This window comes from Streptomyces sp. A5-4 (genome assembly GCF_051131715.1).
Lineage (GTDB): Bacteria > Actinomycetota > Actinomycetes > Streptomycetales > Streptomycetaceae > Streptomyces.
In genome coordinates this window covers 3859167-4084847 of the sequence record NZ_CP178591.1, presented here as the reverse complement: position 1 = coordinate 4084847, position 225681 = coordinate 3859167, and the positions used below count along the sequence as shown (strand labels likewise).

At 69.2% G+C, this 225681-nt stretch carries 214 protein-coding genes, 3 tRNA genes and 1 pseudogene (1 of these 218 cut by a window edge); 113 read left to right on the top strand and 105 right to left on the bottom strand.

Features of this window, described 5'->3' with window-relative positions; all coding sequences use genetic code 11:
• Positions 1–16 precede the first annotated feature (16 nt).
• A complete protein-coding gene (locus ACLLJJ_RS18795; RefSeq protein ID WP_434592811.1) occupies positions 17–976 on the bottom strand; it encodes a pirin family protein in 960 nt (319 codons plus the stop codon).
• Between the two features lie 181 nt (positions 977–1157).
• Positions 1158–1625: an SseB family protein gene (locus ACLLJJ_RS18790; protein ID WP_434592808.1), complete on the bottom strand. Its 468-nt coding sequence runs from the start codon at positions 1623–1625 to the stop codon at positions 1158–1160.
• Between the two features lie 132 nt (positions 1626–1757).
• On the opposite strand from ACLLJJ_RS18790, the gene ACLLJJ_RS18785 reads away from it, so the two are divergent.
• The 5 genes from ACLLJJ_RS18785 (at position 1758) to ACLLJJ_RS18765 (ending at position 7587) form a co-directional block, all read left to right on the top strand.
• On the top strand, positions 1758–3584 hold the full coding sequence (locus ACLLJJ_RS18785) for an acyl-CoA dehydrogenase (RefSeq protein ID WP_434592805.1): 1827 nt from the start codon (positions 1758–1760) through the stop codon (positions 3582–3584).
• A gap of 102 nt (positions 3585–3686) precedes the next feature.
• Positions 3687–4403 (top strand): hypothetical protein, encoded by a 717-nt coding sequence (locus ACLLJJ_RS18780; protein WP_434592802.1) that lies wholly within the window; start codon positions 3687–3689, stop codon positions 4401–4403.
• A 108-nt stretch (positions 4404–4511) separates the two neighbouring features.
• Positions 4512–5804: a M18 family aminopeptidase gene (locus tag ACLLJJ_RS18775; RefSeq protein WP_434592799.1), complete on the top strand. Its 1293-nt coding sequence runs from the start codon at positions 4512–4514 to the stop codon at positions 5802–5804.
• A 118-nt stretch (positions 5805–5922) separates the two neighbouring features.
• The gene (locus ACLLJJ_RS18770) at positions 5923–6150 is read left to right on the top strand and encodes a DUF6458 family protein (RefSeq protein WP_434592796.1); all 228 of its coding nucleotides are present in this window, start codon (positions 5923–5925) and stop codon (positions 6148–6150) included.
• A 72-nt stretch (positions 6151–6222) separates the two neighbouring features.
• Positions 6223–7587, top strand: coding sequence for a BTAD domain-containing putative transcriptional regulator (locus ACLLJJ_RS18765; protein ID WP_434592793.1), 1365 nt, complete (start codon positions 6223–6225; stop codon positions 7585–7587).
• Positions 7588–7798: 211 nt separating this feature from the next.
• Here the strand turns inward: ACLLJJ_RS18765 and ACLLJJ_RS18760 are convergent, their stop codons facing one another.
• Positions 7799–9574 carry a thioredoxin-like domain-containing protein gene (locus ACLLJJ_RS18760; RefSeq protein ID WP_434592790.1) on the bottom strand — a complete coding sequence of 592 codons (1776 nt, stop codon included), beginning with the start codon at positions 9572–9574 and terminating at the stop codon, positions 7799–7801.
• Positions 9575–9627: 53 nt separating this feature from the next.
• Here ACLLJJ_RS18760 and ACLLJJ_RS18755 point away from each other — a divergent pair, with 53 nt between their 5' ends.
• Complete coding sequence (locus ACLLJJ_RS18755) at positions 9628–10113, top strand: LURP-one-related/scramblase family protein (protein ID WP_434592787.1); 486 nt, start codon at positions 9628–9630, stop codon at positions 10111–10113.
• Between the two features lie 6 nt (positions 10114–10119).
• On the opposite strand, the gene ACLLJJ_RS18750 is transcribed toward ACLLJJ_RS18755, so the two are convergent.
• Positions 10120–10896 (bottom strand): carbon-nitrogen family hydrolase, encoded by a 777-nt coding sequence (locus tag ACLLJJ_RS18750; RefSeq protein ID WP_434592784.1) that lies wholly within the window; start codon positions 10894–10896, stop codon positions 10120–10122.
• A 188-nt stretch (positions 10897–11084) separates the two neighbouring features.
• Between ACLLJJ_RS18750 and ACLLJJ_RS18745 the strand changes: the two genes are divergently transcribed.
• Positions 11085–11909, top strand: coding sequence for a maleylpyruvate isomerase family mycothiol-dependent enzyme (locus ACLLJJ_RS18745; protein WP_434592781.1), 825 nt, complete (start codon positions 11085–11087; stop codon positions 11907–11909).
• Between the two features lie 6 nt (positions 11910–11915).
• Here ACLLJJ_RS18745 and ACLLJJ_RS18740 read toward each other — a convergent pair whose 3' ends face one another.
• The gene (locus ACLLJJ_RS18740) at positions 11916–13211 is read right to left on the bottom strand and encodes an MFS transporter (protein ID WP_434592778.1); all 1296 of its coding nucleotides are present in this window, start codon (positions 13209–13211) and stop codon (positions 11916–11918) included.
• Positions 13208–13894: a GntR family transcriptional regulator gene (locus ACLLJJ_RS18735; RefSeq protein WP_434592775.1), complete on the bottom strand. Its 687-nt coding sequence runs from the start codon at positions 13892–13894 to the stop codon at positions 13208–13210. Before ACLLJJ_RS18735 ends, ACLLJJ_RS18740 begins: the two co-directional genes overlap by 4 nt.
• Positions 13895–14079: 185 nt before the next feature.
• Here ACLLJJ_RS18735 and ACLLJJ_RS18730 point away from each other — a divergent pair, with 185 nt between their 5' ends.
• Complete coding sequence (locus ACLLJJ_RS18730) at positions 14080–14871, top strand: VOC family protein (RefSeq protein WP_434592772.1); 792 nt, start codon at positions 14080–14082, stop codon at positions 14869–14871.
• 51 nt (positions 14872–14922) lie between these two features.
• On the opposite strand, the gene ACLLJJ_RS18725 is transcribed toward ACLLJJ_RS18730, so the two are convergent.
• Genes ACLLJJ_RS18725 through ACLLJJ_RS18715 form a run of 3 tightly spaced genes read right to left on the bottom strand, consistent with a single transcriptional unit; the run spans position 14923 to position 16172 of the window.
• Positions 14923–15108, bottom strand: coding sequence for a DUF397 domain-containing protein (locus ACLLJJ_RS18725; RefSeq protein WP_434592769.1), 186 nt, complete (start codon positions 15106–15108; stop codon positions 14923–14925).
• Positions 15109–15110: 2 nt separating this feature from the next.
• Positions 15111–15287 carry a DUF397 domain-containing protein gene (locus ACLLJJ_RS18720; RefSeq protein WP_434592767.1) on the bottom strand — a complete coding sequence of 59 codons (177 nt, stop codon included), beginning with the start codon at positions 15285–15287 and terminating at the stop codon, positions 15111–15113.
• A 3-nt stretch (positions 15288–15290) separates the two neighbouring features.
• Positions 15291–16172 (bottom strand): helix-turn-helix domain-containing protein, encoded by an 882-nt coding sequence (locus ACLLJJ_RS18715; RefSeq protein ID WP_434592765.1) that lies wholly within the window; start codon positions 16170–16172, stop codon positions 15291–15293.
• Positions 16173–16416: 244 nt separating this feature from the next.
• On the opposite strand from ACLLJJ_RS18715, the gene ACLLJJ_RS18710 reads away from it, so the two are divergent.
• The 3 genes from ACLLJJ_RS18710 to ACLLJJ_RS18700 are packed head-to-tail and all read left to right on the top strand — an operon-like array spanning position 16417 to position 18649.
• On the top strand, positions 16417–16848 hold the full coding sequence (locus ACLLJJ_RS18710) for an ATP-binding protein (protein WP_434592763.1): 432 nt from the start codon (positions 16417–16419) through the stop codon (positions 16846–16848).
• Between the two features lie 10 nt (positions 16849–16858).
• Positions 16859–18172, top strand: a complete 1314-nt coding sequence (locus tag ACLLJJ_RS18705; RefSeq protein ID WP_434592761.1) for an AAA family ATPase — start codon at positions 16859–16861, stop codon at positions 18170–18172.
• Between the two features lie 24 nt (positions 18173–18196).
• Positions 18197–18649, top strand: a complete 453-nt coding sequence (locus ACLLJJ_RS18700) for a hypothetical protein (protein ID WP_434592760.1) — start codon at positions 18197–18199, stop codon at positions 18647–18649.
• Between the two features lie 73 nt (positions 18650–18722).
• On the opposite strand, the gene ACLLJJ_RS18695 is transcribed toward ACLLJJ_RS18700, so the two are convergent.
• Genes ACLLJJ_RS18695 through pdhA (ACLLJJ_RS18685) form a run of 3 tightly spaced genes read right to left on the bottom strand, consistent with a single transcriptional unit; the run spans position 18723 to position 22326 of the window.
• Positions 18723–20153: a dihydrolipoamide acetyltransferase family protein gene (locus tag ACLLJJ_RS18695; protein WP_434592759.1), complete on the bottom strand. Its 1431-nt coding sequence runs from the start codon at positions 20151–20153 to the stop codon at positions 18723–18725.
• A gap of 14 nt (positions 20154–20167) precedes the next feature.
• Positions 20168–21148: an alpha-ketoacid dehydrogenase subunit beta gene (locus ACLLJJ_RS18690; protein ID WP_434592757.1), complete on the bottom strand. Its 981-nt coding sequence runs from the start codon at positions 21146–21148 to the stop codon at positions 20168–20170.
• Between the two features lie 2 nt (positions 21149–21150).
• Positions 21151–22326 (bottom strand): pyruvate dehydrogenase (acetyl-transferring) E1 component subunit alpha, encoded by a 1176-nt coding sequence (pdhA, locus tag ACLLJJ_RS18685; protein ID WP_434592755.1) that lies wholly within the window; start codon positions 22324–22326, stop codon positions 21151–21153.
• A gap of 324 nt (positions 22327–22650) precedes the next feature.
• Here pdhA (ACLLJJ_RS18685) and ACLLJJ_RS18680 point away from each other — a divergent pair, with 324 nt between their 5' ends.
• The 3 genes from ACLLJJ_RS18680 to ACLLJJ_RS18670 all read left to right on the top strand — a co-directional run bounded on the left by ACLLJJ_RS18680 (position 22651) and on the right by ACLLJJ_RS18670 (position 25064).
• Positions 22651–23322 carry a response regulator gene (locus ACLLJJ_RS18680; RefSeq protein ID WP_434592752.1) on the top strand — a complete coding sequence of 224 codons (672 nt, stop codon included), beginning with the start codon at positions 22651–22653 and terminating at the stop codon, positions 23320–23322.
• A 116-nt stretch (positions 23323–23438) separates the two neighbouring features.
• Positions 23439–23864 (top strand): pyridoxamine 5'-phosphate oxidase family protein, encoded by a 426-nt coding sequence (locus ACLLJJ_RS18675; protein WP_434592749.1) that lies wholly within the window; start codon positions 23439–23441, stop codon positions 23862–23864.
• A gap of 15 nt (positions 23865–23879) precedes the next feature.
• Complete coding sequence (locus tag ACLLJJ_RS18670) at positions 23880–25064, top strand: phosphotransferase (RefSeq protein ID WP_434592746.1); 1185 nt, start codon at positions 23880–23882, stop codon at positions 25062–25064.
• A 14-nt stretch (positions 25065–25078) separates the two neighbouring features.
• On the opposite strand, the gene ACLLJJ_RS18665 is transcribed toward ACLLJJ_RS18670, so the two are convergent.
• Positions 25079–26710, bottom strand: coding sequence for a protein kinase domain-containing protein (locus ACLLJJ_RS18665; protein ID WP_434592744.1), 1632 nt, complete (start codon positions 26708–26710; stop codon positions 25079–25081).
• A 347-nt stretch (positions 26711–27057) separates the two neighbouring features.
• On the opposite strand from ACLLJJ_RS18665, the gene ACLLJJ_RS18660 reads away from it, so the two are divergent.
• The 6 genes from ACLLJJ_RS18660 (at position 27058) to ACLLJJ_RS18635 (ending at position 34874) form a co-directional block, all read left to right on the top strand.
• A complete protein-coding gene (locus ACLLJJ_RS18660; protein ID WP_434592742.1) occupies positions 27058–28794 on the top strand; it encodes a protein kinase domain-containing protein in 1737 nt (578 codons plus the stop codon).
• 197 nt (positions 28795–28991) lie between these two features.
• Positions 28992–29711: a hypothetical protein gene (locus ACLLJJ_RS18655; protein WP_434592739.1), complete on the top strand. Its 720-nt coding sequence runs from the start codon at positions 28992–28994 to the stop codon at positions 29709–29711.
• Between the two features lie 83 nt (positions 29712–29794).
• Complete coding sequence (locus ACLLJJ_RS18650; RefSeq protein WP_434592737.1) at positions 29795–30463, top strand: PadR family transcriptional regulator; 669 nt, start codon at positions 29795–29797, stop codon at positions 30461–30463.
• Positions 30464–30640: 177 nt separating this feature from the next.
• Complete coding sequence (locus tag ACLLJJ_RS18645; protein ID WP_434592734.1) at positions 30641–31399, top strand: ABC transporter ATP-binding protein; 759 nt, start codon at positions 30641–30643, stop codon at positions 31397–31399.
• Positions 31396–34227, top strand: coding sequence for an FtsX-like permease family protein (locus ACLLJJ_RS18640; RefSeq protein ID WP_434592731.1), 2832 nt, complete (start codon positions 31396–31398; stop codon positions 34225–34227). The genes ACLLJJ_RS18645 and ACLLJJ_RS18640 overlap by 4 nt, the downstream gene beginning before the upstream one ends.
• A gap of 107 nt (positions 34228–34334) precedes the next feature.
• Positions 34335–34874: a bacterial proteasome activator family protein gene (locus tag ACLLJJ_RS18635; RefSeq protein ID WP_434592728.1), complete on the top strand. Its 540-nt coding sequence runs from the start codon at positions 34335–34337 to the stop codon at positions 34872–34874.
• Between the two features lie 100 nt (positions 34875–34974).
• Here the strand turns inward: ACLLJJ_RS18635 and ACLLJJ_RS18630 are convergent, their stop codons facing one another.
• The 7 genes from ACLLJJ_RS18630 to pdhA (ACLLJJ_RS18600) form a co-directional block, all read right to left on the bottom strand.
• On the bottom strand, positions 34975–35958 hold the full coding sequence (locus ACLLJJ_RS18630; protein ID WP_434592725.1) for an NAD(P)H-quinone oxidoreductase: 984 nt from the start codon (positions 35956–35958) through the stop codon (positions 34975–34977).
• A 146-nt stretch (positions 35959–36104) separates the two neighbouring features.
• Positions 36105–37172: a potassium channel family protein gene (locus tag ACLLJJ_RS18625; RefSeq protein WP_434600456.1), complete on the bottom strand. Its 1068-nt coding sequence runs from the start codon at positions 37170–37172 to the stop codon at positions 36105–36107.
• A 20-nt stretch (positions 37173–37192) separates the two neighbouring features.
• Positions 37193–38638 (bottom strand): molybdopterin molybdotransferase MoeA, encoded by a 1446-nt coding sequence (locus ACLLJJ_RS18620; RefSeq protein ID WP_434592722.1) that lies wholly within the window; start codon positions 38636–38638, stop codon positions 37193–37195.
• Complete coding sequence (locus tag ACLLJJ_RS18615; protein WP_434592720.1) at positions 38635–39534, bottom strand: NTP transferase domain-containing protein; 900 nt, start codon at positions 39532–39534, stop codon at positions 38635–38637. Before ACLLJJ_RS18615 ends, ACLLJJ_RS18620 begins: the two co-directional genes overlap by 4 nt.
• 169 nt (positions 39535–39703) lie before the next feature.
• Positions 39704–41098 (bottom strand): dihydrolipoamide acetyltransferase family protein, encoded by a 1395-nt coding sequence (locus tag ACLLJJ_RS18610; protein WP_434592717.1) that lies wholly within the window; start codon positions 41096–41098, stop codon positions 39704–39706.
• The gene (locus tag ACLLJJ_RS18605) at positions 41098–42117 is read right to left on the bottom strand and encodes an alpha-ketoacid dehydrogenase subunit beta (RefSeq protein WP_434592714.1); all 1020 of its coding nucleotides are present in this window, start codon (positions 42115–42117) and stop codon (positions 41098–41100) included. Before ACLLJJ_RS18605 ends, ACLLJJ_RS18610 begins: the two co-directional genes overlap by 1 nt.
• Entirely contained in the window at positions 42114–43247 is a 1134-nt protein-coding gene (gene pdhA / locus ACLLJJ_RS18600; protein ID WP_434600455.1) for a pyruvate dehydrogenase (acetyl-transferring) E1 component subunit alpha, read from the bottom strand. Before pdhA (ACLLJJ_RS18600) ends, ACLLJJ_RS18605 begins: the two co-directional genes overlap by 4 nt.
• Before the next feature lie 188 nt (positions 43248–43435).
• Between pdhA (ACLLJJ_RS18600) and ACLLJJ_RS18595 the strand changes: the two genes are divergently transcribed.
• Positions 43436–43936, top strand: a complete 501-nt coding sequence (locus tag ACLLJJ_RS18595; protein ID WP_434592711.1) for an Lrp/AsnC family transcriptional regulator — start codon at positions 43436–43438, stop codon at positions 43934–43936.
• A gap of 34 nt (positions 43937–43970) precedes the next feature.
• Here ACLLJJ_RS18595 and ACLLJJ_RS18590 read toward each other — a convergent pair whose 3' ends face one another.
• Together ACLLJJ_RS18590 and ACLLJJ_RS18585 are read right to left on the bottom strand one after the other, a co-directional pair.
• Positions 43971–44606 (bottom strand): TetR/AcrR family transcriptional regulator, encoded by a 636-nt coding sequence (locus ACLLJJ_RS18590; RefSeq protein WP_434592709.1) that lies wholly within the window; start codon positions 44604–44606, stop codon positions 43971–43973.
• Positions 44603–46120, bottom strand: coding sequence for a 3-hydroxyacyl-CoA dehydrogenase (locus tag ACLLJJ_RS18585; protein WP_434592706.1), 1518 nt, complete (start codon positions 46118–46120; stop codon positions 44603–44605). Before ACLLJJ_RS18585 ends, ACLLJJ_RS18590 begins: the two co-directional genes overlap by 4 nt.
• A gap of 124 nt (positions 46121–46244) precedes the next feature.
• Between ACLLJJ_RS18585 and paaN the strand changes: the two genes are divergently transcribed.
• Positions 46245–47936: a phenylacetic acid degradation protein PaaN gene (paaN, locus tag ACLLJJ_RS18580; RefSeq protein WP_434592705.1), complete on the top strand. Its 1692-nt coding sequence runs from the start codon at positions 46245–46247 to the stop codon at positions 47934–47936.
• A 274-nt stretch (positions 47937–48210) separates the two neighbouring features.
• Here paaN and ACLLJJ_RS18575 read toward each other — a convergent pair whose 3' ends face one another.
• From ACLLJJ_RS18575 to ACLLJJ_RS18565, 3 genes are read right to left on the bottom strand one after another with little or no spacing between them, the layout of a single operon-like run.
• Entirely contained in the window at positions 48211–48906 is a 696-nt protein-coding gene (locus ACLLJJ_RS18575; protein ID WP_434592702.1) for a TrmH family RNA methyltransferase, read from the bottom strand.
• Complete coding sequence (locus ACLLJJ_RS18570; protein ID WP_434592699.1) at positions 48903–50084, bottom strand: HTTM domain-containing protein; 1182 nt, start codon at positions 50082–50084, stop codon at positions 48903–48905. The genes ACLLJJ_RS18575 and ACLLJJ_RS18570 overlap by 4 nt, the downstream gene beginning before the upstream one ends.
• Positions 50081–50815, bottom strand: a complete 735-nt coding sequence (locus tag ACLLJJ_RS18565) for a DUF5819 family protein (RefSeq protein ID WP_434592697.1) — start codon at positions 50813–50815, stop codon at positions 50081–50083. Before ACLLJJ_RS18565 ends, ACLLJJ_RS18570 begins: the two co-directional genes overlap by 4 nt.
• Before the next feature lie 122 nt (positions 50816–50937).
• Here ACLLJJ_RS18565 and paaA point away from each other — a divergent pair, with 122 nt between their 5' ends.
• From paaA to ACLLJJ_RS18540, 5 genes are read left to right on the top strand one after another with little or no spacing between them, the layout of a single operon-like run.
• Positions 50938–51999 (top strand): 1,2-phenylacetyl-CoA epoxidase subunit PaaA, encoded by a 1062-nt coding sequence (paaA, locus tag ACLLJJ_RS18560; RefSeq protein WP_434592694.1) that lies wholly within the window; start codon positions 50938–50940, stop codon positions 51997–51999.
• Entirely contained in the window at positions 51996–52283 is a 288-nt protein-coding gene (gene paaB, locus ACLLJJ_RS18555; RefSeq protein ID WP_434592691.1) for a 1,2-phenylacetyl-CoA epoxidase subunit PaaB, read from the top strand. The genes paaA and paaB overlap by 4 nt, the downstream gene beginning before the upstream one ends.
• Complete coding sequence (gene paaC / locus ACLLJJ_RS18550; protein ID WP_434592688.1) at positions 52280–52996, top strand: 1,2-phenylacetyl-CoA epoxidase subunit PaaC; 717 nt, start codon at positions 52280–52282, stop codon at positions 52994–52996. The genes paaB and paaC overlap by 4 nt, the downstream gene beginning before the upstream one ends.
• On the top strand, positions 52990–53487 hold the full coding sequence (paaD, locus tag ACLLJJ_RS18545; RefSeq protein WP_434592685.1) for a 1,2-phenylacetyl-CoA epoxidase subunit PaaD: 498 nt from the start codon (positions 52990–52992) through the stop codon (positions 53485–53487). The genes paaC and paaD overlap by 7 nt, the downstream gene beginning before the upstream one ends.
• Entirely contained in the window at positions 53488–54591 is a 1104-nt protein-coding gene (locus tag ACLLJJ_RS18540) for a 2Fe-2S iron-sulfur cluster-binding protein (RefSeq protein WP_434592683.1), read from the top strand.
• A gap of 62 nt (positions 54592–54653) precedes the next feature.
• Here the strand turns inward: ACLLJJ_RS18540 and ACLLJJ_RS18535 are convergent, their stop codons facing one another.
• A complete protein-coding gene (locus ACLLJJ_RS18535) occupies positions 54654–55880 on the bottom strand; it encodes a GDSL-type esterase/lipase family protein (RefSeq protein ID WP_434592680.1) in 1227 nt (408 codons plus the stop codon).
• 247 nt (positions 55881–56127) lie between these two features.
• Here ACLLJJ_RS18535 and ACLLJJ_RS18530 point away from each other — a divergent pair, with 247 nt between their 5' ends.
• Complete coding sequence (locus ACLLJJ_RS18530) at positions 56128–57261, top strand: acyl-CoA dehydrogenase family protein (protein ID WP_434600454.1); 1134 nt, start codon at positions 56128–56130, stop codon at positions 57259–57261.
• Positions 57262–57399: 138 nt separating this feature from the next.
• On the opposite strand, the gene ACLLJJ_RS18525 is transcribed toward ACLLJJ_RS18530, so the two are convergent.
• From ACLLJJ_RS18525 to ACLLJJ_RS18510, 4 genes are all read right to left on the bottom strand, one after another.
• Positions 57400–57744: a rhodanese-like domain-containing protein gene (locus ACLLJJ_RS18525; protein WP_434592677.1), complete on the bottom strand. Its 345-nt coding sequence runs from the start codon at positions 57742–57744 to the stop codon at positions 57400–57402.
• 132 nt (positions 57745–57876) lie between these two features.
• On the bottom strand, positions 57877–58857 hold the full coding sequence (locus tag ACLLJJ_RS18520; RefSeq protein ID WP_434592674.1) for a J domain-containing protein: 981 nt from the start codon (positions 58855–58857) through the stop codon (positions 57877–57879).
• Positions 58858–58905: 48 nt separating this feature from the next.
• On the bottom strand, positions 58906–60345 hold the full coding sequence (locus ACLLJJ_RS18515) for a DUF2252 domain-containing protein (protein ID WP_434592671.1): 1440 nt from the start codon (positions 60343–60345) through the stop codon (positions 58906–58908).
• A 440-nt stretch (positions 60346–60785) separates the two neighbouring features.
• Positions 60786–60868, bottom strand: a tRNA-Leu gene (locus ACLLJJ_RS18510).
• 303 nt (positions 60869–61171) lie between these two features.
• Between ACLLJJ_RS18510 and ACLLJJ_RS18505 the strand changes: the two genes are divergently transcribed.
• The 6 genes from ACLLJJ_RS18505 to pknB all read left to right on the top strand — a co-directional run bounded on the left by ACLLJJ_RS18505 (position 61172) and on the right by pknB (position 69292).
• Positions 61172–62041, top strand: a complete 870-nt coding sequence (locus ACLLJJ_RS18505) for an FhaA domain-containing protein (protein ID WP_434592669.1) — start codon at positions 61172–61174, stop codon at positions 62039–62041.
• A 10-nt stretch (positions 62042–62051) separates the two neighbouring features.
• A complete protein-coding gene (locus tag ACLLJJ_RS18500) occupies positions 62052–62561 on the top strand; it encodes an FHA domain-containing protein FhaB/FipA (protein WP_434592667.1) in 510 nt (169 codons plus the stop codon).
• Positions 62562–62689: 128 nt separating this feature from the next.
• Positions 62690–64204, top strand: coding sequence for a PP2C family protein-serine/threonine phosphatase (locus tag ACLLJJ_RS18495; RefSeq protein ID WP_434600453.1), 1515 nt, complete (start codon positions 62690–62692; stop codon positions 64202–64204).
• 22 nt (positions 64205–64226) lie between these two features.
• Positions 64227–65642: an FtsW/RodA/SpoVE family cell cycle protein gene (locus ACLLJJ_RS18490; protein WP_434592665.1), complete on the top strand. Its 1416-nt coding sequence runs from the start codon at positions 64227–64229 to the stop codon at positions 65640–65642.
• Positions 65639–67102, top strand: a complete 1464-nt coding sequence (locus tag ACLLJJ_RS18485; RefSeq protein WP_434592663.1) for a peptidoglycan D,D-transpeptidase FtsI family protein — start codon at positions 65639–65641, stop codon at positions 67100–67102. Before ACLLJJ_RS18490 ends, ACLLJJ_RS18485 begins: the two co-directional genes overlap by 4 nt.
• A gap of 168 nt (positions 67103–67270) precedes the next feature.
• Positions 67271–69292, top strand: coding sequence for a Stk1 family PASTA domain-containing Ser/Thr kinase (gene pknB, locus ACLLJJ_RS18480; protein WP_434592661.1), 2022 nt, complete (start codon positions 67271–67273; stop codon positions 69290–69292).
• A gap of 114 nt (positions 69293–69406) precedes the next feature.
• On the opposite strand, the gene ACLLJJ_RS18475 is transcribed toward pknB, so the two are convergent.
• From ACLLJJ_RS18475 to ACLLJJ_RS18450, 6 genes are read right to left on the bottom strand one after another with little or no spacing between them, the layout of a single operon-like run.
• The gene (locus ACLLJJ_RS18475; protein ID WP_434592658.1) at positions 69407–70147 is read right to left on the bottom strand and encodes a class E sortase; all 741 of its coding nucleotides are present in this window, start codon (positions 70145–70147) and stop codon (positions 69407–69409) included.
• A 46-nt stretch (positions 70148–70193) separates the two neighbouring features.
• The gene (locus ACLLJJ_RS18470; protein ID WP_434592656.1) at positions 70194–71549 is read right to left on the bottom strand and encodes a class E sortase; all 1356 of its coding nucleotides are present in this window, start codon (positions 71547–71549) and stop codon (positions 70194–70196) included.
• Positions 71546–72223 carry an aminodeoxychorismate/anthranilate synthase component II gene (locus tag ACLLJJ_RS18465; RefSeq protein WP_434592654.1) on the bottom strand — a complete coding sequence of 226 codons (678 nt, stop codon included), beginning with the start codon at positions 72221–72223 and terminating at the stop codon, positions 71546–71548. Before ACLLJJ_RS18465 ends, ACLLJJ_RS18470 begins: the two co-directional genes overlap by 4 nt.
• A complete protein-coding gene (locus tag ACLLJJ_RS18460; protein WP_434592652.1) occupies positions 72220–72390 on the bottom strand; it encodes a hypothetical protein in 171 nt (56 codons plus the stop codon). Before ACLLJJ_RS18460 ends, ACLLJJ_RS18465 begins: the two co-directional genes overlap by 4 nt.
• A gap of 59 nt (positions 72391–72449) precedes the next feature.
• On the bottom strand, positions 72450–73154 hold the full coding sequence (locus ACLLJJ_RS18455; RefSeq protein ID WP_434592650.1) for a class E sortase: 705 nt from the start codon (positions 73152–73154) through the stop codon (positions 72450–72452).
• Between the two features lie 26 nt (positions 73155–73180).
• The gene (locus ACLLJJ_RS18450) at positions 73181–73960 is read right to left on the bottom strand and encodes a DUF881 domain-containing protein (RefSeq protein ID WP_434592648.1); all 780 of its coding nucleotides are present in this window, start codon (positions 73958–73960) and stop codon (positions 73181–73183) included.
• A gap of 140 nt (positions 73961–74100) precedes the next feature.
• On the opposite strand from ACLLJJ_RS18450, the gene crgA reads away from it, so the two are divergent.
• On the top strand, positions 74101–74358 hold the full coding sequence (gene crgA, locus ACLLJJ_RS18445) for a cell division protein CrgA (RefSeq protein WP_434592646.1): 258 nt from the start codon (positions 74101–74103) through the stop codon (positions 74356–74358).
• 276 nt (positions 74359–74634) lie between these two features.
• Here the strand turns inward: crgA and ACLLJJ_RS18440 are convergent, their stop codons facing one another.
• Entirely contained in the window at positions 74635–75534 is a 900-nt protein-coding gene (locus tag ACLLJJ_RS18440) for a rhomboid family intramembrane serine protease (protein WP_434592644.1), read from the bottom strand.
• A gap of 166 nt (positions 75535–75700) precedes the next feature.
• A complete protein-coding gene (locus ACLLJJ_RS18435) occupies positions 75701–76228 on the bottom strand; it encodes a peptidylprolyl isomerase (RefSeq protein ID WP_434592642.1) in 528 nt (175 codons plus the stop codon).
• Positions 76229–76510: 282 nt separating this feature from the next.
• Here ACLLJJ_RS18435 and ACLLJJ_RS18430 point away from each other — a divergent pair, with 282 nt between their 5' ends.
• The 3 genes from ACLLJJ_RS18430 (at position 76511) to ppk2 (ending at position 78765) form a co-directional block, all read left to right on the top strand.
• Positions 76511–77215: a DUF5324 family protein gene (locus tag ACLLJJ_RS18430; RefSeq protein WP_434592639.1), complete on the top strand. Its 705-nt coding sequence runs from the start codon at positions 76511–76513 to the stop codon at positions 77213–77215.
• 57 nt (positions 77216–77272) lie between these two features.
• Complete coding sequence (locus ACLLJJ_RS18425) at positions 77273–77689, top strand: hypothetical protein (RefSeq protein ID WP_434592638.1); 417 nt, start codon at positions 77273–77275, stop codon at positions 77687–77689.
• 104 nt (positions 77690–77793) lie between these two features.
• Positions 77794–78765: a polyphosphate kinase 2 gene (gene ppk2 / locus ACLLJJ_RS18420; protein WP_434592636.1), complete on the top strand. Its 972-nt coding sequence runs from the start codon at positions 77794–77796 to the stop codon at positions 78763–78765.
• 115 nt (positions 78766–78880) lie between these two features.
• Here ppk2 and ACLLJJ_RS18415 read toward each other — a convergent pair whose 3' ends face one another.
• The 5 genes from ACLLJJ_RS18415 to ACLLJJ_RS18395 all read right to left on the bottom strand — a co-directional run bounded on the left by ACLLJJ_RS18415 (position 78881) and on the right by ACLLJJ_RS18395 (position 87421).
• On the bottom strand, positions 78881–79060 hold the full coding sequence (locus ACLLJJ_RS18415; protein ID WP_434600452.1) for a CsbD family protein: 180 nt from the start codon (positions 79058–79060) through the stop codon (positions 78881–78883).
• A gap of 94 nt (positions 79061–79154) precedes the next feature.
• On the bottom strand, positions 79155–81659 hold the full coding sequence (locus ACLLJJ_RS18410; RefSeq protein WP_434592634.1) for a SpoIIE family protein phosphatase: 2505 nt from the start codon (positions 81657–81659) through the stop codon (positions 79155–79157).
• The gene (locus tag ACLLJJ_RS18405) at positions 81656–85972 is read right to left on the bottom strand and encodes a HAMP domain-containing protein (protein WP_434592632.1); all 4317 of its coding nucleotides are present in this window, start codon (positions 85970–85972) and stop codon (positions 81656–81658) included. The genes ACLLJJ_RS18410 and ACLLJJ_RS18405 overlap by 4 nt, the downstream gene beginning before the upstream one ends.
• A 220-nt stretch (positions 85973–86192) precedes the next feature.
• On the bottom strand, positions 86193–87146 hold the full coding sequence (locus tag ACLLJJ_RS18400) for an anti-sigma factor RsbA family regulatory protein (RefSeq protein ID WP_434600451.1): 954 nt from the start codon (positions 87144–87146) through the stop codon (positions 86193–86195).
• Between the two features lie 11 nt (positions 87147–87157).
• The gene (locus ACLLJJ_RS18395) at positions 87158–87421 is read right to left on the bottom strand and encodes an STAS domain-containing protein (RefSeq protein ID WP_434600450.1); all 264 of its coding nucleotides are present in this window, start codon (positions 87419–87421) and stop codon (positions 87158–87160) included.
• A 326-nt stretch (positions 87422–87747) separates the two neighbouring features.
• Between ACLLJJ_RS18395 and ACLLJJ_RS18390 the strand changes: the two genes are divergently transcribed.
• A complete protein-coding gene (locus tag ACLLJJ_RS18390; RefSeq protein ID WP_434600449.1) occupies positions 87748–88626 on the top strand; it encodes an RNA polymerase sigma factor SigF in 879 nt (292 codons plus the stop codon).
• Positions 88627–89010: 384 nt separating this feature from the next.
• Here the strand turns inward: ACLLJJ_RS18390 and ACLLJJ_RS18385 are convergent, their stop codons facing one another.
• Positions 89011–89850 (bottom strand): NTP transferase domain-containing protein, encoded by an 840-nt coding sequence (locus ACLLJJ_RS18385; RefSeq protein ID WP_434592630.1) that lies wholly within the window; start codon positions 89848–89850, stop codon positions 89011–89013.
• 44 nt (positions 89851–89894) lie between these two features.
• On the opposite strand from ACLLJJ_RS18385, the gene ACLLJJ_RS18380 reads away from it, so the two are divergent.
• Positions 89895–90323: an NUDIX domain-containing protein gene (locus tag ACLLJJ_RS18380; protein WP_401594201.1), complete on the top strand. Its 429-nt coding sequence runs from the start codon at positions 89895–89897 to the stop codon at positions 90321–90323.
• Here the strand turns inward: ACLLJJ_RS18380 and ACLLJJ_RS18375 are convergent.
• The 4 genes from ACLLJJ_RS18375 to ACLLJJ_RS18360 all read right to left on the bottom strand — a co-directional run bounded on the left by ACLLJJ_RS18375 (position 90318) and on the right by ACLLJJ_RS18360 (position 94366).
• Positions 90318–91700: a hypothetical protein gene (locus tag ACLLJJ_RS18375; protein WP_434592627.1), complete on the bottom strand. Its 1383-nt coding sequence runs from the start codon at positions 91698–91700 to the stop codon at positions 90318–90320. The genes ACLLJJ_RS18380 and ACLLJJ_RS18375 overlap by 6 nt on opposite strands.
• A gap of 166 nt (positions 91701–91866) precedes the next feature.
• The gene (locus tag ACLLJJ_RS18370; RefSeq protein WP_434588185.1) at positions 91867–93264 is read right to left on the bottom strand and encodes an IS1380 family transposase; all 1398 of its coding nucleotides are present in this window, start codon (positions 93262–93264) and stop codon (positions 91867–91869) included.
• A gap of 90 nt (positions 93265–93354) precedes the next feature.
• Positions 93355–93825, bottom strand: a complete 471-nt coding sequence (locus tag ACLLJJ_RS18365) for a hypothetical protein (protein ID WP_434592625.1) — start codon at positions 93823–93825, stop codon at positions 93355–93357.
• Positions 93826–93928: 103 nt separating this feature from the next.
• Positions 93929–94366, bottom strand: a complete 438-nt coding sequence (locus tag ACLLJJ_RS18360; RefSeq protein ID WP_434592623.1) for a pyridoxamine 5'-phosphate oxidase family protein — start codon at positions 94364–94366, stop codon at positions 93929–93931.
• Positions 94367–95065: 699 nt separating this feature from the next.
• Here ACLLJJ_RS18360 and ACLLJJ_RS18355 point away from each other — a divergent pair.
• The 4 genes from ACLLJJ_RS18355 (at position 95066) to ACLLJJ_RS18340 (ending at position 98627) form a co-directional block, all read left to right on the top strand.
• Entirely contained in the window at positions 95066–95623 is a 558-nt protein-coding gene (locus tag ACLLJJ_RS18355; protein ID WP_434592620.1) for a hypothetical protein, read from the top strand.
• 3 nt (positions 95624–95626) lie between these two features.
• Positions 95627–96742 (top strand): MAB_1171c family putative transporter, encoded by a 1116-nt coding sequence (locus ACLLJJ_RS18350; RefSeq protein WP_434592617.1) that lies wholly within the window; start codon positions 95627–95629, stop codon positions 96740–96742.
• A 23-nt stretch (positions 96743–96765) separates the two neighbouring features.
• Positions 96766–97953 carry an amidohydrolase family protein gene (locus tag ACLLJJ_RS18345; protein ID WP_214967305.1) on the top strand — a complete coding sequence of 396 codons (1188 nt, stop codon included), beginning with the start codon at positions 96766–96768 and terminating at the stop codon, positions 97951–97953.
• Between the two features lie 119 nt (positions 97954–98072).
• Entirely contained in the window at positions 98073–98627 is a 555-nt protein-coding gene (locus ACLLJJ_RS18340; RefSeq protein ID WP_434592614.1) for a hypothetical protein, read from the top strand.
• Positions 98628–98667: 40 nt separating this feature from the next.
• On the opposite strand, the gene ACLLJJ_RS18335 is transcribed toward ACLLJJ_RS18340, so the two are convergent.
• Complete coding sequence (locus ACLLJJ_RS18335) at positions 98668–99504, bottom strand: helix-turn-helix transcriptional regulator (RefSeq protein WP_434592611.1); 837 nt, start codon at positions 99502–99504, stop codon at positions 98668–98670.
• Between the two features lie 375 nt (positions 99505–99879).
• Between ACLLJJ_RS18335 and ACLLJJ_RS18330 the strand changes: the two genes are divergently transcribed.
• The 22 genes from ACLLJJ_RS18330 to ACLLJJ_RS18225 all read left to right on the top strand — a co-directional run bounded on the left by ACLLJJ_RS18330 (position 99880) and on the right by ACLLJJ_RS18225 (position 118509).
• Positions 99880–100194 (top strand): transcriptional regulator, encoded by a 315-nt coding sequence (locus ACLLJJ_RS18330; protein WP_251059953.1) that lies wholly within the window; start codon positions 99880–99882, stop codon positions 100192–100194.
• 35 nt (positions 100195–100229) lie between these two features.
• Positions 100230–100568: a hypothetical protein gene (locus ACLLJJ_RS18325; RefSeq protein ID WP_434592608.1), complete on the top strand. Its 339-nt coding sequence runs from the start codon at positions 100230–100232 to the stop codon at positions 100566–100568.
• Between the two features lie 57 nt (positions 100569–100625).
• Positions 100626–101207, top strand: a complete 582-nt coding sequence (locus ACLLJJ_RS18320; protein ID WP_434592605.1) for a WhiB family transcriptional regulator — start codon at positions 100626–100628, stop codon at positions 101205–101207.
• Positions 101208–101269: 62 nt separating this feature from the next.
• Positions 101270–101629 (top strand): hypothetical protein, encoded by a 360-nt coding sequence (locus ACLLJJ_RS18315; RefSeq protein ID WP_434592603.1) that lies wholly within the window; start codon positions 101270–101272, stop codon positions 101627–101629.
• Positions 101629–102492 carry a hypothetical protein gene (locus ACLLJJ_RS18310; RefSeq protein ID WP_434592601.1) on the top strand — a complete coding sequence of 288 codons (864 nt, stop codon included), beginning with the start codon at positions 101629–101631 and terminating at the stop codon, positions 102490–102492. Before ACLLJJ_RS18315 ends, ACLLJJ_RS18310 begins: the two co-directional genes overlap by 1 nt.
• Positions 102493–102494: 2 nt before the next feature.
• Positions 102495–103223, top strand: a complete 729-nt coding sequence (locus tag ACLLJJ_RS18305; RefSeq protein WP_434592598.1) for an ATP-binding protein — start codon at positions 102495–102497, stop codon at positions 103221–103223.
• Positions 103223–103570: a DUF4326 domain-containing protein gene (locus ACLLJJ_RS18300; protein ID WP_434592596.1), complete on the top strand. Its 348-nt coding sequence runs from the start codon at positions 103223–103225 to the stop codon at positions 103568–103570. The genes ACLLJJ_RS18305 and ACLLJJ_RS18300 overlap by 1 nt, the downstream gene beginning before the upstream one ends.
• Positions 103570–103989 carry a DUF6195 family protein gene (locus tag ACLLJJ_RS18295; RefSeq protein ID WP_381179867.1) on the top strand — a complete coding sequence of 140 codons (420 nt, stop codon included), beginning with the start codon at positions 103570–103572 and terminating at the stop codon, positions 103987–103989. The genes ACLLJJ_RS18300 and ACLLJJ_RS18295 overlap by 1 nt, the downstream gene beginning before the upstream one ends.
• Complete coding sequence (locus tag ACLLJJ_RS18290) at positions 103989–105107, top strand: DUF2637 domain-containing protein (RefSeq protein WP_434592593.1); 1119 nt, start codon at positions 103989–103991, stop codon at positions 105105–105107. Before ACLLJJ_RS18295 ends, ACLLJJ_RS18290 begins: the two co-directional genes overlap by 1 nt.
• An 83-nt stretch (positions 105108–105190) precedes the next feature.
• Entirely contained in the window at positions 105191–105742 is a 552-nt protein-coding gene (locus ACLLJJ_RS18285; protein WP_434592590.1) for a hypothetical protein, read from the top strand.
• Positions 105743–106519: 777 nt separating this feature from the next.
• Entirely contained in the window at positions 106520–106783 is a 264-nt protein-coding gene (locus tag ACLLJJ_RS18280) for a hypothetical protein (protein WP_434592587.1), read from the top strand.
• Between the two features lie 10 nt (positions 106784–106793).
• Positions 106794–107771 carry an NlpC/P60 family protein gene (locus ACLLJJ_RS18275; RefSeq protein ID WP_434592585.1) on the top strand — a complete coding sequence of 326 codons (978 nt, stop codon included), beginning with the start codon at positions 106794–106796 and terminating at the stop codon, positions 107769–107771.
• Positions 107772–107821: 50 nt separating this feature from the next.
• On the top strand, positions 107822–108160 hold the full coding sequence (locus ACLLJJ_RS18270; protein WP_214967284.1) for a hypothetical protein: 339 nt from the start codon (positions 107822–107824) through the stop codon (positions 108158–108160).
• 3 nt (positions 108161–108163) lie between these two features.
• A complete protein-coding gene (locus tag ACLLJJ_RS18265; RefSeq protein ID WP_434592583.1) occupies positions 108164–109474 on the top strand; it encodes a hypothetical protein in 1311 nt (436 codons plus the stop codon).
• A complete protein-coding gene (locus ACLLJJ_RS18260) occupies positions 109455–111101 on the top strand; it encodes a hypothetical protein (protein ID WP_434592581.1) in 1647 nt (548 codons plus the stop codon). The genes ACLLJJ_RS18265 and ACLLJJ_RS18260 overlap by 20 nt, the downstream gene beginning before the upstream one ends.
• Positions 111102–111107: 6 nt before the next feature.
• On the top strand, positions 111108–112634 hold the full coding sequence (locus ACLLJJ_RS18255) for an SCO6880 family protein (protein WP_434592579.1): 1527 nt from the start codon (positions 111108–111110) through the stop codon (positions 112632–112634).
• Positions 112631–114067 carry an ATP/GTP-binding protein gene (locus ACLLJJ_RS18250; protein WP_434592578.1) on the top strand — a complete coding sequence of 479 codons (1437 nt, stop codon included), beginning with the start codon at positions 112631–112633 and terminating at the stop codon, positions 114065–114067. The genes ACLLJJ_RS18255 and ACLLJJ_RS18250 overlap by 4 nt, the downstream gene beginning before the upstream one ends.
• A 62-nt stretch (positions 114068–114129) precedes the next feature.
• A complete protein-coding gene (locus ACLLJJ_RS18245; RefSeq protein WP_244210010.1) occupies positions 114130–114450 on the top strand; it encodes a DUF6238 family protein in 321 nt (106 codons plus the stop codon).
• A complete protein-coding gene (locus ACLLJJ_RS18240; protein ID WP_434592574.1) occupies positions 114450–114713 on the top strand; it encodes a hypothetical protein in 264 nt (87 codons plus the stop codon). The genes ACLLJJ_RS18245 and ACLLJJ_RS18240 overlap by 1 nt, the downstream gene beginning before the upstream one ends.
• Positions 114714–114752: 39 nt before the next feature.
• Positions 114753–116201 (top strand): type IV secretory system conjugative DNA transfer family protein, encoded by a 1449-nt coding sequence (locus tag ACLLJJ_RS18235; RefSeq protein WP_434592571.1) that lies wholly within the window; start codon positions 114753–114755, stop codon positions 116199–116201.
• The gene (locus tag ACLLJJ_RS18230; RefSeq protein ID WP_434592568.1) at positions 116198–116701 is read left to right on the top strand and encodes a hypothetical protein; all 504 of its coding nucleotides are present in this window, start codon (positions 116198–116200) and stop codon (positions 116699–116701) included. The genes ACLLJJ_RS18235 and ACLLJJ_RS18230 overlap by 4 nt, the downstream gene beginning before the upstream one ends.
• A 545-nt stretch (positions 116702–117246) precedes the next feature.
• Positions 117247–118509: an IS701 family transposase gene (locus tag ACLLJJ_RS18225; protein ID WP_434592565.1), complete on the top strand. Its 1263-nt coding sequence runs from the start codon at positions 117247–117249 to the stop codon at positions 118507–118509.
• Between the two features lie 198 nt (positions 118510–118707).
• Here ACLLJJ_RS18225 and ACLLJJ_RS18220 read toward each other — a convergent pair whose 3' ends face one another.
• The gene (locus ACLLJJ_RS18220) at positions 118708–119346 is read right to left on the bottom strand and encodes an HAD-IA family hydrolase (RefSeq protein ID WP_434592563.1); all 639 of its coding nucleotides are present in this window, start codon (positions 119344–119346) and stop codon (positions 118708–118710) included.
• 174 nt (positions 119347–119520) lie between these two features.
• Here ACLLJJ_RS18220 and ACLLJJ_RS18215 point away from each other — a divergent pair, with 174 nt between their 5' ends.
• The 15 genes from ACLLJJ_RS18215 (at position 119521) to ACLLJJ_RS18145 (ending at position 131466) form a co-directional block, all read left to right on the top strand.
• Complete coding sequence (locus ACLLJJ_RS18215; protein ID WP_434592560.1) at positions 119521–120741, top strand: helix-turn-helix domain-containing protein; 1221 nt, start codon at positions 119521–119523, stop codon at positions 120739–120741.
• 81 nt (positions 120742–120822) lie between these two features.
• Positions 120823–121071 (top strand): hypothetical protein, encoded by a 249-nt coding sequence (locus ACLLJJ_RS18210; protein WP_434592557.1) that lies wholly within the window; start codon positions 120823–120825, stop codon positions 121069–121071.
• Positions 121068–121259, top strand: coding sequence for a hypothetical protein (locus ACLLJJ_RS18205; protein WP_434592554.1), 192 nt, complete (start codon positions 121068–121070; stop codon positions 121257–121259). Before ACLLJJ_RS18210 ends, ACLLJJ_RS18205 begins: the two co-directional genes overlap by 4 nt.
• A gap of 47 nt (positions 121260–121306) precedes the next feature.
• Positions 121307–121723 carry an ATP-binding protein gene (locus ACLLJJ_RS18200; protein WP_434600448.1) on the top strand — a complete coding sequence of 139 codons (417 nt, stop codon included), beginning with the start codon at positions 121307–121309 and terminating at the stop codon, positions 121721–121723.
• Complete coding sequence (locus ACLLJJ_RS18195) at positions 121723–122238, top strand: DUF6415 family natural product biosynthesis protein (RefSeq protein ID WP_434600447.1); 516 nt, start codon at positions 121723–121725, stop codon at positions 122236–122238. The genes ACLLJJ_RS18200 and ACLLJJ_RS18195 overlap by 1 nt, the downstream gene beginning before the upstream one ends.
• Positions 122232–122696 carry a DUF6302 family protein gene (locus tag ACLLJJ_RS18190; protein ID WP_214967256.1) on the top strand — a complete coding sequence of 155 codons (465 nt, stop codon included), beginning with the start codon at positions 122232–122234 and terminating at the stop codon, positions 122694–122696. The genes ACLLJJ_RS18195 and ACLLJJ_RS18190 overlap by 7 nt, the downstream gene beginning before the upstream one ends.
• A 53-nt stretch (positions 122697–122749) precedes the next feature.
• Complete coding sequence (locus tag ACLLJJ_RS18185; RefSeq protein WP_248585344.1) at positions 122750–122953, top strand: DUF5999 family protein; 204 nt, start codon at positions 122750–122752, stop codon at positions 122951–122953.
• Positions 122950–123597, top strand: a complete 648-nt coding sequence (locus ACLLJJ_RS18180) for a hypothetical protein (RefSeq protein WP_283451054.1) — start codon at positions 122950–122952, stop codon at positions 123595–123597. Before ACLLJJ_RS18185 ends, ACLLJJ_RS18180 begins: the two co-directional genes overlap by 4 nt.
• A 203-nt stretch (positions 123598–123800) precedes the next feature.
• The gene (gene fxlM / locus ACLLJJ_RS18175; protein ID WP_434592551.1) at positions 123801–125039 is read left to right on the top strand and encodes a methyltransferase, FxLD system; all 1239 of its coding nucleotides are present in this window, start codon (positions 123801–123803) and stop codon (positions 125037–125039) included.
• Positions 125040–125090: 51 nt separating this feature from the next.
• Positions 125091–125297, top strand: coding sequence for an FxLD family lanthipeptide (gene fxlA, locus ACLLJJ_RS18170; protein ID WP_250287672.1), 207 nt, complete (start codon positions 125091–125093; stop codon positions 125295–125297).
• A 94-nt stretch (positions 125298–125391) separates the two neighbouring features.
• Positions 125392–128457, top strand: coding sequence for a lantibiotic dehydratase (locus ACLLJJ_RS18165; RefSeq protein WP_434592548.1), 3066 nt, complete (start codon positions 125392–125394; stop codon positions 128455–128457).
• On the top strand, positions 128454–129683 hold the full coding sequence (locus tag ACLLJJ_RS18160) for a lanthionine synthetase C family protein (protein WP_434592545.1): 1230 nt from the start codon (positions 128454–128456) through the stop codon (positions 129681–129683). Before ACLLJJ_RS18165 ends, ACLLJJ_RS18160 begins: the two co-directional genes overlap by 4 nt.
• Positions 129665–130654, top strand: coding sequence for a thiopeptide-type bacteriocin biosynthesis protein (locus ACLLJJ_RS18155; RefSeq protein WP_434592543.1), 990 nt, complete (start codon positions 129665–129667; stop codon positions 130652–130654). Before ACLLJJ_RS18160 ends, ACLLJJ_RS18155 begins: the two co-directional genes overlap by 19 nt.
• 87 nt (positions 130655–130741) lie before the next feature.
• Positions 130742–131059: a hypothetical protein gene (locus ACLLJJ_RS18150; RefSeq protein ID WP_434592541.1), complete on the top strand. Its 318-nt coding sequence runs from the start codon at positions 130742–130744 to the stop codon at positions 131057–131059.
• Positions 131060–131154: 95 nt separating this feature from the next.
• Complete coding sequence (locus tag ACLLJJ_RS18145) at positions 131155–131466, top strand: hypothetical protein (protein ID WP_434592540.1); 312 nt, start codon at positions 131155–131157, stop codon at positions 131464–131466.
• Between the two features lie 17 nt (positions 131467–131483).
• Here ACLLJJ_RS18145 and mobF read toward each other — a convergent pair whose 3' ends face one another.
• Positions 131484–135944, bottom strand: a complete 4461-nt coding sequence (gene mobF, locus ACLLJJ_RS18140) for a MobF family relaxase (protein WP_434592537.1) — start codon at positions 135942–135944, stop codon at positions 131484–131486.
• A 251-nt stretch (positions 135945–136195) separates the two neighbouring features.
• On the opposite strand from mobF, the gene ACLLJJ_RS18135 reads away from it, so the two are divergent.
• Both ACLLJJ_RS18135 and ACLLJJ_RS18130 read left to right on the top strand, forming a co-directional pair.
• Positions 136196–136921: a TnsA-like heteromeric transposase endonuclease subunit gene (locus tag ACLLJJ_RS18135; RefSeq protein ID WP_434592534.1), complete on the top strand. Its 726-nt coding sequence runs from the start codon at positions 136196–136198 to the stop codon at positions 136919–136921.
• Positions 136921–138147 carry an integrase catalytic domain-containing protein gene (locus ACLLJJ_RS18130; protein WP_434592532.1) on the top strand — a complete coding sequence of 409 codons (1227 nt, stop codon included), beginning with the start codon at positions 136921–136923 and terminating at the stop codon, positions 138145–138147. The genes ACLLJJ_RS18135 and ACLLJJ_RS18130 overlap by 1 nt, the downstream gene beginning before the upstream one ends.
• Here the strand turns inward: ACLLJJ_RS18130 and ACLLJJ_RS18125 are convergent.
• The 3 genes from ACLLJJ_RS18125 to ACLLJJ_RS18115 form a co-directional block, all read right to left on the bottom strand.
• Positions 138124–140223 carry a recombinase family protein gene (locus ACLLJJ_RS18125; protein WP_434592529.1) on the bottom strand — a complete coding sequence of 700 codons (2100 nt, stop codon included), beginning with the start codon at positions 140221–140223 and terminating at the stop codon, positions 138124–138126. The genes ACLLJJ_RS18130 and ACLLJJ_RS18125 overlap by 24 nt on opposite strands.
• A 273-nt stretch (positions 140224–140496) precedes the next feature.
• Entirely contained in the window at positions 140497–140985 is a 489-nt protein-coding gene (locus ACLLJJ_RS18120; protein WP_434592526.1) for a helix-turn-helix domain-containing protein, read from the bottom strand.
• Between the two features lie 174 nt (positions 140986–141159).
• Positions 141160–141429, bottom strand: coding sequence for a DUF5372 family protein (locus ACLLJJ_RS18115; RefSeq protein ID WP_434592523.1), 270 nt, complete (start codon positions 141427–141429; stop codon positions 141160–141162).
• Positions 141430–141455: 26 nt separating this feature from the next.
• Here ACLLJJ_RS18115 and ACLLJJ_RS18110 point away from each other — a divergent pair, with 26 nt between their 5' ends.
• Genes ACLLJJ_RS18110 through ACLLJJ_RS18100 form a run of 3 tightly spaced genes read left to right on the top strand, consistent with a single transcriptional unit; the run spans position 141456 to position 144576 of the window.
• Positions 141456–142325, top strand: a complete 870-nt coding sequence (locus ACLLJJ_RS18110) for a Mu transposase C-terminal domain-containing protein (protein ID WP_434592520.1) — start codon at positions 141456–141458, stop codon at positions 142323–142325.
• Entirely contained in the window at positions 142322–143404 is a 1083-nt protein-coding gene (locus tag ACLLJJ_RS18105) for a TniB family NTP-binding protein (RefSeq protein ID WP_434592517.1), read from the top strand. The genes ACLLJJ_RS18110 and ACLLJJ_RS18105 overlap by 4 nt, the downstream gene beginning before the upstream one ends.
• Entirely contained in the window at positions 143404–144576 is a 1173-nt protein-coding gene (locus ACLLJJ_RS18100; RefSeq protein ID WP_434592514.1) for a hypothetical protein, read from the top strand. Before ACLLJJ_RS18105 ends, ACLLJJ_RS18100 begins: the two co-directional genes overlap by 1 nt.
• Before the next feature lie 493 nt (positions 144577–145069).
• On the opposite strand, the gene ACLLJJ_RS18095 is transcribed toward ACLLJJ_RS18100, so the two are convergent.
• From ACLLJJ_RS18095 to ACLLJJ_RS18005, 19 genes are all read right to left on the bottom strand, one after another.
• Entirely contained in the window at positions 145070–145246 is a 177-nt protein-coding gene (locus ACLLJJ_RS18095) for a hypothetical protein (protein WP_434592511.1), read from the bottom strand.
• A 3-nt stretch (positions 145247–145249) separates the two neighbouring features.
• A complete protein-coding gene (locus ACLLJJ_RS18090; RefSeq protein ID WP_393334510.1) occupies positions 145250–145900 on the bottom strand; it encodes a hypothetical protein in 651 nt (216 codons plus the stop codon).
• Between the two features lie 44 nt (positions 145901–145944).
• Positions 145945–146223 carry a DUF6211 family protein gene (locus ACLLJJ_RS18085; protein WP_434592507.1) on the bottom strand — a complete coding sequence of 93 codons (279 nt, stop codon included), beginning with the start codon at positions 146221–146223 and terminating at the stop codon, positions 145945–145947.
• Positions 146224–146424: 201 nt separating this feature from the next.
• Positions 146425–147033 carry a DUF6349 family protein gene (locus ACLLJJ_RS18080; protein ID WP_434592504.1) on the bottom strand — a complete coding sequence of 203 codons (609 nt, stop codon included), beginning with the start codon at positions 147031–147033 and terminating at the stop codon, positions 146425–146427.
• Entirely contained in the window at positions 147030–147428 is a 399-nt protein-coding gene (locus ACLLJJ_RS18075) for a DUF6181 family protein (protein WP_434592501.1), read from the bottom strand. The genes ACLLJJ_RS18080 and ACLLJJ_RS18075 overlap by 4 nt, the downstream gene beginning before the upstream one ends.
• A gap of 45 nt (positions 147429–147473) precedes the next feature.
• Positions 147474–147965, bottom strand: coding sequence for a DUF6197 family protein (locus tag ACLLJJ_RS18070; RefSeq protein ID WP_434592498.1), 492 nt, complete (start codon positions 147963–147965; stop codon positions 147474–147476).
• A 62-nt stretch (positions 147966–148027) separates the two neighbouring features.
• Complete coding sequence (locus ACLLJJ_RS18065; protein ID WP_434592495.1) at positions 148028–148678, bottom strand: hypothetical protein; 651 nt, start codon at positions 148676–148678, stop codon at positions 148028–148030.
• Positions 148679–148750: 72 nt separating this feature from the next.
• On the bottom strand, positions 148751–149908 hold the full coding sequence (locus ACLLJJ_RS18060) for a DUF3560 domain-containing protein (protein ID WP_434592494.1): 1158 nt from the start codon (positions 149906–149908) through the stop codon (positions 148751–148753).
• 569 nt (positions 149909–150477) lie between these two features.
• Positions 150478–150912, bottom strand: a complete 435-nt coding sequence (locus tag ACLLJJ_RS18055; RefSeq protein WP_434592491.1) for a DUF6409 family protein — start codon at positions 150910–150912, stop codon at positions 150478–150480.
• A gap of 107 nt (positions 150913–151019) precedes the next feature.
• Positions 151020–151910 carry a hypothetical protein gene (locus tag ACLLJJ_RS18050; RefSeq protein WP_434592488.1) on the bottom strand — a complete coding sequence of 297 codons (891 nt, stop codon included), beginning with the start codon at positions 151908–151910 and terminating at the stop codon, positions 151020–151022.
• A 122-nt stretch (positions 151911–152032) separates the two neighbouring features.
• Positions 152033–152392, bottom strand: coding sequence for a hypothetical protein (locus ACLLJJ_RS18045; protein WP_434592485.1), 360 nt, complete (start codon positions 152390–152392; stop codon positions 152033–152035).
• Positions 152393–152451: 59 nt separating this feature from the next.
• Positions 152452–153084, bottom strand: a complete 633-nt coding sequence (locus tag ACLLJJ_RS18040) for a hypothetical protein (protein ID WP_434592483.1) — start codon at positions 153082–153084, stop codon at positions 152452–152454.
• A 500-nt stretch (positions 153085–153584) separates the two neighbouring features.
• Positions 153585–153938, bottom strand: coding sequence for a hypothetical protein (locus tag ACLLJJ_RS18035; RefSeq protein ID WP_434592480.1), 354 nt, complete (start codon positions 153936–153938; stop codon positions 153585–153587).
• Positions 153939–154315: 377 nt separating this feature from the next.
• Complete coding sequence (locus ACLLJJ_RS18030) at positions 154316–155533, bottom strand: hypothetical protein (protein ID WP_434592478.1); 1218 nt, start codon at positions 155531–155533, stop codon at positions 154316–154318.
• 136 nt (positions 155534–155669) lie between these two features.
• Entirely contained in the window at positions 155670–156092 is a 423-nt protein-coding gene (locus tag ACLLJJ_RS18025; RefSeq protein ID WP_434592476.1) for a hypothetical protein, read from the bottom strand.
• A gap of 66 nt (positions 156093–156158) precedes the next feature.
• Positions 156159–157931, bottom strand: a complete 1773-nt coding sequence (locus ACLLJJ_RS18020; RefSeq protein ID WP_434592474.1) for a ParB N-terminal domain-containing protein — start codon at positions 157929–157931, stop codon at positions 156159–156161.
• 93 nt (positions 157932–158024) lie between these two features.
• Positions 158025–158489, bottom strand: a complete 465-nt coding sequence (locus tag ACLLJJ_RS18015) for a DUF6197 family protein (RefSeq protein ID WP_434592471.1) — start codon at positions 158487–158489, stop codon at positions 158025–158027.
• A 29-nt stretch (positions 158490–158518) separates the two neighbouring features.
• Positions 158519–158761: a hypothetical protein gene (locus ACLLJJ_RS18010; protein WP_434592469.1), complete on the bottom strand. Its 243-nt coding sequence runs from the start codon at positions 158759–158761 to the stop codon at positions 158519–158521.
• A 68-nt stretch (positions 158762–158829) separates the two neighbouring features.
• The gene (locus ACLLJJ_RS18005; protein WP_434592466.1) at positions 158830–159567 is read right to left on the bottom strand and encodes a DUF2786 domain-containing protein; all 738 of its coding nucleotides are present in this window, start codon (positions 159565–159567) and stop codon (positions 158830–158832) included.
• A gap of 541 nt (positions 159568–160108) precedes the next feature.
• On the opposite strand from ACLLJJ_RS18005, the gene ACLLJJ_RS18000 reads away from it, so the two are divergent.
• Together ACLLJJ_RS18000 and ACLLJJ_RS17995 are read left to right on the top strand one after the other, a co-directional pair.
• The gene (locus ACLLJJ_RS18000; RefSeq protein ID WP_434592463.1) at positions 160109–160558 is read left to right on the top strand and encodes a hypothetical protein; all 450 of its coding nucleotides are present in this window, start codon (positions 160109–160111) and stop codon (positions 160556–160558) included.
• A gap of 666 nt (positions 160559–161224) precedes the next feature.
• Positions 161225–161545 carry a hypothetical protein gene (locus ACLLJJ_RS17995; protein ID WP_434592462.1) on the top strand — a complete coding sequence of 107 codons (321 nt, stop codon included), beginning with the start codon at positions 161225–161227 and terminating at the stop codon, positions 161543–161545.
• Positions 161546–161665: 120 nt separating this feature from the next.
• On the opposite strand, the gene ACLLJJ_RS17990 is transcribed toward ACLLJJ_RS17995, so the two are convergent.
• The gene (locus ACLLJJ_RS17990; RefSeq protein ID WP_434592460.1) at positions 161666–163531 is read right to left on the bottom strand and encodes a tyrosine-type recombinase/integrase; all 1866 of its coding nucleotides are present in this window, start codon (positions 163529–163531) and stop codon (positions 161666–161668) included.
• A 103-nt stretch (positions 163532–163634) separates the two neighbouring features.
• A tRNA-Ala gene (locus tag ACLLJJ_RS17985) sits at positions 163635–163707 on the bottom strand.
• A gap of 161 nt (positions 163708–163868) precedes the next feature.
• On the opposite strand from ACLLJJ_RS17985, the gene ACLLJJ_RS17980 reads away from it, so the two are divergent.
• Positions 163869–164417, top strand: coding sequence for a helix-turn-helix domain-containing protein (locus tag ACLLJJ_RS17980; protein ID WP_283517097.1), 549 nt, complete (start codon positions 163869–163871; stop codon positions 164415–164417).
• Between the two features lie 85 nt (positions 164418–164502).
• Entirely contained in the window at positions 164503–165846 is a 1344-nt protein-coding gene (locus ACLLJJ_RS17975; protein WP_434592458.1) for a serine/threonine-protein kinase, read from the top strand.
• Between the two features lie 48 nt (positions 165847–165894).
• On the opposite strand, the gene ACLLJJ_RS17970 is transcribed toward ACLLJJ_RS17975, so the two are convergent.
• The 3 genes from ACLLJJ_RS17970 to ACLLJJ_RS17960 all read right to left on the bottom strand — a co-directional run bounded on the left by ACLLJJ_RS17970 (position 165895) and on the right by ACLLJJ_RS17960 (position 169485).
• On the bottom strand, positions 165895–167238 hold the full coding sequence (locus ACLLJJ_RS17970; RefSeq protein WP_434592455.1) for a hypothetical protein: 1344 nt from the start codon (positions 167236–167238) through the stop codon (positions 165895–165897).
• The gene (locus ACLLJJ_RS17965) at positions 167235–169166 is read right to left on the bottom strand and encodes a vWA domain-containing protein (RefSeq protein WP_434592453.1); all 1932 of its coding nucleotides are present in this window, start codon (positions 169164–169166) and stop codon (positions 167235–167237) included. The genes ACLLJJ_RS17970 and ACLLJJ_RS17965 overlap by 4 nt, the downstream gene beginning before the upstream one ends.
• Before the next feature lie 184 nt (positions 169167–169350).
• Entirely contained in the window at positions 169351–169485 is a 135-nt protein-coding gene (locus ACLLJJ_RS17960; protein ID WP_003958712.1) for a DLW-39 family protein, read from the bottom strand.
• 293 nt (positions 169486–169778) lie between these two features.
• On the opposite strand from ACLLJJ_RS17960, the gene ACLLJJ_RS17955 reads away from it, so the two are divergent.
• A complete protein-coding gene (locus ACLLJJ_RS17955; protein WP_434592436.1) occupies positions 169779–170117 on the top strand; it encodes a DUF6344 domain-containing protein in 339 nt (112 codons plus the stop codon).
• Between the two features lie 108 nt (positions 170118–170225).
• Complete coding sequence (locus ACLLJJ_RS17950; RefSeq protein ID WP_434592435.1) at positions 170226–170552, top strand: DUF6344 domain-containing protein; 327 nt, start codon at positions 170226–170228, stop codon at positions 170550–170552.
• Positions 170553–170759: 207 nt separating this feature from the next.
• Here ACLLJJ_RS17950 and ACLLJJ_RS17945 read toward each other — a convergent pair.
• The 9 genes from ACLLJJ_RS17945 to dnaA all read right to left on the bottom strand — a co-directional run bounded on the left by ACLLJJ_RS17945 (position 170760) and on the right by dnaA (position 183304).
• Positions 170760–170833, bottom strand: a tRNA-Ile gene (locus tag ACLLJJ_RS17945).
• Between the two features lie 61 nt (positions 170834–170894).
• Entirely contained in the window at positions 170895–171521 is a 627-nt protein-coding gene (locus ACLLJJ_RS17940; protein ID WP_434592432.1) for a DUF3566 domain-containing protein, read from the bottom strand.
• Between the two features lie 93 nt (positions 171522–171614).
• On the bottom strand, positions 171615–174242 hold the full coding sequence (gene gyrA, locus ACLLJJ_RS17935; RefSeq protein ID WP_434592430.1) for a DNA gyrase subunit A: 2628 nt from the start codon (positions 174240–174242) through the stop codon (positions 171615–171617).
• Between the two features lie 49 nt (positions 174243–174291).
• Entirely contained in the window at positions 174292–176361 is a 2070-nt protein-coding gene (gene gyrB / locus ACLLJJ_RS17930; RefSeq protein ID WP_434592428.1) for a DNA topoisomerase (ATP-hydrolyzing) subunit B, read from the bottom strand.
• Between the two features lie 269 nt (positions 176362–176630).
• Complete coding sequence (locus tag ACLLJJ_RS17925; RefSeq protein ID WP_434592426.1) at positions 176631–177185, bottom strand: DUF721 domain-containing protein; 555 nt, start codon at positions 177183–177185, stop codon at positions 176631–176633.
• Between the two features lie 113 nt (positions 177186–177298).
• Positions 177299–178429 carry a DNA replication/repair protein RecF gene (gene recF, locus ACLLJJ_RS17920; RefSeq protein ID WP_434592423.1) on the bottom strand — a complete coding sequence of 377 codons (1131 nt, stop codon included), beginning with the start codon at positions 178427–178429 and terminating at the stop codon, positions 177299–177301.
• A 30-nt stretch (positions 178430–178459) separates the two neighbouring features.
• Positions 178460–179338 (bottom strand): phosphogluconate dehydrogenase (NAD(+)-dependent, decarboxylating), encoded by an 879-nt coding sequence (gene gnd, locus ACLLJJ_RS17915; RefSeq protein WP_434592421.1) that lies wholly within the window; start codon positions 179336–179338, stop codon positions 178460–178462.
• Positions 179339–179463: 125 nt separating this feature from the next.
• Complete coding sequence (gene dnaN / locus ACLLJJ_RS17910; RefSeq protein WP_434592418.1) at positions 179464–180594, bottom strand: DNA polymerase III subunit beta; 1131 nt, start codon at positions 180592–180594, stop codon at positions 179464–179466.
• Between the two features lie 946 nt (positions 180595–181540).
• Entirely contained in the window at positions 181541–183304 is a 1764-nt protein-coding gene (gene dnaA / locus ACLLJJ_RS17905; protein WP_434592416.1) for a chromosomal replication initiator protein DnaA, read from the bottom strand.
• Positions 183305–183663: 359 nt separating this feature from the next.
• On the opposite strand from dnaA, the gene rpmH reads away from it, so the two are divergent.
• The 9 genes from rpmH (at position 183664) to ACLLJJ_RS17860 (ending at position 190525) form a co-directional block, all read left to right on the top strand.
• Positions 183664–183801: a 50S ribosomal protein L34 gene (gene rpmH / locus ACLLJJ_RS17900; RefSeq protein WP_030354375.1), complete on the top strand. Its 138-nt coding sequence runs from the start codon at positions 183664–183666 to the stop codon at positions 183799–183801.
• A 21-nt stretch (positions 183802–183822) separates the two neighbouring features.
• Positions 183823–184197, top strand: a complete 375-nt coding sequence (rnpA, locus tag ACLLJJ_RS17895; protein ID WP_434592412.1) for a ribonuclease P protein component — start codon at positions 183823–183825, stop codon at positions 184195–184197.
• Complete coding sequence (gene yidD, locus ACLLJJ_RS17890) at positions 184194–184565, top strand: membrane protein insertion efficiency factor YidD (RefSeq protein ID WP_434592409.1); 372 nt, start codon at positions 184194–184196, stop codon at positions 184563–184565. The genes rnpA and yidD overlap by 4 nt, the downstream gene beginning before the upstream one ends.
• 3 nt (positions 184566–184568) lie before the next feature.
• On the top strand, positions 184569–185813 hold the full coding sequence (gene yidC / locus ACLLJJ_RS17885) for a membrane protein insertase YidC (protein WP_434592406.1): 1245 nt from the start codon (positions 184569–184571) through the stop codon (positions 185811–185813).
• Between the two features lie 15 nt (positions 185814–185828).
• Entirely contained in the window at positions 185829–186341 is a 513-nt protein-coding gene (locus tag ACLLJJ_RS17880) for a protein jag (RefSeq protein WP_434592404.1), read from the top strand.
• A 121-nt stretch (positions 186342–186462) separates the two neighbouring features.
• Positions 186463–187179 (top strand): 16S rRNA (guanine(527)-N(7))-methyltransferase RsmG, encoded by a 717-nt coding sequence (gene rsmG, locus ACLLJJ_RS17875; protein WP_434592401.1) that lies wholly within the window; start codon positions 186463–186465, stop codon positions 187177–187179.
• Positions 187180–187432: 253 nt separating this feature from the next.
• The gene (locus ACLLJJ_RS17870; RefSeq protein ID WP_434592398.1) at positions 187433–188509 is read left to right on the top strand and encodes a ParA family protein; all 1077 of its coding nucleotides are present in this window, start codon (positions 187433–187435) and stop codon (positions 188507–188509) included.
• The gene (locus ACLLJJ_RS17865) at positions 188506–189606 is read left to right on the top strand and encodes a ParB/RepB/Spo0J family partition protein (RefSeq protein ID WP_434592395.1); all 1101 of its coding nucleotides are present in this window, start codon (positions 188506–188508) and stop codon (positions 189604–189606) included. The genes ACLLJJ_RS17870 and ACLLJJ_RS17865 overlap by 4 nt, the downstream gene beginning before the upstream one ends.
• Positions 189607–189907: 301 nt before the next feature.
• Positions 189908–190525, top strand: coding sequence for a GNAT family N-acetyltransferase (locus ACLLJJ_RS17860; RefSeq protein WP_434592394.1), 618 nt, complete (start codon positions 189908–189910; stop codon positions 190523–190525).
• 73 nt (positions 190526–190598) lie between these two features.
• Here the strand turns inward: ACLLJJ_RS17860 and trxA are convergent, their stop codons facing one another.
• The 7 genes from trxA to ACLLJJ_RS17825 all read right to left on the bottom strand — a co-directional run bounded on the left by trxA (position 190599) and on the right by ACLLJJ_RS17825 (position 200230).
• Positions 190599–190946 (bottom strand): thioredoxin, encoded by a 348-nt coding sequence (gene trxA, locus ACLLJJ_RS17855; RefSeq protein WP_434592391.1) that lies wholly within the window; start codon positions 190944–190946, stop codon positions 190599–190601.
• A 46-nt stretch (positions 190947–190992) separates the two neighbouring features.
• On the bottom strand, positions 190993–191967 hold the full coding sequence (gene trxB / locus ACLLJJ_RS17850; RefSeq protein WP_434592388.1) for a thioredoxin-disulfide reductase: 975 nt from the start codon (positions 191965–191967) through the stop codon (positions 190993–190995).
• A 128-nt stretch (positions 191968–192095) separates the two neighbouring features.
• Complete coding sequence (locus ACLLJJ_RS17845) at positions 192096–193058, bottom strand: anti-sigma factor family protein (RefSeq protein WP_434592385.1); 963 nt, start codon at positions 193056–193058, stop codon at positions 192096–192098.
• Entirely contained in the window at positions 193055–193759 is a 705-nt protein-coding gene (gene sigM, locus ACLLJJ_RS17840; protein ID WP_434592382.1) for an RNA polymerase sigma factor SigM, read from the bottom strand. The genes ACLLJJ_RS17845 and sigM overlap by 4 nt, the downstream gene beginning before the upstream one ends.
• 30 nt (positions 193760–193789) lie before the next feature.
• Positions 193790–195502, bottom strand: coding sequence for a serine/threonine protein kinase (locus ACLLJJ_RS17835; RefSeq protein WP_434592379.1), 1713 nt, complete (start codon positions 195500–195502; stop codon positions 193790–193792).
• Between the two features lie 119 nt (positions 195503–195621).
• Positions 195622–197799 carry a murein biosynthesis integral membrane protein MurJ gene (gene murJ / locus ACLLJJ_RS17830; protein ID WP_434592376.1) on the bottom strand — a complete coding sequence of 726 codons (2178 nt, stop codon included), beginning with the start codon at positions 197797–197799 and terminating at the stop codon, positions 195622–195624.
• 139 nt (positions 197800–197938) lie between these two features.
• Entirely contained in the window at positions 197939–200230 is a 2292-nt protein-coding gene (locus ACLLJJ_RS17825) for a DUF6049 family protein (RefSeq protein WP_434592373.1), read from the bottom strand.
• Positions 200231–200411: 181 nt separating this feature from the next.
• On the opposite strand from ACLLJJ_RS17825, the gene ACLLJJ_RS17820 reads away from it, so the two are divergent.
• Positions 200412–201854 (top strand): CCA tRNA nucleotidyltransferase, encoded by a 1443-nt coding sequence (locus tag ACLLJJ_RS17820; protein ID WP_434592371.1) that lies wholly within the window; start codon positions 200412–200414, stop codon positions 201852–201854.
• A gap of 109 nt (positions 201855–201963) precedes the next feature.
• On the opposite strand, the gene ACLLJJ_RS17815 is transcribed toward ACLLJJ_RS17820, so the two are convergent.
• Positions 201964–203241, bottom strand: coding sequence for an MFS transporter (locus ACLLJJ_RS17815; RefSeq protein ID WP_434592368.1), 1278 nt, complete (start codon positions 203239–203241; stop codon positions 201964–201966).
• A gap of 266 nt (positions 203242–203507) precedes the next feature.
• Between ACLLJJ_RS17815 and ACLLJJ_RS17810 the strand changes: the two genes are divergently transcribed.
• Complete coding sequence (locus tag ACLLJJ_RS17810; protein ID WP_434600404.1) at positions 203508–204743, top strand: IS30 family transposase; 1236 nt, start codon at positions 203508–203510, stop codon at positions 204741–204743.
• Between the two features lie 77 nt (positions 204744–204820).
• Here ACLLJJ_RS17810 and ACLLJJ_RS17805 read toward each other — a convergent pair whose 3' ends face one another.
• Entirely contained in the window at positions 204821–205903 is a 1083-nt protein-coding gene (locus ACLLJJ_RS17805; RefSeq protein ID WP_283521963.1) for an inositol-3-phosphate synthase, read from the bottom strand.
• A 50-nt stretch (positions 205904–205953) separates the two neighbouring features.
• Positions 205954–206634: a PadR family transcriptional regulator gene (locus tag ACLLJJ_RS17800; protein ID WP_434592365.1), complete on the bottom strand. Its 681-nt coding sequence runs from the start codon at positions 206632–206634 to the stop codon at positions 205954–205956.
• Positions 206635–206997: 363 nt separating this feature from the next.
• Between ACLLJJ_RS17800 and ACLLJJ_RS17795 the strand changes: the two genes are divergently transcribed.
• The gene (locus ACLLJJ_RS17795) at positions 206998–209721 is read left to right on the top strand and encodes a transglycosylase domain-containing protein (RefSeq protein WP_434592362.1); all 2724 of its coding nucleotides are present in this window, start codon (positions 206998–207000) and stop codon (positions 209719–209721) included.
• Positions 209722–209824: 103 nt separating this feature from the next.
• Positions 209825–211333, top strand: coding sequence for a glycosyltransferase family 87 protein (locus tag ACLLJJ_RS17790; protein ID WP_434592359.1), 1509 nt, complete (start codon positions 209825–209827; stop codon positions 211331–211333).
• 86 nt (positions 211334–211419) lie between these two features.
• On the opposite strand, the gene ACLLJJ_RS17785 is transcribed toward ACLLJJ_RS17790, so the two are convergent.
• The 3 genes from ACLLJJ_RS17785 to ACLLJJ_RS17775 all read right to left on the bottom strand — a co-directional run bounded on the left by ACLLJJ_RS17785 (position 211420) and on the right by ACLLJJ_RS17775 (position 214028).
• Positions 211420–212451, bottom strand: coding sequence for an alanine racemase (locus tag ACLLJJ_RS17785; protein WP_434592357.1), 1032 nt, complete (start codon positions 212449–212451; stop codon positions 211420–211422).
• A gap of 59 nt (positions 212452–212510) precedes the next feature.
• Positions 212511–213629, bottom strand: coding sequence for a lipid II:glycine glycyltransferase FemX (locus ACLLJJ_RS17780; protein WP_283521968.1), 1119 nt, complete (start codon positions 213627–213629; stop codon positions 212511–212513).
• 84 nt (positions 213630–213713) lie between these two features.
• Positions 213714–214028, bottom strand: coding sequence for a hypothetical protein (locus ACLLJJ_RS17775; protein WP_434592356.1), 315 nt, complete (start codon positions 214026–214028; stop codon positions 213714–213716).
• A 267-nt stretch (positions 214029–214295) separates the two neighbouring features.
• Between ACLLJJ_RS17775 and rpsF the strand changes: the two genes are divergently transcribed.
• The 4 genes from rpsF to rplI all read left to right on the top strand — a co-directional run bounded on the left by rpsF (position 214296) and on the right by rplI (position 216033).
• Positions 214296–214586, top strand: a complete 291-nt coding sequence (rpsF, locus tag ACLLJJ_RS17770) for a 30S ribosomal protein S6 (RefSeq protein ID WP_283521970.1) — start codon at positions 214296–214298, stop codon at positions 214584–214586.
• Positions 214587–214661: 75 nt separating this feature from the next.
• Positions 214662–215288, top strand: a complete 627-nt coding sequence (locus ACLLJJ_RS17765) for a single-stranded DNA-binding protein (RefSeq protein WP_434592352.1) — start codon at positions 214662–214664, stop codon at positions 215286–215288.
• A gap of 43 nt (positions 215289–215331) precedes the next feature.
• Positions 215332–215568 (top strand): 30S ribosomal protein S18, encoded by a 237-nt coding sequence (gene rpsR / locus ACLLJJ_RS17760; protein ID WP_003949403.1) that lies wholly within the window; start codon positions 215332–215334, stop codon positions 215566–215568.
• An 18-nt stretch (positions 215569–215586) separates the two neighbouring features.
• Positions 215587–216033: a 50S ribosomal protein L9 gene (gene rplI / locus ACLLJJ_RS17755; protein WP_434592335.1), complete on the top strand. Its 447-nt coding sequence runs from the start codon at positions 215587–215589 to the stop codon at positions 216031–216033.
• A gap of 162 nt (positions 216034–216195) precedes the next feature.
• On the opposite strand, the gene ACLLJJ_RS17750 is transcribed toward rplI, so the two are convergent.
• On the bottom strand, positions 216196–217533 hold the full coding sequence (locus tag ACLLJJ_RS17750) for an MATE family efflux transporter (RefSeq protein ID WP_434592333.1): 1338 nt from the start codon (positions 217531–217533) through the stop codon (positions 216196–216198).
• A 476-nt stretch (positions 217534–218009) separates the two neighbouring features.
• Here ACLLJJ_RS17750 and dnaB point away from each other — a divergent pair, with 476 nt between their 5' ends.
• Positions 218010–219467 (top strand): replicative DNA helicase, encoded by a 1458-nt coding sequence (gene dnaB, locus ACLLJJ_RS17745; protein WP_434600446.1) that lies wholly within the window; start codon positions 218010–218012, stop codon positions 219465–219467.
• 69 nt (positions 219468–219536) lie between these two features.
• On the opposite strand, the pseudogene ACLLJJ_RS17740 reads toward dnaB, so the two are convergent.
• The 3 genes and pseudogenes from ACLLJJ_RS17740 to ACLLJJ_RS17730 form a co-directional block, all read right to left on the bottom strand.
• Positions 219537–220192: pseudogene (locus ACLLJJ_RS17740) on the bottom strand (maleylpyruvate isomerase N-terminal domain-containing protein).
• Positions 220193–220415: 223 nt separating this feature from the next.
• A complete protein-coding gene (locus ACLLJJ_RS17735) occupies positions 220416–220892 on the bottom strand; it encodes a GNAT family N-acetyltransferase (RefSeq protein WP_434592330.1) in 477 nt (158 codons plus the stop codon).
• A gap of 10 nt (positions 220893–220902) precedes the next feature.
• Entirely contained in the window at positions 220903–221361 is a 459-nt protein-coding gene (locus ACLLJJ_RS17730) for a MarR family winged helix-turn-helix transcriptional regulator (protein ID WP_434592327.1), read from the bottom strand.
• Positions 221362–221499: 138 nt separating this feature from the next.
• Here ACLLJJ_RS17730 and ACLLJJ_RS17725 point away from each other — a divergent pair, with 138 nt between their 5' ends.
• Positions 221500–222735 carry an MFS transporter gene (locus tag ACLLJJ_RS17725; RefSeq protein ID WP_434592324.1) on the top strand — a complete coding sequence of 412 codons (1236 nt, stop codon included), beginning with the start codon at positions 221500–221502 and terminating at the stop codon, positions 222733–222735.
• 48 nt (positions 222736–222783) lie between these two features.
• Positions 222784–223215, top strand: a complete 432-nt coding sequence (locus ACLLJJ_RS17720) for a GlcG/HbpS family heme-binding protein (protein WP_434600445.1) — start codon at positions 222784–222786, stop codon at positions 223213–223215.
• A gap of 93 nt (positions 223216–223308) precedes the next feature.
• Here ACLLJJ_RS17720 and ACLLJJ_RS17715 read toward each other — a convergent pair whose 3' ends face one another.
• Positions 223309–223866 carry a DUF2269 domain-containing protein gene (locus tag ACLLJJ_RS17715; RefSeq protein WP_434592322.1) on the bottom strand — a complete coding sequence of 186 codons (558 nt, stop codon included), beginning with the start codon at positions 223864–223866 and terminating at the stop codon, positions 223309–223311.
• A gap of 691 nt (positions 223867–224557) precedes the next feature.
• On the opposite strand from ACLLJJ_RS17715, the gene ACLLJJ_RS17710 reads away from it, so the two are divergent.
• Positions 224558–225681: the 5' portion of a globin domain-containing protein gene (locus tag ACLLJJ_RS17710; protein ID WP_434592320.1), read on the top strand. Its footprint extends 625 nt past the window's final position; 1124 of the gene's 1749 nt are visible here — the first part of the coding sequence; the start codon lies at positions 224558–224560; its stop codon lies beyond the right edge, outside the window.

Genomic DNA, 225681 nt, shown 5'->3' with positions numbered 1-225681 from the left:
CGGCTCGCCCCCGGGGTCAGGCGTGCGCCGCCGGTACGGTGCCGAGGCGGCCCGACTGGAAGTCTTCGACCGCCTGCTTGAGCTCGGCCTGGCTGTTCATCACGAACGGCCCGTAGTGCGCCATCGGCTCCCGGATCGGCCGGCCGCCGAGCAGCACGACCTCCATGTCCGGCGTGTTCGAGTCCTGCCGCTCGTCCGCGCGGACGATCAGCGACCCGCCCTCGCCGAAGACCGCGGTCTGGCCCTTGTGGACGGGGCGCCGCTCGGTACCGACCGAGCCGCGCCCGGCCAGCACGTACGCCAGCCCGTTGAAGTCCTCCCGCCACGGGAGTGCGACCTCCGCGCCGGGCCGGATCGTCGCGTGGATCATCGTGATCGGGGTGTGGGTGACACCCGGACCCTGATGCCCGTCCAGCTCACCCGCGATGACGCGCAGCAGCGCACCGCCGTCGGGCGAGGCGAGCAGCTGGACCTGGCCGCCGCGGATGTCCTGGTAGCGGGGGGCCATCATCTTGTCGCTCGCCGGGAGGTTCACCCACAGCTGAAGGCCGTGGAAGAGACCGCCGGACATGACCAGCGACTCCGGCGGCGCCTCGATGTGCAGCAGGCCGGACCCGGCGGTCATCCACTGAGTGTCGCCGTTCTGGATCGTGCCGCCGCCACCGTTGCTGTCCTGGTGAATAAACGTTCCGTCAATCAGGTACGTGACGGTCTCGAAGCCGCGGTGGGGATGCCAGGGCGTGCCCTTGGGCTCGCCCGCCGCGTACTCCACCTCGCCCATCTGGTCCATCATGATGAACGGATCGAGGTGCTGGTAGTTGATGCCGGAGAAGGCCCGGCGGACCGGGAAGCCCTCTCCCTCGAAGCCGCTGGGGGCGGTCGTGACGGCCAGCACGGGACGCGGACGCGCCACCCCCTCGGCCGGTACTCCGACCTTCGGCAGGGTCAACGGGTTCTCTACGGTCACTGCGGGCACGACAGCCTCCTTCAGGTTGTCCATCATTCAACTTAGTTGAAGGGTGAACTTCCCGCAAGAGTGTCCTATTCCCACGAGCGCCCGAGGGGCGCCCGAACGCCGAAGGGGCGGCCGGGCACCCAAGAGGTACCCGGCCCCGCCCGCACAACCCCGGCTCTAGCCGCTTGCGCCGTAATGGCGCTCAGCCATACATCCGACGCATCGCGAAGTCGACCATCTGCTCCACCGCCTTCGCGTCGAACACCATCCGGTGCTCGCCCTCCATGTCGAGGACGAAGCCGTACCCGGTGGGCAGCAGGTCGACCACCTCCGCGCCGGTGATCACGAAGTACTTGGACTCCTTGCCCGCGTACCTGCGCAGCTCCTTGAGCGAGGTGAACATCGGGATGACCGGCTGCTGGGTGTTGTGCAGCGCGAGAAATCCCGGATTGTCGCCGCGCGGGCAGTAGACCTTCGACGTGGCGAAGATCTGCTGGAAGTCCTCGGCGGACAGCGATCCGGTGGTGAAGGCGCGCACACCGTCGGCGAGCGAGGGCGGAGACGGCTCCGGGTAGAGCGGCTGCTCCGGGTAGCCGCCCTGGGGCTGAGGCTGCGGCGGCGCGTACTGCTGCTGCTGCTGCCCTGCCTGGTTCTGGTCGTAGCCGTACATGCGCACAAGCGTACTTAGTCACAGATGCGCGAGGAGAGGTTGCTTCTTATTACCGACGGGTAGCATGATGATAGCTACTGATTGGTATGCGTACGAGCATCCTTCCTCCCGAACCCTTACGGAGCCGTCGTCATGGGGCACTACAAGTCGAATCTCCGCGACATCGAGTTCAACCTCTTCGAGGTACTCGGCCGCGACAAGCTGTACGGCACCGGCCCGTTCGCGGAGATGGACGTCGAGACCGCCAAGAGCATCCTCGACGAAATCGCTCGTCTCGCCGAGAACGACCTGGCCGCGTCCTTCACCGACGCCGACCGCAACCCGCCGGTCTTCGACCCGGCGACGAACACCGCGCCGGTCCCCGCCGCGTTCAAGAAGAGCTACCAGGCCTACATGGACTCCGAGTACTGGCGTCTGGGCATCCCCGAGGAAATCGGCGGGACCACCGCCCCCGCGACGCTGATCTGGGCGTACGCGGAGCTGATCCTCGGCGCGAACCCGGCGGTGTGGATGTACTCGTCCGGCCCGGCCTTCGCCGGCATCATGTTCACCGAGGGCACCGACGAGCAGAAGCGGGCCGCGAAGATCGCGGTCGAGAAGCAGTGGGGCTCCACCATGGTCCTCACCGAGCCGGACGCCGGCTCGGACGTCGGCGCCGGCCGCACGAAGGCCGTGCCGCAGGACGACGGCTCCTGGCACATCGAGGGCGTGAAGCGCTTCATCACGTCCGGCGAGCACGACATGTCGGAGAACATCCTTCACTACGTCCTCGCGCGCCCCGAGGGCGCGGGACCGGGCACCAAGGGCCTGTCCCTCTTCATGGTGCCCAAGTACGACTTCGACTTCGAGACCGGCGAGCTGGGCGAGCGCAACGGCGTCTACGCCACGAACGTCGAGCACAAGATGGGCCTCAAGGCCTCCAACACCTGCGAGATGACCTTCGGCGACCAGCGCCCTGCCAAGGGCTACCTGATCGGCGACCGGCACGACGGCATCCGCCAGATGTTCCGCATCATCGAGCTCGCCCGCATGATGGTCGGCACGAAGGCCATCGCGACGCTCTCCACGGGCTACCTGAACGCCCTGGAGTACGCCAAGGAGCGCGTCCAGGGTCCCGACCTGGCGAACTTCATGGACAAGGCCGCCCCCAAGGTCACCATCACGCACCACCCCGACGTCCGCCGCTCGCTCATGACGCAGAAGGCGTACGCCGAGGGCATGCGCGCCCTGGTCCTCTACACCGCGTCCGTCCAGGACGAGATCGCCGCCCAGGAAGCCGCGGGCGAGGACGTCTCGGCGCTCAGCGGCCTGAACGACCTGCTGCTGCCGATCGTCAAGGGCTACGGCTCCGAGAAGTCCTACGAGCAGCTCGCGCAGTCCCTGCAGACCTTCGGCGGCTCCGGCTACCTGCAGGAATACCCGATCGAGCAGTACATCAGGGACGCCAAGATCGACACCCTCTACGAGGGCACCACCGCGATCCAGGGCCAGGACTACTTCTTCCGGAAGATCGTCCGTAACCAGGGCGCCGCGCTGAACACGCTCGCCGAGAACATCAAGAAGTTCCTCGCGGTCGGCACCGGCGGCGAGGGCCTGGCCACGGCCCGCGACTCGCTCGCCAAGGCGGCCGTGGACCTGGAGGCCATCGTCGGCGCCATGCTGACCGACCTCGCGGCCACCGAGCAGGACGTCAAGTCCATCTACAAGGTCGGCCTCAACACCACCCGGCTGCTGATGGCCTCCGGTGACGTCGTCGTCGGCTACCTGCTGCTCAAGGGCGCCGCAGTGGCCGCCGAGAAGCTGCCGACCGCGTCCCCGAAGGACGTCCCCTTCTACACCGGCAAGATCGCCGCCGCGAAGTTCTTCGCCGAGAACGTCCTGCCGGGCGTCTCGGTGCAGCGCGCGCTGGCCGAGTCCGTCGACCAGTCCCTGATGGAGCTGGACGAGGCGGCCTTCTAGGCGAAACTCGGCCAACGCCCGAATCAACCGCCCACAGCGGGCCGGGACCTTCTTTCCGAAGGTCGCGGCCCGTTGTCGGTGGCACGTGCGACGCTGGACAACATGAGTCCCAAGGAATCCCGCAGAGGCGGAGGCTACTCCGTCCCGGCCGGCCGGCCGTACGCGCTGGGCGAGCTGCGCGGAAAGCTCGGCTCGGTGGGCGACCTGGTCCGCGAGCTGTACGACGGCTCACACCCCCTTGAGTACGAGCCGGTGGCCGACACCCTCTATGTCGCGTTCAAGACGGCCGCCGACCTGGCCCCGGTCAAGAGCCACACCGGCTGCGCCCAGCACCCCAACGGCGCCCTCGACCCCGAGGCCCCGGCGGGCTGGGGCCGCTGCCTGCTCTGCAACGGCCGCCGCCGCCGCGGCGAGCGCAGCATCCCCGCGCCGGCCGAGCAGCGCCGCCTCGGCTACCCCGTGCCCGACCCGCCGTACACGCCGGACATCCTCAAGCACCACCTCCAGCTGGTCAACGACCAGGCGTTCGCCGTGTCCGTCTCCTCCCCCGCCGAGCAGTACGTCGAGCTGGCGGACACCCTGCACCGCGCGTTCATCGTGGCCCGCGAGCTCTCCCGGCCGCGCAACGCGTCGGGCTGCTCCGAGCACCCCGGCTCGCCCATCGACCCGACCGCGCCCCCCGGCGAGGGCTGCCTCTTCTGCGTGGGCCGCCGCCAGCAGCAGCAGCGCCCGCCCGGAGCGCCCCGCATGCTGCCGCCGCTGCGCCGCGGCGAACGCCGCACGATGCAGCGCCGGTTCGACCGTCCGCCCGGTCTGTAGGCCGCAAAGACCTCTGTCGCCCGCCCACTTCACCCTCACTTCACCCTCGCGAAATCCCTCCCCCAGTCCCTGAGGCAGGCGCCTCGGGCCCCTAGTTATGGTGATCCCATGAGCGCATCCGTCCGCTTCGATCGCGGCCACACCGACGACCTGATGACCTTCCTGGCGGCCAACCCGTCGCCGTACCACGCCGTGGCCGACGCCGCGGAGCGACTGGAGAAGGCCGGTTTCCGGCACGTCGCCGAAAGCGAAGTCTGGGATGCGACAACGGGTGGAAAGTACGTACTGCGCGGCGGCGCGCTCATTGCCTGGTACGTACCTGAGGGCGCCGACGCCCACACGCCGTTCCGGATCATCGGCGCGCACACGGACTCGCCGCACCTGCATGTGAAACCGCAGCCCGACATGGGCACCCAGGGCTGGCGGCAGGTCGCCGTCGAGATCTACGGCGGACCGCTGCTCAACACCTGGCTCGACCGGGACCTGGGCATCGCGGGCCGGCTGATCCTGCGCGACGGCTCGCACCGCCTGGTGAACATCGACCGGCCGCTGCTGCGCGTCCCGCAGCTGGCCGTGCACATGGACCGCTCGGTCAACACCGAGGGCCTCAAGCTCGACAAGCAGCGGCACATGCAGCCGATCTGGGGACTCGGCCAGGTCGCCGAGGGCGACCTGATCCGGTTCCTGGAGCAGGAGGAGGGCATCGCCGCCGGCGACGTCATCGGCTGGGACCTGCTGGCGCACGCCCTCGAAGCCCCGTCGTACCTGGGCCGTGACCGCGAGATGGTGGCCGGCCCCCGCATGGACAACCTGATCTCGGTGCACGCGGGGGTCGCCGCGCTCGCCGCGTCCGCCGGCGCGGACGGTCTCACCAGCATCCCCGTGCTGGCCGCCTTCGACCACGAGGAGAACGGCTCGCAGTCGGACACCGGCGCGGACGGGCCGCTGCTCGGCACGGTCCTGGAGCGCTCCGTGTTCGCCCGCGGCGGCAGCTACGAGGACAAGGCCCGCGCCTTCGCCTCGACGGTCTGTCTGTCCTCCGACACCGGACACGCCGTCCACCCCAACTACCCGGAGCGCCACGACCCAACGCACCACCCGCAGGTCAACGGCGGCCCCATCCTGAAGGTCAACGTCAACATGCGGTACGCCACGGACGGCGGCGGGCGGGCCGTGTTCGCGGCGGCCTGCGAGAAGGCCGAAGTGCCCTGGCAGAACTTCGTGTCGAACAACTCCGTGCCGTGCGGCACCACGATCGGCCCGATCACCGCCGCCAGGCACGGCATCCAGACCGTCGACATCGGCGTCGCGATCCTCTCCATGCACAGCGCCCGCGAGCTGTGCGGGGCGGACGACCCCTACCTCCTGGCCAACGCGATGACCGCCTTCCTCAAGGTCTGAGGAGCCCCGAGAAGTCGAACGGCGCCTCCGAGCATGGCTGTTCCGGGTCCGGGTACGCGATGACGGACCGAGACGTTCCGAACCGGGAACAGCCAATCGAAGTCCGGAGGCGAGTCATATGGGCCTGGGTGGCTGTATAGCCCTAGTCGTGGTGGGAGCGATCCTCACGTTTGCCACCGACTGGCAAATGGAGGGCGTCAATCTCCGCATGGTCGGGTTGATCATGATGCTGGTCGGCATCATCGGCATCGCCGTGTACACCAGCGTGCTGAAGCGGCGCCGCACCACGCATCTGTCCGCTCCCGACGCCCCGATCGTGGAGGAGCGCCACCGCCGCTACGAGTGACCGGCGCACCGGTGCAACCACAGGCCAGAACCGAGCGCCACGGCGGTATTCTTGCCTCCTCAACAAGGGGGAATGCCTGTGGAGTTCCGGTTGCTCGGAGCCGTATCCGTCGCCACCGAATCCGAAGAGCTTTCCCTGGGGCCCGCCAAGCGCCGTAGCATGCTGGCCGCGCTGCTCCTGCGGGCCAACACGGTGGTCACCACCGACCAGCTGATCGAGGCCAGTTGGGAGCACGCCCCGCCCGCCCACGCCCACACCGTCGTCCAGAGCCACGTCTCGCACCTGCGGACGCTCCTGCACGACGGCGGCGCGGCCGGGCGGGGCGTCGAACTGACCGCGCAGGGACCGGCGGCGTACGTCCTGCGCCTGACCGGTCCCCAACTCGACGCGCACCGCTTCGACGAACTGGTGCGGCTCGCCGCCCACCAGCGGCGCCCCGCCGACAGCATCCTGATGCTGCGTGAGGCCCTCGCTCTGTGGCGGGGGCCCGCACTGGCCGGCACCGTCGACAGCGAGCCACTGCGTGCCGCCGCCCACACCCTGACGGAGACCCGGCTGCTCACCGTCGAGGATCTGGCCCACCGCTACGGGCAGTTGGGCGAGCACACCAGGGCCGTCACCGTGCTGCGCGCCGAGGCCGTCGCGCACCCGATGCGCGAATCCCTGGCCGGCGCGCTGATGGTGGCGCTGTACCGGGCGGGGCGCCGGCCGGACGCCATCGACTGGTACCACCGCACCCGGCGGCTGCTCGCGGACGAGATCGGGGCGGCCCCCGGCCGGGTGCTCCAGGAGGCGTACGGACTGATCCTGCAGCACGAGGAGCCCGGCCCGACGGACCACCGTGCGCCCAACGCCCCAGCCCCTTCGGCCGCTCCGCCCCGGGAACGCCCTCCGGGGCAGGGCCGCCGGACGACGGAGCCGCACCTGGAGCTGGCCCCACCCCCCGAGGAGACCGCCGCCCCGGGCAAGCGGGCCGACGAAGCGGTCGGGCTCGTCAACCTGGCCGTCGCGCAGGCGGCGGGCGACGACCTGGCCGAGGCCCGCGAGAGCTGCGCCCGCGCCGTGGCCCTCGCCCAACAGGCCGACGACCGCCAGACGGAGATCCTGGCCTACCAGCATCTCGCCCGGCACTGTCTGACCGCGGGCGCCCACGAGGAGGCGCTGCGCCACGCGGAGAGCGGCCTCGCCCTGCGCCTCGGTGACGGCTCCATGACCCGGCGCGTCCTGCTGTTCACCGCGCGCGGCGAAGCCCTGGCCGCGCTGGGCAAGTGCGAGGAGGCCCTGATGCAGCTGATGGGGGCCGCGGGGCTCGCGGAGCGCGAGGGGTACGACGAGGGCGCCTGCGGCGCGCTGTCCGTACTGCTGCGGATGACGGCCGAGGAGGAGTACCAGCAGCGCTACGAACAGGCGCTGGCCCGGCTGGCGGCGGCCCGCTGAGCAACGGGCCGCCGACTCGACGGACCGCTCCCACCCGCCCCCGTTCCACCGGCTCCGCCTTCGGTACCCGCGGGCTCACCCGCCCGTCCAGCCGGCCCCGCCCTCGGTACCCGCGGGCTCACCCGGCCGTACTGGGCGGACCTGCCCGGCCGGACCGGAGGGCCCGCGCGCCCGTCCCCGGCCGCTCTCCCCGCTCAGCCCCCCGGCCGCCTCACGCGTCCATCCCCGCGAGCACCAGCGCCAGCCGGTCCGTCCCCGCCGCGGTCACGACGACCGGAACGCCCCAGTCCTGCTGATGCACATGACAGGCCGGGTACTCGTTCGCCGGGTCGTCGTCGCACGAGGCGGCCATCGCCGAGACGTGCAGCACACCCTCGGTGACCTCGGGGTTCAGCTCCAGCTCCCGGCTCAGGTCGGCCCCGGCGCCGTCCCCCGCGACCAGCAGCTCGGCAGGTGTGGCCGACACCAGCAGCCTCGACGACGGACCGTAGCGGGTGTCCAGCTTCTGGCCGGCCGGCGCCCGGAACACCACGTCGAGCAGCAGCTTCCCCGGCGCCACCTCGGTCGCCGCACGCTGCGTCCGGTGGGCCACGGCCTCCACCCGCACCGCCTCCTCGGGCAGCCGCAGCCGGGTCAGTCGGTGGCGCGCGGACTCGACGACCACGATGTCGTCCCCGATCAGCACGGCGTCGCTCGGCTCCCGCAGATCCGTGGCCAGGGTCGTCACCTCGCCGGACGCCGGGTCGTAGCGCCGGAGCGCGTGGTTGTAGGTGTCGCTGACCGCCACCGACCCGTCGGGCAGCGCCGTCACACCGAGCGGGTGCTGGAGGAGGGCCTGACCGGCCGGGCCGTCGCGGTGCCCGAAGTCGAAGAGCCCGGTCCCGACGGCCGTGTGCACCACCAGGTCGAGGTCGACGTACCGCAGGGCGCTCGTCTCGGAGTCGGCCACCCACAGCCGGTCCTCGGTCGCCGCGAGCCCGGAGGGCTGCGCGAACCACGCCTCGGCCGCGGGCCCGTCCACCAGACCCTCGTTGGTCGTCCCGGCCGCCGCCGCGACGACGCCGGTCCCCGGGTCGTACGTCCACAGCTGGTGCACGCCGGCCATCGCGATCCACACCTTGCCCGCGAACCAGGCCACGTCCCAGGGCGAGGACAGCGCGACGTCGAGCGCGGGCCCCGAGTCCGGGGACCCCTGCCACCACTGTCTGCCGGTACCGGCGACGGTCTCGATGGCGCCGGTCGCGGGGTCGAACGTACGGAGCCGGTGGTTGACCGTGTCGGCCACCACGACCAGGCCGTCCGGCAGCAGCGCGAGGCCCTGCGGCTCCTTGAAGTCGCCAGGTCCGCCGATCCGCCGCAGGACGCTCTCGCCGTCCGCCGCCAGCTCGACCAGCTGGTGCCGCGTCGAGTCCGAGACCAGGAAGGTGCCGGTGTCGGGCAGCAGTATCGCCTTGCCCGGGAAGCGCAGATCGGTGGCGACCGGCTCGGGCGCGACATACGGCCCGTCGCCGCGCCGCAGCGTGCCCTTCGCGCCGTGCTCCGCCTCCAGCTCCTCGACGAGCTTCTCGATGGCGTGCGCGTGCCCCTCGCCCGCGTGCTGCGCGACGACGTACCCCTCGGGGTCGATGACCACGAGCGTGGGCCAGGCCCGCACGGCGTACTGCTTCCAGGTCGCGAGCTCGGGGTCGTCGAGGACGGGGTGGTGGACCTCGTAGCGCTCGACGGCGTCGACGACCGCCTGGTGCTCGGCCTCGTGCACGAACTTCGGCGAGTGAACGCCGATGATCACCACCGTGTCCCGGTGCTTCTCCTCCAGCTCGCGCAGCTCGTCGAGGACATGCAGGCAGTTGATGCAACAGAAGGTCCAGAAGTCGAGGACGACGATGCGTCCTCGCAGCTCGGCGAGGGTGTACTGCCTGTCGCCTGTATTGAGCCAGCCGCCCTTGCCGATCAGTTCGGGGGCCCGGACACGTGCACGTGATGCCATACCCCTATCCAACATCACGTCCATAGCGGTCATTCCGGGGTAGGCGTCCCGCCATGAAATATCTCGTGCGCGACAAGATCTTCGCCATCGGTGACGACTACTGGATCGAGGACGAGACCGGACAGCAGGCCTTCCTCGTCGACGGCAAGGCGCTGCGGCTGCGCGACACCCTGGAGATCAAGGACCCCACCGGCCAGGTCCTGATCACCCTGCGCGCGAAAATGCTCAGTCTGCGCGACACCATGACCATCGAGCGGGGCGACGAGCAGCTCGCGACGGTGCGCAAGAAGCGGCTCTCGCTGCTGCGCAACCACTATCGCGTGGAGCTCGTCGAGGGCACCGAGCTGGATGTCAGCGGCCGGATCCTGGACCGCGAGTTCACCATCGAGTACGACGGTGAACTGCTGGCCCACATCTCGCGGAAGTGGTTCCGGATGCGCGAGACGTACGCGGTGAACGTGGTGCGCGAGGACGCCGACACGGCGCTGCTGATCGCGGTCGCGGTGTGCGTGATCCGGATGGCCGACAAGGACGACTGACGGCCGTCAGCGCAGACGGCGGTCCTTCAGCGCCGGAAACTGCTCGCGCGTCGTGGTGACCTTCGCCGGGTCGAGATCGACGGTGAGGACCTCCTCGGCCGTGCCCGCCTCGGCGAGCACCTCGCCCCACGGGTCGACCACGATGCTGTGCCCCGCCTGCTCGACTCCGGCGTGCGTGCCGGCCGTGCCGCAGGCCAGGACGTACGCCTGGTTCTCGACGGCGCGGGCGCGGGCCAGCAGCGTCCAGTGCTCACGGCGCCGGGCGGGCCAGCCGGCCGGGACCACGAAGGCCTGCGCGCCCGCGTCGACCAGGCCGCGGAAGAGCTCGGGGAAGCGCAGGTCGTAGCAGGTGCCGAGGCCGAAGGTGAGCTCGTCGGTCCGTACGGTGACGAGTTCCTCGCCTGCCCCCATCATCACGGCCTCGCCCTTGTCGAAGCCGAAGCGGTGGATTTTCCGGTAGGTGCGGGCGAGTTCACCGTCGGGGGAGAAGACCAGCGAGGTGTTGTAGAGCGGCCCTTCCGGGTCCCGCTCGACGATCGACCCGGCGTGCAGCCAAACCCCGGCGTCCCGGGCCGCCTTGGACATCACGTCGTACGTCGCGCCCTCGACGGGTTCGGCCTCGGCGACGAACGACTCATAGGCGAAAGCACCGACGGGCCAGAGCTCCGGCAGGACCACGAGGTCGACCCCGCGCTGCTCGCGCACCAGGGAAGCGACGCGCTGCCGACGGGAATTGACTGATTCGTCCGGGTCTACAGCGATCTGGATGAGGGAGGCGCGCACAGTACCACCGTCCTGGCATTCGAGCCGTCAACACGGGCCTACGATCGTCACACCAAAGCACTGCCGGGGTGCCACGGGGCAGCGTAACTTAGCGTGCGAGCCTCCCACGCAACCCAGTAAGCCGTCCCGTCGGCCAACCCGCCGCCGCCCAGCCCGCTCCACCGCCACTGAACCGCACGAGGGGTCCCGTGACCGTCCATCCCAGCCTCCAGACCTACGCCGAATCCTGGACCCACTCCGTAGAAGCGATATCCGAGCTGGTGACTCCGCTCGTCGAAGGCGAGTGGAACCGCCGCACACCGTGCCCAGGCTGGTCGGTGCGCGACATCGTCTCGCACGTCATCGGCATGGAGTGCGAGATGCTCGGCGATCCTCGCCCGATCCACACTCTGCCGCGCGATCTCTTCCATGTGACCTCGGAGTTCGCCAGGTACACGGAGATGCAGGTCGATGTGCGGCGCCATCACACGGCGCCCGAGATGACCTCCGAGCTAGAGTACACGATCATCCGGCGCGCGCGCCAGCTCCGCAACGAGACCCGCGCCCCTGACGCCAAGGTCCGTGCCCCGCTCGGCACCGAGCAGACCCTCGAACTGGCCATGCGGATGCGGGCGTTCGACATCTGGGTGCACGAGCAGGATCTGCGGGCCACGCTCGGCATGCCGGGCAATCTCGACTCCCCCGGCGCGTTCGTCACCCGGGACGTGCTGTTGCAGGGCCTGGCGAGAGTCGTCGCGAAGGACGCGGGCGCCCCGGCGAATTCGGCGATCGTCGTCGATGTGCACGGCCCGCTCGAATTCATGCGCACGGTCCGCGTCGACGCGCAGGGCCGCGGCACGGTGGACGGCACGCCGTCGCTGGGCCCGCTGGCGACACTCGCGCTGGACTGGGAGACGTACGTACGGCTGGCCTGCGGCCGGGTCCGCTACGACACGGTCGCCGACCGGATCAAGGTCGAGGGCGACGCCGAGCTGGCGGACACGATTCTGCGGGCCTTCGCCGTAACGCCGTAACGCCCACTACACCGGGACGTGCACCGCCTCGACGCGACTGGCGACCAGATGGTCCCGCTCGCGGCGGGCCGTCCGCTTCCGCAGCCGCAGGATCTGCACGATCCCCAGCGCCTCAAGGACGAAGACCGAGGCGAACGCGATCCGGTAGTTGTCGCCGGTGGCGTCGAGCAGCAGACCCACCGCGAGCAGCGTGGTCATGGAGGCGGTGAAGCCGCCCATGTTGACGATCCCGGACGCGGTGCCCTGGCGCTGCGGCGGGTTGGCCGGGCGGGCGAAGTCGAAGCCGATCATCGACGCCGGACCGCACGCGCCGAGCACCGCGCACAGCGTGATCAGCAGCCACATCGGCGCGTGGTCACCCGGATACGCGAGGGTGGCCGCCCACAGCAGGGCGGTCGCCCCGACCGTGCCGAGGGCGAGCGGGCCACGGGCCTCGTGGTGGCGGGCGATGACCTGCCCGAAGACCAGGCCCAGCGCCATGTTGGACAGCACCACGAGCGTCAGCAGCTCACCGGCCGTGGCCCGCGAGAGCCCCTGCGCCTCCACCAGGAACGGCATCCCCCACAGCAGCAGGAACACCATCGCCGGGAACTGCGTGGTGAAGTGCACCCACATCCCCAGCCGCGTCCCCGGCTCGCGCCAGGAGGCCGCGATCTGCTTGCGGGCGTACGCACCGCCCGCGTGTTCGGCGGGCGCGGGCTCGTGCCCCTTGGGGTGGTCCTTGAGGAACAGCGTCAGGAGTACGAGCACGAGCACCCCCGCCAGCGAGCTGCCCGCGAAGGTCGCGGTCCAGCCCACGCCGTGCAGCATCCGGGCGAAGACCAGCGTGGAGACGAGGTTGCCCGCCATCCCGCACAGCGCCGCGACCTGGGCGATCAACGGTCCGCGCCGGGCCGGGAACCAGCGGGCGCCGAGCCGCAGCACGGCGATGAACGTCATCGCGTCGCCGCAGCCGAGCAACGCGCGGGCGGCCAGCGCGGTGCCGTAGGAGGGAGAGAGCGCGAAGCCGAGCTGGCCGACGGTGAACAGCACCACGCCCAGGGTCAGGACCTTCTTCGTCCCCCACCGGTCGACCATCAGGCCAACGGGTATCTGCATGCCCGCGTACACGAGGAGCTGGAGGATGGAGAACGTCGACAGCGCGGAGGCGTTGACGTCGAACCGGTCGGCGGCGTCGAGTCCCGCCACGCCCAGGCTCGTACGGAAGATGACCGCGACGAAGTACACGGCGACGCCGATGCCCCACATCGCGGCGGCGCGGCGGCCACCGGGCGGGTCGCCGGGGAGCGGGACCGCGCTCATCGGTCGTCCCCTCTGACCAGCACCCGGACGCGGCTGACGTGCCGGCGCACACACTGCGCGGCGCCTTCCTCGTCACCGGCGCGGATGGCGTCGAGCAGCTCGGCGTGCTCGGTGATGTTCTTCGCGATGCGGTCGGGGTGCGCCTCCATGATGGTGACGCCCATGCGCAGCTGCCGGTCGCGGAGCTGGTCGTACAGCCGCATCAGGATTTGATTCCCGGCGTGCCGCACGATCTCGGCGTGGAAACACCGGTCGGTGACGGCGACCTCCGCCAGGTCGCCCTCCTCCGCGCGCTGCCGCTGCTCCTCAAGGAGCTCCTCCAGCCGTGCGATCAGCGCGGGGGACCCGGGCATGACGCGCCGCACCGCGAATTCCTCGACGAGCAGCCGGGTCTCCACGACATCGGCGATCTCCTGCGCCGACACGGCGAGCACGAGGGCGCCCTTCTTGGGATAGAGCTTGATCAGCCCCTCGACCTCCAGCCGCAGCAGCGCTTCGCGCACCGGCGTCCTGGACACCCCCACGGCGTCGGCGAGGTCGCCCTCGGTGAGGAGGGTGCCACCCTCGTAGCGGCGGTCGAGCACCGCGCGCTTGATGTACGCGTAGACGCGCTCGGCGGCGGGCGGCTGCTTGGCGGGGGCAGCGACGGGAGAACGGGGGGCGGCGGGGGGAGCGGCAGGCATGCGCACAGCATAGATACAACACAGGTGCAACAGAAAGACGCGTCCGCATCGCGGAACGGAGCGGGCGGACAGCAAGCCGGGAGCGAGTCGGCGTGCCCGATTTCGCAAACTTTCCCCGCGCGGGTCGGCCCCTACCTGACTACCGTGAAAGCAGGACGAACCCCAACCAGGAAGTGATCAGAGCCATGGCCGTGCAGACAGAAGGAACGCCCTGTTGGGCCGACGCCACATTCGCCGACGTGGAAGCCGCGAAGAGCTTCTACGGTGACGTACTGGGCTGGACCTTCGGCGAGAGTGCGCCGGAGTTCGGCAACTACACGCAGGCGTACTCGGACGGGAAGGCCGTGGCCGCCGTCGCGCCCCCGATGCCCGGACAGGACGACAGCCCTTCGAGCTGGTGCCTGTATCTCGCATCGCCGGACGTCACCGCCACCGCCCAGAAGATCCGTGACAACGGCGGTGAAGTACTGGTGGACCCGATGCAGGTCGCCGACTTCGGCTCGATGGTGATCGCCCGCGACCCCGGGGGCGCGGTCTTCGGCGTCTGGCAGGGAAACACGCACGAGGGCTTCGAGGCGGTCGGCAAGCCGGGCGCGTACGCCTGGTCCGAGGTCTTCACCCGTGACGCGGAGAAGTCGGACGCGTTCTTCCCTGCCGTCTTCCCGTACACCGTGCGGCGGATGGAGGACGACGCGATCGACTTCAAACTCTTCGACGTCGGCGACGAGACCGTCCTGGGCCGGATGAAGATGACGGACGACTTCCCGCCGGAGGTCCCGTCGTTCGTCAACGTGTACTTCGCGGTCGAGGACTGCGACGCGGCGGTGGCGAAGGCGACCGGGCTCGGCGGAAAGCTTCAGTTCGGGCCGATGGACAGCCCGTTCGGCCGGTTCGCGGCGGTCACCGACCCGGCGGGCGCGGCGTTCTCGGTGATCGACCTCACTACGACGAAGGGCGACATGCCGAAGCTGTCCTGACCTGCCGGGTGGGCGGGTCAGCTTGCGCAGCCGCACCCCCTGGACCGCGCCTCAGCGCACCCCGGCCGCGACATGGGCCCCGAAGGCGGCCCACGCGGCGGGGGTGAGGAGGACCAGGGGGCCGGCGGGACGCTGGGAATCGCGTACGGCTACGGCGCCGGGGATGTTGAGGGCGACTTCGACGCACTCGCCATTGCCGCTGCTGTAGCTGGACTTCATGAACTCGAACTGCGGCATTTCTACAGCTCCCTACAGAAGGCGTCCCACGCAGCGGGGGTGACGCAAAGGAGGCGGTCGGCGGCGTCCTTGGAGTCCCGAACGGCGACGGTGCCAGGGACGTTGAGGGCAACTTCGACGCACTCTTGCTCCGCGGCGCCGCCACTGTGGCTGGACTTCACGAAGTCGAACGTCTCCATGCCTCAAAGCTCCCTACGGATCTGATCGAGCAGGGCGAGGGACTTGCCCTGCGAAAGCCCGTGGTGCGTGATGCGGTCAAAGATGGCGTTGTGACGACGAGCATCATCTTCTGACTCCAGCCAAAGCGTAGTCGAGGTGGTATCCATGTGCACCACATCCATGGCGCTGGGCTCAGCGAACGAGACGATCGTGAACGCGCTGGTCATCCCCGGGTGTGCACCCGTCAGGAACGGCACGACCTGGAGACGGATCGTGGACTTCCGCGCCACGTCAGACAGGTGGCCGAGCTGGTCTTTCATGACAGCCCGGCCACCTACGAGTTGGCGCAACGCACCCTCGTGCAGAACGGCCCAGAGTTGCAGCGGTTGTTCTCCACCCAGCCGGGTCTGCCGCGCCATCCGCGACTCGACGAACGGATCGATGTCCGCGAGATCTTTCCAGCTGCCGTCCCCCACAGCCAGCGCCGTCGCGTAGTCAGACGTCTGCAAGAGGCCCGGCACGATCGCCAGTTGCCATGTACGGATACTCGTGGCGATGTCCTCAAGCGCCACGTACTCCATCATGGAACGCAGCTCCGGGTACTGATTCCACCAGCCCTTCGCCTTCCGGCGGTCCCGGTCCGTCTTGGCCAGCTCCAGCAGTCGGCCTATGGCTCGCTCATCCCGCTCCTCGTAGAGGTGGCACAGCGCCCGGACATCCGGATCCCGCATCGGCACCAGTCCTCGCTCCATCTTCGCGACCTTGGCCACCGAAGCGGTCAGCGATTCCGCTGCTGCGGCCTGACGCAACCCGCGCGCTTCGCGCATCCGCAGCAGGTCACCGCCAAGACGACGGCCGAGCACCGTCGACACCGACACTCCACGATCCGGATTCGAGCCCGCCATTCGCTCCTGCCTCCTGATGAGTTGCCACAGTTTGCTTCTTCGCAGCCAACCACCACAACCTGTCCGCAAGAAAATTCTATGCCCGTCATACTTGCCTGGCAGAGAAGTACACCACTACCTTTAGTACGCACCCGCTCACCGAGCGGAGCCGTCCGGCGGAAGTGCACCGCTCCGCGCTGCGCGGAGCGGCAGGGACACCGCCAACACCGGTACGGCGTAGGCCCGTACAAGGAGGTACGCGTCCATGACCAGCGCGAGCCCGACCGACGTCGTCAGCTACGTCCCGTACACCCAGAACGTCACCGTCGCCCGGCGCCGCGTCGCGCACGTCGTCTGCGCGTGGGGGCATCCGGGACTCGCCGGGGACGCCGCGCTCATCGCCGGGGAACTCGCGGCGAACGCGCTGCTGCACGGGTGCCTGCGGGACCGGCTGTTCCGGGTCGAAGTGAAGCTGCTGGAAAAGGCGTTACGTATCGCCGTCACCGATCCGCGCGGCGAACGCCACCCGCAGCCGCGCCGCGCGCTGGACGACGAGCAATTCGGGCGGGGCCTCACCATCGTCGCGGCCCTCGCGACCCGGTGGGGCGCCGAGCCGCTCACCGTGGGCAAGACCGTGTGGGCGGAACTGGATCTCGTGCCGGGCGGGATCAGCGCCCCGCCTGGCGAGCTGGGATAGCGTGGTCGGCGTGACTGGCCACGCCCTGGAAGAGGTCCGGCTCACCGCGTTCAAGAGCTTCCGCGGTGAGGTACTCAAGCTCGCGCCACTGACCGTGCTCATCGGGCGGAACAGCAGCGGCAAGTCCAACGCGCTCGACGGTCTTGAAGTGCTGTCCCGCCTCGCGCGTGGGGAGGACATCACGGAGGCCTTGGAAAGCCGGCGCAGCGCAGCGGGTCCAGTGCGTGGCGGACTCGCCGGATGCGTACCGCACGGTGACGACCGCTTTTCCCTCGGCTGCACCGTAAGCACCGAGTACGGGCCGATCCGCCTCGATGTGACCGTGCAGGTCGAACCCGAGGTGCGGATCATCGAAGAGCGGCTGCTCGGCCCGACAGCCGGGGGAACCAAGCCACTCCTGACGAGCGGTGAACCAACGCCCCACCGGGGAGACATCCACGCCGCCTGGCACAACGGCAAGCGTGGCCGAAACCCCAGCGGCCCCTTCCGTAACTCCCGGCTGCTGACATCACAGCTTCCTCTGCATGTGCCGGGTGACTCCGGCGGGGAGGTCGACACGGTCTGGGCAGCGGAAAGCATGCTGGCCGTACTGACCGGCGCCTTCCACCTGGACCCCGTACCGCATCTCATGCGGCAGTACGTCCCGGCCCGCGACATCCGGCTGCGGCGTACCGCCGAGAACCTCTCCGCGGCGATCGGCAACGTCCAGCGCCGGGACGAGGAACTGTTCGTACGTCTGGTGGAGTTGCTGCGAGGTCTGGCCGACCACGACATCGAGACGCTCGCCGTGACCCGCTCCGAGCTCGGCGACGTCATGCTGGCGCTGAACGAGGGGCCCCTCGGTCTCACACCGGCCAGGGAGATGAGCGACGGAATGCTGCGCTTCCTCGCCATCACCACGTCCCTGCTGACCGGTGGTGACGGCCTGGATCTCGGGCCGTCCAACCCGGAGGCGGCGGCGGAGCGCTCCCTCACGCTGGTCATCGAGGAGCTGGAGAACGGGCTGCACCCCTCCCAGGCATCCAAGGTCCTGCACCTGGTTCGGCAGGCAGGCGCGGAGAGCCGGACGCGTGTGCTCATCACGACGCACAGTCCGGCCCTGCTGTCCGCACTGGAGAGCGCGGACCACGCGGGCGTCGTCGTCTGCTCACGGGACCGCGAGTCGGGGACGAGCCGGCTGACCCGCCTCACCGATCTCGACGGATACCCGACCGCGATGGCGGCGGGGACGCTGGGCGATGTGGTCACCCAGGGAAGACTGCGGGCCGAGCGACGGGCGGACCACGACTACACGGAATTCGACCGGCTGCTCGGGATCGGCTGATCCATGGGCCGTCGAGTCGAATTCGTGGATACGTCGATTCTGTGCAACCTCCTCGGTGTGCCGGGTAAGTGCCAGGACCGGGAGAAGGTCATCGGAGAGCTGAAGCGCAAGCGCGAGAACCGGGAGTGCGATCTGCTGCTTCCGGTGACGGCGATCATCGAGACCGGGAACCACATCGCGCAGCTGTCTGACGGCCGGGTCCGGCGTACGTGTGCCGAGCGGCTGAGCGGCGTGCTCAGAACGGTCGTCGACGGGACCGCGCCGTGGGCCCTCAACGAGGTGGAATGGGGTGCCGAGCACCTCAGGGCACTGATCAGCGGAGGAAGCACGGGAAGCACGCTGGTCGAACACGCCTGCAACCAGCTCGGCTGCGGCGATCTGAACATCCTCGTCGAGCGGGATCGCTACCTGGCGCGTACGTCCGGCGTTGCCGCCACCGTGTGGACCCTCGACGAGCTGCTCGCGTCCTACGCCTGACCGGGCCACAACGCCGTGTGCGGCGCCGAGTCGGACTCGGCGCCGCACACACATGACCGTCAGGTCCAGCTGATCAGGCCCAAGTGATCAACCGCTTCGGCTGTTCCAGTATCGCCGCGACGTCTCCGAGGACCCGGGAGCCCAGCTCGCCGTCGACCAGGCGGTGGTCGAAGGAGAGCGCCAGCGTCGTCACCCGGCGGGGCTTGACCTTGCCCTTGTGGACCCACGGCTGGAGCTTGATCGCACCGACCGCGAGGATCGCGGACTCGCCCGGGTTGAGGATGGGCGTGCCCGTGTCGATGCCGAAGACGCCGATGTTGGTGATGGTCACCGTGCCGCCCTGCATCGCCACCGGTGACGTCTTGCCCTCGCGGGCCGTAGTCACCAACTCGCCCAGCGAAGCCGCCAGTTCGGGCAGCGTCTTGGCGTGCGCGTCCTTGATGTTCGGGACGATCAGACCGCGCGGGGTGGCGGCGGCGATACCCAGGTTCACGTAGCTCTTGTGCACGATCTCCTGGTTCGGCTCGTCCCAGGCGGCGTTGACGTCCGGGTTGCGCTTGATGGCGACCAGCAGGGCCTTGGAGATGAGGAGCAGCGGGTTGACCCGCACCCCGGCCATGTCCTTGTCGGCCTTCAGCTCCTCGACGAGCTTCATCGTGCGCGTGATGTCGATCGTGACGAACTCGGTGACGTGCGGCGCGGTGAAGGCGCTGTTCACCATGGCCGTCGCGATGGCCTTGCGGACGCCCTTGATCGGCGTACGGGTCTCCCGCGCACCCGCGTCCGCTGCCACGGCCACCGGCGCCGACGCGACCGCGGCGGGCTCGGCGACCGGCTGCGCCTGCGGTGCGGCCACCGCCGCGTGGACGTCCTCGCGGGTGACGACCCCGTCCGGGCCCGTCGGCGTGATCGTCGCGAGGTCGATGCCGAGGTCCTTGGCGAGCTTGCGGACCGGGGGCTTGGCCAGCGGACGCCCGGAGGACCCGGCGGCGGCCGGGGCCGCCGCGCCGTGGCCGTTCATCTCCGCCTGGATCGCGGCGGCCACCTGCTGGGCCGGCTCCGCCTGTTCAGGAACAGCCGCACCGTTGCCCTTGCGCGGGCGGCGCTTGGTGGACGCCTCGGACACGCCGTAGCCGACGAGGACCGGCGTACGGCCCTTGGGCGCGTCGTCCTCGGCGGGAGCGGCTGCGGGGGTCGCCTCGGCCACCGGTTCGGGAGCGGCGGCCTGCAGCGCCGTGCCCGGAGCCACGTCGACGGTGATGATCACTTGGCCGACGTCGACCGTCACGCCCTCGCCGAAGCGCAGCTCGTGCACCACACCGTCGTACGGGATGGGGAGCTCGACGGCCGCCTTCGCGGTCTCGACCTCGCACACGACCTGGCCGTCGGTGACGGTGTCGCCCGGCTGGACGTACCACTTGAGGATCTCGGCCTCGGTGAGTCCCTCGCCCACGTCGGGCATCTTGAACTCACGGAAGCGCTGGGAAGTCTGGGTCTCAGTCATCGTCACGGCTCTCCTCAGTACGCAAGCGAGCGGTCGACGGCGTCGAGTACCCGGTCGAGGCCCGGCAGGTACTCGTCCTCCAGGCGGGCGGGCGGATACGGGGCGTGGTAGCCGCCCACCCTCAGCACCGGCGCCTCCAGGTGGTAGAAGCACCGCTCCGTGAGACGGGCCGCGATCTCCGCGCCCGAACCGTAGAAGACCGGAGCCTCGTGCACCACCACCAGGCGGCGTGTCTTCTCCACCGACGTCTGGATCGTGTCGAAGTCGATGGGGGACATCGTGCGCAGGTCGAGGACTTCGAGGGACTTGCCCTCCTCGGCCGCGGCGGCTGCCGCCTCGACGCAGACCTTCACCATCGGACCGTACGCGGCGAGCGTCAGATCCGAACCGGCCTGTACGACACGGGCCTTGTGGAGCGGGCCCGGAATGGCCTCGGTGTCGACCTCGCTCTTGTCCCAGTAGCGCCGCTTCGGCTCGAAGAAGATCACCGGGTCGTTGCTCTGGATGGCCTGCTGCATCATCCAGTAGGCGTCGGACGAGTTGGAGGGCGAGACCACCTTGAGGCCCGCGACATGCGCGAAGAGCGCCTCGGGGGACTCGCTGTGGTGCTCGACCGCGCCGATGCCGCCGCCGTACGGAATGCGGATGACGACCGGCATCTTGATCTTGCCGAGCGAGCGGGCGTGCATCTTCGCGAGCTGCGTGACGATCTGGTCGTACGCGGGGAAGACGAACCCGTCGAACTGGATCTCCACGACCGGGCGGTAGCCCCGCAGCGCCAGGCCGATCGCCGTGCCGACGATGCCGGACTCGGCGAGCGGGGTGTCGATGACCCGGTCCTCGCCGAAGTCCTTCTGGAGCCCGTCGGTGACCCGGAAGACGCCGCCGAGCTTGCCGACGTCCTCACCCATGATCAGGACCTTGGGGTCGGTTTCGAGGGCCTTGCGCAGCGACTCGTTGATCGCTTTGGCGAGAGGCAACTTCTGTGCGGCCATGATTAGTTGCCCTCCTCGGACGCAGAGCCCTCGGTGAAGGACGCCTGGTAGGCGAGGAACTGCGCGCGCTCCTCGTCGACGAGCGCGTGCCCGTCGGCGTAGACGTTCTCGAAGATCGCCAACTGGTCGGGCTGGGGCATCGCCCGTACCGCCTCGCGGACCCGCTTGCCGAGCGTCTCGCTCTCGTCCTCAAGGCCGGCGAAGTACGCCTCGTCGGCCAGGCCTTCGTTCTCCAGGTACGCGCGCACCCGCAGGATCGGGTCCTTCGCCACCCAGGCCTCGCGCTCCTCGTCCGCCCGGTACTTGGTCGGGTCGTCGGAGGTGGTGTGGGCGCCCATCCGGTACGTGAACGCCTCGACCAGCGTCGGACCCTCGCCGCGGCGGGCGCGCTCCAGCGCCCAGCGGGTCACGGCCAGGCAGGCCAGGACGTCGTTGCCGTCGACGCGGACGCCAGGGAAGCCGTAGCCCTGCGCACGCTGGTAGAGCGGGACGCGCATCTGCTTCTCGGTGGGCTCGGAGATCGCCCACTGGTTGTTCTGGCAGAAGAAGACGACCGGGGCGTTGTAGACCGCGCCGAAGGTGAAGGCTTCCGCCACGTCGCCCTGGCTGGAGGCGCCGTCACCGAAGTACGCGACGACCGCGGAGTCCGCGCCGTCCTTGGCGACACCCATCGCGTAACCGGTCGCGTGCAGCGTCTGCGAGCCGATGACGATCGTGTACAGATGGAAATTATTGGTCGTCGGGTCCCAGCCGCCGTGGTTCACACCACGGAACATGCCGAGCAGATTGGTCGGGTCGACCCCACGGCACCAGGCGACTCCGTGCTCGCGGTACGTCGGGAAGACGTAGTCGTCGTCGCGCAGGGCGCGGGCGGAGCCGATCTGGGCGGCCTCCTGGCCGAGCAGCGAGGCCCACAGGCCCAGCTCGCCCTGGCGCTGCAGCGCGGTCGCCTCGGCGTCGAAGCGACGCGTGAGGACCATGTCCCGGTACAGCGCGCGCAGCTCGTCCGCGCTCAGGTCGATCGCGTAGTCCGGGTGCTCGACCCGGACGCCCTCGGGCGTGAGCAGCTGTACGAGCTCGGGATCCCTCCCGGTCTCGGCAGGCTGGGCTTTCTTGGCGCTGACGCGCTTGGTGCTGCTGCGTCGTGGCTTACGCGCGGCAGTGCTCTCCACGGTCACGTGCGTGCTCCTCCGTCTGTCCGGCCCCCGGGGTAGCCGGTGACCAGTGCGGCTCGCCTGTACCCGTCCTCGTGCACGGGGTGGGTGCGACTCGGCCGGGAACAGGCGTGACAGGTGCCCCGGCGAGCGCCCTGCCACAGGCACGTTACCCAGTGCTTCGCACAACTGCGAAACCCCATTTGACCTGCGATTTTGCTTGGATTTCCAAGTAAATCGAGGAATTCGGGAACAACCACTGGTCACAGCCTTGCAGGCCGCCGGAACAACGGCACGTTATCCCGCTCACCAGCGGCACGGGAAGAGTTCGTGTGTGAGGATGACGGCGTGCGCGAAGATGGAAAAATCCAGGTATTTCTGGTTGACGACCACGAGGTCGTCCGCCGCGGCGTCCATGAGCTGCTCTCCGTCGAGGATGACATCGAGGTCGTCGGCGAGGCGGGAACAGCGGCAGATGCCCTGGTCAGGATCCTCGCGACCCGTCCGGACGTGGCCGTTCTCGATGTGCGCCTGCCCGACGGCAGCGGTGTGGAGGTCTGCCGCGAGGTCCGTTCACAGAACGAGGACATCAAATGCCTGATGTTGACCTCGTACGCGGACGACGAAGCCCTTTTCGACGCGATTATGGCGGGTGCGTCCGGTTACGTACTCAAGGCGATCCGCGGCAATGAGCTGCTGAACGCCGTGCGGGACGTCGCGGCCGGCAAGTCACTGCTCGACCCGGTGGCCACCGCCCGGGTCCTGGAGCGGCTGCGCTCGGGCAACAGCCCCAAGAGCGACAGCAGGCTCGCGAACCTCACCGAGCAGGAACGCAAGATCCTGGACCTGATCGGCGAGGGCCTGACCAACCGGGTGATCGGCGAAAGGCTGCACCTCGCCGAGAAGACGATCAAGAATTACGTCTCCAGCCTGCTCTCCAAGCTGGGCATGGAACGCCGCTCGCAGGCCGCCGCCTACGTGGCGCGCAAGCAGGCGGAGGAGAACCACTCGCACCGCTGACGGCGGCGAGGGCCTCGGCCGTGATGACAGAGAGTTCCTGATCGTTATCACAGCGGGACTTATCTCGGGACCTACGTCCCTTCCGGGCACCCGGAAGGTGTCCGAGAGTGAAGTCCATGCCTTACGAGTCTTCCGAGGAACTCCACGCCATCGAGATGCTCCGCCGCGTCCCGTACGGCCGAGTCGCGACGAGCATGCGAGCCCTGCCGTTCCTGGCCGTCGCCAGGCACGTCGTGGTGGAGGGCCGGGTGCTGCTGCGCATGCACACCGGATTCGGCCACCACCAGGCCTGCAACGGCAGCGTGGTGGCGTACGGCGCGGACAATTTCAACTCCAGCGCCGACGAGCTGTGGTCCGTCCAGTTCACCGGCACCGCCGAGATCTTCGAACCGACCAACGCCGAGCTCGAACTCTTCGGCTCCGGGCCGCTGTACGTCGACGGGGAGCTCTTCGACCCGGTCTATGTGCGCATCGAACCGCAGTTCGTCACCGTGCACTCGCTGCACAGCGCCCAGGAGCGACAGTTCGAGCACGCACTGTGATCTAACATCTGGCGAGTGCCACGCTCACATGCACCCGCCGCGCCCCTGCCCGCAGCCGCATGCCCCGCAGCCTCCACAGCGTCCGCCAGGGCCCCGCTGCCGCCCGTACGCGCCCTGCTGCGCCGCTACACGAACACCGGTGAGCCCCTGTCCTGCGAGCCCGTCGCACAGGGCCTGCTGAACCACGGCTACCGCCTCGCCACCACCCGGGGCGACTTCTTCCTCAAGCACCACCTCGACGGCGACCACGCCACCATCAGCCGCCAGCACCGCGCCACCCACCACCTCCAGACCCTCGGCATCCCCGTCGCGCCGCCCGTCGAGGACACCGAGGGCGGCACCGTGACGGTGATCGGCGGACGCTACTACGCGCTGCACCCGTGGATCGACGGCCGCCACCGGGACGGCGCCCAGCTCACGGCCGTGGAGTCCCGGCGGCTGGGGGCGCTGCTCGGGCTCGTGCACACCTGCCTCGACCTGGTGATGGGCGCGGAGGCGCGGCGGGCTCCCGGACGCGCCGACCCGCCCGGTCCCGCCCGTCCGGTCCCGCCCGCCCGACGGGGCGAAGCCGCGGACCCCGCCGGTCCGACCGGGCCCGGGAATGCCGCGGATCCCGCCGACCGCACCGATCCCGCCGATCCCGCGGACACGTACGAGCTGATCGGCGAGCTGCTGACGCTGGCCCGCGGCCGGCTGCCCCGCCGCGCCTTCGACGTACTCGCCGAGCACCGCCTCCTGGAACGCCGCGACCTGCTGGAACGGCATGCCCACCGGCGGCCCCCGCCGGTCGCCGCGCCCGCCACCGGGTGGGTGCACGGCGACTTCCATCCGCTCAACCTGCTCTACCGGGGCGCCGAGCCCGCCGCGATCGTCGACTGGGACCGGCTCGCCGTGCAGCCCCGCGCGGAGGAGGCGGTACGGGCCGCGGCGATCTTCTTCGTACGGCCCACCGGGGAGCTGGAGTTGGCGAAGGTACGCGCCTACGCGCGCGCGTACCGGTGCGCGGCGGGGGCGGACGCGGCCGAACTGGCCGCCGCGGTGCACCGGGTGTGGTGGGAGCGGCTCAACGACTTCTGGATACTGCGCTGGCGCTACCAGCTGAACGACCGCAGGGCCGACCCGCAGTTTCCTGCGGCGTCGGCCCTGGCGGTGTGGTGGACGAAGGAGTACGAGGCGGTGTGCGAGGCGTTCGCGGGGTGACGCGGCCGGCGGGGTCAGCCGCCGGTGGCACCCTCGACCGTGCCGGGGTCGCCGGCCGTGCCCTCCGTGGTGCCCTCGTTGGTGTTGCCCTCGGCCGTGCCGGGGTCACCGTTGGCACCTTCGTTGGTGTTGCCCTCCGTGGTGCCCTCGTTGGTGTTGCCCTCGTTCGTATTGCCCTCGGTGGTGCCCTCGGTGGTGCCCGGGTCGCTCGGCGGCGGGGACGACGGGGTGTTGCTGGGCGTCTCCGACGGGGTGAGGCTGGGCTTGTCCGACGGCGTGTACGGCGGCTTGTAGGTCGGATCCTGCTGGTTGCCGCCGGTGGACGTGGAGTTGCCGGTGTCCGCCGAGGTCTCCTCGTCCGGTGACGGCGAGGTCTCCTTCTCCGACTCGGAGGGGGTGCTGGAGACCGAGGGCGTCTCCTTGGGCTTCTTCGTCCCGGGGCTCCCCACCTGATCCACCGCGTACGCGATCCCCGCCGCGATGGCGATGATCGCGAGCACCGCGAAGATCCACACCTTGCCCTTGCCGCTCTTGCGTCCACGCCCGCCGCGTCCGCCGTCGTACGCCCCGTCGTCCGGGTTCATCGGCGGCAGCATCGCGCCGCCGCCCGCACGAAGCTGCGAGGTGTCGCCGTGGTTCGGGTGACCGAGCGCGGTCGTCGCGTACGAGCCGCCGGCCGGGGTGGAGCCGCCCTCGTGCATCGCGACGGGGCCGGTGTTCCAGGTACCGGTGTGGCTGCCCTGCTCCTGGAGCATCGACAGGCCGTACTGGATGAGCCCGCGCATCTCCTCCGCGCTCTGGAACCGGTCGTCCGGATCCTTGGCGAGGGAGCGCATGACGAGCCCGTCGAGCTCGGGCGGCGCCACGTCCGAGATCTCGGACGGCGGCACGGGGATGTCCTGGACGTGCTGGTAGACCACCGAGAGCGGCGTCTCACCGGTGAACGGGGGCCGCTGGGCGAGGAGTTCGTACAGCAGGCAGCCCGTCGCGTACAGGTCGCTGCGGTGGTCGACGGCCTTGCCCAGCGCCTGCTCGGGCGAGAGGTACTGGGGGGTGCCCATGACCATACCGGTCTGCGTCATCGTGGCCTGCGCGCCGTGCAGGGCGCGGGCGATGCCGAAGTCCATGACCTTGACCGCGCCGCTGTCCGTGATGATCACGTTCGCGGGCTTGATGTCGCGGTGCACGATGCCGTGCTGGTGGCTGTACGCGAGGGCTTCGAGCACCCCGGAGACGATGATCAACGCCTGCTCGGGGCCCGGCGGCTCCGCGTGCATCAGCAGCTCGCGGATCGTGCGGCCCTCGACGAGCTCCATCACGATATAGGGGACAACGCTCGGACCGACCTGGTCCTCGCCGGAGTCGTACACGGCGACGACCGCATGGTGATTGAGGCCGGCGACCGACTGCGCCTCACGGGTGAACCGCGCCTTGGACACCGGGTCCTCGGCCAGGTCGGAGCGCAGCAGCTTCACGGCGACGGTACGGCCGAGCCGTACGTCCTCGGCTGCGAACACCTCGGCCATGCCGCCTCGGCCGAGGCGGTGCGTCATCCGGTAGCGGCCGTCTCCGACCAGCCCGTGGTTGCCCCACGCTTCCGGCGCATCCGACACTCCGCCGCCGCTTCCCTCGGATTCGGGTGCCATCAGTCCTCGCCGTCGTTTCTGTCCGCGTCCGCGGTGATCGTCTTGATGCTCCGCACGGTCCGCACGGTCCTCAGGGTCCTCAGGGTCTGCACTGGTCCTCAGGGTGCTCCGCGACGTCACGCTACAGGCTCCGCGCGGCGCTCAGTTTCGAGATGGCGAGCCATCAAACCTGTTGTCGCTGTACCCAAGCAAATTCCATGCCTGTCCTGTAACGCTTCCGAGACGCTTCTTGCGCGTACGGTCACGGAACGGGCACCTCGCTTGACGTGTCAGTGCCCTCGGGCAGACTTGGCCCGTAGATAACAGATCACCGCGGGGTTGCCGCGCGCCGAGGGGGAAGCACAGTCATGAGCCAGGACGGCGGACAGGGCCGCTACGCGGGCGGCTCGGTCGCGGGCGGGCGTTACCAGCTGCGCGACCTGCTCGGAGAAGGCGGCATGGCGTCGGTGTACCTCGCGTACGACTCCGCGCTGGACCGACAGGTCGCCATCAAGACCCTGCACAGCGAGCTGGGACGCGAGCAGTCGTTCCGTGAGCGCTTCCGGCGCGAGGCGCAGGCTGTGGCCAAGCTCTCCCACCCCAACATCGTCTCGGTCTTCGACACCGGCGAGGACACGCTGACCGAGGCCGGCGCCACCGAGGGCTCCGGCGCGGTCATGCCGTACATCGTCATGGAGTACGTCGAGGGGCAGCCGCTCGGCTCCGTCCTCCAGTCGGACATCACCCAGTACGGCGCGATGCCCGCCGACAAGGCCCTGAAGATCACGGCGGATGTGCTGGCCGCGCTGGAGACCAGCCACGAGATGGGCCTGGTCCACCGGGACATCAAGCCGGGCAACGTCATGATGAACAAGCGCAACGTCGTGAAGGTCATGGACTTCGGCATCGCGCGTGCCATGCAGTCCGGGGTCACGTCGATGACGCAGACCGGCATGGTCGTCGGCACCCCGCAGTACCTGTCGCCCGAGCAGGCCCTGGGCCGCGGGGTCGACGCGCGCAGCGACCTCTACTCGGTCGGCATCATGCTCTTCCAGCTGATCACCGGACGGCTGCCGTTCGACGCGGACTCCCCGCTGGCCATCGCGTACGCGCATGTCCAGGAGGAGCCGGTGGCCCCTTCGACGATCAACAGGTCCATCACGCCCGCGATCGACGCCCTCGTCGCACGGGCACTCAAGAAGAACCCGAACGAGCGTTTCCCGAGCGCCGCGGCGATGCGCGACGAGTGCGCCCGCGTCTCCGGCGCGGGCCAGACCGGCGCCGCGCCCGTCATCATCGGCGGCAGCGGCCCGGCGACCAGCGGCTCGGGTGTCGGGGCCGCGGTCTTCCCGCCGGTCGACCAGAGCGGCGGCTTCCCGCAGCCGGGCAGCGTCCAAACGCCGTACCAGCCGCAGACGCCCAGCCCGTACGGTCCGCCCACCCCCGCGCCCACTCCGGGATACGGCTACCCGAGCCAGGCCCCCCAGCACACACCCGCGCCTTCGCCGTACGCGACGCACGGCCTGCAGCAGGGCGGCCTTCAGCAGGGCGGGCAGGCACCGTCCCCGTACACCATGTCGCCCTCGATGCAGCCGAATTCGGGCGGTCAGGGCGACGGCAGTCACGGCGGTGGCGGTGGCGGTGGCCGGAACATGCCGGTGATCGTCGGATCGGTCGTGGTGGCGCTGCTGGCCATCGGCGGCCTGATCACGGCGCTCGCGCTCAACGGGAACGACGACAAGGACCCCGAGGTCAGCGCCGACCCGAGCCAGAGTGCGACCGTGGGCGCGGGCGGGGACGTCCAGCCGGGCCACCGGCCGCCGGACCGCGACAGGACCATGAAGACCACCGAGTGCTCCCCCGGCACGGAGTCCTCCACGGACGCGGCACAGGTGGAGCTGCCGAGCTTTGTCTACAAGGACCTCCGCTCGGTGAAGCTGTGCCTCCAGGCGGCGGGCTGGAAGATCAAGGAACTGAAGGTCGACGACCCCACCTGGGGTGAGGACATCGTGGTCAGCCAGTACCCCAAGGAAGACACGAGCGTGGATCCGAAGAGCCTCACGGTCGAGCTGGAGATCTCCACGGGGAATCCGCCGCAGAGCTGACCCCGCCCGGTCGACGCTCTTCCCACCCCTCTCCCTCGCTGTCTCCCTGACCCTCCCGTCGCTCTTCCGTGCCCCTTTCGTGTGGCCCGGGGTGCCGGAAATGTGCGGGCATGTGACGCTGAGTCTGATATTTCGTCCAGTGCGGCTATCAGCTGGCTCAGCGGTCCGGTGCATTCCGGTACGGGAGGCGACGTCCCATGGCTCCGAGGCTCCGCCCACGGCGCGTGGCGGTCCGGCCGGCGGTGCTGGGGGCCCTGCTGGCGGCGCTGCTGCTGCCGGTGAGCGGCGCGTACGCCGATGAGCGCGCTCCCGGAGCCTCTGCCGAGCCCCGGTCCCGGCCGAGCGCCACTGCCGCCGCGCGGGACCGGTCGGCGGCCCCCGCGTCGCCTTCCCCCGACGGCCTGGCGGGCCGGACGGCCGGCGAGGGGCGCCCCCGGCCGGGGCGGACGCCGGCCGTGACCCCTAGCGCGAGTGCGGCGGCGATCCCGAGCGGCAGCGCGAGCGCGCGGGGGGAATCCAGCACAGGACCCTCCGAATCCGCTTCCGGTTCTGCTTCCGGCTCTGCTTCCGGCTCTGCTTCCGGCTCTGCTTCCGCCGCGAAATCAGCCTCGGCCTCTCCGTCCCCCTCCTCGTCAGCTTCTCCGTCTGTTTCCTCGTCCGCGACCCGCTCGCCCAGCGCCTCCTCCGTCGTCCCTGAGTCGTACGTTCCCGATCCCCCTCGCGAGGCCGACGAGGAGGCGGAGCAGGAGCCGGCCGGCAGCCCCTCCCGCACGCCGGCGGCAGCCGCGCGCAAGGCTTCGGAGCAGGCCGTCGAGCAGCCCGCCGCACTGGGCATCCATGTGCTGCCGCTGGGCGCGGGGGTCGCGCTGGTGGGCCTCGGGGTGGGGTTCCTCGGGCTGCGACTGCGGCGCACCTGACCTCTCGTCCCCCTCAGGACCTACCCACGAGGTCCGCCGGAAGAAGGTTGCCACGGACGGCATACTCGGTATACATACTGAGTATGTCGATCCGCCACGGGCTACTGGCCCTCCTTGAGCAAGGCCCTCGTTACGGCTCCCAACTCCGTACCGAGTTCGAGTCCCGCACCGGCGCGACCTGGCCGCTCAACGTCGGGCAGGTCTATACGACCCTCAGCCGCCTGGAGCGCGACGGCATGGTCGCCCAGGGCGGCGAGGACGGTGCCGGCCATCCGCTGTACGCCATCACGGACGTGGGCCGCGGCGAGCTGAAGAGTTGGTTCGAGCGGCCCGTGGACCGCGCCAGCCCGCCGCGCAACGAGCTCGCCATCAAGCTCGCCATGGCCGTCGGCGCACCCGGGGTCGACATCCGGGCCGTCATCCAGGCACAGCGCCACGCGACGCTCCAGGCGATGCAGGACTACACCCGCCTCAAGGCGCAGGCGCTCGTCGCCGTCGAGAGCGGTGACGTCGACCGGGAGCGCGACGACGTCGCCTGGCTGCTCGTACTGGAACAGCTGATCTTCCAGACCGAGGCCGAGGCGCGCTGGCTCGACCACTCCGAGTCCCGGCTCGCCCGGCTCTCCGCGACGGCCGCGCTGAGGGCCAGGAACGCCCCGGCCGCACCGGACACACCGGACGCGGCGGGCCCGCAGGAGCCGACGGGCCAGGCCGGACCGGCCCCGAACACGGCCCGCGGCACCCGCCGCTAGAGGCGTCGTACGACGCCTCCCCGGACCACGCGTCACGCACCACGCCACCACGCACCACGGCGCCCCGCATGACGCACCACCGGCACCACGCATGACGCTGACGCATGACGCACCACGCGTCTCACATACCAGTCGTCCTTGCAGTCCTTCCTATCCGTCCCCAGGGGGAACTTCTCCATGCTCGACCAACCTCAGCAGTCACAGCAGGCACAGCAGCCTGTGCTGCAACTCCAGCAGCTGAGCCGCGTCCACGGCAGCGGCGCCACCGAGGTACACGCCCTGCGCGGCGTCGACCTCTCCGTCTTCCCCGGTGAACTCGTCGCCGTCATGGGCCCGTCGGGATCGGGCAAGTCCACCCTGCTCACCATCGCGGGCGGGTTGGACAACCCCACCTCCGGGAAGGTCCTGGTCGAAGGCACGGACATCACGGCCGTCAGCCGCAAGGAGCTCGCCGCCCTGCGCCGCCGCAGCATCGGCTACGTCTTCCAGGACTACAACCTCATCCCGGCCCTCACCGCCGCCGAGAACGTCGCCCTGCCCCGCGAGCTGGACGGCATATCCGCCCGCAAGGCCCGGCTGGCCGCCGTCGCCGCACTGGAGGAGATGGGCCTGGGCGAGCTCGCCGACCGCTTCCCCGACGAGATGTCCGGCGGCCAGCAGCAGCGCGTCGCCATCGCCCGCGCCCTGGTGGGTGACCGCCGTCTCGTCCTCGCCGACGAGCCGACCGGCGCCCTGGACTCCGAGACGGGCGAGTCCGTACTCGCCCTGCTGCGGGCCCGCTGCGACGCCGGCGCGGCCGGTGTCCTCGTCACCCACGAGCCGCGCTTCGCGGCCTGGGCGGACCGGGTCGTCTTCCTGCGCGACGGGTCCGTCGTCGACGAGACCCTGCGCAGCCAGGCCGACTCACTGCTCTCCGGGCAGGCGGCCGCACAGTGAACCGCTCGTACCACGCCTGGCGGGCCGCGGTCCGTATCGCCCGCCGCGACGCCTGGCGCTACAAGGGACGCAGCACCCTCGTCCTCGCCATGATCGCTCTGCCCATCCTCGGGGTGAGCGCCGCCGACCTGACGCTGCGCAGCGCCGAACTGTCCACCGAGCAGAAGATGGAGCGTGTCCTCGGCGCGGCCGACGCCCGGCTGGAGGACCCGCGATTGGGCGGAGTGCCCATGCACCAGGCACCGGACGGCCGCAACCCCACCCCGGTGGGCAACTTCGACGAAAAGCCCTGGCCCGAGGGTCCCGGCGACCTCAAGGGGGCGATACCGGCCGGCGCCAAGACACTCAAGGACACCTCCGGCAGCGCCAAACTCCGCACCGAGCACGGCCTGTTGAGCACCGACATCCATGAGCTGGTCGCAACCGACCCGCTGGCCGACGGCCTCATGACCCTCAACAGCGGCCGGTTCCCCGACAAGGCCGGTGAGATCGCCGCGACCAGCCACTTCCTGGAGTCCAGCGGGCTCGACATCGGCTCCACGCTCACCGCGCGCGGGCTGGACACCGAATTCCGGATCGTCGGTGAGTACGAGCTCCCCAACGAGTTGAAGACCGACGAGATCACCGCCCTTCCCGGCACGTTCCTGGCCCCGCTCGACAAGGCGCTCAAGGCGGACGACCTGCCCGGCACCGGGGCAACCAGCAGCTACCTGGTCGCGCTCGGCGGCGACGGTTTCACGTGGAACATGGTCAAGAAGACCAACACCCGGGGAATCACGGTCACTTCGCGGGCCGTCTCCCTCAACCCGCCCCCGGACTCCGAGGTCCCGCTCTACCAGCAAGAGGAGTGGAGCGACTACGAGGAGAGCAACGCCTCCAAGGCCGCGGCGATCGCCGTGGTCGGCACCGTCGTCGGACTGGCCATGCTGGAGATCTGCCTGCTGGCAGGGCCCGCGTTCGCGGTCGGCGCCCGGCGCTCCAGCCGACAGCTCGGCCTGGTCGGCGCAAACGGCGGCGACCGCCGCCACATCCGCGCCATCGTGCTGTCCGGCGGCCTGGTCATCGGCGCCGCCGCCGCCGTGGTCGGCACCGCGCTCGGCCTGCTCCTCACCTTCGCGCTGCGGCCGGTGCTGGAGGGTTACATGGGCCAGCGCTTCGGCAGCTTCGACATCCGCCCGCTGGAACTGCTCGGCATCGGCCTGCTCGCCGTCGTCACCGGGCTGCTCGCCGCGATCGTCCCGGCCATCACCTCCTCCCGGCAGACCGTGCTGGCCGCCCTCACCGGCCGCCGGGGCGTACGCCGCTCCAGCCGCGTCCTGCCGATCGTCGGCCTGTCCGCGACGGGCCTGGGTATCGCCATCACCCTCTATGGCGCCACCTCCACCGACAGCGTTGTCGTCGTCGCGGGCGGCAGCGCACTCGCCGAGCTCGGCATCGTCGCGCTCACCCCGGCCCTGGTCGGCCTGTTCGGCAAGATCGGCGGCCGGCTGCCCCTGTCACCCCGGCTCGCCCTGCGCGACGCCGTGCGCAACCGGGGCCGTACGGCCCCCGCCGTGGCCGCGGTGCTCGCCGCCGTGGCGGGCACGGTCGCCGTCGCGACGTACGCCGCCAGTGACGAGGTACAGCAGCGCGCCGCCTACCAGGCCCAGCTGCCGGCCGGCGCGATCACCTTCCAGAACATGGAGGCCGGTGGCCGCGACGTCCCGGCCATCCGCAACGCCGTGCAGAAGAACTACTCCATCGACGTACGCGCCGATGTGGACCGGATCGTCGTCGGCAAGCCCAGCTGTGAGGCCTACAGCACCGAGAAGGGCTGCGGGCGCCACGAGTTGGTCGTGCCCAAGGCCAACGTCTGCGCCCTGCACACGGACGACTCGGACAAACTCTCACCGGCCCAGCGCCGCAAGCTGAGCCAGGACTGGCGCTGCAAGGAGAGCGAGCACTACTCCGAGCAGGAAGTGGTCGTCGCCAACGAGAAGCTCCTCTCCGCACTCGCCGTCAACGACCCGGCGTCCGTCAGCGCGCTCAAGAGCGGCAAGGCCGTCGCCTTCGACCACCGCAATGTCGACAAGGGGAAGATCGGCATCAAGCTGATCACCGACTCCGCGAAGGCCGAGCAGCTCATCGAGCAGCGCAAGGAGGTACCCGGCAAGGTCGCGTCGTTCCCCGTGCACCAGGCCGCCAAGTCCGCGGAGTCGTACGGCATCAAAGTCGTCCTGCCGCCGTCGACCGCGAAGACCGCCGGGCTCGCCACCGTCCCGTTCGGTGCGTACTTCTCGTCGGACAAGCTGCCGAACAGCACCCAGCAGCAGAAGCTGAACGCGGCGCTCGACCAGCTGGGCACCGACAGCGCCGTGTACGTCGAAAAGGGCTACACCGGCGACAACAGCATCATCCTGCTGTCCCTGACCATCTTCGCCGGACTGGTCACCATCGGTGCGGCCGGTATCGCCACGGGCCTCGCCCAGACCGATGCCGAGCCCGACCTGAAGACGCTCGCCGCGGTCGGCGCACCCCCGCGGGTACGCAAGACGCTGAGCGGATTCCAGTGCGGGGTGGTCGCCGCGATGGGCGTGATCCTCGGCTCGGCGGCGGGCGTACTGCCCGCGATCGGGTTGCGGCTGACCGAGGAACGCCAGGAGCTGAAGTGGTACGAGGAAGCCATGGACCAGGGCTACGGCTACCTGAGCGACGCGCCGAACGTCCCCATCGTCATCCCGTGGGCGACCCTCGCGGCGCTGCTGATCCTCGTCCCGGTGGGCGCCGCACTCCTCGCGGCACTCGTCACCCGCTCCCGTACCGCCGTGTCGCGGCGCGCGGAGGCGTGAGCGCGGGCTGAGCCGCACGGTCGTTTCCCGTGCCCCCGTACAGGGTGGATCACCTCTGTACGGGGGCACACCGTGTTCAGACGCAGGTGTGCGAGAGAATGGGCAGCATGGAGATGCCGAGGAGTGAACGGTCGCAGGAGAGCCCCCAGGTCCTTGTCGTGGGACAGGACGGAATGGCTCTCGGCGGCGGCGGTGACGAGTCGCGCGAGGTCCCAGTGACAGAGATGGTCGAACAGCCCGCGAAAGTCATGCGCATCGGCAGCATGATCAAGCAGCTTCTGGAGGAAGTCCGAGCAGCTCCCCTTGACGAGGCGAGCCGAGTACGGCTCAAGAACATTCATGCCAGCTCGGTGAAGGAGCTGGAGGACGGTCTGGCACCGGAGCTCGTCGAGGAGCTGGAGCGGCTGTCGCTGCCCTTCACCGACGAGGCCATTCCCTCCGAGGCGGAACTGCGTATCGCGCAGGCACAGTTGGTGGGCTGGCTCGAAGGTCTCTTCCATGGCATCCAGACCGCGCTGTTCGCCCAGCAGATGGCTGCGCGGGCCCAGTTGGAGCAGATGCGGCGCGCCCTGCCGCCGGGTTCGAGCCACGAGGACGACGACCAGGACGACAACCACGGCCCGGTCCGCTCCGGCCCGTATCTGTAGCCGTCGCCACGAGAGCCATCACTACGAGCGCACAGACGTGAGGCCCGGTCCGCTATCCGCGGACCGGGCCTCACGTCGTCGCGGCTGCGCGACTACCTGCCTACGCGCCCGAGGTCAGCAGGATCTTGCCGATGTGGTCGCCCGTGTCCAGCGCACGATGGGCCTGCGCGGCGTCGGACAGCGGCAGCACCTGGTCCACGACGGGACGCACCCGGCCCGCACCGATCAGCGGCCACACATGCTCGCGCACGGCTGCGACGATCGCGGCCTTCTCACCCAGCGGCCGGCCGCGCAACGAGGTCGCCGTGATGGCCGCCCGCTTCTTCAACAACGTACTGAGGTTCAGCTCGCCCTTCAGCCCGCCCTGCAGGCCGATGATCGCGAGGCGGCCGTTGACGGCGAGCGCCTTCACGTTCCGGTCCAGGTACTTCGCGCCGATGATGTCGAGAATGACGTCCGCGCCGGCCCCGTCCGTGGCCTTGCGGAGCTCCTGGACGAAGTCCTGCTCGCGATAGTCGATGAGAATGTCGGCGCCCAGCTCGGCGCAGCGGGCCAGCTTGTCCGGACCGCCCGCGGTGACCGCGACCCGCGCACCGACCGCCTTGGCGAGCTGGATCGCCATCGTGCCGATGCCGCTCGCGCCGCCGTGCACCAGCAGCGTCTCGCCGGGCCGCAGGTGGGCGATCATGAAGACATTCGACCAGACCGTCGAGGTGACCTCGGGAAGGGCCGCCGCCGTGACGAGGTCCAAGCCCTCCGGTACGGGCAACAGCTGCCCCGCCGGTACCGCGACCTTCTGGGCGTATCCGCCGCCGCTCAGCAGGGCGCACACCTCGTCACCGACGGACCAGCCCGAGACGCCGGGCCCCAGCGCCGCGATCCGGCCCGAGCATTCGAGGCCGGGGTACGGGGAAGAGCCGGGTGGCGGATCGTAGAAGCCCTGGCGCTGCAGCAGGTCGGCTCGGTTGACGGCGCTCGCCGCGACCTCGACGAGGACCTCTCCCTCGCCGGGAACGGGGTCGGGGACCTCGGCCCATACAAGTGCCTCGGGGCCACCGGGTTCAGGAATCGTGATCGCATACATGGCCGCGAGGCTACTCCGCGCTCCTGTGGAGCACCTCCCGAACAGCCCGCCGTACGCCCTGGGAGCACGGCGCCGGGCGGCCCCGCCGTCCCGGGCCGCCGTCACTCGTAGCCCCGGGCCGCCGTCATCCGTACGTCGGGCGGGCCTCAGCCGAACGTCGACCGCGCGGGCGTGCCCTCGTTCTCGGGCGAGGCACGCACGATGGCGATCAGCCGGTCCGTGAGCTGGAGCGGGCTGGCCGCCGGGTCGTCGTAACCGAGCAGTCGGTGCCCGCGCAACACGCTGACCACCAGGTCGTCGGTCTCCCGCACACTGCGTCCCACCTCGGCCTTTATCACCGGCCGCTCGATGAGGTCGAGGCCGGATCCCTGCTGGATCAGGTCCTCCATCACGGTGCCGGCGGTGGGGCTGAGCACGGACAGGCCGAGCAGCCGGCCGGCCGCGCTGGCGCTGGTGATCACGGCGTCGGCGCCGGACAGGCGCAGCAGCGGTGCGTTCTCCTCCTCACGGACCGCGGCGACGATCTTCGCGCCCCGGTTGAGCTGGCGCGCGGTGAGCGTGACGAGCACCGCCGTGTCGTCGCGCTGAGTGGCGATGACGATCTGGCGGGCCTTCTGCAACTCGGCGCGCAGCAGCACATCACTGCGGGTCGCGTCACCCAGGACACCCACGAAGCCCTCGGCGTTGGCCGCCTCGATGACCTTCGCGCTCGGGTCGACGACGACGATCTGTTCCTTCTTCAGCCCCGTTGCGGCGAGGGTCTGCATCGCAGAACGGCCCTTTGTACCAAAGCCGACGATGACGGTGTGTTCTCGCAACTGAGCCCTCCAGCGGTTCAGCCGCCACTCCTCCCGGGTCCGTTCGGTGAGGACCTCAAGAGTGGTGCCGACCAGGATGATCAGAAAAAGCACCCGCAGCGGCGTCACCAGCAGCACGTTTATGAGCCTGGCGGTGTCGCTGTACGGGACGATGTCGCCGTAACCCGTCGTGGAGAGGGTCACGGTGGCGTAGTAGACGGAGTCAAGGAAGTCGACGCTGCCGTCGGAGTTGTCGTGGTAGCCGGAGTTGTCGGCGTAGACGATGAACACCGTCGACGCCAGGACGAGCATCGCCATCACCAGCCGCTTGCCGACCTGGCGCAGAGGCCGGTCGACGATACGGCGCGGAAGCCGGATTCGGCTGGTGACGAGATGCTCGTCGGCGTGCCTGGCCATCGCATCGTGGCCGGGAAGTTTCACGTGAAACGTCCTTCTGTCCAGGGCAGGTCGAGGATTTCCAGCTCCTGGTCGGCCTGAGCACCGCCGGGCGGGACAACGGCGAGACCGTCTGCGGCGGCGATGCCGCGGAGCATGGCCGGGCCGTTGTAGTGCAACGGTACGGCCTGCTCCCGCCCCTGCTCCTGGCCCCCTCCCCGGCCGGCGGCACGGCCGGCGTCCGCATCTGTGCCGCTGCCCGAACGGCCGCCCCCGCGGCTGTCCGTGCGGCTGTCCGTGCGGTGGACGACCGGCACGAGGCGGGTGTCGTGCGGGTGGCCGCTCACGGCGTCCCGCACGGGAGAGCAGTACGGCTCCAGCGAAGGCAGCCGGGCACGGGCGCGCAGCAGCGGCTCGGCCAGGGTGAGCAGCCCCGACACGGCCGCGAGCGGGTTTCCTGGCAGCCCCACCAGGTACCGGTCCTGGGTGAGTCTGGCCAGCAGCATCGGGTGGCCGGGCCGCACCGCGACACCGTCGACCAGCAGCTCGGCTCCCGCCTTGCGCAGGATCGGATGAACGTGGTCGACGGGGCCCGCGGCCGTACCGCCCGTGGTGATGACGAGGTCGGCGTCGGAGGTGGTGACGGCCCGGTGCAGCGCGTCGGCGTCGTCGCCCAGTCGGCGGGTGGCCGTCACCTCGGCGCCGAGCGCGCGCAGCCAGGGGTCGAGCAGGGGACCGAGGGCGTCGCGGACCATGCCGTCGTGGGGGAGCCCCGAGGTCAGCAACTCGTCGCCGAGGATGAGTACTTCGACGCGGGGGCGGGGCACGGTGAGCAGTGCGTCGAAGCCGGCGGCGGCGGCGAGACCGAGCACAGCGGGGGTCACCAGGCTTCCGGCGGGCAGCAGCCGGTCGCCGGTGCGGCACTCCTGGCCGCGCGGCCGGATGTCCTGCCCCTGGAGCACCGCGCGCAGTGCGTACAGCAGCCCCTTCCCGCTTCCCTTCGCCTCCTCCGCGCGGGCGTGTTCGCTGCGGATCACGGCGGTGGCGTCGGGTGGGATGCGGGCGCCGGTGGCGATCCGTACGGCCTCGCCGTCGGCGAGCGGTTCGGGCGCGGCGTGGCCCGCGAGGATCCCGCCGCCCTCTTTGACCAACCACGGACCCGGCCCCGCGACCGCCCACCCGTCCATGGCGGAGGTGTCGAAGGACGGCAGGTCGGTGAGGGCGTCGAGGGGCTCGGCGAGGACCTGGCCGAGCGCCTGCCCCAGCGGGACCCGGTGCGTGCGGGGGGCCGCGGCACGGCCCGCCCGTGCGGCGGCGGCGCGCGCCTCGGCCCAGGGGGTGGCCCCGGTACGGGACTTGGGTGCGGGCACAGTGGCGTGCTCCGGGACGGGGGCCGGGGCCCGGCTGACGAGCGCGAGCGCCTCGTCGACCTCCCGGTCCCGGTCGGTCTCCCGGTCCTGACCGGTCCGGCCTGGCTGCCCGGTCACCCTTCCCCGTCTTCTTCCTTGGCCTTGTCCTGCTTGGCCGCGGCTTCCTTGGCCTTGTCCTCCTCGGCCTCCCGCGCCCAACGCAGCGCGAGTGCGGTGGCCTTGCGGGTCGCCTCCGCGACGGCCTCGGGGCCGCCGTCGCCCGCCTTGGCCGCCGCGTAACCGACCAGGAAGGTGGTGAGCGGCGCCGCGGGCCTGGCAACGCCGTGCGCGGCATCGCGTGCGAGGTCGAGTAGGGCGGAGGTGTCGACATCGAGTTCGATGCCGAGTTCGTCCTTGACTGCGGTGATCCATTCGTCCAGCACGTGTCCATGCTCCCTGATCCTGGCCCGAGCCGCCGCGATGTCGTCCCAGGTGTCGCAGTCGAAAGAGTCGAAGGGCCCGGCGGCGACACGGACCGCGTCGAGTTGATGGGTGAGCAGCCGCAGCGGCAGCCCGGACAGGCTCCCGCGCTCGGTGGCGAGAAGCGCGAGCTCGCGGCGCAGCGGCTCGGCGCGATAGGCGGCCACGAGCGGCTGGTCACGGCCGTCGGCGTCGACGAGGAGGGCCGCTTCCCCACCGCTCTCGTCGAGGGCGTCCAGCAGTCGTCGTACCGTTCCGTCGCCGATGAACGGCAGATCGGCGGAGAGTACGAGCAGGCTCTCCGCCGTGGTTCGCCGCACGCCGGCGTCCAGCGCGGCCAGCGGCCCGCCCCCGGGGGGCTTCTCCTGCGTCCACTCGACGGGCCGCACGGTGCCGCGGCGTCCACCGACGACCACGGTCACTCCGGCGTCGCCGCAGACGCCGAGCACCCGGTCGATGAGGGTCCGCCCGCCGACGCGCACGCCCGGCTTGTCCGCCCCACCCAGCCGCTTCGCGGCGCCTCCGGCCAGCACGATGGCGTCATACGCGGTCATCCCACGAGTATGAGGTCACCCCGGTGATCTGCTCCCTCGCGGCCCCTGCCCCATCAGCACCAATGTGCGCGGGGGCCGCGTAAGGATCCGGTGCGCGAAAGAGTCTGGGGTGGGCCCGCCGCCAGGCAGACCCACCCCGTAACAGCTCCGGCTCGGGAGCGTGCGGGCGCTACAGCGCGCGCAGCAGCGTCGCCGGCTGCTCGACGCAGTCGGCCACGTACCGCAGGAACCCGCCCGCCGTGCCCCCGTCGCAGACCCGGTGATCGAAGGTCAGCGACAACTGGACGACCTTGCGCACCGCGAGCTCGCCCTCATGGACCCACGGCTTCGGGACGATGCGGCCCACTCCGAGCATCGCCGCCTCCGGGTGATTGATGATCGGAGTGGAGCCGTCGACACCGAACACGCCGTAGTTGTTCAGCGTGAAAGTGCCGCCGGTCAGGTCCGCCGGGGTGAGCTTCCCTTCCCGCGCGGCCCCGGTCAGCCGGGCCAGCTCGGTGCTCAGCGCGTCCACGGAACGGGTGTGCGCGTCCCGTACGACGGGGACCACCAGGCCCCGCTCCGTCTGTGCGGCGAATCCCAGGTGCACGCCGGGAAGGCGCACGATCTCGCGGTTCGCCATGTCCACCGTGGAGTTGAGCTCCGGGAAGCGGGCCAGCGCCGCCGTGCAGATCCGGGCGAGGAGCGCGAGGACCGGGACCGGGGGTCCCGCCGAGCGGTTCATGGCCGCGCGTGCGGCCATCAGCTCGGTGGCGTCCGCGTCCACCCAGCAGGTGGCGTCCGGGATCTCGCGCCGACTGCGCGACAGCTTGTCCGCGACGGCGCCGCGCACCCCCCGCAGCGGGACGCGCTCCCCGGCGGCCGAGGAAGCCGCGGCCACCGGCTCCGGCGCCCGCACGGGCACCGAAGCCGCGTCCCGCACCGCCTGCTCGACGTCGGACCGCAGGATCAGCCCATCGGGGCCCGACCCCGTCAGCTCCCGCAGATCAAGACCGTTCTCCCGGGCCAGGCGCCGCACCAGCGGCGAGATCACCGGCACCGGCCCGGCCGCACGCACCGGCGATTCCGCCGCCGGACCGACCTCCACGACCGGCTCCGCGACGAGACTCGCAGCTGCCGCCCCTGTACCGGCCACGGCAGCCGGACCCGAAGGCCCCGCGCCCGGCGCACCCGGCCGGATCCGCCGTCGCCGCGCGACCGCGGCCCCCGTGCCGTACCCCACGAGCACGTTCCCCGAGGTCTCCTCGGCCGAATCGGAAGCCGCGCCCGAGGCCGCGCCTCCGGCGCCCGAGACGGCGGGCGCCTCGTGGGCGGAGGCCGCCCCGACCGCGACCGTCAGCAGCGGCGACCCCACCGGCAGCTCCGTGCCCTCCTCACCGAAGCGGGCCGTGACCACGCCCCCGTAGGGACACGGCACCTCCACCATCGCCTTGGCCGTCTCCACCTCGACCACCGGCTGGTCGATGGCGACGACATCGCCCACCTCCACCAGCCAGCGCACGATCTCCGCCTCGGTGAGCCCCTCACCGAGGTCCGGCAGCTTGAACTCCAGCACCTGGGGCATCAGCTCCCCGCCTCCCACTGCAGCCGCGCGACCGCGTCAAGTACCCGGTCCACACCCGGCAGATGGTGCCGCTCCAGCATCGGCGGCGGATACGGGATGTCGAAACCGGCCACCCGCAGCACCGGCGCCTCCAGATGGTGGAAGCACCGCTCGGTGATCCGTGCGGCTATCTCCCCGCCTGGCCCGCCGAAGCCGGTCGACTCATGGACGACGACCGCACGCCCGGTGCGGCGCACCGACGCGGCCACCGTCTCGTCGTCGAAGGGCACGAGCGAGCGCAGATCGACGACTTCGAGGTCCCAGCCCTCGGCCTGCGCCGCTTCCGCCGCCTCCATGCACACCGGCAGGGAGGGCCCGTAGGTGATGAGCGTCGCGCTGCGTCCCGGGCGCCGGACGACCGCCCGGCCGATCGGCTCGACCGCGGCCGGCGCGTCCGGCGACCAGTCGGCCTTCGACCAGTAGAGCCGCTTGGGCTCCAGGAAGACCACGGGATCGTCCGAGGCGATCGCGGCCCGCAGCAGCCCGTACGCGTCCTCGACAGTCGCCGGCATCACCACGTGGAGCCCCGGAGTCGCCATGTAGTACGCCTCGGAGGAGTCGCTGTGGTGCTCGACACCGCCGATTCCGCCGCCGTACGGCACCCGGATCACCATCGGCATCGGCAGCGCCCCGCGGGTGCGGTTGCGCATCCGCGAGACATGGCTGATGAGCTGCTCGAACGCCGGATAGGCGAACGCGTCGAACTGCATCTCGACGACCGGCCGCAGCCCGTACATCGCCATGCCGACGGCCGCGCCCAGAATCCCCGCCTCGGCGAGCGGCGTGTCCGTGCAGCGGTCCTCGCCGAACTCCTTGACCAGCCCGTCCGTGACCCTGAAGACCCCGCCCAGCGCGCCGACGTCCTCGCCCATCACATGGACGGTCGGGTCCTCGGCCATCGCGTCGCGCAGCGCGCGCCCGAGGGCCTGCGCCATCGAGGCGGGCTTCTTGGCGACCGGCGCCTTCGCTGCCGTGGTCATCTTTCGCCCTCCGCGTCCAGCTCGGCCCGCAACTGGGCCTCCTGCTCCTTGAGCTGCGGCGTCCTGTCCGCGTAAACGTGCGCGAAGAGGTCGGTCGGGTCGAGCACCGGCTCCGCGTTCATCCGCTCGCGCAGGTCCGCGGCCATCGTCTCGGCGGCCTCGCGCGCCTCGCGTATGCCGTCCTCGTCCAGGATGCCGCGCCGGGTCAGCTCCAGCTCCAGGAGCTGGACGGGGTCGTGCGCCCGCCATGCCTCGACCTCCGCGTCACCCCGGTAGCGGGTCGCGTCGTCGGCGTTGGTGTGGGCCTCGATGCGGTACGTCACGGCCTCGACCAGGGTCGGGCCACCGCCCCGCCGGGCCCGGTCCATCGCCTCGGCGAGCACCTCGTGCACGGCCGCCGCGTCATTGCCGTCGACCAGCCGGCCGGGCATCCCGTACCCGACGGCCTTGTGGGCCAAGGAGGGCGCCGCGGTCTGCTTAGCAAGCGGGACGGAGATCGCGAAGCCGTTGTTCTGCACGAAAAAGACAACCGGCGCCTTCCACACCGCCGCGAAATTCAGCGCCTCGTGGAAGTCGCCCTCGCTGGTGCCGCCGTCGCCGACCAGGGCGAGCGCCACCACGTCGTCGCCCTTGAGCCGCGCGGCGTGCGCGAGGCCCACCGCGTGCGGCAGCTGGGTCGCCAGCGGCGTACAGAGGGGGGCGATGCGGTACTCACGCGGGTCGTACCCGGTGTGCCAGTCGCCGCGCAGCAGCGTGAGCGCCTGCACGGGGTCGAGCCCGCGCGCCACGGCGGCGAGGGTGTCGCGGTAGCTCGGGAAGAGCCAGTCGCGCTCCTGGAGCACCAGCGCGGCCGCCACCTGGCAGGCCTCCTGCCCGGTGCTGGAAGGGTAGACGGCGAGACGGCCCTGCTTGGTGAGGGCCGTGGCCTGCGCGTTGTACCTGCGGCCCCGGACCAGCTCCGCGTACAGCCTGCGCATCAGGGACGCGTCGAGCCGGTCCGCCGCATCGGTGCCGAGCACGCGATGGGGCGCGGTGTCGGGAAGCAGCGGTGCGGGGTCGGTGCGGGGCTTCCAGGACGGGGGAGGGGCCGGCAGGTAGGCCGGGGCACCGGGCAGCTCCTGAACCGTCATCGTGCTCTTCTTCATCGCATGCACCTCCTCATGGGAGTGGTCAGAGGGGCGCAGGTTTGTGGTGCGCCTCCCTACCGATTGTTCGGTCGATGACGCATTTTGGCTACAGGCACCTTCAGCCTGTGGACAAACGGTTCTCCACAGCCTGGGATGGGGACTGGTTGTCCATGACAGAGAGGTGGGGACACATGACAGCTGAACAAATGGCCGACGCGGGCCAGGACCCGCCCGCCAGGCCGCTGGACGCCATCGACCGCGCCATCCTGGGGATGCTGCAGACCGACGGGCGTGCGTCGATACGTTCCGTCGCCGAGCACGTCCATGTGTCGCGCGCCAACGCCTACGCGCGCATCAACCGGCTCATCGACGACGGCGTGATCCGTGGCTTCAGCGCCCGGGTGAACCACGAGAGGGCGGGGCAGGGCGCCTCGGCGTACATCACGCTCAAGATCGTGCAGAACTCCTGGCGCACGGTCCGCGAGCAGCTCCAGGGGCTGCCGGGCGCCGCGCACATCGCCCTGGTCAGCGGGGATTTCGACGTACTGCTGCTGGTGCACACCGCGGACAACAGGGCCCTGCGCGAGCTCGTACTGACGAAGATCCAGGCCATACCGGAGGTGCTCAGCACGCGCACTCTGCTGGTGTTCGAGGAGACGGGTCTCGACCCGCAGCTGCCCCCGGAGTCCTAGGCGGCCGGGGCGGGGCCGCGGCCGGTCGGCGAGGTCAGCGGCTGGTCCGCAGCCCGTCGAAGGCCAGCCGTACGACCGTCTCCGCGAGCTGGTGACCGCCGTCGGAGCCGTCCGGGTGGCCGGACCCGTCGGCGGGTTCGTCGGTGCCGTCGGCCGACAGCGGCCGATACCACTCCACCAGGGAGTTCACCATCCCGAACAGCAGCCGTGTCGCCAGCCGCATGTCCACATCGGCGCGCAGGTCGCCGTCCGCGGCCGCCGCCTTCAGCAGGTCGGCGACCCGCTGATCGAATTCGCGGCGCCGCTCCAGCGCCCAGCGCTCCGCCTTGGTGTTGCCGCGGACGCGCAGCAACAGCGTGACGTACGGCAGCTCGGCCATCAGCACCTCGACCGTACGGCGGGTGACGTATTCCACCCGCTCGATCGCCTGCCCGCGCAGCGCTCCCGGTTCGTCCAGGATGCCGAAGAGGCCGTCCAGGGCGCGGCTGACCGCGCGCCGCAACAGCTCCTCCTTGCCCGCGACATGGTGGTAGATCGAGGACTTGGAAATGCCGGCGGCCCGGGAGAGGTGCTCCATGGATGTGCCGTCGTAACCGCGCTCGTTGAACACCCGCACGGCGACCGTCAGGAGCGTCTCCGGGGTGTACGTGTCGCGCTTGGCGGTAGTCACGCGGAGGTCTCCTCCTGGGCGGCGGGCTGGGCGAACGACTGCCGGTAGAGCGCCAGGGAGGCCGCGTAGCGCCCGGTCGGGCAGCACTCGTGCAGATTCCCGAGCAGGTCGTACGCCCAGTCCTGGCCGAGCTCGCGGCTCCATTCGACCGGTCCGCGGGGGTAGTTGACGCCCAGCCGCATGGCGATGTCGATGTCGTCGGCCGAGGCGACGTCCCTGGCGACGGCGTCGGCGGCGAGGTCGATCAGCATGGCGACGGTACGGGCGACGATCATGCCCGGTACGTCGCCGATGACGCTGACATCCTTGCCGAGCTTCTGGAAGAGGCCGGTGGCCGCGTCGAGGGTCTGCGGCGAGGTGTCGTCGGAGGCGGCGAGCGCGATCCGGGTGGCGCCCCGGTAGTCGAGGGCGAGATCGAAGTAGACGACGTCCGTGTACTCCACGGACGTCCGGCCGTCCGCCGGTACGAGCTGCCCCTCGCCCGGCAGCTCGATGTACGGGCCGCCCGTCTCGACGCGCTTCACGGCGATGCCGGCCTCCTCCATCATCGCGACGACCGCCTCGGCGGGGCCCAGATCTCCGACGACGGTGACCGTGTCCGGGGCGCTCCGCGGCGGGGCGGTGTGCGGGGCGGGCTTCGTGGTCCCTTCGGCGTACGGGAACCAGCCGTGGCCCGACTTGCGGCCGAGCCGGCCCGACTCGACGAGGCGGCGCTGCGCGAGGGACGGGACGAACTTGGGGCTCTGGAAGAACGAGTCCCAGACGGAACGGGTGACGGCCTCGTTGACGTCCTGGCCGATCAGGTCGGTCAGCTCGAAGGGGCCCATTTTGAAGCCGCCGCACTCGCGCAGGACGGCGTCGATGGTGGCCGGGTCGGCGCCGCCCTCCTCGTACACCGCGAAGGCTTCGGCGTAGAAGGGGCGGGCGATGCGGTTGACGATGAAGCCGGGGGTGTCCGCGCAGCGGACCGGGGTCTTGCCCCAGGCCGCTGCCGTCGCCCACGCGCGCGTGGCGCTCGATTCGTCGGTCGCGAAGCCGCTGACGACCTCGACCAAGGGCAGCAGGGGCGCCGGGTTGAAGAAGTGCAGTCCGACGAAGCGGCCGGGGATGCGCAACGGGCCCGCGACGGCCGTGACGGAGAGGGACGAGGTGTTGGTGGCGAGGAGACAGTCGTCGGAGACGATCGCTTCGAGCGCCGTGAAGAGCTCCTGCTTGACCGGGAGCAGCTCGACGATCGCCTCGACGACGAGCGCGGCGTCCGCCAGCTCGGCGAGGTCCTCGGCGGGATACAGCCGGGCGCGCGCCCCCTCGGCCTCCGCCGCATCGAGCCTGCCCTTCTCGACGAGCCGGCCCAGCCGCTCGGCGACGGCCTGCGCGGCCTCGCGCGCCCGCCCGGGTGCGGCGTCATAGAGACGCACCGGGTGACCTGCGAGAAGGGCCACCTGGGCGATGCCCCGGCCCATGGTCCCGGTGCCTACGACGGCGACGGTGCGGGCTCGATCGATTGCTGTCATGACCCCGATCCTCCCGTACGAGTTATCCACAGGTTTACCGGGCCCTCTTGTCCCGACCGATCGTTCGGTTACTGTATCTCGTGTCCGCCTGTCCCTGCCCAGCTCGACGAGGAGTTGGTCCGCCATGGCCGCCGAACTCACCACATCCCAGCTGTCCGAGAAGCACCGGCCCACCCTCGACCAGGCGCTCGAAGTGATTCGTACGCGCGCCTACTGGTCGCCGCACCCCGAGCACCCCAAGGCCTACGGCGAGAACGGCAGCCTGAGCGCCGCCGATGGCCTTGCCGCCTTCCAAGCACTTCAGGGCAGCCGCTTCGAGCTCGACCAGCCCGGCACGGACGCCTGGACGGGCGCAGAAGTATCGCCCTACGGTCCGGCGCTCGGCATCGAATACCCGCATGCCGACCTTGATGTGCTGCTGCCCGCGATGCGCGCCGGCATGGGCGCTTGGCGGCAGGCCGGGCCCGAGACCCGCGCCCTCGTCTGTATGGAAATCCTGGCGCGGATCAGCGCCCGCACGCACGAATTCGCGCACGCGGTGATGCACACCAGCGGCCAGGCCTTCATGATGGCGTTCCAGGCAGGCGGTCCGCACGCCCAGGACCGCGGCCTGGAGGCCGTGACGTACGCGTACGCCGAGCAGGTCCGCACCCCCGGCGACGCCGACTGGTCCAAGCCGCAGGGCAAGCGCGACCCGCTCGACCTGAAGAAGTCCTTCACCGCGGTCCCGCGCGGCATCGCGCTGCTGATCGGCTGCAACACCTTCCCGACGTGGAACGGCTACCCGGGCTTCTTCGCCTCCCTGGCCACCGGAAATCCGGTCCTGGTCAAGCCGCACCCCCGCGCGGTCCTGCCGCTGGCCCTCACGGTGCGGGTCGCCCGCGAGGTGCTGGCCGAGACGGGCTTCGACCCGAACCTGGTGGCGCTGGCCGCCGAGCAGCCCGGCGAGGGCATCGCCAAGACGCTGGCCGTCCGCCCCGAGATCAAGATCATCGACTACACCGGCTCCACCGCCTTCGGCGACTGGCTGGAGGCCAACGCCCGCCAGGCGCAGGTCTACACGGAGAAGGCCGGCGTCAACACGGTCGTCATCGACTCCACGGCCGACTACAAGGGCATGCTGTCCAACCTCGCCTTCTCGCTGTCCCTCTACAGCGGCCAGATGTGCACCACCCCGCAGAACCTGCTCATTCCCCGGGACGGCATCACGACGGACGCGGGACCGAAGTCGTACGACGAGGTGGTCGCCGATCTGGCAGCCTCGGTCGACGGCCTGCTCGGCGACGACGCCCGCGCGAACGCGCTGCTCGGCGCGCTGGTCAACCCGGACGTGAAGGCCCGCCTGGAAGCCGCAGCAGGCCTGGGCGAAGTCGCCCTGGCCTCACGTGAATTGACCAACCCGGAGTTCCCGGACGCGGTGGTCCGTACGCCCGTCATGGTCAAGTTCGACGGCAGCAAACCGGACGCGGACGCGCCCTACCTCTCCGAGTGCTTCGGCCCGGTCTCCTTCGCCGTCGCCGTGGACTCCACGGCGGACGCCCTGGAGCTGCTGCGCCGCACGGTGCGGGAGAAGGGCGCGATGACGGTCGGCGCGTACACGACCTCCCCGGACACGGAGACCGCGATCGAGGAGGTCTGCCTGGAGGAGTCCGCGCAGCTGTCGTTGAACCTGACGGGCGGGGTGTACGTCAACCAGACAGCGGCCTTCTCCGACTTCCACGGCTCGGGCGGCAACCCGGCGGCGAACGCGGCCCTGTGCGACGCGGCGTTCGTAGCGAACCGCTTCCGGGTGGTGGAGGTCCGCAGGCAGGCGTAGCGGGACGCCCGGGCACGCCGCTCGCCCGGCGTGCCCGCCACATCCAGGACGCCCGGCACGCCCGGCGTGCCCGCCGCTTCCCACCTCTCCGGCACGTTCAGCCCGTCCGGCGCTTGAGGACACGCCCGAAGGGCGTCCGGGGGCCTGGGGGCTCGCCCCCAGTTTCGGGAAGGGGCGGGTAGGGGACAGCGCCGCAGGCACCCGCACCCGCACCCGCCCCACGCACCGCACCGCACCTCCACCCGCCCAGCACTCCCGCACCCGCCCCCCGAGCTCAGCCCGACAGAGCCCCCGCACCCCCAGAGATATCCGCATGCCGCTGCACCCACGCATGCATCGCAATCGCCGCAGCCGCCCCCGCATTGATCGACCGGGTCGAGCCGAACTGCGCGATGGAGCACACCATCGCCGCATGCTCCCGAGCCTCAGCGGTGAGCCCCGGCCCCTCCTGCCCAAACAAAAGCACGCACCGCCGAGGCAGCTCCGTCCGCTCCAGCGGCACGGACCCGGGGAGATTGTCGATCCCGATGATCGGCAGCCCCTCGGCCGCCGCCCACGCCGTCAGATCCTCCGTGCCGGGGTGATGGCGCACATGCTGGTACCGGTCGGTGACCATCGCGCCCCGCCGGTTCCACCGCCGCCGCCCCACGATGTGGATCTCCTTCGCGAGGAAGGCGTTGGCGGTCCGTACGACCGAGCCGATGTTGAAGTCGTGGCCCCAGTTCTCCACGGCCACATGGAAGTCGTGGCGCCGGGTGTCCAGGTCAGCGACGATCGCCTCGCGCCGCCAGTAGCGGTACGGGTCGACGACGTTGCGCCGGTCACCGGCGGCCAACAGCTCGGGGTCGTACCGCTCCCCCTCGGGCCACGGTCGCGGATGCGGGCCCACACCGATCTCGGGCGCCGTGAAGCCCTCGTCGTACTGGATGGGTTCCGCATCAGGCCCGGGGCCTGGGATGTCGCTGCTCACCCGACGAGCGTACGGTCCGCCTCCGCACCCTCGGAACGCCGCTCGGGCTCCGGGTCGCCCCGCCGGGTCGCCGTCCGGAGCCGGTCGCGCCCCCGCGCCGCCCGGCCGCCGAGCCACAGCAGGAAGACCGTGGGCAGGAAGACCGCGTCGGCCGCGATCATCGCCAGCGAGAAGAAGGGCAGACCGAGCAGCACGGCGATGCCCGCATGCTCGGTGATCATGACCGCGAGCAGGATGTTCTTGACCCGGCGGTTGAAGAGCGTGAAGGGGAAGGCGACCTGCACGATCACAGTCCCGTACGTCAGCAGCATCACCATCACGCCGCTGGAGGCAAGCAGTCCGGAGAGCGAGGGCCAGGGTGAGAAGTAGTCGAGGTGCAGCGGGTAGAAGAGCGCGGTGCCGTCCTGCCAGCGTGAGCCCTGGATCTTGTACCAGCCCGCGGTCGCGTAGACCAGGCAGACCTCCGCCATGATCACGAAGAGGGCCGCATTGTGCGCGAGGTTGGCGAACACGTCCAGCAGGCTGCGCGGGTCCCCCGGCGCGTAACGGTTGACCGCCCACCACAGCCCGTGACCGGCCCACAGCCCCCAGAGGACGACTGCCCAGCCCCAGCTGAACTCGCCCATGAACGTGACCACGACGAGGGCGAGGCCGAGGACCGCCCACAGGGCGGGACCCACCCGGTCGACACCCTGCCGACCGGAGTCGGCCGCGCGCCGCGCGTCCAGCGACCACACCTGGCCGCAGCGCGTGAACACCAGGTAGATGGCCATCAGATGGACGATGTTGTCGCCGCCGTCGCCCATGAAAATGCTGCGGTTCTGCAGCGAGAGCACGCCGATCATGAAGAGCACCGACATGGTGCGGGTGCGCCAGCCGAGCAGCAGAAGCAGGGCGGACAGCAGTGCGAGCGCGTAGACGAGCTCGAACCAGAGCGCCGATTCCGACCACATCAGCACCGTGAAGGCGTGATTGCTCGCTATCAGCTGCTGCGCCATGTCCCAGCCCCACGACCCGTCGGGGCCGTACAGCTCCCGGCGGTGCGGAATTTCGCTGAGCAGGAAGAGCAGCCAGGTCACGGAGAAGCCGATGCGTACGACGGCGCTCTGGTACGGGCCGAGGGCGGTGGACGTGACGCGCTGGACGGCGTCGCCGATCGTGCGACTGTTCGAGCTCATTCGGTCACCTCCGTGCGCGCCCCTGCGGCCAGGTCGGCATCGGTCACCGACCACCAGGGGAGGACCCGGTAGGCCGGCTTGTTGTTGTTCCGCTCGTTGCTCCACGACGGGGGCTTCACCCAGGCCGTCTCCGACCTGACCTGGATCCGCGAGATCCTTCCACCCATGTCGAGGTGTGTGAGGCGCAGCATCACGATGCGGCGTATGTAGCGCTCGGAGAGCAGGCCGCGCATGCCGTTCGCCTTGTTCGCACTGTCGTGCGAGCCGGTGTAGAAGTCCCAGCCGCGGCGGAGTTCGTTCTGCACGGTGTGGCTCGGCAGCGGATTGCCGCGGATCGCGGCGCCGTCCTGGGCGGAGAGATCGACCCACGCGGTCGTCCGCCACTCGCCCTCGGCGGTACGAACCTGGGCGCGCGCCTGTACGGCGATGTTCTGTTGGAGCGGATTGGGAGCGAAAAGCTTCCAGTTCTGTTCGAACTCGGGGTAGATCCAGTCGTCGACCAGCTCACCGTTCTGCTTGCTGACGGTGTTGGAGGGCGCGACGTGGAGGAAGACCATCCCGAGGTGCACGCAGGCGAGCACACCCACGAGAGCCAGCGCCACAGCGGCCGTGACCTGGTACGGGACGGAGAGCGCGGCGATGCCGTTCGGCACATCGGAGCCTCGCGCGGTGTCCGGTGCGGGCCCCGGATCCTGCCCGGCGATCACGCCCCTGTCGTCGTACGAATCCATCCCGCCCCGATCCCCGAGATCCACAGCAAGTTATCCACAGGGTTGACACCCTACGGGCCTCCGGCTGACCATTGAAGTCAGCGAACCGAACGATCGGTCGGTAGGCATGGAAGGGGGCTCGGATGGCCACAGCACCTGCGCACTGGACGGCGGCCGAGGAAACGGCAGGGAATCGGACGGCCGACAACACCGCGGCGTACGAGGCGGCGTTCGATGCCGCCGTGGCCGCGGACGAGCGCATCGAGCCGCGCGACTGGATGCCGGACTCCTACCGGGCCTCGCTGGTCAGGCAAATGGCACAGCACGCCCACTCCGAGATCATCGGCATGCAGCCGGAGGCCAACTGGATCACGCGCGCGCCCTCACTGCGGCGCAAGGCGATCCTGATGGCCAAGGTGCAGGACGAGGCGGGGCACGGGCTGTATCTGTACAGCGCCGCCGAGACGCTGGGCACCAGTCGCGAGGAGCTGCTCGACAAGCTCCACTCAGGCCGCCAGAAGTACTCGTCGATCTTCAATTACCCCACGCTGACCTGGGCCGATGTTGGCGCGATCGGCTGGCTCGTGGACGGCGCAGCGATCACGAACCAGGTGCCGATCTGCCGATGCTCGTACGGGCCCTACGCCCGCGCGATGGTCCGCATCTGCAAGGAGGAGTCCTTCCACCAGCGCCAGGGCTTCGAGCTGCTGCTCACCCTCAGTCACGGCACGGCGGCGCAGCACGAGATGGCGCAGGACGCGGTGAACCGCTGGTGGTGGCCGTCGCTGATGATGTTCGGCCCGCCGGACGACGAGTCGGCGCATTCGGCGCAGTCCATGGCCTGGAAGATCAAGCGGCACACCAACGACGATCTGCGCCAGCGCTTCGTCGACATCGCCGTGCCGCAGGCCGAGGCGCTCGGGCTGACCCTCCCCGACCCGGACCTGAAGTGGAACGAGGAGCGCGGGCACCACGACTTCGGCGCGATCGACTGGGCCGAGTTCCGGGACGTCCTCAAGGGAAACGGTCCGTGCAACGAGCAGCGGATCACCCAGCGCCGGCGGGCGCACGAAGAGGGCGCCTGGATTCGGGACGCGGCGTCCGCGTACGCGGCGAAGCACGATCCAGCTGCCACGGACCGCAGCGCCGCACACCGGGCCACCGAGCTCCGGACAGCCGAGCAGCACGAGGAGGCACGGGTATGAGCAGCACCGACTGGCCGCTGTGGGAGGTCTTCGTGCGCTCGCGCCGCGGGCTGTCCCACACACACGCGGGAAGCCTGCACGCCCCGGACGCGGAGATGGCCCTGCGCAATGCCCGCGATCTGTACACACGCCGCTCCGAAGGCGTCTCGCTGTGGGTGGTGCCGTCCTCGGCGATCATCGCGTCCTCGCCCGACGAGAAGGACCCGTTCTTCGAACCGGCCGGCGACAAGGTCTACCGGCACCCGACGTTCTACGAGATCCCGGAAGGAGTGCAGCACCTGTGACCACCGTTCTCGCGCCCGCGGCTCTCGCCCTGGGCGACGACGCCCTGGTGCTGTCGCACCGGCTGGGGGAGTGGGCGGGCCACGCCCCCGTCCTCGAAGAGGACGTGGCCCTCGCCAACATCGCGCTCGACCTGCTGGGGCAGGCCCGGGTGCTGCTCACCCTCGTCGGCGACGAGGACGAGCTGGCGTACCTCCGCGAGGAGCGCGCCTTCCGCAACCTCCAGCTGGTCGAGCAGCCCAACGGCGACTTCGCGCACACCATCGCCCGCCAGCTCTACTTCTCCACCTACCAGCACCTGCTCTACGGGCAACTGGCCTCCGGCGACGGGGTGTTCGCCCCGCTGGCGGCGAAGGCGGTCAAGGAAGTCGCCTACCACCGGGACCACGCCGAGCAGTGGACGACGCGCCTCGGCGACGGCACCGCCGAGAGCCACCGGCGGATGCAGCAGGGCTGCGACGCCCTGTGGCGGTTCACCGGCGAGATGTTCCAGCCCGTCGAGGGCGTCGAAGCCGACTTCGAGGAGCTGCGAGCCGCCTGGCACACGTCCGTCACGGCCGTCCTGGAGCGGGCGACGCTGACCGTGCCCGACGGGCCGCAGAGCGGCGCCTGGGTGGCGGGAGCGGGCCGGCAGGGGCTGCACACCGAGTCGTTCGGGCGGATGCTCGCCGAGATGCAGCACCTGCACCGCAGCCACCCGGGGGCGTCATGGTGACCGCCACCGCCCTGGAGACGCGGCTGCGCGAGCTCGTCGGCGCCGTGCCCGACCCCGAGCTGCCGGTGATCACACTGGAGGAGCTGGGCGTCCTGCGCACCCTGCATGTGTCGGGCCCCGGCCGGGTGAAGGTCGAGCTCACACCGACGTACACCGGCTGCCCGGCGATCGAGGCGATGTCCTCGGACATCGAGCGCGTCCTCCACGACAACGGCATACCCGAGGTGTCGGTCGTCACCGTCCTGTCCCCCGCCTGGTCGACGGACGACATCACCGCCGAGGGCCGGCGCAAGCTCGCCGAGTTCGGCATAGCTCCGCCGCGCCCGCAGCCCGTCGACGGCGGCCCGGTGCCCCTCACCCTGTCGGTGCGTTGCCCGCACTGCGGGTCGACGGACACGGAGCTGCTCAGCCGGTTCTCCTCCACCGCGTGCAAGGCGCTGCGCCGCTGCGTGGCCTGCCGCGAGCCGTTCGACCACTTCAAGGAGCTGTAGATGTTCCACCCGCTGAGGGTCCGCGAGGTCGAGCGGCTCACGGACGACTCGGTGGCCGTCACCCTGACCGTGCCGCCCGAGCTCCGCGAGGCCTTCCGGCACACCCCGGGCCAGCACATAGCGCTGCGCCGCATCGTGGCCGGCGAGGAGATCCGCCGTACGTACTCGATCTGCGCGCCGGCCACCGAGGCTCCGGCCGAGCCGGTGCTGCGGGTGGGCATCCGGCTGGTCGACGGCGGCGAGTTCTCGACGTACGCCCTCAAGGGGCTGACCGTCGGCGACACCGTCGAGGCGATGGCCCCGATGGGCCGCTTCGTACTGGAGCCGCGTGCCGGGCACTTCGCGGCGATCGTCGGCGGCAGCGGCATCACACCGGTGCTCTCGATCGCGGCGACGCTGCTGGCTCGGCAGCCTTCGGCCAGGTTCTGTCTGATCCGTAGCGACCGCACGGCGGCCTCGACGATGTTCCTGGAGGAGGTCGCCGACCTCAAGGACCGGTTCCCCGATCGGTTCCAGCTGGTCACCGCGCTCTCCCGGGAGGAGCAGCAGTCCGGGCTGCCGTCCGGGCGGCTCGATCAGGAGCGGCTGGCCGGGCTGCTGCCCGCACTGCTTCCGGTGGCGGACATCGACGGCTGGTTCCTGTGCGGTCCCTTCGGGCTCGTCCAGGGCGCCGAGCGGGCGCTGCGCGGCCTCGGGGTCGCCAGGGCCCGTATCCACGAGGAGATCTTCCACGTCGACGACGGCACTGTCACGGCGGGCGCCCCTGCGGGCTCGACCGCCACCGACGACATACACACCGCCACGCCCCTGACCGCAGTCACCCTCACCGCCGCGACCCTCACCGCCACGCTCGACGGCCGGTCCGGCAACTGGCCCGTGCGGGAGGGGGAATCGCTCCTGGAGACCGTGCTGCGCAGCCGCGCGGACGCGCCGTACGCCTGCAAGGGCGGGGTGTGTGGGACCTGCCGGGCGTTTCTGGTCACCGGCGAGGTGCGGATGGACCGCAACTACGCGCTGGAGCCCGAAGAGACCGAGGCGGGCTATGTCCTGGCCTGCCAGTCCCATCCGACCACCGCGGAAGTCGAGTTGGACTTCGACCGCTGAGCCACCGCCGTTGAGCCACCCGTCCGGCCCCGAGCAAGGCCGGGACCGGACGAGGCGGCGTTTCAGGGACGGTCGGCTGCGGCGAACGGGCCGGCCGGGCCGAAGGCCAGCGCGGCGAAGCGTTCACCGATGCGGCGATGCGTGGCGGCGTCCGGGTGGAGCTGGTCGGGAAGCGGCAGTTCGGCGAAGTCCGCCTCGCCGTACAGGTCGCGGCCGTCGAGGTAGTGCAGGTTCGGGTCGTCGGCCGCCCGCTGCTTCACGAGGCGGACCAGTTCGTCCCGGATGACGTTGAGGGTCAGCTTCCCGACGGCCCGTTCCGCGGGGTCGCCCGACGCCTTGAACTGGAGCCGTCCCGCGCTGAGATTGCTGAAGTCCGGGGCGCTGGGGCCCGGGGTGTCCTCGTGGATGGGGCACAGGACGGGCGAGACGACCAGGAGCGGGGTGGTGGGATGGCCCTCGCGAATGGTGTCGAGGAAGCCGTGCACCGCGGGGCCGAAGGCGCGCACTCGCATCAGGTCGGTGTTGACGAGGTTGATGCCGATCTTGACGCTGATCAGATCCGCTGGGGTGTCGCGCAGGGCTCGCGCGGTGAACGGGTCGAGCAGGGCGCTACCGGCCAGGCCCAGATTGGTCAGCTCCACACCCCCGAGGGAAGAGGCGAGCGCGGGCCAGGTCGTGCTGGGGCTCGCGGCGTCGGAACCATGGCTGATCGAACTGCCGTGGTGCAGCCACTTCCTGCGGTCCCCCTCCGGCAGCGGCTCGACGGGGGCATCGGTGCGCAGCTCGACCAGCTGGGTGATCTCGTTGTACGGCAGCCAGATCTCGACGTCCTTGACGCGGTCCGGAAGACCGGAGAACCGGACGGTGCCGACCGGGCCGGGCCGCATTTCGGCGGACCCGGTGGTCATGTCCACCATGAGGACATTGCCGCCGGTCACACTGGCCTGCCCGGCCGACAGGCCGTCGACGAGCAGGTCGTACACGCCATCGGGGCGGGGCGGGGCGCCCACGTAGGCATTCTTGGTACGCAGAGCGTCCAGCTCGACGGCAGTGGCCCGCGTGCGGAACACCAGCCGTACGCCCGAGGGCTGGGCCTCCGCCATGGCCAGCTGACCGTCGGCGCACTGCGCACGGGCCCGCGCGGGCAGTCGGTGCGGCAGCACCCCGTGCTCGGTGCGCTCCAGGTCCAGGGCGCCGCGCAAGAGGTCCGTGCTGATGGGCGTGGTGATCCAGTCCGTCGCCGGGGCCGCCGTGGAGGCGCCGGGGACGTCGTCAGGCCGATCGTTCATGGCCGCATTCTGCCCGTCGGATACATGGTCCGCACAATTATTTTCCGCGCACGGCCGGGGAACAGCCTTCGCGGAACAGAAAGCAGGAGACCGAGGAGAACCGAGGGATACCGGGGAGAACCGAGGGACCGACGGCAGGAACGCCGAAGCACCGGCTGCGGCCTGCCCCATTCCCTTCTGCTAGAACGTGTTCTATCTTGACGCTCCGTCAGATGTACGTGGCACCGGGGCGCTGGAGGGCATGGACGTGGACTTCACCTTCACCGAGGAGCAGCAGGCGGCCGTAGAGGCGGCGAAAGCGGTCTTCTCGGGCGTCGCGCCCGACGGCGTACCGAGCCCCGCACTCACCGCGGGCGCGGTGGCCGAGGATCTCGACCGCCCGCTGTGGGCCAAGCTCGCCGACTCCGACCTGCTGAGCCTGGTACTGGGCACGGAACACGGCGGAGCGGGCCTCGGCCCCATCGCGCTCTGCCTGGTGCTGCGCGAGTCCGCGAAAGTGCTTGCCCGGGTGCCGCTGCTGGAGACCAGCGCGGTCGCGATGGCCGTGGAGCGGTACGCCGACGCCGGGTTGAGCGCCGAGATCCTTGCCCCCGTCGGACGCGGCGAGCTGGTGCTGACGGTGGGCGCCAACGGCCGCACCGGCCACGACCCGGCCGAACTGGCCGTCACCGCACGGCGCGAGGGCACCGACTGGGTGCTCGACGGCCTCCAGACCGGGGTGCCCTGGGCCCGGACCGCAGACCGTATCGCCGTGCCCGCGCACACCGGCGAGGGCCGCGCCGTGCTCGCCCTGCTCCCCCGCGACCAGGCCGGCCTCACCTTCGCCGACCAGGTGTCCACCAGCGGCGAACGCTTCGCGGAGGTCCAACTCGACGACGTACGGATCACCGGCCGCGAGGTGATCGACGCCGAGGGCGCCTGGGAGTGGCTGCGCGACCTGCTCACCATCGGCACCTGCGCGCTCGCGCTGGGCCTGGGCGAGCACGTGCTGTCCATGACGAGCGAATACACGGGAAAGCGCGAGCAGTTCGGCTTCCCGGTCGCGACCTTCCAGGCCGTCGCCGTCCAGGCCGCCGACCGCTACATCGACCTGCGTGCCATGGAAGTCACCCTCTGGCAGGCGGCATGGCGGCTGACTTCGCAAGCGAGCGGCGCCCTGCCCGTGTCCGGCGACATCGCCGTGGCGAAGATCTGGGCCTCCGACGGCGTACGCCGCGTCGTACAGACGGCGCAGCACCTGCACGGCGGCTTCGGCGCGGACACCGACTACCCGCTGCACCGCTTCCACGCGTGGGCCAAGCAGATCGAACTCTCGCTCGGCCCCGCGGCGGCGCACGAGGAGGCCTTGGGCGACCTGCTGGCCGCCCACCCCCTCGGCTGATCCACCCCGGGCGTCGCGGCCCCGGGCGTCGCGGCCCCGGCCATCATCCGGACCCGGCCATGATCGGACGGGCAGTCCCGAGGTCCCGGAGTCCCGAAGCCCCTGTGTCCCGAGGTCCCGGTCCCGGAGTCCGGGGTCTCAGAGGACGAAGGCCGGGCTGCCGTTGTCGGTGACCATCGGGCGCCCGGCGCCGTCCCAGGCGAGCATCCCGCCATCGATGTTCACCGCGTCGACACCCTGCCGCACCAGGTACTGCGTGACCTGCGCGGAGCGACCGCCGACCCGGCACATCACGTGCACCCGGCGGCCGTCCTCCGCGGCTTCGGTCAGCTCGCCGACGCGGCCGACGAAGTCACCCATCGGAATGTGCAGAGCGCCCTCGACGTGGCCCGCCGCCCACTCGTCGTTCTCCCGTACGTCCAGCACGAAGCCGTCGGACGGCACCTTCGCGGCGTCGACGGCGGGGAGCGGAGCGAAATTCATGGGCCATGCCTTCTCTCGTACGTACAAAGGGGCGTGCTCGCGTCATGCGTACTCGCGTCATGCGTACCCACGCACACGTACCCGCGCACGCAGTGATGCGTCCGAAACGGTCGCCCGTCCCGGCAACGCAACCTACTGCACCAGTTTGGCCAGGTCCTTCTCGCGCTCGGAGACCTGCGCGAGCAGCTGCTCGGCGATCTCTTCGAGCAGCCGGTCCGGATCGTCGGGCGCCATCCGCAGCATCGCGCCGATGGCGCTCTCCTCCAGCTCCTGAGCCATCAGGGACAGCAGCTCCTTGCGGCGCGAGAGCCACTCCAGCCGGGCGTAGAGCTCCTCGTTCTCGCTGGGCGGCTGCTCCGCGGGCACCGGTCCCGCGGCCCACTCGTCGGCGAGCTCCTTCAGCAGTGCCACGTCCCCTCGCCCGTAGGCGGCGTTGACGCGGGTGATGAACTCGTCCCGACGCTCGCGCTCCGGCTCGTCCTGCGCCAGGTCCGGGTGCGCCTTGCGGGCCAGCTCGCGGTAGAGCTTGCGCGCCTCCTCGCTGGGCCTGACCCGCTTGGGCGGCTGCACGGCCTCGCCGGTGAGCATCGCGGAGGCCTCGGGCGAAAGCCCGTCCGAGTCCATCCAGTCGTGGAACAGCTCCTCGACTCCGGGCATCGGCATGACCAACGCCCGCAGCTCGTCCGCCTTGCGCAGATCCTCCGGGTCGCCGGAGAGCGCGGCCCTGGCCTCCGCGAGCTGCGCGTCCAGTTCGTCGAGGCGCGCGTACATGGGGCCGAGCTTCTGGTGGTGCAGCCGGGAGAAGTTCTCCACCTCGACGCGGAAGGTCTCCACCGCAATCTCGAACTCGATCAGCGCCTGCTCGGCGGCGCGCACGGCCTTCTCCAGCCGCGCCTCGGGCCGCTCCGCGGCCTGGGCGCCCGCCGCCTCCTCACCGGCCACCTGCTCACCGGCTGCCCGCGCACCGGGTTCCCCATCGGCCTCCTCGCCGATGGCCTGCCCAGCGGTTTCCCGCCCAGCGGCCTGCTGTCCGGCGGCCCCCTGCTCGGCCGCCTGCCGGTCCTGTGCTTCGTCGTTTCGGGTCGTCGGCTCCCCGGGAGCTTCCTGCGTCACTCGTCCAGCGTACGGGCGCCCGGGGCCCCGGCCGTCACGCACCCGCCCTCACACCCCCGGCTCGGCGGCTATCCGTCCGTCCTTGACCGCGGCCACCAGATCGGCGTGATCCGCTTCGGTCAGGTCCGCGTACGTCACCGCGAAGGCCGCCACGGCCTCGTCGAGCTCCTCGCTCTTCCCGCAGTACCCGGCGAGCAGCCGGGGGTCCACGCTGTGCGCGTGCGCCCGTGCGAGGAGCGCGCCCGTCATCCGCCCGTAGTCGTCGATCTGGTCGGGCGCCAGCGCCGCCGGGTCCACGCTGCCCTTGCGGTTCCTGAACTGCCGCACCTGGAACGGCCGGCCGTCCACCGCCGTCCAGCCCAGCAGGTTGTCACTGATCACCTGCATGCGCTTCTGCCCGAGCACCACCCGGCGCCCCTCGTGCCCGGCCTTGGGCACCGCGAAGCCGGCCTTCGGCAGATACGGCGTCAACGCCGAGGCGCGCGCCTCCTTCACCTGGAGGACCAGCGGCTCGCCCAGGTGGTCGAGCAGCAGCACCACGTACGACCTGGTCCCGACGCTGCCGGTGCCGACCACCCGGAACGCCACGTCCTGGATCGCGTACCGCGCGAACAGAGGAAGCCGGTCCTCGGGAAGCGTCCTCAGATAGTCACCGAGCGATGCGGCCACCGAGGCCGCCTCCGCGTCCGGCACCCGTCGCAGCACCGGTGGCGCGGCGACGAAGCGCCGACCGCCGTCCGGGCCGTGCTCGGTCGCCTTGGCGGCGAAGCGCGCACTGGTGTTGTTGCGGGCCTTCTTCGAGACCTGCCGCAGGGTGCCGACCAGATCACGCGCGTCCGCGTGCGACACAAGCTTCTCGTCGGCGATGGCGTTCCACGCGTCCAGCACCGGCAGCCCGGCCAGCAGCCGCATCGTGCGCCGGTACGCGCCGACCGTGTCGAACGCCGCCTTCCGGCAGACGTCCTCGTCGGCGCCGGCCTGACGCCCCGCCAGCACCAGCGAGGTCGCGAGGCGCTTCACGTCCCACTCCCACGGGCCGACCGCCGTCTCGTCGAAGTCGTTCAGGTCGATGACCAGATCGCCGCGCGCATCGCCGTACAGGCCGAAGTTCGCCGCGTGGGCGTCACCGCAGATCTGCGCCCCCACCCCGGTGACGGGCGTACCGACCAGGTCGTGCGCCATCAGTCCAGCCGCACCCCGGAGAAAGGCGAAGGGGGAGGCGGTCATCCGCCCGACACGTATCGGAGCGAGCTCGGGTACGCGGCCCCGGCTCGACTCCTCCACCGCCCGCACCGCGTCGGGGCGCTCGACCGCGAGCACCAGCGAATCGTGCGAGGCCCGCGGCACCCGCGCCCGCAGCGCCCTGCCGTCCGCCTTGGGCGAGGTGGCCCCCTGCGCGATGCGCCGGGCGAAGCCGGTCACCACGGGAATCCTGCCGCCCCCGCCGTCCACACGCTGTTCGGGCACCGCCGTCTCGAACTCAGCCATGGTGCGCCGCCTCCCCGCTCTCCCACCACACCGGCCACCGGCCGCAGGGCCGACAACATCAACTGCTCACGACCGTACCGCCGCCCGCCGACACCCGTCGCCCCCTGTGGACAACAACTGTGGACAACGCGGACGACGACTGCGGCAACGGCTGCGGACGGCCCACGCGGGCAGATCGCACGCGCGGATGACACAACGGATCGCACGGGCAGAAGTGGCCCGGTCTGCGCCCGCACACCGGAGCACAACGGGGTACACCGGAGCCGGTGACAAGGACAACAGCGAGCCGGCCACCGCCGGTCCCCCCGGCGAAGGGCCGAAACGAACCCCGGCCGAAGCGGACACCCGCGCCGGTCAAGATGTACCGAACATCGTCACGGCATATAGAAACGGACCCCATCGTGGTGAACGATGAGGCCCGAATCCGAATCAAACTGTTGTGCGCGAGGGGGGATTTGAACCCCCACGTCCCGAAGGACACTGGCACCTGAAGCCAGCGCGTCTGCCGTTCCGCCACTCGCGCAAAGTGACGCCGTTCGAATCTCTCACTGGTTTGTGCGAGCCCCTGACGACATGCAGAAGATTACCACGCTGGCGCGGGGTGATTCACGCCCGTTGTTTTGGGGGACCCGAGCAGGGAACGCCGCTACCCGTCCGCACCTCCTTCACGGTGCCGGGTGCGGGACACTGTCAGGAGGCCACCTCTACGATCCCTGTGAGAGGTGACACTCATCCACTGGGCAGACAAGGGGAACCAGCCGATTTCCCCACGCGTGGATACGATCAGTAAGCAGTACCAGGACGACAACGACGGAGGAGGTGCCCCATGGGAGTCCTGAAGCGTTTTGAGCAGCGGCTCGAAGGCCTGGTCAACGGCACCTTCGCCAAGGTGTTCAAGTCCGAGGTCCAGCCCGTGGAGATCGCCGGCGCCCTCCAGCGCGAGTGCGACAACAACGCCACGATCTGGAACCGCGAGCGGACCGTCGTCCCCAACGACTTCATTGTCGAGCTGTCCACCCCGGACTACGAGCGCCTCAGCCCGTACTCGGGGCAGCTCGGCGACGAGCTGTCCGGCCTGGTCCGCGACTACGCGAAGCAGCAGCGCTACACCTTCATGGGCCCCATCAAGGTCCATCTGGAGAAGGCAGAGGACCTCGACACGGGTCTCTACCGCGTACGCAGCCGCACCCTCGCAGCGAGCACGTCGCAGGCCCCCGACCAGCAGAGCCCGGCAGGCGCGGCACCCGCCGCGCCCAGGGGCGGCGGCTACGGCTACCCGCCTTCGGCGTCGCCGGGAGCGCCCCCGATGCCCGCGGCCCCACCGCCGTCCCACCCCGCCAGGCCCGGCCCAGCGGCCGCACGCCCGGCCGGACAGAGCCCCGGCGCACCAGGACCCGGCCCGATGCCGGGCGCCCAGACGCGCCGCTGGATCGAGATCAATGGCACACGCCACCAGATCTCCCGGCCGACCCTGGTGATGGGCCGCAGCACCGACGCCGACGTGCGGATCGACGACCCCGGCGTATCGCGTCGGCACTGTGAGATCCGGACCGGAACGCCCTCGACGATCCAGGATCTCGGTTCCACCAACGGCATCGTGGTAGACGGACAGCACACCACCCGCGCTACGCTCCGCGACGGCTCGCGGATCGTCGTGGGCAGTACGACCATCGTTTATCGGCAAGCCGAAGGGTGAAGCGGGGGCAATGTCAGAGCTGACCCTGACGGTCATGCGGCTAGGTTTCCTGGCTGTTCTGTGGCTGTTTGTGATTGTGGCCGTCCAGGTCATTCGCAGCGATCTGTTCGGTACGCGCGTTACGCAGCGCGGCTCACGCCGCTCCGCGAACGCCGACCAACGGCCGCAGCAGACCGGACGCCAGCAGGCTGCGGCCACACCGCCGCAGCAGCGCCAACGCCGTGGCGCACCCACCAAACTGGTGGTCTCCGAAGGCACCCTCACCGGAACAACGGTGGCGCTCCAGGGGCAGACCATCACGCTGGGGCGGGCACACGATTCGACGATCGTGCTGGACGACGACTACGCGTCGAGTCGGCATGCCAGGATCTACCCGGACCGTGACGGCCAGTGGATCGTCGAGGATCTCGGGTCCACCAACGGCACCTACTTGGACCGGACCCGACTCACCACCCCGACACCGATTCCGCTGGGCGCGCCGATCCGCATCGGCAAGACCGTCATCGAGCTGCGGAAGTAGTGCTACGTCATGATTGAGCGCGAGCGGAGCGAGCGAGCCGCGGCGGTGCCGGCAACGGACCCCCGCAGGCTTCGGACCGGAGGGTGGGCACCGTGCGGATGTACCCGGAGCCGACGGGCGAGGTGCGCATGAGTCTGTCGCTGCGCTTCGCCGCCGGATCGCACAAGGGCATGATCCGGGAGGGCAACGAGGATTCCGGCTACGCCGGTCCGCGCCTTCTCGCGATTGCCGACGGGATGGGCGGCCAGGCCGCCGGCGAGGTCGCGAGCTCCGAGGTGATTTCCACCCTGGTGCAGCTCGACGACGACGTACCCGGGTCGGACATCCTGACCTCGCTCGGCACCGCCGTGCAGCGCGCCAACGACCAGTTGCGCGTCATGGTCGAGGAGGACCCCCAGCTGGAGGGCATGGGCACCACGCTCACCGCCCTGCTGTGGACGGGACAGCGCCTCGGCCTCGTACACGTCGGCGACTCGCGCGCCTACCTGCTGCGGGACGGCGTACTGACACAGATCACCCAGGACCACACCTGGGTGCAGCGTCTCGTCGACGAGGGCCGCATCACCGAGGAAGAGGCCACCACCCACCCGCAGCGCTCCTTGCTGATGCGCGCGCTGGGCAGCGGTGACCATGTCGAACCGGACCTCTCCATCCGTGAGGTCAGGGCCGGCGACCGCTATCTGATCTGCTCCGACGGGCTGTCGGGGGTGGTCTCGCACCAGACGATGGAGGAGACGCTCTCCGACTACCAGGGCCCGCAGGAGACCATCCAGGCGCTCATCCAGTTCGCCCTGCGCGGCGGCGGCCCGGACAACATCACCTGCATCGTCGCGGACGTCCTCGACGTCGACGGCAACGACACTTTGGCCGGTCAGCTCAACGACACCCCGGTCATCGTCGGCGCGGTCGCGGAGAACCAGCTCGCGCTGAACGCCGCCGACGACGCGGCTGCCATGCAGACCCCCGCGGGCCGCGCGGCGGGCCTCGGCCGGCCCGCGGGGCACCAGCCCGCACCGGGCGGCTTCGGCCCGCCCGGCAGCGGCGAGGGCGACGGTTACGGCGCGTCTCCCGACGGGAGCTTCGGCGCGTACAGCGACGAGGACTTCGTCAAGCCGCGCACCGGCCGCAAGTGGTTCAAGAGATCGTTCTACATCGTGCTCGCGCTCGCCGTCGTCGGTGGCGGTCTGTACGGCGGCTACCGCTGGACCCAGACCCAGTACTACGTCGGCGCCAACGAGCAGCACGTCGCGCTCTACCGGGGCATCAGCCAGGACCTGGCCTGGGTCTCGCTCTCGAAGGTCGAGAAGGACCACCCCGAGATCGAACTCAAGTACCTCCCGCCCTACCAGCGCAAGCAGGTCGAGGCGACCATCACCGAGGGCAGCCTCCCCGACGCCCGCGAAAAGGTGACGGAGCTGGGTGCCCAGGCGTCCGCGTGCAAGAAGGACGAGGAACGCCGCCAGGCCGAGCGCGAGAGCAAGCCGCCCGTCGGCGAGGGCGAAGCGGGTGGCGCGACCGGCTCCGCCCCCACCACACAGGCCAACAAGTCCAAGAAGATTCCGACGGCGACAGCAAAGCCCACTCCGAGCCCCAGCCTCTCCGAGGACGACCTGAAGCTGGTCTCGCAGTGCGGTAAGCCGTAAAGCCGTAGGGGGCCTTACCACCATGAGCGTTGTCACCAACACGACCACCATCGGCGCGATCGAAGCGCCGAGCCGACGCAACACCGAGCTCGCCATGCTCGTGTTCGCCGTCATCATCCCGGTCTTCGCGTACGCCAATGTCGGCCTCGCCAAGGACGGCACACTACCGACGGGCATGCTCGGCTACGGGCTCGGCCTCGGCCTGCTCGCGGGCGCAGCGCACCTGACGGTGCGTAAATTCGCCCCGTACGCCGACCCGTTGATGCTGCCCCTGGCCACTCTGCTCAACGGCCTCGGCCTGGTGCTGATCTGGCGTCTCGACCAGGAGCCGGGGATCACCACCGCGGCGCTCGGCGGCGCGATGGCACCCAAGCAGATGATCTGGTCGACGGTCGGTGTCGCCCTGTTCCTGGGCGTCCTGCTGTTTCTGAAGGACCACCGCGTCCTCCAGCGGTACACGTACATCTCGATGGTCCTGGCCCTGGTGCTGCTGATCCTGCCGATGTTCTTCCCCGGCGTGAACGGCGCGAAGATCTGGATCACCATCCCCGGCGTCGGCTCGCTGCAGCCCGGCGAGTTCGCGAAGATCATCATCGCGATCTTCTTCGCCGGCTATCTGATGGTCAAACGCGACGCGCTCGCCCTGGCCAGCCGCCGCTTCATGGGCATGTACCTGCCCCGCGGACGCGACCTCGGGCCGATCCTCGCCATCTGGGCCATCAGCCTGATGATCCTGATCTTCGAGACCGACCTGGGCACGTCGCTGCTCTTCTTCGGCCTCTTCGTGATCATGCTGTACGTCGCCACCGAGCGCACCAGCTGGGTCGTCTTCGGCCTCACCCTGAGCGCCGCCGGCGCCGTCGGCGTCGCCTCCTTCGCGAGCCACGTACAGACCCGTGTCGACAACTGGCTCAACCCGCTGAAGACGGTCTGCAACGGGGCCGGCGAATGCGGCCTGGTCACCGAGACCGCCCAGGCCATGTACTCCTTCGGCTCCGGCGGCCTCTTCGGCTCCGGACTAGGCCAGGGCTACTCCCGCCTCATCGGCGGCATCGCCCCCAAGAGCGACTACATCCTCGCCACCGTCGGCGAAGAGCTGGGCCTGGCCGGGCTGATGGCGATCATCCTGCTGTACGGGCTGCTCATCGAGCGCGGCGTACGCACCGCACTCGCCGCCCGTGACCCCTTCGGCAAGCTCCTCGCCATCGGGCTCTCCGGCGCCTTCGCACTGCAGATCTTCGTCGTCGCCGGCGGCGTCACCGGCCTCATCCCGCTGACCGGCATGACCATGCCGTTCCTCGCCCAGGGCGGCTCCTCCGTCATCGCCAACTGGGCGCTCGTCGCCATCCTGCTGCGCATCAGCGACACCGCGCGCAGGCCCGCCCCCGCCCCCGCCCCGTCCTCCGACGCCGAGATGACCCAGGTGGTCCGCCCGTGAACAAGCCTCTGCGCCGGGTCGCGATCTTCTGCGGCCTGCTCGTCCTCGCCCTGCTCGTCCGGGTCAACTGGGTCCAGTACGTCAAGGCCGACGAGCTCTCCAAGTCCTCGGACAACCGTCGGGTGCTGATCGACCGCTACGCCCACAAGCGCGGCGACATCATCGTCGACGGCAAGGCGATCACCGGGTCCAAGGAGTCCCCCCGCGGGGACTTCAAGTTCCAGCGGACGTACAAGGACGGCCCGATGTGGGCGCCCGTCACCGGCTTCACCTCGCAGGCGATGGGCTCCAACCAGATCGAGTCGATCGAGGACAGCATCCTCACCGGCACCGACGACCGCCTCTTCATCGACCGCACGCTGTCGATGTTCACCGGGGACACCAAGCAGGGCGGCAACGTCGTCACGACCCTCAAGGGCGCCGCGCAGAAGGCCGCTTTCAAGGGCCTGGGCAACCGCAAGGGCGCCGTCGCGGCCATCGACCCGCGCACCGGCGCGATCCTCGCGCTGGCCAGCACACCCTCGTACGACCCGTCCCTGGTGGCGGGAAGCACCGACCAGGACACGGCGAACTGGCAGAAGTACGAGAAGGACCCGGACAAGCCCACCGCCAACCGGGCGCTGCGTGAGACCTACCCGCCGGGCTCCACCTTCAAGGTGGTCACCGCCGCGGCGGCCCTGGAGCACGGCCTCGTCGACGACATCGACGCGAAGACCGACTCGCCGCTGCCCTGGCGGCTGCCGCTGTCCACCAAGAACCTCCCCAACGAGGGCAACATCCCCTGCAAGGACGCCTCCCTGCGCAACGCGCTGCGGGTGTCCTGCAACACCGTCTTCGGCAAGGTCGGCGCCGACCTGGGCAACGAGAAGATGCTGGAGACCGTCGAGAAGTTCGGCTTCAACAAGGAGCAGTTCGTCCCGGTGCGCTCCAGCGCCAGCGTCTTCTCCCAGAAGATGGACGGCGCGCAGACCGCGCTCTCCTCCATCGGCCAGTTCAACACGGCGACCACCCCGCTCCAGATGGCCATGGTGACCTCCGCCATCGCCAACGACGGCAAGCTGATGAAGCCGTACATGATCGACCGGCTCACCGATCCCAACCTGGACGTCCTGGAGAAGACCAACCCCACGGAGATGAGCCAGCCGCTCTCCGGGGACAACGCGCAGAAGCTCCAGGAAATGATGGAGACGGTCGTCAAGGACGGCACCGGCTCCAGGGCCCAGATCGACGGAGCCACCGTGGGCGGCAAGACCGGTACCGCCCAGCACGGGGTCGACAACAGCGAGAAGCCGTACGCCTGGTTCATCTCGTACGCGAAGACGGGCAACGGGGGCTCGCCCGTGGCCGTCGCTGTCGTCGTCGAGGACAGCGAGGCCAACCGCGAGGACATCTCCGGTGGCGGTCTCGCCGCCCCCATCGCGAAGAGCGTGATGCAGGCGGTTCTCGACGACAAGAAGTGACGCCGGTCACGCTGACGGCCCGTATGCCCATGTGGGGGTACCGGTCGGGTATCAGCTGACCGTTGCGGGCCGATCAGGTGCGGAGTCCCCGGTACCGTATCCGCGAGCAGCACACCGCCGGACCGCACACCGGTGTGGTCGGGACAGACGGAGAGGGCTGGATTACCTATGGAAGAGCCGCGTCGCCTCGGCGGCCGGTACGAGCTGGGCTCGGTGCTCGGCCGTGGTGGCATGGCCGAGGTTCACCTCGCACACGACACCCGGCTCGGCCGCACCGTTGCAGTGAAGACGCTGCGGGTGGATCTCGCCCGCGACCCGTCCTTCCAGGCCCGGTTCCGCCGTGAGGCCCAGTCGGCCGCCTCGCTCAACCACCCGGCGATCGTCGCGGTCTACGACACCGGCGAGGATTACGTCGACAACGTCTCCATCCCGTACATCGTGATGGAGTACGTCGACGGATCGACCCTGCGCGAGCTCCTGCACTCCGGGCGCAAACTGCTGCCCGAGCGCACCCTGGAAATGACCGTGGGCATCCTCCAGGCGCTCGAGTACTCGCACCGCGCCCAGATCGTGCACCGGGACATCAAGCCGGCCAACGTCATGCTGACGCGCACCGGCCAGGTCAAGGTCATGGACTTCGGCATCGCCCGCGCCATGGGCGACTCCGGCATGACGATGACGCAGACGTCCGCCGTCATCGGCACCGCCCAGTACCTCTCGCCCGAGCAGGCCAAGGGCGAGCAGGTCGACGCGCGGTCCGACCTGTATTCCACCGGCTGCCTGCTCTACGAGCTGCTGACGGTCCGGCCGCCCTTCATCGGGGACTCACCGGTCGCGGTCGCCTACCAGCACGTACGGGAGGAGCCGCAGACCCCGAGCAACTTCGACTCCGAGATCACGCCCGAAATGGACGCGATCGTGCTGAAGGCGCTCGTCAAGGACCCCGACTACCGCTATCAGTCGGCCGACGAGATGCGCGCCGACATCGAGGCGTGTCTCGACGGCCAGCCGGTCGCGGCCACGGCCTCGGTCGGCGCGGTCGGCTACGGCGGCTACCCGAACGACCAGCCGACCACGGCGATGCATTCCAGCGACTCCGGTGCGGGCGCCACGTCGATGCTGCCGCCGATCAACCCGGACGACGGCGGCTACGGCTACGACGACCGCCCGGACCGCCGTCGGCAGCAGCCGAAGAAGAGCAACACCTCGACGATCCTGCTGATCGTGGCGGGCATCCTGGTGCTCGTCGGCGCGATCCTGATCGGCAAGGCGTTCTTCGGTGAGAACTCGGGCAGCACCCAGGACTCGACGGTGCCGACGCTGATCGGCGAGAGGCTCAACGACGCCAAGGAGCTCGCGGCCAACGCCGACCTCACGGTCGAGGTCTCCAAGAGCGAGGAGTGCGAGGACCAGCCCAAGGGCAGGATCTGCAGCCAGAGCCCGGACGCCGACCAGGAGGTCGCGGCCAACACGGCCGTCTCGGTCGTCGTGTCCACCGGCGCTCCGAAGATCGAGGTCCCGGACGTCGAGGAGAAGTCCAAGGACAGCGCGACGGACATCCTGGACAACAAGGGCTTCAAGGTGGAGACGAAGGCGGTCGAGTCCGAGGAAGAGGCCGGCACGGTCGTCAACCAGGACCCGAAGGGCGGCTCCAAGGCCGAGAACGGCTCCACGGTTACCCTCTCCATCGCGAAGACCTCCAAGGCCGACGTCCCCGACGTCACCGGCCAGGCCTTCGACGCGGCCAAGAAGCAGCTCACGGACCTCGGCTTCGTGGTGGCCCGGGTGGACGAGGAGTCGGAGTCCACGGCCGACTCGGTCATCAAGCAGGACCCGGTGGGCAACAGCCAGACGGACAAGGGCGGCACGATCACCCTGACCGTCGCGAAGGCTCCCCCGGCCCCGGAGCAGGTCGCGGTGCCCGCCGTGGTCGGCCAGCAGCTCAAGGACGCCCGCAAGGCGATCGAGGACGCGGGGCTGACCGTCGGCGCGATCACCGGCCCGCAGGAGGACAAGGCGCTCGTCGCCCTCGCGCAGCCCGCGATCGGCACCCAGGTGCCCAAGGGCACGGCCATCACCCTCACCACCGCGGGAGGCGGCGGCAACGGCGGCCAGAACGGGCAGGACGGCGGCCAGAACGGCGGCGGCTTCATCGGCGGCGGCTTCGGCCGCAACGGGGACGACGACTAGCCCGTAGCCGCCCGCGCGACACGCACGGCGCGCCACACACGAAGGGCCGTGGACTTCATCCGAAGTCCACGGCCCTTCGTGCTGCCCGGCCGGCCCGCGATCCGCCGGGGCGGATCAGCCCAATTCCGGAGGCGGAGTGCGGTCGGCGTCGACCTTCTCCGTACGCTCCAGCTCGCCCCACACGATGTACCGGTACTGCGAGGTGTAGACCGGCGTGCACGTCGTCAGGGTGATGTAGCGCCCCGGCTTCTTCTTCCCCGACTCCTCGGGGACCGGGTCGAGCACGTCCACGTTGTACTTCGAGGTCTGCGGCAGCTTCTCGTAGACCTTGTAGACGTACCAGGTGTCCTTCGTCTCGAAGACGACCGCGTCGCCGTCCTTGAGCTTGTCGATGTTGTGGAACTTCGCTCCGTGTCCGTCGCGGTGCGCCGCCAGCGAGAAGTTGCCCTGCTTGTCGGACGGCAGCGCGGACTTGACCGGGTCCGTGTAGTACCCGGCGACACCCCGGTTGAGGCCCTCGGACCCGGTGCCCTTCCTGACCAGGATCTCGCCGCTCCTCATCGCGGGTACGTGCAGGAAGCCGATGCCGTCCTTGGTGTCGAGGGCGCCGGGGCCACCGGCCCAGCGGTCGCGCACCTCGTTGCCCTGCTGGTTCGCCTCGCGGTCGGCGAGCACGTTCGTCCACCACAGCGAGTACACGACGAACAGGCCGAGCACGACGCCCGTGGTGATCATCAGCTCCCCGAAGAGGCTGACGGCGCCCGCGACACGTCCGCGCGCCCTCCGCCCCGCCACGGGCGCCGACGCGGGCGCGGGTGCGCCGGTCTGCTCGTCCTGCTCCGTCTTGGCTGCCACCGCGCTCGACCCCGTCCTGGATGCTTCCCCTTCGACCGGCGCGGTCTCAGCCGACGAGTGCGTCGGGCCGGCCCTTGCCGCGCGGTCGTTCGTCGACCATCTTGCCCCACACGATCATTCGGAACGTACTCGTGAATTCCGGGGTGCAGGTCGTCAGAGTCAGGTACCTGCCGGGCCCGGTGAACCCCGAACCCGTCGGCACAGGACGCAGGACCGACACGTTCCGCGGGGTGGTCTGCGGCAGGATGCTGGCCATCTCGTACGTGTAGTAGGTGTCCTGCGTCTCGACGACGATCGCGTCGCCGGGCTTCAGCCTGTTGATGTGCCGGAACGGCTCGCCGTGGGTGTTGCGGTGGCCCGCGACCGCGAAATTGCCTTGCTTGTCGGACGGCATCGCCGTCTTGAGCCTGCCCTCCGCGTAGTGGCCGACCATGCCGCGGTCGAGGACGTCGGGCTTGCTGATGCCCTCGGCGACCGGGACCTTCACGTCCAGCTTGGGGATGTGCATGATGGCGAAGCCCTTGCCGGGCTCGAAGGCGCCGGGCTTGCGGCCGTTCGCCCAGTCGTTCTCCAGGCTGCTGGCCGTGCCGTTGGCCTGCTGCTGGGCCAGGACGTTCGTCCACCACAGCTGGTAGGTGACGAACAGCAGCATCAGGACGCCGACGGTGATGAAGAGCTCGCCGAAGAAGCGGCTGGCGACGACGGCCGGACCGTCCTTGCTCGCCCGGACCGCGCGCCTGGCCTCCAGGCGGGAGAGCGGCGCCGCGCCGTCGCCCGCCGGACGCGCGCGTGCGCCCGGCTCGGCCCCGGCGGGCCTGCGTCCCCGCCCCTTGGCCGCCCTGCGCCGCTCCGCGCGGCCACCGGTGGGCGGCGGCGGGTCCTGTTCGGCCGTCCGCCCGGTGTCGACGACCGGCAGCCCGACCGTCACGTCGTCGCGGACCTGATGGCCGTCGTGGCGCTCCTGGGCGAGAGGGGGCAGCGGTGCGGAGACGGGTATCTGCTCGGGCAGCGGCCCCGGGGCCCGCTGGGGAGCCGGCCCGGGCATCGGCTCGGGCGTCGGTGCCGGCTGCTGCGGGCCGTACCAGTCGCGCCGGTAGCCCTCGGGGTCGTACCACTCCTGAGGCTCTTGATACGGCTGCTGCTGAGGCTGCTGGTGTTGCGGTGGCTGCCGCGGTTCGGGCTGGAGGGGCCAGGAGGGGGCCTGAGGGCCCTGCTGCGGCGCCATCGGCGCGGTCGAGGAATGGAACCAGGGCGAGCCCTCCCCGCCCGGCAGCGGGTCGTTCAGCGGATCCGCGAGCCGGTCCACCGCCGCCTCGAACTCGGCCGCCGCCCCGGCCCCGTACGCGACTTGCTCGTACGGGCCCTCCTGGGCCGCGTCGTGTTCGGGGCGGAGCTCCGTCACGCCACGGCCTTGCCCGTCCCCGAGCTCTCGGCTTCGTTCGGGCGGGGGAGGCCCCATCCCGGCGCCAGCCCGGCCGATCGCTCCACCGCGCCCGGATCACCGCACTGCGCAAGCCAGTTGGCCAGCATCAGATGCCCGTGCTGGGTCAGCACCGACTCGGGGTGGAACTGCACGCCCTCCACCGGCAGGTCCCGGTGGCGCAGGCCCATGATGATGCCGTCGACCGTCCGCGCGGTGACGTCGAACTCGGCGGGCAGCGACCCGGGCTCCGCCGCCAGCGAGTGGTAGCGCGTCGCGGTGAACGGGGAGGGCAGCCCGGCGAACACGCCCACGCCCTCGTGCGTCACCGCGGACGTCTTGCCGTGCAGCAGCTCGGGCGCCCGGCCCACCACACCGCCGTACGCCACCGCCATCGACTGCATGCCCAGACAGACACCGAAGACCGGCACGCCCGTCGCCGCGCAGTGACGCACCATGTCGACGCACACACCGGCCTGCTCGGGCGCCCCGGGGCCCGGCGAGAGCAGCACGCCGTCGAAGCCGTCCTGGGCGTGGCTCAGCTCGACCTCGTCGTTGCGCAGCACCTCGCACTCGGCGCCCAGCTGGTAGAGGTACTGGACCAGGTTGAAGACGAAGCTGTCGTAGTTGTCGACGACGAGGATGCGCGCGCTCACGGGCCCGACCCTCCGTCGACCGTCACATCGTTGAACGGGAGCAGCGGCTCCGCCCACGGGAAGACGTACTGGAACAGCGCAAAGACGACCGCGAGGACCAGTACGAGGGCGACGAGCGCCCGCACCCATACGTTGCCCGGCAGATGCCGCCAAATCCAGCCGTACATGCTGTCCCTTCCGTTCGGTCCGGGACCCAGAGTAAAGGGCGGCGGCCGTGGCTCGTGGGTCAGCGGCGCAAAGCGGGCGGCCTGCCCTTCTCGACGGGCTGGGTGGCGTCCAGGTGCGCCCACGCGATGAGCCGGTGGCTGCTGCCCCATTCCGGGTCGCACGTCGTCAGCGTCAGATAGCGCCCAGGACCGTCGAAATCGATCGCGTTCCGCGCCAGCGGGCGCGGCACCGGGTCGATCACACCGGTGTCGTCCGGCACCGTCAGGTAGGGCTTGTTGTCGATGCGGTACGTGAACCAGGTCGCCCCGTCGGTCAGCACCACGGCGTCGCCCGGCCGGAGTTTCGGGAAGTCCTTGAAGGGGTCGCCGTACGTGCGGCGGTGACCTGCGACGGAGAAGTTCCCCCGCTGCCCGAGCCGCGCGGTCCCCGCGTAGTGGCCGAGCCCCTTCTTCAGGGTCTTCACCTCGGTGCCCTCCAGGACCGGCCAGTCCCAGCTCCTGCCGAGCCGCGGCACGTACATCACGGCGAAGGGCCTGCCCGGCCGGTACGCGGCGGGGGCGGGCGGCGAGCCCTGCACGGGCGTCGAGCGGTCCTGGACGGCGCCCCGCGCCCACTGGTCCTGGAGCTGGTCGATCTGCCCGTCGCTCGCGTCGGTGGCCCGCACGCCGGTCCAGAACACCACGTACACCACAAAAAGGACGATCACGGTGCCGACGGTGATGGACAGTTCACTGAAGGTCCTGATGACCAGTCGCACCGACACCGGCTCCCCCAAGCACTACCCGCCGGTCACCCGACGGGACTCGCGTAGTGGAGATCCACTGTGCCCGAGTAGCCGGGCAGAGTCATCGCCTCGTGTTCGTCAACTTTCCACCCGAGGCCGTACGCCTTGACGTAGAGCTGATAATTCTGGATCGCCGTGGAGGCCGTGAGCGCGCGCTGGAGACGGCCCGGGTCGCCGACGGCCGTGACCTTGTACGGCGGCGAGTAGACGCGGCCCTGGAGGATCAGGGTGTTCCCGACGCAGCGCACGGCGCTGGTGGAGATCAGCCGCTGGTCCATGACCCTGATCCCCTCGGCGCCGCCCTGCCAGAGCGCGTTGACGACGGCCTGCAGGTCCTGCTGGTGAATGACCAGGTCATTGGGTTGCGGCTCGGGGTAGCCCGGGTTGGCGGTGGCGTTCGGCGGGGCGTCGTCGAGCGTGACGGTGAGGGCCTCGCCGGAGAGCTTCTTGGTACCGGCCGACTGCTCCAGCGCCTTGAGCTTGGCGTCCTCGGCCTTGGTGCTGCCGTCGTCGCGCTGCGCGAGCGCGTCGACGTCCCCGCGGACGGCCGCGGTGGACTCCTCCAGCGTCGCGTTGTTGTGGCTGCGCTGCTGGATGAGGTCGGACAGCTTCAACAGGGAGTCGTCCGTACGAATGTTGGTGCCCTTGGCCGTGTTGAAGCTGGTGACGAAGATCAGACCCGCGAGAGCGAAAACGGCAGCGGTCAGAAGCCTGACCGGCCGCAGGGCGGGGCGTCGGACGGGACGCCTGACCGGCTCGGTGGGGGAGTCGGCAGAATTGCTCAACGTACCCTTATCTCCTTCTACGCCGCGGAAGCACTACGCTAACGGACGCCCGGGGGAGGCAGCGTTCCCGCAGCTCCCGCCCCAGGCACCAGCCACAGTTCCCTGCGCGGTAACGCAGCGCATCGACAGGAGAGTCCCTCGTGCCGAAGTCACGTATCCGCAAGAAGGCAGAATTCACCACGCCTTCCGCCTCCAAGCAGGCAACGAGCATCAAGCTGACGAACCGCAGCTGGGTCGCCCCGATCATGTTGGCGTTCTTCCTGATCGGACTCGCCTGGATCGTGGTCTTCTACGTGACCGAGGGCGATCTCCCGATCAAGAGCTTCGGTAACTGGAACATCGTGGTCGGCTTCGGCTTCATCGCCGCCGGCTTCGGTGTCTCCACGCAGTGGAAGTAGCGCGTCCCGGGCCCCTGCCGGCCCGGTTCCGCAAGCCTTGACCAGAGGTTATCCACAGCGTTGTCCACACAGGTGGAAAAGGTCGGAAGATCTGTGGATAACTTCCAGGACGTTGACGCCGGTGTGACCGGCTAGGCCCCTTGGGTGACACGGCCCGCCCCTTGCCCTTACTGGGAAAACCCAGTTCAGGACCAAGGGGCACAGCTGTTCCCCACAGGATGCACAAGATCCGCCACTCGCTGTGGACAACCGGGCGACAACCGGTGTGGAAATCGTTCAGGAGAGCGTGGCGGTGCGGGCCAGCACCATGACGAGGACAACGGCCAGGACCAGGGCGCAGGTACCCCACTGCACCAGTGCCCGATGCTTGCGCGGCGCGTGCACCAGGCCGATCGCCAGGGCGACGCCGGCGACCAGCCCGCCGATGTGCGCCTCCCAGGCGATCCCGCTCCACGTGAAGGTGAAGAGCAGGTTCAGTGCGAGAAGCACCAGGACCGGCTTCATGTCGTAGTTCATGCGCCGCATCAGCACGGCCGTGGCGCCCAGCAGCCCGAAGATCGCGCCGGACGCGCCGAGGGACGGCTGATTCGGTGCGGCGACGAGATAGGTGAGCGCACTGCCCGCCAGGCCCGAGAGCAGATAGAGCGCCAGGAAGCGGGTGCGGCCCAGCGCCGCCTCCAGCGGTGCGCCGAGCCACCACAGGCCCAGCATGTTGAACCCGATGTGCCAGATCTCCTCGTGCAGGAACATCGCGGTGACCAGCCGGTACCACTGGCCGTCCGCGACCCCCACCACCTGGTAGGTCCGGTAGTCCCTGGCCAGACCGATGAGGTCGAGATCTCCGACCAGCCGGCTCCCGGTCGCCAGCACCGCGATGAAGAGAGCCACGTTGATCGCCAGCAGCACCTTGGTGACCAGGCGGGGGTCCGCCGCGATCGTCCCGCCCGCCAGCGTGCGCGGCTGGTTCGCGGTCGGCGAGTGGCCCGTACCCGATCCCTCGCGGACACAGTCGGGGCACTGGAAACCGACCGAGGCGTCGACCATGCACTCCGGGCAGATCGGGCGCTCGCAGCGGGTGCACCGGATGCCCGTCTCACGACCCGGGTGCCGGTAGCAGGTCGGCGGGCCGCCGGTGGCGGCGGCGCTCTGGTCCGGGTTTCCTGGCGGCTGGTCCATCGGTCCCCTTGAAACTGGTGCCTGTCGGCTCGGTGCCCATCGGCTCGGTGCCCAGTGGCGGTACGGCCCGCGGCGCGGCTCAACGCACCACGCCCCGCCTATCCACTACGGACGGGCGGGGCGGGATGGTTCCCGTAACGGCGTGCGGTCGTAGGAGGCGCGACCGTCAGCGGGTCTCGACGACGACCGTCTCGATGACGATGTCGGAGACCGGGCGGTCGGTGCGCGAGTTGGTCGGCACGGCGATGATGCCGTCCACGACCTTCTGACTGGCCGGATCCGTGATCTCACCGAAAATCGTGTGCTTGCGGGTCAGCCACGCGGTCGGCGACACCGTGATGAAGAACTGCGAGCCGTTGGTGCCCGGACCCGCGTTGGCCATCGCCAGCAGGTACGGCCTGTCGAAGGCGAGGTCGGGGTGGAACTCGTCCTCGAACTCGTAACCGGGGCCACCCGTGCCGTTGCCCAGCGGGTCACCGCCCTGAATCATGAAACCGCTGATCACACGGTGGAAGACGGTCCCGTCGTACAGCCGGTCCGTGACCTTCTTGCCGGAGGTCGGGTTCGTCCACTCGCGCTCACCGTTGGCGAGCTCCACGAAATTCTTGACCGTCTTCGGTGCGTGGTTCGGCAGGAGCCGTACCTGGATGTCGCCCTGGTTGGTCTTCAGGGTGGCGTAAAGCTGCTCGGCCACGGTGCTGCCTTCCTCAAACGTCCACATGGATATGTCCGATCCTCGCACGGACCGGTTTGCGACGAGTAGCGGCAGAACCGGGGCGCCCGGCGACGAACCGTGGCATTGTCGGTCACAAGCGCCCCTTGCACCGCAATGCCCGAAGTCACCTCGCATGACCCATTTATGACCCTTTCATGACCCGGATGCCCGTCCACACGTGCCTCAAAGGCCGCTGACAGGCATGATCTCGAAATGGGCGGAAAGGCGAGTAACCGAACCGCCACCAAGGAGGAGGATCCAGTGACCCGCATCGACAGCGTGCGCGCCGCATCCGAATCGGCCAAGGAGAGCGTGCTGCACGCCGCGGAAGTGGTGGCGCCCTACGCCGGTACGGCCAAGGACCAGGCCACGCATTTCGCGCACGAGACCCGCGTACGACTCGCGCCCAAGGTGTCGCAAGCGGCGCAGCAGGCCAAGGTCCACTACGGAGCACATGTGGCACCGCGGGTGGAGCAGGCCCGCACCCACGTGCCCCCGAAGGTCGACAAGGCCGCGCACCGGGCCGCCGTTCGCACCCGGCACGCCGCCCGGCAGGCCGCGGACTACACGGTGCCGCGTGTGGAACACGCGGTGGCCAGCGCCCAGCCCCTTCGCGAGGAGGCCACCGCACGCAGCGCGGCGGCCCTGGCCGCCCTGCGCGGACAGGTCTCGCAGAAGGAGATCAGGAAGCTCGTCAAGAAGCACGAGCGGCGGGCGAGGGCCGGTCGTCTTGCCAAGGGCCTCGCCGTGGTCGGTGTGCTGGCGGGCGGTGCGTTCGCCGCCTGGAAGTGGTGGGACAAGCAGGCCAACCCCGACTGGCTGGTCGAGCCCCCCGCCGCCACCGAGATTCCCGACCGTGCGCCGCTGACCTCGGTCGACGGCAGTGGTCAGGCACTCGATCCCGAGGTTCAGGCCAAGCAGGCCGAAGCCGAGGCCGAGTCGGCGAAGCGCGACAAGAGCACCTGACATACCCAAGTAGTCACGTACTTAAGTAGTCACGTACTCAGCACCCGCCTCCGCGCGGTGCAGCTCGGTACCGCGATCGCCGTCGCCGCCCTGTCGCTGCTCCGGCGCAGGCTGCCCGTCAGCGTGCTCGTGGTGGCGGCCGCGATGAGCGGCTCGGTGACCGGATTCTCGGTGCTGATGATCGTCGCGGGCTGGTCCGCGGGGCGCAGGATCGCGGGGGCGGGCCGCGCCCTGGCCGCGTTCACCGCCTCGTACGTGCTGTTCATCGGTGTCGGCACCGCCTCCGCGTGGCCCGACTTCTCACCGCTGACCCTCGGGCTGGTCAACACGCTCTACTTCCTGGCGACCACGGTGGTGCCCGGCCTGGCCACCGTGAAGACGTACGTCAGCCGCATCCTGGCGAAGCTTGAGTGCGACAACAGGGTGCAGGCCGCGCTGCTGGCCCGCGATGCCGAGGAATTCCTCCGCGAATAGTGTGATTGGGCGGGCGAGGCTCGGGCACTGAGTCTGCGGAGGGCACCGGCCATCCATAACCTGGGGAACGTGATCACGGTGGCGGCTGAGCGGCGACATGACTCATGACTGAGGCCGAGGACAGTTCCGGGACCGGCCCCGGCGACAGGACGCTCCTCGAAGGGCTGACGGTCGACGACCGTCACCCCGAGCGGCCCGTCCTGCTCGACGACGACGGCCGACCGCTGCGGACCTGGCGGGAGAACCATCCGTACGACCGCAAGATCGGGCGCCGCGAGTACGAGCAGAACAAGCGGATGCTGCAGATCGAGATGCTCAAGCTGCAGCGATGGGTCCGCGAAACCGGGCAGCGGCTCGTGGTGATCTGTGAGGGGCGGGACGCGGCCGGCAAGGGCGGCACCATCCAGCGCTTCACCGAGCGGCTCAACCCCCGCGGCGCCCGCGTGGTGGCTCTGGGCAAGCCCACCGAACGCGAGTCCGGCCAGTGGTACTTCCAGCGTTACGTCGCCCACCTCCCGGCCGCGGGGGAGATCGCCTTCTTCGACCGGTCCTGGTACAACCGGGCCGGAGTCGAGCGCGTGATGGGCTTCTGCACACCCCACGAGTGCCGGAACTTCCTCGAACAGACCCCGCTGTTCGAGCAGATGCTGGCCGACGACGGCGTCCTGCTGGTGAAGTTCTGGTTCTCGGTCTCCCGCGACGAGCAGCGCACCCGGTTCGCCATCCGTCAGGTCGACCCGGTCAGGCAGTGGAAGCTGTCGCCGACGGACCTCGCCTCGCTGGATCTGTGGGACGCGTACACCGCGGCGAAGGTCGACATGTTCCGGGCCACCGACACCGAGCACGCGCCGTGGACCGTCGTGAAGAACAACGACAAGAAGCGCGGCAGGCTGGAGGCGATGCGCAGCCTGCTGTGGCGCTTCGACTACACCGACAGGGACGACAAGGCGATCGGCAGTCCCGACCCGCTGATCGTCGGCCCCGCGGACACCCTGTTGGAGGCCGGTGAGGGAAGCACCGCGCTCTCGCCGACCCCGCTCGCAGGGCACCACGACGGCCCCGGCGACCACCCCTGAGCCGGTACGGACGGCCGTAGGGACGGCAACACGGAGCGATACGTACGGCGGTAGGACTGGCTGCGGCCCGGACGGGAGAATTCCTCCGTCCGGGCCACAGAAGCAGTTCGGTACGTCAGTGCTTGAACGTGTCCTTGATCTTTTCCTTCGCCTGGCGCGCGTCGCCCTTGGACTGCTCGACGCGGCCCTCCGCCTCCAGGGACTCATTGCCCACGGCCCGGCCGGCGGTTTCCTTGACCTTGCCCGTGACCTGCTCGGTCTTCGCCTTGGACTTCTCGTTCTTCTGGTCAGTCACAACAATCACGCCCTGTCCTGCCGGTGAATGGTGGGGACACTTTTCGTGTGACCGCAAAGGCGCCCACCAAACGTCCCACTTGAATTCACCGGCGTCACGACACCTGAATACCGATGAGGCAGGTGTCGTCGTCGGTGTCCGACTTACTGAGGGTGAGGAGCCGGTCGAGCCGGCGCTCCAGGTTGCGGGCCGGGGCCTTCGCCGTGCCGAGCAGTTGCTCCAGGGAATCGTGCACCTCGGTGTCCTTGCGCTCGACGAGTCCGTCGGTGTACATCAGCAGCGTGTCGTCCGGCTCCAGCTGAATTTCCGACTCCTCGTACTCGGCCTCGGCGAGAGCGCCCAGCAGCAGCCCGCCGAGAAGCGGCAGAGTGCTGGCGTCCTGCCCCCGCACCAGCACCGGAGGCAGATGGCCCGCCCTGGCCCAGCGCAGTACCCGGGTCTCCGGGTCGAAGAGGCCGCACACCGCGGTGGCGGTGACCTGTTCGGTGAGGTGGTGGGCCACGATGTTCAGCCAGGACAGCAGTTGGCCGGGGCCCGCGCCGGTGACGGCGAGACCGCGCATGGCGTTGCGCAGCACCACCATGCTGGTGGCCGCCTTGATTCCGTGGCCGGCGATGTCCCCGACGCAGAGCAGTATCCGCTTGGACGGCAGGACGACGGCGTCGTACCAGTCGCCGCCCACCAGCGACTCCGTCTCGGCCGGCCGGTAGCGTACGGCGATCTGCAGGCCGGGGGCGTCGAGCGGGCCCCGGGTCGGCGGCATGATGGCGTGCTGGAGCTGCAGGGTCAGCCGGTTGCGCTCCGCCGACTCCTGCTCGGTCTGCGCGAGTTGATCACGGGTCGCGGCGAGCGCCACCTCGGTCCAGTGCTGGGACGAGATGTCCTGATAGGCACCGCGTACGGCCAGGAGCCGGTCGTCGGCGTCGAGAACGGGCTCGGCGATGACCCGCATGTGCCGGGTCACCCCGTCGGGGCGCATCAGCCGAAAAGCCGTGGAGGTCGCGCGGCGGTGGTGGAGGACCGCCTGCAGGAAACGGCCTATGAGCACGGCGTCGTCCGGGTGCGCGTGCTCGCTGAGATCCTGCAGGGACACCGGCTCCGCGGTGGCCGCCCGTCCGTAGAGGGCGAAGAGCTGACTGTTCCAGGTGATCTCGCCCGTCACGAGGTTCTCCTCGAAACCGCCGATGCGGCCCAGCCGTTGAGCATGCTGCAGCAGGCTGGCGAGCCGGGGCGTCTCGTCCTCGATGCGCCAGATGAGCAGGACGCTGTCGCCGTGCCGGCTGATGCTGAGGTCCGCGACGGACGCGAGGGGCACCTGGTCGACGAGGGCGGTCAGTGTCATCCGCCGGGCGCGGAAGGGCTCACCGGTGGCGTAGACGCGCTCGATCTTCTCGAAGAGCTCGCTGGCACCGGCGGCCGTGGGGTAGGCCTCCAGCAACAGGGCGCCGTTGACGCTGCTGCGGGGGCGCCCCGCCGGATCGACGAAGTCACTGTTCACATGACGGATCCGGAAGTCGCTGAGGTGACCTTCCGCGTCGAGCTGCGGCGTGAGGACCAGCGCGGGGTCGTACAGCCCGTCGGCGAGATCCACCAGCTCGGCGACATCTGCGGGCACGCGCGGCACCGGGGAATGGACCCCCGGCTCGGGGAGGCCTTCGAGGGTGTGGGCGCACAGCTCGGCCAGGGCTTCGATCTGGCGTGCGACGGCGGGTGGCTGAGGCGTGAGCGGCCGGGGCCAGCAGATCTCCAGTACGCCGTGTACGCGTCCGCCCGTTCCGGCGGGCAGGGCGATCCGACCACCGTCCGGTGTCTCCTTGTGGCCGATGGAGGGGATGCCCTCCTTGGCGAGCGAGGAGAAGTGGACGGCGCGTCTCTCGCTGAGTGCCTGCCGGGCGACCGTCGTCACACCAGGGGGTACGTATCGCCAGCGTCCCGCTTCTTCGGCGCTGAATCCGGCGTGCCCGCGCAGGGTGAGCGAGGCGTCCGAACTGGCCGTCCAGACGGCCACCGCGGTGGCCCCCAACGGGGCGAGGGCGTGTTCGAGCAGGGATTCGGCGACGGCCTGGGTGTCCCCGGCGGCCAGCGCGGCGCTCTCGGCGGTGCGCAGGCGTACGGCGACGGAGGAGCCCGCGTTTCTCTGGCCCGTACCGTCGGCCGCCGGGCCACTCGACCCGTCGCGCGACCCACCCGGCCCGTCACTCGCCGCTTCGCCGCTCGTCCGCCGGATGAACTCCTCGGCGATATGGGCGACTTGGTCGCGGGCCGCCTGATTGATGATGTCCGCGGCCAGCTCGACCTGGGACAGGCCCGTCTGCCCGGCGAGTTCCGCGAGCTGGCGCGAGGCCTGCGCCGGACCGCACCCGAGCCGCTCGATCAAAATGCCCTTGGCGAGCTCGACGAGGGCACGGCCGTCGGCAGCGGCATGCGCGGCGCGTACCTCCTCGCGCAGCCGCGCGACCGTGGCGGCGAGGCGTCCGACGGCGGAGTCCTGGCCCGGCGCCGTCTCCGCAACCCCCTCGGGACCGTGGTCCCTGCGGGGGCGGGGCGCCGGCACCGCGCCGTCCGCGACGGCGTCTCCATGGTGTTCAGGAGTGCTCATGGCGCTGTCGGCCCCTGGCTGTCGTTCAGCCAGCGGCTGACACACGCGATCAGGTCATTGGCGTCCACCGGCTTGGTGACGTAGTCGCTCGCCCCGGAGGCGAGACTCTTCTCCCGGTCCCCGGGCATCGCCTTCGCGGTGACCGCGATGATGGGGATACCGGCGTGCTCGGGCATCTGCCGGATCTCGGCCGTGGCCTCGTACCCGTCCATCTCCGGCATCATCACGTCCATCAGGATCAGGTCGATGCGCGGGTGCCGGACGAGTGCCTCGATCCCCTTACGGCCGTTCTCGGCGTGCAGGACCTGGATGTCGTGCAGTTCCAGGATGCCGCTGAGCGCGTAGAGGTTGCGGGCGTCGTCGTCGACGACGAGCACGGTACGGCCGTGCAGCCCGGTGTCGATCGTGAGCGGCGTCTGGCGACGCGTCTCCTCGGTCCTGACCAGGGGCACCACGGCGCCCGGCTGCTCGGCGGACAGATGCAGCGCGATGCGTTCGCGCAGCTCGTCGAGGCTGGACAGCAGCTCCAACGGCCGCTTGCGGGCCCGTGACTGGAGTGCCTGCTCGTGCGCCGCGTCCAGCCGCCGGTTGTTGTGCGCGAGTACGGGGACGGACCGCAGCGCGGGGTCGCCGTCCATCGTGTCCAGGAACCGCAGCGCCTCGCCGTCGGCCATGTCCAGCTCCAGCACCACGCAGTGGAACGGTTCGGTGGCGAGGGCGCCGGCGGCCTCCTGCGGGCTCACCGCCGCGATGACCTCGATGTCCTCGCGGGCGGTGCGCTCGTGGCCGCCGGAGAGCTCGGCGACGGCGCTCTCGGCGACGAGGGAGAGCAGCCCGCGCGGGCGCTGCTCGATGACGAGCAGCCGGCGCGGTTGCCGTGGCGGGGCGGGCGCGGCGACCGGGGCCCGCTGCTCGCTCCCCGCCGCCTCGGCGCCCTTGTCCGCCGGGCCGGCCGGGCCGTCCGGCGCGTGCTCGCGGAAGTCGGCGCGGGCGACCGGCAGATACAGCGTGAAGGAACTGCCCTGGCCGGGTGCGCTCTCGGCCGTGAGCGCGCCGCCGAGCAGATGGGCGATCTCGCGGCTGATGGACAGCCCGAGACCGGTGCCCCCGTACTTGCGGCTGGTGGTGCCGTCCGCCTGCTGGAACGCCCCGAAGATGGTCTTCAGCTGTTGCTCGGCGATGCCGATCCCGGAGTCCTTGACGCGGAAGGCCACGACGGCGCCACCTCGGTGGACCACACCGGGAAGCTCACTGTCGGACGCCGGTTCGATACGGAGTTCCACCCGGCCGCGCTCGGTGAACTTCACCGCGTTGGAGAGCAGGTTCCGCAGGACCTGCCGGAGCCGGGAGTCGTCGGTGAGCAGGTCCACCGGCACACCGGGCGCGGTGGTGATCGTGAAGTCGAGGCTCTTCTGCGTGGTCATCGGCCGGAACGTGGCCTCGACGTAGTCCAGGAGCTGACGCACCGCGACGCGCTCCGGATGGATGTCCATTTTGCCCGCCTCGACCTTGGACAGGTCGAGGATGTCGTTGATCAGCTGAAGCAGGTCGGAGCCAGCCGAGTGGATGATGCCCGCGTACTCGACCTGCTTGGAGGTGAGGTTGCGGTTCGGGTTCTGGGCGAGCAACTGGGCCAGGATCAGCAGGCTGTTGAGCGGGGTCCGCAGTTCGTGGCTCATGTTGGCCAGGAACTCCGACTTGTACTTGGACGCCAGCGACAGCTGCTGGGCGCGGTCCTCCAGCTCCTGCCGCGCCTGCTCGATCTCCAGGTTCTTGCCCTCGATGTCGCTGTTCTGGGCGGCCAGCAGCGCGGCCTTCTCCTCCAACTCCGCGTTGGACCGCTGGAGTTCCTCCTGCTGAACCTGCAACTCGCTGGACCGGGACTGCAGTTCACCCGCGAGTCGCTGCGATTCGTCGAGCAGCTCATCGGTGCGGGCGTTGGCCACGATGGTGTTGACGTTGACGCCCACCATCTCCATGAGCTGCTCCAGGAAGTCCCGGTGGACGGCGGTGAACGCCGTGAACGAGGCGAGCTCGATGACGCCCAGCACCTGGTCGTCGACGACGATCGGCAGCACGATCATGCTGCCGGGTGTCGTCCGGCCGAGCCCCGAGGAGATGCTCACGTAGTCGCCGGGCACCCCGTCGGCGGCGATGGTCCGGCGGCTGCGGGCCGCCTGGCCCACCAGGGACTCGCCCAGCTTGAAACGCTGGGGGCCGGCGCTCCCGGCAGGGCGCCCGTACGAGCCGACGAGCCCGAGCTCGGTGCCGTCCGGGGTGTCCTCCGCGAGGTAGAAGGCGCCGTACTGGGCGGAGACGAGCGGGGTGAGCTCGTCCATGACCAGCTCACCGACCACGGCCAGATCGCGGTGGCCCTGCATCAGGCCCGAGATCCGGGCCAGGTTGGACTTCAGCCAGTCCTGTTCCTGGTTGGCCCGGGTGGTCTCGCGCAGCGAGCCGACCATCGAGTTGATGTTGTCCTTCAGCTCCGCGACCTCACCGGAGGCGTCCACGGTGATGGACCGCGTCAGGTCGCCCTCGGCGACGGCGCTGGCGACCTCGGCGATGGCCCGCACCTGTCGGGTGAGGTTGCCCGCCAGCTCGTTCACGTTCTCGGTGAGGCGCTTCCAGGTGCCGGACACGCCTTCGACCTCGGCCTGTCCGCCGAGGCGGCCCTCGCTGCCCACCTCGCGGGCGACGCGGGTGACTTCGGCGGCGAACGCGGACAGCTGGTCGACCATCGTGTTGATGGTGGTCTTCAGCTCCAGGATCTCGCCGCGCGCGTCCACGTCGATCTTCTTCGACAGGTCGCCATTGGCGACGGCGGTGGTGACCAGGGCGATGTTGCGGACCTGCCCGGTCAGGTTGTTCGCCATGGAGTTGACGTTGTCGGTGAGGTCCTTCCAGGTGCCGGCGACGTTCGGCACCCGGGCCTGGCCGCCGAGCCGCCCCTCGGTGCCGACCTCGCGCGCCACGCGGGTCACCTCGTCGGCGAACGCGGACAGGGTGTCGACCATCGTGTTGATGACCTCGGCCAGCGCGGCGACCTCGCCCTTCGCCTCGACGGTGATCTTGCGGGACAGGTCGCCGCGCGCCACGGCGTTGGCGACGTCGGCGATGGAACGCACCTGGCCCGTGAGGTTGGAGGCCATCACATTGACGTTGTCGGTGAGGTCCTTCCAGGTGCCGGAGGCGCCCCGGACGGTCGCCTGCCCACCGAGATTGCCCTCGGTGCCCACCTCGCGGGCGACGCGGGTGACTTCGTCGGCGAACGCGGACAGCTGGTCGACCATCGTGTTGATGGTCTCCTTCAGCTCCAGGATCTCCCCACGCGCGTCCACCCGGATCTTCTGGGTGAGGTCTCCCTGCGCGACGGCCGTGGTGACCTCGGCGATGGAACGCACCTGGGCCGTCAGGTTGTCGCCCATGACGTTGACCGACTCGGTGAGGTCCTTCCAGGTGCCGGAGACACCCTTGACGTCGGCCTGACCGCCGAGCCGCCCCTCCGTACCGACCTCACGGGCCACCCGGGTGACCTCGTCGGCGAACGCGGACAGCTGGTCGACCATCGTGTTGATGGTCTCCTTCAGCTCCAGGATCTCGCCCCGGGCATCCACATCGATCTTCTGCGACAGATCGCCCTGGGCGACCGCCGTGGCGACCTGCGCGATGGAGCGCACCTGCGCGGTCAGGTTGCCCGCCATGAAGTTCACGGAGTCGGTGAGGTCGCGCCAGGTGCCGGAGACACCCTTGACGTCGGCCTGCCCACCGAGCCGCCCGTCGGTGCCCACTTCGCGGGCGACGCGGGTGACTTCGTCGGCGAACGCGGACAGCTGGTCGACCATCGTGTTGATGGTCTCCTTCAGCTCCAGGATCTCCCCACGCGCGTCCACGTCGATCTTCTGCGACAGATCGCCCCGGGCGACGGCTGTGGCCACATGGGCGATGTCGCGGACCTGGGTGGTGAGATTGCCCGCCATCGCGTTCACCGAATCGGTGAGGTCCGCCCAGGTGCCGGAGACACCGGGCACCTCGGCCTGGCCGCCCAGTGTTCCTTCGGTGCCGACCTCGCGCGCGACCCGGGTCACCTCGGACGTGAACAGCGAGAGCTGATCGACCATGCCGTTGAACACGGTGGCGATCTCGCCGAGCAGCCCGTCCGTCTCGTCGGGCAGCCGCGTGCCGAAGTCGCCGTCCCGCACCGCGGTGAGTCCGTCGAGCAACTGCCGCAGTTCCGGCTCCCCCACCTTGGCGGTTCCCCGCGACCGTGCCCGCTGTACTGGACGCGAGTTCTCGACTGTCGTCTCAGCCATGCCCATCCTCGTTGCGCTCCCCGGGCGCCCTGCCGAAGACAGGACACCGCCACGACCCGCGAGCGGGGCCGCCCCCCTGCGCCGCGGAACCACGGTCACGGACCGCCAGCCGGTCCTGGATCGTTGCCCTACGACAAAAGTACGAGGCAGATTACCCCGGCGCCCCCCGGAAACGGTACTGACCCCGGACCTGTCCGCGGGCGCGCCCGCCGAAACCGACCTAGCGGTTGTCGGAGCGAGCGGGCGTGCGGTCGAGGTAGAACCGGGTGGTGGTCCCGTTCGCCGTGGTGTGGGTGCGCACCAGGTCGCTCAAATGGTTGACCAGCAGCAGGCCACGGCCGCCGGGCCTGCTCGGTGGGGGAAGCCGCCGGCCCGCGAGCGGGTCGGTGAGATGGCCCCGGTCGTGCACCTCGCACACGATCTGACCGTCCTCGGCCCAGATGCGCAGGGTGCCGGTACCGCCACCGTGGATCACACTGTTGGTGGTCAACTCGGCCACCGCCAGCGCCAGATCGTCGAGACGCTCGGCGGCCAGCCCGAGGTCGGCGGCCAGCCGGGACGCGAGCGCCCGCACGTCGGGCAGCAGCCCGCTGTCGAAGACGAAGGCGGACAGCCCCGGCGGCCGGGGAAGCGGCTGGTTGTACGCCGCCACGGTGCGGTCGGGGTCATAGGCCGCACTCGGCCGCTCGACCGTGTCCTCTATGAGCACCGGGTGGGTGGCGTGGGCGTCGGCGAGTACCTGCGCGTCGAGGCGTGTGACGTCGTACGGGCACAGGATGGTCGCCGCCCGGTCCCGGAAGGCGTCATTGATCAGCGCCTCGTGCTGGACGCAGGCGGGATACTCGGCCTGATTGCGGCCGGCCCAGATCGGCTCACCGATGATCCGCACCCGGCTGCCGGGGTGGGCGTCGGCGAAGGTGCGCAGCACGCGGGGGATGATCCGCCCCGGGTTGCGTCCGGCCTGCGCCATGTCGATCATGCGGATCTTCCCGGCCCGGTCGCCGAGCTCGGCCGACAGCAGGTCGAGGCGCGGCCGGGGGACGGCGACGGCCACCGGTTCACCCGCGGCCAGTCCGGCGTCGATGAACGGGAGGGTGCCGGCGAGGTACGTGGCGTCGTCCCGGTAGAAGAGGGCCGGGTGTACGAACGACTCGTCCGCCGCCGTCACCGGCATCGCGCTGGTCGTCATCCCGTCACCTCAATCGTCGCCAGGTCCGGCCAGAACATGTCCAAGGTCCGCCGCAGCGAGGGCGGTGGCCGTTCGACGACCATCCGCCGGCCGGCCCCGCGGACCAGGGCCGCCGCGGCCAGCGTGCTGGCCCCGGCCACATCGACGAAGGTCAGACGGGCCAGGTCCAGATAGACGTCCTCCTGGCGGTCGGCCAGGGCATCCAGTGCACGCGCCCACGTCGGGTGTGTGGTCAAGCTGACCTCCCCCGCAGCACTCAGTCCGGACCGGTTCGCCAGCGGGCGGACCTCAAGGGTGGCCGGGGACGATTCATGCGCTTCCCCGGCTGTCGTGCGCGGATGATTCACCAGACCCCCCGAGTCCCGTCGCATTGTCACATCGCTCAGTATCGCCCACGCCCGCGCCCCGGTCGCCGGGTTCGGGCAAGCCCGGCCCACCGCCGAGCCACGAACGCAAGTGGTCAAAAAAGATCGGGGCAGGACAGCGCAAAGCGAATGGCGCCGGGATTCGGGGGCATACGTAGCTCGGCAACCACCCCGACGATCTCAAAGGTGATGACGTGTCCATACCCACGCAGTCCGCAGGACTGTCCGTCCACCACCTCACCTCCGCCGGGTCCCCGGGCGCCGACGAGCGGCTCGTGGGTGGACTGCCGTGGATCGAGGACGCCGGAAAGATCGCCCCGAAGGACGCCAGGGAGCTGTCGAAGCTCTTCTTCGACCAGTTGCAGGTCCTCGAAGAGGGCACCCACGAGCACCAGTACGCCCGCAACACCCTCATCGAGATGAACCAGTCCCTCGTCCGCTTCGCGGCGAACCGTTTCCGCAGCCGCGGCAACGAGGGCATGGAGGACATCATCCAGGTCGGCACGATCGGCCTGATCAAGGCCATCGACCGGTTCGACCTGTCCCGCGAAGTCGAGTTCCCCACCTTCGCCATCCCGTACATCATCGGCGAGATCAAGCGGTTCTTCCGCGACACCACCTGGGCCGTGCACGTTCCGCGACGGCTGCAGGAGCTGCGCGTCGAGCTGGCCAAGGCCAAGGAGCAGCTGGCCGTCACGCCGGACCGCAACCCCACCGTCGCCGAACTCGCCGCGCATCTGGAGCTGAGCGAGGACGAGGTCATCGAGGGCCTGGTGGCGTCCAACGGCTACACCGCCGGCTCGCTGGACACGCCCTCCGACAGCGGTGACGACGGTCAGGTCAACAAGAGTGGCCGCACGTACGCCGACTCCATGGGCGACTACGACCCGGCGATGGAACTGGTCGAGGACTTCCAGACGCTCGCCCCGCTGCTCGGCGCACTCGACGACCGCCGCCGCAGCATCGTCGAGATGCGCTTCGGCCAGGAAATGACCCAGGCGCAGATCGGCGAGAAGCTCGGAGTCTCACAAATGCAGGTCTCCCGCCTCCTGACCGGCACCCTGGCCACTCTCAGGGCCGGCATGCTCACCGAGGACTGACCCCGCCCCGAAAGCCAAAAAGAGGCCCCCCGGCCTGCGCTTCCGCAGGCCGGGGGGCCTCTTTCACTGTGGAGCCTAGGAGATTCGAACCCAAAATCGTTATCGCTCTGACCTGCGGAAACGCCGGAGAACCGGGACATTAGGCCCTGTTTCCATCCTCCTGCATCCTGCTCTATCTGCCTCGATCAGGCTCCCGTGTTGACGCGTCAACACGGGACCGACACACGTTGCTGGAGGAAATCTCCGACCTCGACCAAACCCCTTCCCGCCTTGCCAGACTGCCGATACGCGTTCCGACCCACACCCCTTGCGCCAGCAAAGCGGTGACGGTGGCCCACGAGCGGCCTCGTTGGCGTCAGCACCGGTCCGTGCCCACCTCTGTGGTCAGTGGCCCGGCACCAGTTCTCTCGTCGGACTCGGTACGCCGAGATCCGTCAAGGGCTTCGTATTGGTTACCACATCAACGCGATGCGATCTCGCGTACGAGGCCAAGGCCAACGAAAGCTTCGGCTCGCTGCTCGTGCTCTGAGCGACTACCGCCAGGTAGCGCAGCAGCCTCGGCGTCACTCTCATCCGGCCTTGAAGGAGTCGGAGGTTGGCGATGCCGCACTCCGCCTCCAGGCGGATCGTCTCGTCTCGGTCGGGTTTCTCGACCAGCCCCACCATCCTCTGCACCGGCCCCTCGCCAGTACAGACGATCACTCCGTGGCTGCTTGCCGCGTTGGCGTCGAACGGTGCCGCCAGAACCGCCGGAATGGCCGACGGAGTCGCTGTGACGAGGGCGGACAGCGCTGTATGGGTCGGGTCGACGTTGTCAGCAAAGACCACGTAGAACTCCCCCGTGCGCAGGTGTTCGGAACCGTTCAACACGGACGTGACATCGGCGTATCGGCCGTGTTGGGCGATGAAGTCGACTTGCAGATGATCGGCGGCTCGGGGCTGCACCGGGAGCTGGTTCGTGAGGCTCTGATAGCGGGCCAAAGCCCCTGGAGCAAGGACCTGGCGGGTCCAGTCGATCAGCGGCGTGTAGTACGGGTGGTGGACTACCACGGCGCGATCACTCCCGATGGCAGCGACCTCATCCACGATGTGCGCGAGGCCCGGCCGGCCACAGACAGGCCGCAGCTCCTTGGGCAGGTACGGTGACCAACTGCCTACGCGGGTGCCCAATCCCCCGGCGGCGATCACCACCGGTGGCGCGGCGGAGGTTGACGGCCGTTTCATCGGTGTCCCCTTCGGGCCGGTCCCCCGAGCGATAGCGTCGGCGGATGCATACACGTGTGACGGGCATCGTCATCGAGGACGACAAGATCCTGGTGCTCAACCAGGACACCGACGGCCCCAGGACCTGGTCCCTGCCTGGCGGCAAGGTCGAGGACGGCGAGGCTCTGGAAGAGGCGCTGATCAGAGAGATGCGGGAGGAAACCGGCGCCGAGGTTGAAGTGGGCCGGTTGCTGTATCTGTGCGACAACACGAGTGCTCACGTCGTTCACATCACCTTCGAGGCCCGCATCGTGGGCGGGGAGATCGGAGCGGTCAAGGAGGGTGCGGACACGCGGCCGATCCGAGGCGTCGAGTTCGTGGCGCTGGACGACCTGCCCGACCGAGGCTTCAGTGACGTGTTCGTGAAGCTCTGCCGGGACGGGTTCCCGGGCGCGGGTTCGTACATGGGGCCGAAGTCCGCGATCGGCCTATAGGCCGATCGAACTGATCAGCAGCCGGTCGAGTTCGCCTGGCGTGGTCCGGGCGGACTCGTTGACGGCGTCGACCCACTGATTGAGCAGGTGCGCGAGCTCCCAAGCTCCGAGCCGGGCGGCATCGGTGGTTTGGGGGTCGCGCACCAAGCGGACCCCAACGCCTCGTGAGGAGCCCAGCAGGTAGCGCGAACGGACGGCTGACACCGCATCTTCGGTGCTCGGAGTGTTCCAGGCCGCGCCGAACAAGTACCGCTGCAAGGGCTGGGCTTCAGGCAGCGCAGGGCCATCGCCACACCAGAACTGAACGTTGCCGATCAGGTGGTGAATCTCCCGGTCGCCAAGGCCGGGTTCCATCACAGGACAGCTGTCCCCCACGGCATAGCCGCTGTTGTACGCCCGCGCGCCCTTCGTGGCGTCCAAGGCTTCGGCCCGGCTGGGCAACCGCGCTCCGAACCATGCTGCCGCGACGGCCGCCCCGATCCAGGTGACCCAGTACGCGGGATGGGACTCGTATCCGCGGCTAACCCGCCAGCGCCGATCGACCGGGTCGTAGTGGAGTCGTCCACCACGTTCGTGGGGCATCGGGCAGACCAGAAGATTGGTGCCGAGCCGGGAGTTCACCGCACCGCCCGCGTGCAGCATGGTCAGCAGCTCGGCCATTTCCGTGTTGGTGACCAGCAGATTGCGCCACTGGGATCGCCCTACCGGCCTGTAAGCCGGTTTGGCCGTCCGCTGGGGAGCAGGTTGGGCGCGGACGCGGTGGCTGGGCCGGAGCACGGGTTCGTGCAGCTCGTACTGATCGTCACCAGCTAGCCACTGGGTGACGGTCTCGGTCACTTCGGGGTCGAGCTGTTGGCGGGCCTGGGCAACGGTCTTCTCTACCGCCGCGCTGACGAGGTCCACCACACCGGGGGCCAACTCGGCGACCAAGGTCTCCTTGCGTCCGATGGTGGCGAAGGTGGTGTCCGCCGCAGCTGTGGCGCCAGCAGCGTTAGGCGACGCACCGGCCGGTTCCGGCATTTCGATACCGAGGAACTGGGTGAGACCCGCTTCTGTACGTCCGGGATCGCTGACGTGCTGTTCGTACGGGATGACCAGGCGGGGGCGGCGGGACGGCTCGTCTCCGTCGAAGAGGGCGCGGGCGAGCAACAGGGAGTTCACGACGATCAGCCGCCCCAAAGCGGTGGCCGGATCGGGGTCGTCCTGCGGGAGGAGCGGCGCGAAGACCGTACGCCACCTCGGGGCGCGGGCCGTCGCGGCAACCTGGGCGTAGCGGTCGCTGTAGCGCCATCGGTCCCAGAGCCGGCCTCGGGCGAATGAGGAAGCGATTCCGATGGGTGCCCGGGTGAGGATGACGGCCGGCGAATCAGGCAGCATCCCTAAGCCTTGATCCACCGACGTGGTCTGAAAGTGATCTTCTGACTGATTTCTGAGCCGGGTTCGGGATGTCCGTTGAGGTTGGGCAGCCTGTAGCCGCTGGTCTGCCCAGCGTTTCCACGTGTTCGGTTCCGGTTGGGCCCTGGTGGGCGGGGTGGTCAGGGGATCAGGCTGGCGGGGGTGGGTCGTGGACGGTGTCGAAGAGGTGTGTCCAGGCTTGCTGCCAGGGCCAGTTGCGTGGCAGGTGCAGGGTGAGGCGTCGTGCGGAGCGGGCGATCCTGGCGGGGACGTGGACGAGGTGGGTGCGCAGGGTGGCGGTGGTGGCTTTGGCGTGGAAGGGCGAGGTCAGTGCACCGGTGGCCCGCAGCAGGTTGTAGGTCATCGCCCACAGGGTCAGCCAGGCCGCGTTGGCATTGAAGTGTCCAGACGGCAGGTGGGCCAGAGCTCCGGCTTTGCTGTCCGCGATGACCTGCTCGACCACGGCGTGGTGGCGGTGTTCCCGCTCGGCCTGAAGGGTCTGGGCCGGGTTGTCGGTGAAGAAGGGGTGGTAGCGCCAGAGGGGGAACAGTTCGCCCTGCTCGCCCACGACGGCGGGTTTGGCCAGGTCACGGACCCGGCGCACGATCAGCCGGGCGGTGACGTGCTCGCTCTTCTTGCGGCCGGTGAACGCGGTGTATGCGGGTATCTCGGCGACCTCGGCGTCCGAGATGAGCTCACCGGTGTCGGGGTCGGGTACCGCGGTCGGGTACGTGATCTGCTGCCAGTCGTGGTCGGGGATGGCGTGGACGGCCCGTTTGATGGAGGGGTTCATGCCGGTGGTGATCGAGAAGTGGGCTCCGGCCCGGCGGCAGGCGGCGATCACACCGGCGTTGTAGAACTGCGAGTCCGCGCGCAGGATGCGGGTGCCGGTGCAGCCGGCTTCCCGGGCGGTGGCCAGGGCCTCGGCCACGAACTTCGGGGCGCCCCGGGAGTCGGCCGCTTTGCCGCGGCGCATTCGCACCGCGGCGATCACCGGCCTCGACCGGGGGGTGCAGATCGTGGCCAGCAGGGGGTGCAGGGTGCGGATGCCCTTGAACCGTCCGTACTCGGCGCCCTGCTTGGTCCGGCCGTAGACGCGTTTGTGGGTGGAGTCGACATCGATGAACGCCATCGCGTCGGCGCCGGGCAGCAGCGGGGTATGCGCGGCCAGCTCCGCAAGGAATTTCCGGTGCACGGCGTGGAGTTGGAGTGCGTGACCGTGGGTGAACGCGCGCAGGAAGCTGCCCAGGGTGGACGGGGCACGGATGCCCGCGAAGACGACAGGCATCGCACCGTGTCGCAGGACGTGGAGGTCGTCGATACTGTCCGCCCCGGCGGCCATCCCGGCCACGATGCTGGTGACCTTGGCGTCGGCCGACGCGCCCGCGCCGTTCGCCGCCCCCGTCAGCTTCACCTTCTCCGCCGCCAGGCGCGAAAGCCCGCACCGCTCGGCCAGCCGCATCACCGGGACCAGCCCGGCATGCGCGATCAGATTCTCGTCGTCGAACGCAGCGGAGACCGCCGCCCGGGTATGGGAAACTTGCATCTCGGAAGTGCCTTGCTGATTGTGTGTGCTGGAAGCCTCAAGAACTCCCATCATCGCAGGTCACAAGGCACTTCTTCGTTTTCCCAAAAGTTACCCACAGGCACCAAATCGGTGGATCAAGGCTAAGACGGTGTCCGTGGCGAAGAAGAGGTTCGTCTCCTTGACCAAGTGCCTTGGTTTCCCGTGCAGGTCGCTGAGCGCGCCGAGGAGATGGTGCCAGCCCAAGCCAGTGAGTCCGGTTCCCTGGAGGCTTGGCGGTACGCGGTTACCAGGCGACAGCGGGTGTTCGCGGCCGAGCTGCTGGCGGAAAGGCTCGTTGTGCTGCGGCATCGTCCCGCGCAACGAGTCGGACAGCCAGTTCGATCCGACCCTCTCGAAGATGCCGAGGGCCAGCGCTGGCGGCGAAACTGGCCCTCCGCCCTGCTCCTTCAGGTGGGCGGCCAGGCGCGCGACGATGCTATGGATAGTGCCGTCGGGCAGAGCCGCGCTCAACGCGGGGTGCGGCTTCGCGGGCGGTAAGGGTGCCGCGCCGGGCTCCGTCTGTTCGTGACTTGTTGTCATGACCCGCAAACGTAGAGCCACTTCGAGCGCCCACCCCTGAGGAAAACTCAGGGCTGAGTAACGCTCAGGGTCTGCATATGCCTATGTCTCGGGTCGCTTGACGCTACGCAGCGGCCTGGCCCGTCTGAGGGCGGGCGCCCAAGGTCTGACCCAGTGCCCGTTCGATCGAAATCAGGATGGCCACCCGCTCGGGGTCTGGGGCCGGCGTGCGACCGTATCGCTTTCCGTAGCGGGCCACCGCGTCTTCGACCACAGCCTCGTCGGTGCACACCTCCGCGACCCCTTCGAGCGTGGCCCACCGGCCGCCGTCGACCTGGCACACGGCTACGCGGGCTTCGCCCCCACTCGCGAGAATGTTGGCCACTTTACGACTCGATTTGCGGGTGATAACTCGGGCCACGCCAGCGGCGGCGTCCACCGTCACACCGACCGGCACAACATGCGGTCGCCCGTTGGGCCGCAGCGTGGTCAGCGTGCACAGGTGGTACTCGCTCCAGAACTCCAGGTAGTTGTCCGACTGGGCGGATATCGCGTTCGACATGGCTGAAAGCGTAAACGCCACAGTTGCCCGAACTGCCCCAGAGTGACCGTCACCACACCCCTTCCGATCTGCCATTTTGTCCACTTCGCGGGTGTTTGCGAGAGCGTCAGGCCGATCGAAAGTCTCAGGTTGATAACAGAGTCATCTATCAACTCGCGAAAGTTGATCCGTTCACGCCAGACCTTAAAGCAGCAGCTCAAAGCACCGTATGGGATTCAACAAGGTTGTTTTAGGTCGCTTTGACTGGTTGAAGTTACCTGCCGTCTACACGAATCGATCATGACTTTTAGGCCATGTCTTGTCGGATGCTTCACGTACTGTCCAACGAGGTTCCCGAGAGCTCCGCGGGGCAGCCCCGCCCGGGGCGTCAGGGCGCGTTCGCGTACGTGACATCCGAGCAGACGGCGAGCCCTGGATGTCTAACATCCCTCCCCCTGCGAGGGGGGGGCAGTGGGGGCGCAGGTGCAGCCGACTGCGGTCGTTTCCGGCGCCGGGAACCGGACGTCATCGACATGGGCGCGGTGTCGCCCGGCTCGGGGAGCCATCACAGCCGGTTGGAGGGATTACTCAGTGTGGTCGGATAAGAGTGGCCGAGACGCGGCGGAGCCCAAGGTTCCCGCTCAAGACGGAGCCAACCGCCGACGCCTTGGACGCTGGCGTACAGCCACGGCCCGAACGGTGGAGAAGGATCTGCACCGGATGATTCGGCGTGAGCTGCAAGATCTCGGGGTCACTCCCCCGCTCGACGTTCACGACCTCTGCGAGAAGCTGAGCCGACGGCGCGGACGCCCTCTGTTTCTGCGTGCAGCTCCGCTGCCCAAGCCCGGCCCCTCGGGCATGTGGGCGGAGTACGACACCTACGACGTGATCCTGTACCAGCAGGAGACGACCGACCTGCACCAGGACGGGATCATCCTGCACGAGGTCGGGCACATCCTCGTGGCGGAGAACGAGAAGGCAGCCGAGGACTCCGCCCGCGGGGTGGAGACAGACACGCCCGATACAGCCACTGATGAGGACGCGGCGGCCGTCGATGTGGAGGGGTGGGCCACCCTGCTGCCGGTCTTCGGGACCGAGGCGGTCAAGCGTGTCGCCCAGCGTTGCTCGTACGACGACGGCGAGGAGTGCTCCGTCGAACTCGTCGCGACGATCATCCTGGAGTGGTCGGCCCTGCTCGCAAACTCCACTCCTCCGGCTGATGATCCCGCCCTGCGCCGGGTCGAGGCGGCTCTTGGCGACCGGCGAGGATGGCTGTAACTCGTGGAACTCCTGCTCCTGGGGCTCCTGGCCGCACTGGTCTGGAAGCTCTACCAGTGGAAGCGAAGCCCGCATGACGCACCTCTTCGCTCGGTCACCCTCTGCCTGCTCTGCGCTGCGCTCTCGTACCCCGTAGCGATGCCCGGCGGCGCGTCCGGAGTCGACACCGTCGCCGGCCACGGGACGGCGAAGCTGATCCAGAACGTCCTGTTGCTCCTGACGGTCTACTTCCTCATGTGCTTCTACCTCTACTCCGCCGCTGACGAAGAAGCGGGGCGTCGGCGGGCACGCAGGGAAGCCGTGCTCGTCGGGGTCGTCGCAGTCGCGATCACCGTGGCTGCGCTGTCGGTGCCGCACGAGGTCTTCGCCGGCAGCTTCAGCACAGCCGACATGACGATTCCCCAGATCGCCTTCTTCTACGGCGGCGCTGGCCTCTACCTCATGTATGCCCTCGGCATGGCGTTTCGGTGGACTCGCCGATACGCCCGCATGTCCCGACGCCCGCACTCCACCGGGCTCTGGATGACCGCCGTCGGTCTGGGAGCGATGGCCGTAGCGTGCGCGATTCGAGCCGTCATCGTCGCCGTTCGCTCAGCAGACGTGGACGTGCCACATCTCCTTATGGCGGCCGTGGCCTTCCTCTTGGTCGCATCAATCCTGCTGTTCGCCGCGGGTGTCACCTACTCCGGAGCCCGAGCGCGAATCTCCTCCCTACGACTCTGGCTTCAACACCGGCGTGATCACCGTCGCCTCTCGCCTTTGTGGGAGTTGTTGGCGGAGGCGTATCCGGACAACGTGCTGAGGCCGGCATCCTCTGCTGCACTGGACCGATGGCGGGCCCGTGGCGTGCACCGGCGCTACCACCGCCGCATCGTGGAGTGCCGCGACGGCCTGGTGGACATCAGCCCGTACCTGCTGGACGAGGGTGACGACAGCACAGTCCTCAACATCGACTCCGCCGAGCTCGCCGCCCGGCTCCGCCGGGCCTCCGCTCGGATCGAGAAGGGGGTCCCCGCGCCCCGCCGCGCGGTCCCGCTCGCGATGGCGCTGGGGAGCGACCGCGAGTCGGATGTGAAACAACTGATTGCGGTATCCGACGAACTGCGCGCAGCCGCATGACCTCGCAAGATCAAGGAGTCACGATGCTGATTACCGGTGGACGAGTGCTCGTCGACTCGGGGACCTACCTGGAAGACGGTGCCGTTCTCATCGAGGGTGACTCGATCTCTGCCGTCGGGCCGCGCAAGGAGATCGAAGAGCGGGCCGGGGCCGACGTGCCTCGATTCGAGTTCGGCGGAACCGTGCTGCCGGGGCTCATCGACGCTCACGTTCACCTGGCCTTCGATGGCGGGCCTGACCCGGTGTCCACCCTCCAGGGCTCGACGGATGAAGCCCTGTTCGAGGACATGCGGCGGCGCAGCGAACAGCTCCTGCGCAGTGGCGTTACCACCGTCCGCGATCTCGGCGACCGCGGCGGACTGGCGCTTCGTCTGGCTGCGGAAATCAGCGATCGGCGTACACCAGGACCGAGGATCGTCTCCGCAGGCACCCCGGCCACCACCGTGGGCGGGCACTGCCACTTCCTCGGCGGCGAAGTCTCCGGCGAGACCGAGATCCGCGAGCTCGTACGGCGCAACCTCGCGGCCGGGGCAGGCGTCATCAAGGCGATGGTCACCGGCGGCGGTCTCACGAAGGACGGCCCCAGGAGCCACCAGTCGCAGTTCACGGCGGAGGAACTGGCCGCCCTTGTGGAGGAAGCCCACAAAGCGGGCGTGCCTGTCGCGGCCCACGCGCACGGTGCCGACGGCATCGCCTCAGCCGTAGAGGCCGGCGTCGACACCATCGAGCACTGCACTTGGATGTCGAGCGATGGCCTGGACTTCCGGCCCGACGTGGTTCAGCAGATCATCGCGAAGGACATCACCGTCTGCCCGGCCGTAAGCCCGCACTGGCAGATGCTCCCGCGCTTCTTCGGCGAGGAGCGCGCCAACGCGATGTTCGACCTGGTGCGGCAGATGGCCGACGCCGGAGTCCGCCTGATCGCGGGGACAGATGCAGGCGTGCAGCGTGCTGGCTTCGACGGGCTTGCTCAGGCCCTGTCGTTCTACTCGCACCTGGGTCTGTCGAACGCCTCGATCATCGACATGGCGACGTCGCAAGCGGCTGCTGCCCTGGGCCTGGGCGGGATCACGGGGAAGGTCGCTCCCGGCTACCGAGCGGATCTCCTCCTGGTGGACGGTGACCCGCTCGCGGATCTCTCCGCACTGAGCGGAGTCCAAACCGTGTTCGCCTCCGGTCTGCGCCACGAACCGAACAGCACGGGACAGTAAGAGCCTCACCCTGATGCCCCGTTTCCTGACCCTCGCGGGTCCGGGGAACAGGGCACCAGTGCCGCTTCAGGAACATTGGTGATTCGATGCATATTAGGGCGGCTTGTACCGTAGACGGCATGTCTGTGGATATTCGTACTGTATTGCGTAAGCAGGGGGATGAGCTGCGGCGCTTTCGCCGGAACCTGTTCTCTACGGAGCCGGCTGATAGCGGCCTGGCCTCTGTCCTGCCCGAAGACGTGCTGGAGCAGTTGCGGGCGGAGGGAAGGACGGTGCCGCACCGCTTCGGACCGGTGCGCTCGGTGGCCGACCGGCATGCTGTCCTCACTATCGTCGGGGACATCATCGACCAGGCCGTACTCCTGGACCGCCCTGGCCGGGAAGGGGCTGTGCTGACACTGTCGGTCGCCGCGCGGCACAAGCAGCTCGGCACTCGCCAGGCAGTTGACCCGGGGGAGGCGCGGGCCTGGGTGGAGGCGATCGTGGGCCCCAAGTGGCTGCCGCACTTCTACTCTGCTGGGGCCCTGAGCGGCTCCACTGCGGGCGAGACCTCGCCATCGAGGCCGTTGACGACGCAGTACTTCTACCTGTTCCTCGGCGCGGACGGTGTCCCGCACGCCGAGCCAGAACATCAGCTCGGCGTGCAGTTGACCCCGCTCATCCAAACGGCCTGACGATCACCAGAGTCCAGGGCGAACGTCGCCTGATGCGGCACTAGTTGTTGGTGCTTGGACCGGCCTTCTTGTCCAGCTCGCTGGCGAGGTCGTTCAGGATCGAGAGGACATCGGCTGGCAGTCCCTCGTCGCCCATCCCGCGGGCCCGGACTCGGCCCACCTTGCCCTGCTTGGCCGCCGACATGAGGCGGAGCCCTTCGTAGACCTGCCGGGCGACAGCGTCGTTCGGCTCAAAGTACAGCTTGGAGACGTCGAAGAACCGGGCCAGACCTTCTAGGACCACGGGTGCCGGTTCGTCGTCCTCACCCGTTCGTAGGGCCTCGATGTCCTCGGCTGAGATGAGCTGGGAGCCCGCGTAGGCGTTCACCGAGTCCGCGATCTCTTGGTCCCCCGGCGCGGTTCGGCCCGGATAGGAGCGCTCCAGCAGGAGAGTGATCTTCTCGGCCAATGTCTCCGGCACCTTCTCGGCCTCGGCGGCGTCTTCGTCGGCCTCTCCGAAAGACCGGTCCTGGGCGCGCTTCAGCTCGTCCGCGGTCACCCCGTAAGCAGCCGCCAGGAGAGGGATGTACCGGTCCTTGAGCCGTCGGACGCCCTGTTCAGCCCCAGCCACCGGCCCATCGCTCTTGGTTCCGATGACCGCCCGCGTCTCGTACCGGTAGAGGCCGGCGTCGCACCGCAGGTCGGTCAGATCGGGCAAGCCGTCTCGCGGGAAGAGGTCGTCCAGCGGCCGATTGAGCACTCCGGCGAGAGCAGGCAACTTCTCCTGATCGGGTGTCGTCGCTCCCGACTCCCACCCCGCCACGGTCGAATCCGCAGCACCAAGAGCGGACGCCACGTCGGCCTGCGACACGTCCGCGGCTCGACGTACCGCGCGCACACGTTCTCTGTCGAAACGGCGAGCTGGCATCGGACCTCGTTTTTGTGGTGAACCGAGGAAACCTCGGGCTGTTGACTTTTTACGCGAACCAAGATAGCTTCATCTTAGCGAAAAACGAGGGGGTTCGCACCCTTCTCAGCCTTCGCCCACCTGCGGTTCCCATCGTGGTCCGACTTGGTGGAGAGGGGATACCGCGCATCAACCGGGCGCGTTCCTTCCCCTCGAAACGCCATCGGCGCCCGAGAGCTCGCACCTCTCGGACGCCAGACAGCTCGTGATCCGCGGCCCCCGACAAGGGCGCTGGTCACTCGCACGGCCACTCCGTGTCCTTTCGCACGGCACGACGGAGCGGCGTACCACATAAAGGAGTGTCGCATGTCCCCTACTACGGACTGCAACCCGAAGGTGGAGATCCCTTCGGGCCCGGCCGAACGGCTGGCAGCGCAACTGTCGTCCATGCTGCCGGAAGCCGCTGTCGTACAGGTGCGCCTTCAGGGGCCTCGGACCCTGTGGCCTCACCTCGGGCTGACCGCCGTGAACGCCCGTGGACGGACACTTCGTGTCCCACGGGCGAAGGCGCTCACAATCGCCCGGTGGATCATCCGCTCGTTCCCCCAGGCCGGGTGGGCGGCCTCCGGCGGGCATGCCTTCGACCTGCGGACCGCTGAACTGCGCGGGCTGGAAGCGTGACGGCGGCCGTGGCACCGGTGCATGCGGGCCCGGCCGTGGACGTGCAGGGACTCGCGGCCGTCGTCGGCCTCCTGGCCCAGGCCGGCGGCTTGGACGCCCTGTTGGGCAGTCAGGCTACGGACTCCCGCGACAAGCGTCTGCACATCGGGTACAGCGAAGCCGCTGAGCGGCTGAACATTCCGGAAAAGTGGCTCCGCGAGCGCATATCGACGCTCCCGCACCGGAAGTTCGGGAAGTTCGTTCAGTTCACGGAGGACGACCTCCACGCGATTTCAGATATGCACTTCGTCAGTCCTGGCGCAAAGACCCAGAGGGATGACGAGTCAGCACTGATGGCGCTTCAGCCTTCTAAGCGCTCTCGTAAGCGTTCCTGATCTCCTCTCGCGCCCGATTGCGACAATCCGCGGCGCTGCGAAAATCGCGAGATACAAATGAGCACTGACATATCCAGCCTCATCGAGGCTGCGCACCAGGGAAACTGGCTGCCCCTCATAGAGGAGTCGAAGAAGGCTCCGGGTAAGCACTGGGCCGAATTTGCCCGGTGCGCGAACCAGGACATCAACATGTTCGTCCCTCTCGCAGACGGTCCCCGGGAAGACCCTGACTCGGTGAAAGCCAAGTTGGGAATCTTCCTCAACCGTCCTCGCAACCTCTGCGCGTCATGCCCGTTGGCCGTCGCTGCCCGGTGCCTCGTGGAATCCCTCAAGGATGACGACGAGTACGGAATCCGGGGCGGTCTCCTGGCTTCTGAGCGTTCAGAGCTGCGGCGTGCGTGGCAAGACCGGGACAGCAATAAAGCCGTAGAAGGCGCGCTTAGAGGGTGCACCGCGGCCTTGACCAAGCCCGCCCGGGACGCCGTGATTGCGCGCTTCGCCACTGATCCCTCACTGGACGCTGCCGCCGTCGCTCGCGGGCTTGGCGTGACGCACGAGTATCTGCTGAAACTCGCCCGTCGCTACCGAAAGTCTCAGGCCGGGCAGGGCACGCCCCCTCTCCGCGTCGTCGCCGCCTGACTTCGCTCCCGAAGAAACGACTCTTCCGGACGACGGACCCTGCGTTCACGGGAGTTCTTCCCATGCTTCAGAACAGCCCCACCGGATTTCAGCGCACGGCTATCGGTGCCGAGATCCGAGAAATTGCACCTACCGCCGTACTCGTACGGGTGTATCCCGTACGCCGGTCTGTTACCCACCTCTTCGAATCGGATTTTTACCGCATGCTCATCGACCGCAGGACCGAAGAGGAAGTAGCACGCATGGTCAGGCGCGGTTTCGGCAGGACCGCCGACTGGCGTCGCGCTCACGATTTCTTCCTCCCTACCGAAACGCTCTATCTCACCCCGGAGCCGCATCAGAACGGCTACGTTCCGGAGGATGACCAGTCTTTTGGACTTTCCCTCAGCCGTCGCATAGCCATAGGCGACGGTGACCACTGATGAGCGCCATAGCGACCGAACTGGTCTGGTCACAGTCGAAGTCATGCAGGGGCTCGCGCCTCGTCATGCTGGCGCTGGCCCGCGAGGCGGACGACGACGGCAAGGCAACGCTAACCCTTGATGAGATATCCGCTGTTACCCGCCTTACGCCTCGTTCGATAACGAAATGTCTCGGAGAGCTGGCGAAGCTCGGAGAACTGAGCCACGAACGCGGAGGGGGCGCTTCCAACCCGAATTCCTACTCCATATTGCTGTGTAGCGGGACCGCCGAGGAAACCACTAGCACGGTGAAGGAACTTCCTGCTCTCCACCCCGGCGGGCCAGAAGTGGGAGAGAAGGACCAGGAAGTTCCTTCCCAGAACCTCGCTGGCGAAGTCGGAAGTGGGAAGTTTCGGCACGCAGATTCGGAAGTTTCTTCCTCGCGCGTACGTGGTGGTAATACTCCCTACGGGAGTATTACCACCACCAAAGAGCAAGCTAGCTTGCCGAGGTCGCGCCGAGAGAACAACGCTGTCGAGCAAGGCTCGGTGACGGTTCCTGACGGAGCCAAAGACCTGGTAACAGCCATAACAAGCGCTGGAATGCTCGTTGGCTGGCGACTGACCGACTCTGAATGGGATCGGGTAACAGCTCTCGCAGCACGCTGGGGAAATGAACGGCTGGTCGAAATGGTGGCGCGGCGATGGAACGCCGACCGCCCGCCACAGTCCGCCCGCTATCTGCTGCGCATCTGGGCGGATCTGCCCTCGCACGCTCCCGCCGCAGCCTCTCAGGGGAATGTCGTGCCGTTGCGTCGGCAGTCCGGAGGCTGGGTTCCCTTTCAGAACACCGCTGCCCCCAGCGCTTACCAGAACGGATTTTGATCATGGCAGAGCCAGAACGCGCGGGCAGCGCCAGGTCGATGCGCGCAATGGAACGAATACTCGCTGCGAAAGGACTTCAGGCCGTGCCGGATGCCGACCCCGCCGACGAAGCATCGGAAGAGAACCCCGGAGATCGCGAGTGGCACTCCCGGGCTCGGGCCGACTACGCCCTGAGCCGCTGGCAGAGGGCCACCCCTCCCCGGTTCCGTGACGCGGAGGCCACGCTGCCGGAGGTCATCGGCTGGGCCGACCGGGCACTCAAGGACAACGCCGGGGCTGGCGCTCTGCTCCTCACCGGCCTCACGGGGACGGGTAAGACGCACCAGGCATACGGGGCCTTGCGGAGGATCGCGGCCGGCGGGCCGGACCGGTTCGAGCTGATCGCCGTGAACTCGGCGGACATGTACGGCAACCTGCGCCCGTCACAAGTCATGGGCGCCGCAGAACACGAGCTGCAACGGCTCAGCCGGGTTCAGTACCTGTTCCTCGATGATCTCGGTACGGCGAAGACCTCGGAATGGACCGAGGAGGTCACGTACCGGCTGATCAACTACAGGTACAACCACTGCTTGCCGACGATCATCACGTCCAACCTGCCCGCCCGCGATGAGGCCGGGCCTGACCTGACCGACTTCGTCGGGGCCCGCGTGGCGAGCCGTCTGGCCGAGATGGTCACGACCCTCGTGCCGATGATCGGCGCCGACCGGCGCCGCGGCGGGAGGGCGGCGTGATGCCCGTCCGCCTTCGCGGAGCGTCCCGCGACGCCGCAACGCTGTCCACAGCCTGTGTATACGTCGGACCGCGCAGCCGGTACGCGAACCCGTTCACAGCCGGGGCTCGGTCCCCGCTCGGTCCCCCGATGGACGCTGCGGAGTCGGTAGACCTCTTCACAGCCACGCTCCGGGGCCCGGTCGGACGCCACTACGCAGCTCGCTTCACCCGAGCGCTGCGCGGGCTCGACCTGATGTGCACATGCCCCCTTGACGCTCCGTGCCACGCGGACGTTCTTCTTCGCCTCGCCAATGAGCCCGGCGACGGCACCGCACCCCGCACCACCGATCTTCTGGAAGGCCCCTGATGAGTCACCCGATCATGTTCGCTGCGGCCAAACACCTCACCACCGCAGAGGAGCGGCGCAAGACCGCTCGGGAGGCCGCGTTCCGCACCTGGGGTCCGAGGTCGATCACCGCAGCCTCCAAGTACGCACGCACCCTCTTGGGGGCCGCCGCAGTCACGCTCGACTGGGAGGTGCTGGGGCTTCTCAGCTTCGAAGAACACCTGCAAGCTTTCGCGTCGCTCGACACGACCGGGGGCCAGCACCTGGAGCTGTACTACACCGACCAGGGCGGCACAGAACGAATCTCGCTGCGGGTGTCGTGCGTGAGCTGCCCGAGTCAGCACGTGCACGAGGTCACCTCGTTGGAACAGCTCGGACAGCTCCTCTCGCAGACCCCGGCCTGGCAGGACATCAGCCCGCGCGACGGGGGCAACCACTGATGTCACACACGCACATAGACACGGCGGCAGGAACCGCACGGCAGGAGGGCTACAGCCTGCGCGGAATGACGGCCTGGGACCGCAGTGCGATCATCCTGCTCGGCGCGGCCGGCTTCGCCTTCTCGTACGACGCACTGCGTCAGATCGCCCTCGCGATCCACGCCAGGGAGACCTTGTCCTACCTGTTCCCGGTGTTCATCGACGGGTTCATTGCCTACGGCGTGCGGGCGATCGTGCTCCTTCGGCACCAGCGGTTCGGCGCGCGGCTCTACGCCTGGTTCTTGTTCCTCGCGGCGACCGGGGCGAGCCTCGGCGCGAACGCTCTGCACGCCATCACGCTGAACGATTCTCCGCAGGCCGGACGGTCCGCGCTGCACCTCACGGACAGCGTCGTGGGTGTGCTGTCGATGCTCGCGCCCCTCGCGCTGGCGGGATCGGTCCACCTCTACATCCTGATGGCGCGGACGGCTGAGCGGGCGGTCCCGGACGGGGTTGACTCTGGTCCCGGACCGGTCCGCGAGACGTCGCCGATGCTCGAACGCGTCGCAGTCCAGCAGCGTCCTCGTCCGCTGGAAGCACCGGCGCCGATGCCTCCGCTGCCGTTGACAAACGGTCCGTCCGCGCCGCAGGCCGCCGCCGCAGCAACCGTTGACCTGCGGAAAGCCGAGCCCCAGCCCGACGAAGAAGAACGTACGGAGGACACCGCGGCCCACCCGTCCGCCGAAGCGGACGAAGAAGAGGCGGAGGGCAAGAGCGCGGACGGACCGGACGGCGGACCTGCGGACCACACGCCGACCACAGCACTTCCGGAGGACACGGAACCCTCCGCGCCCACGGCGGTCCGCACCTGGACGGACGGAGAAAAACCGTCCGTCCCGGACGACGCGGAATGCCCACAAGACCGGGAGGCGGACGACGACTGGTTGGCAGAGCTGCTGCCGATTGCGCGAGCGGCTACCGAGCGAGCCGGACGGACCAGTCGCGAGGTTGTAGGGGACGCCGTCCGCAAGCATCAGGCGATCAGCAACGACCGGCTTGGTGTGCTGCTGGCCCGGCTGAAGGAAGAGGACGACGAGGGGGCAAGGACACCCGCGGCTGCCTCCAGCTCCCTCTGGTGATGTCATCTCATGACGGGCCCGGGGCCTGTGTGGCTCGCGCCGTACAGGCCCTGGCCGGTCAGCTTGATCAGGAAGGAATGACGATGTGGTCTCGCCGACGCGACCGGGCTGAGGACGCCGCCCGCGCCGATGCCGTACAGGCAGCGTCCGCCCTCGCGGTTCACCTCCAGGGCGGGGGCAGTCTTGTGCCGGTCCAGGCGGACGGTCTTGCCCTTGCGGCCGGTGAGGTCGCCTTCGCGGACGTGGCGTGCTCCGCCGCCCGCTTCTACGGGACAGGGGTCGGCTACCCCACCTCGGCGAGCGGGTATTTCGAGGACCACCCGACCTTCGGCCGGCGGTGGGTGAGCAACGGTCGTCTCGACGCCCGTCGGCGGCAGGAAGCGGAGGACGCCGCCCGTCCGCAGTGGCGCGATCACACCGCCGCCCGAGTGGTGCTCACGTCGGCCGGGGTACGGCTCCTGCCGGTGGGGGCTCGTGAGTGGATGCCGTTCGACCACGTCCTCCTGACCGGAGTCGCCGCTGAACCGCCCGCCGTCGTGCTCTCGTACAGCACGTGCGCGCCCCTGCTCCTCACCAGCCCGGCCGCACCGTGGCTCGGCGTGGCCGTCGAGCACCTGCACCACGCGTCCTCATAGGGCCGCAAACCCTCTCCGCCGCGAAAGCCGGAACTTAATTCCAGGAATTAAGTTCCGGCTTTTTCTGTGATTCGAGTTGTCCGCGGACCCCTGCAATGATTCAGGCACGGCCAACGCCACAAGGCATTCCCCGGCCGTAGAGATCTATTGGCGATCTCCCCCGAATCACGCAAGGGACTGATGACCTTGATATGAGTTACGCACCCGCAGCTCAACCCTCTCGCAGATGCAAAACACGATCGAACTCTTTCACATATGAGACAGGCAGATAGAGCTACACGCTCCGGCCTGCTTCTCAATTTCTCCGGCATTCGCCGGTAAAGCCCGCAGGAGGAATCCCCCTCCTTCCTGCGAAGGAGCGGCGCGGCCCGAGCCCCCGCGGGGCCGCGCCGCTCACACTTCCGAAATCTCTTGCACCAAGGTTGTGGTCCCCGCATGCCTCGATCCACCCGTTTCATACCTATATCAGCCGTAATAGGGGTTGCTGGTTCCCTGGCCCTCCTGTCGACCGGCTGCTCCAGCTCTAGCGGCACTTCCGCGGCCTCGACCGCGTCCGCGCAGCCGCACTCCGTCTCGGCGGGCATCCCCGACACGGCACCGCCGCACAGCAGCGCTACCGCCTCCCCGGCATCTACCGCGCTCCCGGCAGACGTTGAGCGGACGGCGCGGGCCTTCGCTACGACTTACGCGGAACACGACGCCCGCGACGGCGCCGACAGCTCGTACGCGGATGCCGGCGTTCGGGCCGCCCGGCTCGCCTCGGGAGAACTCGCGGGCGTGCTCGCCCAGAAGCGGCCGAGCCAGAATGCCGCCTGGGCCGCCCTGCGGGCCGAGAAGGCCCGTCAGACGGCGAAGATCACGGAAGCCGTCGTACCCGACGGTGCACCTGCCGTAACGGCCTCCTCCGCCCTCGTCCGCGTGAGTTACATCCTCACGACCACCCCGAAGTCCGGCCACGCGCGCAGCAGTAGCGAACAGCTCGCGCTCCGCCTGGAGCACACCGCCAAGGGCTGGCGCGTCACCGCCTTGCCCTGGGCGTGACGGGGCCGCGATGAACAAGGGCACGCAAGCTGGCCTGGGACTCGTCACGGCCGGGCTCATCACCGGTGTCGCCATGCTGACCACGTTCGGAGGGGCCGACAGCGCCTCCGCGCAGGAAACCGGCCCTGGTGGCGGCATCAAGACGGACGCGCCCGTACCGGGCTGGGTACGCGAGCTGATCAACAAGCACGCGGGCGAGTGCCCGCAGGTCACAGCCTCGCTGCTGGCGGCTCAGCTCTACACCGAAAGCAACTTCAACTCCGGCGCGACGTCGCCCGTCGGCGCCCTCGGCATCGCTCAATTTATGCCGGGGACCTGGGTTCAGCACGGCAAGGACGGCGACGGCGACGGGGTCAAGGACATCCGGAACCCGGCCGACGCCATCGCCGCGCAGGCCGCGTACGACTGCACCTTGGCCAAAGAGGTCAAGAAGGTGCCGGGCGACTCGACGGACAACATGTTGGCCGCGTACAACGCGGGCGGCGGCGCGGTGATCAAGTACGGCGGCATCCCGCCGTACCCCGAGACCCGCGACTACGTGCGCAACATCCGTGCGCTGGCCTCGAAATGGGCCGACGCCGTCAGCCCCGACGCACCGGCCGGCAAGGGCGCTGCTCGCGCGATCACCGCCGCGAAGACAGCTCTGGGCACCTGGTACCGGTGGGGCGGCAGCTGCGTCATGCCGTACGAGGGCGTGGGCGGCTGCGACTGCTCCTCGCTCACCAAGATGGCCTGGTCAGCGGCGGGAGTGAACTTGCCGCGCACTACGTACGACCAAGTCCACGCAGGGACCGCCGTCAAGGCCGTCTCCCAGCTCGCCCCGGGTGACCTGCTGTTCAGCGTCCCCGGAAGCGCCGGACCTGAGCACGTCGGCATGTACATCGGCGGCGGCCAGGTAATCGACGCCCCGCACACCGGGGCTCAGGTGCGGATCAAGCCGCTCAGCTACTGGAAACCGCAGATCATCGCGATGCGGCACGTCGGCTAATCGCGCCAAAACATCCCAAACCATCCCTCACAGCACCAAGGGGCTGAACCATGCACAACCTCCTTTCTGCCGCTGCCGATCCCTCCCTGCACACCACCCTCGCCGCCGGAGTCGACGTCGTGTCCGGCGTGAAGCCCGACTGGGGCCCCTTCGGCAAGCTCGGCGGAACGGCGAAGGTGATCCTCGGCGTCATCGCCGCCGTCGTCCTTGTCGTCGGGGCGGGCGCGTTCCTCGCCGGTGTCGGAAAGTCGAAGGGCTGGTTCGGTGAGGGCCACTCCACGATGGACAGCTCGCGCGGCAAGGGCATGATGGTCGGCGGCCTGACCTGCGTCTTCCTCGTCGCCTCCTTCGGCACCATCTTCGCCATCACGTACGGCATGGGTGTGTGACCCATGCCTTTCCGATCCCGGAGGAACGTTTCCTCCTCGAAGGCCAACGGAGCGCGCCGCCCGTCGGCCAAGCTCTGGGGCATCGCGGTCGGCGGCGCGGCAGTGGTCACCGCGGCCGGGGTGGTCGTCAGCATGACGACGGGCACCCCTCCGGCCACGGCCCCCTCCGCGTCAGCACCGGCCCACTCGGCTCCGCAGACGAGCGGCGAAGGCGTGCGCGAGCTGCACGGCGTCCCCGTCGGCTACCCGCACACTCGATCCGGTGCCAAGGCAGCGGCAGCCAACTTCACGACGGTCAGCGGAAGTTCTCGGTTCCTCACGGACAAGGACGCGCGGCACCGTGCGGTGGCAGTCATGGCGGCCAAGGGCACGGCCGGAGCGGCGGTGAAGAAGGCCGACCACGCGGCCGAGGACGCGGTCGGCTCCCTGCGGGGCGACACCTCCAAGGTCTCCGCCGAGAAGACCGTCGCGCGTACCGGTGTCCTCTCGGCTCACGTCCTGGGCTTCGACGCCCACGACGCGATGGTGCGGCTGTGGACCACGACGGTTCGCGGCAGCGCGGCCGGACACGCGACGCCGAAGACGGGTTTCCAGTCGGTGACGGTCACGCTCACCTGGGAGGCCAATGACTGGAAGCTGAAGGACAGTTCGGCCTCGACGGGATTGGTCGCTCCGATCGACGTGCGGCAGGCGTCCAACGTTTCGGGCGACTTCTCGGACTACGTTCCGGCCGCTGCAGAAGACCCCGTGCTGAGCGGCACCGAAGACCGGAGTGGATTCCCGGCCCCATACAGGCGCGACGAGCGCGGCGCGCGTGCCGCCGCCGTCAGCGCCACCATGCTCTACGGTGACCCTCGGTTCTTCACCGATGAGGACTGGCGGCACCGGATGCTGGCGGCCACCGCCGCGTCGAGCGTGCTGCACTCGGTCACCTCGGACACCGACTCGACGGCTCGTCTGGTCATGGAGAACCGTGGGGTCGGCGCCGACGGGACGACCGCTGACGGCAGCGAACTGATCACGCGGACCGCGGCGCTCGCCACTCGTTCGATCTCGTACTCCGACCAGGCCGCGAGCATCGAGCTGTGGACTGCGTCGGTGGGCGGCGTCGCAGGGAAGGACGAGACGCAGCGCCCGCAGGTGGCCTTCCTGCGCATGACCGTGGATCTGGTCTGGGAGGACGGCACCTGGAAGACGACGGCCGTCACGCCGTCCGAACCGCTCGTGCCGTCGCCGCCGGCCATGCAGGAGGCGGACCCGGCCGACAGCTTCGCGGACGTGGGGGGTGCCAGCAATGCGCCTGCGACTGCGTGACGACGCCCCCGGCCTGTTGACCATCGAGCGGGGAACCCCGGGCCGCTGGCGCCGCCGCCTCCAAGCGGTGGCCATGGTCAACGTGATCATCGGGTTCGTGTTCGTGCCCTCGGCGGTGGCCAACCCCTTCTGCTACATCCCGATGGTGTGCGAGGCGAAGGCGGCCATCGACTTCGTCAAGGACCCGCTGGGGTTCCTGCTCCAGAAGCTCACCGAGGCGAACATCTGGTTTCTCCGCAAGATGCTGGAGCTGATCCAGAACACGACGAAGATCGACCTGACGAGCCCCGGCTTCCTGAAGCAGTACGCGATCATTTTCGCGGCCTCCAGCCTGCTCACCGTGGCCCTGTGGCTGATCGCCGTGGCCAAACGGGCGGTCCGCGGAGTTGCCCTGACCACCGCCGTATCCGAGGCGATCGGCTTCCTGCTCCTCCAGTTCGTGGTCAACGCCATGACGCCAGGCGCAATCGCACTGCTGATGAAGGCCATTGACGAAGTCACGGCCATCTTCGAGCCGTACGCGACGAGCAACTTCAAACCGTTCCTGGAGAACATCCTCAAGGTCATGGCAGCCAACCCCACCGAGGGCGTAGGGCAGCTGCTGGTCGTCAACCTCATCATGATGTGCGGCGCCCTGCTGATGTGGATCGAGCTGCTGATCCGCAGCGCGGCCATCTACGTGGCCGTCGCGCTCGGGCCGATCGTCAACGCCGGGCTAGTCGACCGCGACCTGTGGGGCAAGTCGAAGAAGTGGTTCGGCGCCATCTTTGCCATCGGCCTGAGTAGACCGATCTTGTTCGCCCTGCTCGGCCTCGGCGGCGCGATCCTCAGCGACACCTCGGGGAGCATGTCCGACGCGGTCTCCAAGACCCTGGTCGGCGCGTTGATCCTCCTGCTCGCCGTCTTCGCGTCCGCCACCCTCTACAAGTGGGTGCCCGCCTTCGGCGACGAGATGGCCAGCCTCCACCACGACCGCAAGAGTGCACAGTCCTCCGGCCCGGCCGCCGCAATCGACGGCCCCGCCCAGCACGCCAACAGGGCGATGGGCGCTCGTGTCCAGGACTCCTTGGTCGGCGGCTCCAAGACCGCTGGTGCCAAGACCGCTGGTGCCAAGACCGCTGGCGCGAAGATGGGCGGCGGAACCGCTGTGGCCGGGCCGATCGCGGCCGGGGCCGCCGTTGCCAAGGCCGGCGTCGACATGGCGAAGAACAAGGCCACCAGTTCCCCAGGCGCGCAGGGCACCGACGCCGCAGGCGGCGGCAAGCCCGAACAGCCCGAAGGCCAGCAGGGCGGCGACGACACCGCCGGTACGTCCGGGGCACCGGCCGCTGCTCGTCCCCAGGGAGCGACCTCCGACCCGGTCGTCAGCTCTTCTCCGGACTGGTCCTCGGCCGGTGGCCACGCCTCGGCCGGACGCCCGCCCGGAGCCAGCGGGGCGCCGAGCACGGCACAGCCGCCCTCCCCGCCGTCAACCGGCACGGGCAGATCGGGCCAGACGCCCCCCTCGTCTCCCTCTTCCGCATCAGGAACCACCTCGGGCTCCGGGCCCTCCGTCACACCCCCGCCGCCGTCGCGGCCCTCGGGCGGCCAGGCACCCGGACGACCGAACCCCAGCAAGGATCAGTGACACCCCATGTCGACTCGTACGTATCAGTTCGGAAAGCACCGCCCGACCGGGTTGGTGGGCCGCCGCGACCTCGGCGAACAGGTCGTCCTCGGTGGCGGCGCCGTCACCGGCATCCTGTTCGGCTACCTCTTCAACGGCGTGACGGCCATCGCCGCGGCGTGCTTGGTCCTGCCGATCCTGCTGGCTCTGGTCATCGTGTACGCCCCGTACCGGCCCAAGGGCACGTCCCAGCGGCGCACGCTCTACCGCTGGTGGCGGATCAACCGCTACCACCGCAAGGCACTCCGCCGCACGGGCGGCGTGTGGGTGTCCCCGGCTGTTGAGGCCGGCGTACGCCGAAACGGCACCCCGCCGGATGCCGCCCTGGTGGAGCCGGAAGGCGTCACTGGCATGACGTGGGTGCCGGTCACGGTCCGCGGGCAGCAGGCTGTTGTGGTCCTCCAGCCGGAGGCCGGATGCGTCACAGCCACTCTGGAGATCGCCTCGCCCGGCCTCGGCGGCAAGGAAGTCGGCGAGCAGATCGTCGCCCTGGAGCGCTGGGGCGAACTCCTCGACGCCTTCGGGAACGTCGAAGAACACCCGGTGAAGCGCATCCAGGTTCTGGCTCGGCAGATGAAGTCGGACCCCTACGCCCACCAGCGTTACATCGCGCAGCGCGACGAGTCGGCCGCGACGACGGACGCCCCGCAGTGGCTGAAGGACTCGTACGACGTACTGGCCAACGCCGTCTCCACCAGCGCCGAGGAACACCGTTACTACATCACCATCCACGCCCAGTTCACCCGTGACCTGGCGGCCGAGGGCGCCGCCCGCGGTACTGGTGACGAAGGGATCGCCGCCGCCATGGCCGCGTACCTGGATGAGCTGTGGTCCCGCGCGGAGGACGCCGACCTCTCCGTGATCGCACCCCTGGACGAAGGCCGGATGACCGCGTTCATCCGCAACTCCTACGACCCTGACCACGCCATCTGGGACACCGACCTCCGGCAGGCGCACGCCTTCCCCCGCAACGTCGACGTCCGCGACGGCGTCCACGTTGCCACCCGCGCGGCAGGCTCCACGGATAGCTGGTACCACGCCACGGCCGCGGTCGTCGGATGGCCCACGACCCCCGTCGGCCCCGACTTCCTCTCGCCGCTGCTGATCGGGATGCCCGACGTCATCCGCACCATCTCGATCACGCAGCAGCTCGAACCTAACGACAAGGCCGTGGAGCGGATGCTCGCGGAGGACACGAACAACCAGGCCGAGATCGACCGTGACCGTAAGCGCGGCAAGAACATCGACCCGCGCGACCAGATCGCCGCCAGCGCTACCGGATCACGCGGCATGACCCTGGCCTCCTCCGGCGCGGCCGGCTCCGCCGTCGTCGGCTACATCACCATCTCCTCGCGCAGCGCCGAAGAGCTGGAGCGCACCAAGCGCACCACCGCCTCCCGTGCCCGCAACGCGCACCTGCGTATCGAATGGCTCGACCTCGAACACGCCCGCGCCTTCGCAACGACCCTGCCCCTCGCCGGAGGCATCAAGTGACAGACCTCCTCGACCTCGCCCCGCTGTCGCCGATGCACGAGACGGTGCGCCGTCCCCTCTACACCGAGACGACCACCAGCCAAGCCCTGTACCTGCCCATCGCACCGCCGACCCTCGGCACGGCAGGCGCGATCATCGGCCGAGAGCTGTACTCGGGCAAGGCGTTCATCTACTGCCCGTTCTCGGCGTTCGGTGACGGCCTGCCCGGCGGCAACATGATCGTCATGGGGGACACCGGCCGGGGAAAGTCGGCCCTGACCAAGACGTATGCGGCCCGGCAGATCCGCCTCGGGCGTCAGGTCGTCGTCCTCGACACCAAGGAGCAGAAGGAGCGCGAGGAGGGCGAGTGGGCCGCGCTCGGCCGCTCGCTGACCGGCAAGGCCCCGGTGAAGTTCGCGCCCGGCGGCGGCCGTGCGGCCTCATGCATCAACCCGATGGACCCGGCCATCGCGGGCAAGCGGCAAGTCGAGCTGGTGCGCACAATCGTTGAACTCGGGCTTGGTAAGGCCCTGGACGAGTTCGCCGGCTCTGCCCTGCGGATCGCGATCCGCAGGGCCCACCAGCGGGCGGGAGAACTCGGCCGCACCCCGGTCCTGGCCGACGTCGCCGCCGCGCTGCGGTCCCCGGAAGAGTCCGACGCGACGGCCAAGAAGCGTACGCAGGACGAACTCCTCGGTGACGGCCTGGAGGCGTCCTACGTCCTGGACCGGCTGTGCGGCAGCGAACAGGACGCGACCGGCGACCTGACGGGCATGCTCGACGGCCCGACCAGCCTGGGCGTGGATCTCGACGCCGACATGATCGTTTTCGACCTGACCAAGGTCCCGTCCGGCGGCGTCGCCATGACCATCCTCGTCGCCGTGATCTCGGTCTTCCTCGAAGAGGTCTGGCTGCGCCCGCTGTGCGAATGTGGGACGGAGCCGGGGCAGCACAACCGCGTCGTGGTCGACGCGAACTCCGGGGCCTGGGAGCTGGGGCCGAACCCCGGCTCCGGCTGCCGTCGCTACACGCAGCGCAAGCGCATCCTCGTCTGCGAGGAAGCCTGGCACATCCTCGGAACCCCCCAACTCGCCTCGCTCCTTGAGAAGTTCCTGAAATTCGCGCGGGGATACGGGTTGAGCTGCATCTTCATCGTCCATCACCTGTCCGACATTGACGACAGCCCAGAGACCCAAGCGGCGTTGAAGATGGCCGACACCATCGTGATCTACAGCCAGAAGAAGGCGGAGGCGGAAGCGACGGTGGCCCGGCTGGGTCTGCCGTCCTGGACTGCCGAGCACATCATGCGCCTGCGTCGCGGGATCGCACTGTGGAAGGTCGGCGAGGTGATCTACCCCGGCGTCCAGCATCTCTTGGTGGAGGCCGAGCAGCACCTGTGCTTCTCCTCCGGCTCGATGACTGACCTGACCAGCACCTCCCCGGACGCCGAATGAGCGGACACCGCCTCCTCTCCGCTGCCGACCCCTTCCACGCAGATTCGGAACGAGCCCTCATCATGACCGTCACCACCGACCACACCACGCTTCCCGCCGATGAACGCGCGGTGCGACAGGACATCGACCAGTTGCACGCCGAAGCGCTCGACCTCGCCCGGCGCATGAAGGAACTGGCCCTCGTGCTGGACCACGGCGACTACTCCGCCGCTGGAGGTCGCGTGCGTACGGCCGTCGCCCACATCTGGCGAGCCGCCGAGGACCTGCACAGCGCTTTCCACACTGCGCCCCCGCGCTGTGCCGGTCCCGACGCGTCGATGTCGCGGCTGTGCGGCCGGCGAATGCGCTATTTGGCGGCCCGCGTCGCCCGGAGGGCCGAGTAGTGGACATCCTGCCCGGCGGAATCTCCCTGGCCTTGTACGCCGTGACGGCCGTGTGCGCGGTAACACTGGTGACGCTCTGGTTCCTGCTGAACCGCGGACGGCGCAACGCCGGATTCGCGAGCAAGGGACAACTCAAGCGCCAGATGTCGGCCAAAGCAGTCTTGAAGGCCACCGAGATCCGTCCCTCCCTCACCAGCGACGACAGCCACCCCCGCCGCGCAGCTGGGGTGAGCTTCGCGAAGGACCGCGCCGCCGCTCGCTGACCCTCCCTCCTTGTCGCCCACCTCGCTCCGGAGTACGTCATGCCCCACCCCCTCGATCCTCACGATTTCGGCTACTCATTGGGTACCTCGCAGCGCCCGAAGGGCGTCGACCTCTGGTCCCGCGCCGACAAGGCATGCCGGGTCATCGGCCCGATGGGCAGCGGAAAGACGATGAGGTTCTTCGCCCCGCTCGTCCGCAACTGGGCCGGGCCGGTCCTGGCCACCTCGACCAAGCCCGATCTGGTCGAACTCACCCTCGACGCGCGGCAGCGGGACGGCCGGCCCGTCGCGGTCTTCGACCCGCAGAACATCGCACCGAGCCTGCCGAAGTTCCGGTGGACGCCGATCAACGGCGCAGCCGACACGGAGGTGGCGATGATGCGTGGGAAGGCGTTCGTCGCGGGCTCGCGCACCCCCAACGGTGCGGCACAATCCAGCGAGGGCAGCGCCTTCTACAAGGGGCAGGCTTCCAAGATCCTCGCTGCTTTCTTCCACGCCGCCGCCCTCGACGGCGCCTCCCTCGACTGGGTGCTGCGGTGGGCGCGCAAACTGACCGACCCGGCACCCCTCGGCATCCTCAACGCTCACCCGGGCGCTGGCCCCGGCTGGGCGGACATGCTCCGCACGGCCACCACCGGCGACAGCCGCACCGTCGGCAACACCGCCTCGACCCTCGACGCGGCCCTCGAACCCTTCATGCACCAGTCGGTGATCAACGCCCTCCAGGGAGACGGAGAGGACCCCACGGACTTCGGCGCGTTCCTCGACGCCGGGGGCACCCTCTACCTCCTCGGCAAGGACAGCGAGGTGAACAGCGTCGCTCCGCTGACCACCGCGATAGCCGAAGACCTTCTGGATCTCGCGGAGGCGCACGCTCTCGCGTCCCCGGCCGGGCGACTCGACCCCGCTCTCCTCGCGGCCTTGGACGAGGCGCCGAACATCGCGCCTATCCCCTCCCTCCGCCAACGCGTCGCCGACGGCCGGGGCCGTGGTATCACGGTCGTCTACGGCCTCCAAGCGTGGGCGTCGGCTCGTGCTCGCTTCGGCGAGGACACCGCCAAGGAGCTGGCGGCCTTCACCAACAACGTCATCGTCCTGCCCGGGGACAAGGACCCCGACTTCCTGAAGGACATGTCCGACCTGTGCGGTCAGGTCGAGCGAGAGCGCACGACGAAGACCACGTCCGGTGGGGACCGCGGTGGCCACTCGACGGCCACGCACATGGCGCTCGAACCCGTCCTTCGAGGAGATGAAATCAGGGGTCTGCCCGCCGGGCACGCTCTGGTCCTCGCGGACAACCTCCCGCCGATCGTCACCCGGCTCGACGGCATGTGGACCTGGGATTCCTGGTCCGAGATCGAGGGTCACGTCCGTGACCTTCGAGCCGCCAACGAAGCCGAGCGGACCCGGCGGGCCACCGAGAGGAAGAACCAGGCCACGGCCCACGCGGCGGCGTGGGCCGGACGTGAAGGAGCGGCTGCCGCATGACCGAGACCCTGACCCGTTTCGAGCCCTTCCCCGAGCCGCCCGCATTGATCCTGGATTACATCGCGGAGCGGAGTACGGAGGAGTCCGTGGCCGCCGACGGTCCCGCCCCGTGGGACCTCGGCGCCCTGTCCGCCGAGTTGATCGAGCCGATGCCGGCGTGGCTCGATTCCGTGTGCCGCTGGCTGAACCGGACGTACGCCTGGCAGCCACAGGACGTGATCCCGCCCTGCTGGGTGAAGCACGCGGGCCTGGCATACGAGATCGCTGCCCTGGCTTTCGCCAGGGGAGACGCGTATATGGAGGCGGGCTCGTCCGTGATCTGGCACGAGCAGTACGACCGCTTCCTCACCCGAATGAACAAGACGTTGGGCAAGGCAGGTGACGATTGCCGCGTCGGCAAGCACGACGAGCGTCCGGCGCGTTTCCAGCTCGCGGCCTGGCCCACGGCCAAGGGCGAGGAGACGGAACCTGCGGGACGAGTCGAGGAGATGGCCGGATGATGACGGACCCGAACATGGTCTTCTCGACGGACCCTCGTCACGGGCTGGTGGCGCGAAGCGGCTGGGAGCAGGAGGAAGCACGGACCGTGCTTCGTGATCTCGGTTGGGAGTGGGCGGAGGAACTGCACGCCCTCGTCCCACCGGACGACGTGCCGGAGGTTGACGCCGGCCTTCAGGCAGTAGAGGAACTGCACCTGCACGGGCACCGAACCGGGTACGCCGTGGGGCCTTACGGCACGATGCGGTTGACCCTGGATCGCGCGGAACAGGTGTTCACGAAGGTCGCCGCTCGGGAACCTGGTGAGGTCACCCCCGACGCGGGCGCGAAAGAAAATGATCAGCCTGCAAGGACCAGGCGGCCTACGTACGGGGGCGTATCCGCTTGGGAAGGGCCGAGTGAACCCCACGGGCCCGAGTCCCCAGCAATCTAGAACGCCCTCCAGCAAGAGCCCATACCTGTCCTTCAGCGTTCGAGGAGCCCTAGTAGGGCTTTGTTAGGTATCCCGATTGATCATCTGCCGGTAGGTTGTGATGTCCTTTCAGGTGTGACACCTGAGGAGATGGAGACGGTCCGTCCGCGCTTGGAGGCGTTCGCGTCGGAGATGCTCGGTTCTCTGGCGCGGCGGGATCAGCGGGCCAAGGGCGAGCTGTACTTGCGCGGGCTGATGCTGGACGGCAAACGCAAGTCGATGCAGCCGATGGCCGAGCGTCTGGGCGTGGACCACCAGCAACTCCAGCAGTTCGTGGCCTCATCGACGTGGGACTGGGCCACGGTCCGGGAGAGGCTGGCTCGTTGGGCTGCCGCTCACATCTCGCCGGAGGCGTACGCCATCGACGATGTGGGTTTCCCCAAGGACGGCTACGACTCGCCGGGGGTGGCGCGGATGTACTGCGGCGCGTTGGGCAAGCGCGGCAACTGCCAGATCGGGGTCAGCGTCAACCTGGTCAGCGACCACGCTTCCTCGGCGGTCGACTGGCGGCTGTTTCTGCCCGAGAGCTGGGACGACACCAAGAACACCGGCGATGCGCTGCTGACCGGGGCGATCCAGCGCCGGCGCGCAAAGGCGGCCATCCCCGACAGCGAGCGGCACAAGGAGAAGTGGCGCCTGGCCCTGGACATGCTGGACGAGGTCCGCGAGGGGTGGGAACTGCCCGGCCTGCCGGTGGTCGCCGATGCCGGATACGGGGATGCGACGGGCTTTCGCGAGGGCCTGACCGAGCGCGGCCTGGCCTACGCCGTCGCGGTGAAGGGCACCACCACCGCCTACCCGGGCGACGCCGCCCCCGAGCGCCCGCCCTACAGCGGCCAGGGCCGCCCGCCCGGTTGGGCCTACCCCGCCCCGCACACCACTCTGCGCCAACTCGCCCTGGACACGGAGCGATCGGCGGCACGAACCGTGACCTGGCGCCAGGGAAGCAAGGCCACGAAGCGCAACCCCCGCGCCGAGATGCGCTCGCGGTTCCTGGCGCTGCGAGTGCGGCCGGCCAACCGCACGATCCGCCGCGCCGCCGACGGCACCCTGCCCGAGTGCTGGCTGCTGGCCGAGTGGCCGCCCGGCGCCGCCGAGCCCACCGACTACTGGCTCTCCACCCTCCCCGCCGACACCCCACTGCGTGAACTGGTCCGCATCGCCAAGATCCGCTGGCGCGTCGAACACGACTACCGCGAGCTCAAGGACGGCCTGGGCCTGGACCACTTCGAGGGCCGCAACTTCCCCGGCTGGCACCGTCACGTCACCCTCGCCTCCCTCGCCCAGGCGTTCTGCACCATGCTCAGGCTCGACCCAAAAGCCTCTGCGCCGGCCTGACCCTCTACGCGGTCCTCCGCGAGCTCCAGGCCCTCCTGGCCACCTGGACCGGCGCCTGCTCCATATGCGGCCAACCCGCACCAGAACCCGAACCACACCAACGCACCTAACAAAGCCCTACTAGTTGGGGTTCCTCGAACGCTGCTGCCGTTCGTTGGCCGGCGTAACGTCCCCGGCGAGCTGTTTCGCTCTGTTCGTTCAGGCGGGAGCGGGAGCGGGGTCGAGGAGAAGCGAGTCGAGGATGGCAGCTGTGCCGGTGGGATCGGTCGTGTGGTGCACGGTGCGGATGCCCAGGGTCTCGGCGGGCGGCAGGTTCTCCGCGTGGTCATCAACGAAGACGCACTCAGGACCGGTCAGGTCTAGGGCGTCAAGCGCGCGCTGATAGATGAGCGGCGACGGCTTCCGTACGCCCTCCAGCTCCGACAAGATCACGGCATCGAAGAAGTCCGTCCACATGCCCTTGTCCTCGTACGGGTTGTAGGGCTCGATCCCGAACGAGTTGCTGAGCATGGCCACCTTGATCCCTGCCGCGCGAGCGCGCTTCGCGGCGGCGACGATCTGAGGCTCCGGGTGAAGGTTGGCCAGTGCACGCCGCATCAGGTCAGTGGAGTCGATACCGAGGATGCCGCCGATGACGCGGTTCCAGTCCTCCTGGGTGGCCTCACCGACCTCCAGCGCTGCGTAGATCGCGACGCCGTCGGGATGCTCGTTCAGCGCCGCGAAATACGCGCCTGGAGTCAATCCCTCCGTCCTCTCGAACGCCTGCCCGTTCAGTCGCATCCGAGTGGTGAGCACACCACCGAAGTCGAGGATCAGACCACGGTATGGGGCTGGCAAAGCGGCCTCCTTGCCGATCTTTCATACGTGTACGCGGTCCCCCGGCCGCAGGGCGACAGGGGGACCGTTGAGTACCCTCCCCAGAGGGAGAGACCCCCAGTATCGCCTCTCCCCGAAGCACGTGGGCCTACGCTTGACACGAGTGCCCTGTCCACTACGGCGAACGGTCAACCCATGGTGTATGACGGAGAGTTGTTCAGCATCGGCCAACGGATCAAGTGGTGGCGTGAGCGCCGGGGCTTGTCCCAAAGGATGCTGGGAGACCTAATCGGCAGGTCAGAGAACTGGGTCTACAAGATTGAGAATGATCGGATGCCCCTGGACAGGCTTCCGATCCTGATCGCCCTGAGTAAGCAGCTGCGATGCAGCCTGGAGGACCTGACGGGCGGTTACGTGTCCGGAATCGTTACGGCGGGCACGGAGCACAAGCACGTTCCGCTCATCCGACAGGCCCTGTCGCTGCCCGCCTCCCTCCTTCCGCAGCGGATCGGGTCGGTCACCTCCGACGACTTCGAGTCGTCGGTCACGGATGCCTGGAAGGTCTACGAGACGCAGGCTGATGACCGGTACCGCGACGTCGGCGAGCGGCTGCCCACCCTGCTGCGGCAGGGACACGCCGCTCTCCGCGACGCCTCGCCTGAGCAGGAGGGCACCGTCCTCCGGCAGCTCATCAGCCTCTATGGCCTGCACCAGATCTGGCTTCGTCGCGTCGGTGAGCCGACCCTCGCCCGCGTTGCGGCGGACCGCAGCCTCTCCCTCGCGGACAACGCCGGCGACCCGGCCCTCCTCGCGGCTGCGGCCTGGAGCCTGGCCTGCGTCCTCACTTCCGCTGGAGATGTGGAAGACAGCTACGAACTCGCCCAGCAGACCATCGCCCAGTGCCGGCCGAATGACGACTCCGGCCCTGAGCACTGGTCCGCGTACGGCGCGCTGCACCTGCAAGGTGCTGTAGCCGCCGTGCGCGCTACAAAGGGCCCGAGGGCGTGGGACCTGTACAACGGAGCGAAGCGGGCCGTGGACCGGGTCGGCGCCGACCTCAATCACTGGCACACGTGCTTCGGGCCAACCAACTTCGCCATGCACGAGGTACACCTGAAGGCGGAGGAGGGCGACACCAGCGAAGCGCTCCGCGCCGCCGATCACGTCCTTGTCAACGAAGAGGTCCCGCTCGAACGTCGGACCCGGTACCTCATCGAGGTAATGAACCTCAACCGCATCCAGCGAGACGACTACGCGACGGTGCACATCCTCGGCAAGCTGCTGAAGCAGTCTCCGGAGGAGATCGTGTTCTCTCCCCTGGTCAGGGAGGCGGTGGCCGACCTGTTGAAGCGCGAGAAGCCGATGTGGCGCGACGACCTGCGTGCGGTAGCGAAGCACATCGGGCTCGCCGCATAGGCATATGCCAACCCTGAGCGTTACTCAGCCCTGATTTTTTCTCAGGGGTGGGGCTTTGAAGTGGCCCTATGTTTACGGGTCATGACGACAAGTCACGCTCAGACGGAAGCTGGCGCGGCGCCCTTACCGCCCGCCAAGCGCCACCTCCGCCTTGCTCGTGAGGCGGAGGTCGCGCACACGGAGGCCGGTCGTTTCGCGGTCCCCCTCGACCTGCACGAGGGGGCCGCGGAGCCCGCGACCATTCCGCTGGTCCTGACGGCCGATGAAGCGGCTGCTTTGCACAGCAGGCTCGGTGCCCTCTTCCCGTTCGCGGAAGGGGGCAACCGATGACCGCACGAACTCCCGCAGATCGTGAGCGCCGCCGCAACCTCGCGGACGCCTCGAACACACCGTTGCCCGCTTTTGCCGCGCTGCTCCGGCACGTCCCCGGCCAGCAGCGCCGGACGGGCCCGCTCGCTTCCCTCGACGACCGGGCCGCCCCGGAAGACGGGGCCTCACAGATCGGGACGGAGCGGTGATCGGCCCGGCGTCGCAGCGCCCGACCGCAACCCGTGCCGGCGGCCTGGTGGAGGAGCGCTTCCCCATCACCAAGCACTCTCCGGGCGAGCGTCCCCCTCCCGTAGACGAGTCCCGCGTCCGAGCCATGAGGCTCGTGACCCGCGAACGTCTCACCTCCCGCGGTCTGACCTGCCTCGCCGACGACGCGACCCTCGTTGTCTCTGAGCTGATCACTAACGCCATCGTGCACAGCGGTGGCAGGCAAATCCGGCTGACCCTCGACGTGTGCGATGGCGTCCTGCGCATCCGTGTCCATGACGGCGTGGCCGGACCTCGCCCCACTGCTCAGTGCCCCGAGGACGATGACGAGCACGGTCGCGGCTTGGTGCTCGTGCGGGAGATCGCCCGAAACAGACAGGGCGCGTGGGGTGTCAGCGACAACGGCGCCACCACGTGGTGCGAGCTGAGTTTGGTGGCGTGCTGATGACGAACACCGCATTACGCGACGAGACGACGAGCCCGGAGACCATGCCGGTCCGCGTCAAGGACCCGACGATCCCCACGAACCCTTGGATTCCTCCACACGGTGAGGAGGAGGCCCGGCGGTACCTGAGCGCAGTGCGCGAGTGGGCAAGCGTGGATTGGAACGAGGTGTACGACGACCTCGACACCATCCTGCACGGCGAGGAAGAGATCAGCCACCACGCCGCGGGCCCGTCCGGCGGAGCCCCATTACCCAACTACAACAACGATGCCCTTACTCAGCGCTTCCTCATGGCGCTCAAGCTGCTTGTAGCCCGCGCCTTGCGAGACAAAGCCGACGAGAAGCACCCGGACATCGCCGCTCTGATCGGACAGGCCCGCACGCTGCGTGCCGAGGTAGTGGCAGGCGACGCGGGACAGACCATCGGACTCGTTCGGAAGCTGGCGCGGCTCACCCTCGATCTCGCCGAGCTTCTGGAAGAGGCCGGGATCGTCAGGGGGCTGGTTGAGTGCTGACGACCACCAAGGCTTCGGCGCGTTCGTTCGGCCCTTCCCTCTGCCCTGCCGAGGAGGCGTACGACTTCGAGCACTTCCGGGACCGCCTTGCCCGGCCCGAGGTCCTTGCTCACGCTGTCGCGGTACGCGTCTTCCGGGCACCACTGCTTGCCGTGCCGGTCGGCGGCCCGCGTCGCGGCGGATACATGTCCTTCGATCTGCTGTCCCTGGCAATAGGGGCACGCGACCTTCTCACGAACCGGCGGGGGTTTCCGGACCTCCGCGTCCGATGGTCGCCGTACCGCGATACCTGCCACACCGTCGAGTGGGGCGATCCCGCTCCCGAGTGGTGGGAGGACGACGCGGTCTTCGGCCGCTTCTACGGCTACAGCGAGTCCGCCATCACCTCGTTCGTACGTGAACGCCCACAGACACCCTCTTCGGCAACCTCCACTCCGTGTTCCCCCACGGCTTCGTAGTCGCCGAAGAGGGCCCGACTTCCCCGCACTGCCTTGAGAGGACGACGAGTACGATGTGCCAGCACACCCCGCCGTGTCCCACGGCCGAGGCTTCCGACCGAGAGGCCGCCCGCCCCACGGCGGCCCACCCTGAACAGGGCTGGAGCCTGCTGTGCAACGGGGTGCTGCTCTTCGAGGACACCGGCGAGCTGTTGCCGGACGGCCAGATCGTCGCTCCACACCGGCCGGTCGCGCTCGCCGCCGGGAGCACCGCGTGACCACCGCTCCCGAGGCCGTCGTGCCCTACATCACCGCCCGGGAGGGTGAAGAGGCCGACTCGTTCCTCAACCTGCGTATGGGCCGCGGGCCGGACGGCCGGCCGCGTCTCCGATACGTGGATGAGCTGCCGCCGGACCGGGACCTCAAGGACGTGCTCTGGGCCCGCTACTCCATGTCGCTCGACACCTTTGGGCAGCCCTGCGGGACACCACGGTGGCGGATGGTTCACCCGCACCGTCAACGCGTGACGATGGCGCTGCTGCGGTGCCAGGTATGCACCGTCCAGTTGAAGCGCACCGACGGCATCCTCTTCCTGGAAACGGCGGGTGAAGAGGGCTACGACGGTCCAGTGAAGACCGCGCAGCCGCCGGTCTGTCTGGAGCACGCCCGGATGGCGGCAGGCCGGTGCCCACGGCTCAGGGCAAGGGGCCACGTAGCGCTTCTCGCCACCCGTTTCCCGCTGTACGGCGTGATCGGCCACGCGTACCAGTGGAGCGCGAACGGCCTACAGGCCCTCTCGGACATGGACTCCCCCATCCCTTACCGCCATCCCCAGATCGGCATGTTCCTGGCCTCCCAGCTCGTACGGGAACTGCGGGAGTACAAGGTCGTCAACCTGGACGATCTTGTGCCCGCCGCCTAGACGGCCGCCCGGCTCTCCTGAGTGGTACAGACAGGACCGCCGGGCGGCTCACCACCGGCGCCGGACCTTCGCGCGCCGTCCAGCACGAACCCGCCAACCTTCGGCGGTCCGACGAGAACGGAGAGCTTTCGCCGATAGCCTCCCGGCCCCCGGCACGCGTGCCGGCCTACCCGCCCCCGAACACGAACGACCGAAGGAAGTCCATGACGAACACGACCGTCGAGCCCGACGAGGCGACCCGCCTGCGGAACAAGGTGGTGGACGAGCTCTGCGCGGACGGCAACATCTCCTCCCCGGAGATCGAAGCGGTGATGCGCAAGGTGCCCCGGCACGAGTTCACCCCCGCCGACACGCCGCTGGACAAGGCGTACGACACGTACGCCGCCGTGATCACCAAGACGGACGAGCACGGCGTACAGCTCAGCTCCGTCTCCGCGCCGCAGATCCAGGCCATGATGCTGGCGCAGGCCCAGGTGAAGCCCGGGATGCGGGTCCTGGAGATCGGCTCGGGCGGGCTGAACGCGGCCTACCTCGCCGAACTCGTCGGTGAGGACGGTGAAGTCGCCACCGTGGACATCGACCCCGTCGTCACCGATCGCGCGCGACGGCTCCTGGACAAGCACGGCTACGGCCGGGTGCACGTCGTCACCGCGGACGCCGCCGAGCCCATCCCGGATCTCGGTGAGGTCGACGTCGTCATGGTGACAGCTGGGGCCTGGGACGTCTCCCCGGCCTGGACCGCGCAGCTCAAGCAGGGCGGCCGGCTCGTCGTCCCTTTGCGGATGCGGGGCTTGACCCGGTCGGTCGCCTTTACCCAGGTCAAGGGCGAGCACGGCCCCTACCTGGAGAGCGAGTCGGCGCGGATCTGCGGCTTCGTCCCGATGCAGGGCTCGAACGCCCACCGGGAAGAACTTCTCCTCGTCAACGGCACCCCGGAGATCGGGCTCAAGTTCGATGACGGCCTGCCTGCCGACCCGCACCGGCTCGACAACGCCGTCACGTTTCCGCGGCACGAACTGTGGACCGGCGTCACCGTCCGCATCCAGGAACTCATCGACACCCTCCAGATGGCGATGGCGATCAGCCTGCCGGGCTTCTGCACGATGGCCGTCGATGAGAACTCGGACACGGGCCTGGTCGCCCCGGTGAACAAGCGGTTCGCCCTCGCGGCCGTCGAGGACGACACCTTCGCCTACCTCGTCACCCGCCGCACCGAGGACAACAAGCACCTGGAGTACGGCGTGCACGCCCTCGGCCCGCACGCGGAGCAGTTCGCCGACAGGATCGCCGACGTGCTCCGCGACTGGGAGGCCAACCGGCGCGGCGGCCCCAGCCCGGTCATCCGGGTCTATCCGGCCAGCACCCCCGATGACCAGATCCCGGCCGACCGGGTCATCGACAAGGTACACAGCCGGATCTCGCTCTCCTGGCCCTCGGCGTAACACCGGGAGCCAGGTCGTCCCGCACCACCCCAACAGGAAGAAGGGCACATCATGACGAGCGCCACTCTCGCCCCGCCCCCGGTCGCGCCCGCCCCGCTGGCGGGCCTGGACGACGACGACTTCGCGCCCCTGGACGTGAAGGTCGTCATCGCCGAGCACTCGTACGGCCATCTCATGTGCTCCACGGGCGACGGCTGCGGCACCACCTGCGCGACCGGTGCCTCCGCCTGCGGTTCCTTCACGGAGGACCCGGCCTGATCCAGGCCGACCCCTCACCTGTGGGCCGGGCGAAGCGCTTCGCCCGGCCCACAGGCCCCTCTCCCCTCCCCGCGCCGCCTCATGGAAGGGCCTCATGGCTTCCCGAGCAGCCGCCGGATACCAGTGGCAAGGCGTTGCGATGTTGCGCGCCACCACCAGCCCCGGGCCGGCAGACATCCCCCGTACCCTCGACCTGGACAACGTGGCCGTCACCCGCGGATGGCTGAACCGCATCTGGCAGCGCGAGGACTTCCGCAGCGCGCTGGAGCTGGCCACCCCCGTCCTGTCCGACGCCATCGAGGCCGTCGTCCGGGGCCGGCAGACTGAGCCCCGTCGCGTCCGCCGCACCGCGCTGTCGACGGTTTCCTATCTCCTGCGGTGGCAGCACCGGCCGACCCCGCTCGGCCTGTTCGCCGGCATCGCCCCGGTGTCCGTCGGGCCCCGGGCGAGTGCGCGGTGGCGCGACAAGCACCGCGCGATGATCCGGCCGGACGCCGAATGGGTCACCGACATGGTTCTCCGGCTCCAGCGAACCCCCGCGTTGCTGAAGCGGTTACCGCTCGTCGCCAACAACGCCGCCCGCGCCCGCGGTGACCGGCTCGTGGCGCCGGGACCGCCCTCCGACGGTCACGCCGTCCTCTTGGCCCCGGTCGAGATATCCGTCCGCAACGCCCGGCCGGTGGCCGCCGCCATGGACGCGGCCCGCACCCCCATCCCTTACGGCGACCTCCACGGCCACCTGCGCGACCGCTTCCCGCAGGCCACACCGGAGAAGATCGACGCCCTTCTCACCAGCCTGGTCGAGCAGCAGTTCCTCATCACCAGCCTCTGGGCGCCCATGACCACCGTGGACGGCTTTCAGCACCTGTGCCGCGAACTGGACCGGCACCAGGCGGACGACGTCCCCGAGGTGCGGGACCTGGTCCACGCGCTGTACGCGCTGCGCGACGACGTGTCTGCCCACCAGCCGACGCTTTCCGACACCAGCGTGAGCGCCGTCGCCGCGCGGATGCGCGCCCTCACCACCGTCACCCCGACCCCGCTGCTCATTGACACCGCCCTCGACTGCGAGACCCAGCTCCCGCAGTCCGTGATCGCGGAAGTGCAAGCAGCCGTGTCGGCCCTCTACCGGACCACCCCGCAGCCCTACGGCTACCAGCACTGGCGCGACTACCACCGCCGCTTCCGGGCCCGGTACGGCGTCGGGGCCCTGGTGCCGGTGATGGACCTGGTCGCCGACAGCGGCCTTGGCCTGCCCGCCGGATACGTCGGCTCCGAACGCGGCGCCGCCCTGAAGGTGCGCACCGACCGCGATGAACTGCTGCTCGCGCTGATGCAGCAAGTCCTCCTGGACGGCCGCGATGAACTGCGGCTGACGGACGACATAGTCGACGCCTTGGAGAAGGCCGCCGGAGAGGACGAGCGGCTGTTCGTACCCCGGGTGGAGGCCGCCTTCGAAGTCCACTCACCCAGCACCCGGGCACTGTCCAGCGGCACCTTCGATGTCCTCCTCACCGCAGTCCCCCGCCCCGGCAGCAGCATGGCCGGCCGGTTCGCCCACGTCCTGCCGCCCGAGCATCAGGACGCGCTCGCCGCCACGTACCACGGGGCGCCGGACGCCCTCACGGCGCAGCTCGTGTTCCCGCCGCGCCGCCACCGCAACGAGAACGTCACCCGTACGCCGCGGCTGCTGCCGCACGTCATCGAGCTGTCCGGCCACCAAGAGACGGACGAGACGACGATCCCTCTCGCTGACATCGCCGTCACCGCGGGCCCGCGCAGCTTCCACCTCGTGCAGCTCTCCACCGGCCGGCGCATCGACGTGCGGGTTCTGCACGCCCTGGAAGGCGGGACACAGACACCACCACTGGCCCGGTTCCTCGCCGAAGTGGCCAACGGGCGGTACGCCGCCTACAAGCCGTTCGACTTCGGCGCCGGCGCTCGGCTCCCGTTCCTCCCGCGCGTGCGCTACCGCCGCACCATCCTCACGCAGGCCCGATGGTTGCTGATGGCCGCCGACCTGCCCGGCCGCAAAGCCTCGACCGAGGAGTGGGAGAGCGCCTTCACCGCCTGGCGGGACCGGCTGCGGGTCCCCATGCAGGTTGCCATCATCGAGTACGACCAGCGCCTCCCCCTCGACCTGTCCCATCCGGTCCACCGCCGGGCCCTACGCGCCCACCTCGACAACGCCCGGCGTCTTGAGCTGCGCGAAGTCCCGGACGCAGACGCCCACGGCTGGATCGGACGGGCACACGAGATCTGGCTCTCTCTGGGCCGGTTGCAGCTGGACACCGCCGATGTGTCACGGCCGCGCCCCGCCGCCCCGCCCACCCCCGGGCGGCACCTTCCGGGCGCCGGTGACGTCCTGCTCGCGCAGCTCCACGCCCACCCGCGCCGCTACGACGAGATCCTGAGCCGCCACCTGCCCAGCCTCCTCTCCGCGTTCGGCGACACCCCGCCGGTCTGGTGGTTCACCCGGCACCGGGAGATGGCCCGTCCGGACGCCGACCAGCACCTCGACCTCACGCTGCACCTGCCGCCGGACGCATACGGGGCCGCCGCCCAACACGTTCGTACCTGGGCGGACAACCTGCACGGGACCGGTCTGGCGGCCGGGCTCGTCCTGGCTCCCTACCAGCCGCAGACCGGGCGCTTCGGCAGCGAGGCAGCCATGGACGCCGCGCACCAGGTGTTCGCCGCAGACTCCGCCGCCGCCCTCGCGCAGATCCAGCTCACCGAGCGCACTGACGCCTTCGCCCCGCAGGCCCTCGCCGCGGCCAGCGCCCTGCACCTCGTCACCCCCCTGGCGCCGAACAACGCGGCGGCCGAGGAGTGGTTGGTGCGCAAACTCCCCCAGAGCACGGGGCGACTGAACCGGGCCCTGCGTACCCAGGTGCTCGAACTCGCCGCTCCGGACGGCGTCTCCGCGCTCGCGGCCCTCCCCGGCGGCCCTGCGGTCGCCGAAGCATGGCGGGCCCGCGCCGCCGCCGTGGACACCTACCGGAACGCCTTGACCGGCCAGCGTGATCCCCTCGGCCTCGCCCGGTCGCTATTGCACCAGCACCACGTCCGGGCTCTGGGCGTCGACCCGCGCGCCGAGGAGACCACGATCCGGCTCGTACGGACCGCGGCCCTTCAGCACCGTATGGCGGCCCGATGACCGCGCCGGCCGCCACCACCGCGACGATCCTGGAGCAGTACACCGCCCACCTCGCACAACCCGCTCCGCCGCCCCCGGACAAGCCTTGGGCGGTGCAGTCCCTCGCCGACGGCGCCGCCGGAATCAGCCTGCTGCACATCGAGATGGCCAGCCGTCACGGCGGCTCCTGGCGCCCCGCCCACCGATGGATCACTGCCGCAGCAGCCGGGCACATCAGCGCGGCCGACACCGCCGGACTGTTCCTCGGCGCCCCGGCCCTCGGCTTCGTCCTCACCACCGTCCCGCCGTCCTTCCAGCACCTGTACGAACCGGCGCGCCGGACCCTGCACCAGCACATCACCGACCTGACCCACCGCCGCGTGGACGCCGCTCTCACCCGCATCCGCAAGGGCGACCTGCCCACGTTCGCCGAGTACGACCTTTTCTACGGACTCACCGGCATCGGGGCGTACCTCCTGCGGACCGACCCCGAAGGGCTCCCCCTGGAACGAGTCCTGAAGTACCTCGTTGCCCTGACCCGCCCCCTTGTCCCCGACGGCCGCGGCCTGCCGGGCTGGTGGGTCCGCCACGACCCGGCCCGTGGCGAGTCCCCCCACTTCCCGGGCGGCCACGGCAACTTCGGCGCCGCCCACGGCATCACCGGCCCGCTCCTCCTGCTGGCCCAGGCCATGCGCCGCGGCATCGCCGTCAGCGGCCACCGCGAAGCCATCTGGAGCATCTGCGAACACCTTGACGCCTGGTGCCAGCTCAGTCCCTCCGGTCCCTGGTGGCCCGAGCACATCTCGCGCCGCGATCTCGACCTCGGGCACCCGCACCACGACGCTCCCACCCGGCCGAGCTGGTGCTACGGAACCACGGGCATCGCACGGGCCGGGCAACTCGCCGGGCTCGCCTTGCGTGCCCCCGACGTCCAGGCGTTCTACGAGGACGCCCTGTACCGCGCCCTGACCGACCCCAAACAGCTCGCCCACGTCACCGACTCGGGTCTGTGCCACGGTTGGGCAGGCATCTACCAGACCGCAACCCGCGCCGCTGCCGATGCCCGCGACCCCCGCCTTCAGGCCCTCCCGAAGCGCCTCGGCGACACCCTCGCAGCGAACGCCCAGCCGGACCTTCCCGAGTCCGGCCTGATCAACGGCGACGCCGGTACCGCGCTCGCCCTCACCACCTACGCCTCACAGCAGGCCCCGATCTCCGGATGGGACGCATGTCTCTTGATCAACTGATCTTGACGGAGCCGACCGCGATCCAGCGCGCGGTCTCCGCTGCCCTCACCGGCCTGCCGATCCCCGAGGTCGCAGCCCAGTACGCGATGGAACCGACGATCCTGTCCGACGCCGTGGCGGTCTACGACCAAGCCGGCCGGGGGGCCCTGGCCCGCTACGCCGCCGCCACCGACTGGTGGCAGGTGTACCTCCACTTCACCGACTGGACGAACGCCGACACCACCTTCACCACGCACGTGCTCCCCGCGCTTCGGGAAGCAGAGGCCGCGGGTCTCATGAGCGGCTGGTGGTACACCCGCAAGCACCCCTGCTGGCGCCTACGCCTTCGTCTACAGCCCGAGGCCGGAACCAAACTGACCCTCGGCGACGGCTTCAACCGTCTCGTCTCCGACGGGCATCTGCAACGGTGGTGGCCCGGGATCTACGAGCCGGAGACCGCAGCGTTCGGGGGCACGGTCAGCATGACGGCCGCGCACGCGCTGTTCGTCACCGACAGCCGCGAGGCGCAGCAACTAAGGCAGCGCGGGGACCTAGCCGTGGGACCGCGCGAGCTGTCCGTTCTCCTCTGCACGATCATGATGCGCGCCGCGGGCCTGGAGTGGTACGAGCAAGGTGACGTGTGGCACCGCGTCATCACGGAAGAGCACCGATCGGCCGTCAGCGACGTCCCGGCAGACCGGCTCGACGCCCGCGCGCAGGAGATCCGGCCACTGCTCTTCGCCGACAGTGATGTCCTGCTGCGCCCCGGCGGGCTGTTGGAACCCGTCGCCGACTGGGCCGCCGCCTTCCGCAGCACGGGGCAGGAACTCCGCCGTGCCGTACAGGACGGGACACTCGACCGGGGGCTGAGGCAGGTGCTCAGCTATCACGTGATCTTTCACTGGAACCGGCTTGGACTGTCCATGCGGGGACAGAGCGTCTTGGCCTGGGCAGCGAGGGCGGCAATCCTGCACCAGGAAAGCGGGACATAGGTCGGCCGCGAGCCGTGTGAACCGCAGGGGGCCACTAGCTGGAGGCCCAGGCGAAGCGACCCATAGTCGTGCGAGATAGGACTTGCCATGACCGTTCCATCGCGGCACAAGCAATGGGTGAGCCTCGGATTGCTGTTCGGGGGACACCCACAGAGCTTCGAGCTCCCGCCGCCCGTCTCTGGGCCCCCGCCCACCACCCAGGTCACCGCCGATGAGCGGGAGGCCACGGAGGTGATGCGTGCGGCCGGCTACGAGCCGAAGGGGCCTTACCCCGGTGCCCGCTCGATGCCTTGGCCGAGCGAGTGCACCGACTGCGGGGCGTCCCGTAAACCCTCGCTCCAGGACATCGAGCGCGGTGTCCGGTGCAAGCATGTCCGGCGCAGGCCCGCCGCCTCCGGCGCATGAGGCGGGCCCGTACACCCGAGGTGTACCAGTTGTTTCAGTGCAAGTTGTGCCCGAACAAGGGGACAGACCGGCAGATCCGAGGTGTCGGCGCGCGGATGGCTGCGTATCGGGTGTGCAGCTCGTGTGACTTCTGGCTGATGTGCCTGGGGTACACGATGCTCGGCGACCAAGACCCGGACGGCCGTCGTGCCCTTCGGATCGACGGCGTCCATTACCTGTCGTGGACCGAGGAACAAGGGTTCCCGCCCGAGATCGGCTACGTAGGAGACGAGGAGTCCCGCTACGTCCTGCTGGACGATCCGACAGGCACTGTGCACGTGACACGCCGGCTCTGGCTCATGGGCACCATCCCCGACGTGTTCCGCGTCCGGATGCCCGACAACGCGGCCTTCGCTCCGCCGACCTAGGCAGTTTCAGGCACCTTCTACACGGGCGGTGCGTCCTGAGCGCTGTCCGGCGGTGGGCCGGGCTGTGTGTAGTCCATCGCGGTTCGGTTGGCGTACGAGGACTCGGGTGTCGCAGGTGACGGTGCTACGGACCCATCAGCTTCGACGTGCTGACCCCCGCGCTGGGTTCGCAGGCTCGCCTCCTTCTGAAGGCCAGACACTCGATGGTCCGCGCCGCGAGCAGTGCTGCGAGCCTTGATGGCCTCGGCCCGAAGCTGCTTGGCTGCCTCGTTGTCCTTGGTCTTGGCCCGCCGAAGCAGCGCGGCCTTCTCCTGTTGAGGCATGCCCGCTTCCGTAAGCACAGCTTCGTGTTCACTGACGGGTCCGGCCTGCCCGGCAACTTCCTGGAGCCGCGTATTCATCTGCTCCAGCTCCTGTCCGGTCTCCTCACGGGTACGAAGTAGTGCCTTGCGGTCCGCCTCAACCGCAGCACGCTCGTCACCGCGGAGCGCCGAGCGCCCGAAACGGCCCGTCGCGGCCAGCTGCTGTTCGAGATCTTCGATACCGGCCTGCGTGCCGTTCAGTCGGGCGGTGCGATCAGCGATCGTGCCGCCCAGCGCTCGGACTTCGCGAATGGCCACGGCCCGTTCGGCAACGTCCTGATGACGGCGTTGGAGCGCGAGCGAGTTGGGGCCTGATCCCGCAGCAGCCTCCCGTTCGGCACGATCGGCGGCGGCCTCCGCCTTCCCGGCCGCCGTGCCGGTGGCGCGCGCTGCCGTGACCGCCTTGCGCTCAGCGTCGCGCAGGGCTGAATTACTGAGGTGGGCGTACGGACGCTCAGCCGACGGCGCGGCTTCAGGAGGAGTGGTCAGCTCCTCGTGGCGCCCGGCCGTGGCGGGGGTAGATCGGGCCTCGGGCTCTGCGGCTTCTCCGGGGGCGTCCGCATCATGCAGTTCTCCCGCACCAGGGCCACGCGGGATCGGCAGATCCGCTACGGCCTGGCGGACGTGGGCAGGGACCGCGTTCTTCGGGAGTTCGGTGAGGATCATGCGCTCCTCGGTGCCGTTCTCGATCTCGCGGATGAGGCCCGCGACAGCACGGTCAAGCTGCTCCTGCTCGGTGACGGCGTCGCCGCTGCGGGCGCGGTCGGCGTCGGTCTCGTAGACCGAGAGCGGCAGGAAGAGGTGGGACTCCTTCTTGTCGCGGCTCATCATCGTGTAGAGCGCGTTCGCCTGGGCTCCGGGGCCATAGACCAGGGCCTCTTGGACGCTGAGCCCCTGCGACTTGTGGCCAGTGATCGCGTATCCGAGGCTGAGTCCGCCCTGCGCGATGTAGTCGGCGTCAACCCATTCGGCAACGTCACGGTGGCCGTCGGCGGTCTTCTCGCGCCACTCGACCAACACCCGGCGTTCCTCGTCCACGGCGCGCACGATTCCGCGGTAGCCGTTCAGGACGTCTTCGCTCGCGCCTCGGCTCTTCTTCCCCCGGTAGTCGTTGATCCGAAGGAGGACCTGGTCACCGACGGACAGGGTCAGCTCGCCACCGCCGGGCAGCGCGTAGACGTGCTCGGGACCGGTGAGGTCGCCGTTCTCCTTCCGCAGGGCGCGGGCCCCGACGTTCAGTTCCTCCACGATCTCGTTGGTCGCGGCGAGCATGAGGAGCTGCTGCACGGCGGTGTGGTCGTCGGTGTGCGCGGCGCGCTTGTCGGCCCAGATGGTGAGCATCGCCGCGAGGGTGGCGTCCCTGTCCGCGAGGGCGTGCACGCGGCCGGTTCCGGCGAAGGTACGGAGGGCTTCCACGCGGTTGTCGTCGCGCCACAGCTCCAGGGCCCGGCGTTCGACCATGTCCTTCTGGCGGAAGTTTTGGCCGAGGGTGAGCCCGCCGACGATGTGGTGCACGGCGGCGAAGCTGCCGCCGATGCCAGGCGAGTGGAGCTGCTTGGGGTCACCGATGCCGACGATCTTCGTCCCGGTTTCCGCGGCGTGGGTGAGGAGTTCGGCGATATCGCGGTCATCGCACATCGCGGCCTCGTCCACCACCAACACGTCCACGCCGGTGAGGCCGGTGCCACCGGCACGGATGCCGGTGAGCCAGGATGCGAGGGTGCGGGACTCGATGCCCGCCTCGGCCCGCAAGTTCGCGGCGGCGACGGCGGCTGTACTCGCGCCGGCGATGACGAGACCGTGGGCCCCCCACGCCTGCCGGGCAGTGTCCATGATCGTGGTCTTGCCCGATCCCGCGATGCCCACCACGGCGTCGATTCCGTGCCCGGCCGTAAGCAGCCGTTCGAGAACGGCACGCTGTTCGTCGGAGAACGCGAAGGTGCCACCGTGCTGGGCCTCGACGGTGGACAAGGCCATGTCGACCGTGTCGTTGCTGACGACGGCGGCCTGAGTGCCGAGCCGGTTCGTTGCCTCGGAGACGATCAGAGCTTCCGCCGCCACGACATCCGCCGTGGTGTACCGGTCGGCGTGCGTGAAGTGCTGGGCACCCTTCGGGTTGAGCTGGACCGCGTACCCGACGTGCCGGAGGACGGAAGCGGTGAGCTGTTCGGCTTCCGCGGCGTCCGCGACGCCGTACGGGAGGGCGTCCAGCACGGCGGCGATGGCGGCGGCGTGGGTGAAGTCCTTGGAGTGGCTGGTCAGGCCGGTCTTGGGGTCGAAGACCTGGGCGCACAGCTCGTCCAGAGACGGGTTCTGGTCCGCTCGGTCCCGCTCCATCGCGCTGGCTGCGATGGCGTCGGGGTCGTCACCGGCAGCGCGGCCTTCGGCCTGCCAGTAGGCGCGCAGTACGTCGTCCTCGACTCCGGCGGCCTCGCCGTTCTTCGCCGCCTTGGACGCGGTGGAGGCGGCGGTGCGCTCCCGGGTCGTGGCGCTGTCGTAGTCGATGCCGAGTTTCGTCAGCAGTTCCCGGACCTGGCTGTCGCGCTTGCTGAAGAGCTTGATGGTGGACTCGGGGATCGCTGCGATCTCCCACGCGCCGGTCCGCTCCTCTCGGCGGAAGCTGATGCCGAACGTGTCGGTCAGCTCCCGGCGGATGCGGGCGTTCATAAGGGACTGGGTCGCGCGGGTGTGCCGGTGGAGGTCGCGGCCCCCGCTGGCCATCGTGGACCACTTGCCGTCGTTGCCCTTGACCATGTTGGCCAGGGTGAAGTGCAGGTGGAAGTGGGGGTCACCGTACGGGGCGCCGTCCACAGGGCGGGCGGCGCGGTGGACCATCATCCAGCCGGAGAACCCGCTCGTCGTCACGGTCTCCGCTTCGTCGCCGTCGCCGTGGTGACCGCGCATGGCGTACGCCGTCCACCGTTCCAGGGCGCCGATGGACTCCCGGCCGGCGGCCGTGTAGATGCCCTCGACCTGGGCGGCGATCTCCTCGGGCGCGTAGGCGAGGAAAGCGGACTTCGACTTCGCCAAGTCCAAGGTGACGTCGGCACCGAAGTTGCCGACCTGCACGCGGCCTTCGAGGAGAGCGGCCTTGATCTCCTCAGCGTCCCACACGTCCTCGGGCGCGAGTCCCGCTGCCTTGGCCATCGCGACGGCTTCACGCACGTCCATCGGTAGATCCCGAAGACGACGTGCACCTTCGCCCTCGGTCTGGACGTACCGGCGCTTCATGGACGCGGCGTCGAACAGGTCGGCGGGCTGCTGTCCGGTCTCGGTGGCGCGGACCTCGACCGCGCGCAGGAGCGCACGGGCGTCCAAGTGGCCGCCCGCCTCGGCGGCCACGGCCTTCTCCACCACGTCCTCGCCGTAGAGGTCGACTGCGTCGATGCCGACGGCGTCGGCGAGCTTCAGCACCGTCGAGACGGGGACGCGGTGCGACTCCCCGAACCGCTTGAGCTGGCTCTCCATCCGGCGGAAGGCGTCCTGCTTACGCTTGGAGTCCAGCAGCGAGGCGGGGTTCACGCTGCGTTCGGCGGCGGCGCGGCGGATGGCGCGGGCCAGTGGGGCGGCGGGGAGCTTGGCGGCCGGCGCGATGGCCAGCTTGGGTTCCACGAGGGTCTGCCCGGCCCGGGGGTCTTCGCCGTGCATGAGGCGCCGGGCGGCCGGGAACTGCTCGGGGGCGAGGACGCTGCCGGGGGTGATGTCGAACTCGGTGAGACCGTTTCCGATCCAGACCAGGGGGCGTTCGCTGGCGTCCAGGTGGTAGTCCACCTGTCCGTCGGCGGGCCGTGGGGGAAGGGCCTGTTCGCCGTAGAGGTCGCGGGCGTCGAGCCCGGCTGCGGCGGCGACTTCGACGGCGTCGAACCCGGTGAACCGCGCCGTGCCCTTGCTGCGGAGGAGTCCGCGGGCGCGGAAGAAGGCGCGCTTGGCCTCGCGGTTGGCGAGAAGGGAGGCGACGGGGGCACCGGCGGCTTCGGCCTTGGCCTCGATGGCGGCGACGAGAGGGGCCGCGTCGACCGCTACGGACTTCCCGCATCCGTGGCCGCCGGTAAGGCGGTACTCAACCTGCTCGTCGGACGGGCCGATCATGGTCACCCACCCCATCGGCCCGCTCACCCCCCGCTCTCATCCGGTCAGATTCGGTCGTCTTGGCTGATTGTATCGTCACGAAGTGACGATACCTTGGTCCTCGAAATTCAAGATCATGATCAACGAGGGGAAACCTCGGTCACTCGTGTCCTGTAGCGGTGAACTTTGCATAGGTCAGCTTTAATCTGCATGTGATCTTGCATAGGTCAGCGTGACCTTGCATCTGGGTGTGGGGTTAGCTGTCTGTGGTTCATGCGTTGGGTGTGGTTCCGGGCGGGGTGACAGGGCCGCCACCGGAGGGGTTCGAGGTCGGGTACATCGACCCGGGCGGGTCGGAGTTCCGGCGCCCGCTGGCGGATGTGTGGTCGGTGCGGTTCGAGGACGCGGTGCCGGTACGCGAGTTCAAGTCGTACAAGGGCCAGCGGCATCTGCCGGGCCTGTGGTGGTCGTCGACCGCCGGCGGGCACATCGGGTACGAGTCGTGGCTTGAGCGCGATCACGTGATGCTGCTGGACTTCGACCCGTCGGTGGTGGGGGTGTCCTCGCAGCCGTTCTGGCTGTTCTGGGCGGCGGAGACGGGCAAGGGCATCTCGCATGCGCCGGATTACTTCGCACGCCGCGACGACGGTACGGCGATCGTGATCGACTGCCGTCCCGCGGACCGCCGCAAGCCGAGGGACTGGATGAAGTTCGAGGCGACGCAGGCCGCCTGTGACCAGGTGGGGTGGGAATTCCGGCTGGTGGGAGCCCCTGACGAGATCGTGGTCGGCAATGTGCGGTGGCTGGCGGGCTACCGGCATCCCCGGCACCTGGTGGAGCCGGTCGCCTCCGGGCTGCGGGAGGTGTTCGCCGAGCCGCTGCCGCTGGTGGACGGCGCCGTGATGGTGGGGGACCCGATCGCGGTGCTGCCGGTGCTGTTCCACCTGTTGTGGCTGCACGAGCTGGTGGTGGATGTGGCGGCGCCGCTGCACGCCGAATCGGTCGTGTCACTGGGGGTGGGCTGATGGCCGGTGAGAGGACGTCGGTGCTGCGGCCCGGCGACTGGGTGACCTTCGATGACGGTGACCACCAGGTGGTGGCTCTGGTGGGGACGTCAGTGCGGCTGCGCTCGGCCGGCGGGACGGAGTCGGTGGTGCTGGCCTCGTATCTGATGGCCTCGCCAGGGTTCTCGGTCACCGGCACCGAGCCATTGCCCGCGCTGGAACCGTTCGGGCTGCTGGCGACGCTGCCGGAAGCGGTGCAGGCGGCGGCCCGGGAGTGGGAAGGCCACGTGGTGGAGGTCGAGACCGGGCTGCCACCCGGTGCCGGGCCGGGTGTTTTGCCACGGCCCGAGTACGACCCGGCGGTTTGTTCGCTGGTGGAGCGGGCGGAGGCGAAGGCGGCTGAGCTGGGGGTGAGTCTTCGCACCGTGCAGGGCAAGCGGTCGCGCTATGCCCAACAGGGGGTGTGGGGGCTGGTCGACCAGCGGGCGGTGCGGCTGGTGGAGGCGACCGGGCGGTCGGATGCCCGGCTGGTCGCGGCGGTCCGGGAGGCCATCGAGGCGGAGACGAACATCTCGACGGGGACCCGTTCGCGGCTGATCCGGCGGGTGGTGAAGATGGTGGAGGCCACCTACGGGCCGGGGGTGGTGCCGCTGCCGAGCAAGAACACCTTCTACAAGCTCGTCGACGCGCTGGCCACCGGGCGGCATACCTTCGGCTCGGCGGTCACCCGCCGGCAGACCGCCAACCGGCCCCAGGGGCCGTTCACGCCGACGTTCGCGGCCCGGCCCGGGGAACAGGTGCAGATCGACTCCACGCCGCTGGATGTGATGGTGGTGCTGGACTCCGGGCTCACCGCCCGCGCGGACCTCACGATCGCGATCGATGTCGCTTCCCGCACGATCTGCGCGGCCGTGTTGCGGCCGGTGGGCACCAAGGCGGTGGACGCCTCGCTGTTGCTGGCGCGGATGCTGGTGCCCGAGCCGATGCGGCCGGGCTGGTCCGCTTCGCTTCGCATGGCGGCCTCGCGGATGCCGCACCGGCGGCTGCTGGAGGTGGACGCGCGGATGGAACAGGCCGCCGCGAAGCCGGTGATCGTTCCGGACACCGTCGTCATCGACGGCGGGAAGGTGTTCATCTCGGACACCTTCATCCGGGCCTGCGAACGTCTCGGCGTCACGGTCCAAAGATCAAGGCCGCGCACGCCGACCGACAAACCTCGGGGTTCATACTGCGCCTCTTTCGGTTGATGCGGCGGGTGTTGGGTTGTCGACCAGTTCGTAGGCCGGTGGTCGGCCGGTGCGGGGGCGGGTGAAGTCGGGGTCGGGCAGGTGGTATAGGTACTCGCCCTTGTCGTTGGCCAGGCGGCCGCTCAGCAGTCCGTCGTCGCGCCACTTCTTGACGGTCTTGGGGTGTACTTCCAGGCGGCGGGAGATCTCGCGCAGGCTGACCATGCCCAGGTCGGCCAGTCGTTGGGGGTGGCTGAGGAGACGGTGGGCGGTGCGGATGTGCTGAATGATCCGGGCCTGGAGGGGGTGTCCGCTGCCGCTGAGGTGGCCGCGGTCGGTGAGGATCTTGGCGATCTGGCCGTCGGTGTGGTCGTCCAGGAGCTGATCGATGGCGGTGACGACTTCCGGTGGAGTCTGGCGGATCTGCCAGGACGCCAGCGGAACGGGCATCGTCAGGGTGTGTTCCTGGCCGCCACGGAGGCGGACGTGCGCGGTGATCTGCTCGGCGCGGGCCAGGGTGACGTCGGTGATCAGTAGCCTGACCAGGCGTTTGCGTTCCCGCACCGGGGTGGCCGGGTCGTTCCACAGTTTCGGGAAGTCGCTGGCCAGAGCGGTGATTCGGGCCCGCTGAGTGTCATCCAGGGCGCCGATGCCGGAGGCTTTCGTCTTCTCATAGGTGTCGGTGGCCTCGGCGAGTTCACGCAGACAGGCGTTCCAGTCGGCCTCCAGACTGGTGGCGACCAGGCGGTTGTCCGGGTCGACCGCGAGATAGCGGCGCCGGGCCAAGTCGGCTTGGTAGCGGGCACGTTCGACGGTGGCGGCCCGCAGCCGGTCGGCGTCGTCCGCGCGGGTGGCCAGTTCCTCGGCGACGGCCAGGGCGGCCTCCAGCGCGAGCGGGGTCAGTGCCTGTACCAGCAGATGTCCGACGGCGGCGTCGACGCCGGCGCCGTGAACGCGCTGGCAGACGGGGTTGCCGTGCTCGATGCCTCTGGCCTGGCAGACGTACTCGGGCTCGACACGGTCTTTGCGCTGGTGGTAGCGCACGGTCATGCGGCGTCCGCAGATCCCGCAGACCGTGATGCCCTGCAGCAGGGCGGGGCCCTCGCGCGGCGGGCCGTGCCGTCGGTCTTTCCCGTGAGCGGTGGCGTTGGCGACGAGTTTGGCCTCGTTGGCCTCGTACTTTTCGAAGGTGATGAAGCCGGGGTGGTGGCCTGGGAAGAGCGCGATCCACTCCTCGCGTGGTCGCAGCTGTGGCCCGCTCTTCCCGCTGCCGGGGCTGCGTTTGTGCTGGTAGCGGCCGTAGAAGAACGCTCCGGCATAGCGCGGGTTGTGCAGGATCTTCAGAATCCGTGAATGCGCGGCCGGCGCCCAGACGACCTTCCCTTTGTCCGGGCCGTGCTTCAGTCGCCGGGGCAGTCGCAGACCGTCGTGGTTGAACGCCTTCACCACAGCGGTGGCCGAGCCGGTGGCGTCGAAGTAGTCGAAGACCGCGCGGATCGCGGCGACGATCGCGGCATCGGGGTCGAGTACGACCTTGCCCGAAGGGTCGTAGACCAAGCCGATCGGAATAGGACTGATCAGGTCCCCGCGCCGGGCTTTGGACAGCTGTCCGCCCCGAAGACGTGCCTTGAGCAGGTGCAACTCCGCCTCTGACATTGATCCTTTGAGACCCAGCAGCAACCGGTCGTTGAAATCACAGGGGTCGTAGAGGCCGTCCTCGTCCAGGATCAGCGTCCCGGACATCGCGCAGATTTCCAGGAGCCTGTGCCAGTCGGTGTTGTTGCGCGCGAGGCGGGATACCTCCAGGCCGAGCACGATTCCGGCGTGGCCCATGCCGACCTCGGTGACCAGACGCTGGAAGCCCTCCCGGTCGGTGGCGGTGGCGCCGGACTGGCCCTGGTCGGTGTCGATGACGATGATCCGGTCGGCGGGCCAGCCCAGCGCGATGGCCCGGCTCTTGAGCCCGTACTGCCGCACCGTCGACTCGGTGTTGTGCAGGACCTGCTTGATCGAACTCTGGCGGACATAGAGATACGCGTCCCGGGTCAGATGATCAGCAGTCACCTTGAGCGCGGGCCCGAACAGTTGCTCATCCATCTCCCACTCCAGTACGTGAATCGCGCAGGTCAAGGGGCATGCGCCAGGACCATTCGGGACCAGACACGGATGATTTCCGGCTCCACCGGTCCCGGCAGGCTCGGTGGCGCCGCCGAGACCGGAAGCCGTCGCGGGACGGCGCTCACCAGGGCGGCGGTCACCCGCAGGAACGTGACCAGACCCTTGGCGGCCAGCACCGCGAGCCCGTGCCGCGGCCCAGCGGACGCCCCGCGCAGACGCTCGTAGTTCTCAACGCCCGCGGCAACGTCCGGTTCAGGACCGGACTATGGGCTCCTCCGGGTCGCTGGACTCCCGCCGACGAGCCAGTGCCCGTTCCACCGACCGCGGATGGACCGGAAAGCCGAAGACGGCCTCCACCCGCTCGGCCAGCTCCCGGGACTTCAGGGCCGGATCGGTCGCCAGCCAGCCCTCGACCTGCACCATCACCGCCTCGGTGAGCTTCAGCGGACCCTTAGGGCCCGGCTTCCCGGCGGCCAGGGCGCTCGGGCCGCCGGCGTCCAGGGCAGCGGCGACCTCATAGAACGCCTGACGGCAGTACCCGAAGGCACGGGCCGCCTGCGTGACGGGCACCTTGTCGATCCGCACCCGGCGCACCATCTCGTACTTGACCTGCACCACGTCCCTGGCGTCGCAGAACCGCGAGGCCAGAAACACCACGTCGGTCACCTTCTCCGGGCGCGGGTTCAGCGACCGGGTCGCCACCAGCGCCGCCACCTTCGGGTCCTCCACCATCGTCGTCATCAGTCGCCTCTCTGCCCAAATTCCTGTCATCAGGTTCGCGCCGACCCCGTCGGCGGCCAAGGCCGCCGACGGGGCGCACGGAGGCAAACCAGCAGGTGAAACGCGCTACCGCCGACGAGTTTCGCGCGCCCCGCCTTCCAGTGAAGCCCGGTGACGGCGTGGATCAGGCGACGCTCACGGCGCCGATCCGCCGACACCTCGAACCTTCAGGGCATCCAGGTGATCCGCGACGGCGAGCAGATCCGTGATGCGGAACGGGCAGCGTCCCGCGGCCAGCACCACGAACGGATCGACAGGGTCAATATCGGTCCACGCCGCAGGCAGCGAGGTCACCGCCCCGTCCTCACCGACCATCGAGACCCGGTCCTCGTCCCAGGTATGCCGACGATCCACGAACGCGAACTCCTTCCCGAACCACGGGTGGAACCGGTGCGTGACCCGCACAAATCCAGGCCGACTGTCCCGATCGGGTGCAGTCGACGACTCGCGATAAGGCCATCGTGGAGGCCACGTTTTCCGCGATCAACTCGCTGTTCGTCCAGCACCTTCCCGGCTACACCGGGCCCAACGTCTCCCGCCGCGGGGACCGGGTGGAGGCGGACGCGGTCTGGACGATCCCTGAGCTCCAGGGCCTTCTTGACGAGTGGCTTCTGGCCGGGTGGCAGGCCAGGCCGCATGACGCTCTGCGTGATCCCTACCGGCCGAAGCAGGCGATGTCGCCGAACGACAAGTACGCCTCGCTGGTGGCCGCCAGCGGCTATCTGCCGCTGGTACTGCGGGGCGAGGACTACCTGGAACTTTTGCCGGTGGCCTGGCGGGCGGTCAACGACTACGGCATCCGGATCGGATACCGCACCTACGACAGCGCGGACCTGGGTCCCTGGCGGCGCGAGCACTCCGGGATCACCGCCAAACGCGGGCTCTGGGAGGTGCACTACGACCCCTACGACCTGTCCCAGGTCTTCGTCCGCACCCAGCACGGCTGGATCACCATCCCCTGGGTCCAGCTTCCCCTGGTCAACGCGCCGTTCGCGGACTTCACCTGGAGCCACGCCCGCCGTCTTGCCGCCGAGGCCGGCCTGGACAACACCAACGAAGCCGCCGTCGCCCGCGTCCTGGACCAGCTGCTGACCCGCGCCGAGCTGGGTCCGGACAAACGCACGGCCAAGGTGGTGGGCCGCACCCGCACCGCGGCCGCCGCCCACCGGCCCCCTACCGTCCCCGAGACCGAACCCAGGACCGAACCGGAGATCACACCGGAGCCGGAGGCGAAGCCGCCCGCCGAGGTGATCCCGTTCGGTGTCTTCGACGCCCACGCAGAAGCCGAAAGGTGGCTATGAGAACGCCCGCCCAGTCCCGCATGCCCGACCCGGACACCGAGCAGGCGCCACCGGACAGCCCGCTGACCACGAAGGAAGGCTGGCGTCGTTTCGCCGAGCACGAGCCCGTTCCGCCCCGGTTGCTGCCGGCTGCCGAGCGGGCCGCGCTCAGCGGGCGGGAACGGATGCGCGAGGGCGACGCGCGGCGGGCCTATCACGCCGATCTCCCGCTGGTGAACACCCCGACCATCCGCAAGGTCATCGCGACCGCGCGGCTGCTGGTCCAGCTCAACCGGCAGCAGATCTCCGCCCGCCGGGGCATCATCGTCAGCGGCGCTTCCGGCACCGGGAAGACCACCGCCCTGTCCCAGCTGGGACGCGCCCACGAACTCGCCACCCGCAAACGGCATCCCCGCGACGCCAGCCGGCTGCCGGTCCTTTACGTCACCGTCCCGCCTGCGGCCACACCGAAGATGCTCGCGATGGAGTTCGCCCGCTTCTTCGGCCTCACCTTCCCCACCCGGGCCAACCTCACCGACATCGTGGACGCGGTCTGCGCGACGGCCGCACATGTCCATGTCGACCTCGTGCTCCTGGACGAGCTGCACAATCTCAATCCGGCAACCCGGTCCGGCGCCGAAGCCTCCGACCAGCTGAAGTACTTCGCCGAGCGGCTGCCCGCCACCTTCGCCTACGCGGGCATCGACATCGAATCCCAGGGCCTGTTCTCCGGCACCCGCGGCCGCCAGCTCGCCGGGCGTTTCGTCGTCATCCCCGCCGCCCCGTTCTCCCACGCCGCCGAGGCGGACCAGGATGCCTGGCGGGCCCTGGTGGGAACCCTCGAATCCATGCTCTGCCTCCACGAGCACGTCCCGGGCACACTGACCGGGCTGAGTGAGTACCTCTTCCACCGCACCGGCGGCATGATCGGCAGCCTCTCCCAACTCATCCGCGGCGCCGCCGTGCTGGCCATCGAGGACGGCAGCGAACGCATCACCGAAGACCTCCTGGACATCGTCCCCATCGACTACGCCGCCGAGCAGTCCGAGAAGCTCACCGCGCCCGCCAAGCCGTCCGTCCGCCGGAGGCGCGCGGCCTGATGCTCGTTCGCACACTGCCCGACCCGGTCCCGCCCGCCCGGCACGAGATCGCCGCCTCCTACATCAGCCGCCTCGCCACCCTGCACGGCCTCGACATCAACCATCTGTGGACCACGGTCACCACCCGCGAGCCCTCCGGCGGCCTCCGCAGGGTCGTGGTCCCCGAACGACTCGCCGCGCTCACCGGCCGCAGCGTCCACCAACTCGCCGGGGCCCTGCCGGAACTACGTGACCCGCAGCCTGATTGGGCCATGTTCCGCCACCAGCCGCAGACCGGCTGCCCGCGCTGCGACGCCCGGCACCCCGGCGGCACCGTGACCCGGCTCCTGCCGCACCACCGCTACGTCTGCACCCGCCACCGCATCTGGATCGGCCCGCCCGACATCAACCAGACCGCGGACCTCCACGCGCTCCCCGCCGTCGTCGACGCACAGCGCCGGCACCTGCGTCTCCTGCACCGCCACGGCTGGGCCAACACCTTCGACGCCGTGCTCACCGCGCTGTCGTTCTGCGGACACGCCTGGGACGCCATCCGCCCGCCCGAGGACCCCTGGCATGTCTGGCACACCTGGGATGCCCGCGCGCACGTGCTGATACCGGCCGAACGCGCGTTGAGCACCTACAGCGCTTCACGACTGTTCGCCGCGGTCTATCCCGAGGCCGTGAACCTCGCTGCGATCATCGCGTCGCCCCACTGGCGCCGCCTCGCCGACGGAACCCCCGACGAACGACGCCGCTTCGACCGCGAGATCAGCCGCCGTTTCACCTACCCCTACCACGACCGCGACTACGGCGGCGATGCCATAGCGCACTGGGCCGAAGCCGACTCCTGGCGGCCGCCCTCCAAGCCGCTGAACACCTACACCCCCGCTCGGATCAAGGGAGTTGTCCCGGCCCTCCACGGCAGCACCATCCGACGTCACGAGAAGGGCGCCACCTGGTTCGACCGGAACCGCAAAGCCGGGTCCACCCTGCTTCGCCACATCCACATCAAGCCCGCCCTCGTCCGCGCCTGGGCCCCGGCCTACGAACGCGTCGAGGGAGCGATCTGGCACAGCACCCGAATCGACTCGGATATGCAAACTCAAACTGCGCGACAACGAGCCGCACAGCCCAAGTCATCCCTGCACGTCCCAGCTCAACGACGAGGCGCTATGCAACAACAAACGTGAACGGACAACTCGGAGCGGCCTGGTGGCTCCTGCGAATCAGGCTCCTGGAGCCTGATCTCCGGTTGGACTGTTACCTCTGTGCGAGATGCGCGGGCTGCGGCGCGGTACGTGCCGAGGCGGTATGACGATCGGATGTCGGCGCGGTACCGGTAGGCCGCTGAGTCGTTGGCCCGCATATGGAGCACACCCCGCCTTCGGCGCCTCCCCGCCAGTTCGCTGAGTTGTCGGGCCCGTACTGGATGGCCTGGGACTCCCCGGCGTACGAGCCCGGACGTCAGACTTCGCCACCGCAGCCGAGTGATCGGCCGGAAGGCGGAGCGGGCCCCCGACCGACGGACGGCTCGTAGTCTCTGATCCGTCGCCCAGGTGCCGGGTCGAGCGGTCTTGGTTGGGCCCTGCCCGACCCTCCAGCGCCTGGCGACATGACGAAGGTCCCCCCTCCGGATGGAGGTGGGACCTTCGTCATGTCGCCGGATGGCCTTGTGGCCGACGGTTATGTGTTCAGGGGCCATTCGCCGAACGGCACCGGTGCCTGACCGTGCGCTTCGCGTACGGCCTCGTCCGTACCGCATGTGGTGCAGATGAGGACTTCGCGGTCGGTGGTCAGCCGAGAACGTGCGGGCCGTTCACCGAGCGGGCCGCCGCAGCGCGGACAGCGGGTGTCGGGCACGGGTCACTCCTCGGGGTGCTCGCGGGCGGACTTGAGGATCAGATTCCAGGTCGGGCGGGAGTAGGTCTTCTCTGTCTGGCCCTGGAGCTGCGGGATCAGTTCGGCGTTCTTTGCGCCGGGGTTCGCCGCGATGGCCTGCCGGGCGAGAGTCAGCCGCTCGTCTCCCTGGTAGGGGTAGGCCAGGCCCTTGCGACCCGCGGTGCGTCCGCCGGCGTGCCCGCGGCCCTTGCGGTCCGCGAGGTACTGCCACAGCCGCCACCGCTTCCACTTCGGGCGGTCCCTCGTCGGGAGCTTGTCCCAGTCGTCGGGGGCGGGCCACCCCTCGGGCGGGTTCTTGACGTAGTGGGAGATGGTGGCGGAGTCGGCGAACCCGCAGACCTTCGCGGCTTCGGCCGGGCCGACCATCTCTTCGGGGTCACCGTCGAGCTTCGGCGGGTTGGTGGTGTTCGCGGCGGCGCGCTGCCGCTGAAGCTCGTGGTGCCACGTCGCCCATTCGTCGCCGTCCCAGTGCATGACGCCGTCAACGGTCTTCGCAGGCGGGTGCCCGTTGTTCTCCCGGTCGCTCCATAGGTTCTGAAGCGTGGGCTCGCTGATGCCGTGAACCTTGCGCAGGCCCGCGCGTGAGTAGAGCGTGCGGCCGGTCTTGGGGGACACGGTCGCCTCCTGTTCTTGGTCGGGGTCGCGACCGCTCGGCGCGGTCACAGGATGTCGTCCGGGTCCGAGGCCGGCGCCCACGTACGGCTGCCTGCCGGTTCGAGCCGGGTGAGGGTGGCTATGTCGGCCAGGGGGACGGCGGCGGCCCAGTCGGCGCGGCCGGGGTGGTCGACGGGAAGGTTGAGCACGAGGTGCCGACCGGTCGGGGGGAAGTCCTCGACGATGACGAAGCTGTCGCCGGGATCGGCGCCGATGCTGTTACCCCTGGTGAGCTGGGCGATGTCGCCGGGCTGGGGACAGTCGGGGTGTCGGTCACATAGCATGGTGTGGTCTTTCTGGTGAGAGAGACACCGACGGCCAGCGCCTTGTTGCCCTTGTGCGCTGGCCGTCATCTGTTGTCTGGGGTGTGTGGCGCCCCGTGGGACGCGCGGCCGGTCGGAGGTTGCCCGCTCCGCTGACGGCGGAGTAATTAAACCACCTTCGGGTTGAGCGGGGCGGGGATCTGATCCGGACGACGGCGGTCATCAGAAGAGGGCCCCCTGATCTGTGGGGGGTCGGCCCCGGTCGTTGGATGACCGGGCTACGTGGAGTTCGTAGCGGGGGCGTCCCGCGTGCGGCGGAGCGTGCGCTTCGCGGCGGTACCGGCACCACGCCACGACGGGGGCGCCCCGGTCCACCCATCCCGCCGGGTACTGGGCGATGAGCTGAGCCCAGCGGCTCCGGCTCCGCGGGACGGCCCACCTGTCCTCGACCGTGGTGATCGGCGGCAGCGTCCGCCACCCAGGGAAACAGTGGTCGTGCGCGTCTTCCACCGCCTCGTTGTCACCGTCCCCGAACCCGTCGCCGGAGTGCACGGGGCCTTCCCATTCGCACGCGAGGCACCCGCCACGGAACTCCTGCTCGTCCCGACGGCGGCGGGTCGGCCGGCTGCGGGAGAGCAGGGTCGGGGTGTGGTGTGCGGGCGGGTCCAGTTCGTGGCCGAGGTCGCAGTACGCGCCGCCGGGGTGTCCGGGCTGGATGTGCCACGTATGACCGGCGCTCTCGGGGCGGTGGCGTGTCCGCGCGTTGCGCACTCGCCAGTAGTGCGTCTGCCGTGCCCATGCTCCGTTCGGCTCGGCGACGGTGGCGGTCACGGCTTCCTGCTTCCGGCGGCGAGCACTTCGCGGAGTGGGTCAGCGAGCACGGCCTGTTCGTCGGGGGCGTCGAGGAAACGGGGCCCGTACGCGCGGCGTACCGCGCGGCGGGCGTCCTGGTGGTGGTCGAGCTCCGGGTAGTACGGCGATCGTTCGAGTACGTCATAGCCGTGCTGGGTGAGCACGTCGGCGATGAGCGACCGGACCCCTACCGGGTCGAGGGCGGAGAGGTCGGTTTCCCCGGGGGCCGCGAGGAGTACGCGGATCAGCTCGGTCGCGCTGAGCCTGGGGTGGAGGGGAACGCTGAGTCGGTGGACGCCGTCCCGGCTGGGGGTGGCGGCTCCTCGGCGGCTCGGGGTCCTGGTGGTGCTGCGGTCTTGTGTCGTCTCGTCCATCGCGTGGGCCTTCGGTGGCTCGGGAGTCTGGCGGGCGTCCGGGAGTCAGAACAGGGCGTGCTCGGCGCGGGCGGCGGCGGTACGGAAAGCGCGGGCGGCGTCGGCGGCGGTACGGCCGGGCTCGGCGCTCCAACGGTCGATGACGTCGCGGTGCAGGGCCTTGGCGGTGGTGGGGTCGTCAGCCTGGACGGGGTGCCCGGCGAGGGTTTCCGCGAGGATGGCGAACGCCTGGTCGCGTGCGCGGTCGATGCGGTCCCAGTCGTACGTCCGGCCGGCGGCTCCCCGCCCGTGGCCGGCGGCTCCCCGCCCGTGGCCGGCGGCTCCCCGCCCGTGGCCGGCGGCTCCCCGCCCGTGGCCGGCGGCGACTTGGAGTGCGCCGCGCGGCCAGCACGGCAACGTGGCGGTGCGGCCGGGACCGTCGAACAGGCGCGGGCCCTGGTGGATGCCCACGTGTTCGATGTGGCGGGCGGCCCATTCCAGGATGGCGGCGGGGGTGTCCGCGATGACGATGCTCTCGGGGGTGTGGTGGGTCGGCACGGTGCTGTCCTTCGGGAAGGGCAGGGGCGGCGGCGTGCTGCCGCCGCCCCTCGGTCGGGCTGCTAGTGGTAGGCGGGGATCAGTCGGCGGACCTTGTCCTCTCCGATGCAGCCGCCCTTGTGGCGGCGCGCGCTCGGCGGCGCCCCGTTCCTTCCGCGCAAGTGGCTCCAGAACTTCGGGCCTTCCCAGTCACACAATTCGCAGGTGAGGTACCAGTGGTTATCGCTGCCGGGGAACCCGGTGAGGACTGCCCGCCAGTGGTGGGCCCGGAGTCCCGCGAACGCGATCTCGGCGCCTTCGATGTTGCGATCGTTGACCGGCATCCGCGGGTGCAGGAGGGGCACCGGTCCGCACAACGGCGTGGGGGCCTCGGCGAGCACCTGTTCCAGGGGCACGGTGCCGACCCGACCGGCGGCGTACTCCTCGGCGAGATGGGCGGCGGCCATGTCGGTGCCGGGGGTTCCCTTGGGCGGGCGGCGGAGGTTGCGTTCGCCTGCCGTGGTGAGGACGAGCCAGTCTCGATGCCACCGGTAGGCGCGGCCGATGACCTGGTCTTCGCCAACGATCACGGGGTATCGGCACTGGATGTCGGGGGTGCCGATGCGGTACGTCGGGACGGTGCTGCTGCCCCCGGTCGCGGGAACGGTGAGCGTGCCCGCTTCGGTGTCGGGGACGGTGATGGTCGCGGGTCGTTCAAGGAGTTGCGTGGTCATGGTGGTGCCCTGTTCTGGTGAGAGAGGGGCCCGCCCGGCGTGCTCGGCCGCCGGGCACGGGCGGGGGCGTCGTTACGCGGCTTCGGCGGCCGGGGCCTGCGGGGCGGCGGTGCACTCGCGGCGCGGGGTGATGCCCAGCTCGTTGAGGACTGGGGCGTGGCTGCCGTTGTCCTCGACCCATTCCCAGTCGGTGCCCTCGGTACCGGGACGGTCGGTCCAGGTGAGGATGTAGGAGCGGCCGGAGGTGCGGGGGTCGCCGCACACTGCCTGTGCCTCACGGCGGGTCATCGCCCACAAGGCGCGCTTGCGACGGCGCGGGGAGTTCTTCGAGGCGATCAGCACCAGCGCCATGCCATCCAGCCAGCTCGCACCTGCGGCGGGGGCCGCTGCGGCGGTCGGCTTCCCGACCGGCACCGGTTCCTCGACCGCCGGGGACTGCTCGGCCGGTTCCTGCGCTTCGGTGGCCGGGGCCTGGGGCGGCTGCTGCATCTCGGCGGCGCTCTTACGCCCGGACACGCCGTCGTACGGGGCGGTCCATGTCCAGTCGTCGTGCTGGTTGCCGGTGGCGCGGACGATGCGCTTGCCGATGCCATTGTGGATGTGCGGGATGGTCACGGACTTCGGGTTGACCCGCAGGACCTCGTACCAGGTACCGCGGTATAGAACGAAGTCACCGCGCTTGAAGTCGGCCCGCGACCACACCTTGAACCCCTCGGCCTCGGCGTCCTTGATGACCTTCTCCCAGTGGGCGATCTCCTCGGTCAGCTCCTGGTGCTCGATCTTCAGCTCCGGGTCTGCCGGGCTCCGGGAAAACCCCTTGGCGGACTCCCCGCGCTGCCACTTCTCCACCGCGCGGAGGTCGGCCCGCAGCTTGTCGAGACGGCGGAGCGTGCGGCCGGGGTCCTTCTTGAACTGCTGGTAGCTCGCGGCGGCCTGCGCCCGGCCGCTCCAGTGGGCGGCGCGGTCGCTGTCGCCGATGCTCTTGCGCATCGCGTCGTCCATCCGCGCGTGATCACGGCGGGCGCGGCCTTCGGAGTGGTGACCGACGAGGATCGGCTGACCGAAGGCGAACCGCTCGGATATGTCGTGGCTCTTCTTCCACGCGGCGTCGGAGGACTGAGCGGCGCTGGCGGCATACTCCCCGAACCGATCCGCTCGGCCTTCGGCCTTCTCCTCCCGCTCCTCCTCGGCCTCGCTGAAGCTCCGGCGGTCGGCGTTGTCGACGGTCAACGTGACCTCGAACCCCTTCTCCCGGAGTCGCTGCGCAAGGAGTTCGAGCGAGGGGGTGTAAGTGGCGTGGTCGCGGCTGTGCGGGAGGTACCAGCAGTCAAGGTTCCGGCTCCAGCGGAAGGGCTGGCGCTGGGTGCGCCCGTACTCACGGAGTCGCAGGATCTCGGCCGATCCGTCGCCCCGGCTGGTCCCCTCGATCAGGGTACGCTTCTCGGCGGGTGTGGGTGATCTCGATAGTCACTGAACTGGTCTTTTCTGGTGAGAGTTTGTGGTCCGGCCGCAGGGCGGACCGTGCGTTGGCAGCGGCGCTGCACCACCGGCGCGGGCCGTGAGGGACGATCGGCTCGCGGGTCGTCGCGCCTGCGCGACGACAGGGGCAGTCGCGCCCCCGCGGGGCGTGTCCGCTGCGGTCCGGTGCCCGTCGTCGGTCGGTGGAGCCGCCTGCGGCGGAGTCGGCCGGCAGCGGGCACCGGACCTGTCCTGCCGCCCCGAAGGGGTGTCCACTTGGCAGTGCTGGGGCCTGCCGGTCCGGAGGTGTTGCCCTCCCCCGGACCGGCGGGGCCCTGGTGTCAGCTGCGGTGGAGCGTGTGGCGGGCGGCCGGGTCGGCGTCGGCCAATCCGGTCCGGTCGCGCCATGCCTGGCGGACGGCGGCGCGGAGCGCGTCCCCGTCGTCGTAGGCGAACCGGCCCCGGCGCAGGCTGCGGACGATGTCGCGGAACGTGTCCTGGTGCATCGTGGTGAGCGTGTCGTCCAGCGGGGTCAGCTCGTGCGGGAACATCGCCTGGACACTGTCGCCCGGCTGCGGGGCACCGAGGGTGAAGTACCAGACCACGGACATGGTGGCCTCGTCCGCGAACTCCGGGCCGCCGAACGGGCCGACCACCACGGCGGGCCGGGTGTCGAGCTGGTGGCCCCGGAACCAGGGTCCGGCGATCACGAGCGTCGCGGTGGGGAAGTCCTGGACGGTGGGCTTCTGGTCGGTGGTGAGCATGTCGTGTCCCATCTGGTGAGAGAGTCCGCCGGGGCCGGTCGGCCCCGGCGGGGGTGTCGGTCGGGGGGTTGCCCTCCCCCTTCCGACACCATTAATTAAACCACGTTCTTGGGTCTGGGTCAACCGTCCACGACAAGTTCGCGGTGGCGCTCGGCGGCAGTCCTGACGTCGCGGGCGATGGCGCGGCCGGTCTCGATGGAGCGGACGGCGGACTCATGCACCGGGGGCTTCTTGTCCTGGGTGATGATGCCCGCGAGCGGCGGCATGACGGCGGGGCCCGGGGTGATTCCGAGGATGAGCGCGGCGACGTGGGCGGCTGAGGCGACTTCGGCGGCGTGCTGGCCGGGAAGGGGGGCGTCCGCCTCGGCGATGCGTCGCCACGCGTGGCCGTACAGGAGGATGCGGACGGCGTTGTCCGGGGCCTCCTGGGTGAAGTCGAATCCCCCGGCCTGCTCGGGGTCCTCGTGGTACTGGTCGCGGTACTGGTTCACCAGGACATCGCGGATGGCCTCGGCGGCAAGCGGGGCGGCGGCAGGCGGCTCGTAGGCGTCGCCGTCGGTCTGGCTGATGTCGAAAACCGGCCCGGCCTTGAACCCGGACACCTTGCGCGCCTCGCCCCCGGCGGTCTCGTCGGTGGCCTCGCGCCGCCCGCCGTCGGCGGCTGCGGGCGCGACCTCCTGGCCCTCCTCGGGCCGCCGCTTGATCGGCGTCCAGATGCGGAGGGAGGTGGACCCCTTGGCCGGGAAGCGGCCGACCTTTCGCCAGTCTCCGGAGCTGAGCACGTGGGAGGCGTTCGGGTGTTGGGCGGCGACGGCGATGCAGTTGGTAGGGCTGCGGTCGTCACGGTCCGTGTGGGTGAGTTTCGCGGCCGTGCGCATGACGGCGGTCCAGAAGTCTTCGCTGGCGACCATCGCGCCGTACGCGCGATCCATGACGGCTTCGAGTTCACCGCGCATCTTGGCGGAGTAGGCCCGGCGCTCTTCGTCGGTCATCTTCGGCTTACGGGGCATGTCGCGGTCCTCCTGGTGAGAGATCGTCCGGGGCCGGCTGGCCTCACGGCGCTGGTTGGGGGGTTGCCCTCCCCCTTCCGACACCACTAATTAAACCATATTCTTGGGTGATCGGCAACCCTCTAAATCTGGTACAACACTGCTTCGTTGCTCACGGCGCGGTATGCGGCTATGACCTCGTCCTCTATTCGCGTCCAGCGGTCGAGGATATCCGGGGCGGTCTTTTTGTCGCTGGCCGCACGTGTGGCCCTGCGCCACTCAACGGCGATTTTGAGTGTGCGGAGTTGGGAACGGGTCAGTTCCCATCGGCCGGAGTCCGGGAGTTGATCGCCGTAGGCCATCGCTACGGCGTTGTTGATGTGCTCGGTTCCGGACCACACATTGTGTGCGGCCTGGAGCGCAAGGGCGCGTTTGAGGGTGCACCGGAGGTGCGGGGCCTGCACGATCCATTGCGGCTCGATGATGAATATGTCGGCGCTCATCCTGGGCCTTTCTGGGGGGCGGCGCGCTGAGGGAGCGCGCCGCCGTAACGCACGGGGTATTAGAGGGCGTATCCGTCGACGTATTCGCCGCGTTCCCCCTCGGGGGTCTGGACGTGGGGAAGGAATCGGCTCACTGCGAATACGACGGCGTCAGCAATGATCCGGGGTGCGTCGTTGAGTACGAGATTCACCGTGTCGCCGTCGAGTCCGATACGGACTTCGCCCGGCTCAAGATCCATATAGACAAAGGCGGTTGTGCCGTCGATTCGGGTTCGCGCCCCGGGAAGTCGCTCGGAGAGGTCGCGGGCGGCTTCTTCGACGTCCCGTCGCATCTCGGCCTGTGCGCGGTTGTGTTCCTTCACCCGCTCGTGAACGTCACGGTGCGCGGGGATGAGGTCGGCGGCGATCCGGGCCGCGATGTCCGCCGGGTCATCGGTCAAGGCCACTCGGACGGTGTCGCGCTCGCCCCTGCGGAAGGGGTAGTCAGTGGTGGGGAAGACGCCCCGGATGTGCAGGTGGCCGGGGTCGTCGTACCGCTCGGAGAGGTGGAGCTGTCGGCCGTCGAGGTGCGTGAAGGTGGCGGCGTGGTCCAGCTCCTTGACGCCGTGGCGCGCGGGCTGCGGTCGCCAGTTCCCGCCGAGTTCGAGGACGATCGGGTGGGCCAGCTCCGCAACGGTGAGAGGCGTGTTCATCGTTCGTTCTCCTGGTGAGAGAGGTTGTCGGCGGCCGGTCGGCCTGCCGCGTGCCGGTCGGGGGTTGCCCTCCCCTTCCGACATGACTAATTAAACCACGTTCTAGGGGTCGGGTCAACCTGAATAAGGGCTCTGACCTGCCCTTTTCCGTCCCCACCTCCCCGCGCCCGCTCGGCCGGGCCCGGCCACAACGGGCCTGGGCGGGGTTCCCTCCTCGGTCGGACAGCTCCGCCGTATCAGGGTTCCGGGCGCGGTGTCCTGGCTCGCGTAGCGACCGCGTAGCGGCTTGGCCTGGACGCCGTGCCCGGGTTCCTGATACGCCCCCTGGGTGTCCGGCCGAGGAGGGAACCCCGCCTTCACCCGCACCACAACGCTCCCGCACCCGACCAACCAGCGCCCACCCCCTCCGAGGAGGACCCGCCGGAGGCAGCCCTTTCGCCCTCGCCGGCACCCAGCCCATCGACCGCGGACGTTCTGGTGCGGGGCGGGGTCGGGAGACATCAGTCGCGTCGGGAGCCGTGCAGTGCCGCCCAGCCCGCTGACCGCTGCCCTCGCCAGTGCGGGTGGAACAACACGGTCGCCGAGAGGTGGAGCAGCCTCCTACGGAGCGCGGTGCACGGGTAAGAGGCGAGCTGCCGGTAGGTGGCGTGCCACTCGCCTTGGGCATGGTCGAGATCAGGGGGAGTCGGGTGGGCGGCGGCGTCGGATCGGCTGTGGCACACGGCGGCCATGGCGTCGTCGGCTGCGGTGACGGCAAGGATCGCGGCCTGCCTGGCGACCTGGATACACGTCTGCGGAGACGGGCCTCCGGCGTGGGCAACCTGATGACGGACGGCGGATGCGTTCTCGGGCACGGGGTATTCCTCGGGATCTCGGTGGTGCGGTCGGCAGCGTGCCGTACCGGCGTCGGGGAGGTGCCGCCCGTCATCGTGCGGAGCGCGATGGACAGCGCCGTCGTGCCCGTAGGGCACGCCCTTTGGTCCGGCGTCCGGACGGGACGGGAGGGCCGCCCGCGGCCCGGACGTTCCGGCCGGCTGCGAGCCGGGCCAGGCTGAGCCGTCCCGCAGGGACGCCCTTCTTACGGGGCCCGGTATCCAGGGCCGGCCGCCGACGCGGGCGGCCTCGGAGGGCGGTGGGCGCTGCGTGGGGTGGGCGGCTCGATGCCGCCCACCCCACGGCCCGGCGGCCGAGGTCCGGCCGGACGGTGAGTCCCGCCCGGCCGGGGCCGCTGCTACGCGGCGACCGCTTCCCGCGCGGCGACGCGGCACCGGGTGAGCACGGTCTGTGCGGTCTCGCCGTAGATGCTGTGGTCCTTGACCGTGCCCGTCAGCTCGACCTCGTCGCCCTGCTCGGGGACGTCGGCGGCGGAGCTGAACCAGACGAACACGTTCCCGTCGCCGTCCTGGAACTTCACCAGTCGGCGGCGCTGGGTCTGGTAGCCGTACGTCCGGCCCTCCAGCTCGATCACGGTGGTGACGGTGGCGTTAGTGGTGATGCGCTCGCCCACGGTGCCCTGCGGCTTGCTGTTCTGGGCGGCCTGCTCGGCGGCCTCCTTCTCCTGGTCGCGGTACCAACCCGCGATAGCGGACACCAGCGTCGGCAGGTGGCGCGGGTCGACCGTTTCCGCCTTGGCGAGCTGGCCCACCTTGTGGCGGTATTCGGAGAGGCTGCCGTATCCCTGGACGGCCCATGCCCGGACGGCGGCGGCGGTGCTCGGCGCGTCGGGGTCGGCGTCGATGGCGGCCCGCCAGTCCATCGGGGCCTTGCGGTCAAAGAAGTACGCTTCGACGCCGTCGGCGGTCGGCTGGGTGTTCTTCCACTGCTCGGAGCGGCTGTAGAAGCGGCCTTCGGTCTTCACGATGGCGGCGGTGACCCGCAGGACCTCGATCACCGGGACGCGGAGGTCGGCCGGGATGCCGCCCCCTTCGCCGTCCCAGTCGGAGTCCTTCAGCGTGCCGAACCGCCACAGGGCCTCAAGGCCCTTGATCGGCAGACCGGTGTACGGCTCGACGCACGTCGTGCCCAACTGCTTCATCTCGCCGTTCTCGTGGCGCGCAAGGTAGGTGGCGGTGCGGTGGCGGGCGACGGCGCACCCGTGGCAGAAGTTCTCAATGGCGCGGTACTGGCGCGCGGCCTCGGCGTCCTGCTCGGGCAGACCGGGGAACAGGCTCGTGATCGTCTCGCCCTCCTCGTCGTGATCCAGGCGGGCGATGACGGTCCAGCCGTGGTGACGGGGGATGTCACCGGAGATCTTCACGGTGACGGTGGGGCGCTGGCCGATCAGGCGGCCGTCGAAGTCGTGGTAGTCGGCCAGGAACGGCGCGGAGATGTCGAGCGCGTACGCGCTGAGGTGGTGGACGGCGGCGCGGGCGTTGGTGGCCTCGACAAGCTGACGGACGCGGGACTGAGCGGTCGCGGGGATGGAAAACCGCATGGCTGCGCTGGTCATCGTGGGTGCTCCTGCTGGTGAGAGAGGAATCGCGGGCCCGGCCGGGCGGGTTGCCCTCCGCGTACGGCCGGGGGTCGGGCCGGATGACGGCCCGTGGTGTCGGAGAGGGGTTGCCCTCCCCCTCCGACACCATTAATTAAACCATGTTTTGGGATGTGAGGCAAGCATCCCGACCGGGGATGTCGAGTGCGGCACGGTCGCGCAGGAACGCGGCGAACAGGGCGGCGGTGTAGCTGTCGGCGGTGCCGTACGTGCGGCGGCAGTCCAGGGCTCCGATGCGCCCGCCACGGTGGTGGACGGGGAACGGCTGGCCGGGGGCCGGGATGGCGAGCGCGTACAGTCCGCGCGGGGTGTCCACGCGCAGGACGACGGCGGCGGCCTGGTGGTCGTAGGCGGCGGACCAGCGGCGGGGCCCGATGCCGAACTCCGCGAGTCCGCCCGCGATGGCGCGGGCCTGCATGATGTCGGCGGTGGTGCCCGGGTCCGGCTCGGCCGGGGCGGGAACGCATCCGCAACCGTGGTCGTCGGCGTGGGTCTCGAACGAAGCTGTACGGGTCACTGTGGGGCTCCTGGGGTGGCCGGGGGCGGAGAGGTTCCCGCCCCCGGCGTCGGGCGGCTGAGGTGGTTAGGCGGCGGCTTCGTCGTCGCTGGCCGGGTCGTCGGCTTCCTCGGCCTCCGGCTCGCCCGTCTCCTCGTCGGTGCCGGACTCCTGCTCGGTCTCCGGCTCGCTGCCGGACGTGATCGCGCGGGGCTTCTTCTTCGACGGGTCGTACGGCTCGTCGTCCACGACCGACTGTTCAATGGGCGTGAGCGGGTACCCGAGGGCCGCGAGCACCTGGAACCACCGGCCGGTGGGCGTCCGCGTCCACGGAGCGCGCTGGCTGTCCGTCCTCCACGCGGACCGGTTCGCGCACTTCTCCCGGACGGCGGCGATGGCGGCGAACTGGAGCTGCGGGGCCCTGCGGGGGTCCTTGGCGACGTGCCCGGCGAAGCTGCCTCGGTCCTTGGCCTGCTCGGTGTTGAGCCCCAGGAAGGCGGCCAGGATCTCGGTCGTCGGCTCCTTGTTCAGGTCATCACAGATCCCCCAACTACCGTTCAGAAGCGCGTTGTTCACGTGACCGATCAGGGTGTTGGTGGTGGTCTTCGGGAGGTTGCGCCGCTTGATCAGGTCGGTGATCCACTTCCGGCGCAGGGCCTCGGCCGCGTCCCAGTCGATGTTCCCCTTCTTGACGGCGGCGCGGGCGGCGCGCTCGGCCTCCACCTCGGCGGCGGTCTTCGTGCCGCCGGTGCCGCTGCTGCCCTCGGGCACCGTGTGCCCGTACAGGCCGGGGGCCGAGCAGTAGGGCTCGTACCGGTCCGCCCGCCGCTCGTCGAACACCCACACGAGCCCCTGACAGTCGGCGTGCTCCTCGGTGCTGATGCCGCGCAGTCGCCACACGGGCATGGCGCGCTCGGACAGCTCCTCGGCATCCCGGATCTTCTGCCCGGCCGACTCCAGCTCGGCGCGGTGGGCCTCGGTCTTGGTCCGCTTGTCGCGCTTGGTGCGCTCGATGGCGATGGCCCAGTCAACGTCTCCCTCGTCGGCGTCGTCGTCGGCGGCGGCCTCGGTGATCGCGGCGAGCGCTTCGGCGTCGGCGGCGAACTCCGAGAGCGCGGCCAGATGCTCGAACGTCCACTCATAGCTGCTCGCGCCGCTGACGGCGGCCGACAGCTTCTCGTCGGACCGGACCTTGACCAGCGTCTTGACGTCCTTCTGCCGCACGCCTGCGGCCTTGGCGATGCGGCCGACCTGCGCGCCCGCCTCGGCTGCGCTGAACATCGCCTGGTTCATCTCGGACGTGGTCAAGCCCTTGCGGTGCTGGGCGGTCGTGATCATGTCGAGGAACTGTCCGGCCGCGTCGCGGTCGTCGTCCTCCCACTCGTACGGGAGGTGGGTAAGGCCCGCGTCCGTTGCGGCGTGGTAGCGGCGGTTTCCGTCGTTGACCTGGAGGACTCCGCCGTCGCGTCGCTGGATCTTGACGGGGATGCGGCACCCCTCGGCGCGGAGCGATTCCACGAACGGCGCGCTGATGTCCAGGTCTTCGCGGGCGTTCTTCGGGTGCGGGGTGAGCGCGTCGATCCGGATCACGGGGCGCGGGGTGACCGGAACGGTCTCCAGCCCTGCGGCGACGGCGGCGGCCAGTCGCTGGAACCCGTCGATGACCTGCGGCACGTCGCCGTTGGTGCGCACGACGTACAGCGGCTCCACGACGCCGTTGTCCTTCACGTCGGCCAGCAGATCGGCCGGGGCCTCGATGTCGCGGGTATTGCCGGGGTGCGCCGAGAGTTCGGCGACCATGAGGGTCGGCCACGGGGCAGGGGTGGTCTGGACGCCGGCCTGGGTCTTGGTGTTCGTCATCGGTCTTTCTCTTTCTGGTGAGAGTTCTTCGGGCCGCTCGGCCCGGTGACGGTGTCGGTCGGGGGGTTGCCCTCCCCCTTCCGACACCATTAATTAAACCATGTTCTTGAGGGTGGGGCAACCAGGGGTGCTGTGATCGCCGTCACTCGGGTACAGCGCTGCGGCGGCGCGGATCATCGCGGCGGCCTCGACGGTGGTCCGCTCGGGCTCATCCCCCCAACACCACAGCAGGGTGCGCCGGTAGGCGTCCTCCGTGAGCCGCAGCTTTCGCCACCGAACGCCGGACACGGGGCGGCCGTTGATGTGGTTGCTCAGCACCACAAGGGAGTCGAACAGGGCGCGCTGGAAGATGTCCCACGGTTCACCACGCACGGACCAGCGGGGCCGGACGGAGCGCACGCCGCGCTCCCACGCGTGCAGCACCGTGCACGGGGCGGTGTCACCCATCCGGCCGGGCTGCCAGAGGTGGTCACCCTGGTAGAGCCCTACCCGCTCGATGTGGTCGGCGGCGGCCGTGAGGATGCGGGCGGGGGTGGCGTGCGGCTTCCGGGACGGCATCGTGTCCTCCTGGCGGTGGTTGATGGCGGTCAAGTGGTGGCGTGCTGGGCAGACTTGGCCGTGATGGCGCACTCGACGCACTGACACGGCGTCTGCCACTGCCACCCGGCCATGGAGATGATCGAGTAGGCAAGGGCGGCGGCTTCGCTGATCCGGCCGGTGCCGGGCTCCTTCGGCGTCGCGGCGGCCCACGTGTAGGGGAAGCTGTAGGTCTGGAAGTAGTGGCGGCCGTTCTCGTCGGTCTTGTGGAATCGGGCCCATTCCATGTACATGCGTGGCTCCTCGGCGCTTCGAGCGGGGGGCCGGGGCGGCGGGCTGCCGCCCCGGCCGGGATGGGCGGTCAGGCTGCGAGCGCTCCGGCGGTCTGGGCACCGATACGGCGGGTGCCTCCGATGTCGGCGCGGTTGCCTGCGGCGGCTCCGTCGCCGTATCCGCTGCCGCTGTACGAGCCGCGCGAAGTCCGAACGTGCGGGTGCTCCTCGCGGTAGGCGGCCTCCACCATCGCGTCGCGGTCGGCCAGCACGAGTTCACCGCTGCGGCCCGTGGCCGACGTTTCCCCGCTGGCGGCGGCGCGGGCGGCCTGCTCGATCGCCTTGAGCCGTTCTATGACGCGCTCGATGAACCCGATGGTCCACGAGTTGCGCCAGGCTCGTGCACTGCGGACGCCGTACGGGACAACCTGCGCGTTGAGCCCGCCGAGCATCTGGATCAGGAGAGAGGCGTAAAGGATCTCGGCGCGCTGGATGTCGGACTCGTGGCCGACGATGTGAACGCGGCGCACGCTGCCCCGCGCGCCCATGTGCACGGCCTTGCAGCCGACGTTCTGAGCGATGAAGCAGATGAGGCGGACGCGGGACATGGACCACGGGTTGGGGAGGTCGATGTATCGCGCGGTGACCGCGTCCCGCGACGGCTCTCCGTCGCTCAGCATGGCCTCTTCGACGCCATACTTCGCCATCATTTCGAATGCCCGCATCCGGGCCAACTCCGCCTCCGCCTCCGGCGTACGGGGGTCCTCTGCCTTGGCGAGCAGAGCGCGGATGGTTTCGAGCTTTCCGGGGGCCTTCGTAGTGTTCATCGTTCGTTCTCCTGGTGAGAGAGGTTGTCGGCGGCCGGTCGGCCTGCCGTGTGCCGGTCGGGGGTTGCCCTCCCCTTCCGACATCACTAATTAAACCACGTTCTAGGGGTCGGGTCAACCTGAACAGGGGCCCTGACCTGCCCTTTTTCGCCCCCGCCTCCCGCACCCGCTCGGCCGGGCCGCGCCCACAACGGGCCTGGGCGGGGTTCCCTCCTCGGTCGGACAGCTCCGCCGTATCAGGGTTCCGGGCGCGGTGTCCTGGCTCGCGTAGCGACCGCGTAGCGGCTTGGCCTGGACGCCGTGCCCGGGTTCCTGATACGCCCCCTGGGTGTCCGGCCGAGGAGGGAACCCCGCCTTCACAACCCGCACCACAACGCTCCCGCACCCGACCAACCAGCCCCCACCCCCTCCGAGGAGGACCCGCCGGAGGCAGCCCTTCGCCCTCGCCGGCACCCAACGAACCCGTGGTTCGAGATGTCCGCGGACCTGTGCCTACGGTGCGCGCGACGAGCAGTGATTTCGAACAGAACTGGGGGCATGGGTGAGCACCAATTCGGCAGGGCCGGTGAGCGCGTCGGAGCTGCGGCGGCGGGTTCGCGCTGCTGAGGCGCTGAAGGCGAAGACGCGGGAGATGGCCGCCACGAACGCGCTGACCGCGCGTGAGGCCGCGCTGAAGGCGGCTAAGGCGAAGGAGGAGGCCGACGTCACGGCACGGGAGGCTGCTGCTGTAGTCCTGCGGCTGTTCGACAACGACGCCGGGTTGGTCTCGGAACTGCTCGGCGTCCCAGCGGAGGAGCTGGAACGCGAGGCGAAGCCTGTTACCGCCGCTCGGGCGAAGGAGATCATCGAAACCCTGCGGACCCGCGCCGAGCGGCCCCGTCCCACCCGGACCCGTAAGCCTCGGGTGGATGCGGCAGACGCGCCTGCTTCGACCCCGGTCGCCCCTGCCCCGGTCGTCACGACGGACGACAGCCGGGCTGATGCCGCCTGAGAACGGCCTCGGGCCCGGACTCTTTCCGCTCGCGGCGGTGAACGGGTCCGGACCCGTTCACGTTGATGAGCAACTTGCCCTCATAGGTGAGCCAACGCCCGTGCGCGTACCGGCTGTTGAGTGGTCGGTCTGGCTGGCCAACGAGTCCGTTCAAGCCCGGTACTGGGCGAAGGTCTACCGAACCTCGTCAACCGAGGACTGCTGGTTCTTCTTCGGCGGGATCTCCAGCACCGGCCATGCCAGCTTCAGGGCGGCGTCGCGGCCGGGCAGGACGCGACGCGGCACGGTGCCGGGCCACCTCTACGGGTACCAGCTCGCGCACGGTGTCATACCTCGACTCGGCTGGGGAACCGACAGCCCGACCGTCTGCCACACCTGTGACAACCACTCCTGCCAGCAGCCGACTCACCTGCGGATGGGCACGGCGGCGGAGAACCGAGCCGAATGGCTGGCCCGCCGCAGAGACCCGGGAAGTCCCCTCGCCGACCTCCGCGGCCCGGCCGGACGCTCCCGTGCCATTGGTGCCGCCATCCGGGCCGGCAAGCACGGTGGGGAGTCGCAGGCAGAGATCGCAGCACGCGTCCGTGTAGCGATTGCAGCGGGCCGCCCCCTCAGCCTCTGGTGACGGCCGACCGCTACCAGACCGATCCACCCTGGGAGAGAAACGTGACACCCGCTGGACCGCACCGCGCCCTCGTGTACGTGCTGAACGGGCGCTGGCGCCTGATCGTGGCACCGCTTGCCTCCGAGGAACGGGAGGTCCGTGTCGAGGACCCCAACCCTGTGCGGCAACTCGTCGTCCGTGATCTGGGGCCGGCGGACTCGGGCTTCGCCCCCGCGTCGTTCGGACATCGCCTGATCGAGAACGGGTTCATCATCGGCCCCGCCGAGCGGGCAAAGCCTGACACCGTCAACGGTTGGTCGCGTACCGACGTACCCGACCGGTGGCAGACGGTGTGCTACCCGACCTCGGAGGTCGTGGGCTGAGCCCAAAACGGTTCCCCGCAGCGAAGCATGTACGACTTCGGCCCGCTCCCCATCGGGGAGCGGGCCGAAGTCACGTGAAGAAGGACACACTCCTTCGAGTGGCGGGCTGGGCCAGGCGCGTCAAGCCTCCGTGCTCGTGAGGTTGGCATCCGGATGCTTGGCGCAAACCTCCAGTGCCTCCATCCGGGCCTGCTCGAAGGCTCGGGCGACGGCCGACTTGTTGATTCCCCGAGCGTGCGCCTCTGTGTTGCCGTGGGGGCGGGACTCGGTCCGGAACTCTGCGGCTCGTGTGGTGAAGCCGTCGTGCTCGAACTCCCACGTCCACCGGCTACTCACCGGAAGCGGCTCGTATGTCAGGGTTCCGTCGGCCTCGTACGAGGCCAAGGCGTAGTGCACGAACTGCCGCTCGGGCATCCGGGACCAGACGGAGCCGCCGCCGGTCCATCGCTCGCGCTCCTCTGGGCCGAGGGCTCCGCGGCGGGCGATCTTCTCCTCTGGCCAACCGTCTGCCCGCATAGTCGCGATCTCTTCCTCGTGGTCGTCGTTCCACTGGTCGGCGACGTCCTGTGCGTGCTGGCGGTCCGCGAACGGAACCTCCCGGCCGCCCAGCGTGACGATGAAGACCGGGTCGTGCTCGTGCTCTGCATCGTCCTGCGGTATGTCGCTGGCGTCCTTCCAGGTTTCCTGGGCCAGTCCGGAGAGCTGGCGAGGGACGTGGGGGAGTCCGTCCGTAGTGGCGGCCAGGCCAGAGCGCTCCAGGAAGCCGGGCAGCGGGGCGGTGGGGTCCATGGCCCATTCGATGGCGGCCATGACCTCGTCGTCCAAGGCGTCCAGGAGGTGGCCGTACCGGTCGACGGTGGTGGTGATGGACTCGTGCCCAAGACGTCCTTGGATGGCCGGAAGCGGCACCTTCGCGGCAATCAGCCACGATGCGTGGGAGTGACGGAGGTCGTGGATGCGCGGTCGCTTGATGAGGCCGTACTTCTCCGCAGCCAGCTCGATCGCGGGCAGCCAGCGCAAGCGCCGGAACGTGCCGGGGTCCCACTTGCCCCCCTCGGGACCAGTGAATATGAGGGCGTTGGGAGCCAGGCCCTTGGCTCGGCGTCGCAGCATCCGATCAAGCTTGTGAGTGATGACGACGGTCCGTCGCGCCTTACGGGTCTTCGGGGGGCCGAGGATGGACTTACCGTCCTCGTCCTTCTTCCAGGCCCTCTGAACACGGATGGCGGGCCGGCCATTACGCCGCCGAAGGTCACGGGGCTGAAGTGCCGTTGCCTCGCCCCACCGAAAGCCGGTCTCCGCGATGGCCTCGCCGAGATCCTTGGCATCGTCGCTGAGGCATTCGTAGATCCAGGCCCATTCCTCGCGTTCGAGGAAGACCATCTCTTCTTCGTCTTCAGCGCCGTCGAGTCGCGGGAGACGAGTCTTCGCGCACGGATTCGAGGCCCGCAGCGACGGCTCCGCGTCCACCGCCGACTGAAGGATCGAGAAGAGCAAGCCGTGCTCGTTCTGGATGGTCTTAGGCCGGTACTTCGTTCGAGGCTTCCGGTCTGGAGGGTCGAGCGGAGCGAGCCGTCCGGCCTCCAGGTCGTTGACCCAGTCCTGCACCATCTCTCGGAGGATGGTGCCCTCACCGTCCTCTACGGAGTAGGGGCCGAACCAGGGCGTCATGTTGGCACGTATTCGTGTCTTGTACTTGCTGCGGGTGTCGCCCTGGATGCCGGTCAGACGGTCGACGTAGGCGAGCGCGAATGCCTCGAACATCGTGTCCGGCCGGCGCTGGTCAGCGATGAACCCCTGCCCTCGGACCCAGCCGGGCGGCCACTGCTGACCGTGCCCGTTCACCAGATCCCTGAATCGCTCGGCGGCCGTCTCATCACTGAAGACCTCCGATTCCTGCTTGGCGCTCCGCGCGCCGCCAGCCCTCCACAGCACGGTGAAGCTCGCCGTTCCGTCCCTTTTAGGACGGGTCTTGATTGATGCCATGGGGGGACCGTACGACAGGGCGGTGTTGACACGGTGTTGACGTTATAAACACGGAGAGGGTCCCTGACCCGCGTTTCCGCAGGTCAGGGACCCTCTGATTACGTGGAGCCTAGGAGATTCGAACTCCTGACATCTGCCTTGCAAAGGCAGCGCTCTACCAACTGAGCTAAGGCCCCTCGAAAAGCGGACATGACCGGTCAAAGACGCACCGTGACCACCGCCGCAGAACAGAGTACCGGTTGTCCCCCCTGATCCTGCAAAAAGGATTGGGACTCCCGGTCCGCGACCACCCTCCGTAAGATGCTCGGGAGGTTCGCAGCAGCGAAGGGGAGACGCAATGGACGCAGCGCAACAAGAGGCGACGGCAAGAGCCAGAGAGCTTCAGCGCAATTGGTACGGGGAGCCGCTGGGGGCGCTCTTCCGTCGGCTGATCGACGATCTAGGGCTGAACCAGGCCAGGCTCGCCGCGGTGCTCGGCCTGTCCGCACCCATGTTGTCCCAGCTGATGAGCGGCCAGCGCGCCAAGATCGGCAATCCCGCCGTCGTTCAGCGTGTCCAGGCTCTGCAGGATCTGGCGGGGCAGGTCGCCGACGGCAGTGTGAGCGCGGGGGAGGCCACCGACCGGATGGAAGAGATCAAGAAGTCCCAGGGCGGTTCGGTGCTCAGCAACACCGGCTCGACCACGGCCAGTTCCGGAGCGCCGACCGTGCGCCGCGTGGTGCGCGAGATCCAGTCGCTGCTGCGCTCGGTGGCCGCCGCCGGCGACATCATCGATGCGGCGGACACCCTCGCACCGACCCACCCGGAACTGGCAGAGTTCCTCCGGGTGTACGGCGCCGGGCGCACTGCCGACGCGGTGGCCCACTACGAGGCGCATCAGAGCTGACAGGGCCGGTCCGGCCGGGTCCGGGAGGACCTGACGGAACACGACCGAAGACGTAGGCAGCGGACCGGGGAGCGGGCACAGCACAATGGGTGAGATCTTCGCTGGTCGGTACGAGTTGATCGACCCGATCGGACGCGGTGGAGTGGGCGCCGTCTGGCGGTCGTGGGACCACAGGCGACGCCGCTATGTGGCGGCCAAGGTCCTGCAGCAGAGTGACGCGCACACGTTGCTGCGTTTCGTGCGCGAGCAGGCGCTGAGGATCGACCATCCGCATGTCCTCGCCCCGGCCAGCTGGGCCGCGGACGACGACAAAGTGCTGTTCACCATGGAGCTGGTGAGCGGCGGCTCACTGGCCCATGTGATCGGCGACTACGGCCCGCTCCCGGCCCGCTTCGTCTGCACGCTGCTGGATCAGCTCCTCTCCGGTCTCGCCGCGGTGCACGCGGAAGGTGTCGTGCACCGCGACATCAAGCCGGCCAACATCCTGCTGGAGGCCACCGGCACCGGCCGGCCGCATCTGCGGCTGTCCGACTTCGGCATCTCCATGCGCAAGGGCGAGCCGCGCCTCACCGAGACCAACTACGTGGTGGGGACGCCCGGTTACTTCGCGCCCGAGCAGATGATGGGCGCCGAACCGGACTTCCCGGCCGACCTCTTCGCGGTCGGTCTGGTCGCGCTCTATCTGCTCCAGGGGCAGAAGCCCGACTCCCAGGCCCTGGTGGAGCACTTCGCCACGTACGGCACCCCGGGCGCCCCGCAGGGCATCGACGAGCCGCTGTGGCAGGTCATCGCCGGGATGCTGCAGCCCGATCCGCAGGCCAGGTTCCGTACGGCGACGGGCGCGCGCAAGGCGTTGACCGCGGCCGTCGACATGCTGCCCGAGCCGGGTCCCGGCGACGACCCGGTGGAGGTCTTCGACCAGATCGGGCCGCTGCCGGAAGGTTTCGCCGCCTCGGGCCCCGAGACGTCGGACCCGACCCCGGGCATCCCGGACCGCGTACAGCCCCGGGGCCCGCAGGCCCCCGCTCCGCAAGGGCCGCCGATGTCGGAGACGGGCAGCTTCCATCTCGCCCCGCCGCCGCAGCAGCCGCCCACTCCCCCCACGCCCACGCCGACATCCGCCTCGGTGCCGGCCCCCGCGCCCGCGTCCGCTCCCCCCTTCGACGCCGCGCGGTACCAGGCGCAGGCCCCCACGTCCGGGGCGCAGTACGGACAGCCCCTCACTCGGCCCTACACCGCCCCGGAGGCACTCGCCCCGCAGCCGGGCGCGTACGCCCCCGCCCACAACAACGCGGCGCACGCCCCCGCGCAGGCACCCGCCCCCACCCCGCGAAAGCGACCGGGACCGCCCCCGAAGGTGACGGTCCCGGTACTGGTGATCGCTCTGCTCTGCTTCGCGGTGGGCATCTGGGCGCTGACCCAGAGCTGACCCGTCGGGCGGCCCACGGGCAGTCGCCCACGGGCCGCCCGACAGCGGCTACCAACCGGCCGGCGGCCCGTACTGCGGTGGCGTCCCGTTGCCGTTGCCGTTGCCGGGGTTCGCCGGGCCGGCCGCCGCACGGCGCCTGGCGATCAGCATCCACCCGCCGAGGCCGAGCACCAGCACGGTGCCCGCGCCGATCCCGGCGGCCCCGACGAGCCGCATCGTGTCGCTCTTCTCGGCCCCCGGCGTGGACTGCCCGCTCGCCGCCTGGTCCCGGTCGTCGTCGGTGACCTGGAACGCCCCGGCGGAACCGGCGTAGGCGGGCGCCTGCTTGGCATCACCCTTGACGTTCAGCCGCAGCGTCAGCCCCAGCGCCTTCGCACCGAACGGCTTCTCCACGGCGGGGTTGAGGCTGACCCGCAGGTAGTACCAGCCCGCGAACCGCATGGCGTTCACGGATTCCTTCGAGTCGTACCGGTTCTCGTACGCCACGGGCGGCAACGGATCCAGCTCGGCCGACTTCGGCTTTCCGTCGTACGCGAGGTTGTTGTGGCTGTCGACGAGCCCCCGCGCCGGGTTGAAGAGCGACACCGCGAGCGCGCTGGGCACATAGCCCTCACCCGTGGCGCTGCTCAGGTCGGCGCTGACGAAGAGCTGCTGCCCCCAGTCGACCGGCACCTTGTAGAAGCGGCTCTCACCCGGCTTCAGCTTGTCGCGCCACTCACCCTGCTCAAGCCCCGGGGCGTTGAAGAAGCTGGTGCCGCCCTTGCGGTCGCGCGGGGCGCCGGTCGGCGGCGCGGGGGACGCGCTGGGCCAGTTCTCGGGCGCCGCCGTCGGCCCGGCACCCTTCAGCGCGGGCTCGGTCACATGCCGGATCTCCAGGTCCCACGGCTCGCTGGAGGAAGTCGCCTCGCTGGTCCGCTCGATGAGGACGTAGTACGTGTCCGCGCTCTGGCAGGTCGTGCTGTCCTTCTCGATCGTCCGCGACGCGTAGGTGCCGATGGGCCGCGCGAACTCCGCGTTGAACTGCGCGGTGTCGTAACTGCACGAGCTGCTGTCGCGGTCCTGCAGCGTCACCTTGAGCTCGTCGGCGTACGCGACCTTCGTGCCCGGCTTGGGCACCGCCGTCGCCGACACGTACGCGTTGGACTTCGCGTCCAGGACCACCCGGTAGAAGAGCTTGCCACCGGGCTTGATGGAGTCCTTGTACGTCTCCCCGGCCTTCAGCTGCTCGGCGTCGGTATTGACCTCGGAGCCGGTGACCGGCTTCGCGGACGGCTCGAAGGCGTACGGGCTGGGCGCACCCGCCGCCCACGCCTGCCCCGACAGCGCCGCCACCGCGCACAGCGCCGCCACCACGGCCGACACCGTTCCACCCCTGCTGCGCTGCCTCTTCACGCGCCACCCCTCGTCGTCGCCTTGGCTGCCCTGCGCCGCATGGTGACCAGCACGAGCCCCGCGACCAGGACGACCGCGCCGCCCACTGCCCCGGCGGTCGCGATGCCGGTCCATCCTGCCCCGCCGGTCCCACCGCTGTCTCCGTGGGCCGCCGCATCACCCTTCTTGTCCGCTTCGCCCCCCGCGGCACCGTCCGGCTTCGCCAGCGCGGGCGCATCGTGCTGCGGGCCCGCCAGCTCCCGGCCGGCCACATCCACCCGCAGGACTACGCCGATGGCCGCGTTCTCGGCGAACTTGGCGGCGTTCGGGCCGAGCGACACCGCGACGTAGTACTCGCCCGCCGCACGCACCGGAACCACCTGGGACGCCGACTCCCAGCGGTTCGTCCAGGTCACCGGGACGGTGCCGAGATCGACCGCGGCCGGCTCGCCGCTGTACATCCGGTGCTCGTCGAACTCGCCGCCGCCACCGATCGGCTTGCGGCCCGCGCTGAACGCGGCCGTGTCGACGAAGCTGACGTCCGAGCCGCCCTCCTCCAGGGTCGGCTCGTTGCCGAAGTCCACGGCGTAGCGCAGCTGTTGGCCCCAGCCGACCTTCACCTTGTACCAGCGGGTCTGGGCGGGCAGCAGCTTGTCGCGCCACACACCCTTTGCCAGGGTCCGCGCGTCGTTGAAGCCCGTGCCGCCCTCGACGTCCTTCGGATCACCCGCCGGAGGCATGGCGTCCTTGCCCGCCGCGCCGTACTCGGTCGCGGACTCCGCGGGCACCGTGCCCTTGGCGAGCGGCTTCTCGGTCCCGTACCGCAACTCGAAGGGCCAGCGTGCCCGGTCGGAGCCCGCGGCGCTGGTGCGGTGCACGGACAGCAGGTACTTCCCCGCCGGATCACAGGACCGGTCACCGCCTGCGGACGGGACGCGGCTGACCGCGGTGCTGAGCACCATCGCGCCCTCGTCCTGTGCGAAGTTCTCCCGCGCGCTGTCGCAGGTGGAGCCGAACTTCCCGGTGGCGGTGAGCTCCAGCTCGATCCCGTCCCCGTACTCGGCCTTGACGCCCGGCTGCGGCACCGCCGTCACCGCGAGGTCCGCGGCGGACCCGGCATCGAGCCCGGCGGCGTACCAACGGGTCTCACCGGGGCCGATGGTGTCGGTGTACTGGCCGGGCTCGATCCCGGCCGCGCCACTCGCGCTCACCCCACCCTCGACGCGCTCGCCCCGGAAACGGTAGCCGTGCGCGGACAGTTGAGAGGCCCGCTGCAACTGACGCGCCAGCGCCTTGGCGTCAGGAGCGTCGTAGTACGAGCCGTGCCCGGCCTCCGCGACGCACTCCAGCTGCTCCCTGGCCTTGCCGCGCACCTGGAATCCGATGGCGTCGATCCGCAGGTCCACCCCGTCCTCACCGAGCTGCCTGGCGACCTCGCAGGGCTGCGGAGTACCGCAGTTGTCCTCGCCGTCGGAGATCAGCAGGATCGTACGCCGCCCGAGCGACCCTTCGGCGGGCTCGGGCAGGTCCTGTGCGGCCTTCCTGAGCGACAGCCCGATGGGAGTGTCCCCCTTGGGCTGTACGCCGTCCACGGCCCGCTTCATGGCATCCCGGTCCAACGGCCGTACGGGCCGCACCAGCCGGGTGTCCGTGCAGCCCTTGGGCCGGTCCGCGCCGTACACCCGAAGGCCGGTCGGATAGCCGTCCGGCAGCGTGTCGACCACCGTGGACACGGCGCCGCGGGCGGACTCCATCCGCGTACGTCCGGTGCCGTCGTCGTCCGCCATGGAGCCCGACGAGTCGAGCACCATCACCAGGCTGCTCCCGCCGTCCGCCTCCTGCGCGGGCGCGGCGACGGCGGGCGGTGGGCCCGCCGTCGCCGCCACCGGACCGAGCAGTATTCCGCCCACCAGCGCGACCGCCGCGCGGCGGCCCCCTCGTGCCTTCACCCGTTCCCCCTCAACCAAGACTCTTGCTTTGCTCTCGCAAGCTAGTGATTTGCGTAGGTGAATTCAAGAGCGGGGTGTCACGGTCCCGCAACGGCTCACCCGCCCCACCGAAAATCCCCGGGCAGCACAAAACCCCGGCCGCTCTGCGACCGGGGCAAGTGTTCAGAATGCTGGCTGCTGGCTCTCACACACCCGAACCTGCGGGCACGGAGTCAGTTGCCTCCGTCCACAGATCCTGCTCGGCGCGATCCGCCTGGATCTGGCGGTACACGAGGAGCCCGCCGATGGCGGCCAGTGCGACCAGGAGAAGCTTCTTCACCGCGCGACCTCGTCTTTCCTTGGCGTAGGGGACTTCTGGCGCCCGACTATACACACCGACCGATATCGATCAGTGACCTAGTTCCGACCCAACTCGCGCCCGGCACAAAGCAATCAACTCCACCCGTCTGTCCCCTCCTATGCGAGAGGACCCGGCCGCGGAGCCCATTCCTCCAACCGGGTGGTGTTCATCAGAAGAACTGCACAACGCGTGCGTCGCTCGCCCTGATCCCCATGTTGCGCGCACATCATCTGAAAGGTAAGCAAACCGCACCACCTGAAAGTGAGAAAGCCATGGCCGTCATCAAGGTCAGCAAGATGTGGACCGCCTTCATCGCCGGGCTCTTCGCCCTCCTCGCCACCCTGGGGCTGAGCACCGCGACCACCGCCGCCGCGGCCACCACGCACACGGCGCAGGAGCCGACCGCGCACACCACCGGACGGACCGCCCCGGCGACGGTACCGGCGGCTCGCCGGGCCCACACCCTGGAGCGCTCGATGCCGCCCACCATGAAGCAGCGCATCCGCGCCGAGGCCCACGGCGCCTCCCCGTCCTCCCGCAACCGCTCGCTGAACCTCGCCGGGACCCCGCAGCCGGACCTCACCGCGACCGAAGCGCTCCTCGCGGCGTAGCGGAAGCAGCACCCCGCACGCCGGCAGTCAGCAGTCAGCAGTCGCACCACAGATCCACAGACCGACGGACCGACAGACAGCCCACGCAGCAACGCAAGGAGCACCGCAGTGAAGGCCAGGACGATGTGGACCGCACTCATCACCGCCCTCTTCGCCCTCCTCGCCACCCTGGGGCTGAGTACGGCGGCCACCGCCGCCCAGCAGCCCGCCACAGCGAGCGCCCCGACCGGCAGCCACCCCGCAGCCGAGGCCGCCTCAGCGGCCGTCACCTGGTCCCCGGCGCACGAACAGTCGGTCCCGCCCACCATGAAGCAGCGCATCCGAGCCGAGGCCCACGGCGCCTCCCCGAGCTCCCGGCACCTGCCGCGCGAGCTGGGCGACGTACAGCGGCCGGACCTCGGACAGATCGCGGCGGCGACAACTCCCACGGCGTGAGACGGACCATACCCAGGAGCCGCACCACCGTGTCGTACCAATGAGGCGCACCAATGAGGCGCACCAACGTGCCGTACACCCGAACCGCACAGAACAAGCCGTATACCCGAGCCACACACGGACCGGTCGGACCGCGCCCCGCAAGGGAACGCAGAAGGCCGGCAGATCCTGAGATCTACCGGCCTTTCGACCTTGCGGTCTTCGCGGTGGGGCTAACAGGATTTGAACCTGTGGCCTCATCCTTATCAGGGATGCGCTCTAACCAACTGAGCTATAGCCCCGCGCTGCCCCTGAAGATTAGCGCACCTCAGTGGCAGGTCCAAAATCGGATTCCGAGCGGTCCTACTCGTCTTCCGCGAGCGTCAGCTCGACGCCGCCGACGAAGCCGGCCGACAGGTTGTAAATGAAGGCGCCGAGCGTCGCGAGCGCGGTCGCCAGCACCACGTCGATCATCGCGATGATCGACGTGAAGATCAGGACACGCGGCAGCGACAGGAAGGACTGCAGGTCGAAGCCGTTGCTCTCGTTCGAGCCCGTTGCCTCGCTGATCGTCCCGCCCACCGTGGAAAAGACGCCCATCGCGTCCATCACCATCCACAGCACCGCGGCCGCGACCACCGTGCAGACGCCCAGCGCGATGGACAGCAGGAAGCTGACCTTCATCACCGACCACGGGTCGGCCTTGGCCACCCGCAGCCGTGCCTTGCGGGTGCGCGGCGTGGTCCGTGCGCCCGTGCGCGGACGGCGTACCGCTGCCGCCGCCTGCTGAGCGGCCGGACCGGTCTGCCCGTCGCGCTGCTGCCCGCCCTGCGTACCGCCGGCCTTCTCGCCGCCCTGCGGCGTGGGATACGCCTGGGGCGGGTGATAGGGCTGCGACTGCCCCTGCCCCGACTGCTCACGCTCACTGGGCAACGGCCCGTTCGCGTACGCGTCGTACTGCTTGGGCTGAGGCCCTCTGGTGTCCGTCACAGTCCCCCCTTGGGAGTCCGCGGCAGAGCCACGGGCACCAGGTGCTCCATCTCCGGAAGCGGCCGCTCCGGCGCCCGTGGGTCCACTCACGTCTTACTCCTCGTGCTCCCCGGCCGAGGGCTGGGCGCCCTCGACGGCATCGGCAGACTCGACCGCATCGCCCTCGACCGCGTCGACCGCCCCATCGGGACCGTCGACCTCCTCGGCCTCGCGACCGGCTTCGGCGTTGCGCGCGATGCCGACGACGGCATCACGCTTGCCCAGGTTGATCAGTTGGACGCCCATGGTGTCACGGCCCGTCTCCCTGACTTCGTTGACTCGCGTACGAATCACGCCACCGCCGAGAGTGATGGCGAGGATTTCGTCCGTCTCCTCGACCACCAGCGCGCCGACCAGCGAGCCCCGGTCCTCCACGATCTTGGCGGCCTTGATACCCAGACCACCGCGACCCTGGACCCGGTACTCATCGACAGGAGTCCGCTTCGCGTACCCACCGTCGGTGGCAGTGAAGACGAAAGTACCTGCTCGCACGACATTCATCGAGAGCAGTTCGTCGCCCTCACGGAAACTCATGCCCTTGACGCCCGAAGTGGCGCGCCCCATCGGCCGCAGCGCGTCGTCGGTCGCGGTGAAGCGGATCGACTGCGCCTTCCTGCTGACCAGCAGCAGATCGTCCTCGGAGGAGACCAGTTCGGCGCCGATCAGCTCGTCGTCGCTGCCGTCCGCGGTCTCCCGCAGATTGATCGCGATGACACCACCCGCACGTGGCGAGTCGTAGTCCTTCAGCGGCGTCTTCTTCACCAGACCACCCTTGGTGGCCAGAATCAGATACGGCGACGCGGAGTAGTCCCTGATCGCCAGGATCTGCGCGATCTGCTCGTCCGGCTGGAAGGCCAGCAGGTTCGCGACGTGCTGACCGCGCGCGTCGCGGCCCGCGTCGGGCAGCTCGTACGCCTTCGCCCGGTAGACCCGGCCCTTGTTCGTGAAGAACAGCAGCCAGTGGTGCGTCGTCGACACGAAGAAGTGGTCGACGATGTCGTCTTCCTTGAGCTTCGTACCGCGCACGCCCTTGCCGCCGCGCTTCTGCGAGCGGTAGTCGTCCGTCTTCGTCCGCTTCACATAGCCGCCACGCGAAATGGTGACGACGATGTCCTCCTCGGCGATCAGGTCCTCGATGGACATGTCACCGTCGAAGGGCACCAGCTTCGAGCGCCGGTCGTCGCCGAACTTGTCGACGATCGCCGCGAGCTCCTCGCTGATGATCTGCCGCTGCCGCTCCGGCGAGGCGAGGATCGCGTTGTACTCGTTGATCTTCGCCTGCAGCTCGTCGTGCTCCGCGACGATCTTCTGGCGCTCCAGGGCGGCCAGTCGGCGCAGCTGCATCTCCAGGATCGCGTTCGCCTGGATCTCGTCGATCGACAGCAGGCCCATCAGGCCCTCGCGCGCCACATCGACCGTCTGGCTGCGCCGGATCAGCGCGATGACGTCGTCGATCGCGTCCAGCGCCTTGAGCAGGCCGCGCAGAATGTGCGCCCGCTCCTCCGCCTTGCGCAGCCGGAACTTCGTCCGCCGGACGATGACCTCGATCTGGTGCGTCACCCAGTGCCGGATGAACGCGTCGATCGACAGCGTGCGCGGCACACCGTCGACGAGCGCCAGCATGTTCGCGCCGAAGTTCGTCTGGAGGTCGGTGTGCTTGTAGAGGTTGTTCAGCACGACCTTCGCGACGGCGTCGCGCTTGAGCACGACGACCAGGCGCTGGCCCGTACGCGAGGACGTCTCGTCACGGACGTCCGCGATGCCGCCGACCTTGCCGTCCTTCACCAGGTCGGCGATCTTCTGCGCGAGATTGTCCGGATTCGTCTGGTACGGAAGCTCCGTGACCACCAGGCACTGGCGGTTCTGGATCTCCTCGACCGCGACGACGGCACGCATCGTGATCGAGCCGCGGCCCGTCCGGTACGCCTCCTCGATGCCCTTGCGGCCCACGACCAGCGCACCGGTCGGGAAGTCGGGGCCCTTGATGCGCTCCAGAAGCGCGTCGAGGAGCTCCTCGTGCGAGGCCTCGGGGTGCTCCAGCGCCCACTGCGCGCCGGACGCCACCTCCCGCAGGTTGTGCGGCGGGATGTTGGTGGCCATGCCGACCGCGATGCCCGCCGAACCGTTGACCAGCAGGTTCGGGAAGCGCGCCGGCAGGACCGTCGGCTCCTGGTTACGGCCGTCGTAATTGTCCTGGAGATCGACGGTGTCCTCGTCGATGTCGCGGACCATCTCCATGGACAGCGGCATGAGCTTGCACTCGGTGTACCGCATGGCGGCGGCCGGGTCGTTGCCCGGGGAGCCGAAGTTGCCGTTGGAGTCCACCAGCGGCATCCGCATCGACCAGTGCTGCGCGAGCCGCACCAGGGCGTCGTAGATCGAGGAGTCGCCGTGCGGGTGGTACGTACCCATGACGTCACCGACGACACGGGCGCACTTGTAGAAGCCCTTCTCGGGCCGGTACCCGCCGTCGTACATCGCGTACAGCACACGGCGGTGTACGGGCTTGAGGCCGTCCCGTACGTCGGGCAGCGCGCGCGAGACGATGACGGACATCGCGTAGTCGAGGTACGAGCGCTGCATCTCCGTCTCGAGCCCCACAGGCTCCACACGGCTGCCCACGCCCTCGATGGCGAGCGATTCGGGCGTGACAGGGGTCACAGGGGTGTTCTCGTCGGCCATTGCTGGTCAAAGTCCTTTCGAGCTGCGGCTGGTGGCTTGCACGGCCGGCTCAGATGTCGAGGAAGCGGACGTCCTTGGCGTTGCGCTGGATGAACGAGCGCCGCGCCTCGACGTCCTCACCCATCAGCACCGAGAACAGATCGTCGGCCTGCGCCGCGTCGTCCAGCGTGACCTGGCCGAGCACCCGGTGGTCGACGTCCATCGTGGTGATGCGCAGCTCCTCGGCGTTCATCTCACCCAGGCCCTTGAAGCGCTGGATGGAGTCGTCCTTGATCCGCTTGCCGTTCTGCTTGCCCAGCTCGACCAGTGCGTCGCGCTCGCGGTCCGAGTACGCGTACTCGAAGTCGTCCCGACCCCACTTGATCTTGAACAGCGGCGGGCGCGAGAGGTACACGTGCCCCGCCTCGACCAGCGGCCGCATGAAGCGGAAGAGGAACGTCAGCAGCAGCGTGTTGATGTGCTGCCCGTCGACGTCGGCGTCCGCCATCAGGATGATCTTGTGATAGCGGAGCTTCTCGATGTCGAAGTCCTCGTGCACACCCGTGCCGAACGCCGAGATCAGCGCCTGCACTTCGGTGTTCTGCAGGATCTTGTCGAGCCGCGCCTTCTCGACGTTCAGGATCTTGCCTCGAATCGGCAGGATCGCCTGGTACATCGGGTTACGACCGGACTTCGCGGAGCCACCGGCCGAGTCACCCTCGACGATGAAGATCTCGCACATCGTCGGGTCGTTCGACTGGCAGTCGCTCAGCTTGCCCGGCAGCGAAGCCGACTCCAGCAGTCCCTTACGACGCGTCAGGTCCCGCGCCTTGCGCGCGGCGACGCGTGCGGTGGCGGCCTGGATCGACTTGCGGATGATGTCCGCGGCCTCGTTGGGGTGACGGTCGAACCAGTCCGTGAGCTGCTCGTGCACGACCTTCTGCACGAAGGTCTTCGCCTCCGTGTTGCCCAGCTTGGTCTTCGTCTGACCCTCGAACTGCGGCTCGCCCAGCTTCACCGAGATGATGGCCGTCAGACCCTCGCGAATGTCCTCACCCGCGAGATTGTCGTCCTTCTCGCGCAGGTGCTTCTTCTCGCGCGCGTAGCGGTTCACCAGACCCGTCAGCGCGGCCCTGAAGCCCTCCTCGTGCGTACCACCCTCGTGCGTGTGGATGGTGTTCGCGAAGGAGTGCACCCCCTCGCTGTACTGCGAGTTCCACTGCATCGCGATCTCGGCCGAGAGCAAGCGCTCCTTGTCCTCTGCCTCGATGTCGATCACCGTCGGGTGAATGACCTCGCCCTTGCGGGAGTTGAGGTACTTCACGAAGTCGACGATGCCACCGGGGTAGTGGTACGAGACGGTGAGCGCCTGCTCCTCCGCCGGGACCTCCTCGGCCGTGTCCGCGCCGACGACGGCCTTGGCCGACTCACGCTCGTCCGTGAGCCTGATCGTCAGGCCCTTGTTGAGGAAGGCCATCTCCTGGAAGCGCCGCGACAGCGTCTCGAAGGAGTACTCGGTCGTCTCGAAGATGTCCGGGTCGGCCCAGAAGGTGACGGTCGTGCCCGACCGGTCCGTGGCCTCGTTGCGCACCAGGGGCGCCGTCGGCACACCCAGCTTGTAGTCCTGCGTCCAGCGGTAGCCGTCGCGGCTGACCTCGACCGCGACCTTGGACGACAGTGCGTTCACGACGGACACACCGACGCCGTGCAGGCCGCCGGAGACGGCGTAGCCGCCACCGCCGAACTTGCCGCCCGCGTGCAGGACGGTCAGCACGACCTCAATGGCCGGCTTGCCCTCGGAGGGCACGATGTCCACGGGGATACCGCGGCCGTTGTCGATGACACGCACCCCGCCGTCCGGCAGGATCGTGACGTCGATCATGTCCGCGTGCCCAGCCAGGGCCTCGTCGACCGAGTTGTCGACGACCTCCTGGACGAGGTGGTGGAGCCCGCGCTCACCGGTCGAGCCGATGTACATGCCGGGCCGCTTGCGGACCGCGTCCAGGCCCTCGAGGACGGTGATCGCGCTGGCGTCATAGGCGGCCGAGACGGCTGCCTCGCCGCCCCCGCCGGCAGTGGACGGAATGGTCTCGTTGGGGTTGCCGGAATCGGCCACGAAGCGCCCTTTCTGGCACAGCACAAGCCGACTCCGCCACGTGCGGGACCGGCTGCATCGTTCTGTGTAGTCGACGTGTCCCGCAAGCGGGCGGGATTGTCCACCAGTCTACCGGTACCGCAGACACTCATGGGGGTTTGCCGGTACCTGAGTCCCCATGTGCCGTCCTGAACCGCCTCCGTCCGACTCCCCATATTCGGGAAGGGGCTCCAAGCGGCTCACGCGGGCATCCAGCGCTTCGGGCTGTCAACCTCCCACTACCGTGAGGGACACCTCACACGTACACCCACTACTCAGCCGTACGTGTCCCCGGGCCCCTTGCTGCCGGGCGCCCGCAGCGGACCGAAACGGCGCGGCGGACCGGCCGGCCCCATCACCTTGATCAACTTCACCGCGCCCTGCCCGAGGTCCGCGTTGAGCCGCGCCACCAACTGCGGTGCCAGCAACCGCAACTGGGTCGCCCAGGCCGTCGAATCGCACTGCACCGTCAGCACCCGCTCGGCGTCCCCTTCGTCGTACCGCGTGGGCACACAGTGCTTCGCCACGTCGTCCCCGACGATCTGCGGCCAGCGCCCCATGACCCCACCGACGGCGGCGGGGGCCTCCCAGCCGCGCTCCGTGATGAGCCGGTTGATCGCCGCCCCCAGCGCCAGCGGATCACGCCCGTCGGCCCGCGCGCCCGAGCGCAGACCGCCGCGCTTCGCCTGCTTCTTCTGCTGCGCCGCCGCACCCCGCGCACGCGCCTGCTCCTTGGCCGCGCGCAACGCGACCCGCGCCAGATCGACACCCGAGGGCTCGGCGTCCTTCGGCGGCTGGGCGGAGGCGGGCGGCTGGGACGGGCCGGGCACCCGGGGGGATGAAGAGGGAAGGGGTGAATCGTACGATTTGGACTTCTTGGGCGATTTCCCCCTCGGGGGTCCCTGAGGCAGCTCGTCCGGCCCGCCGGACCCGCTCAAAGGGCTCATGCCGGCGCCACCTCGCCGCCGGACACCACATACCGCTTGCCCGCCAGCACACCCGGCACATCGTCGTCCACCGCCGCCGTCACCAGCACCTGCTCACCCGGCGCCACCAGCTCGGCCAGCCGCTCCCGCCGCCGTACATCCAGCTCCGCGAAGACATCGTCCAGCACCAGCACGGGCTCATTCCCCTCGGACCGCAGAAGGTCGTACGAAGCCAGCCGCAACGCCAGCGCGATCGACCAGGACTCGCCATGACTCGCATAGCCCTTGGCCGGCAGCTGCCCCAGCTTGAGCACCAGATCGTCCCGGTGCGGGCCGACCAGCGTCACGCCACGCTCGATCTCCTGCTTCCTGGCGCCCACCAGCGCCGCGAGCACCTGCTCGTACAACTCCTCGCGCGACTGCCCCGCCACGACGCCCTCGCCCAGCGAACACCGGTACCCAAGACCCACCGGGCCACCCCCGGGCGCCACCTGCTCGTACGCCTTGTCCGCCATCGGCAGCAGCGTCGCGATCAGATCCAGCCGCTGCGCCAGCAGCTCCGCGCCGACCTGACCCAGATGCTGGTCCCACACGTCCAGCGTCGACAGATCCATCGAACGGCCACCGTGCCTGCGCGCCATCGCGGCCGACTTCAGGAGCGTGTTGCGCTGCTTCAGCACCCGCTCGTAGTCCGACCGCACCCCCGCCATCCGCGGCGAGCGCGCCGTGATCAGCTCGTCGAGGAAGCGCCGACGCTCACCGGGATCCCCCTTGACCAGCGCCAGATCCTCCGGCGCGAACAGCACCGTACGTACGATCCCCAGCACATCACGGGGCTTGACCTGCGAGGACCTGTTGATCCTGGCCCGGTTCGCCCGGCCCGGGTTCAGCTCCAGCTCCACCAGCTGCTGCCGCTCGCCCTGGGTGACGGCGGCCCGGATGACGGCGCGCTCCGCGCCCATCCGCACCAGCGGGGCATCGGATGCCACCCGATGGCTGGCGAGCGTCGCCAGATAGCCGACCGCCTCGACGAGATTCGTCTTGCCCTGGCCGTTCGCACCCACGAAAGCGGTGACGCCCGGATCGAGAGGCACCTCGACCCGGGCGTACGAGCGAAAGTCGGCCAGCGACAGATGCGTGACATGCATGGGTGTACGCCGACCTTCCCCAGCTCGGAACTACTTCGTGGACTCGACCGCGTGCCCGCCGAACTGGTTGCGCAGGGCGGCGATCATCTTCATCTGCGGGGAGTCGTCCTGGCGCGACGCGAAGCGCGCGAAGAGCGAAGCGGTGATCGCGGGCAGCGGCACCGCGTTGTCGATGGCGGCCTCGACCGTCCAACGGCCCTCACCGGAGTCGGCGGCGAAACCACGGAGCTTGTCCAGGTGCTCGTCGCCGTCCAGCGCGTTGACCGCCAGGTCCAGCAGCCAGGAACGGATGACCGTGCCCTCCTGCCAGGACCGGAAGACCTCGCGCACGTCGGTGACCGAGTCGACCGCCTCCAGCAGCTCCCAGCCCTCGGCGTAGGCCTGCATCATGGCGTACTCGATGCCGTTGTGAACCATCTTGGCGAAGTGCCCGGCGCCGACCTTGCCGGCGTGCACCGAGCCGAACTCGCCCTCGGGCTTGAGCGCGTCGAAGATGGGCTGCACCTTGGCGACGTTCTCGGCGGCGCCGCCGTACATCAGCGCGTAGCCGTTCTCCAGGCCCCAGACGCCGCCGGACACGCCGCAGTCGACGAACCCGATCTCCTTGAGGCCGAGCTCAACGCCGTGCTTCTCGTCGTCCGTCCAGCGCGAGTTGCCGCCGTCGACGACGACATCGCCCGGGGAGAGCAGCTCGGACAGCTCGTCGATCGTGGACTGGGTCGCGGCACCGGCCGGAACCATCACCCACACCACTCGCGGGCCCTTGAGCTTGCCCACAAGCTCTTCGAGGCTGTGGACATCGGCGACGTCCGGGTTCCGGTCGTAACCGATGACGGTGTGGCCTGCGCGGCGGATGCGCTCACGCATGTTGCCGCCCATCTTGCCGAGACCGACGAGACCGAGCTCCATCAGAGATTCCTTAAGCGTTGTGACGATTCGTACCCGGGCCCGAGCCTACGCCCGGGCCCCGCCGCCGACCCGACAGGCGTGAGCAGGCCCGGAGCCGTCGCGGCACCGGGCCCGGAATCCTGCGATCAGCCCGAGAGCCGCACCGGCATGATCAGGTACTTGTACGCCTCGTCCGCCTCGGCATCCATGGCCGGCTTGCCGCTGAGCAGCGCGGGCTTGGTGGACGTCGTGAAGGACAGCTGGGCGACCGGCGAGTCGATCGCGCTCAGACCGTCCAGCAGGAACGTCGGGTTGAAGGCGATCGAGATGTCGTCGCCGTCGAGATTGGCGTCGACCCGCTCCACAGCCTGTGCGTCGTCGCTCGATCCGGCTTCCAGGATCAGCACGCCCTGCTCGAAGCTGAGCCGCACCGGCGTGTTCCGCTCGGCGACCAGGGCCACACGCTTGACGGCCTCGACGAACGCGGACGTCTCGATGATCGCGATCGAGTTGAACTCGGTCGGGAAGAGCGTCCGGTACTTCGGCAGGTCACCTTCGAGCAGTCGCGTGGTCGTACGCCGTCCAGCGCCCTCGAAACCGATCAGGCCCTCACCGGCACCCGAGCCGGAGAGCGCGATGGTGACTGTGTCACCGCTGGTCAGCGACTTGGCGGTGTCCAGCAGCGTCTTCGCGGGCACCAGCGCGACGGCGGACGCCTCCGGGTCCTCCGGCTTCCACATGAACTCGCGGACCGCGAAGCGGTAGCGGTCGGTGGAGGCCAGGGTGACCGTGTCGCCCTCGATCTCGATGCGCACACCGGTGAGGACCGGCAGTGTGTCGTCCCGGCCGGCCGCGATGGCCACCTGGGCCGCGGCGGACGCGAAGACCTCACCGGGCACGGTGCCGGTGGCGGTCGGCATCTGCGGCAGCGCCGGGTACTCCTCGACGGGGAGCGTGTGCAGCGTGAATCGCGAGGATCCACAGACCACCGTCGCCCGTACACCGTCTGTGGAAATCTCCACCGGCCGGTTGGGAAGGGCGCGGCAGATGTCGGCGAGCAGCCGACCGGAGACGAGAACGATCCCGTCCTCCTCCACGTCCGCGTCCACCGAAACCCGTGCCGAGACCTCGTAGTCGAAACCGGAGAGGCTCAGAGCGCCCTCCTCGGCCTTCAGCAGAAGGCCCGCGAGGACGGGCACCGGCGGACGGGCCGGAAGGCTGCGAGCCGTCCAGGCCACTGCCTCCGCAAGTACATCGCGCTCCACCCGGATCTTCACCGGAACCGCCTCCTGCTGTTGCTGGCTCGCCCTGCTGGCCGTCGTTGTCTGGCTGTGTTGCCGGGGACCAGTCTGACCTACGGCACCGACAGTCGGTGCGGCATGGGGTCAAGTCGCGACGAGAGCCGCTGGAGGCTCGGGGCCCGAGTTGTGCACAGGCCCTTCTTCCAAGCTATTTCTCAGCTAACTCTAGGTGGGAGTAGTAGTAGGGCCTGTGGAAACCGTGGATAACCCCGTTTTCGCAGGTCAGACCCACTTTTTTGTCCACCGGCCCTGTGGGCGGAGACGGTGGACAACTTGGGCTTTCTGTGGACGCCCGAAAGTTCTGCACAGTCGATGCACAGGCTGGGGGTAGTTCTCCCCAGCGCCGTCCCCAGCTTTACCCAGGTTCCCCACAGCCCAACCGACCCCCTTGGTGTGACCGCTTTCACTCGACCCGGTGACGGCGGGCGTTTCGTTGCCGAACAGTGGACAGAGGTGTGGAGAAGCTGTGCAAAACGTGGCCCCGCCTGTGGGCCGCCGGTGGACAACGTTGATCTTCGCCTGTGGACAGAAATTTTATCCACAGGCTGTGGAGGAAGGTTGACCACAAATCCACAGGCAGTTGACCTGGGGTGATGAAGTCTCAGCTATCGGGCCTGTGGACTCATTCTGGACAACTTCCCAGTCCCCAGGGTGTGGACGGAACATCCTGCCCTGATCTGTGGAGAACCGGCTCCCCGGGAGCCTTATTCGAACAACGAGGGGGTCCGGGCCTTCGACGGGGCGACTCCCTGACGCCTCCGGAGGTCTGCTGGGCGCTCCGGAGCGCCCCCAAAAACGTCTCCGGAACGCGCCGACAGGTCCCTCAGGAGGTCCCGGAAGGCCCTCGCAAGGCCGAAGGGCGCCCCGGGAGTTCGTCCCGGGGCGCCCTTCGGCTGCTTTTTCAGGTATCCGCTTCGGCGTGTCAGGCGTTCTTGATGCGGTTCGTGAGCTCGGTGACCTGGTTGTAGATGGAGCGCCGCTCGGCCATCAGAGCGCGGATCTTACGGTCGGCGTGCATCACCGTCGTATGGTCCCGGCCGCCGAACTGCGCGCCGATCTTGGGCAGTGAGAGGTCCGTCAGCTCACGGCACAGATACATCGCGATCTGCCGGGCCGTCACCAGCACACGGCTGCGCGAGGATCCGCAGAGGTCCTCGACCGTCAGCCCGAAGTAGTCCGCGGTCGCCGCCATGATGGCGCTCGCGGTGATCTCGGGCGAGGCGTCCTCGCCGCCCGGGATCAGATCCTTCAGGACGATCTCGGTGAGCCCGAGGTCCACGGGCTGCCGGTTGAGCGACGCGAACGCCGTCACCCGGATCAGCGCGCCCTCCAACTCGCGGATGTTGCGCGAGATGCGGGACGCGATGAACTCCAGGACCTCCGGGGGAGCGTTGAGCTGCTCCTGCACCGCCTTCTTGCGGAGAATCGCGATGCGCGTCTCCAGCTCGGGCGGCTGCACATCGGTGGTCAGGCCCCACTCGAAGCGGTTTCGCAGCCGGTCCTCCAGCGTGACCAGCTGCTTGGGCGGCCGGTCCGAGGACAGCACGATCTGCTTGTTCGCGTTGTGCAGCGTATTGAAGGTGTGGAAGAACTCCTCCTGCGTCGACTCCTTGCTCGCGAGGAACTGGATGTCGTCGACGAGCAGGATGTCCACGTCGCGGTAGCGCTTGCGGAACGCGTCGCCCTTGCCGTCGCGGATCGAGTTGATGAACTCGTTGGTGAACTCCTCGGAGCTCACATAGCGGACCCGGGTGCCGGGATAGAGGCTGCGCGCGTAGTGGCCGATGGCGTGCAGCAGGTGCGTCTTGCCCAGTCCCGACTCTCCGTAGATGAAGAGCGGGTTGTACGCCTTCGCCGGCGCCTCGGCCACGGCGACCGCCGCGGCGTGCGCGAAGCGGTTGGACGAGCCGATGACGAAGGTGTCGAAGAGGTACTTGGGGTTGAGGCGGGCCTGCGGCTCGCCGGGGCCCGGCGCCGACGAAGGCTGTGCGGCCAGCGGCCCGGGGACACCGCCCACTCCGCGGTGCTGGATCGACGGGTCCTGATGGTCCCGGCGCTCGTGCCGCGGCGGCTGGTCGTAGTGCGGCTGCTCGTACTGCTGGCGCTCGGGTGCCTGCGGGCGGTAGTCGTGCTGCGGAGGGCGCGAGGCGTACGGGTCGCGTTCCTGGAAGCCGCCGAGCCGCTGCTGCTGCCAGCCGTGGTCCTCCTGCGGGCGGGGCCAGGCGCCCGGCTGCTCATGCCTTGGCTGGCGGTAGTCGGGGTACGCGGGCCTGGCGGTCGGGAGGTCGTCGTCGGACGGCCGGTGCCCATAGTTGTCGTACTGCTCGTGCTGGGACTGCTGCTCGTCGTGCGGCGGGCCCTGGTAGCGGGACTGCTGCTGCATGGGCGGGGCCAGCGACGGGGAGGGATCTCCCGCCGAGTCGTCGACGGTGATCGCGATCCGGATCGGCCGGCCGCACTCGCGGCTCAGCGTCTCGCTGATCAATGGGGCGAGCCGACCCTCAAGGACACGCTTGCCCCATTCATTGGGGACGGCGAGCAGGGCGGTATCGGCCACCAGGGCGAGCGGCTGGCAACGCTCGATCCACTGCTTGTCCTTGGGTTCGATGCCCTGCTGCCCCTCTCCGAGGAGATGCTCCAGCACTCGTGGCCACACTGCGGCAAGATCGGCAGGTACATCAGCCACAGGGCACGCTCTCTCACAGGTCCCACGAAGGTGTGGTTCTTGGGACGGGATGGGAAGGACTGCCAGTAAAGGAATCCAAGTTCAGCCACGGTAGTCGGGCCGTGTCACGCGGTTCAAGTTGTTGTCCACAGGCTGTGCATAGTGGACCCTGGCGAGGGCCCGGTTTGACCGGATGGCGTAGCCGCGCGTACCGTGACCAGGTCGAGTTGTCGATGGCTGCTGCCGCCTGCCTCCGATGGGCAATGATCACGATCTGTGGTCGTGAAGCGGTGCATACGGGCGTTGCGAGTTCCTCGTGGGCGCACGGTGACAGCCAGGCGATGTCCCGCCGTTACCACGATCATTTCTGGAGCCCCCGAGTGAGCAAGCGCACCTTCCAGCCGAACAACCGTCGTCGTGCCAAGACCCACGGCTTCCGTCTGCGTATGCGTACCCGCGCCGGCCGCGCCATTCTGGCGACGCGTCGTGGCAAGGGCCGCGCCCGCCTGTCCGCCTGATTCTCGTAAACAGGTCATGACGTGCTGCCTACCGAGAATCGGCTGAGGCGGCGCGAGGACTTCGCAACCGCGGTACGCCGAGGTCGCCGGGCCGGTCGCCCGCTCCTCGTCGTCCATCTTCGCAATAGCGGTTCAACGGACCCGCACGCGTCTGGGGAGAGCGTTCCCCAGACGCGTGCGGGTTTCGTCGTGAGCAAAGCTGTGGGCGGCGCTGTCGTGCGCAATGTGGTGAAGCGGAGGCTTCGCCACCTCGTCCGCGACCGACTGTCCGAGCTGCCCCCCGGTAGCCTGGTTGTCGTACGGGCATTGCCCGGAGCAGGTGATGCCGACCATGCACAGCTGGCCCGAGACCTGGATGCCGCCTTTCAGCGGTTGCTGGGAGGGGGCGCGCGATGAAGTACCCACTGCTGGCTTTGATCAAGCTGTACCAGTGGACGATCAGTCCGTTGCTCGGGCCTGTGTGCCGTTACTACCCGTCGTGCTCCCACTACGGATTCGCGGCCATCGACCGATATGGCGCGGTGAAGGGCACGGCCCTGACCGCCTGGCGCATCCTGCGGTGCAATCCGTGGTCGCCCGGCGGCGTGGACCATGTCCCGCCGCGCAAACGTCCGCGTTGGCATGAAGCGCTGCGCAATGCGTGGAGCGGCAACCGCGACAGCAAGGGCGGGCAGTACTCCGCCGCTGGAGTGCCTTCTCGGGGGCCGGCCCCCGAAACCCCGAGCCCGGCCGCAGAGACCTCGCCCAATGCTCAAGGAGCCTGATTAGTGGACACGATCGCCAGTCTGTTCAGCTTTATCACCACACCTGTTTCGTGGGTCATCGTTCAGTTCCACTCGATGTACGGGGCGATCTTCGGACCTGACACGGGCTGGGCCTGGGGTCTGTCCATCGTGTCCCTCGTGGTCCTCATCCGGATCTGTCTGATCCCGCTGTTCGTCAAGCAGATCAAGTCGACGCGCGGCATGCAGGCGCTGCAGCCCGAGATGAAGAAGATCCAGGAGCGCTACAAGAACGACAAGCAGCGTCAGTCCGAAGAGATGATGAAGCTGTACAAGGAGACGGGCACCAACCCGCTCTCCTCGTGCCTTCCCATCCTGGCGCAGTCGCCGTTCTTCTTCGCCCTTTACCACGTGCTCTCAAGCATCGCCTCGGGCAAGAACATCGGCGTCATCAACGACTCGCTGCTGGCGAGCGCGCGTGAGGCGCACATCTTCGGCGCTCCACTGGCGTCGAAGTTCATGGACACCACCGCGAAGGTGGCGGAGTTCAACGCCACCCTGGTCGACGTCCGCATCGTCACCGCGATCATGATCGTCATGATGTCGGCGTCGCAGTTCTACACGCAGCGCCAGCTGATGACGAAGAACGTCGACCTCACGGTGAAGACGCCGTTCATGCAGCAGCAGAAGATGCTGATGTACGTCTTCCCGCTGATGTTCGCCGTCATGGGCATCAACTTCCCCGTCGGTGTCCTCGTCTACTGGCTGACCACCAACGTGTGGACCATGGGCCAGCAGATGTACGTGATCCACGGGAACCCGACCCCGGGCAGCAAGGCGCAGGGCCTCCTGCTGGACCGCATGGAGAAGTCGATCGCCAAGCACGGCAAGGTGAGCACCCGCCGTCAGCGCAACATCATCAAGCAGATCGAGGCCAAGGGCCGCGAGCGCAACGAGGCCGAGCGCAAATTCGTCAAGGAGCTCGGCCAGTCACGGCTCACGCTTCAGCCCGACGGCAATGTGGTCAAGGGCGACCCTGTTCTTGAGGCGGAGGAAGCGGAAGACGCTCCGAAGCGGCAGCAGCCCAAGCGTCTGACAAAGGCGCAGCGCCAGGCGGCCACCGCTGAAGCCGCGGCGAAGCCCTCGCTGGCGAAGCCTTCGCTCAAGAAGGACGAGCCGGAGGACGAGCAGCCCAGGCAGGCCGGCAAGACCCCTCCCGCCTCCGCACGCCAAGCCAAGTCCGGGCAGCGCAAGGGCCAGCAGCGCCCCAAGCACCCGTCCAAGAAGTAATAAGGAGTCCATCCCGTGACGGAAGGCACCATCTCCGCGGCCACCAAGGGTGACGCCACCCTGACCCGCCTTGAGCAGGAAGGCGAGATCGCCGCCGACTATCTCGAGGGTCTGCTCGACATCGCCGACCTCGACGGCGACATCGACATGGACGTCGAGGCCGACCGGGCCGCAGTCTCGATCATCAGCGACGCGCACAGCCGTGATCTCCAGAAGCTCGTGGGCCGCGACGGTGAGGTGCTGGAGGCGCTTCAGGAGCTGACTCGCCTCGCCGTACACCGGGAGACCGGGGACCGCAGCCGGCTGATGCTGGACATCGGCGGCTTCCGGGCCAAGAAGCGCGAGGAGCTCGCGGCGCTGGGTGCCAAGACCGCGGACGAGGTCAAGTCCACCGGTGAGCCGGTGAAGCTGGACCCGATGACGCCCTTCGAGCGCAAGGTCGTGCATGACGCGATCGCGGCCGCGGGTCTGCGCAGCGAGTCCGAGGGCGAGGAGCCGGAGCGCTTCGTCGTCGTTCTCCCGGCCTGACCGGTCCATCGCCCTTCGGCCCCGTCTGTTCGCAGGCGGGGCCGATCTTTGTCAGCCTGGTGGTCGGCCCATTGGTCGGTCGGCCATCAGTTCGGTAGCGCGGTACGGAAGGACGGTCCCCGTGACGGAGGAAGCAGAGCTTCCCCAGGCGCCTGAAGAGGCACGGGCGGTATTCGGCGAGTTCTATCCGGCTGCCGTCCGGTACGCGGAGCTTCTCGCGGATGCGGGGGTCACCCGAGGCCTCATCGGTCCGCGTGAGGTGCCACGACTTTGGGAGCGGCACCTGCTGAACTGTGCGGTGCTCTCCGAGGTGGTCCCCGAGGGCGTCACGGTCTGCGATGTGGGCTCGGGAGCCGGGCTTCCCGGCATCCCGCTGGCGCTGGTGCGCCCGGACCTGAAGATCACCCTGCTGGAGCCCCTGCTGCGGCGTACGAACTTCCTCCAGGAAGTGGTCGAGCTGCTGGGGCTGGACCATGTGACGGTGGTGCGGGGGCGGGCCGAGGAGGTTCTCGGAACGCTGCCACCCGTCCACGTGGTGACGGCGCGCGCGGTGGCACCGCTGGACCGGCTGGCCGGCTGGGGGGTTCCGCTGCTGAGGCCCTATGGCGAGATGCTGGCGCTCAAGGGCGACACGGCCGAGGAGGAGCTCAAGAACACTCGCTCCGCCCTGAGCAAGCTCGGTGTGGTGAAGACCGAGGTGCTGCAGGTCGGTGAGGGGGTGGTGGAGCCGCTGGCCACCGTGGTGCGGGTAGAGGTCGGCGAGAGCCCCGGTGGCGTGCGGTTCGCGACGAAGCGCGCCAAGGCCGCGCGGGTCAGTCGTACCCGTCGGCGTCGTTGATCTGTCCTATCTATCAACAATGCTCCATACAAGCTGCCATACGTATGCATTTCGGAGTGTCGTGAGGGCGTAGCGGCTTCGCCGGTGCATCGTGTTTCACGTGAAACGTCGCTCTCTGCTGCATGGAATCATCAGCCGCGGTCGCGCGGCTGCCGCGCCGCGCGAACGCAAGCCCGGGAGGGTTGTGGGGTTGTCCACAAACGTGGGTCCCTCCACAGAAGAACGGGCCTCGCTGGTTCACGACCCCGAAAGCATGGCAGGCTCTGTGCATTGCGAGCCTGAAGTCGAGGAGAGTGAATCGTTGCGGTCCGACGCCAACATCGCGGGACCGATGACCGATCCGGTCCCCGGTCCCCGTACCGAGTCGACAGGGGAGGATGTTTCACGTGAAACGCCGCCCCTGATGGACAACACCCCCATTGGACACGCTGCCCAATTGGCGGTGGAAGCTCTCGGCCGTGCCGGTGAGGGCCTGCCCCGCCCCGAGCAGACCCGCATCATGGTGGTCGCCAACCAGAAGGGCGGCGTCGGTAAGACCACGACCACGGTCAACCTCGCTGCTTCGCTCGCGCTGCATGGCGCGCGGGTCCTGGTCATCGACCTCGATCCGCAGGGCAACGCTTCCACGGCGCTGGGGATCGATCACCACGCCGAGGTCCCCTCGATCTATGACGTCCTGGTGGAGGGCAGGCCACTCTCCGAAGTGGTCCTGCCGGTAGCGGACGTCGAAGGCCTCTTCTGTGCCCCAGCCACCATCGATCTCGCCGGTGCGGAGATCGAGCTGGTGTCGCTGGTGGCACGGGAGAGCCGACTGCAGCGGGCGATCCAGGCATACGAGCAGCCGTTGGACTACATCCTCATCGACTGCCCGCCGTCGCTGGGCCTGTTGACGGTCAATGCCATGGTGGCCGGCGCAGAGGTGCTCATCCCGATTCAGTGCGAGTACTACGCGCTCGAAGGCCTGGGCCAGCTTCTGCGCAACGTCGACCTGGTTCGGGGGCACCTCAACCCCGACCTGCATGTATCGACGATCCTGCTGACCATGTACGACGGCAGGACCCGGCTCGCCTCTCAGGTGGCCGACGAAGTGCGTACCCACTTCGCCAAAGAAGTTCTCAGGACGAGCATCCCGCGCTCCGTGCGGATCTCGGAGGCCCCGAGCTACGGGCAGACCGTACTCACCTACGACCCGGGCTCCAGCGGGTCGCTGTCGTACCTCGAAGCGGCCCGTGAGATCGCATTTCGCGGTGTCGGAGTGCACTACGACCCGCAGCACGCCCACTCGGGCAGCCAGAACAATCAGCAGAGCATGTCGGAGGGGATCCAGTGAGTGAGCGACGTAGAGGGTTGGGGCGTGGGCTTGGTGCGCTGATCCCTGCCGCTTCGCAGGAGAAGCCGGGTTCGCCCGTCGGGTCGGCCTCGGCTTCTCCGGGGGCCGTGCCGGTGCTGACCGCGGAACGGGGTGTGGCGGCCGCGAAGGTCACCTCGCTTCCCGCGAGCACCGTTTCACGTGAAACGGTGCTCGCGCGGGCGTCGGAGCCGGAGTCGGCGGAGCCCGAGCAGGTCGCGGGCGTCTATTTCGCCGAGCTGCTGTTGGACTCCATCAAGCCCAACTCCCGCCAGCCGCGTGAGGTGTTCGACGATGACGCTCTCGCGGAGCTGGTCACCTCCATCAAGGAGGTGGGCCTGCTCCAGCCGGTCGTCGTACGCGAGGTCGGCCCCGAACGCTATGAGCTCATCATGGGCGAGCGTCGGTGGCGGGCGTGCCGCGAAGCGGGTCTGGAGAGGATCCCGGCGATCGTCCGGGCCACGGACGACGAGAAGCTTCTTCTCGACGCGCTCTTGGAGAACCTGCACCGGGCGCAGCTGAATCCGTTGGAAGAGGCCGCGGCCTACGACCAGTTGCTCAAGGACTTCAACTGCACGCATGACCAGCTGGCGGACCGGATCGGGCGCTCGCGCCCGCAGGTCTCCAACACGCTGCGGCTGCTCAGGCTCTCGCCGTCGGTCCAGCGCAGGGTTGCCGCCGGCGTGCTGTCCGCCGGACATGCGCGGGCGCTGCTCGCGGTGGACGACTCCGAGGAGCAGGACCGGTTGGCGCACCGCATCGTCGCGGAGGGTCTTTCGGTGCGCGCCATCGAGGAGATCGTGACCCTCATGAGCTCTCGTCCTGAGAGCACACCCAAGGCGAAGGGCCCGCGTGCGGGTGCCCGGCTGTCGCCTGCTCTCTCCGGGCTCGCATCCCGGCTCTCGGATCGCTTCGAGACGCGGGTGAAGGTCGACTTGGGCCAGAAGAAGGGCAAGATCGTCGTCGAGTTCGCGTCGATGGATGATCTGGAGCGGATCCTGGGGACACTCGCTCCTGGTGAGGGGCGGGTCCTGGAGAAGCGCCTTGCTGAGGAAGACCCGGAGGATGGCGAAAGCTGACCCCGGCCGACTCTCTCAGGGGCGGGCTGTGTCTGGAATTCCAGGACACGGCCCGCCCTTTGCTCTCTCCCGGTATCCGTGCGATCGCGGGGTGGATACGATGCGTTCTGGTATGGCGCATCCACCTTGATTGACTTCAGAGGGAGGGCGGGGCCATGCGATCGGTGAGCCGCAGCCAACTGGTTACAGCAGGGCTGAGTCTCGGGGCGGTCGGCGGATTCGTTGGCAGCTTGGTGAGGGAACGTGGTGTGCTGACGGCCGCCCGTGATGCGGCAGGCGAGGGAAGTGAGGAACACCCTTCATGGGGCGTCGGCTCGTACCGCTCACGCTGGACAATCTTCCGGATCTCCCCCAGCGCTGTCGTTCCTGTGTCTTCTGGGAACTTGATCCAGTCGGTGGAGAAGCAGCGGTAAAGGCCGGCACACCCGAACTGGAGAAGGAAGCCTGGATCTCGGCTGTCCTGCTGGAGTGGGGTTCCTGTGGCCGGGTCGTCTATGTCGACGAGGTCGCAGTGGGCTTTGTGCTGTACGCGCCGCCGGCCTATGTGCCGCGCTCCACGGCATTCCCCACCAGCCCCGTCTCCCCGGACGCGGTCCAGCTGATGACGGCCTGGATCACGCCCGGTTATCAGGGGCAGGGCCTGGGGCGTGTGATGGTGCAGACGATGGCCAAGGACTTGCTGCGACGGGGCTTCAAAGCCATTGAGGCATTCGGCAACGCCCGCTGGACGGAGCCGGCCTGTCTGCTTCCAGCGGACCATCTGCTGGCGGTCGGCTTCAAGACTGTCCGTCCGCATCCCGTGCATCCGCGGTTGAGGCTGGAGCTGCGGACGACGCTTTCCTGGAAGGAAGACGTCGAACTCGCGCTCGACAGGCTCCTGGGAGCGGTTCAGAAAGAACCGGTCCTGAGGCCGCTGTAGGAACGAAAAACATGTGTGGCCCACCCCCGACGGGGGTGGGCCACACATGTTTCACGTGAAACGAAGTCGGCGGTCAGCCCTTGGTGACTTCCTCGCCAATGAAGTCCGCGAGGTCACGGACGATCGCGGCCTTCGGCTTGGCACCGACGATCGTCTTGGCAACCTCGCCGTTCTGGTAGACGTTCAGCGTGGGGATGGACATCACGCCGTACTTGGCGGCGGTAGCCGGGTTCTCGTCGATGTTCAGCTTGACGACCTCGATTTGGTCGCCGTGCTCCTCCGCGATCGCCACGAGCGACGGGGCGATCTGGCGGCACGGACCGCACCAGGCAGCCCAGAAGTCCACCAGTACGGGCTTGTCGCTCTTCAGGACGTCCTCTTCGAAGGAGGCGTCGGTCACGTTCTTCAAGGCGCCGGCCACGGCGGCCTCCTTAACTTCTCAATGGGGGTGGGGCGGGGCGGGAAAGTCAGGCGGCAGGGGTCTTCTCGGGCTCAGCCACTTGCTCGCTGTCCGCGAGAGCCGCGAGGAAGCGCTCGGCGTCGAGGGCGGCCGAGCAGCCGGTGCCCGCGGCGGTGATGGCCTGCCGGTAGGTGTGGTCGACGACGTCGCCGGCGGCGAAGACGCCGTTGAGGTTCGTACGCGTCGACGGCGCGTCGACGGTCACATAACCTTCGTCGTCCAGCTCCAGCTGGCCCTTGAACAGCTCGGTGCGCGGGTCGTGGCCCACGGCGATGAACAGTCCGGTTACGGGGAGCGGGTACAGCTCGCCGGTCTTGGTGTTCCGCAGGGTCAGGCTCGCGAGCTTCTGGTCACCCTGAAGGTCGGCGACCTCGCTGTCCCAGGCAAACTTGATCTTCGGGTCGGCGAAGGCGCGGTCCTGCATGGCCTTGGAGGCACGAAGAGTGTCCCGGCGGTGGACGATGGTGACGGACTTGGCGAAGCGAGAGAGGAACGTCGCCTCCTCCATCGCGGTGTCGCCGCCGCCGACCACGGCGATGTCCTGGTCCTTGAAGAAGAACCCGTCACAGGTGGCACACCAGGAGACGCCACGTCCGGAGAGGGCGTCCTCCTTCGGGAGGCCGAGCTTGCGGTGCTGCGAGCCCGTCGTGACGATGATCGACTTGGCACGGTGGACGACGCCGGCCGTGTCCGTGGCGGTCTTGATGTCACCCGAGAGGTCCACGGAGACGATGTCGTCCGGGATGAGCTCGGCGCCGAAGCGCTCCGCCTGGGCGCGCATGTTGTCCATCAGGTCGGGGCCCATGATGCCGTCGCGGAAACCGGGGAAGTTCTCCACGTCGGTGGTGTTCATCAGAGCACCGCCTGCGGTCACAGCGCCTTCGAAGACCAGCGGCTTCAACGCGGCACGCGCGGTATACAGCGCGGCGGTGTAGCCGGCGGGCCCGGAGCCGATGATGATCACGTTACGGACGTCGCTCACGGGTTACTTCCTCGTCTCTGCGGACTGCCTACTGCCTACGTGGAGGTCCGTTCCCGGACTCTCATTCCACCCAACGGATCCTACGGGGCATGCATTCCCGCGGTGTCCGTGCCCGTCCGGGCGGGATGTCATTGGCGGGGGTAGGAGTCTGTCAGCAGAACCTTGCCCTTGGCAGTCGGTGTCTTCCCGACGCAGGAGGCATCGACGACGTACGCCTGGACCTTGGTGCCGTCGGCTGCGTGCGGCAGCACGACGAGGAAGGACTTTGTGCCCTTGTACGTGCCCTCCTCGGCGGCGAGGGGCGGGTTGGTCCGGCCAGTTGCGTCCTGGACACACCGGGGCACAGTCACATCGGTTCCCAGCATCGGAGCGTTGGGACTCGACTCGGTGTTGGACGGCTGATCGCTCTCGGCCGTTTTGCCGTGGGACCTGGGCTGTTTCGCGACCAGGGTCCGTACCTGCTCCTTGAGCGTGGACTCGGAGAACTCCGAGCCCGACTTCTTGCTTGCGCTGAACCCGTTGTCCGCAGCGGAGGATTCCTTGTCGCTGGGCGACTGGACGGACTGGAGGAAGAGCACTCCGACGCCGAGAGCGGCGGTCCCGAAGACGGCGCCGATGACGGTGTTGCGACGACGCCGCTTCGCCTGCCGGGTTCGGCCAGGGCCGGTGGTCCCACGCGGGCGCCCGGCAGGCCGTCCCAGGCCGGAGGACAAGTCGGTGGGAGACGCGTCGGCGGGGGAGAGCGCTGCTTCGTCCGGTTCGAAGTCTGTTTCACGTGAAACAGACGCGGTCTCCTCCGGCGCCGTGGTCGCGGCGGCCAAGGAGGCGGGAGCCGTGGAGTCGAGGAGCGCCTCAGCAGCGAGTGCCGCGTCGATACGGCTGCCGACGTCGGCAGGCATCCGCTGCGGCCCGGGAAGCGTGCCCAGCAGCCCGCGGATCTCCTCCAGGGAGTCGCGCACGTCGGCACACAGTCCGCACTCGTGCAGGTGCCGGCTCACGTCCGTCGTGCGGGCCGGGGACAGAAGGCCCTCGGCGAGGTCGGAGATCTCTGAGACATCCGGGTGCTGAGTCATGCCGGCCGTCGATGTCATGCGCGCCCACCTCCGCCCTTCACGGCAGCAGAATCACTTGGTCCTGCGTCTCTCGGTCCCGTCGCCGGTGGGACGGATGTCCCGGGCGTCCGGTTCCTTCCCACGCCGAGGTCGCTGTTATCCCCGTTGTCCACACGCAGATGGGTGAGGAGTGGAAGCAGTCGGGCCCGGCCGCGTGCACAGCGGCTTTTCACTGTCCCGGTGGGTATGTCGAGCACCCGGGCGGCTTCCGCCACGGGGTAGCCCTGCATGTCCACCAGGACCAGAGCCGCCCGCTGCTCGGTGGGCAGTGTTCTCAGGGCCGCGATCAGTTCCCTGTGCAGGTCCTGGCGCTCGGCGGGCGCCTCGGCCGACTCGTGGGGCTCAAGGAGCTGGTCCAGGCGCTCGGCGTCGTCAACGGGCGATGTCCTGCGGGACGCCGCTTTGCGGGCCCGGTCGAGACAGGCGTTGACGGTGATGCGGTGCAGCCAGGTGGTGACGGCCGACTGGCCGCGGAAGGTGTGGGCGGCCCGATAGGCGGACACCAGGGCGTCCTGGACCGCGTCAGCGGCTTCCTCGCGGTCGCCCAGGGTGCGCAGGGCCACCGCCCAGAGTCGGTCACGGTGGCGCCGTACGAGCTCACCGAAGGCATCCGGGTCGCCCTTGACATGGTGGGCCAGTAGATCCTGGTCGTTCGTGTCTCTGAGCGTGGCGTCGTCCAACAGTGAGCCCCCTCCCCTTGGGTGTTCTGGTCAGCCGGTGACCCTGATCTCCGAGATTCCACCACGGAAGGTGCCGGACGAGCCATCGGTCGGCAGTGCTGTGACGTGGATCAGGACGTATCGGGTCCGTACCGGCTTGTCGAGTGTGGTTTCCAGCTTGCTCTCGGCCGGCTCCAGATCGGTGAGCCGCTGCGAGAAATCGGAAAGGCCACTGGGGCCCGACGCGTCCTCGTCGGCCGCGAGCACCTCGACGGTCTGGCCGCTGCGGTACATGTCGATGTCGAGACCGGCCACGTCCCGGACGCTGCCGAGGTCAACGATGATCCCGCTGCCGTCCTTGCGCGTCGGAAGGTTCCCGAAGTTGGCATAGCCCCTGTACTGCGGGGTGATCCAAGCGGTGCCGGTCTTGCCGTCGATGGCACTCGGCACATCTGCGTCTATGCCGGAGCCGTTCGGCGCGAAGACCGCGGCGTCAGAGATCTTGAGCGGTTCGGGATCAGGCTTCTGCGGACCGTCGCCGCTGTCCGTCTGAGTGTTCCCGGTGTCACCGGAGTCGTTGCCGCGGTCCAGGAACCTGTCGGCCAGCTGCCAGCTGCCGAGCCCGAGCGCGGCGATGAGCAGAGCGGCCACGCCCCACTTGAGAACCTTGCCGGTGCGGCTCTGCAACGGGCCGGGCGGGGTGGGCAGGACGGGCTGGGCGGCGGGCGCGCCGGGGTGCGCTCCGGGCCTGCCGTAGGTGCCCTGTTGATAAGTGGTGCGCTGGTATTCGGGCGGCGCTGTGAAGGTCGGCTCGGGCGGGCGGATGCGGGGCATCGCCGCGACCGCCTTGGCCAGCTCGTCGGGGGTGGTGCAGGGCGGCTCCTGGCGCGAAGCCGTCGCACCGTCGTTGGCCAGGGCCCGCATGGCGAGCTCCGAAAGGCCCCGATGGATACCTGCCCGCACCTGGTCGGGAGCGATCAGCCCGACGCCCTTGGGTAGACCGGAGAGGCCGTATGCGTCGCTCTCGTACGGCCAGCGCTGCGTCAGAGCGGCGTACAGGAGCGCGCCGATCGCCTCGGTGTCGGTGCGCTGCGGACCCTCTGACGTGATGCCGCGCAGAGCGGCGTTCACGGCGAGCCCACGGATCCGGTACTGGCCCGACGAGGTCCGCAGGACGGCACCCGGGGTGAGCCTCAGATGGGCGAGGCCTTCCCGGTGGGCGGCCGCCATGGCCTGGGAGATCTGGCTGACGAGCTGATAGGACTCGTGGGCCTCCAGCGGACCGGCGGCGAGCAGAGCGGTCAGTTCGGTGGCGTCGGGCAGCCACTCGTGGACGACGTAGACGAGGTCGTTCTCCTCCACCGCGTCCAGGACCTGCACGAAGCGGGGATCGCCGAGCAGCGCCGAGGAACGGGCCGCGGCCAGCACCGACCTCGCCCGCGGATGATCCGCAGGCAGGAGGTGGACACCGACGGCGCGGCGGAGTTTTTCGTCGACCGCACGCCAACTGCTGAAACCGTCCAGACGGGTGACGCACTCTTCGAGCCGGTAGCGTCTGGCGAGCTTGTGGCCACTGTGCAGCTCGGGTGGGGCGACGGAGGTCTCGGCACTCTTTCGCTCGTCGTCGGCCTCGCGCATGTTCTCGTCCGCTGTGTCCTGGGCTTGAGCCACCCCGTCGGCCGTGGCCTTGTCCGCCTTGGCGGTCAGCGGTCCATCACCGCTGTTGTCGGCCACGTCGACGGCAGCCGTGCTACGTTCCGCCACCGTCGTTCCTGCCTCCCCATCCGTTGCGCGCTGTTGAACAGCCATGCCAATTGTGCCCACAGTCCGGTGCTATGCACGACACGCGGCGGCGCACGATGGTTGTGCGGGCCGTGGCCGCATTATCGCCCGAGGCGACCGCGCACCATGCCGACCATGGCGTTGAGCTCCTCGATCCGCATCCGCTTCGCGGCGACGAAGAAGACACCGAGAAGCAGGATCCCACCGACGAGCAGAGCGATCAGTGACCCGAGTGCGTCGCTGCCCATGACGCGCATGATGCCGAAGGCCGCCGCGCCACCGATGACCGCGGCCGGTACGGATGCCCCGGCGAGCCGCGCGTATGTACGCAGGATGTGAGTGCCGTCGAGGTCGCCGCCCAGCCGCTTGCGCAGGCGCCGCCAGGCCACGCCGACGCCGATGGCGTAGGCCAGCCCGTACGAGGCCGCCATGCCGACCACGGCCCACTGGGCAGGCAGCAGGAGATAGCAGAGCGCGGAGGCGGCGGCGTTGACGGCGGCGACGATGACCGTGTTGTAGAAGGGCGTCCGGGTGTCCTCGTACGCGTAGAAACCGCGCAGAACGACGTACTGCACGGAGTACGGGATGAGGCCGAGGGCGAAGGCCATCAGGATGAAGCCCATCGCCTGGGCGCCCTCGTGGCCGGTCGAGGCGAACAGCAGGGTGCACAGGGGAACGCCGAGCGCGAGGAACGTGAACGCGACCGGGACGATCGCGACGGCCGAATTGCGCAGGCCCTGCGAGATGTCGTCACGGACGGCGCCCGGGTCGTTGTCGGACGCGGCGCGGGAGATGCGGGGCAGCAGGGCGGCCATGACGGAGACCGTGATGATGGCCTGCGGCATGCCCCAGATCAGCTGGGCATTGGAGTAGGCGAGGATACCCGCGCCGTCCTTGCCCGATGCCTTGCCCGCCGCGGTGGCGAGCTGGGTGACGACGAGGACGCCGGCCTGGTTGGCGAGAACGAACAGGACCGTCCACTTGGCGAGCTTGACGGTCTTGCCGAGACCGTGGCCCTTCCAGTCGAAGCGCGGACGGAAGCGGAATCCCGTCTCGCGCAGGTACGGGATCATCGCCAAGGCCTGGACGGTGAGACCGAGCAGGGTACCGATGCCCAGCAGCTTCACGCCCTCGACCGGGATGGTCTCGACGCCCATGCGGGATTCGGCGGAAGTGCCGTAGACCCAGATGAACAGGCCGAATGTGGCGATCATGACGATGTTGTTGAGGACTGGAGTCCACATCATCGCGCCGAACTTGCCACGGGCGTTGAGGATCTGCCCCATGACCACATGCACACCCATGAAGAAGATGGTGGGCAGGCAGTAGCGGGCGAAGGTGACCGCGACGGTGTTGGCGGCCTCGTTGTCGGCGATCGGTACGGACATCAGGCGGATCAGCAGCGGAGCCGCGAAGACCGCGATGGTCACGATGATGCCGAGGGCGACCATGACGAGCGTCAGCAGGCGGTTCGCGAAGGCCTCACCGCCGTCGTCGTCGTTCTTCATCGCGCGCACCAGCTGCGGCACGAAGACCGAGTTGAGGCCGCCACCGACGGTGAGGATGTAGATCATCACCGGCAGGGTGTACGCCACGGTGAATGTGTCACCGAGCAGTGCCGCACCGAGTGCCGCGGTGATCACCAGGCTGCGTACGAAGCCCGTGAGACGGGACACGAGCGTGCCCGCGGCCATCAGGGCGCTCGACTTGAGCACGCTCGACGCGCGGCCGGCAGGCTTCTTGGGCGGCGGCGCCGGGGCGGGCTCGGGGGCGGCGGGCTCCGTGGACTGCCCCGGAGCCTGCTGGTCGCGGTAGAGATGCGCGAACGCGTCCTGCTCCGGAACCTGGTCGCTCGCCTGCGTGACCAGGTCGTCCACGCCCACGAACTGAGTGGTGGCGGCGTCGTCCCCGTACGGGAGATGGCGGGACGGCCCGTCCGGCTCAGGCGCCGGGGTCTGCGCCCACACCCGCGGGTCCGGCGCGTACTGCGGCGAGGAAGGCTGCTGGTAGAGCGGCTGTGGGTCCTGGTAGGTGCCAGGAGGCGGCGGGGGGTGCGAGGCGCGGTCGTAGAGCGCCTCCGTCACCGGGTCCTGGGCCGAGAGGTCCTGATGCCGGTAAGGATCGTTGGTGTAGGCATCGTGGACATACGGGTCCGGGGCGGACTCGGGCTCCTGCTGCTGCGGCACATGGCCTGCGTCAGAGGGCTCCGGCGGCTCCCCCCAGGAAGGCGCAGTGCCGCCCGTGCCCTGTCCACGGTCACCGTCGTACGGCGCGTTCACTGGTGCTCCCCTCGAGCTTCCTTTTCCGGCGAGCTGGGTCCTGCTGTGTTTTCGACCGGGAATCGGGCGGCTGTCCCCCGGAATGGCGCAGCATTCCGACCCCGGCTCATCGTCCCTCGCCTACCGGCCAAGGCGTCGCTCAACGGTCCACTTTCTCACCCGTGTCCCACGGGTCGCTGCTTTCCGGTCCGGTGTCCGGTGTCGGGTCACTCGGCTGCCCGGGCTCTTCGGCCTCCACGGCGGCCTGGCGGGCCGCGGCGCGCTTGCGCTGGGTGTACATCCTGACCCCGGCGAGAACAAGAAGCAGCACACCGCCGGCGATCACGAGCATCACCGTCGGGGTGAACTCGTCGACGTTCACCCTGAACTCCATGCGGCGGCCGTACGGCGTGCCGTCCTCCGTGTAGAGCTGCGCGAACACCGGAACCGGACCGTTGGCGTTCGCGGTGGCTGTGAACTTCACGGACTGACTGTGGCCGCCCGCGATTTTCACCGGCCGTTCGGCGACGGTCTTGTCACCGTCCAGCTTGAGGCGGGTCGGCTTGGTGGTCGTCAGACGCAGGACCAGGTTCTCAGTGCCCTGCAACAGCTTGTTCTGGACGGTCACCGGGACGGTGGCGCTGCGGCCCGAGAGCGTCGCGTCGGACTTCTGGATGAGCCGCACCTCGTCGGTGAGGCTCACCAGATAGCTCTGCACGCCGTCCCGGTACTGCTGGGCCTGCTGGTTCTTGCCGCGCCAGGAGGTCGACATCGCCCGGTTGATCGCGTTGCCGAAGGGGGTGATCACCCGGTCCGGTGCGGTGAGGATCACCTGGAAGTTGTCGAGCTTGCCCTGCGTGTCCTTGATGTCCTGGAACGCCTTGACCGGCAGCTCCTGCTCGCGCAGCGACTGAGGGTACGAGGACGGGTCGGGGATACGGGTCGTGGCGTTGGTGTCGGGCTTGGCCTTCGCCGCCTTTACCAGGTCCAGGGGCTGGGCCCAGCGCTGTTCGTCGAGAGCGCGCAGGGCGCCCGCCATCGACTGGGCCTGGCTCGCGGACGGCGTCCGCTGCGGGGCGACGACGACGCTGCGCTGCTTGTCCTCGTTCTGGAGAGTCACAGCGAGGGTCTGGGCGAGGAACTCCTGCACGGCGAGGGTGGAGTCCCCCGCCTTCGACATGTCCCCCTGGAACGCGGTGGAGAGCCGGGCATCGGCGACCACCGCCGTCGTTCCGCCGCCGATCGGCCGCGCAGCGGTGGGGGTGTACGGCAGACCGCCCGTTTCCCGGAGGCTGTCACTTCGGGCGATCACGTTGTGCGCACCGGCCGAAGTGGCGACGTCGACGATCGACGGGTCGAGGGCGCCGTCCACCGGCCAGGAGAAGTCCGTGGAGGGCTCCGTGTGCAGGATCGACTTCACGGTCGTGGCCGCGACCTCCGTCGCGGGCTGCAGATGGCTGAGGGAGCCCGGGACGTCCTTGCCGCGGTGTGCCAGGGACGCCAGATCGGGGTCGGCGAACGGCAGTGCGACAACCTTGCGGCCCTGCACCGCCTTCTGGAGATCACTCAGCCACCGGTTGGCGACGGCCTGGTTCTTTCCCGCGACGGTCGTCTCGCCGTCCTCGGACTTCACCTCGTAGCTCTCGGTCATCGCGTTGACGGTGGCGAGCAGATCGGGGTCGATGACCCAGGTCACCGGCAGCTCATTGCCGAGCGAGACGAGCTGCTGCAGACGTCCGCCGGGTGCGAGCTCGGCGCCGAGGTCGTCGTTCTCGAAGACCGGGGTCTGCTGCTCGTCCGAACCCGTCTCGGCGGTGAGACGGGTCGAGGAGATCAGCGGCCACAAATAGGTGAGCTGGGTCTTCTTGGCCGTCGCCGTCGGCTGCCAGGGCAGGAAGGTCCGCTCGATGCCCAGCACCTGCTCGAAGGGCAAGCTCGCGGTCCTTCCCGACAGGGATACGCCCAGCTGGTAGACGCCCGCGTCGTCGAGGCCGAGCTTGCCGACCGGGACCGAGATGCTGAATTCCTCGCTGATTCCGGCGGGAAGCCTCGCGAACTTCTTCGTGAACTTCCCACCGACCTCCGGGGGGTCGATCCCGTCGGTGTATCCGGTGCGCGTGGCGGCCGCGTCGATCCCGGTCCTGCCTGCCAGCTGCGAACCCAGACGCAGTCCGACATGGGCGCCGGTGACAGTCTCTCTGCCCCTGTTGGTGATCGTGCCGGAGACGGTGACCGTGTCACCCTTCGCCGGAGCGCCGGGAGTCAGTGTGTCGAGAGACACATCCACAGTGCGAGATCCGCCGGCGGTCTCGGCGGCATGCGCGGGGGCGGTGGCCGGTAGATACAGCAGACCGGCCACCAGCGGGGCGCCGGTGAGCAGCGCTGCTGTGCGCCGCAACCACCGGTGGGCAGGTGAGGGAGTCATCCCCTGAAAGTCTGCCGCCTCGGCCACGCGCCCGCCCGTCCCTCGTCATTGTGTGCTGCCGTTGGTGGTTGTAGGTTCCTGCGTCCACGCATGGTAACGAGGTGTGCTGTGGCGAAGTGCTGCGGACTGCTCCACATGATCGGAAGAGAGTTTCAGGCGGAAAGAAACGGGGCGCTGCGGGCGGTCGGGGCACGTACCCTTTTCTGTTGTGCCGAATGCCAACGAAGACAGCCCCCGTGCCCTGAGTCAGGTGCAGCAGCTTGCGGTCAGTGAGCTGCTGCGGGTCTCCCCCGTAGCCGACGACCTTGCCCGCCGCTTCCAAGAGGCGGGCTTCAGCCTTGCCCTGGTCGGTGGCTCGGTCAGGGATGCGCTCCTTGGCCGGCTCGGCAACGACCTGGACTTTACGACCGACGCCCGCCCCGAGGACGTACTGAAGATCGTCCGGCCATGGGCGGATTCGGTGTGGGAGGTCGGGATCGCCTTCGGCACGGTCGGCTGCCAGAAGGCGGGCTACCAGATCGAAGTCACGACATACCGGTCGGAGGCGTACGACAGGACCTCGCGCAAACCCGAGGTCTCCTATGGCGACTCCATTGAGGAAGACCTCGTCCGCCGCGATTTCACGGTCAACGCGATGGCCGTAGCGCTTCCGGAGAAGCAGTTCATCGACCCGCACGGCGGCCTCGACGACCTCGCGGCACGCCTCCTGCGGACCCCCGGCACCCCCGAGGAGTCGTTCTCCGACGATCCGCTGCGCATGATGCGCGCGGCTCGCTTCGCGGCGCAGTTGGACTTCGAAGTCGCCCCCGCGGTGATCGCCGCGATGACCTCGATGGCTGAGCGCATCGACATCGTCTCGGCCGAGCGGGTGCGCGAAGAGTTCAACAAGCTGGTTCTTTCCGCCAACCCCCGCAAGGGGCTGAGGCTCCTGGTGGACACCGGGCTCGCCGAGCGAGTGCTGCCGGAGCTGCCCGCCCTGCGCCTGGAGAGCGACGAGCACCACCGGCACAAAGATGTCTACGAGCACTCACTGACCGTGCTGGAACAGGCCATTGACCTGGAAGAGAGCGGGCCTGATCTGGTGCTGCGGCTCGCGGCCCTGCTGCATGACATCGGAAAGCCGAGGACGCGGCGCTTCGAGAAGGACGGCGGTGTCTCCTTCCATCACCACGAGGTGGTGGGCGCGAAGATGACCAAGAAGCGCATGACTGAACTCAAGTACTCCAATGACCTCGTCAGGGACGTATCGACTCTGGTGGAGCTGCACCTGCGCTTCCACGGCTACGGGACCGGGGAGTGGACCGACTCGGCGGTGCGCCGGTATGTGCGGGACGCGGGCCCGCTGCTGGACCGGTTGCACAAGCTGACCCGCTCGGACTGCACCACGCGCAACAAGCGCAAGGCGAGTGCTCTCTCTCGCGCCTATGACGGGCTGGAGGAGCGCATCGCGCAGCTCCAGGAGCAGGAGGAGCTGGACTCGATCCGCCCGGATCTGGACGGCAACCAGATCATGGAGGTATTGGGTATCGGCCCCGGCCCGGAGATCGGCAAGGCGTACAAGGTCCTGCTGGAGCTGCGGCTCGAGAACGGCCCGATGAAGCGCGAGGCGGCGATCACGGCGCTGAAGGAATGGTGGGCGACGCAGAGCTGACGTCATGTTTCACGTGAAACATGACGCGGGCGGGGTGCGTGAGACCACGTTCATGACCCGCGCGACCGATGGGGCGATGTTTCACGTGAAACATCGCCCCATCGGTGCGTCACTTTCCGGCACGCTCGCGGTTCCAGCGGCCCAGGGTGACGGCGACGATCGCGTAGAGGGCGGCGACCATGAGCACCAGGGCGATCGAGCGGCCGTCGGTGGGCAGCATCAGGGCGGCCACCGCGGCAGCACCCACGAACGCCACATTGAACAGCACGTCGTAGAGCGAGAAGATCCGGCCGCGGTAGGCGTCGTCGACCGAGGACTGCACCACCGTGTCCGTGGCGATCTTCGCGCCCTGTGTGGTGAGGCCGAGCACGAAGGCGGAGATCAGCACCGGCACGGGCGCGAAGGGCAGACCGAGAGCCGGTTCGAGCACGGCGGCCGCGCCCGCACAGGCAGCCATCCATCCGTATGGCCCGAGCCGCCCCACGGCCCACGGCGTCAGCACAGCCGCGACGAAGAATCCCGCTCCTGACACCCCGAGGGCCAGCCCGAGCAGGGCCAGGCCGTCCGATCCGCCGGCCGTGCGGTCCGACCAGGCGTACCGGCATAGCATCAGCACCATCACGGTCAGCGCCCCGTAGCAGAAGCGCATCACCGTCATGGCGGCCAACGAGCGGGCCGCGGCCCGGCGCTCCGCCAGATGGCGCACTCCGTCGGCCAGGCCGCGCACCGTGGACGACAGCGCGGCGCCGAGCCGGGGTTGCATCAACTCGGGATCAGGGCCGAGCAGTTCAGGGCTCATGCGCAGCGAGGCCAGTGCCGCGCAGAGATACAGCGCGGCCCCCAGCAGTACCACTGCCGCGTCGGAGTCCGGGCCCGCCAGACGCAGCGCGAGGGCGAGCCCGCCGCCCGCGGTGGCGGCGAGCGTGCCGGCAGTCGGCGAGAGGGAGTTGGCCACGACGAGCCGGTCGGCATCGACGACGCGCGGCAGGGCTGCTGAGAGCCCGGACAGCACGAAGCGGTTGACGGCCGTGACGGACAGGGCCGAGGCGTAGAAGAGCCAGTCGGGTACCGACGCGAGGATCAGCAGCGCCGTGCCACAGGCGAGGGCGGCCCGCAGGAGGTTGCCGTACAGGAAGACCTGGCGGCGCCGCCAGCGGTCGAGCAGGACGCCTGCGAAGGGGCCGACCAGCGAGTAGGGCAGTAGCAGTACGGCCATCGCCGAGGCGATCGCCGCGGGCGAGGTCTGCTTCTCCGGGGAGAAGACGACGTACGCGGCGAGCGCGACCTGGTAGACGCCGTCCGCCGACTGGGAGAGGAGGCGCACCGTCAGCAGGCGGCGGAAATTGGTCAGGCGCAGAAGTACGCGCAGGTCACCTACGGCGGGCATGCGAGCAAGGGTCACATACAAGGGCAGGGCGAACGAGGAGGGCCCCCGGGCGAATGCTTGGGTTCTAACGGTCCTCGCAACACCCATGATCTGTGGGAGTTGCGGGGACCGTGGGCGTTGAGCGTGGTGATCTTGCAGGGTTGAAGGCACGTTTCCTTGCGCGGCTGGATGTCGTGGGGAGCGTGACCGTGGTGGCGCGTGAGCTGGGCGTGAACCGCAACACGGCCTTCGGCTGGGCCCGGAAGGCCGGACGCGGGTCGGTGCGCCTGTCGCAGCGGCATCCTCGGCGCGACGAGTACGAGCGGCTTCGGGCCGCCGGAGTCGCACGCCGGGCAGCGGCCCGGCAGGTCGACGTGAACGAGCGCACGGCCAAGGACTGGGACTGGGGCGTCAAGAAGAGCGGCACCACACGCACCTACGCCGACGGTCGCCGTGTCGACTACACCACCGGGACCCTCACGATGGGTGGCGTGACCACAACGCCGGTGGGCCTGAAGGCCCTGGAGAAGCAGATTCACCCACGGTTCCTGACGCTCGCCGAGCGCGAGAAGATCCGCGATCTCCGCGCGGCGGGGCAGTCGCTGCGGGCGATCGGACGGGCCCTGGGGCGGCCGGCGAGCACGGTCAAGCGGGAGACCGACGCGAACTCGGGCCTTGAGGGCTATCAGCCCTACGCTGCCCACCGGGCGGCCGCCACGCGCAGACCCCGCCCCAAGGACCGCAAGCTGCTGCGCGAGGGCCGGCTGCGACGCTTCGTCCAGGACGGACTGCGCGGGCGCTGGTCGCCGGAGCAGATCTGTCACGCTCTGGGCAAGGAGTATCCCGACGACCGGAGCATGCGGGTGAGTGTGGAGACGATCTACCAGGCGCTGTATTTCCAGGCCCGCGGCGGCCTGAAACGGGAAGTCCAGGCCGCCGTCCGCTCCGGCCGGACCCGCCGCAAACCACGCCGGGACCCTCAGCGGCGCACCCCACGGTTCATCGACCCGATGGTGATGATCAGCGACCGCCCTGCCGCCGTCGAGGACCGGGCCGTGCCCGGCCACTGGGAAGGCGACCTGATCATCGGCGCCAACAGCCGCTCCGCGATTGCCACGCTGGTCGAGCGAAGCACCCGCTACACGATGCTGGTCCACCTGCCGGGCGGAGCCCACGACGCCGAAACCGTGCGCGACGGCCTCGTCGCCACGATCCAGACCCTGCCCGCACACCTGCGCGGCTCCCTCACCTGGGACCAGGGCAGCGAGATGGCACGCCACAAGCAGTTCACCATGGCCACCGGCATGCCCGTCTACTTCTGCGACCCCGCCTCACCCTGGCAACGCGGCTCGAACGAGAACACCAACGGACTCCTGCGCCAGTACTTCCCCAAAGGCACCGACCTCAGCGTCCACAGCCCCGAAGACCTCGAACACGTCGCCCAGGAACTCAACGGCCGCCCACGCAAGACGCTCGGCTGGAGTACTCCAGCCGAGCGTCTACGTGATCTACTCACCACCTGAAAACCAGGCGGTGTTGCAACGACCACTGGAACCCAAGATGCCCGGGGGCCCTCCTCGTGTGGCGGCGGCGGAGCTGTTTAGCGCTCGACCTCGCCCGCGATGAACTTCTCGACGTTGCGGTGTGCCTCGTCGTCGAAGTACTGAACCGGCGGGGACTTCATGAAGTACGAGGACGCGGAGAGGATCGGGCCGCCGATGCCGCGGTCCTTCGCGATCTTCGCGGCACGCACGGCGTCGATGATGACACCCGCGGAGTTCGGGGAGTCCCAGACCTCGAGCTTGTACTCAAGGTTCAGCGGGACATCGCCGAAGGCGCGGCCCTCAAGGCGGACGTACGCCCACTTGCGGTCGTCCAGCCAGGCCACGTAGTCCGAAGGACCGATGTGGACGTTGTCCGCACCCAGGTCGCGGTCGGGGATCTGCGAGGTGACGGCCTGCGTCTTCGAGATCTTCTTGGACTCCAGGCGCTCACGCTCGAGCATGTTCTTGAAGTCCATGTTGCCGCCGACGTTCAGCTGCATCGTGCGGTCCAGGACAACGCCCCGGTCCTCGAAGAGCTTCGCCATCACGCGGTGCGTGATGGTCGCGCCGACCTGCGACTTGATGTCGTCACCGATGATCGGGACGCCCGCCTCGGTGAACTTGTCCGCCCACTCCTTGGTGCCGGCGATGAAGACCGGAAGGGCGTTGACGAAGGCGACCTTGGCGTCGATGGCGCACTGCGCGTAGAACTTCGCAGCGGCCTCGGAACCGACGGGCAGGTAGCAGACGAGAACGTCGACCTGCTTGTCCTTGAGGACCTGGACGATGTCGACGGGCGCGTCGGCAGCCTCCTCGATGGTCTCGCGGTAGTACTTGCCCAGGCCGTCGAGAGTGTGACCGCGCTGAACGGTGACGCCCTTGTTCGGGACGTCGCAGATCTTGATGGTGTTGTTCTCGCTGGCGCCGATGGCGTCCGCGAGGTCGAGGCCGACCTTCTTGGCGTCGACATCAAAAGCAGCGACGAACTCGACGTCACTGACGTGGTACTCGCCGAAATTGACGTGCATGAGACCCGGGACCTTGCCCGCCGGGTCGGCATCCTTGTAGTACTCGACGCCCTGCACCAGCGAGGCGGCGCAGTTGCCCACGCCGACGATGGCTACGCGAACCGAACCCATTGGCGGTTGCTCCCTGTGTGTATGACGAGTCCCCGCGGAAGTGCCGGGACTCACTTGGTGGTGTCGTCGGACGGATCCGGCCGGGAGGGGTCCCGGTGCCGGGGCAGGCCGCCCGTCTCTTCCGATGTGGTGTCCTGCTGAGTCGAGCCGTCGGGGGTGGACCGCTTGTCCCGCCCCGCGCGCTCGCTCTCGATGAGCTCGTTCAGCCAGCGCACTTCGCGCTCCACGGACTCCATGCCGTGTCGCTGCAGCTCAAGCGTGTAGTCGTCCAGGCGCTCGCGGGTGCGGGTCAGGGAGGCGCTCATCTTCTCAAGACGCTCCTCCAGGCGGCTCCTGCGCCCTTCGAGCACCCGCATCCGCACCTCGCGCTCCGTCTGCCCGAAGAAGGCGAAACGAGCGGCGAAATGCTCGTCCTCCCAGGAGTCGGGGCCGGTGTGCGAGAGCAGCTCCTCGAAGTGCTCCTTACCGTCCGCCGTCAGCCGGTAGACGATCTTCGCCCGGCGTCCCGCGAGTGATGCGGCGAGCGCGTCCTCCGGGGCACTGCCCGGCTCCTCGATCAACCAGCCGCTGGCGACGAGCGTCTTGAGGCAGGGATAGAGGGTGCCGTAGCTGAAGGCCCGGAAGACCCCCAGCGAGGTGTTGAGGCGTTTACGCAGCTCGTAGCCGTGCATCGGGGACTCCCGCAGCAGGCCGAGCACGGCGAATTCGAGGATGCCTGAGCGTCTGCTCATCCTTCGCCTCCCCGGTCTCCGACGGCCCTTATGCCGAGCTGATGTATCGACTCGATACATCCAGACGATAGAACGGGAGTCCGTCCGCGGCAAGGGGAGCCATGGTGAACGGCGTCACATCACCAATTTGTAGGACCCAACTTGCCTGTTTTGGGGTGAACATCGGCACTGGGAGGGTTTTGACGGTGCGTAGTCTGTGCGGCATGCAAACCACCGGGAACCGCGTGACGCGAGGGGGCGTCATCATCCTGGACGCAATAGCCGTACGGATGAGCCGGGGGATGGGCTGGTCCGTACTTCGGGGGGACCGGAACTCAACTGCCGCTTCCAGGCGCTCTCGCCTGCCCGAGGAGTAGTCGTTCGATGAGCGAGCACCGTCGCAAACCGCCGCAGCCGCAAGGTGGTGGCGGTCGTGCCGCGGCCAGGCGAGCCGCCCAGCAGCCCTCAGGGCGCCGTGCGGCTCCCCCGCGGGACACCACAAGCACCGGGTCACCCTCCGGTTCGTACGAAGAGGAGCCGTCGTACAGCGGCAGGGCCGACGCCCGCCGGGCCGCGCAGCGCGGTTCGGCCGGTGGCGCGCGCCGTCGTGGCCCCGAGCCGGGAGGACCGACAGGTTCGGGCTCCGGCGGTCACGGTGGTGGCCGGCGCGGTAGCGGTGCCGGCGGGGCCGAGGGCTCCGGTCGGGGCCGCGGAGGCGCGCGCCCCAAGAAGAGGCTGATCGACTATCCGCGCGCCGAGAAGTACGGGTGGCGGCGCTTCGTACCGTCCTGGAAGCAGGTCACGGGAGTCTGCCTCGGCTTCTTCGGGATCCTGCTCATCGGGGCCGGAGCCGCTTTCGCCTGGGTGGACACCCCCAACCCGCAAAAGATGGCACAGGCGGAGAACAACGTCTTCTACTGGGACGACGGGAAGCAGCTCGCCGCTACCGGTGGCCAGCGCAACCGGCAGAACGTCGACATCGGCAGGATCCCGAAGTCCACCCAGGATGCGGTGATCGCGGCGGAGAACGCCTCGTTCGACACCGACAAGGGTGTCGACCCGGTGGGCATCGCGCGGGCCGTCGTCAATATGGCCAAGGGCGGCGACACCCAGGGTGGCTCGACCATCACTCAGCAGTACGTGAAGAACACGTTCCTGGGCCAGGAACAGACGATGAAGCGCAAGTTCACCGAGCTCTTCATCTCAATAAAGGTCGGCGCCAAGCAGGACAAGAAGAAGATCCTTGCCGGGTATCTGAACACCGCGTACTTCGGCCGCGACGCCTACGGCATCCAGGCCGCGGCGCAGGCATATTTCGGCAAGGACAGCGACAAGCTGGAGGCGGACGAGGGCGCCTTCCTCGCTTCGCTGCTCAAGGGCCCGAACCTCTTCAACCCGGACGGTGGCATCGGCGACAACGCCACCCCCGAGCTGAACACCAAGCGCGCCCAGGAGCGCTGGGGGTGGATCCTCGACCGTGAGGTCGAGGTGGGTCGCATGACCCCGCAGGATCGCGCCCAGTACACCAAGTTCCCCAAGCTCAGGGACTCGCAGGCAGCCACCGGCCTCAGTGGTCAAAAGGGCTACCTCGTCGAGACCGCCAAAAAGTACGTGCTCAAGCAGACCGACATCAAGCCGGAGGCCCTGGAGCGCGGCGGCTATCGCATCTATACGACCTTCAACAAGAAAAAGGTCGAGGCGATGGAGAGGGCGGTCAGCAAGACCCGCCGGGAATTCCTTAACCCCGAGAAACGCCCGGACACCGACAAATTCGTCCAGTTCGGCTCGTCCTCGGTCGATGTGAAGACCGGCAAGATCGTCGCGCTCTACGGTGGTGAAGGCTGGGACAAGAAGCACTTCACCAACAATGCCGACACTTCCGGCATCCCTGTCGGCTCGACCTGGAAGCCCTACGTTCTCGCCGCGGCGATGACACATGGCACCCAGAACACCGAGGACGGTGTGGGGCTTTCGCCGATGAGCAAGTACAACGGCAATGACCTCATCGTCATCAAGAACCGCAACGGCGATCCGATGCCGGGCAAGAACGGTCCGTTCCGGCAGAAGAACGAGAGCACCAAGGCATACGGCTTCGTCACGCTCAAGGAAGCCATGCAGGACTCCATCAACTCTCCCTTCGTGCAGCTGGGCATCGATGTCGGCCTGAGCAAGGTCTCGGACATGGCACAGAGGACCGGAATCCTGAAGGAGAGCATGGACACGCTGAACGCGTCCTTCTCCCTGGGTACTTCCACGCCGAGCGCGATTCGCATGGCCGACTCGTACGCGACCTTCGCCGCCTCCGGCGAACACCACGAGCCCTACTCCGTCACCAAGGTGCTCTACGAGCGCAAGCAGAAGGAAGGGTTCGACGCGCCCGAGGGCCAGGACGCGATGGAGAAGGACGTCGCGGACAATGTCACCAACGTCCTGGAGAACGTGGTCAAGAACGGCACGGCCAAGAAGGCCCTGGAGCTGGGTCGCCCGGCCGCGGGCAAGACCGGCACCACCGACAAGAACAAGTCGGCCTGGTTCGTCGGCTACACCCCGCAGTTGTCGACCTCGGTGACCCTGTTCCGTACGGACCCCGAGTCCCGCAAGCTGCTCTCCATGAACGGCACCGGCGGCGTCCCGTCCATCCACGGTGGTGACATCCCGACCGAGGTCTGGACGAACTACATGCGTGAGGCGCTCAAGGGCCAGCCCAAGACCGGGTTCCCCGAGGGCGGGCCGATCGGTGAGAAGGCCGACGCGAACGGCGCGCCGACCCCCACGCCGCCCCCCACGCCCAGCGACACGCCCAGTGAGACGCCCTCGGAGACTCCGTCCGAGACGCCCTCCGAAACCCCGTCAGAGACGCCTTCGGAGACACCGTCGTGTGAGCCGCTCGACTTGGAGTGCGGCGACGGTGGCGCCAACGGCGGAGGCGAGGACGCCGGGGGCACCGACAACGGCGGCACGGACGGCGGGCCGACCGGTACTCCGGACCCGGGGGATCCCGACGGCGGCACCACCGACGGGAACACGGGCACAACCAACGGCAGCGGCAGTAGCGGCAGTAGCGGCGGTAACGGCGGCAATGGCGGCCTCTTCGGAGGCGGCGGCTGACGCCACCAGCCGGCGGCTCACGTCGCCAACCCCGGCCGAGGGCCGTCGCACCCCGTGCGGCGGCCCTCGCCGCGTGTCCCGCCCCGTACGGCAGGATGACCCCATGACGAGCGTGCACGAGGACAGGCCCGTAGTACGGCCCACGCAGCAGGACGAAGTCGCCGCAGCCGGCAGCGAGCTCATCGGGGGGCCGATCGGCCGGTGGGCGAGACTGGGCACCGACCGGCTCACGCCCGTCCGCGTCATCGCCCTGGTCGCGATCGGGATGTTCGCACTTGGCATGGTGCAGAAGATGCCCTGTTACGAGTGGGCCTGGTTCCGCGGTATCAGTTCCCAGTACACGCACGCGTGTTACTCCGACATCCCGCACCTGTACAACGGACGGGGTTTCGCCGACGGTCTCGTGCCGTACTTCGACCGCCTGCCGTCCGGCGACATGGAGTTCCTCGAATACCCCGTGCTGACCGGCCTGTTCATGCAGGTCGCTGCCTGGCTGACGCTCCCCTTCGACGGCTCCGTGCAGGACCGTGAGCAGGCCTACTGGATGATCAACGCGGGCATGCTGATGATCTGCGCCGTCGTCGTCGCGGTCTGTGTCGCCCGTACACACCGCCGCCGCCCCTGGGACGCCCTGCTCGTCGCCCTGGCGCCCGCCCTCGCGCTCACCGCCACCATCAACTGGGACCTGCTGGCCGTCGCTCTCACCGCCGCGGCGATGCTCATGTGGTCCCGGGGGCGGACCGTGGCCTTCGGTGTCCTCATCGGGCTGGCGACGGCCGCCAAGCTCTATCCCGTGCTGCTGCTGGGGCCGCTGCTCGTGCTGTGCTGGCGGGCGGGCAGACGCCGGGAGTACGGAGCGGCCCTTCTCGGCGCCGCGGGGGCCTGGCTCCTGGTGAATCTGCCGATCATGGCCTTCGCGCCCGAGGGGTGGAAGAAGTTCTACACCTTCAGCCAGGAACGGTCCGTGGACTTCGGCTCCTTCTGGCTGGTCATCACCCAGCGCACCGGCCGCCCCCTCGACGTCGAAGCCGTCAACACGTACGCCACGCTCCTGATGATCCTGCTGTGCGCGGGCATCACCCTGCTGACCCTGACCGCTCCCCGACGGCCGCGCTTCGCCCAGCTCGCCTTCCTGGTCGTGGCGGCCTTCATCCTGACCAACAAGGTCTACTCGCCGCAGTACGTGTTGTGGCTGATCCCGCTCGCCGCCCTGGCCAGGCCGCGCTGGCGCGACTTCCTGATCTGGCAGGCCTGCGAGGTCATGTACTTCTTCGGGATCTGGCTGTACCTCGCGTACACGTCGAGCGACGACAAGCACCAGGGGCTTCCGCCGGAGGGATACCAACTGGCCATCGCCCTGCACCTGCTGGGGACGCTCTACCTGTGCGCCGTCGTCGTACGCGACATCCTCAAGCCCGAGCGCGACCCCGTACGGCGTGACGGCTCGGACGACCCGTCGGGCGGCGTCCTCGACGGTGTGGAGGACGTCTTCGTGCTGGGGCCGGCGGCTCATCCGCCGAGGCACGGCGTGCGGCACTACGAGGGGGTGCGCGTCGAGTGGGGCGTCACCACGTCGGACGCGTCCGGGGCCGACGGGACGGCCCGGACATGAGAAAGCCCCCCGGGTCACGGACCCGGGGGGCTTCTGCTTGCGGTTCGAGGGCCGCGGTACGCGTACCGCGGTTCGGGCGTCGGCGTCTAGCGGTCGACGATGCGGTCGAACTGCGTGGTCGTATGGCGCAGATGGGCCACCAGCTCTTCGCCCACGGTCGGCTCCTGGGCATCCGCGGGCACGAACAGGATCGACACCTGCATGTGCGGCGGCTCCGCGAACCAGCGCTGCTTGCCCGCCCACACGAACGGTGCGAGATTGCGGTTCACCGTGGCCAGACCGGCCCGCGCCACACCCTTCGCGCGCGGCATCACACCGTGCAGCGCCTTGGGCGCCTCCAGGCCCACACCGTGCGACGTACCGCCCGCGACCACGACCAGCCAGCCGTCCGACGCCGCCTTCTGCTGGCGGTAGCCGAAACGGTCACCCTTGGACACCCGGGTCACATCGAGCACCGAACCCCGGTACTCCGTCGCCTCGTGGTCACCCAGCCACAGCCGGGTACCGATGCGCGCACGGAAGCGGGTCTGCGGGAACTGCTGCTGCAGCCGCGACAGTTCGTCCGCCTTCAGATGGCTGACGAACATCGTGTGCAGCGGCAGCCTGGCCGACCGCAGCCGGTCCATCCAGGTGATGACCTCCTCGACGGCGTCCGAGCCGTCGAGCCGGTCCAGCGGGAGGTGCAGCGCGAAGCCTTCGAGGCGTACGTCCTCTATGGCCGCGTGGAGCTGCCCGAGCTCCTCCTCGCGGACACCGTGACGCTTCATCGAGCTCATGCACTCGATGACGACCCGCGCGCCGACCAGCGCGTGCACGCCGTCGACCGAGGACACGGAGCGGATCACCCGGTCCGGCAGCGGGACCGGCTCCTCGCCACGCCGGAACGGTGTGAGGACGAGCAGATCACCACCGAACCAGTCCTTGACACGGGCCGCTTCGTACGTGGTGCCGACGGCGAGGATGTCCGAGCCGAAGCGCGTGGCCTCGTCCGCGAGCCGCTCGTGGCCGAAGCCGTAGCCATTGCCCTTGCAGACCGGCACGATCCCGGGGAACTGATCGAGCACGGACTTCTGGTGCGCCCGCCAGCGCGCGGTGTCGACGTACAGAGTGAGCGCCATGGCCGGTCCGGAACCTTTCTCGGGTCTGCGGTGAATCAGGTGTGGAGAGGAATGAGAGGTCAGCGACGCGACATGTACATGTCGAGCGCCTTGTGCAGCACCTTGTTGAGCGGGAAGTCCCACTCGCCGACGTACTCGACGGCCTCGCCGCCGGTGCCCACCTTGAACTGGATCAGGCCGAAAAGGTGGTCGGTCTCGTCGAGCGAGTCGGAGATGCCCCGCAGGTCATAGACGGTCGCGCCCATCGCGTACGCGTCGCGCAGCATCCGCCACTGCATCGCGTTCGAGGGGCGGACCTCACGCTTGTGGTTCGCGGAAGCGCCGTAGGAGTACCAGACATGGCCGCCGACGATCAGCATCGTCGCGGCTGCCACGTTCTCGCCCTCGTGACGGGCGAAGTACAGCCGCATCCGGTTGGGGTCCTCGGTGTTCAGGACCGTCCACATGCGCTGGAAGTACGAGAGCGGGCGCGGCCGGAAATGATCGCGCTCAGCGGTGATCTCGTACAGCCGCTGCCACTCGGCGAGGTCGTCGTAGCCCGCCTGGACGACCTCGACACCGGCCTTCTCGGCCTTCTTGATATTGCGCCGCCAGAGCTGGTTGAAGCCCTTGAGGACGTCGTCCAGCGAGCGGTTGGCGAGCGGCACCTGGAAGACATAACGAGGCTGTACGTCGCCGAAGCCGGCGCCGCCGTCCTCCGCCTGCTGCCAGCCCATCTTCCGCAGCCGGTCCGACACTTCGAACGCGCGCGGCTCGATGTGCGAGGCCTCCACGTCACGGAGCCGCTTGACGTCCGGGTCCTGGATTCCCGATTTGATCGCGATCGCGTTCCAGCGGCGGATGACGACGGGCGGGCCCATCTTCACCGAGAACGCACCCTGCTGCTTGAGGTGCGCCAGCATCGGCCGCAGCCAGTCGTCCAGGTTCGGGGCGTACCAGTTGATCACCGGGCCCTCGGGAAGATAGGCGAGGTACCGCTTGATCTTGGGAAGCTGCCGGTACAGCACCAGTCCGGCGCCGACCTGCTGGTCGTCCTTGTCGAACCAACCGAGGCTTTCCGAACGCCATTCGGTCTTCACGTCGGCCCATGCCGGAACCTGGCAGTGACTCGCCGCAGGCAGGCTCTGGATGTACGCCAGATGCTGCTCTCGGCTGATGGTCCTCAGGGTCAGGCTCATGCGGGGCGCTCCTCGGCAGGCGTGTCTCGCGCCGAAGCCTACTGCGCGAAAGGAGCGCCCCGTCTGGCCCGGGGCGGAGCGGGCCTAGCCCAGCACTCCGCCGAACAGACCGCCATGTGCCATACCCAGGAAGAACCCGACGGCGGACGCCCCCAGTCCGACGATCAACAAGAAGCGCTCACGCGTCGTCGCCGAGATGAACTGGCCGTACGCACCCGTGAGGATCCCGACCAGTCCCGCCCATGAGCTGAGCAGATGCAGGTCGTGGAACATCGCGGAGACGAAAGCGATCAGGCCCAGCACCACCGTCACCGCGACCAGGGTGTCCTGGAGCGGATGCGGCTTGCCGTCCGTGGCGAAGAGAGAGATGGACGAGCTGCGGCGCACTGTCTGTGCCATGGAGCACCTCCTGTCGGAAGGCGGCGCACGGTAACGCCGCACACACCCGATGTGTACAAATTGTGGCCCCTCTCGGCCGGATTTCAACCGGAGGGGGGTGAGCAGGTAGTCTGTACGGTCTGCACCGGTTGTCTGCCCATGCCAGGAAACAGGCGCCTCTCTCGTAGAGGCCGACTGTCAGTGGCGGCCGATACCGTTGCGTACGCATCACGACCCTCCTGCCACGGATCGACCGTGGCCGCTGAGTCCAAAGGAGGTGGGTTCCACATGCGTCATTACGAAATGATGGTCATCCTCGACCCCGATCTCGAGGAGCGCGCTGTCTCCCCGTTGATCGAGAACTTCCTCTCCGTTGTCCGTGAGGGCAACGGAAAGGTCGAGAAGGTCGACACCTGGGGCCGTCGTCGCCTCTCCTACGAGATCAACAAGAAGCCCGAGGGTATCTACTCGGTCATCGACCTGCAGGCCGAGCCTGCGGTCGTCAAGGAGCTCGACCGACAGATGAACCTGAACGAGTCGGTCCTCCGGACCAAGGTCCTCCGCCCCGAAACCCACTGAGCCCAGTAGCTCAGCGGTAATCGGGTCCGAGTAGCAACAAGCAGCCAGCAGCAATCCCCGCCGAGAGGTTCCCCCATGGCAGGCGAGACCGTCATCACGGTCGTCGGCAATCTCGTCGACGACCCCGAGCTGCGCTTCACCCCGTCCGGTGCGGCGGTCGCGAAGTTCCGTGTCGCGTCCACACCCCGCATCTTCGACAAGCAGACCAATGAGTGGAAGGACGGCGATGGCCTGTTCCTCACCTGCTCGGTCTGGCGTCAGGCGGCGGAGAACGTCGCGGAGTCGCTTCAGCGAGGCATGCGCGTAGTCGTGCAGGGCCGGCTGAAGCAGCGGTCCTACGAGGACCGTGAGGGCGTCAAGCGCACGGTCTACGAGCTGGACGTCGAGGAAGTCGGCCCCAGCCTCAAGACCGCCACGGCCAAGGTCACCAAGACCACGGGCCGAGGCGGCCAGGGTGGATACGGCGCCGGTGGTGGCGGCGGTCAGCAGCAGGGCGGCGGCAGCTGGGGTGGAAACTCCGGCGGCGGCAGCCCGCAGCAGCAGGGCGGCGGCGCATCTGCCGCCGAGGACCCCTGGGCCACCAACGCACCGGCCGGCGGCGGTCAGCAGCAGGGCGGCGGCAGCTGGGGCGGAAGCTCCGGCGGAAGCTCCGGCGGTTCAGCCGGCGGCAGCGGCGGCTACTCGGACGAGCCCCCCTTCTAGGGCGGGTCCGTACCCCACTTCTTGATCACACAGGAGAGACACAATGGCGAAGCCGCCTGTGCGCAAGCCTAAGAAGAAGGTCTGCGCATTCTGCAAGGACAAGGTCACGTACGTGGACTACAAGGACACGAACATGCTGCGGAAGTTCATTTCCGACCGCGGTAAGATCCGTGCCCGCCGCGTGACCGGCAACTGCACTCAGCACCAGCGTGACGTCGCCACGGCTGTCAAGAACAGCCGTGAGATGGCGCTGCTGCCCTACACGTCCACCGCGCGATAAGGGAAGGGTGACCGAAAAATGAAGATCATCCTCACCCACGAGGTCACAGGCCTCGGTACCGCCGGAGACGTCGTTGACGTCAAGGACGGTTACGCTCGCAACTACCTGGTCCCGCGCGGTTTCGCGATCCGCTGGACCAAGGGTGGCGAGAAGGACGTGGCGCAGATCCGCCGCGCCCGCAAGATCCACGAGATCGCGACCATCGAGCAGGCCAACGAGATCAAGGCCAGGCTCGAAGGCGTGAAGGTCAGCCTGGCTGTTCGCTCCGGCGACGCCGGCCGCCTCTTCGGTTCCGTCACTCCGGCCGACGTCGCTTCGGCGATCAAGGCTGCCGGTGGCCCCGAGGTCGACAAGCGCCGCGTTGAGCTCGGCGCCCCGATCAAGACCCTTGGTTCGCACCAGGTCTCGGTGCGTCTGCACCCCGAGGTCGCCGCGAAGCTCGGTGTCGAGGTCGTCGCTGCCTAAGCACTGCGCATCGCAGGGCTTTGAGCGCTGAGAAGGGCCGCACCCCCCCCGGGGTGCGGCCCTTCTTCGTACGTTGTCCGCGGTGCGGCGTCCTGAGTTACGTCTTACGTCGTCGCGGACTACTTCGTGCGTTGTTCCGCCCGGTTTCACGTGAAACATCGCTCAGCGCGTGGCGCCCGTGACGATCCAGCGGCCCGAGCGGGCGCGCAGCCACAGAGTCACCAGCCGGACGACCATCATCAGCGCCATCGCCCACCACAGAGCTGTCAGCCCGCCGCCGAACCTGGGGACGAGCAGGGCGACCGGGGTGAATACCGCCAGCGTCGCCAGCATGGCCCAGGCCAGATACGGGCCGTCCCCTGCGCCCATCAGGACACCGTCCAGCACAAATACGATCCCCGAGACGGGCTGAATGACGGCGACCACCAGGAGTGCGGGCAGCAGCGTGTCCTGCACGACTCGATCGGTCGTGAACAGCTGGATGAACAACGGCCGCGACACCATGACGAGCACACCAAAGAGGACACCGGCGGCCACTCCCCACTCGACCATCCGTCGGCACGCAGCCCGCGCGCCCTTGGCGTCATCGGCACCCAGGTAGCGCCCGATGATCGCCTGACCGGCGATGGCGATGGCGTCGAGAGCGAAGGCCAGCAGACTCCACAGGGACAGGATGATCTGGTGGGCGGCGACTTCGGCGTCCCCGAGGCGGGCGGCCACCGCGGTGGCGATCATCAGGACGGCGCGCAGCGAGAGCGTACGGACCAGCAGGGGAGCGCCGGCCTGGGCGGAGGCCCTGATGCCGGCCAGGTCGGGACGCAGGGAGGCTCCGTGCCGACGCGCACCGCGGACCACCACCACGAGATAGACGGCGGCCATCCCGACCTGGGCGATCACGGTGCCCCAGGCGGAACCGGCGATGCCCAGCCCCGCGCCGTACACCAGACCCACATTGAGGGCCGCGTTGGCGGTGAAGCCGCCGATGGCGACATAGAGCGGTGTCCGGGTGTCGTGGAGGCCACGCAGCACCCCGGTGGCCGCGAGCACCACGAGCATCGCGGGGATGCCGAGGCTGGAGATGCGCAGATAGGTGATCGCGTACGGAGCGGCCGTGTCGGAGGCGCCGAAGATGTCGATGAGCCAGGGAGCGCCGGGCAGGACGATCGCGATGACGCCCGCGCCCAGGATGAGGGCGAGCCAGATGCCGTCCATCCCCTGGCGGATCGCGGACTGGAGGTCGCCCGCGCCCACCCGGCGCGCGACCGCCGCGGTGGTGGCGTAGGCGAGGAAGACGAAAATGCTCACGGCGGTGGTCAACAGGGCGGCCGCGATGGCGAGACCCGCGAGCTGCGGGGTGCCGAGATGGCCGACCACCGCGCTGTCGACCATCAGGAAGAGCGGCTCGGCGACCAGCGCACCGAAGGCGGGCAGGGCGAGCGCGAGGATTTCGCGGTCGTGTTGGCGGCGGCCGGTCTTGGATGCCGAGGGTGCCTGGCTCATGGGCTCAATCTAATCTTCCACAGGTAAGTGATGCAATGACTCTGGGACCCTTACTTGGAGCCCCTTTGGTGGTTCGGCTGTGCGCCGTTTGTTCTGATCTTGGGCCAAGGGGCAAAGTTTTTCTTCCCCACAGTCGGTGGATGAAGAAAGTCCAGGTCAGAGCGGTGCTCGCGAGGGTGCTATGAGTTTGTCCACAGTGCTGTCCCCCGGTCCGTGCACAGGTTCTGGAGGGTTCTCCACAGCAACTGCTCCTTCGTCCACATGGCCTGTGGATAACCAGATTGGCTGACGGTGCCCGCGGGCCTACCGTGGTCCGGCGCCCGCCTTCCGTTTCGGCCCTGGAATCTCGTTGAACTTGACGCGCCGGAACCGGAGTCGGGCGTCTCATTTGTCAGAGCCGTGCCGTAAGAAAGAGTGGCACAGCGAGGTCCGCGGAGCGGACGGGAGGAGGTGGCCCGGTGAGCACCCCCGAGCCATTGGACGACCCCTGGGCCGACAGCGGTCCCGGTGACCGTCTGCCTTCCCGCCGACGCCGCGGCGAGGGCAAGGGCCGCGACGAGCAGAGCGACGGGGGCCGCGAGGGCGGCGGCTGGGAGGGCGGCTCCCCCGGATTCGAGCGGGTTCCCCCGCAGGACCTCGACGCGGAGCAGTCCGTCCTTGGCGGCATGCTCCTTTCCAAGGACGCCATCGCCGACGTCGTGGAGGTCATCAAGGGCAACGACTTCTACCGGCCGGCCCACGAGACCGTCTACACGGCGATCCTCGATCTCTATGCCAAGGGCGAGCCCGCCGACCCCATCACGGTGGCCGCCGAACTGACCAGGCGTGGTGAGATCGCGAAGGTCGGCGGCGCATCGTATCTGCACACGCTGGTGCAGACCGTGCCGACCGCGGCGAACGCCGAGTACTACGCCGAGATCGTCCATGAGCGGGCGGTGCTGCGCAGGCTGGTCGAGGCGGGCACAAAGATCACGCAGATGGGATACGCGGCCGACGGCGACGTCGACGACATCGTGAACTCGGCGCAGGCCGAGATCTACGCGGTCACCGAGCAGCGCACCAGCGAGGACTATCTGCCGCTCGGCGACATCATGGAGGGCGCGCTCGACGAGATCGAGGCGATCGGTTCGCGCAGCGGCGAGATGACCGGTGTGCCCACCGGCTTCACGGACTTCGACTCGCTGACCAACGGCCTGCACCCCGGCCAGATGATCGTCATCGCCGCCCGTCCCGCCATGGGCAAGTCGACGCTCGCGCTGGACTTCGCGCGGGCCTGCTCGATCAAGGCCGGCCTGCCCAGCGTGATCTTCTCTCTCGAAATGGGACGCAACGAGATCGCCATGCGTTTGCTGTCGGCGGAGGCGCGGGTGGCACTGCACCACATGCGCTCCGGGACGATGACAGACGAGGACTGGACGCGGCTGGCACGACGTATGCCGGACGTGTCGGCGGCGCCGCTGTTCATCGACGACTCGCCGAACCTGTCGATGATGGAGATCCGGGCCAAGTGCCGGCGGCTGAAGCAGCGGCAGGACCTGAAGCTGGTGGTCATCGACTATCTGCAGCTGATGCAGTCCGGCGGTTCGAAGCGAGCGGAGAACCGCCAGCAGGAGGTCTCGGACATGTCCCGAAACCTCAAGCTGCTGGCGAAGGAGCTGGAGGTCCCGGTGATCGCGCTCTCGCAGCTGAACCGTGGTCCCGAGCAACGTACGGACAAGAAGCCGATGGTGTCCGACCTCCGTGAGTCGGGATCGATCGAGCAGGACGCGGACATGGTGATCCTGCTGCACCGCGAGGATGCGTACGAGAAGGAGTCACCGCGCGCGGGCGAGGCGGACCTGATCGTGGCCAAGCACCGAAATGGTCCGACGGCGACGATCACGGTGGCCTTCCAGGGCCACTACTCACGCTTCGTGGACATGGCCCAGACCTGATCCGACCCCTTGCGGGGTCTCCGATTTCGCGGCACAGTCTCAGCACCGATTTCCTGGTGAGTCACACGATCATCCGAGGACGAGCGGGAGTCTCGCGGCCAGCGCGCCCAGTTCGGCCTTCTCCGTGTCGGTCGGGGTGCGCCTCCCGGTGCCGACCAGCAGCGTGTCCTCGTCGGAGAACGTCGCGGGGAACACGGCCCCGGCGATCTCCTCCAGCATCTCGCGGCACTCGGCGAGCGCCTCCGCGGGCGGTTTGGCCGCGCCCGGAAGGTGCGCGACCAGGTCGAGGTGGTGCAGCGTCCACTCCATGACGTACGTGCGGAGGTACTCGCCCGCGGTGAGGACCAGGTCGCGGGTGCCGACCCAGAGGTCCGGGTCGGCGAGCTCGGCGGCGCGGCCGGCCGCGGAGCTGACGTCGTCGAGGTGGAACTTGAGCAGCCAAGGTTCCTGGTACGCGGCGGCCAGTCGGACGGTCAGTGCGTCGAGCGGTCGTCGCCGGTCGGCGGCGTTCCGGTGACATCCCAGTAGGTCAGCGCGTCGTGGGTCGGTTCCGTCTCGGCCGGCGTCACGAGGGTGATCAGGACATCTTGAGCGTCGATGATCAGATGGCACACCAGGTCGCGCACGAGCCAGCCGGTGCAGCCTGACGGCTGTGCGAAGTCCTCGTCCGGGAGTTCGGCGACCGCCGCGCGCAACGCTGCCCAGGAGCGTGAGAAGAGATCCACCTCGGCAAGGTAATCCGGTGCGGTGACGAGGGACAAACCCATTGAGGGCGGTCCCTTCTGTCCCGGTGTGCCGGCAAGTCGAGGATGTGCCACCGCTCGTGAGGCCGAAGCGTGTGCCATCGCCGTGGGACGGCGGAGAAGTCGCTGGTCAGAAGCTCTGCTTGGGCCACGAGCAGCGAGGTCCCACACCCCCGCCCCACGGGGCGGTGCCGGCTGCCCGGTCTCAGATGCTCATCTTGAAGCCGACGTGGGAGGGCTCGAAGCCGAGCCGCTCGTAGAAGCGGTGGGCGTCGGTGCGGGTGGCGTCCGTGGTCAGCTGGACCAACTGGCAGTTCTGCCGCCGGGATTCGTCGATCGCCCACTCGATGAGCCGGGTACCGAGGCCGCTGCCGCGCTCGTCGGCGTGGATCCGTACGCCTTCGATGATCGAGCGGGTGGAGCCTCGCCGCGACAGACCGGGGACGATCGTCAGCTGCAGTGTGCCGACGACCTTCTCGGCGCCCGCGGCGGTGTCGGTGCCCACGCGGACGGCCACCACGAGGTGCTGGTTCGGGTCCGCGGCGAGCCGCTCGTAGGCGGCGGTGTACGGGGTCAGGTCGTCCGGGGACTCGCGCCGGGCGCCCAGCGCGTCGTCGGCCAGCATGGCGACGATCGCCGCGATGTCCTCGGGCGCCGCGGCACGTATCTCAAGATCACTCATGGGTGCCAGATTACGCGGGGACCCGCAGCTCCTCGACGGTCCTGACCAGGGGAGCCAGCTCGGGGTTCCTGGCGGCTTCGTCGAGGGCCTCGCGCAGCGCGGCGTCATTGGTGGGCCGGGCCTCGGCGAGCAGCGCGAGGCCGGCATCGGTGACGTCCGTGTAGATGCCGCGCCGGTCGGTGTCGCAGAGGTAGCGGGTCAGCAGACCGCGGTCCTCCAGGCGGGTCACCAGGCGGGTGGTGGCGCTCTGGCTCAGCACCACGGCGTCGGCGACCTGCTTCATCTGGAGGTGGCCGCCGGAACCGCTGTGCTGACGGCTGAGGACGTCGAGCAGCGAGTACTCGCGCATGCTCAGGCCGTGCTGCGTTTCGAGGGCCCTTTCGATGTGGGCCTCGATCTTCCCGTGGAGCAGGGAGAGGGCGCACCAGCTCTGCGAGAGGGCGGTCAGGGCGGGGTCTGTCGCGGTCATGGATCTCTCCTCGTCGGGAGCGGCTTGTCCTCAGGATAGACGACGTCCGCAATAGCCCGCGCTTGCATTAGTCAGCGCTTGCAATTATTGTCGACGCTTGTAAGGCGCTCACGCAATCTCTCTTGGGAAGGTTCACCCATGCCACTCGCGCTCCTCGCCCTCGCCATCGGGGCGTTCGGCATCGGCACCACTGAATTCGTGATCATGGGGCTGCTGCCGGAGGTCTCCGCCGACTACGGCGTCTCGATCCCCACGGCCGGCTACCTGGTCAGCGGATACGCCCTGGGCGTTGTGCTGGGCGCCCCGCTGATGTCCATCCTCGGGACGAGGATCTCCCGCAAGCGGATGCTGATGATCCTGATGGGCCTCTTCATCGCGGGCAATCTGATCTCCGCCCTCGCCCCCTCCTTCGGCGTGATGCTCACCGGCCGGGTGGTCGCCTCGCTCGCGCATGGCGCGTTCTTCGGCATCGGCTCGATCGTCGCGGCCGAACTGGTCGCCCCGGAGAAGAAGGCCGGCGCGATCGCCATGATGTTCACCGGTCTGACCGTCGCCAACGTCGTCGGCGTACCGCTCGGCACCTTCATCGGGCAGAACTTCGGCTGGCGCATCACCTTCTACGCCGTCGCCGCGCTCGGCGTCCTCGGCCTGGTGGGCGTTGCCAAGCTCGTCCCGGAGATGGCCAAGCCCGAGGGCGTACGACTGCGCCACGAGCTCGCCGCCTTCCGCAATGCGCAGGTCCTGCTCGCCATGGCGATGACGGTCCTCGGCTTCGGCGGAGTCTTCGCCGCCATCACCTACATCACCCCGATGATGACCGAGGTCGCCGGCTACTCCGCAAGCTCGGTCACCTGGCTGCTGGTCCTCTTCGGCCTCGGCATGGTCGGCGGCAACCTGATCGGCGGCAAGTTCGCCGACCGCCACCTGATGCCCCTGCTGTACGTGTCGCTGGGCGCCCTCGCGGTGGTCCTGGCCCTGTTCACGCTCACCGCGCACAACCAGATCACCGCGGCCGTCACCATCGTGCTGATCGGCGGACTGGGCTTCGCGACCGTACCGCCGCTCCAGAAGCGGGTGCTGGACCAGGCCGCCGGCGCCCCCACCCTGGCCTCCGCCGTCAACATCGGCGCGTTCAACCTCGGCAACGCGCTCTCCGCCTGGCTCGGCGGCCTCGTCATCGCGGCCGGCCTCGGCTACACCGCCCCGAACTGGGTCGGCGCCGTGCTCGCGGCCTCCGCCCTGGCGCTGGCTGTCCTGTCCAGCGGCCTGGAGCGCCGTACGGCCGCACGCGGCCCGGTGGTCGCGGGCGCCATGCCCGAGACGGCCACGGCGACGGCCACGGCGACGGCCACGGCGACGGCCGCCCAGCACTGAACTGTCACCTCCCCCCCCGAAAGCCCCAGAGAACCAGGGAGTAACCCCCTGAGCGCCACCGTTGTCACCGCTGTCGCCCCGCTGACCACTCAGGACGCGGAAGCCCTCATCGAGGCGGCCCGCGGCGCCGCCGAAGCGGCCGGGGTCACCGCCGCCGTCACCGTTCTGGACGCCGGTGGCCATCTGCTGGCCTTCCGGCGCGACGACCGGGCCGTCCTGATCACCGGCGAGACCAGCACCCGCAAGGCGTGCACCGCGCTCCAGCTCAATGCGCCGACCGCCGACCTGGGCGACGCCGTTCAGCCCGGAGGGCTCTTCCACACGTTGCCGACCGCGCTCGACCGTCCGCTCCTGTTCATCGCCGGTGGGGTCCCGCTCCACCGCGACAGCCGCCTTATCGGCGCCATCGGCGTCGGTGGCGGGGCGCCGGACCAGGACCACGGCTTCGCGTCCGCCGCCGTCGAGTCCCTCAACCGGTAGCCGGCCCGGCACAGCAGCAGTACGCGAACGCCCCAAGTACCCGGAACATCAGGGAACTTGGGGGCGTTCCTGCGATCGCGCCCGGCGCGGTGATCAGGCCGACTGACGTACCGACGGCTCCTCCTTCGCTTTACGGGTGGCGGTTGATGTGCGGGTGCCGCGCGCGGCGGTGGCGGCGGCCCGCAGGCGGCGACCTCGGCGCGTGAGACCCCATGGCTTGAGTACGGAGATCGCGGTCATGAAGAAGTAGGCGGCGGACGCGACCGTCGGCGCCGCGATCAGGCTGCTGTCCGGGATGCCCTCCAGCGCGGCCGCACTGATGCTCGGACGCAACGCGAAGATCGTCGCGGCTGCGGTGACGAGGGTGAGCCAGAACTTCGTCCAGACCCAGCGGTGCTTGGACAGGCCCCATGTGGTGCCGAGCGACAGCACCAGTCCGGTGACCAGGGACAGCAGCGCCAGGGGCACGAGCAACCAGTCGCCGAAGACCTTCATGGCGCTGTAGGTCGCCTGTGTAGTCGCTGCGGACTTGGTCGTATAGGCGGTGACGCCGAGCGCCAGCAGGCCGACAGTGAGTCCGAGCCAGCCGGCGGAGGCGGTGACATGGGCTACGAGGATGGCCCGGCGTGCCGGGCGTGGGAGTGGTTTCACGTGAAACACGGTGCCTGGCGAGGGGCCGGTAGGGCGTCTGACGGGGGGAGTAACCCCGCGTACTAGCCTCGGCGTACAAGTGAAGATCACAAACCGGCTCTGTGAAAAATTCGGGCCGCTGAGGAGTGATCGGGCCGTTTGCGGGGATTCGATGTCGGACACGAAGATCTTCGCCACGGTGCCGACTTCGGTGGCAGTCATTGCAGATCGCCACCCCTCGGCGCCTTCCCGCTCTCGCCTATGCGGATGGTGATATCCGCAAGACGTACGAACCGGTGCACCCCCGGCGGTAATTCTGGAATAGCCGCAGAACTGGCGCGCAATTCGTCGAGGGGCGGCGAAGACGGGGCTTGTATCCGGAGCTACCGGCGGTATGGTCGACTCCGGTTCGCTCTCGGTGCGGCTCCGGTGTAGGGCGCAGAGCAATCCAGCGTAACCGGAAAACGGGTGCCAGTGCCCGGACTTTCCAGTCTTTGTCCGATGTGGAAGGAGTACCTGTCAGGCTGCGACGACGGGAACTGCGGACAATGTCACACTTTTGTCTCCTGCACCCTAAATGGGGGCAGAGGCATGTTTAGTGTGGGCAGTCACCAGGCCTGACGCAGAGCAGAACTGAACGGGGAATTTCGAGCACGTTCCGGTCCCGGAAGTGCAGAGACCGACCGAATAATGTTCGAGGCGAGGCACAATTATGGACGCTCCGACCACCACGTCGGCCGACAACGGCACTTCCGGTGAGAGCGGAGGCGGCTGGTTCGCGCCGCGCAGGCAGCCGGCCGCGGGTACCCCGCAGCCGGGCCCGGACTCCGACCCCGGCGACCACCGGGACGGGGAGCAGAACCGGGACCCGATACCCGGCCCCAGCCGCCCTGTGACGCCGATACGCCCCGTGGGATCCGGCGCCTCGCGTGTGCGGCCCGCTTCGGACACCGCCCCGGCGCTGGCCGAAGCGGCGCGCACCCGGCAGGCCCCTGGCGGGCAGACCCCCGGCGCCGACACGGAAGCCCCGGCGGCCCACCCCCGGGAGAGCTACCCGGCCCCGGCTGCCCCGGCTTCGTCCTCGGCCCCGGTGCCTTCGGAGTCGGCCGGTGTCCCCCTCCCAGCCGCCGTCCCCGCCCCGGCGGCAGCCCCCAAGGCTCAGGTGTCGGCCCCGGCGGCAGCGGCCCCGCTACCGAACCTGGAGCACCCGGCACCCGCCCAGGAGCAGCCCCTGCCGAGCCCGTTCACGGGCTCCACGGCGACCGGCGGCCCAACTCCGCCCCCCACCGAGGCAGGCACCCCGCCGACCCCCACGCCGGCGCCCCCCGCCCCCGCGGCCCCCACCGCTCCCGTGTCCCCCGACGCGGCCCGCATCCGGCGGACCATGGCGGAGATCGGGCCCGTCGCGGACAAGGTCACGTCGTACTTCTACGCTCTGCTCTTCGTCCGCCACCCGGACCTGCGCGAGCTGTTCCCCGCGGCGATGGACACCCAGCGCGACCGCCTGCTCAAGGCGTTGCTCACCGCCGCCGAGCACATCGACAACAGCGCGGTGCTCACGGAGTACCTCCGCAACCTCGGCCGCGGCCACCGCAAGTACGGCACGCAGGCCGCCCACTACCCGGCCATCGGCGAGGCCCTTCTCGGTGCGCTGAGCCGCTACGCGACCGCCACCTGGGACAGCGAGACCGAAGCCGCCTGGATCCGGACGTACACCGCGATCTCCCAGATCATGATCGACGCGGCAGCGGAGAACGAGCGGCAGGCGCCGCCCTGGTGGCAGACCGAGGTCGTCTCGCACGATCTTCGCACCCCCGACATAGCCGTGATCACACT

Excerpts from the sequence above, each read along its gene's own strand:
- ACLLJJ_RS18790 (WP_434592808.1), bottom strand. The coding sequence starts at position 1,625 with ATGTACGGCTACGACCAGAACCAGGCAGGGCAGCAGCAGCAGCAGTAC.
- ACLLJJ_RS18785 (WP_434592805.1), top strand. The coding sequence starts at position 1,758 with ATGGGGCACTACAAGTCGAATCTCCGCGACATCGAGTTCAACCTCTTC.
- ACLLJJ_RS18780 (WP_434592802.1), top strand. The coding sequence starts at position 3,687 with ATGAGTCCCAAGGAATCCCGCAGAGGCGGAGGCTACTCCGTCCCGGCC.
- ACLLJJ_RS18775 (WP_434592799.1), top strand. The coding sequence starts at position 4,512 with ATGAGCGCATCCGTCCGCTTCGATCGCGGCCACACCGACGACCTGATG.
- ACLLJJ_RS18770 (WP_434592796.1), top strand. The coding sequence starts at position 5,923 with ATGGGCCTGGGTGGCTGTATAGCCCTAGTCGTGGTGGGAGCGATCCTC.
- ACLLJJ_RS18765 (WP_434592793.1), top strand. The coding sequence starts at position 6,223 with ATGCCTGTGGAGTTCCGGTTGCTCGGAGCCGTATCCGTCGCCACCGAA.
- ACLLJJ_RS18760 (WP_434592790.1), bottom strand. The coding sequence starts at position 9,574 with ATGGCATCACGTGCACGTGTCCGGGCCCCCGAACTGATCGGCAAGGGC.
- ACLLJJ_RS18755 (WP_434592787.1), top strand. The coding sequence starts at position 9,628 with ATGAAATATCTCGTGCGCGACAAGATCTTCGCCATCGGTGACGACTAC.
- ACLLJJ_RS18740 (WP_434592778.1), bottom strand. The coding sequence starts at position 13,211 with ATGAGCGCGGTCCCGCTCCCCGGCGACCCGCCCGGTGGCCGCCGCGCC.
- ACLLJJ_RS18735 (WP_434592775.1), bottom strand. The coding sequence starts at position 13,894 with ATGCCTGCCGCTCCCCCCGCCGCCCCCCGTTCTCCCGTCGCTGCCCCC.
- ACLLJJ_RS18730 (WP_434592772.1), top strand. The coding sequence starts at position 14,080 with ATGGCCGTGCAGACAGAAGGAACGCCCTGTTGGGCCGACGCCACATTC.
- ACLLJJ_RS18725 (WP_434592769.1), bottom strand. The coding sequence starts at position 15,108 with ATGCCGCAGTTCGAGTTCATGAAGTCCAGCTACAGCAGCGGCAATGGC.
- ACLLJJ_RS18720 (WP_434592767.1), bottom strand. The coding sequence starts at position 15,287 with ATGGAGACGTTCGACTTCGTGAAGTCCAGCCACAGTGGCGGCGCCGCG.
- ACLLJJ_RS18715 (WP_434592765.1), bottom strand. The coding sequence starts at position 16,172 with ATGGCGGGCTCGAATCCGGATCGTGGAGTGTCGGTGTCGACGGTGCTC.
- ACLLJJ_RS18710 (WP_434592763.1), top strand. The coding sequence starts at position 16,417 with ATGACCAGCGCGAGCCCGACCGACGTCGTCAGCTACGTCCCGTACACC.
- ACLLJJ_RS18695 (WP_434592759.1), bottom strand. The coding sequence starts at position 20,153 with ATGACTGAGACCCAGACTTCCCAGCGCTTCCGTGAGTTCAAGATGCCC.
- ACLLJJ_RS18690 (WP_434592757.1), bottom strand. The coding sequence starts at position 21,148 with ATGGCCGCACAGAAGTTGCCTCTCGCCAAAGCGATCAACGAGTCGCTG.
- ACLLJJ_RS18675 (WP_434592749.1), top strand. The coding sequence starts at position 23,439 with ATGCCTTACGAGTCTTCCGAGGAACTCCACGCCATCGAGATGCTCCGC.
- ACLLJJ_RS18665 (WP_434592744.1), bottom strand. The coding sequence starts at position 26,710 with ATGGCACCCGAATCCGAGGGAAGCGGCGGCGGAGTGTCGGATGCGCCG.
- ACLLJJ_RS18660 (WP_434592742.1), top strand. The coding sequence starts at position 27,058 with ATGAGCCAGGACGGCGGACAGGGCCGCTACGCGGGCGGCTCGGTCGCG.
- ACLLJJ_RS18655 (WP_434592739.1), top strand. The coding sequence starts at position 28,992 with ATGGCTCCGAGGCTCCGCCCACGGCGCGTGGCGGTCCGGCCGGCGGTG.
- ACLLJJ_RS18650 (WP_434592737.1), top strand. The coding sequence starts at position 29,795 with ATGTCGATCCGCCACGGGCTACTGGCCCTCCTTGAGCAAGGCCCTCGT.
- ACLLJJ_RS18645 (WP_434592734.1), top strand. The coding sequence starts at position 30,641 with ATGCTCGACCAACCTCAGCAGTCACAGCAGGCACAGCAGCCTGTGCTG.
- ACLLJJ_RS18635 (WP_434592728.1), top strand. The coding sequence starts at position 34,335 with ATGGAGATGCCGAGGAGTGAACGGTCGCAGGAGAGCCCCCAGGTCCTT.
- ACLLJJ_RS18630 (WP_434592725.1), bottom strand. The coding sequence starts at position 35,958 with ATGTATGCGATCACGATTCCTGAACCCGGTGGCCCCGAGGCACTTGTA.
- ACLLJJ_RS18625 (WP_434600456.1), bottom strand. The coding sequence starts at position 37,172 with ATGGCCAGGCACGCCGACGAGCATCTCGTCACCAGCCGAATCCGGCTT.
- ACLLJJ_RS18615 (WP_434592720.1), bottom strand. The coding sequence starts at position 39,534 with ATGACCGCGTATGACGCCATCGTGCTGGCCGGAGGCGCCGCGAAGCGG.
- ACLLJJ_RS18610 (WP_434592717.1), bottom strand. The coding sequence starts at position 41,098 with ATGCCCCAGGTGCTGGAGTTCAAGCTGCCGGACCTCGGTGAGGGGCTC.
- ACLLJJ_RS18605 (WP_434592714.1), bottom strand. The coding sequence starts at position 42,117 with ATGACCACGGCAGCGAAGGCGCCGGTCGCCAAGAAGCCCGCCTCGATG.
- pdhA (WP_434600455.1), bottom strand. The coding sequence starts at position 43,247 with ATGACGGTTCAGGAGCTGCCCGGTGCCCCGGCCTACCTGCCGGCCCCT.
- ACLLJJ_RS18595 (WP_434592711.1), top strand. The coding sequence starts at position 43,436 with ATGACAGCTGAACAAATGGCCGACGCGGGCCAGGACCCGCCCGCCAGG.
- ACLLJJ_RS18585 (WP_434592706.1), bottom strand. The coding sequence starts at position 46,120 with ATGACAGCAATCGATCGAGCCCGCACCGTCGCCGTCGTAGGCACCGGG.
- paaN (WP_434592705.1), top strand. The coding sequence starts at position 46,245 with ATGGCCGCCGAACTCACCACATCCCAGCTGTCCGAGAAGCACCGGCCC.
- ACLLJJ_RS18570 (WP_434592699.1), bottom strand. The coding sequence starts at position 50,084 with ATGAGCTCGAACAGTCGCACGATCGGCGACGCCGTCCAGCGCGTCACG.
- ACLLJJ_RS18565 (WP_434592697.1), bottom strand. The coding sequence starts at position 50,815 with ATGGATTCGTACGACGACAGGGGCGTGATCGCCGGGCAGGATCCGGGG.
- paaA (WP_434592694.1), top strand. The coding sequence starts at position 50,938 with ATGGCCACAGCACCTGCGCACTGGACGGCGGCCGAGGAAACGGCAGGG.
- paaB (WP_434592691.1), top strand. The coding sequence starts at position 51,996 with ATGAGCAGCACCGACTGGCCGCTGTGGGAGGTCTTCGTGCGCTCGCGC.
- paaD (WP_434592685.1), top strand. The coding sequence starts at position 52,990 with ATGGTGACCGCCACCGCCCTGGAGACGCGGCTGCGCGAGCTCGTCGGC.
- ACLLJJ_RS18540 (WP_434592683.1), top strand. The coding sequence starts at position 53,488 with ATGTTCCACCCGCTGAGGGTCCGCGAGGTCGAGCGGCTCACGGACGAC.
- ACLLJJ_RS18535 (WP_434592680.1), bottom strand. The coding sequence starts at position 55,880 with ATGAACGATCGGCCTGACGACGTCCCCGGCGCCTCCACGGCGGCCCCG.
- ACLLJJ_RS18525 (WP_434592677.1), bottom strand. The coding sequence starts at position 57,744 with ATGAATTTCGCTCCGCTCCCCGCCGTCGACGCCGCGAAGGTGCCGTCC.
- ACLLJJ_RS18515 (WP_434592671.1), bottom strand. The coding sequence starts at position 60,345 with ATGGCTGAGTTCGAGACGGCGGTGCCCGAACAGCGTGTGGACGGCGGG.
- ACLLJJ_RS18505 (WP_434592669.1), top strand. The coding sequence starts at position 61,172 with ATGGGAGTCCTGAAGCGTTTTGAGCAGCGGCTCGAAGGCCTGGTCAAC.
- ACLLJJ_RS18500 (WP_434592667.1), top strand. The coding sequence starts at position 62,052 with ATGTCAGAGCTGACCCTGACGGTCATGCGGCTAGGTTTCCTGGCTGTT.
- ACLLJJ_RS18495 (WP_434600453.1), top strand. The coding sequence starts at position 62,690 with ATGAGTCTGTCGCTGCGCTTCGCCGCCGGATCGCACAAGGGCATGATC.
- ACLLJJ_RS18490 (WP_434592665.1), top strand. The coding sequence starts at position 64,227 with ATGAGCGTTGTCACCAACACGACCACCATCGGCGCGATCGAAGCGCCG.
- pknB (WP_434592661.1), top strand. The coding sequence starts at position 67,271 with ATGGAAGAGCCGCGTCGCCTCGGCGGCCGGTACGAGCTGGGCTCGGTG.
- ACLLJJ_RS18460 (WP_434592652.1), bottom strand. The coding sequence starts at position 72,390 with ATGTACGGCTGGATTTGGCGGCATCTGCCGGGCAACGTATGGGTGCGG.
- ACLLJJ_RS18440 (WP_434592644.1), bottom strand. The coding sequence starts at position 75,534 with ATGGACCAGCCGCCAGGAAACCCGGACCAGAGCGCCGCCGCCACCGGC.
- ppk2 (WP_434592636.1), top strand. The coding sequence starts at position 77,794 with ATGACTGAGGCCGAGGACAGTTCCGGGACCGGCCCCGGCGACAGGACG.
- ACLLJJ_RS18410 (WP_434592634.1), bottom strand. The coding sequence starts at position 81,659 with ATGAGCACTCCTGAACACCATGGAGACGCCGTCGCGGACGGCGCGGTG.
- ACLLJJ_RS18405 (WP_434592632.1), bottom strand. The coding sequence starts at position 85,972 with ATGGCTGAGACGACAGTCGAGAACTCGCGTCCAGTACAGCGGGCACGG.
- ACLLJJ_RS18400 (WP_434600451.1), bottom strand. The coding sequence starts at position 87,146 with ATGCCGGTGACGGCGGCGGACGAGTCGTTCGTACACCCGGCCCTCTTC.
- ACLLJJ_RS18385 (WP_434592630.1), bottom strand. The coding sequence starts at position 89,850 with ATGAAACGGCCGTCAACCTCCGCCGCGCCACCGGTGGTGATCGCCGCC.
- ACLLJJ_RS18380 (WP_401594201.1), top strand. The coding sequence starts at position 89,895 with ATGCATACACGTGTGACGGGCATCGTCATCGAGGACGACAAGATCCTG.
- ACLLJJ_RS18375 (WP_434592627.1), bottom strand. The coding sequence starts at position 91,700 with ATGCTGCCTGATTCGCCGGCCGTCATCCTCACCCGGGCACCCATCGGA.
- ACLLJJ_RS18370 (WP_434588185.1), bottom strand. The coding sequence starts at position 93,264 with ATGCAAGTTTCCCATACCCGGGCGGCGGTCTCCGCTGCGTTCGACGAC.
- ACLLJJ_RS18365 (WP_434592625.1), bottom strand. The coding sequence starts at position 93,825 with ATGACAACAAGTCACGAACAGACGGAGCCCGGCGCGGCACCCTTACCG.
- ACLLJJ_RS18360 (WP_434592623.1), bottom strand. The coding sequence starts at position 94,366 with ATGTCGAACGCGATATCCGCCCAGTCGGACAACTACCTGGAGTTCTGG.
- ACLLJJ_RS18355 (WP_434592620.1), top strand. The coding sequence starts at position 95,066 with ATGATTCGGCGTGAGCTGCAAGATCTCGGGGTCACTCCCCCGCTCGAC.
- ACLLJJ_RS18345 (WP_214967305.1), top strand. The coding sequence starts at position 96,766 with ATGCTGATTACCGGTGGACGAGTGCTCGTCGACTCGGGGACCTACCTG.
- ACLLJJ_RS18340 (WP_434592614.1), top strand. The coding sequence starts at position 98,073 with ATGTCTGTGGATATTCGTACTGTATTGCGTAAGCAGGGGGATGAGCTG.
- ACLLJJ_RS18330 (WP_251059953.1), top strand. The coding sequence starts at position 99,880 with ATGTCCCCTACTACGGACTGCAACCCGAAGGTGGAGATCCCTTCGGGC.
- ACLLJJ_RS18320 (WP_434592605.1), top strand. The coding sequence starts at position 100,626 with ATGAGCACTGACATATCCAGCCTCATCGAGGCTGCGCACCAGGGAAAC.
- ACLLJJ_RS18315 (WP_434592603.1), top strand. The coding sequence starts at position 101,270 with ATGCTTCAGAACAGCCCCACCGGATTTCAGCGCACGGCTATCGGTGCC.
- ACLLJJ_RS18310 (WP_434592601.1), top strand. The coding sequence starts at position 101,629 with ATGAGCGCCATAGCGACCGAACTGGTCTGGTCACAGTCGAAGTCATGC.
- ACLLJJ_RS18305 (WP_434592598.1), top strand. The coding sequence starts at position 102,495 with ATGGCAGAGCCAGAACGCGCGGGCAGCGCCAGGTCGATGCGCGCAATG.
- ACLLJJ_RS18300 (WP_434592596.1), top strand. The coding sequence starts at position 103,223 with ATGCCCGTCCGCCTTCGCGGAGCGTCCCGCGACGCCGCAACGCTGTCC.
- ACLLJJ_RS18295 (WP_381179867.1), top strand. The coding sequence starts at position 103,570 with ATGAGTCACCCGATCATGTTCGCTGCGGCCAAACACCTCACCACCGCA.
- ACLLJJ_RS18290 (WP_434592593.1), top strand. The coding sequence starts at position 103,989 with ATGTCACACACGCACATAGACACGGCGGCAGGAACCGCACGGCAGGAG.
- ACLLJJ_RS18285 (WP_434592590.1), top strand. The coding sequence starts at position 105,191 with ATGTGGTCTCGCCGACGCGACCGGGCTGAGGACGCCGCCCGCGCCGAT.
- ACLLJJ_RS18275 (WP_434592585.1), top strand. The coding sequence starts at position 106,794 with ATGAACAAGGGCACGCAAGCTGGCCTGGGACTCGTCACGGCCGGGCTC.
- ACLLJJ_RS18270 (WP_214967284.1), top strand. The coding sequence starts at position 107,822 with ATGCACAACCTCCTTTCTGCCGCTGCCGATCCCTCCCTGCACACCACC.
- ACLLJJ_RS18265 (WP_434592583.1), top strand. The coding sequence starts at position 108,164 with ATGCCTTTCCGATCCCGGAGGAACGTTTCCTCCTCGAAGGCCAACGGA.
- ACLLJJ_RS18260 (WP_434592581.1), top strand. The coding sequence starts at position 109,455 with ATGCGCCTGCGACTGCGTGACGACGCCCCCGGCCTGTTGACCATCGAG.
- ACLLJJ_RS18255 (WP_434592579.1), top strand. The coding sequence starts at position 111,108 with ATGTCGACTCGTACGTATCAGTTCGGAAAGCACCGCCCGACCGGGTTG.
- ACLLJJ_RS18245 (WP_244210010.1), top strand. The coding sequence starts at position 114,130 with ATGACCGTCACCACCGACCACACCACGCTTCCCGCCGATGAACGCGCG.
- ACLLJJ_RS18235 (WP_434592571.1), top strand. The coding sequence starts at position 114,753 with ATGCCCCACCCCCTCGATCCTCACGATTTCGGCTACTCATTGGGTACC.
- ACLLJJ_RS18230 (WP_434592568.1), top strand. The coding sequence starts at position 116,198 with ATGACCGAGACCCTGACCCGTTTCGAGCCCTTCCCCGAGCCGCCCGCA.
- ACLLJJ_RS18215 (WP_434592560.1), top strand. The coding sequence starts at position 119,521 with ATGGTGTATGACGGAGAGTTGTTCAGCATCGGCCAACGGATCAAGTGG.
- ACLLJJ_RS18210 (WP_434592557.1), top strand. The coding sequence starts at position 120,823 with ATGACGACAAGTCACGCTCAGACGGAAGCTGGCGCGGCGCCCTTACCG.
- ACLLJJ_RS18205 (WP_434592554.1), top strand. The coding sequence starts at position 121,068 with ATGACCGCACGAACTCCCGCAGATCGTGAGCGCCGCCGCAACCTCGCG.
- ACLLJJ_RS18195 (WP_434600447.1), top strand. The coding sequence starts at position 121,723 with ATGACGAACACCGCATTACGCGACGAGACGACGAGCCCGGAGACCATG.
- ACLLJJ_RS18185 (WP_248585344.1), top strand. The coding sequence starts at position 122,750 with ATGTGCCAGCACACCCCGCCGTGTCCCACGGCCGAGGCTTCCGACCGA.
- fxlM (WP_434592551.1), top strand. The coding sequence starts at position 123,801 with ATGACGAACACGACCGTCGAGCCCGACGAGGCGACCCGCCTGCGGAAC.
- fxlA (WP_250287672.1), top strand. The coding sequence starts at position 125,091 with ATGACGAGCGCCACTCTCGCCCCGCCCCCGGTCGCGCCCGCCCCGCTG.
- ACLLJJ_RS18165 (WP_434592548.1), top strand. The coding sequence starts at position 125,392 with ATGGCTTCCCGAGCAGCCGCCGGATACCAGTGGCAAGGCGTTGCGATG.
- ACLLJJ_RS18160 (WP_434592545.1), top strand. The coding sequence starts at position 128,454 with ATGACCGCGCCGGCCGCCACCACCGCGACGATCCTGGAGCAGTACACC.
- ACLLJJ_RS18155 (WP_434592543.1), top strand. The coding sequence starts at position 129,665 with ATGTCTCTTGATCAACTGATCTTGACGGAGCCGACCGCGATCCAGCGC.
- ACLLJJ_RS18150 (WP_434592541.1), top strand. The coding sequence starts at position 130,742 with ATGACCGTTCCATCGCGGCACAAGCAATGGGTGAGCCTCGGATTGCTG.
- ACLLJJ_RS18145 (WP_434592540.1), top strand. The coding sequence starts at position 131,155 with ATGGCTGCGTATCGGGTGTGCAGCTCGTGTGACTTCTGGCTGATGTGC.
- ACLLJJ_RS18130 (WP_434592532.1), top strand. The coding sequence starts at position 136,921 with ATGGCCGGTGAGAGGACGTCGGTGCTGCGGCCCGGCGACTGGGTGACC.
- ACLLJJ_RS18125 (WP_434592529.1), bottom strand. The coding sequence starts at position 140,223 with ATGGATGAGCAACTGTTCGGGCCCGCGCTCAAGGTGACTGCTGATCAT.
- ACLLJJ_RS18120 (WP_434592526.1), bottom strand. The coding sequence starts at position 140,985 with ATGACGACGATGGTGGAGGACCCGAAGGTGGCGGCGCTGGTGGCGACC.
- ACLLJJ_RS18105 (WP_434592517.1), top strand. The coding sequence starts at position 142,322 with ATGAGAACGCCCGCCCAGTCCCGCATGCCCGACCCGGACACCGAGCAG.
- ACLLJJ_RS18100 (WP_434592514.1), top strand. The coding sequence starts at position 143,404 with ATGCTCGTTCGCACACTGCCCGACCCGGTCCCGCCCGCCCGGCACGAG.
- ACLLJJ_RS18085 (WP_434592507.1), bottom strand. The coding sequence starts at position 146,223 with ATGCTATGTGACCGACACCCCGACTGTCCCCAGCCCGGCGACATCGCC.
- ACLLJJ_RS18075 (WP_434592501.1), bottom strand. The coding sequence starts at position 147,428 with ATGGACGAGACGACACAAGACCGCAGCACCACCAGGACCCCGAGCCGC.
- ACLLJJ_RS18065 (WP_434592495.1), bottom strand. The coding sequence starts at position 148,678 with ATGACCACGCAACTCCTTGAACGACCCGCGACCATCACCGTCCCCGAC.
- ACLLJJ_RS18055 (WP_434592491.1), bottom strand. The coding sequence starts at position 150,912 with ATGGGACACGACATGCTCACCACCGACCAGAAGCCCACCGTCCAGGAC.
- ACLLJJ_RS18050 (WP_434592488.1), bottom strand. The coding sequence starts at position 151,910 with ATGCCCCGTAAGCCGAAGATGACCGACGAAGAGCGCCGGGCCTACTCC.
- ACLLJJ_RS18045 (WP_434592485.1), bottom strand. The coding sequence starts at position 152,392 with ATGAGCGCCGACATATTCATCATCGAGCCGCAATGGATCGTGCAGGCC.
- ACLLJJ_RS18040 (WP_434592483.1), bottom strand. The coding sequence starts at position 153,084 with ATGAACACGCCTCTCACCGTTGCGGAGCTGGCCCACCCGATCGTCCTC.
- ACLLJJ_RS18030 (WP_434592478.1), bottom strand. The coding sequence starts at position 155,533 with ATGACCAGCGCAGCCATGCGGTTTTCCATCCCCGCGACCGCTCAGTCC.
- ACLLJJ_RS18020 (WP_434592474.1), bottom strand. The coding sequence starts at position 157,931 with ATGACGAACACCAAGACCCAGGCCGGCGTCCAGACCACCCCTGCCCCG.
- ACLLJJ_RS18015 (WP_434592471.1), bottom strand. The coding sequence starts at position 158,489 with ATGCCGTCCCGGAAGCCGCACGCCACCCCCGCCCGCATCCTCACGGCC.
- ACLLJJ_RS18010 (WP_434592469.1), bottom strand. The coding sequence starts at position 158,761 with ATGTACATGGAATGGGCCCGATTCCACAAGACCGACGAGAACGGCCGC.
- ACLLJJ_RS18005 (WP_434592466.1), bottom strand. The coding sequence starts at position 159,567 with ATGAACACTACGAAGGCCCCCGGAAAGCTCGAAACCATCCGCGCTCTG.
- ACLLJJ_RS17990 (WP_434592460.1), bottom strand. The coding sequence starts at position 163,531 with ATGGCATCAATCAAGACCCGTCCTAAAAGGGACGGAACGGCGAGCTTC.
- ACLLJJ_RS17980 (WP_283517097.1), top strand. The coding sequence starts at position 163,869 with ATGGACGCAGCGCAACAAGAGGCGACGGCAAGAGCCAGAGAGCTTCAG.
- ACLLJJ_RS17975 (WP_434592458.1), top strand. The coding sequence starts at position 164,503 with ATGGGTGAGATCTTCGCTGGTCGGTACGAGTTGATCGACCCGATCGGA.
- ACLLJJ_RS17955 (WP_434592436.1), top strand. The coding sequence starts at position 169,779 with ATGGCCGTCATCAAGGTCAGCAAGATGTGGACCGCCTTCATCGCCGGG.
- gyrA (WP_434592430.1), bottom strand. The coding sequence starts at position 174,242 with ATGGCCGACGAGAACACCCCTGTGACCCCTGTCACGCCCGAATCGCTC.
- recF (WP_434592423.1), bottom strand. The coding sequence starts at position 178,429 with ATGCATGTCACGCATCTGTCGCTGGCCGACTTTCGCTCGTACGCCCGG.
- gnd (WP_434592421.1), bottom strand. The coding sequence starts at position 179,338 with ATGGAGCTCGGTCTCGTCGGTCTCGGCAAGATGGGCGGCAACATGCGT.
- yidD (WP_434592409.1), top strand. The coding sequence starts at position 184,194 with ATGAAGTACCCACTGCTGGCTTTGATCAAGCTGTACCAGTGGACGATC.
- ACLLJJ_RS17870 (WP_434592398.1), top strand. The coding sequence starts at position 187,433 with ATGGCAGGCTCTGTGCATTGCGAGCCTGAAGTCGAGGAGAGTGAATCG.
- ACLLJJ_RS17860 (WP_434592394.1), top strand. The coding sequence starts at position 189,908 with ATGGGGCGTCGGCTCGTACCGCTCACGCTGGACAATCTTCCGGATCTC.
- ACLLJJ_RS17845 (WP_434592385.1), bottom strand. The coding sequence starts at position 193,058 with ATGACATCGACGGCCGGCATGACTCAGCACCCGGATGTCTCAGAGATC.
- ACLLJJ_RS17815 (WP_434592368.1), bottom strand. The coding sequence starts at position 203,241 with ATGCCCGCCGTAGGTGACCTGCGCGTACTTCTGCGCCTGACCAATTTC.
- ACLLJJ_RS17805 (WP_283521963.1), bottom strand. The coding sequence starts at position 205,903 with ATGGGTTCGGTTCGCGTAGCCATCGTCGGCGTGGGCAACTGCGCCGCC.
- ACLLJJ_RS17800 (WP_434592365.1), bottom strand. The coding sequence starts at position 206,634 with ATGAGCAGACGCTCAGGCATCCTCGAATTCGCCGTGCTCGGCCTGCTG.
- ACLLJJ_RS17795 (WP_434592362.1), top strand. The coding sequence starts at position 206,998 with ATGAGCGAGCACCGTCGCAAACCGCCGCAGCCGCAAGGTGGTGGCGGT.
- ACLLJJ_RS17790 (WP_434592359.1), top strand. The coding sequence starts at position 209,825 with ATGACGAGCGTGCACGAGGACAGGCCCGTAGTACGGCCCACGCAGCAG.
- ACLLJJ_RS17785 (WP_434592357.1), bottom strand. The coding sequence starts at position 212,451 with ATGGCGCTCACTCTGTACGTCGACACCGCGCGCTGGCGGGCGCACCAG.
- ACLLJJ_RS17780 (WP_283521968.1), bottom strand. The coding sequence starts at position 213,629 with ATGAGCCTGACCCTGAGGACCATCAGCCGAGAGCAGCATCTGGCGTAC.
- ACLLJJ_RS17775 (WP_434592356.1), bottom strand. The coding sequence starts at position 214,028 with ATGGCACAGACAGTGCGCCGCAGCTCGTCCATCTCTCTCTTCGCCACG.
- rpsF (WP_283521970.1), top strand. The coding sequence starts at position 214,296 with ATGCGTCATTACGAAATGATGGTCATCCTCGACCCCGATCTCGAGGAG.
- ACLLJJ_RS17765 (WP_434592352.1), top strand. The coding sequence starts at position 214,662 with ATGGCAGGCGAGACCGTCATCACGGTCGTCGGCAATCTCGTCGACGAC.
- rpsR (WP_003949403.1), top strand. The coding sequence starts at position 215,332 with ATGGCGAAGCCGCCTGTGCGCAAGCCTAAGAAGAAGGTCTGCGCATTC.
- rplI (WP_434592335.1), top strand. The coding sequence starts at position 215,587 with ATGAAGATCATCCTCACCCACGAGGTCACAGGCCTCGGTACCGCCGGA.
- ACLLJJ_RS17750 (WP_434592333.1), bottom strand. The coding sequence starts at position 217,533 with ATGAGCCAGGCACCCTCGGCATCCAAGACCGGCCGCCGCCAACACGAC.
- ACLLJJ_RS17735 (WP_434592330.1), bottom strand. The coding sequence starts at position 220,892 with ATGAGTGATCTTGAGATACGTGCCGCGGCGCCCGAGGACATCGCGGCG.
- ACLLJJ_RS17730 (WP_434592327.1), bottom strand. The coding sequence starts at position 221,361 with ATGACCGCGACAGACCCCGCCCTGACCGCCCTCTCGCAGAGCTGGTGC.
- ACLLJJ_RS17725 (WP_434592324.1), top strand. The coding sequence starts at position 221,500 with ATGCCACTCGCGCTCCTCGCCCTCGCCATCGGGGCGTTCGGCATCGGC.